Source organism: Paenibacillus thiaminolyticus (genome assembly GCF_003591545.1).
Lineage (GTDB): Bacteria > Bacillota > Bacilli > Paenibacillales > Paenibacillaceae > Paenibacillus_B > Paenibacillus_B thiaminolyticus_A.
The window spans coordinates 57,672-288,357 of sequence record NZ_QYZD01000002.1 but is presented as its reverse complement, the minus strand read 5'-3'; the positions used below and the strand labels follow the sequence as shown (position 1 = coordinate 288,357).

Genomic DNA, 230,686 nt, shown 5'->3' with positions numbered 1-230,686 from the left:
ATTAATATCGTGGACACTCCGGGTCACGCCGATTTCGGCGGAGAAGTGGAGCGCATTATGAAAATGGTCGACGGGGTACTGCTCGTCGTCGATGCCTTCGAAGGCTGCATGCCGCAGACGAAGTTCGTGCTCCGCAAAGCGCTGGAGCATAATCTGACGCCGATCGTTGTCGTCAACAAGATCGATCGTCCGAATGCCCGGCCGCATGAAGTTATTGACGAAGTGCTCGAATTGTTCATCGAGCTCGAGGCGAATGATGAACAGCTCGATTTCCCGGTCGTCTATGCATCCGCTCTGAACGGAACGTCGAGCTTGTCGCCAGAGCAGCAGGACAGCAACATGCAATCGCTCTATGATACGATCGTGGACCATATCCCTTCTCCGTCGGAGAATCCGGATGAGCCGCTCCAGTTCCTCGTTACCTTGCTTGACTACAATGAATATATGGGCCGTATTGCGATCGGCCGCGTGAACCGGGGCCGCATTCGCCAAGGCCAGACTGTTGCCGTCATCAACCGCGAAGGCCAGGTGAAGCAGGCGCGGATTGAGAAGCTCTTCGGCTTCCAAGGCTTGAAGCGGATCGAGCGCAACGAGGCTGGGGCCGGAGATATCGTGGCCATCGCCGGAATCAAGGACATCAATATCGGTGAGACGCTGGCGGATCCGGCACATCCGGAAGCACTGCCTGTCCTTCATATTGACGAGCCTACGCTGCAGATGACCTTCGTGGTGAACAACAGTCCGTTCGCCGGAAGAGAAGGGAAATGGATTACGTCCCGCAAGCTGCGCGAACGGCTGATGAAGGAGCTGGAGACCGATGTCAGCTTGCGGGTGGAGGATACTGACAGTCCGGAAGCATTTATCGTCTCCGGGCGGGGCGAGCTTCACCTGGGCATTCTGATCGAGAATATGCGCCGTGAAGGCTATGAACTCCAAGTATCGAAGCCGGAGGTTATCGTGAAAGTGATCGACGGCAAAAAAATGGAGCCGATCGAACGGCTCGTTATTGATATTCCGGAAGACTGCACGGGTCCGGTCATGGAGAGCTTGGGCACCCGGCGGGCCGAGATGGTCAATATGATCAACCATGGCAACGGCCAGGTCCGCCTGGAATTTCTGATTCCGGCCCGCGGACTGATCGGATACCGCACTAATTTCCTGACGCTGACCCGCGGCTACGGCATTATGAACCATGCCTTCGACCATTACGGTCCTTATGTCGGCGGCCAGGTCGGCGGGCGCCATCAAGGGGTGCTGGTCTCGACCGAGACGGGGACAAGCACGATGTACGGCATGCTGTCGGTCGAGGATCGCGGCGTGTTGTTCCTTCAGCCGGGTACCGAGGTGTATGAAGGTATGATCGTGGGCGAGCATAACCGCGACAACGACATCGTCGTCAACATCTGCAAGGAGAAGGCCTTGACGAACGTCCGGTCGGCTACGAAGGATGAGACGGTCCGCATGAAGACGCCGCGTCTGTTCTCGCTGGAGCAGGCTCTGGAATATTTGAATGATGATGAATACTGCGAGATTACTCCGTCCACGGTGCGCCTCCGCAAAAAAATTCTGAACAAGAGCGAACGCGAACGGGCAGAAAAAGTGCGCAAAATGTCCGAATCCCATGTATAATGAGATTTGGACAACGTTGGAAAAGGAGTGACCCTCGATGCAAGCGTGGTTGGCATCCCATCCATATATAAGCTACGTGCTTATTTTTGCGTTCATGGTGTACATCTTCAATAAAGTGTTCCGTACGCAGCAGAAGCTGCCTTTGCTCAAAGAAATTTTGGTGTATCTGTTTATGGCGGTCGGGGCGTTCATTCTGCTGATTTTCCAGATCGACAAGCTGCCGATCGTGCAGTGTTTGTCCGTGGCTGTCATCTTAATGTTCATGGTGCGCATCCGTTACTTCGTCGAGGAGCGGCGGCGCAAAAAAGAAGCGAATAATCAAGGCTGATTCGAGTTGACCCGCTGCCGGAAGGCAGCGGGCATCTGAACAGAAGGGACGAGAGCGCATATGATGAAGCTGCCGGTTGCGCTGTTCAATTGGCTGCAGATTAAGATCGTGACAGATGCTCGCCCCGAGGATGGGGCGGCCAAGGAAACGGTTGCATTTTTTGAAGATATTTTGCGCGAAGATCATCGGCTGAGTTCCGTCGCCGCGCAGTGGGACGAGGCGGAAGACAGCTATGTCGTTACATATGAGCAGGATGGGGCCACGCATTCCGATCGGTTCGACCGGGACGAAGCGGAACGGCTGTGGAAAGATATTGAAGGAAATCCGAAATACAACGAGTAACATGATGTGGGAGGAAATATGAATTGAATTCATCGACACCATTGCCGCCGAGAAAACAACAGAGCGTAAAAGCCGCTCCGGCACGCAAAGGCATGCCGAAATGGTTAAAGACCATTCTCATTGCGATTATCATTCTATCTCTCGGCGTCATCAGTTACGCCGGATACATATTGCTGTATGCTAACAAGAAGCTGGATGGCATCTCTACGGCCAAGGTCGGAGGAGAGGGAACAAGCACGGTTCAGGCTACGCTGACGCCGAAGAGCGAGCCGTTCTCGTTCGTGCTGCTCGGGCTGGATTACCGGCCGGAGCTTCCGGGGAAGCGGACGGATGTCATCATGGTCGGCGCGATTCATCCCGATACGCAGGAAGCCGTGCTCGTGTCGCTGCCGCGGGACACGTACTTCAGTATTCCGGGATACGGACCGGATAAGCTGAATCATTTTTACCCCAACTTCTATGTCATGAAAGAGCGGGGCACCCTGGACAGTGCGACGCCGGAGGACGAGATGCGTGTGATGCTCGGCCAATATTTAGGCATCGATCTCGATTATACGGCCGTCATTAACTTCAAGGGCTTCGTCGACCTGGTCGATGCAGTCGGCGGCGTCGATGTCAATGTCGATCAGGATATGTGCTACGTTGACAAGGAAGACGGCACGCATATTAATTTGAGCAAAGGCTTTCAACATCTGGACGGCAAAAATGCGCTCGACTTCGTCCGTTACCGCAAATCGAACTGGCGATGCAGTCCGCAGACGCCGGGAACGACTGATTTCGATCGCAATATGCGTCAAAATGCGGTGCTGAAGGAGATTGTCAGCAATATGCAGTCGCTGGGCGGCCTGACGAAGGCGACGGATGTTATTGATGCCTTGGCGGACAATTTCACGATCGACATGCTTCCGTCCCAGATTCGAAGCGCCCTGACAACGTATATGATGATTGATAAGGATAATATCCATTACATCTCGGTTGACGGAGACTGGAAGAGCCCTTATATTTATCCGTTCGAGGATAAATTGGAAGAAGGCAAGCAGGCGCTGAAGGACATCCTGGCAGGTAAATCGCTGAAGGAGCCGGCCGTTCCGGAGGATACAACGGATCCGGCGGAGGCGCCTTCTGCCCCTGCGGCCTAGTTATACAGGTTGTATGCAATTTTTGCTGCATCGATTAATACAATAGAATGACAGGAGCGAACTTGTATAGGAGGTCGTCGAAGCGATGCTGAAGCAGCGAGCCGTCATGCCGAATGAACCGCAGGACAGAATGCTGAACATGCACTGCAGCGGCATGCTGCCCCCGACGCTGAGACAGCCTACGGCTGGCATGCGCCTAATGTTGGGGCCGATGCGAGTTCCGTTCCCATGTCAAAAAGCCTAGTGTATACTAGGCTTTTTGCTGCATTTAGGCACGGTCCGCTCATATCCTGTCTGGTACGGCAGCAGCCGCGTGCTTGTCTGGCTTCAGGATGCCTGCCTCTCCGGCTGGCCGTTAACGAGCCTTCTGGGAGCGGGTTCCCTTATTCGGGGCTGGCTCGGGCGCATTTTCCCGAATCTGCTTCACATGGCTCGGAACTTGAGGAACGATTCGCCCCACTATATCGGCGAGCTCGTTCGCGAAGCCGGATATCGGCCGGCCCTGCCGAATGTCGGCGGCCATCTCGCGCAGTCGTGCAGTAATATCCATGTCAGCTGTCACGAGGGCATTGGCACCATATTTATCCTTGCTAAGAGCCTCGGCCACGGAATATTTAATTGTTCCTACCCGGGAACGCTCCATATCGCCATCAACATCAATGCCGACAATCGCCGTATTTCCGAAGACGACGCAATTCGCGGCTTTGACGCCGTGGACTTTGCCCGCCAGATCGGCCAGATGCTGGCTGACCGCCCCGGCATCTTGAATGTTGTGCTTGCCGTCCTGGATCGGCTGAGCCTGTCCTCCCGCGGAACTTCTTGGTGTCGCTTGCCTGTTCGCATTTCCGCATCCGGCGAGCATCCCTACGATCACGATAGCAACCAGCAATCTATGCATCACGTATCAACCTTTCCTTATTGTTTGACAATAAAAAATGAGACTTCCGATTGAGTATAGTGTGAACGGCCGCGGCATTTTTTATGTAATGCAAAATGAATCGCCACACCCTCCCTCTTGGAACGGTCTGTTCGGCGAAAGGAGAATCCAATGAGCAAAATATTTGTATTGGATACGAACGTGCTGCTGCATGATCCGAATGCGCTGTTTGCTTTTCAAAATAATGAAGTGATCATTCCTGCCGTTGTGCTCGAAGAAATGGATTCGAAAAAACGCAATGCCGATGAGCTCGGACGCAATGCGCGATCGGTATCCCGGCTGCTGGACGGCTTGCGGGAACACGGTCATCTGCATCATGGCGTCCGTCTCCCCAACGGAGGCACGCTGAAGGTGGAATTGAATCATCGCAGCTTTCTCAAGGTACAGGAAATGTTCGGAGAGGTGTCGAACGACAACCGCATACTCGCTGTCGCCTTGAATTACCAATTGGAGCAAAAGCATGCGGAGCATCCGGCGGAAGTCATCCTGGTCAGCAAGGATGTGCTTGTCCGCATTAAGGCGGACGTGCTTGGACTGCATACGGAGGATTATTTGTCCGACCGGACGGTTCAATCGAGTGATGAATTGTACAGCGGCCTGTTCTCCGTTCATGTTCACCCCAGCATTATCGATGAATTCTACTCCTGCCGCGTGCTTCAGTTGAAGCAGCTCGGGCTGCGGCTGCATCCCCATCAATTCGTCATTTTGAAGGACGAGATTGGCACGAGCAAATCCGCCTTGCTCAAGGTAAATGCCGAGGGCACCAGGCTGGAGCCGCTCTTTTTGAGCAATGATCCGGTATGGGGGATTACGGCGCGCAACGCCCAGCAGCGGATGGCGCTCGAACTGCTGCTCAATGACGACATTCCACTGGTGACGCTGACAGGGAAAGCCGGCACGGGAAAGACGCTGCTGGCGCTGGCCGCCGGGCTGATGAAGGTGGAAGATGAGCGGAAGTACAAGAAGCTGTTGATTGCGCGGCCGGTCGTGCCCATGGGGAAGGATATCGGATATTTGCCAGGGGAGAAGGAGGAGAAGCTGCGGCCGTGGATGCAGCCGATTTACGATAATCTGGAGTTCCTGTTCGATACGAAAAAATCCGGGGACATCGATAAAATCCTGGTCGGTATGAACAACATTCAGGTGGAGGCGCTGACGTACATTCGCGGGCGCTCCATTCCGGGGCAGTTCATCATTATTGACGAGGCGCAAAATTTATCCAAGCATGAGGTCAAGACGATTGTCTCCCGGGTCGGAGAGGGCAGCAAGATCATCCTGATGGGGGATCCGGCACAAATTGACCATCCGTACCTCGATTCGGCGAGCAACGGCCTGACTCATCTGGTGGAACGGTTCAAAGCCGAGCGAATCAGCGGCCATGTGACGCTTGAGAAGGGGGAGAGGTCGCGCCTTGCCCAGATTGCGGCAGACTTGCTGTAGAACGGCCGGTCAGACGCAGCCGGCCAGTCACGGGAGGATAAGGAATGGCTCGGAGCGAATAGTGCTCCGGGCTTATTATTTTGCCATAATCGGATTCACGGGTAAGGACAAGGTAGGCCAACGGTGCTACAATAGATAGTAGAAGAAGTGAGGAACGGACGGAAGGGAGAGGGCAATGCCGCAATTCAAAAAAACGCTGGTCACGATCATGATGGTCTTCGTATCCCTGCTGTTGTTGTTCCAGTTCAGCGGCAGCGTGCCGCAGCAGGCGGAGCAGGATGCCTCTCCGGAGACCGACGTGAAGCCATCGCCGGACAACGCGGGCCCCAAGCCATTGAAGCAATTGAAGGTGGCGGTGCAGCTCCCGCCGATGTCCTTCATCCAGCTTCGGCGCTTGAACCAGATGTTCATGGACGAGACCGGCATCTACGTCGAGCTGATCAACAGCTCGGTTCAGCAGGTAGAGGAAGAGTGGCCCAAGGAGATGCAGATGGAGCAGAGCACCGATATTTTGCTGCTCGACAGTGAATCGGTCATCCCGTATGCGCGCAAGGGCTGGATTCTGCCGCTCGATCCGTCGATGAGCGGGGGAGATGCGGTCCCGCCATGGTTAAGCGACCGGGTGCGGTGGAACGGCTATGCCTGGGGCATGCCGGTTCAGTTGGATCCTTATGTGCTTGTGTGGAATAAAAATATAGTGAAATCCGCCGGCGGCGCCTCCGCTCTGCCCGGCGATTGGAGTGAATGGAAGCGCTTGTTCGACGAGAATTCGCCAGCAGTGGCTGAGGAGCCGCCGGCAACGCCGGACAGTCTGCCTTCGTCCGGAACTATTCCGCCTCCGGCTATCTCTCCGGGAGCCGGCCAACCGCTTCCGCCGCAATGGTTCGCGTGGCATGCGGACGATCATCGGGCCCTGCTCTCGCTATTGTGGAGGCTCGGATTGCTTCATCCCGAGTTTGTGCCTGCACAGGGAGGCCCGGAATGGGCCGGAAGGCAGACGGAGAGCACCGAGGCCTCGGAGGTTCGGTGGAAGCAGGCGCTGCCGGAGCTGGAGCCGTACTTGACACATTTTCAAGGTTGGAGCCCTGAATCCAGCCACATGGATACATGGGAGAAGCTGAATGCGGGTGAGATCGCCTTCGCGATCGTCCCTTACTCGGAAGCGGCGCTGGAAGCGAGTGCCCCGCTGGCCGTCGAGCCGGCCGGGGAGGCGGGGCCGCCGGCGGGACAGTGGGTGACGAGCCGCAGCTATGTCCTCGCGTCGCATACGGAAGCGGAGCAAGAAGCGAGACGCTGGATCGCCTATATGACCCAATGGTCTGTCCAGCAGGAATGGTTCGAGACGCTGTCCGTCCTTCCTGTTCATGAGCAGGCATATCTCTCTCAGAGCAGCGAGCGGCTCCTGCCGGAGCCATTTCGGCCGAAGCAGGAACAGAAGCGGCATATATACAAGGAGGCGGAAGGACTGGAGCAATGGTCCATCGCAGCCAGCCGCTGGATGGCCGGCCAGATCGAGACGAAGCAGTTGCAGTTGGAATGGCTTCAGCATATGAACACCAAGACGGAGAACAGAACAACCATCAACAGGGAGTGAATCCTCCTGTTGATGGTTGTTCGCGTTGCCTACCATTTCATGGACAGATGCACGGCAATCTGCTTGTCTTCCACGATGACATCGGTGGCTTCTATGAACGATACCAGCCGCTGCGGATAGAAGCCGAGATCGAATTCCTCTTCCAATTGCGAACGGGTCGTATCCGGCAGCTCCAGACCATTGAACATCAGACGGTCGACATGGAACAGCAGCCTGTTTTCCGGCTCGCTCTCCAGCGTGTAATGACCTTGAACGAATACGCTCAGTCCGGCGCTCTCTCCTTCGGCAGAGACCGCACCTTCCTGGAAGCGGAAGGAGAACTGCTCGAAAATCGGATCCTGCTCGCGCAGAAATTCATTCAGTTCTTCTTCTTGGATCATAATGGTATACTTAGTACCATCGATTTGCAGATTGCCGCTCTTCTTCACAAATTCCGGCAGCTTCTGCATCGCATCGGCCAGGGCACGGAAATGGCGGCGCACTTCATACATGCCGATGTTCTGCCAATAGGAGGTGAACTCCTGGATAAGCCGGCTCATCGCTTCCGGATCGCTGCTGTTCGCCAGATTGGTATCCAGCTCCCGCTGCAGGGCATTCACTCTGTCGCGCTGCCGGATAAGCTGTTCCTTGACTTGCGACAATTCCCGTTCCGTGCGGGCCAACGTATCGCGAAGCCGGTTCAGATTTTTCAACTGCTCGGAATACGTCTCCAATATTTCTTGATCGGTCTTGAACAGGAATTGATAGTAATCGAACAGCAGCCAGACGGCGTGTTCATCGCGGGCGGAGAGCAGAGCCTGAAGCAGCATGTCGCGTTCTCCCATATAATAGGCGCGGAGCACGCGGCCCGCCTGCTCCCGCTTCTGATCGAAGGCAGCCGCCTGCTTGCGGAGGGCGTCTTCCGTCTGGCGGCGTTCCCCGGCAGCGGCCGACTCCTTCGCGGCGATGCGATCGATCTCTTTGTTAAGCTCGGTAACCGACAAGCTCTGCTGGAGCAGCTTGCGCTCCGCTTCGGTCGGTTCTTGGCTCCAGCCTGTATGAACTGTCGGTTCCGCACGAGTGGCACCGGGCACCGCAATGGAGAAGAAGAGTATGAATGCGAGTCCCAACAGCGCATAGCGCGCACGCTGTGCCAGTGACATCGGGTTTCCCCCCTTACAAACGGTATGCACAACTCATCGTATGTCTCGTCCAGACGGGATATGACCTCTTTCCCGGCTCCGGATGCAGGGCAGCTGACAGAGAGGAAGGGCACACGGCCGGTCTGCCGCAGCATGACACGGCAGCGGACCGCCAGCAGGGCCCGGCAGGACGGCAAGTCCCGGACGAGCATGGTCAATATTCCACACGAATAGAAAGGATGGTTGCCATGTCTCATTATCCTTCTAATTCCATTCTCATTCAACATTTAATTCATCGCATCCGCCATTCTGCCAAGGCAGCGATTCCTTTCTCGGCCTTCATGGAGAGCTGCCTGTACCATCCGGAAGGCGGCTATTACATGTCGGATCGCCCCAAGATCGGCAAGGAGGGCGATTTCTATACGAGCTCGAACGTGGGCAGCGCGATGGGGGAGATGATCGCGGTCTATATTCAGCGCCAGGCTGCAGAGAGAGGCTGGGCGCCGGACACGTTCACGATCGTCGAGTGGGGGGCGGGCAACGGCCGCCTTGCCGGACACATCAACGAGCGCATGCGCCGTGATCGCTGCAGCGGCTACCGGTACGCCATCGTGGAAGCGAGCCCTTATCATGCGCAGCTGGCCAAGGAGCGGCTGGGCGGAGAAGGCTGTACCGTCTCCTGGTGGAAGGAGACCGATTATCGGCGTGAGGCGGGCGTGAGCCGGCTCTTCGTCCTCGCCAACGAGCTGCTGGATGCGTTCCCGGTCGAGCGCATCCGCGCATCCAACGGGGAGATCGAGCAATGCTTCGTCGCCTGGGAAGAGGCGGAACAGAGCTTCCGTCCTGTCTGGCTTCCGGCAGAACCGGAAGTGGTCCGCTGGCTGAAGCGCTATCGGATCGAGCTGCCGGAAGGCCGTATCTGCGACGCCGGCATCGCCATGAGCGGCTGGCTCGGCACGATGCTGCGGCATGCATCCGCCGCAGAGTTCATCTTCATCGATTATGGCGATGTAACGGAGGAATTGACGGCGGAGCATCGCGTCAACGGGACGCTGATGTGCTATCACCGCCATCGCGCCCATGATAACCCGTGGATACATATCGGCGAGCAGGATATGACGGCCATGGTCGATTTCAGCGTCTGCCAGCAGGCCGCCCTTGAAGCCGGGGCGCTGATTCGCCATTACATGACACAAAAAGCCTTCCTGCTGGAGCAAGGTCTGCTCCAGGAGCTGATCGATCATGCGGAGCCCGATCCGTTCAGTCCGGAAGCGCGCCGCAACCGGGCGATCCGGCAGCTGCTCCTGAGCGATCAGTTGAGCGAGCGGTTCCGCGTGCTGCTGCTGGCGCGGGACGCTTCCGCATAGCCGCCTGCGCGGGCGGATGGCAGCGGAGCAGCCTGAACATAAAGAACGGCCGAAGCCCGAAGGCTTCGGCCGTATCTGTTATGTGCTGCTCATCAGCATATCCTGCATCGTCACCCCGGCGTATCCGCCTTAGAACGGCTTGCCCATTACGAACACGGTCCAATAAGAGAAGCCGGTGAAGCATACAAGCATGTACCCCCAGAACAGAAGTATATATGTACGCTCGGACAATTTTAGATATCCCAACAACACAAAAAAGGCAGTCTGCATGAAGAAGAGCAGAGCCATCTCGATCATGTCTCCAGCAAACGCCATTAGACCGATGACTAATGTCCAGAAGCCGAGTACGCGATACATTCGTGCCACGATTCATCCTCCTCTCGTTACGATCGGTCCCACTTTTCTAATGATATTATAGCGTTCGTTGTTGGTAATGTAAACGATTAACCGTGACGAAAAACCAAACAATTCGTTCAGATCTTCATAAATGTGATATAAAGCATGGACACGAGCACGTATGTTTCCTAGGAAAAATGGATATACATTTTAGTATCCGATAGATTCTATGAAATCTAGCATGGGCATAGAGATGGAATAAGCGGTTATTTCAAGCGGCAGTATACTCCGCTCCAATAATCGGATGGCGAACGCGGCGTAGCTGCTTGCGACCGATATGAATGATGGAAGTCGTTAGGAGGTTATTTCATGACAGCAATAAGGCAAGATGCATGGACTGCAGATGATGATTTGATTTTAGCGGAAGTTACACTTCGGCATATCCGGGAAGGAAGTACCCAGTTGGCCGCTTTTGAGGAAGTGGGGGACAAGATCGGGCGGACCTCCGCGGCGTGCGGATTCCGTTGGAATAGCTGCGTCCGCAAAAAGTATGAGGCGGCGATCCAACTGGCCAAGGCGCAGCGGCAGAAGCGCAATTATTTGAAAAAGCAGCCGCTGGGCGCTCAGGTCGCTTCTCTTGCCCTGCAAGAGGGAGAAGAGACGGCTTTGAAAGGCGAGATGCTGACGGAAGAATCGTTGTCGATGGACATGGTTATCCGCTATTTGCGCCAGATGCGCAACAACGTGCAGGAAATGACCCGCCAAATCAAGCATATGGAAAAAGAACTGCATGAAAAGGAAGAATATTGTGTTCGTCTGCAGCGGGAAAATGAGGAGCTCTCCAAGCAAGTCAATGTGGTAGAGACCGACTATCGTACGGTGAACGATGATTATAAAGCGCTCATTCAAATTATGGACCGTGCCCGCCGATTGGCTATTTTGAGCGAGGAAGACGATGATGTGAAGACGCGGTTCCGTATGGATGCCAACGGCAATCTGGAGCGAATCGAATAGGCGCCGGCTTCCGTCCCCGGCACATGCAGGACGGCGCAAGGAAAGCACCTAGCGAGAGAATTCTCTCACTTGGCGCTTTTTTTGTGTTTTTCCTGATTCTTTGATATAACAAGGACACTGATAGTGCGTGTTCAATCATTCATATATAGCGAGAACGAGCCGATAGAAATTCGGAAGAAGGAGAGAGACGAACATGATTGTCGATATTATTGGAGGAGGCGCGCTCGGCCTCCTGTTCGCGGGACGGCTGCTGGCGGGTGGGCAGACCGGGGTCCGGCTATGGACGAGAACGGAGGAGCAGGCGGAGAAGATTCGTACCGAAGGCGTCGAGGTGGTGGAGCTGTCAGGCCAGCGCTCCCATTATGAAGGAGTAGAAGCGTTCCCGCTTCCGTCGGCGCCGGCCCGGCTAAGCCGCCATGGCTTGGAAGCCGGGATGGTATGGCTGTTCGTCAAGCAGACGCACATCGGACCTGAGCTGCTCACCGTGCTGGCGAAGATGCCGCGGCAGCCCGGCGCAACCCTCGTCTGCTTCCAGAACGGGGTCGGCCATGCCGAAGCCTTGGCGGAGGTATGGCCTGCCCCGTCGCTTGCTGTTGCTGTTACGACGGAGGCCGCGGCCAGAGAGGGAGCGAACCGAATTCGCCATACCGGATCCGGAGCCACCTGGATCGGTCCGGCCTCCGTAGAAGAGAACGCGCGGTCTCACGCTTTGAATTTTTCATGTATTTGTGCGAAGAAGTTGTTGGAAAAGGCAGGAATTGAGACGTTTGTGTCGAACAACATCGAAGACATGGTCTATCAAAAGCTGCTCGTCAACGCCGTCATCAATCCGTTGACCGCGCTGCTGCGCGTCAAGAACGGCGAACTGCTCGACGAGGCGGAACGGATGGAGCTTATGCGGGACTTGTTGGGTGAAGCGGCCGGGGTCTATCATGCCGCTGGCATCCCCGTGAATGAAGAGGAAGCATGGAAGCGGATTATGGACGTGTGCCGCTTAACGGCCGGCAACACCTCTTCCATGCTGCAAGATATATTGGCCGGCCGTCCGACGGAATGCGAGGCCATTACGGGCGCAATTATCCGGCTCGGCGCGCGCTATGGGGCCGGCACCCCGCTGCATCAGACGATATACCGCCTGATCCGGGCTGGCGAGCCAAGACACCGCTAGCATCTACTTCTTCTGTCCAAAGGAGTGAGTCACACCGCCCATGCATACCATTTTCGTATTTTTATCGGCATTGCCGTTTTTTCCGTTCATCATCGTGTGGGTTGCCGGGTCCTATTGGGTCAGGCCTAAGAAAAAAGCGTTCATGCTTGCCATGGACGTAACGACATTCTTCCTTATCGCTTCGGTTGGGGGCCTTTATAATACGATAACAGGCTCCTCCGGCGGATTTTATTGGATCTGTCTTATGCTTCTCCTTGCCATCGGCTTGCTTGGGGGCCTCCAGCACCGCAAATACGGTAAAATTCACGTTCAGCGGCTGGCGAGGACGATCTGGAGATTGGCTTTCTTTATTCTCAGCATTCTTTACATTATCCTGCTGCTCATCGGCATTATCGCATATGTTGCGAGTGTGTAGCCGCCATGGGAAGCGCGTGCGCGAACAACGCCTCTTTGACGTATCCAAGCCGCATTGTGTACAATCGAGACGATAGACAGAGGAGGCGGCTACATGACTTGGCCTATATTGAACATACCTATACAGCAATCATTGGCAAGACGATACATAGAACGTGACGATGCGATTATCGAATCGCTATATGAATATCATCCGGATCGCGATTGGGAGACGCGCGTCCGCTGGGTGGATGAAGCGGCGCATCTGCGGGCGGATCGCAAGCGGCTCGTCTCCGTCCTGCGCCGATATAATAAGGCAAGGAACGATCATCCGGCCGTAACGGCATCGCTGGATCGGCTGGAGCGGGACGACGCGCTCGTCGTCGTCGGCGGACAGCAGGGCGGCTTATTTACCGGTCCGCTGCTCGTCGTCTATAAGGCGGTATCGATTATCCGCATGGCCCAGGAGGCGGAGGCGAGACTGGGCCGTCCGGTTATTCCGATCTTCTGGCTCGCGGGAGAGGATCATGACTTCGATGAAGTGAATCATGCGTATTTCCTCACGCCGGAACCTTCTGTCGCCCGGGTCCGGGTGGAGAAGAAGGAGGGAACGCGCGCGCCGGTCAGCGGCATTCGACCGGATGAGGAGCAATGGGAAGCGGTATTGAATGAGGTGGACGCCTTGCTTCCGGCTACGGAGTTCAAGCCAGGGCTAATGGAGCGGGTACGGGAAGCTTCCGCCGGCGCGGCGTCGCTTACCGATGCGTGCGCCGTGCTGCTCGGAGGCATGTTCGGCGCATACGGCCTCGTATTCCTTGATTCGGCCGATCCGGAGCTGCGCCAGGTCGAAGGGCCGATGTTCCGCAGCCTCATCGCGCAGAACGATCGGCTAAGACAGGCCTACGGCAACAGCGAGCGCGAGCTGGCTTCGCGCGGCTTCCCCACTCAGGCGGACCGTGCCGAGAACGGAGCGAATCTGTTCCTGATTCACGAGGGAGAGCGGCATCTGCTGTTCAAGGAAGACGAACGCTTTACCGACCGGCACCGGACCCTGATCCGAAGCGCAGATGAATTGATGACCGCTGCAGAATCGGCGCCCCATCTGCTGAGCAACAACGTGCTGACCCGCCCGCTGATGCAGGAATATTTGTTCCCGGTGCTGGCTACCGTGCTCGGTCCCGGCGAGATCGCGTACTGGGCGCAGACGAAGGAAGCTTTCCGCGCGCTCGGCATGCGGATGCCGCTGCTCTGGCCGCGCATGGGCTTCACTTGTCTGGAAGGAACCGTGAACAAGCTGCTTGGGAAATATGAATTGACGGCCGAAGAGATCATCGGGCATTATGAGGAGAGGAAGGAAGCGTGGCTGACGGCTCAGGATGAATTGGGGCTCGATGAACGGTTCGCTTCGCTCCGCGATGATGTCGATGCCCGCTACGGAGAGCTGCTTGCCCGGCTGAACGAAGCGCTCCCCGCGCTCGGCCGCTTGGGGGATACGAACCGGGCGAAGGTGCTGGAGCAGATCGACTTCCTGCATCACCGGGCCAAGGATGCGCTCCAGAAGCAGCATGAATCGGGTCTTCGCCAGTGGGAGCGGATGAGGCTGACGCTCTATCCGCAGGATCGGCCGCAGGAGCGCGTCTACAATATGCTGATGTACACCTGCCGCTACGGGGACGGCTGGTTCAAGCCAATGATGGAAGCTCCCGTGCTGTGGAACGGGGAGAACCGCTTGATTGTGCTGTAGCAAAGGTCCCGCGGGTTAACGGGCGCGCATCTGCAGAATACGATAGCTATAACAGGAAGGGAAGGGTGTAGAGGATGAGTCAGACAAAAGCAGCGGATCATAGCATCATCCGCGATATTGCATTGGCCCCAGAAGGGCATTTGAAGATCGATTGGGTGCAAGCCCATATGCCGGTGCTGAACCGGATTCGCAAGCAATTCGAAGCGGAGCAGCCGTTCAAGGGCTTGAAGGTAGCGATCTCGCTCCACCTGGAAGCGAAGACAGCTTACCTGGCCAAGGTCGTGCAGGCCGGCGGCGCGGATGTGACGATTACCGGCAGCAACCCGTTGTCGACGCAGAATGATGTCTGCGCCGCGCTGGTTGAAGACGGGATTACGGTCTATGCGAAGTACAATCCGGAGCCGGAAGAGTACAAGCAGCTGCTCCTCCGCACCCTGGAGACGAAGCCGGACCTGATTATCGATGACGGCGGCGATCTGATCTCGATTCTGCACTCGGAGCGCCCGGACTTGCGCGAGCAGGTGCGCGGCGGCGCCGAGGAGACGACGACAGGAATTCTGCGTCTGAAGGCGATGGAGAAGGATGGGACTCTCCAATTCCCGATGGTCGCCGTCAATGATGCCTTCTGCAAATACTTGTTCGACAACCGGTACGGCACAGGCCAATCGGTGTGGGACGGCATCAACCGCACAACGAATCTCGTCGTAGCCGGCAAGACGGTCGTCGTCGTCGGTTATGGCTGGTGCGGCAAGGGCGTGGCGATGCGGGCGAAAGGCCTTGGCGCGAACGTCATCGTGACAGAGATCGACGCCATTAAGGCCGTCGAAGCGTATATGGACGGATTCACCGTGCTGCCGATGAGCGAAGCGGCTCGGGCAGGCGATATTTTCGTGACGGTCACGGGAAACCGCGATGTCATTCGCGGCGAGCATTACGATGTCATGAAGGATGGCGCGATATTGTCCAACGCCGGCCATTTCGATGTGGAAGTGAACAAGCCGGAGCTGGAAGCGCGTGCGCAGAACGTGCGCACGGTCCGTAAAAATATTGAAGAATACAAGCTGAACGACGGACGCAGCATTTATCTGCTGGCGGAAGGCCGCCTTGTCAACCTGGCAGCGGGGGACGGGCATCCGGCAGAGATTATGGACATGACGTTTGCCTTGCAGGCATTGTCGTTGAAATATGTGAACGAGCACTACGAGCGCATCGGCAGCAAGGTCGTCAATGTGCCGTACGAACTGGATGAGCAGGTCGCTCGCTTCAAGCTGGAGTCGCTCGGCATTTCGATCGACACACTGTCGGCTGAACAGCAATCCTATTTGGCCAGCTGGCAAGAACATTAATAGCGGCGGTAATCGGCCGCCCGCTTCTTTGCTTCACTGAAGGCAAAGAAGGCGGGCGGTCTTTTTTTGCATATCGCCCGAATTGATTTCCATCAATGCCTCCTTGGCTTTTACGTGGCCCCCGGCAAAAGCTGCGGCTCCAACCTATATATCGCTCCAGATGAATAAAAGGCAGCGCCTGTTCATTCACTGGATAAGGAGGCCGGGCTGCTCGCAACATTTTATTTCCATATTCCGTTAAGTAAGGTGCAGATTGCAGCTGTATCCAGAATTGTTCGCCGGTGTTCCGATCTGGCTGCTTGTGAAGAGGAAAAGAGGTCGGCGGCGGCATCCGCAACCGCGCTTCCCCGGACACCTTGGCGAGGCTGAGCAGCAGCGGCACGCGGGAACGGGGCAACAGCCGGCCGAGGGGGCAGATGGCAAGCCGGAAGCGGGCGAAGGTCCCACTGCGGAAGCCATGGTGCCGGCATTGGCTGTCGAACCGGCGGAAGTGGAGGAACAGAGACGAGCGGCCGAAGCAAAAAGTGCTGAGCCCGATAGCAAGGAGAAAAAGTAACATGAAATAAAAATCCTGCTCACAAGCAGGATTTTTTATGTTTACGGCGAAGTATTCTTTTGGTGTGGGGGAAAGTGGGGCATCGTGGTGGATTTAGGGGGAGGAGTGGTGGCAGATGTTCATGGGTGAATATCAACATAGCATCGATGACAAAGGCCGCCTGATCATTCCCGCCAAGCTGCGTGATTCCTTGGGCTCCACCTTCATACTGACGCGTGGCCTGGATCAATGTCTGTTCGTCTACCCGATGGAAGAATGGGGTCTGCTCGAACAGAAATTGAAGGCACTGCCCTTGATGAAGGCGGACGCACGGGCCTTTACCCGCTTTTTCTTCTCCGGCGCCACCGAATGCGAGTGGGACAAGCAGGGTCGGATCAACATTCCTGCCCATCTGCGGCAGCATGCCAAGCTGGACAAGGAATGCATGATTATCGGCGTGCAGAGCCGGGTGGAGATTTGGAGCAAGGACGCTTGGGAACACTATGTACAGCAGTCCGCGTCTACCTTTGAAGAAATGGCTGAGACTCTGGTTGATTTTGATTTTTGAGAGGATGTTCAGAAAGTTTGCTTTTTACCATGAAGGGATTCAGGAAGCAGCTCGGCATCGAATCTTGCATTCACTTTTGAAATGAATATGCTTCTAAAAAGCTTGTTTCCTGCGGAAAACCGACTTTTTTGAACCTCCATTTCTAGGGGTAGCGAACCGTGAATAGAGGAAAGACAACATAGACGGGAACAGGAAGAACTAGGAGGAATAACTTGTGTTTCACCATATAACTGTGTTGAAAGAGGAGGCTGTGAACGGGCTGAATATGCGCCCTGACGGCATCTATGTTGATTGCACCCTGGGAGGGGCAGGACACAGCTCCGCCATTGCATCCATGCTGTCCGCGGACGGCCGGCTAATCGCGCTCGATCAGGACGATTGGGCTTTGGATAATGCCGCGAATGTGCTGGCTCCCTACCTTGATCGGGTGACGATGATCAAGACGAATTTTCGTCAGATCGAAGACGCGCTGCGACAGGCGGAAGCGCCGCTTGTGGATGGCGTGCCTCAGGTGGACGGCATTCTGTTCGACCTCGGGGTATCGTCGCCGCAGCTTGATGAAGGTGAGCGGGGCTTCAGCTATCAGCATGACGCGCCGCTGGACATGCGCATGGATCGGGGCACTTCGCTGACGGCCCGCGAGATTGTGAATGAGTGGCCGGAAGAGGAGATTGCTCGGATCCTATTCGAATATGGGGAAGAGAAATTTTCACGCCGTATCGCCCGCCGCATCGCGGAAGCGAGAGCGGATCATCCGATTGAGACGACCGGCGAGCTGGCCGAACTGGTGAAGGCCGGGATTCCGGCAGCAACCCGAAGGACTGGGGGCCATCCGGCCAAGCGCAGCTTCCAGGCGCTCCGCATCGCCGTCAACGACGAGTTGGGCGCGTTCGAGCAGGCGCTCCATCAAGCAATCCGTTGCTTGAAGCCGGGTGGAAGGGTCGCTGTCATTACCTTCCATTCCTTAGAGGATCGGATATGCAAGCAGACATTCAACAAATATATGAACCGCTGCACCTGTCCGCCGGATCTGCCGATGTGCGCCTGCGGCAAGCAGGATATATTGACCTTGCCGAAGCGCAAGCCGATTGTGCCGAGCGCGGAAGAGTTGGAGCGCAATCCGCGTTCTCGCTCCGCGAGATTACGGGTTGCCGAGAAATTGTAATGAGGGGGAGAGCAGAAGATGGCTTATACTCGCGGTAATTTGGCCGTCCGGCCGGAGAGACAGCAGCAGCCGAGGCCCAAGGTTCACCAGACAACGAAGACCGTCGTCCGCAAGAACACATTGCCGACGAGGGAGAAGCTGTTGTATCTGCTGACCATTCTATTGTGCACGGCCGTTGCGCTCGTTCTTATCGGGCGATATGCCCAGATCTACGACATGAACCGGCAGATCCAGAATTTGAAGCGGGAGACGGTCTCGCTCCAGGATCAGACCTCCGTGTTGAGAGTGGAGGTCGAGAAGCTGTCGGATTGGAAGCGGGTTGAAGAAATCGCGCGGAAGAACGGGCTTGTCTTTCCCGAGACCCCGCTAGAGATTCAAGTTTACAAACAAGCTATAGGCAAGGATTGAACGAGGGATGAAGATGGTCAAACGAATCAAGTTGCGTACGTTGACAATCGGGGGCTTATTCACCCTCTTTTTTATTGTCATCGTGACCCGTCTGTTTTGGTATCAAGTGTGGAATCAAGATTTCTGGATGGAGCTGGCGAAAAACTCATGGTCTACGCAGCAGACGCTCACTCCGGCGCGCGGGACGATCTATGATCAGAACGGGGAAGTGCTTGTCATGAATGCCCCTGCGTATACGGTCGCTGTCAATCCGAGTCTGATTCAGGAACTGAAAACGCTCGATAAATTGGTCGAGCAGGATATTGACGTGGAGCGGCTTATCGTCCAGGAGCTGCACAAGGTGCTGGGCAAGCCGGAGAACGAGCTCTATGACATTGTCCGCAAAAAAAGTACGGAGACCGGAAAGTATTTGATTCATCGCGAGGTGCGGAACGAGGGCTGGAAGATCGAAGAGGAGACCGCGCAGAAGCTGCGCGACTTCACGGACTCGCTCAAGGAAAAGACGAAACAACAGGATATCGGACTGTACCTGATGCCGGAGGTGAAGCGGTTCTACGCCAAAAACAACCTGGCTGCCCACGTCCTTGGTTATACCGATAAAAACGGAAAACCGGTTGGCGGCATCGAGGAATTGTATGATGAGCAATTGGCCGGTATAGTCGGGTCTATCCAGTATGAGAAGGATCGAATGGGCAACAAGCTCCCGAAGGCGTCAGAGATTTACACACCCGCTCAGGACGGGGACAATATGTATTTGACGATCGATCGCACGATCCAGCAATATATCGAGGAAGAGATCCGGAAAGTGTATAATGAATACTCCCCGCATACGATTACGGTTATCGCCGCGGATCCGAAGACCGGCGACATTTTGGGCCTGGCGAACATGCCGACGTTCAATCCGAATTCGTATTGGGATTTTGACAATGAGCGCGCTTTTTTCAACCCGGCAGTGCAGGGCGGTTATGAGCCAGGGTCGACATTCAAGATCGTGACGCTTGCGGCGGCCGTTCAGGAAGGGCTGTTCGATCCGGATGCCTATTTCCAATCGGGGAAAATTTATGCGGGCGGACGCCCTATTCATGATGTCAATACGACGTGGGGGACGATTTCGTATTTGGAAGGCTTGAAGCGTTCTAGTAACGTCGCTTTCGTCAAGCTCGGCTTCGAGATGCTGAAGGAGGAGCGGTTCAAGTCCTATATCGATAAGTTCGGCTTCGGGCAAAAGACGGGCATCGAGATCCCATGGGAATACGATGGCTTCGTTCAGTTCCAATATGCGGCGGACGTCGCGGCCGCTTCGTATGGCCACGGCCAGATCAAGGTGACGCCGATTCAGCAGATTATGGCGGTCTCGGCAGTAGCGAACGGCGGCAAGCTGATGAAGCCGCATATCGTGAAAAAGATCGAGGACCCGGTGACTGGCGAAGTGACGGAGCGGGAGCCGGAAGTGGTACGTCAAGTGATCGATCCGAATATTGCTAAGCAGGTCAGCGAATATTTGGAGCAGGTTGTCGCCGATCAGGAGATCGGCACCGGCCGGAACGCATATATCGAAGGATATCGGGTCGCGGGCAAGACGGGAACCGCGCTGAAGGTTATTAACGGGGAGTACGACTCCACGCGCGCGGTCGTATCCTTCGTCGGCTTCGCTCCGGTGGAGGATCCACGCATTGCGGTCATCGTCGTCGTCGACGATCCGCAGAAATATTGGGAGGGCGGCGGCTTCGTCTCGCCGATTATTTTCAAAAATATCGTCTCCAAATCGCTGCGCTATATGGGCGTGCCGACGTCCCATGAGATGAAGCCGGGTGAACCGGGCAAATCCGAAGGCCCGATCCGGCTGGTCACGGCGCCGAATATTCAAGGGCTGAAGCCTCATGAAGCGAAGAAGCGGCTGGCGGAGCAGGGCATCGTCTTCCAGACGGTCGGCGCAGGCAAGGAAGTGAAGCGCCAATTCCCGGCGCCGGGCGAATATTTGGGCTCCGGCCAGCGGATCTACCTGCTGACCGATGAGCCGGAAAATCTGAAAATGCCGGATATGAAAGGCAAATCGCTGCGCGATGTCATGGAAATTGCCTCACTGCTGGGCATCGAGGTGCGGATCGAGGGAGAGGGCTACGTGACCGAGCAGAAAGCCTCGACAGACAACGGCAAGCGCGTCGTCGACATAAAATTGGAGCCGAGAAGGCCATAGCTTGTTCTATCCCCTGGTTGTCCCGAATAGGTTGGTTATGAACCCAAGTGGGACAAAGGAGGGGTTACCGTGAAATTATCCAGTGTCACGGTCCGCAAGCGGCTGTTCATCGGCATCGGACTCGTGTCTCTCGGCTTTCTTGCGCTCGTCGTTCGTCTTGCCTATGTCCAGCTGTGGGAGGGCGGCGAAATTACGGCCAAGGCGGAGGAATTATGGCGCAGAGACATCCCGGTTACGGCCAAGCGCGGGGAAGTGCTCGATCGGAACGGGGTGCGTCTCGCCTATAACGTTACCTCCCCGACGATTATGGCCGTCCCTGCCCAGATTCAGGATGCCGCCGCGACGGCTGCCCGGCTGGCGCCGGTGCTGCAGATGAAAACGGAAGATGTCGAACGTATGATTAAGGTACGCAGGTCTATCGTCCATATTAAGCCGGGAGGCCGCAAAATATCGCTCGAAACGGCGCAGCAGGTGCGAGAAATGAACTTGCCCGGCATTGTCGTGGCAGAGGATAATAAAAGATATTATCCATTCGGAGATTTGGCCTCCCATATTCTCGGCTTCACCGGAATCGACAACCAAGGGCTGACGGGCATCGAGCAGAAGTACAATGACGCGCTCAGCGGGCTGCAGGGAAGCGTCTCTTACCTGTCCGACGCGAAGGGCCGCCAGATGCCGAACTCCTCGGAGACGTACGCCCCGCCGCGAGATGGATTAAATTTGCAATTGACGATTGACAAGCAAATACAGACAATAATGGAGCGGGAACTTGATCAGGCGATGCTCCAATTGAAGCCGAAGCATATCATCTCGATTGCGATGGATCCGAACAACGGCGAGATATTGGCGATGGCGAGCCGCCCGAATTATGAACCGGGGCGGTACAAGGAGTATTCCTCGGAGGTGTACAACCGCAACCTGCCGATCTGGATGACGTACGAGCCGGGCTCTACCTTCAAGATTATTACGCTCGCTGCGGCGCTTCAGGAAGGCAAGGTCGATTTGTACAACGAGAATTTTTTTGATCCCGGGAGCATCGAGGTCGGGGGGGCCCGGCTCCGCTGCTGGAAGAGAGGCGGTCACGGCAGCCAGACCTTCCTCCAGGTGGTCGGCAATTCGTGCAACCCCGGCTTTGTCACGCTGGGACAGCGGTTAGGCAAGGAGACGCTGTTTGAGTACATACGGAATTTTGGCTTCGGGCAAAAATCGGGCATCGACTTGAGCGGGGAAGCGACGGGAATTCTATTCAAGCTGAACCGGGTCGGTCCGGTCGAATTGGCGACGACCTCGTTCGGACAGGGTGTCTCGGTTACGCCGCTCCAACAGATTGCCGCGGTCTCGGCGACGATCAATGGAGGCAAGCTGTACCGCCCCCATGTGGCGAAGTCGTTCGAGCATCCCGAGACCGGGATGATCATCGATGAAGTCGAGCCGCAGTTGGTCCGGCAGGTCATCTCGCCGGAAACGTCGGCGAAGGTGCGGGACGCGCTGGAGCATGTCGTCGCCCAAGGCTCGGGACGCAACGCGTTCATCGACGGCTACCGGGTCGGAGGAAAAACGGGCACGGCGCAAAAGGTTGTGAATGGACGTTATTCGCCGAATGAGCATATCGTGTCTTTTGTCGGGTTCGCTCCGGCGGACGATCCGAAGATCGTCATCTACACGGCGGTGGACAATCCGCAAGGGATTCAGTTCGGCGGGCTGATTGCCGCTCCTATCGTGAAGCGAATCATGGAGGACGCGCTCCATTACATGGGAGTGGAACCGCGTCAGAAACAAGTCCCCCGCGAATATAGATACCATGAGACGCCGATTGTGGTGGTTCCCAATCTGGTCGGCAAGACGCTGACCGATATTTACGAAGATATGAACATGAATTTTCAACTGGCCAAATCCGGCACGGGCAACACGGTCATACACCAGGCGCCCAAGCCGGGAACCCGTGTGGAGCGGGGAGCGACCATCCGCATCTACATGGGTACAGAGACGGAGGAATAACTATGCAGGAAATGCGATTGTCTGAAGCATGCAAGCGAATGCTGAATGTGAGATATACAGGAGACGAAGCTACGGCGGTAACCGGATTGGCGGTGGATTCGCGCCATGTCCGGCCGGGCGATCTGTTCTTCTGCATCTCGGGCACGGCGGATGACGGTCACCGTTATGCGGAGCAAGCCCTTGAAAAGGGGGCGGCCGCGCTTGTCGTGGAGCGGGAACTGCCGCTTCCGGTTCCGCAGCTCATCGTTCGTCATGCCCGTCATGCGCTTGCGGTGCTGGCTGATGCCTTCTACCGTTCGCCGAGCCGGGACTTGAAGCTGATCGGCGTGACGGGAACGAACGGCAAAACGACGACAACTTATCTGATAGAGCGGATATTGACGGACGCCGGCCGCAAAAGCGGCGTGATCGGTACGATCGAGATGCGTTATGACGGGCGCAAGCTGCCGATGTCGGGCACGACGCCGAACGCGTTTGAGCTGCAGCGTTCGCTGCGGGATATGGCCGACTGCGGCGTGGAGGCCGTCGCGATGGAGGTCTCTTCTCATGCGCTCGATCAAGGCCGCGTGGAAGGCTGCCGCTTCCGGACAGCCGTCTTCACGAACCTGACCCAGGATCATCTTGATTACCATGAGACGATGGAGTCGTACCGCGACGCCAAGGGCTTGCTGTTCTCCCGGCTCGGGAACACGTTCTCCGAGCAAGAGGCAGAGCGTTCCTATGCCGTGCTGAACGCGGACGATCCGGCATCGGCTCATTTCGCCAAGATGACCACGGCAGAGACGCTGACGTACGGCTTATCGGCGTCTGCCGATATTCGGGCGGAGGACATCCGCATGAACGGCAAGGGAACGAGCTTCCGCGTCCATACGTTCCGCGGCTCGGCCGACGTGCAGCTTCGCATGGTCGGCAAGTTCAATGTCTGCAATGCGCTCGCCGCCATCGCGGTCGGGCTGATTGAAGGCATCGCGCTGGAAGACATTTGCGCCAGCCTCGAAGCGGTGCCGGGTGTGGCCGGGCGCGTCGAGGCCGTGGAGTCCGGGCAGCCGTATACAGTCATCGTCGATTACGCCCATACGCCGGACGGCCTCGAGAACGTGCTGCAGAGCGTCAAGGAATTTGCGGAAGGCCGCATCATCTCTGTCTTCGGCTGCGGCGGAGACCGCGATCGGACGAAGCGGCCGATTATGGGCCAGATATCGGCCCGTTATGCCGACTACTCTATCATTACGTCCGACAACCCGCGCACCGAGAATCCCGATCGGATTCTCGAAGATATCGAGCGGGGGCTGACGGAGATTGAGGTTGGCCGGGACCGTTATGAATGCATCGTTGACCGAAGAGCCGCCATTGCGAAGGCTATTGATATGGCAAGCCCGCACGATGTAGTATTGATTGCGGGGAAAGGGCATGAGACATATCAAATTATCGGCCGCGAAACCTTGGATTTCGATGACCGCCTAGTAGCAAAAGAAGCGATAAGGGGAAAAGTGCAGTGATAGAGACAACCTTGGAACATATAGCGGAGCTGTGCGGCGGAACATTGGCCGATCCGTCTGCAGGCCAGACGAAGGTGCGCGGCGTATTTACCGACTCCCGCTCCGTCTTGCCCGGAGGACTGTTCGTTCCCCTCGCCGGTGAACGATTCGACGGCCACGCCTATGTGGAGGAGACGCTGCGGGCCGGGGCGGCCGGATCGCTCTGGCAGGCGGATCGGGAACTTCCCGGGGCATCCGCGCCGCTTATCGTCGTGGAGGACACTTACGCGGCGCTGCAGCGGCTGGCTGCCGCTTATCTCGCGGAAGGCCAGGTCAAGGTGGTCGCCGTTACCGGGAGCAACGGCAAGACGACGACGAAGGATCTGGTTGCATCCGTCTTGTCGCAACGATATCGGGTACATAAGACCGATGGGAACTTCAACAATCATATCGGGCTTCCGCTGACGGTGCTCTCGATGCCGCCGGAGACGGAGATTGCCGTGCTTGAGATGGGCATGAGCGGCCGGGGAGAAATCGAGCTGCTCTCGAAGCTCGCGAGACCGGATGTGGCCATTATCACCAATATCGGGGATGCCCATCTGCTTCAGCTCGGCAGCAGGGAGGAGATCGCCCGGGCTAAGCTCGAGATTACGGCCGGGTTATGCGACGGCGGCCTGCTCGTATGCCATGGAGACGAACCGCTTGTCGATCTGGCGCTGTCCGAACGGGAGCCGGGGGAACGCATCCGCTTGCTGCGCTTCGGTCTAGGAGAACGATGCGAACTGCGGCTGTCACGTACAAGCGGCGACGGCACCGGTATAGCATTCGCCGTACCTTCCGCCGGCGGACAAGGCGAGTCTGTCTTCCATATCCCGCTCCTGGGGCAGCATAATGTGATGAACGCCATGGCTGCTCTGGCGGTTGGGCGCCGCTTCGGCCTGACGGACGAACAGATTGCCTTAGCCCTGGCCGGGGCGAGCATCAGCGGCATGCGCTTCGAGCGGCATGTCACGTCGGAAGGCTGGATCGTGCTGAATGACGCCTACAATGCGAGCCCGACCTCGATGAGGGCGGCCTTGTCCGTGCTGGCCGACATGAAGGGCGGGCGGCGCATCGCCGTGCTGGCCGACATGCTGGAGCTGGGACCGCAGGAAGCGGCGCTCCATTTCGAGATCGGAGCTGAGCTTACGCCGGATAAGGTCGATGAGGTGCTTACGTACGGCGAACTGGGCAAGCATATCGCCGACGGGGCCCGCCGGTCGCTGCCGGCCGAGGCCGTGCATGCGTTCCAAGATAAAATGGCTTTGAAAGCCTATTTGAAGCAAGAAGTGAAACCCGGCGATATCGTACTCGTCAAAGCATCCCGGGGAATGAAACTTGAAGAAGTTGTAAATGACTGGATCCGTAACACGGATTCGTCTGTGGGGCTACGGGAGGTGTAGGGATTGGACTTCAAATTGATGTTAATGACAATGGGCGTATCTTTCATCTTGGCTGTCATCCTCGGTCCGCTAACCATTCCGCTGCTTCGCAGGCTCAAGTTCGGACAGCAGGTCCGCGATGACGGGCCGCAAGGCCATTTGAAAAAAGCAGGTACACCTACGATGGGCGGCGCCATTATTTTGCTCGCCTTTACGCTTGCTTTTCTGAAATTTTCGGTCACAGATATTGATTTTTATGTGCTGCTCATCGCGACGCTGGGCTTCGGACTGATCGGATTTCTTGACGATTATATCAAAATCGTGTTCAAGCGTTCGCTCGGCCTGACCGCCAGACAAAAGCTGATCGGGCAGCTCGCGTGCTCCGCCGTGATCTGCGTGCTGCTGTGGCAGTCGAATCACAGTACCGTGCTGGCGGTTCCGGGAACGTCCTGGGGCCTTGACCTCGGCTGGTTCTATTATCCGTTCATCATTTTGATGATGCTGGCGATTAGCAATGCGGTCAATTTCACGGACGGCCTGGATGGCCTGCTGTCCGGCACAAGCGCAATCGCGCTGGCAGCCTTCGCGCTCATCGCGATGCAGTTGTCCGAGATCGCGGCCGCGGTATGCGCGGCAGCCATGATCGGCGCCGTGCTCGGCTTCCTCGTCTTCAATGCGCATCCGGCCAAGGTGTTCATGGGCGATACCGGTTCGCTCGGCATCGGGGGCGCCATCGGGGCGATTGCGATTCTGACGAAGACGGAGCTGCTGTTCCTCGTCATCGGCGGCATATTTGTCATCGAGATGCTGTCCGTCGTCATTCAAGTCGTCTCCTTCAAGACACGGGGCAAGCGCGTATTCAAAATGAGTCCGATTCATCATCATTTCGAGTTGTCCGGCTGGTCGGAATGGCGTGTCGTCATCACCTTCTGGCTCGTGGGCATCGTGCTCGCGGGACTTGGATTATGGATCAACAAGGGGTTGTAGCAGATGGAACATCCAGATATGTACCAAGGTAAGCGCGTCGTCGTTCTCGGCCTGGCCAAGAGCGGTGTCGGTGTGGCTAAGACGTTTCATGAACGCGGTGCCCTCGTAACCGTCAATGATAAGAAAGAACGCCACAAATGCCCTGAAGCTTCGGAGCTGGAAGCTTTGGGCATTTGTGTTGTTTGCGGCCATCACCCGGACGATCTGCTCGATGACAGTGTCCAACTGGTCGTCAAAAATCCGGGCATCCCGTATTCGGCGCCGCCTGTGCGCCAGGCGTTTGCGCTCGGCATTGAGGTCGTGACCGAGGTGGAGGTCGCTTATCATCTCAGTTCGGCGCCGATCATCGGCATCACGGGCAGCAACGGGAAGACGACCACGACGACCTGGGTCGGCAATATGCTCGAAGCAGCCGGTCTACATCCGATTGTCGCCGGCAATATCGGCACGCCGCTCTGTCAGGCTGCTGGAGAAGCTGGTGCGGACAACGTGCTGGTCGCGGAGCTGAGCAGCTTCCAGCTCAAGGGGACATCCGCCTTTCGTCCGCGTGTCGCCAGCTTGCTGAACATGTCGGAGACCCATTTGGATTATCATGGGACGATGGAGGATTATGTCCAGTCCAAGGCCCGCTTGTTCCGCAATATGGCGAATAGAGATGTCGCCGTGCTGAATGCGGACGACGCGACCTGCCGTGCGCTCGCTCCGGATATTGGCGCTCGCATCTGGTGGGTGTCGTCCACGCGGCGCGTCGAATGCGGCGTATACGTAGAGCCCCCTTACGCGGAAGCGTCCGGCGACGGGGAGGAGGAAGACCGCCAATTGATGTATGCGGATGAAGCGGGGCAATTGTATCCGATCATCGGCGTGCGGGAGATCGGTGTGCCCGGGCGATACAATGTGGACAACGCCTTGGCGGCCGTTGCCATATCGATAGCGGCGGGCGCCGAGCCTGCGGCGCTGGCGGAGCCGCTCCGATCGTACCGGGGCGTGGAGCATCGCCTCGAATACGTGGGCGAGGTGAACGGCGCATCGTACTATAACAATTCCAAGGCGACGAACACGAAGGCGACGCTCATGGCGCTGGAAGCGTTCGAAGCGCCGGTTGTCCTGATCGCCGGCGGCCTGGATCGCGGGCTTGATTTCCTGGAGCTGGTTCCGGTTCTGAAGGAGCGGGCCACTGCCGTCGTCACAATGGGCGAGACGAGGGAGATTCTGGCGGCCATCGCCGCGAAGGCGGGTTTAACGAACGTGGCGGTCGTCGACAATGTAGATAATGCAACGGATGCCGTCTCGGAAGCAGTGCGTCTGGCGGCCGGCTATGCCCAGCCGGGAGATGTCGTGCTGCTGTCGCCGGCTTGCGCGAGCTGGGATATGTTCCCTTCCTATGAAGAGCGCGGACGAATGTTTAAGGCGGCGGTGCATAGTCTTTAAGTAGGGGGGTGTTCAAGCCCCTACATTGTCCAACGAGGTGTACCGCAATGGTCAAAGCACGGACCGCTCCCGATTTGTGGCTTATCGTATCCATTCTTTCTTTGCTGGCGATAGGAATTGTCATGGTGTATAGTGCCGGCGCCATCATCGCCTTTCACGATTACGGCGACTCGTATTATTTCGTCAAGCGGCAGCTGCTGTTCGCCGTACTTGGACTGGCTGCCATGTTCGTAACGATGAACACCGATTACCGGATATGGTCCAGGTATGCGAAGGTCGGATTGCTGATCTGCTTCGGGCTGCTTATCATCGTTCTTATCCCGGGCATCGGAGATGTCAGGGGCGGGGCGCGCAGCTGGCTCGGCATCGGATCGTTCGGCATCCAGCCTTCGGAATTCATGAAGCTGGGCATGATTATCTTTTTGGCCAAAACGCTGTCGGACGAGCAGACAAGAATCGAGCGGTTCATGACCGGGCTGCTCCCGCCGCTCGGGGTGATGGCAGCGGCGTTCGGGCTCATTATGCTTCAACCGGATCTGGGGACAGGCACGGTCATGATGGGCGCTTCGCTGCTGCTCATCTTCACGGGAGGGGCGCAGATTAAGCATCTGGCCTCGCTTGCCCTCGTCGGGGTGGCCGGGTTCGTCGGCCTGATTCTGGCGGCGCCTTATCGTTTGCAGCGCATAACCGCCTTTCTCGATCCGTGGCAGGACCCGCTCGGTGCGGGATATCAAGCGATCCAGTCGCTGTATGCGATTGGCCCGGGCGGATTGGTCGGCCTCGGCTTGGGGGCGAGCCGTCAGAAATACAATTATGTGCCGGAGCCGCAGACCGATTTTATCTTCTCCATATTGGCGGAAGAGCTTGGTTTCATTGGCGGCGTCACCGTATTAATGCTATTCTTAATTCTAGTATGGCGCGGCATGCGGGCGGCCATGATGGCCCCTGACACGTTCGGCAGTCTGCTGGCCGTCGGCATCGTCGGCATCGTGGCCGTGCAGGTTCTTATCAATATTGGCGTCGTCATCGGCTTGATGCCGGTGACAGGCATTACGCTGCCATTAATCAGCTATGGCGGCTCTTCCTTGACATTGATGCTGACTTCACTAGGCATCTTGTTGAACATATCACGTTATGCGAGGTGAACGAGATGCGCGTCGTGCTCAGCGGCGGCGGCACGGGTGGACATATTTATCCGGCTGTCGCCATCGCGAGGGAATGCGAGAAACGCTATCCCGACTGCACTTTTTTATATATTGGAACCGATAAAGGCCTGGAGAGCCGGCTTGTACCTGAGGAAGGCCTCCCTTTTGCCTCCATCGACATTACCGGATTTCGCCGCAAGCTCTCGTTTGACAATGTCAAAACGGTCATGCGCTTCCTGAAGGGCGTGAGCAAGGCGAAGGCGATGCTGACCGAATTCAAACCGGATGTCGTCATCGGAACCGGAGGGTATGTATGCGGGCCGGTCGTCTATGCGGCAGCCAAGCTGGGCATCCCAACGGTCGTCCATGAACAGAATGTCATTCCCGGGCTGACCAACAAATTCCTCAGCCGTTATGTCAGCTCGGTGGCGGTCAGCTTCGAGCAATCGGCGGGCTATTTCAAGAAAGCGAAGCAGGTCATCTACACGGGCAATCCGCGGGCGACTGCGGTCGCACAAGCGAACCGGGAACGGGGCTTCGCCTCGCTTGGCCTGCCAATGGACAGCCGCGTCGTGCTTATCGTCGGCGGCAGCCGCGGCGCACAGGCGGTGAATCAGGCGATGATTGGCATGGTCCCGCTGCTGAAGCAGCTGCCAGACGTTCATTTCGTCTATGTTACCGGTCAGCATTATTATGAGCATACGCGGGCAGCCGTCCTCAAATCAAGCGAGTCCGTCCGCAACCATCTGCATGTGCTTCCCTATATCGGCAATATGCCGGAGGTGCTGGCCGCGACGACGCTTGCGGTAAGCCGGGCGGGGGCCTCCTCGCTGGCAGAGCTGACATCGCTTGGCATCCCGTCGGTGCTGATCCCGTCGCCCAATGTGACGAATAACCACCAGGAGGCCAATGCGCGATCGCTCGCGGACGCCGGGGCGGCCATCATGATGCTGGAGCGGGAGCTCAGCTCGACTGCGCTCTTCGATACGATCAAGCGGTTGATGACCGATGAGAAGTCGCGCAGCCGAATGTCGGCACGAGCCAAAGCGTTCGGCCAGCCGGATGCCGCGGAGCGCGTCGCAATTGAATTGGAACGATTGACGGGCAAGTGAACCTTGCCCGATTTGTGCGTCTCGGACCAGATGCCGGGAGGGCAGGGCTTCGGCTGCACACAGGTGATCCATCATGTTACAGGGCTGCGGCGAGCAAGACTTGTCGCGGGCTGTCCGGCCCGGGCGGGACGGCCGGTATGGTCGAAGCGACGCCCCCTTTCCATCTGGGCACCTGTCACACAACGTATTACGGCTACATAAGATACCCTATACATCGTGACAGCCAGTGCCGCATGCCGGACACGGATGTTGCATCGTCTATCGCGGATGACAGGATGAGTTGGGTTAAGGAGGTTCATCATATGCTGCAGCAATTTATAACCCGTTATTCGGAATTGAACTTGGGCAAGTACAAGGTAAATGAGCCGCTTGCACCGTATACGACCTGGAAGATCGGAGGTCCGGCGGATGTGCTCGTCGAGCCTGCCGGCAAAGAGCAGATCGTTCAGACTGTCCGGCTGCTGCATGACATGCAATTGCCATGGATGGCGTTGGGGCGCGGCTCCAATATGCTCGTATCCGACAAAGGGGTGCGAGGCGTTGTCATTCATACCGGGCATGCGCTTGATTATGCCCGGCAGGAAGACAATCTGGTGCATGCCGGAGCCGGGCTTTCCTTCATCAAGCTGTCCGTGCTCACCGGCAATATGGGGTTGTCGGGACTGGAATACGCGGGCGGCATTCCCGGTACGGTCGGCGGAGCCGTCTATATGAATGCCGGCGCGCACGGGTCTGACGTGTCACGAATATTTGAATCTGCTGAGATTGTACTGGAGACAGGGGAATTGGTGCGATACAGAACGGAAGATATGAAGTTCGCGTACCGTCATTCCGTGCTGCACGAGATCAGGGGCATCGTACTGGAGGCGACGTTCCGGCTGGAGCACGGAGACCGGCATGAGATTAAAACCTTGAACGCAGCCAATAAGGAACGGCGTCTGCGGACGCAGCCGCTGCAAGCCGCATGCGCGGGGAGCGTGTTTCGCAACCCGCCGGGAGACTTCTCGGCCCGGCTCGTTGAAGAGGCCGGACTGAAGGGATTCCGAATCGGCGGAGCTGAAGTATCCCCGTTACACGCCAATTTCATTGTAAACACCGGGCAAGCAACAGCGTCAGACGTGCTCACCCTGATGGAGCGCATCCAACAAACGATAAAAGACCGATATGGTGTCGAGTTGGTGCCGGAAGTGTTGGTGGTGGGTGAGCGGTAATCACGGAGGTGATACATTGGACAAATTGGTGATTGAGGGTGGGAAACCTTTATCGGGGACCATTCGTATCCATGGAGCCAAAAATGCCGCTTTACCGATTTTAGCAGCCGCGATCCTGGCCGACGGTGTCGTCAAGCTCGATAATGTTCCGCAATTACTCGACATTGAAGTAATGCTGCACATTTTGCGCCGCTTGGGCTGTCGGGCCGTTCAAGACGGTTATACGGTCACATTGGATGCAGCCGGTACTCATTCGGTCCATGTGCCGGAAGATTTGATGCGACAGATGCGCTCATCCATTTTTTTGATGGGCCCGCTGCTTGCGCGTTTTAAGGAAGTTCATATTTATCAGCCTGGCGGATGCGCCATCGGCGAACGCAAGATCGATTTGCATTTACGGGGCCTGCAGGCGCTTGGAGCGGAAGTGGAGCAATGCGGCCACCGCGTCACATGCCGCGCGGCGCGGCTTGTCGGAACGGATGTCCATCTTGATTTCCCGAGCGTGGGGGCGACGGAGAATGTAATGATGGCCGCCGTGCTGGCGGAGGGCACGACCGTCATCACGAATGCCGCCCGGGAGCCGGAAATAACCGACCTGCAGAACTTCTTGAATCAGATGGGGGCGAATGTTACCGGAGCCGGCAGCGGAACAATCGTAATTGAAGGCGTCACCAGTCTGTACGGCTGCCAATATTCGATCATCCCGGACCGCATCGTAGCCGGCACGCTGATGATTGCGGCGGCCGCAACAAGGGGAGCGGTGACGCTGACCAATGCACATTCTGGACATTTGACCGCATTGATTCATATTCTTCGCCGTGCTGGTGTTCAGATCGCTACGAGTGATGGTATAATCAATGTAACTAGCTTCGGCAGGGTGAAGGCCGTAGACCGGATCGTCACATCGCCCTATCCGGCATTCCCGACCGATCTGCAATCGCAGCTGATGGTGTTGATGGCGCTTGCCGACGGGGTAAGCGTGCTGAAGGAGACGATCTTCGAGGGCCGCTTCAAGCATGTGGATGAATTGTCCCGCATGGGTGCCGATATCCGCGTTGATTTGAGCACGGCGTTCGTTCGCGGCGTGTCTATGCTGTACGGCACGACGGTGGAAGCGACCGACCTCCGGGCGGGAGCCGCCCTCGTTATCGCGGGCTTGGCCGCTCAGGGACGAACGATTATCGAGAATGTTCATCATATTGATCGTGGCTATGACCGGATTGAGCATATATTCAGCCGACTTGGCGCGAACATCGAGCGGTTCGACGCGCTACCTAGGCTTGACCTTGCGAATGGATAGAGCTACAGCGAGTCCCCTCCCCTAAGAAGGAGGGGATTGTGGGTGTTACGGCGAACTAACATTTAAGGAGAAAGAATGGAGGGGGTGAGCGGTTGCATTTACGTAGTATTCCCCCGCTTCCAGGGAAGCCGTCGAAGAAGAAGCGCGCAGCTGCGAAGCTGATTTGGCTGCTGTCCATTCTATGCATCGTGCTGCTGGTCGTGCTGTTCTTCCGTTCACCGATAAGCAAGGTTACGGAAGTGCGCTGGATCGGAGAGAATTTCGTGACGAAGGACGAACTGGGCGATGTCAGCGGACTGAAGCCCGGCGAGCCGTTCTTCGGGACGAGGGAAGCAACGATTAGCGCGCGAATTCAAGACAAGTTCCCTTTTGTCAAATCGGTGAAGATGGTCAAGCATTTCCCTGGCGTGGTTGAAGTATATGTTCATGAATATGCCGCCGTCGCCTACGAATTGAGCGCGGACGGACAGGTTCTGGCCTGTCTGGAGAACGGCACCGTCGTGAAGCCGAGCACGCAGCTGAAGACCGTGCTGGAGAAGCCTGTGCTGACCAAATGGGACGGACAAGCCGGGGTGAGAGCGCAGTTGAGCCAACAGCTTGCCAAGATTCCGAAGGGGCTGCTGGCCGACATTTCCGAGATTAGCTTCTTCCCGTCTCCCTCGTACCCGGACCGAATTAAGATGTATACGCGTTCCGGATTCGAAGTTGTTACGACGGTATCGGCGCTGCCCGACAAGATCACGTATTTAAGCGGCGTGGTCGAGACGCAGGAGCCCGGCCGCATAACCATGCTCAAGGCCGACTCGTATATTCCGTATTCCAGTCTTCCGGAGGAGCCTGACGAAATCGGCGCAGAAGAGGAACAAACAAGTACAAATGAGCAAGATAAGGAAAATAATGAGAATAACATGCAGAATGAACAAGATCAACAAAATGTGGATGAAGAAAAAAACTCTACTCAATAAACGGAATAAATGCTAGAATAAAGTTTATGGTATTTCCTGAACTCCCCTTTTTTTTGAACTGCATTTTTCAGATTGTAGAAGACAAGACAGACCGGAAGCGGCACATGACAAATGGAAGGATTTTGTCTTTAAAAAAAGTGTAGAAAAAAGAGGGAATGAACAAGCCTTTGTTGAATACATAGAGAGTGTCCGGGGATAAAAACATACCAATTGACTGGGAAGTAGGAGGTGCCACGGGTTGAGCAGCAATGACATCATTGTGAGTTTGGACATCGGTACATCCAAAGTGCGTGCTATCATTGGAGAAATTAACAACGGAACGCTGCAAATCATCGGCGTTGGATCTGCTGATTCAGAAGGTATTCGCAAAGGTGCGATTGTAGATATTGATCAGACTGTGCAATCCATTCGTAATGCTGTGGAGCATGCGGAACGCATGGTCGGTATAGAGATTACGGAAGTGTACGTTGGCATATCGGGCAATCATATCGGTCTCCAGTCCAGTCATGGCGTCGTCGCGGTCTCGAACGAGGATAGAGAGATTGGCGAAGAAGACATCGACCGGGTCCTGAAGGCGGCCGAAGTCATTGCGCTCCCGCCGGAGCGGGAGATTATCGACGTCGTTGCGAAGCAATACGTGGTTGATGGTCTGGAGGACATCCATGATCCGCGCGGTATGATCGGAGTCCGCCTCGAGGCGGATGCTACGATTATTACAGGGGCGAAGACCGCGATACATAATTTGACCCGATGCGTCGAGAGAGCGGGGCTGCATGTCAAGGAACTGGTCCTGATGTCTCTGGCCGGCGGGCATCTGGCACTGTCCAAGGATGAGAAGCTTATGGGTTCGGTATTGGTCGATGTAGGTGCGGGCGCCACGACGATTGCCGTGTTCCGCGACGGGACGCTAGCAGCTACTTCGACCTTGCCAATCGGAGGCGACTTCGTCACGAACGACATCGCTTATGGCTTGCGGACGATGTCCGATCAGGCGGAGAAGGTCAAGCTCAAGTTCGGCTGCGCCTGGGTGGACGATGCATTGGAGGACCAAGTGTTCAAAGTCGTCCGCATCGGCAGCAACGTGGAGAAGGAATTCAATCAAGTATTCCTTGCGAATATCATTGAACCTCGCGTTCAAGAGATTTTTCACCTTGTGAAGAATGAAGTGAAGCGTCTAGGTTTCACAGAGCTTCCTGGCGGGTACATTCTTTCGGGAGGTACCGTCTCTATGGCTGGTGTGTTGAATGCCGCACAGGCAGAGCTGCAGACATCGGTTCGGATTGCGGTACCTGATTATATCGGAGTACGCGATCCAGGATTCGTAAGTGGTGTTGGGGTATTGCATCATGTGATGCGCTCCGTCCGACCACGCAGTGCAGGTGGCACCAAGAAAGCAGCCGCACGAAAGCCGGCTCCGGCAGAATCATCGAACAAGCCTGGTTTTATCGAACGGTTAAAAAATATGTTTAGCGAATTTATTTAAAGTTTGTTTGACTTCATGCCATCCATGCACAATGAAGGGGAGATGGAGAGCTCATGTTGGAATTTGAATTCGAGATGGAAGCATTAGCCCAGATTAAGGTCATCGGTGTCGGCGGCGGCGGAAGCAATGCAGTCAACCGCATGATCGACAACGGTGTCAAGGGCGTTGAATTTATTACGGTAAATACGGATGCGCAGGCGCTTCACTTCGCGAAATCCGAGCACAAGCTGCAGATCGGCGACAAGCTGACGCGCGGCCTCGGGGCAGGCGCGAATCCCGAAGTGGGGAAGAAGGCGGCCGAAGAGTCCCGTGAACTGATTATGAACACCCTGAAGGGGGCTGACATGGTATTTGTCACCGCCGGCATGGGTGGAGGAACGGGAACCGGTGCGGCTCCAGTCATCGCCGAGATCGCGAAGGAATGTGGGGCTCTGACGGTAGGGGTCGTTACGAGGCCATTTACTTTCGAAGGCCGCAAGCGTCTGACGCAGGCGGAGATGGGCATTGAAGCCTTGAAGGAGAAGGTGGATACGCTTATCGTCATCCCGAATGATCGCCTCTTGGAGATTGTGGACAAGAAGACGCCGATGCTGGAAGCGTTCCGGGCGGCAGACAACGTGCTGCGTCAGGCGGTCCAAGGCATTTCCGACTTGATTGCCGTGCCGGGGTTGATCAACCTCGACTTCGCGGACGTGAAGACGATTATGACCGAACGGGGTTCGGCCTTGATGGGAATCGGCATCGCCAACGGGGAGAGCCGGGCGGCGGAGGCCGCGCGCAAGGCGATCATGAGCCCGCTGCTCGAGACGTCGATCGATGGCGCACGCGGCGTCATCATGAACATTACGGGCGGAGCGAATTTGTCGCTCTACGAGGTCAATGAAGCGGCCGAGATTGTGACCGCAGCCTCGGATCCGGAAGTAAATATGATCTTCGGTGCGATTATCGACGAGAACATGAATGATGACATTAAGGTGACCGTCATTGCGACAGGATTCGAGCATAAGCCGGCTCCGATGATTCCAGGGCGCCGCCCTGCGAGCAGCGAGACGAGCGGAGAATCCCGCGCTCAATCGCCGCTTCGTCCGTTCGGCAATACGCAATCCGGCGGAGATCAGCTGGACATCCCGACGTTCCTGCGGAACCGTCCGCGCAACAATAATAACGAATGATGATAGACGCGAGACGTCTGCCTATCGAGGCAGGCGTCTTTTGTGCGCTTGGCAGCGCATCGTACTAACGGGTGAGAGTCCCGAGCGCACCGCGAGGTGGCGGAAGCGCATAGCTGACCAATAGTGCCCTGGCCGCGAGGCAGGGTGCGGAGGATCGGAAGGCAAACCTCGGAACAGGCGGCATGAACCATGTTGGCTGTCGAAGCCGGATGACCCTGCAAAAGAAGGGGATGTCCCATACCACCGGAGGCTTCGAAAGTTAGGAGGACTGGATTCGAGGGAAAGTCGATGACGTGACCCAAGGAGAACTCATCGTTTCCGAAAAAAAAACATGGTAACCCGCACACAAGGCCGCAATGGTCAAGGTGAGGCTACGAATGGTGAGTAGTCAGACGTAGGGATAGTAGTGAACAAGCTTGTCGGAAAAGCCGCAATGGCAAGTGAATCGGCGCATAGTCGCCGGTGCAAGCCCTAACCCAAAAGGAAGGGACTTGACGCGAAGCCCGAAACCAGCGTAAGGGAAGTACTAAAAAAAAAAAGAAACTCGCCATGTGCCAGAGGAGCAGTCGGGGAGCCATGAAGAGCATAGAACCGAGGTCGAACATACGGGTAGACCGTCTGGGGTGAAGTACCATCCAGTAACCCGGCCTATTGCCGTACAGGCTAACAAACCGGGTCTTGAGGGGAAGGAATCGGGGCATGAACGATAAGACGCCAAGCGTCAGGGACTTCCGTGAGGGAGTAAAGAATGGCAAGAAACGCAGATGGTACAGCCTTATCGACAAGATATGGGCGGAGCCAAATCTGAAAGAAGCCTATCTAGAGGTGAAACGTAACAGGGGAGGCGCAGGCGTAGACGGAGTGACCATTAAGGCATACGAGTCTGAGTTGGAGGACAATGTACAAGCCCTTCACCACGCACTGCGAACCAAAACGTACCGTCCGAAGCCGGTGAAGCGAGTGTACATACCGAAGGCGGACGGGACAGAGAGGCCCCTGGGCATCCCAACGGTAGGAGACCGAGTGGCACAAGCAGCAGCAAGGCGAATACTGGAGCCGATTTTTGAGGAGCTGTTTCTGGACTGCAGCTTCGGCTTCCGCCCGGGAAGAAGCGCACATATGGCGCTGGAGAAAATTCGCAAAGACTTGATGGATGGATATGTGTATGTGATAGACGCGGACCTGAAGGGCTACTTTGACACGATCCCGCATGAGAAATTAATTGATGCGGTACGTGAGGAAGTGGTGGATGGCAGCGTATTGGAGTTGATTCGACGCTTTTTGAGGGCAGGAGTCCTGGAGAACGGAAGTTTTTATCTAAACGAGCAAGGCACCCCGCAAGGAGGAGTAATAAGTCCGCTGCTGGCGAACATATACCTGCATCCGCTCGACAAGCTGATGACGGAGAGAGGTCACCGGATAACAAGATATGCGGATGATTTCGTCATCTGCTGCAAGTCGCAGAAAGGAGCAGAACGGGTAAGGAAGTCGGTAGTCGGCTTTCTGGAACAAGAACTTGGGCTGAAGGTGCACCCGGAGAAGACGAAGATTGTGGATAACCGGACAGAAGCTTTACTGTTTCTGGGATACGAACTACGGCAAAACCGGATGTATCCGTCGGAGAAGGCCAAAAAGAAGTTCAAGGAACGGGTGAAGGAGCTAACGCGCCGAAACCAGACAGTGAACGTCCAGAAACTGATAAAGAAGAAGTTGAACCCATACTTGCGAGGGTGGGGAAATTACTTCGGACGAGGACAGGGAGTAAAGTTCTTCAAGCAGATGGACGGCTGGATACGCAGAAGACTGCGAGCCGTACAGATGAGAAGCTGGAAGAAAATCGGCAAACTGCACCGAGAATTGCGTCGGAGAAACTTCGAAGGGGAGCTCCCGCAGCTAAGAATGACAGCGTGGAGAAATTCCCGCGGCTTCCATATTCAATATGTGATGCCGAATGAGTGGTTCCACGAGATAGGTCTGTGTTCTCTTGCTATGCTTTACAATGAACTGCATCCCCAAAGGGGATAGCGCTGGAGGAGCCGGATGCGATGACCCGCATGTCCGGATCTGTGAGAGGCCCATGCGATTACGTATGGGCCTACTCGATTGCATGCTTGTCCACGATCATGGTTCGCTGCTCCTCGACAAAAAAAGTAACAATCCCCCACCCACCTTTAGACAGACTTCGGATAGCCGCCTCTATATACTTATCCTTATCTCACGATAGATTGGCGGTACAAAAGGAGGGAGCGCTGTGACCGTCATCTATGCCGATCTCGTATTCGGGCTGAATCTAGCACTGGATTGGACGCTGCTGACGATGACCGCCTGGATGCGCGGACTCTCTCATTCCCGCTGGAAAGTAGCGGCCGGAGCGGGACTTGGAACGCTCTATGCCCTCGTGTTGTTTATTCCGGCTTTTCCGCTGCTGTACACCTATGCGGGAAAGATACTGATATCCATATTTATGCTGCTCATTGCATTTGGATTTCGCAATCCCGGATATTTTTTTAAAAATGTCGCCGTTTTTTATTTTTCGGCCTTTGTGCTCGCCGGCGGTGCCATCGGTATTCAGTATATGCTGCAAGATGCCAGGCTATGGTCGCTTGCTCATCGCACCTCGGAATGGCTATCTGCCAACGGCAACCGGATGCAGGCGGGCATGGGGCTGGTCATTGCAGCGCTGCCCGCCTCGTACGGGCTGTTCCGTCTCGTCTGGAAATGGAGCAAGCGGCAGCAGCAAGTGGCTCGGCAGTTGGTTACGGTGGATATTCGCATCGGTGACATACGCCGTCAAATGAGCGGATTGGTCGATACGGGCAATCATCTAAATGATCCGTTGAGCGGAGCGCCGGTGATGGTGACGGAAGCCCGGATATGGGAGGGCTGGCTGCCAGCGGACTGGCTGCAGCAGCTTGGCACCTCACAATCGCTCGACATGCTGGAATCGGTTAGCGGCGTCATCGATGTATCGAAGCTCCGGCTGCTGCCCTATCGCGGCGTCAATCAAGGTATGCAATGGATGATTGGCTTCAAACCGGATGAGATACGGATTACGACAGAGACGGAGACGCTGCTCTGCGATCGGGCCATTATCGGGCTCGACGGGGGCGTTCTATCACGGGACGGCGCCTTCCAGGCGATTGTCCATCCGGATCTGCTGGAGAACGGCCAGCAGATGCCGTCCGAGCCGGTTCCGACGGCTCATCGGGCATCATGACGCTCAAGCTTGGAACTAATGCCGTTGCAATCCGCCTCTTTCGGATTCCCGGCAAGAAGAAGAACCTGTGCAGCCACTGCGTTCGGTGATTACCACGTATATAGGAGGAGTAGCCATGCGCTTGAAATGGAAATTGATCATGCAGCTCTATTATTACCGACTGTTGTTCTTATTGGGATTAAAGCGCGACGAAATCTATTATATTGGCGGCAGCGAAGCGCTGCCTCCCCCGCTGACAAGGGAAGAGGAGGAGTACCTGCTCTCGAAGCTGAGCAGCGGGGAAGCCGCTGTGAGAGCGATGCTGATTGAGCGCAATCTGCGGCTTGTCGTCTACATTGCCCGCAAATTCGAGAATACAGGCATTCACATTGAGGATCTTGTCTCCATTGGGGCGATCGGGCTGATCAAAGCCGTCAACACGTTCGATCCAGAGAAGAAAATCAAGCTGGCCACGTATGCGTCGCGCTGCATAGAGAATGAGATATTAATGTATTTGCGCCGCAACAGCAAGACGAGAACCGAAGTGTCCTTCGATGAGCCGCTGAACATAGACTGGGACGGCAATGAGCTGCTGCTAAGCGATGTGCTCGGCACCGAGAACGATACGATATATAAAAATATCGAAGAGCAGGTCGACCGCAAGCTGCTTCACAAGGCGCTTGACAAGCTGAGCGAGCGGGAGCGGCTCATTATGGAGCTGCGATTCGGCTTGTCCGACGGAGAGGAGAAAACGCAAAAGGATGTGGCCGATCTGCTCGGCATTTCCCAGTCATATATATCCCGATTGGAGAAGCGAATAATAAAGCGCTTGCGCAAGGAATTCAATAAAATGGTGTGACCGCGATTTTGCTTGATCCATAGCGAGTTTGCGCTGATCCTCCGCTTAGAGGGAGATAAATAAGGAATAAAATTGCACCCCGGGGAGATAATGTACATTAATGTTTCACCCTGGGAGGTAGTCACGAATGACCCGAAACAAAGTCGAAATTTGCGGTGTCGATACATCGAAGTTACCCGTCCTCACGAACGCCGAAATGAGAGAATTGTTCGTGGCTCTGCAGGAGCGGAATGAACGTTCCGCACGGGAGAAGCTGGTCAACGGCAACTTGCGTCTTGTCCTTAGCGTCATTCAGCGCTTCAACAATCGCGGCGAATTCGTCGATGATTTGTTCCAAGTCGGATGCATTGGCCTGATGAAGGCCATCGATAACTTCGATCTGGGGCAGAACGTTAAATTTTCCACCTATGCCGTACCGATGATTATCGGCGAGATCCGAAGATATTTGCGGGACAACAACCCGATCCGCGTATCCCGCAGCTTGCGGGACATTGCCTACAAGGCGCTGCAGGTTCGTGATTCCTTGACCAATCTAAATTCGCGGGAGCCTACGATTGTTGAAATCTCGGAAGCATTGAACGTTCCTAAGGAGGATGTCGTCTTCGCATTGGATGCGATACAGGATCCGGTTTCTCTCTTTGAACCGATTTATCATGACGGCGGCGATCCGATATACGTCATGGATCAGATAAGCGATGATAAAAATAAGGACGTAACCTGGATCGAGGAAATTGTGCTCCGGGAAGCGATGCGGAAGTTGAACGAGAGAGAGAAAATGATTTTATCGATGCGTTTTTTTGAAGGGAAAACCCAGATGGAGGTAGCGGATGAAATCGGCATATCTCAAGCGCAGGTATCCCGGTTGGAGAAATCAGCTATCAATCAAATGCAAAAGCATGTGCGAACGTAACTCGGTTACGACCATTGTGCAGCCGTCCGCCTCGAAGCGGCGGCTTTTTTTGTGCCAAAGAGCAGGAAGAGGACATTTTGGAGGCTTCGGACATATAACTATATTAGGAGAGGATGTTCAAAAAAGTCCGCATTCGCACGCGGACAATGAGCATTCTTGCTTCGGAAAGTGCGAAAGGACAACTCCAAAATAAATGCATAGTGGGGATCCCGATGAAAATATCCGATTTTCAAACGAAAGATGTTATCAATATTGTAGACGGCAAAAAATTAGGGCAAGTTAGTGATGTCGAGCTGGATTTGAAGCAAGGGCGCATCGATGCGATCGTCGTGCCCAATTACAGCAAGTTCCTCGGTTTTTTCGGCGGGGGCTCCGAGCTGGTCATTCCGTGGCGGAACATTGTCAAAATCGGCGCCGATGTTGTTCTCGTCAAGATGGAGGAGGCGAAGGCTTCCGCTCGGGCGGAGGAATACGAGACAACGGTTCTGCTTCCGAGACCGTAGGCTTCCGGCTGGAGTTTGTGGTACACTGGAGGTTGAGGTGAACGGTATGGAACCTTTTGTACGACGTCAAGGCAACAAGCCGGATGAACCGGGCGTGCTCGAACTCGCCGGCTGGATGGCCGGCACGCCCGGGCTGGCGGCCGGGTTTACGACCCGGATGGGCGGGGTGAGCCAGGGCTGCTTCGATTCACTCAACTGCGCCCTTCATGTGCGCGATACGGAGGAGGATGTCATCGCGAACCGGCGGCGAGTCGCCGAGGCTGCTGGCATTCCGTTTGAGAACTGGGTATGCGGAGAGCAGGTGCACGGCAATCGCGTGCACGTAGTTACGGAGGAAGACCGGGGCCGGGGCTGGTTCGGCCGGGCCAGCGCGATTCAAGATGCGGATGCGCTCGTGACCAATACAGAAGGGGTGATGCTGGCCTCCTTTTACGCTGATTGCGTGCCGCTTATTTTTCTCGATCCGGTGAAGCGGGTCGTGGCGGTGGCGCATGCGGGCTGGAAGGGAACGGTAACCCAGATTGGCCCTGAGACGGTACATATGATGCAGAAGCGCTATCACAGTTCGATCGAGCATATAAGAGCGGCCATCGGACCTTCGATCGGTCCGTGCTGCTATGAGGTGGACAACCGGGTCCTGGATCAGGTACGGGCAGTGTGGAACGAAGAGGCAGGCGAGGCGGAGCGCCCTGTCATTCGATCTTCCCGGCCGGGACATGCATGGCTCGATTTGAGGGAATTGAATCGACAATTGTTGAAACAAGCAGGAATTTTGCCAACAAATATCGAATGTACTAATTTGTGCACCGGCTGCGATACCGGCATGTTTTTTTCCCACCGCAAGGAAGGGGGAGCAACCGGCCGCATGATGAGCTTTATTGGTTGGAAGAAGGGATGACGACATGACGCTGCAGCAGAGAATCGAAGCTGTAGAACGACGGATACAGGAAGCATGCGCCCGAGCGGGGCGCAATCGGGAGGACGTCCGGACGATCGCCGTGACGAAGTATGTGTCGCTGGATCGGACGGGAGAGGCAATCGCGGCCGGCCTGAAGCACGTCGGGGAGAACCGCTGGCAGGATGCGGAAGCGAAGTGGATGCGGTACGGCGAGCGGGCGGCCTGGCATTTTATCGGAACCCTGCAGTCGAACAAGGCGAAGGATGTTGTCGGCAAGTTCGCATACATCCATTCGCTGGACCGTCTCTCCTTGGCCAAGGCGATAGAGAAGCGTGCTGCCGAATTGGATCACCTCGTCCGTTGCTTCATTCAGGTTAATATATCAGGTGAAGCTTCGAAGCAAGGATTGCTGCCGCAGGAAGTCGCGCCTTTCCTCGAAGAGTTGAAGGCATTCCCGCGCATTCAGCCCATTGGGCTGATGACGATGGCGCCGTATGAAGCGGAGCCGGAAGAGACGAGACCGGTCTTCCGCGGTCTACGCCAATTGCGGGATGAATTGAACGAGACGCGGACTGAACCGCTTGCCCATCTGTCGATGGGCATGTCGAACGACTTCGAGATCGCCGTTGAGGAAGGGGCGACGTGGATTCGGCTCGGCTCCATTCTGGTAGGGAAAGAGAGGGAAGAATGATGGGCGTAATGAACCGTTTCATGAATTTTCTCGGATTGCAGGAAGAGGAAGAAGTCGTCGAACGAGAGCAGATCACCCATGCGGATGATCAGGAGTTGGAAGCGCCTGCCTTCGATCAACGCAAGGGCGCGAGAGGATCCAACATCGTGAGCATCCATTCGCAGAAGGCTTCCAAGGTCGTCTTGTACGAGCCGCGATCCTATGATGAAGCGCAGGAGATCGCCGATCATTTGCGTTCCCGGCGGTCTGTCATCATTAATCTGCAGCGCGTCCGCAATGATCAGGCGCTGCGGATCATTGATTTCCTGAGCGGAACGGTGTACGCGCTGAGCGGCAACATTTCCAAGCTTGGAAGCAATATTTTCATCTGCACTCCGGACAATATCGAGATTCAAGGTTCGATAACGGAGATGTTTGCGGAGGATTTCGAATACACACAAACGAGGTGACCTGCTGTTGCTGGAATATACGATTATTCAGTATTTGGGCTATCTGTATGAAATTTATACGTGGCTCATCATTATTTATGTGTTGATGTCCTGGCTCCCGAATGTCCGTGAGAGCTTTATCGGCGAAATTTTAGGCAAGATTGTCGAGCCGTATTTGGGTCTGTTCCGGCGCATTATCCCGCCGATTGGCGGCATGCTCGATATTTCCCCGATCATCGCCCTGTTTGCGCTCCGCTTCGTGTACATGGGACTGGTAGCCGTTGTGCAGTACCTGTTCTAGATACGCGATGCGCACGGTACAGAAGAACGGCAAAAGGCGGAATGAGGAATGAAGGGTAACGAGAAGCTGTATGTCCACTTCCATCCCGACGAGCGTGAGTTCGTCGATCGCGCGTGGGAGTGGATACGGCGCGCGTCCGAAGGACATGAGGTTAAGCGGACGGACTTTTTGGATCCGAGGCAGGCTTATATTACGGCGACGCTGGTGAACCGGAGCCGGGATGTTCAGCTGCGGCTGGACGGCGGTTCCGGGCAGGCAGAGCGCAAGCGGGCCTTAGTCGCGCCCGATTATGTATATGCCGAAGGGGAAGATATGGGAATCTCCGTACTCCAGATCACCTCACCTGACCGAAAGTGGGACGAGCTGGAGCATGGTGATTTTCTTGGCGCGCTCCTGGGCTTGGGCATCAAGCGGGAGAAGATTGGGGATATTCATGTCTCCCCCGATCGCTGCCATGTGCTAGTAACGGAGGAGATGGCGCCGTTCGTAAATACGCATCTGCGCCAGGTTCACCGGGTGAGCGTCTTGACGGACATCCTTCCTCTGTCCGAATTGCATGCGGCGGACGCGGAGATGAAGACGGCGAAGCTGAGCGTCGCTTCCTTGCGTCTGGACGGAATTGCTAGCGACGTGTTCCGCTTGAGCCGCACGAAGATCGTGGCGCCTATCAAGGCGGGCCGCTGCAAGGTCAATTGGAAGGTGGAAGAGAACCCTTCCGCCCCGCTTGAAGCGGGGGACGTCGTCTCCTTGCAGGGCTTCGGGCGGTTCAAGGTTATCGATGTGGAAGGGTTGACGAAGAAGGGCCGCTATTGGGTTACGGTCGGGACGTTCACCTGATGATCTTGCGGCACGCTTGTGCAGGAATTTTGACAGGGGATGTCGAATTGCATATGAATCGCTGCAAGGCTTGTAATTATTAGGAGGTGCACAGCATGCCATTGACACCACTCGATATACATAATAAGGAATTTAGCCGCAAGCTGCGCGGTTACGATGAAGATGAAGTGAATGAATTTCTAGATCAGATTATTAAAGATTTCGAGGCGCTTATCCGGGAGAACAAAGAGATGCAGAACCATGCGCTCAATCTGCAGGAGAAGCTGGACCACTTCGCCAACCTGGAGGAGACGCTTAGCAAGACGATCATTGTCGCCCAGGAAGCGGCGGATGAAGTGAAGAACAACGCTAAGAAGGAAGCTCAACTTATCCTGAAGGAAGCGGAGAAGAATGCCGATCGGATCATCAACGATTCGCTGGCCAAATCGCGAAAGGTAGCGATCGAGATCGAGGAGCTGAAGAAGCAGGCGTCCATCTACCGCACACGCTTCCGCACGCTGGTCGAGGCGCAACTGGAGCTGTTGAGCCAGGACGGCTGGGACGGGCTGGAGCGGGCGGAACGGACCGAAGTGAAGGAGCTTTATTGAGCATCCGGCCGGATATTTGACATTTCGCGCAAAACGCGATATAACTATGTATTATTCCATACGTTGTATGCTAGATACGGCCCGGATCGAATCCCGGCCGCATTATATATCGCATATTCAATGACGGGAACGCGCCGTCACGACTGTTGTTCACCAGAGAATCGGGATGGGTGGGAACCGATGAACACAACGTGACCGGACATCATCCCGGAGAAGGCAAGCCGAATACCCGGCGGTGCGCGGCATCGCGGCGGAGGTAAGTTTGTCCGGCAGCCGGCCGTTATCCGGGAGCGCCAGCAGATTGCTGCGCGTACAGAGTGCCATTCCGCCCGATTATGGCGGCGGTGATGGAACAAGGGTGGTAACGCGAGAGACCTCGTCCCTTTTGGGATGGGGTTTTTTTATGTTCTATCAGGTATTTATTTGGATGAGAAAGGAAGAGTAACCGTGAAAAAAGTGGATGTGAAAGAGCGGGCCCGCGAGCGGGAGCAGCGGGTATTGCAGAGATGGAATGAACAGAATACGTTCCAGAAATCGATTGAACAGCGCGAAGGCAAGCCGAACTATGTGTTCTATGAAGGACCTCCCACGGCGAACGGGGCGCCGCATATCGGGCATGTGCTGGGCCGGGTTATCAAGGACTTCATCGGCCGCTACAAGACGATGTCCGGTTACCGCGTTCTCCGCAAGGCTGGCTGGGATACGCACGGATTGCCCGTTGAGCTGGGCGTGGAGAAGCAGCTGGGCATCTCCGGCAAGCAGGAGATCGAGAAATACGGGGTCGAGGAATTCGTCAAAAAATGCAAGGCCAGCGTCTTCGAGTATGAAAAGCAATGGCGGGAACTGACGGAAGCGATCGGCTACTGGACCAATCTGGACGATCCGTATATTACGCTGGATAATCGCTATATCGAAAGCGTATGGCATATTTTGTCCACGATTCACAACAAAGGCTTGCTGTACCGCGGCCACCGCGTTAGCCCGTACTGCCCGTGCTGCCAGACGACCCTCAGCTCGCATGAGGTGGCGCAAGGATATGAGACGGTCAAGGATCTGTCGGCCACCGTCAAGTTCAAGCTGAAGGACAGCGGGGAGAACGTGCTGGCCTGGACGACGACGCCATGGACGCTGCCGGCCCATGCGGCGCTGGCTATGAACCCGGACATGGATTATGTGCGGGTGCAGCAGGAGGACGGCGTATATATCGTGGCCAAAAATCTCGTCGATGACGTGATGCAGGGCGAGTATACGATTTTGTCGGAGCATAAAGGCGCTGAATTTATCGGAAAGACCTATGATGCGCCATTCCCCTATATCAAGCCGGAGAAAGGCCATCTTATCGTCGCGGCCGGGTTCGTCACGGACGCGAGCGGAACCGGGATCGTCCATATGGCGCCGGCGCACGGGGAAGACGACTACAAGAGCTGCCGCGACAACGGCATCAGCTTCGTCAGCGTCGTGGACACCCACGGGCGCTATACGCCGGAAGTAACCGACTTCGCAGGCCGCTTCGTCAAAGATTGCGATATTGACATCGTCAAGGCGCTGTCCGAGCAGAAGACGCTCTACAGCAAGGAAAAATACGAGCACAGCTATCCTTTCTGCTGGCGTTGCAAATCACCGCTGCTCTATTATGCGACGGAATCCTGGTTCATTAAGACAACAGCGGTTAAAGATCAATTAATTGCAAACAACAGCAAGGTGGACTGGTATCCATCTCATATTCGGGAAGGCCGCTTCGGCAACTTCCTTGAAGATCTTGTCGACTGGAATATTAGCCGGAACCGCTATTGGGGAACGCCGCTCAACGTATGGGTATGCTCCTCCTGTAAGGAAGAATATTCTCCTGGCAGCCGCGAAGAGCTGATCGCGCGCGCGGTCGGGCCTGTATCGGAGGATATCGAGCTTCACAAGCCGTATGTCGACGAAGTGAAGCTGCGCTGCCCGCACTGCGAGCATGGCGTGATGGAGCGTACGCCGGAAGTTATCGACGTATGGTTCGATAGCGGCTCCATGCCGTTCGCCCAGTTCCATCACCCATTCGGCAATGAACAGGCATTCAACGAGCAGTATCCGGCCGATATGATCTGTGAAGGGATCGACCAGACGCGCGGCTGGTTCTTCAGCCTGCTGGCCGTATCGACGCTGTACAAAGGCAAGGCGCCATACAAGGCCGTGATTGCAACGGGTCATATTTTGGATGAGAACGGACAAAAAATGTCCAAATCGAAAGGCAATGTCATTGATCCGTGGGAGATTATTAACGAGTACGGGACCGATGCTTTCCGTTGGGCGCTCCTGTCGGACAGCGCGCCATGGAACTCGAAGCGCTTCTCGAAGCAGATTGTGGCGGAAGCGAAGTCCAAGGTCATCGACACGCTCGTCAACACCCATGCCTTCTATGTGCTCTATGCCAATATCGATCAGTATGATGCGCAAGCTTATGAAGAGCGCGCATCCGCCAACAAGCTGGACCGCTGGATTCTGTCCCGTCTTCACACGCTTATCGGGACGGTGACGAAGGGGCTGGAGGCGAATGACTTCCTGAATCCGGCCAAAGCGATCGAAGCTTACGTGGACGAACTGAGCAATTGGTACATCCGCCGTTCCCGCGACCGCTTCTGGGGCAGCGGCATGACCGATGACAAGCTGTCTGCTTACCAGACGCTGCGCAAGGTGCTCCTGACCTTGGCGAAGCTGGTCGCGCCTTATGCGCCGATGGTTGCGGACGATATCTACACCAATCTGGGCGGCGAACGCGAGAGCGTGCACCTGGACGACTATCCGCAAGCGGACGGGGCGCTCATTGATACGGAGCTGGAGCAAGATATGGAGACAGCCCGCCAGATCGTAGAGCTGGCCCGCAGTGTCCGCAACGAGACCGGAATCAAGACGAGGCAACCTCTCTCCGAGCTGATCATTTCCCTTGACCGGCCGTTCCATCTGGCCGATTATGAGGCGGTCATCCAGGATGAGATCAATGTGAAGCAGATTCGTCTGGAGACGAGCGACAGCGGATTTGTCGACTTCGTCCTGAAGCTCAATCTGAAGGTCGCGGGCAAGAAGTACGGCAAAAACGTCGGCCCGATGCAGAACGCCTTGAAGTCGATGTCCGCAGAAGAGACGCGGCGTATCGTCGAGCAGGGACAGTGGGCATTCACGGCAGCGGATGGTGAAGAATTGACGGTAACGCACGATGAACTGCTCGTCGAGAAGCAGGCGAAGGCCGGGTTTGCCTCGGCTTCGGGCTACCAAATGACCGTGGCGCTCAACACCGAAATTACGCCGGAGCTGGAGCAAGAGGGTTGGGTGCGTGAAGTCGTCCGCGGCATTCAGGATACGCGGAAGAAGCTGGATCTCCCGATCGAGAAGCGGGTCGATCTCGTCATTGCCGCCGACGCGGGGCTGACCGCGGCCATTCAGACGTTCGATGCGACGCTGCGCGATAATGTGCTGGTCGCTTCGGTTACCTTCGGTGAAGTCGAAGGCATGGATACGATCGAGGTCGGTTCGAAGACGATTCGGGTGCGGATCACGTAATGCCCTTGGGGCGGATCGAATCTGTGCGGAATGAGCAGCCTGACTCGTGGCAACAATAAGACAGGCGCTTGAATCCGGAATGTGGGATGGAAGAAGAGCGTGGACCTTGCGGGGAACCGGAAGGTCACGCTCTTTTTTGCCATTCGGCTTGTACGAGGAGGCGTAATTCGCATGCAACAAGAGGAGAAGGACAAGCGGGACATCCTAACTGGGAAGGAAGAAATTTGTACGGAAATTCCGGCCGATGTACCGCAAAATGAGTGGGAAGAACGGCAAATGATGAAGACGATTCATGATTATACGGTCAGTCTCGCGCAAAAAATGGAGAAATCCCGGCTTGACGAGTATACGGCATTGCTTTTCAATCCCCGCAGGCTGATCTGGGTCAATGTGATAGGCGGTATCGCTCGGGGAGTCGGTATCGCCATCGGAGTCACGTTGTTCACTGCAGTGATTGCCTATATTTTGCAGCTTCTCGGCGCTTTGAACTTGCCGATTATCGGCGACTTCATTGCGGATCTGGTCCGGATCGTGCAGCGCCAGCTGGATACGAAGATGTATTGAAGAACCAGGCGAGAGAACTTTAATGATAAGCGTCGCCGGCATTCTCGGAGCCGTCTTGCGAATAGGCTGTCTCGTCCGGCTCGAGCAGCGGCTCTCCTTCCCCGCTGTCCATATAGTGCCGATAACGCCGATTGCGTACGATGTACACATCGCTTCCGGTCATATCCGTGGCGACGAAGCTCTCGAACGATTCGACGAAGCCGTCGACATCGTCAGACGCTTCAATGTACATATTGTCATAGTCATCAATATTGCCGTCCTCCTGCATCGCCGGAGTATTCGATGTGCCCCACGATTCGACAATTTGCCAGGCGTCTTCCCCGTCGAAGCCGTTCTGGGTGTCCAGTTCGTCCAGACTGGTGCGCCCGAAGGGAGGCATCAGGAATTGCTCCTCCACCGGCCGGCGGTCGGACACTTCGCGCTGCGGCTCATGCTCGATGCAGTACATCGTAAAAGGCACGGCTTCCAGCCGTTCGTACGGAATCGGTTGCTCACAGACCGCACAAATGCCGTAAGTGCCCTTGTCGATCTGAGCGAGGGCGCTATGAATGCGATCGAGCAGAAATTCATCATGCTCATTCAAGGCGATGTCCTTGCCACGTTCATACAGTTCGGTGGCGAGATCCCCCGGGTGATTGTCCACATTAGACAATTCCCCCGTATTTTCGCGGAGCGAACGGGATAATCCGTAATGGTTGCTGTGAGATAGCTTGCGGCTCAGTTGGGCCTCTTTGTCAAGCAGCGTCTGCTTGAGCGACTCCAATTGCTGTGATGTTAACGAATTCATGGCAGCCGTACTCCTTCCTAAAAGGTGTCGTCTGCTTTATAGCATGTGCGATCGGGCGGAAAAACTACGTGGAAAAACGGTGACGGATTGGGTTGTATTGGACGTTATTTTTCAACCTGTGATACAATGGGCGGGGAATCAATGCCGTTTCGGCACCTTTTTGGAGTGCATCCTACATCCTGTAAATGAGGTGACAGTTATCTGTGTGGTACTATATTATCGCTGTGATCGTGTTCGTCATCGATCAAGGCACCAAATGGATTATCGCGACCCGATTAACGCTATATGAGCAAATTCCGGTAATCGGCAATTTTTTCTTAATTACGTCGCACCGCAATACCGGAGCCGCGTTCAGCATTCTTGAAGATCAGCGTTGGTTTTTCATCATTGTCACGATCATTGTTGCTTCCGGCATTATTTGGTATATGTACAAAATTCGGCATCAACAAGGACATATTTTGCCTATCGGCCTGAGCCTTATCCTTGGAGGAGCACTCGGCAATTTCCTTGATCGGCTGCTGACGGGCGAGGTTGTCGATTTTCTTCAATTCAATTTCGGATCGTATACGTTCCCGATCTTCAATGTCGCCGACATGGGCATTACGATCGGCGTTGGCTTCGTGCTGCTTGACGCGATGCTGTCCGTGAAGCGGGAAAAGGCGCTCGAGGCCGAGATCCAACGGCATGAAGCCGAGCATGGCCGTCCAGAGGACGGACAATCGAAGGAAGGATCGACACAATGACAGACTTACGAACAACATCGTCGGAGGAAGACAATCAAGAAGGCTTGGAACAGGATGTGCTGTTATGGACGGTAACCGACGCGGAAGCCGGAGAGCGCATCGATAAATACATAACCGAATCGTTGGAGGAACCGGTATCCCGTTCGCAGGTCCAGCTCTGGATTCGGGATGCTCATGTGCTTGTGAACGGGCGGAGCGTCAAGCCGAATTATAAGGTTGGCGCCGGAGACGAGATCGAGCTGCGGATTCCGGAACCAGCCTCAACGGATATCGTCCCGGAGGAGATTCCGCTCGATATTTATTACGAGGATGCCGATGTCATCGTCATCAACAAACCGCGCGGAATGGTCGTTCATCCCGCGCCAGGTCATCTGTCGGGAACGGTGGTGAACGCCCTTATGCACCATTGCCGCGATCTGTCCGGCATTAACGGCGAGCTTCGTCCCGGCATCGTGCATCGCATCGACAAGGATACGTCCGGCCTGCTGATGGCAGCAAAGAACGACCGCGCTCATACGGAGCTGGCGGCACAGCTCAAAGCTCATACGGTGCTGCGGAAATATAAGGCGCTCGTTCACGGCAATCTGGCGCATGATCAGGGCACGATCGATGCTCCGATCGGCCGCGATCCGCATGACCGGAAAATGTTCGCGGTGACCGATCGCAACAGCAAGCGGGCGGTGACTCATTTCCAGGTGGCCGAGAGGTTCGGGGATGTCACCTTGGTTGAACTGCAACTGGAGACGGGCAGAACCCATCAGATCCGCGTCCATATGAAATATATCGGCCATCCGCTCGTCGGTGATCCGATGTATACGCGCGGCGTGCGCGGCATAACGATGCACGGCCAAGCCCTTCATGCGGCTACCTTGGGTTTCGTTCATCCTGCAAGCGGCCAACTGCAGCAGTTCGAGGCTCCGCTGCCGGACGATATGGAGCATCTGCTCTACATGCTGCGTAACCGGTAGGATGGAACCCCGGCAGGGCGGAGTCGGAGAAGATATCCCGCTGGTTCGAGAAAACGTATTGACAAGTCGAGAGCAAAGTGGGATAATTCATAGCGAACCAAATATTGAACCTTTAAATCAGTCCCGAGAGGCTGGCAAGGTAACGTTCGTAACGAGAAGATTCGTGACGCGAGAGAACGGAGGAGTATGGGCTGCCTGTGAGCAGAGTATTCTTCATCATGTCTCTTGCTGGATGTCGCGGCCTTCTGCGCTATCATCGAGTAATGAACTCCTTGCCTGTGGGCAAGGAGTTTTTTTGTGCCCCGCGATGTGAATAATAACGCCTCTGTGGAACATGCCAAATGCAACGGATAAGCGAAGGGAGTTATGCATTCATGAGTACAGCGGATTGGAACATCATTATGGACGAGATAGCGATACGAAGAGCCTTGACCCGCATCACACATGAGATTCTGGAACGGAACAAGGGGATAGACAACTGTGTGCTGGTTGGCATCCGCACGCGCGGCATCTACTTGGCGCACCGGATTGCCGAACGAATCCGGCAGATTGAGAATATGGATATCCCGGTCGGGGAGCTGGATATTACGCGCTACCGCGATGACGCCAAGCGCGAGCCGGAGCAGAACGGCGAGCTCAGCGCCTCCTTCCCGATTCACGACAAGAAAATCATTCTGTGTGATGATGTCCTGTATACGGGTCGCACCATTCGGGCAGCGATGGACGCCTTGATGGACCAAGGACGGCCGCAAATGATTCAATTGGCTGTCCTGGCGGACCGCGGCCACCGCGAGCTGCCGATACGACCGGATTATGTGGGCAAGAACGTTCCTACCTCTAGAACCGAAGAGATTGTAGTTGCCTTGAAGGAAGTCGATGGTTCAGATGAAGTGAAAATCATACATCACAGGGGGTAATCAACATGGCGGTAGTTCAACTGGAGCGTTCGATAAGAGAACGGAGCTTGCTTGGTTTGAAGGAGATGAGCAAGCAGGAGATGGAGTCCATTTTGGACCGTGCCGATTACTGGAATCGTCAGCCCAACAAAGTAAGTCATGTGCTCAAGGACAAATTCGCGACGAACCTGTTCTTCGAGAGCAGCACCCGAACCCGCTGTTCGTTCGAGGTGGCCGAGAAGCGGCTTGGCGCGGAAGTCATTAATTTCACGACCCAGGCTTCCAGTGTGGAAAAAGGAGAGTCCATCTATGATACGGTGCGGACGCTCGAATCGATGGGGATGGATGCGGGCGTTATCCGCTTGAAGCCGGTAGGTCTCTTGGAACAAATTGCGGAGCGGGTCAAGATGCCGCTTGTGAATGCCGGAGACGGCAACAACGAGCATCCGACGCAGGCGCTTCTCGATATGTACACGATGCGGAAGCATTTCGGAGAGCTGTCCGGTCTGAATGTGACTATCGTGGGGGATATCCAGCATAGCCGGGTCGCGCGCTCGAATCTGTGGGCGCTGCGGAAGTTCGGAGCGAAGGTCAGCTTCTGCGCTCCGGAGCATATGCGGGCGAACGACCTGGATGCCCCGTACATCTCAATTGAAGAAGCCGTGCAGGCCGATGTCGTCATGATGCTGCGCCTTCAGCTGGAGCGGCATCAAGGTGACAAGATCGGGCCGGCGGAGGAATATCGGACCCATTACGGATTGACACTTGAACGCGTTGAAGGGATGAAGCCACACAGCATCATTATGCATCCGGCTCCGGTGAACCGCAATGTCGAAATCGACGACGCTGTGGTTGAATGCGAACAGGCACGCATCTTTGACCAGATGGCTAATGGGGTGCCGATACGGATGGCGGTTATGGAGCGGGCCATGGCGTAACCCACAGGGGCGCGTCAACATGTGGGACTATCGGAATCAAGTACAGGGATGAGAGGGGATCGTCATCATGTTAGTGATAGCTAATGCGAACATATTAAATGAAGCAGGCGAACTTCAGCTTGCGGATTTGTGGATAGAGGATGGACAAATCAAAAAAATCGTTCCTGCCGGCTCGGAACCGGCCGGAACGGCCGAAGTATGCGATGTGCAAGGCAAATTCGTCTCGGCGGGCTTCATCGATATGCACGTGCATCTGCGCGAGCCCGGCTTCGAACATAAGGAAACTATCGCAACCGGTACGCGTTCGGCTGCCAAAGGCGGATTTACGACCATTGCCTGCATGCCGAATACTCGCCCGGTGCTGGGCACTCCGGAGATGATTCGCTCCATCTATGACAAAGCGGAGGCGGAAGGCATCGTGAAGGTGCTTCCGTACGCCTCCATCACGGTCAATGAGCTGGGCCGGGAGCTGACCGACTTCGCCGCTTTGAAGGAAGCCGGCGCGATTGGCTTCACTGACGATGGTGTCGGTGTCCAGAACGCACAGGTGATGAAGGACGCCATGACTCTAGCTAAGAAATTGGACATGCCGGTCATCGCCCACTGCGAGGATGATTCGCTTGTCAAGGGGCGGGCGGTCACCGAAGGAGAGTTCGCCCGCAAGCACGGACTGAAGGGAATTCCGAATGAATCGGAAGCGATTCATGTCGGCCGCGACATTCTGCTGGCGGAAGCTACAGGCGCCCATTATCATGTGTGTCACGTTAGCACGGAGCAATCGATACGCCTTATCCGGCAGGCGAAGCAGTTGGGCATTCGCGTCACTGCGGAAGTATGTCCGCACCATCTGCTGCTCTCGGATGAAGATATTCCAGGAATGGACACGAACTGGAAAATGAACCCGCCGCTGCGCACGCCTCGCGACGTCGCAGCTTGCATCGAAGGGCTGGAGGATGGAACGATTGATATTCTCGTCACCGACCATGCGCCGCATAGCGAAGAAGAGAAGGCCAAAGGAATGGAGCTTGCGCCCTTCGGCATCGTCGGTCTGGAGACGGCCTTCCCGCTGCTCTATACCCGCTTCGTGGCGACCGGGAAATGGACGTTGTCCTTCCTCATCCGGCGGATGACGACGGACCCGGCCAATGTATTCGGACTGTCGGCCGGACGGTTGGTGCCGGGAGCGCCTGCCGATATTACGGTGATAGACCTGGAAGCGGAACATGAGGTGAACCCGGAAGAGTTCCTGTCCAAAGGCCGGAACACGCCGTTCACGGGGTGGAAGCTCAAGGGATGGCCGGTCATGACGCTGGTCGACGGTCGCATCGTATGGAGCAAGCAATAATTCGGCCTGGGACTCTATCGCAATACATCTCAATTGACCTTTTACCCTTATGAAAATCAATACAAAGACTTCGTATTCTGGCTGTCAGGATACCGACATGATAGATTGACCGTCCCGCAAGGACCGGCAGAGAGCGAGGAGTGAGAGATATGCAGGCTAGATTATTATTGGAGGATGGCACGCTGTTCACGGGGGCCGGATTCGGCGCAGACGGTGAGACGACGGGAGAGGTCGTGTTCAGCACTGGGATGACAGGATACCAGGAGGTGCTGTCCGACCCGTCCTACTGCGGCCAAATTGTGACGATGACCTATCCGCTTATCGGCAATTACGGCATTACCCGGGATGACTTCGAGGCGATTCGCCCGTATGTGCACGGCTTCGTCGTCCGCCGTCATGAGCTGGTGCCCAGCAACTGGCGTGCCGAATATTCGGTCGACCGCCTGCTGAAGGAATACGGCGTGGTCGGCATCAGCGGCATCGATACGCGGATGTTGACGCGCAAGCTCCGTCACTACGGCACGATGAAGGGGCTCCTAACGACAGGGAGCGAGCCGGTCGAAGCGCTGATGGAACGGCTTGGCGGCACGGAATCGCGTACGGACCAGGTTGCGCTCACTTCTACGAAGCATATTTACTCCTGCCCTGGAGAGGGCCCTCGCGTCGTACTGGTTGATTACGGCGCAAAGAGCGGAATTCTCAGAGAGCTGACGAAGCGCGGCTGCGATGTCGTCGTCGTGCCTCATGACACGACGGCCGATGAGATTCGGCGCCTTCGTCCGGACGGCATCCAATTGTCGAACGGGCCCGGGGATCCGAAAGATGTGCCGCATGCGGTAGCCACCGTCCGCGAGCTTATCGGGGAATTCCCGCTGTTCGGCATCTGCCTCGGCCATCAAATCTTCGCGCTCGCTTGCGGAGCGGATACCGGCCGGCTGAAGTTCGGACACCGCGGCGGCAACCACCCGGTCAAAGAGCTGGCGACGAACCGCTGCTATATTACATCGCAAAATCATGGCTATACCGTAGTGGAGGAATCCGTCAAGGGCACGGACCTGCAGGTTACCCATATCAATAATAACGACAAGACGATCGAAGGGTTGAAGCATGCGACGGCGCCTGCCTTCTCGGTGCAGTATCATCCGGAAGCTTCACCGGGACCGTATGACAGCAGCTATCTGTTCGACCAATTCCTCGCTATGATTCGCGAGCATCAGAGCCATCGGACATCGGTACCGCGTCAGGCGGAACTTGCCGCACAGCTGAAAGGAGCGCGTTAATATGCCGAAGAATACAGACCTCAAAAAAATACTCGTCATCGGTTCCGGGCCGATTGTCATCGGCCAGGCGGCAGAGTTCGATTACGCCGGAACGCAGGCCTGTCAGGCATTGAAGGAAGAGGGCATCGAAGTGGTGCTTATCAACAGCAACCCGGCTACGATTATGACCGATACCAATATGGCGGACAAAGTATATATTGAGCCGATTACGCTTGATTTCGTCACTCAAATCATTCGCCAGGAGCGTCCCGACGGCTTGCTGCCGACGCTCGGCGGGCAGACCGGGCTCAACATGGCGGTCGAGCTGGCGCGCGCAGACGTGCTTGAGCAGGAAAATGTAAAGCTGCTCGGCACGCAGCTCGAAGCGATTGAACGTGCCGAAGACCGGGATATGTTCCGCGAGCTGATGCGCGAGCTGGAGCAGCCGGTGCCGGAGAGCACGATCGTGACGTCGGTGGAGGAAGCGGTCGAGTTCGCGAACAGCATCGGCTATCCGATTATTGTACGACCTGCCTATACGCTGGGCGGCACAGGCGGAGGCATCTGCGACAACGAAGAAGAGCTGCGCGACATCGTCGCCTCCGGCATTCGCTACAGCCCGATTGGCCAATGTCTGATTGAGAAGAGCATCGCTGGCATGAAGGAAATCGAGTACGAAGTCATGCGCGACGCCAATGATAACTGCATTGTCGTCTGTAATATGGAGAACTTCGACCCGGTAGGCGTGCACACGGGCGACAGCATCGTCGTGGCGCCAAGCCAGACGCTGTCGGATCGGGAGTACCAGATGCTGCGTTCCGCCTCGCTCAAAATCATCCGCGCGCTCAACATCGAGGGCGGTTGCAACGTGCAGTTCGCACTGGACCCGCACAGCTATCAATACTATGTCATTGAAGTGAATCCGCGGGTAAGCCGTTCGTCGGCGCTTGCGTCCAAGGCGACGGGCTACCCGATTGCGAAGATGGCCGCCAAAATCGCGGTCGGCTACACGCTGGATGAGATAGTAAATCCGGTTACGGGACAGACTTATGCATGCTTCGAGCCAACACTGGACTATATCGTATCAAAAATTCCGCGCTGGCCGTTCGATAAATTCACGCAAGCGAACCGGAAGCTCGGCACTCAGATGAAGGCGACCGGGGAAGTGATGGCGATTGGCAGGACGTTCGAGGAATCGATGCACAAAGCGGTGCGCTCGCTCGAAATCGGCGTCCATCGCCTGTACTTGCCGGAAGCGGAGCAGCTCGATAATGACGAGCTGGAAGCACGCCTCAAATCACCGGACGATGAGCGGCTGTTCCTGCTTGCGGAAGCGTTCCGCCGCGGTTATGAGCTGCAGCGTCTGCATGATATCACGAAGATTGACTGGTGGTTCCTGGATAAAATTGAAGGCATCATCGCCTTTGAAGCGCGGATTAAGGAAGAGTCGGCTCTGAGCGAGCAGACACTCTATGAGGCGAAGCGCATGGGCTTCACGGACCGCGCCATTGCGGAGCTTCGCCAAGCAGCCCATCCGGGCCTGGCCCACACGACGGAAGCAGAGGTATCCGCGCTACGCAAGGAGCTTGGTCTCCGGCCGGTCTATAAAATGGTAGATACTTGCGCGGCGGAATTCGAAGCTTCCACTCCGTACTATTACTCGACCTACGAGACGGAGAATGAAGTCATGCCTACCGAGAAAGAGAAGATTCTCGTCCTCGGCTCCGGCCCGATTCGGATCGGGCAAGGGATTGAATTCGACTATTCGACCGTGCATGCGGTATGGGCTATCCAGGACGCAGGCTATGAGGCGGTCATCATCAATAACAATCCGGAGACGGTCTCGACTGACTTCAACACATCGGATCGGCTCTACTTCGAGCCGCTGTTCTTCGAAGACGTCATGAATCTCATCGAGCAGGAGCAGCCGGTCGGCGTCATCGTCCAGTTCGGCGGCCAGACCGCAATTAACTTGGCGGCTCCGCTCGCGAAGGCAGGGGTGCGGATTCTCGGCTCCAGCCTGGAGAGCATCGATGAAGCGGAGGACCGCAAAAAGTTCGAAGCGCTCTTGTCGCGCCTCGGCATCGCGCAGCCGACCGGAAGCACCGTCACATCGGTCGACGAAGCGGTCGGCACGGCACAGCGCATCGGGTATCCGGTGCTTGTCCGTCCGTCCTACGTCCTCGGCGGACGCGCGATGGAAATCGTCTACTCGGATACAGAGCTGCTCAACTATATGGAATATGCGGTTAAAATCAATCCGGAGCATCCGGTCCTTATCGACCGCTATATGCTGGGCAAGGAAGTCGAGGTCGATGCGATTTGCGACGGCGACACGGTGCTCATTCCGGGTATTATGGAGCATGTGGAGCGGGCCGGGGTACACTCGGGCGACTCGATTGCGGTCTACCCGCCACAGCATCTATCCCAGGAGCTGCAGCAGCAGGTGGTTGACATTACGATTCGCATCGCGAAGGAATTGAAGACGATTGGACTTATCAATATTCAGTTCGTAATCTATCAAAATCAAGTTTATGTCATCGAGGTCAATCCGCGCTCGTCCCGTACGGTGCCGTTCCTGAGCAAGGTAACCAATATTCCGATGGCCAACGTCGCGACCAAGCTCATTCTTGGCGCGAAGCTGAACGGCCTCGGGTATCAGGAAGGCCTGTGGCCGGAAGACGACCATGTCTCGGTGAAGGTGCCGGTCTTCTCCTTCGCCAAGCTGCGCCGGGTCGAGCCGACGCTCGGACCGGAGATGAAGTCGACCGGGGAAGTGATGGGTCGTGACAAGCAGTATGCCAAAGCGCTCTACAAGGGCCTCATCGGTTCGGGTATGAAGATACCGACAACCGGCGCCATTATTTGCACGGTGGCGGATAAGGACAAGGAAGAAGCGGTGCAATTGATGAGCGGCTTCGCCGCTCTCGGCTATAAGCTGATAGCGACCGGCGGGACCGCTACGGCGCTGGAGGAAGCGGGGTTGAACGTCAAGCGCGTCAACAAGCTGACGGAAGGGAATCCGAATATTCTCGACCTCATCCGGAACGGGGAAGCCCATTTCGTCGTCAATACGCTGACGAAGGGCAAGACTCCGGAACGGGATGGCTTCCGCATCCGCCGCGAGGCGGTGGAGAACGGCGTCGTCTGCATGACCTCGCTGGATACGGTGCGCGCGCTGCTCGAGATGCTGGAGCAGATTAACTTCTCTTCGCGTCCGATGCCGGCCATCCGGAAATAACGAACAGATATAGATGCGCGAAAGCAATCGGGGAGGCCTGCGGGCCTCCCCGATTGGCGGGATGCGCATGCAGCGGAAAGTATGAACGATGAGCGGGGGGCAGAAAATGAGTGATACGGTATCATTTGAACAGGCAGCGAGCCAAGTGATGGTCGCGCTGGATTATGACGGGACGGTGGAGGCCCATTGTCTTATTGAGCAACTGGAGGGCATTCCTTGCTATATGAAGGTAGGCATGCAGCTGTTCTACGCGGGCGGCCCCTCCTTCATCCGCGAGCTCAAGGAGCGCGGGTACAGTGTGTTCTTGGATGTGAAAATGCATGACATTCCGAATACGGTCAAGGGTGGCGCGAACAGCATTGCGAAGCTGGGCGTCGACATGTTCAACGTTCATGCGGCCGGAGGCAAAAAGATGATGCAGGCGGCCATCGAGGGCGTCGAAGCGGCCCGCACGGCCGACCCTTCGCTGCCGCGTCCGGTGATTATCGCCGTTACGCAGCTCACGAGCACCAATAACGAAGTCATGAATGAAGAGATTGGAATTCCCGGCACGGTCGAAGAGACCGTCGTCCGCTATGCGAAGCTGACGCAGGAAGCCGGACTCGATGGAGTCGTCGCTTCTCCGCATGAAGTGAAGAGCATCAAGGCGGCCTGCGGCGATTCGTTCCGCACCGTTACGCCGGGCATCCGGCCCAAGGGCGCTCCGCTTCAGGATCAGTCCCGCGTGATGACTCCAGCGGAAGCGATGCGGCATGGCACGGATTATATCGTCGTCGGCCGGCCGATTACGGAAGCGGAGGATCCACGGGCAGCCTTACTATCCATTATCGAGGAGTTGATGTAACGATGACAACGACGAAGAGAGAACGTGAGATTGCCGGACATTTGTTATCTATAGAAGCGGTGGCGCTGCGGCCGCATGAGCCTTTCACCTGGACGTCCGGAATCAAGTCCCCTATCTACTGCGATAATCGCTTGACAATGTCGTACCCTGAGATTCGGGGGGCCATCGCGGAAGGCTTCGCATCCCTGATCAAGGAATATGCGCCGGATGCGGAAGTCATCGCCGGGACGGCGACCGCCGGCATTCCGCATGCAGCCTGGGTTGCGGACCAGCTGGGGCTGCCCATGGCTTACATTCGCGACAAGGCGAAGGGACACGGGAAGCAGAATCAGATCGAAGGCCTGATTCGTCCGGGACAGAAGGTCGTCGTTATCGAAGATCTAATCTCGACCGGGGGCAGCTCGCTCAAAGCGGCGATGGCCGTCCAGGAAGCGGGGGCGGAGCCGCTTGCCGTATTCGCCATCTTCAGCTATGAGCTGGAAAAAGCGGAGCAGGCGTTCTGGGAAGCCGGAATCCCGCTTCATACGCTGTCCCGCTATACCGCGCTCATCGAGACGGCTCTGGAAGCGGGCGTCATTCAAGCAGCGGATCTCGATGTATTGGCATCTTGGCGCGTCAGCCCGGCTGCCTGGGGCCATTAAATTGCTTGGCAGCGACATCAATTGAGCCTAACCGACAAAACGGTTAGGTTTTTTTCTTTTATCATTCGTGTCGTAAAACCTCATTGCTTTAGCTATGGGGATGTAAGGAACTTTGCTCTGCATCCCCTCTGGGGGTGCTAAGAGCAAACCAAAAAGGAGTTGTTTGTTTGGTTGATTGTTGTTGGATAGACACACTGCATCTAACGTCATATGGTACAATTAGCCATAGGTAATGCGCGGAAATTGTTGAAATGGAGAGCATCCCTGACTACGTTCACTTGGTCATAAAGTGTGACCCGCAATTCGGAATTCACCGAGTCGTGAAACATTTGAAGGGCTCTGCATCCAGAGTTTTTCCGATGGACTTTGGCTATTGCGTCTCAAAAAGAAAGGAGTGATTGAAATGCACAGAGCCTACAAATTCCGTTTGTATCCGAACAAAAAACAAGCTGCTCTCATCAACAAAACGATTGGGTGTTCCCGCTTTGTATTCAATCACTTCCTCGCAAGACGAAAAGATGCTTACGAACAGGAAAAGAAAACGCTCAATTACCACGAATGTTCTGCCATGCTCACACAACTTAAAAAAGAGATTGAATGGTTACAAGAAGTGGATTCGACTGCCCTGCAATCCGCTTTGAAAGATTTGGATTCCTCCTACAAAAAGTTTTTCAAAGAGAAAAAAGGCTATCCCAAATTCAAAAGCAAGAAGAACCCGAAACAATCCTACACATGCAAAATGAATATCAAAATGGAAGGAAAATGCATCAAACTTCCTAAACTTGGATGGGTTGCGTTTGCCAAATCAAGAGAAGTCGAGGGACGCATCCTGTCGGCTACGATCAGACGAAATCCTTCGGGAAAATATTTTGTGTCGGTTTTGTGCGAGACAGAGATTCAACCACATCCGCAAATCGAACAGACCGTAGGAGTTGATCTTGGCCTCATGGATTTCGCTATTCTCTCTACTGGTGAGAAGGTGGCGAACCCCAAGTACTATCGTAAGTATGAAAAACAATTGGCGAAGTGGCAACGAATTCACTCACGCAGACAAAAAGGCGGTAAAAACCGTTACAAAGCACGCCTCAAAGTGGCTTGCTTGCATGAGAAGATCGCAAATACCCGCAATGACTTCCTACATAAGCTGTCAACCAAGTTGATTAACGAAAACCAAGTGATCTGTTTGGAGGACTTGCAAGTGGAAAATATGCTCAAAAACCACAAGTTAGCAAAATCCATTGCAGATGCTTCGTGGTCTATGTTTCGTACGATGCTAGAGTATAAGACGGAATGGTACGGTCGAACCATCTCCATCGTTGGGAAGCAATTCCCTTCAAGCCAACTCTGCTCCACTCCAAATTGTGGATACCGCAATAAAGACGTGAAAAACCTCAACTTGCGAGAATGGAATTGCCCGAAATGTGGTGCTAAGCACGATCGTGACGAAAACGCTGCAATCAATATTGAGCAGGAAGGACTTCGGCTGTTGGCATAGCCAACTGAACTGTGGGACACACAGGGATAGCTTGGTGGCTTTCACTCCGTTAGGAGTGACTACCCAAGAATCCCCTGCCTTTAAGGCATGGGGAGTGTCAAGACAAACATTTAACAGAAAAAAAGAGTATAACGTAGTAGTATAAACAGGAAATGATCGGAAGTTAGACAACCCCATCTTTTGATGGAAGCGGCGGGACTAGCATTACAAAGATTGTAACTTTTCTTTCTTTTCCATCGTTTATACTTAGGTTGAGTTTTTGACGACATGTCCGAGAAAGGGGCGAATAATGTAATGAAATGGCTTCGCAAACGGAAGAAGTCAGACCGTGCCGAGGCATCCCCGGCTCTCGCGGCGAACGAGCAGGAAGAAGTGGCGCAAGAGAAGACGGAATACATAGAGGACAAGACACAAACTGCAGCATGGCCTGCCCGAGCCCACCCGATCTCTCCGGATCAACCGCTTCTGGAAGTCCGGGCGGTTGAGCGGACGTTCCAGGTTGGCAGCCAGAAGCTGCATGTACTCAAAGGAATCGAGATGGAAGTGCACCCGGGTCAATTGGTTATGCTGAAGGGCCGTTCCGGCTCTGGGAAGACGACACTGTTGAACATGCTTGGAGGGCTCGATCTGCCCACGAAGGGAGAGATCCGGTTCCGAGGGGAGCCGTTCTCGACATGGAGCGATGACAAGCGCACCGCGACGCGACGCAGTGAGATCGGGTTCATTTTCCAAGCTTATGCACTTATGCCGCTATTGTCCGCTTATGAGAACGTTGAATTGTCGCTGCGTATGGCTAACGTGCCCCGTCATTTATGGAAGGAGCGGGTCCAATATTGCCTTGAGATGGTTGGATTGGGCAAGCGCATGAGCCACCGTCCCTTCGAGATGTCGGGGGGAGAGCAACAGCGGGTTGCGATAGCCAAATCGATTGCTCATAAGCCGCTGCTGTTATTGGCCGATGAGCCGACAGCGGAATTGGATTCACAAATGGGGGCTCAGGTCATGGGCGTATTCCGGCAAATCATTCGTTCGGAACAAATCGCCATCTGTATGACCACCCACGATCCCACAATTTTGGAGGTAGCTGATCATGTTTATGAAATGGTCGACGGAAGATTCATCACCTAGAAGCGCCCGCAAATGGCGCCGTGCCGCTTTGGCACTGATGTGCGGCATGCTGCTGTTCACGTCCGCCTGCTCTCTTCTGCCGGATGAAGTTGAAGAGGAAGTGGTGCCGACCATCACACCGCCTTCGGTTTCGAAGAAGCCGGAATATGAAGTGATTCGGAAGGATATGATTGTGCCTGTCTCCATGACGGGCAAATTGATGTCTGATCAGGAAGATATCTTGTTCTTCACGCTGGACAACAAACCGATTAAGAACATTTATGTCAAGAACGGCGATTCGGTCAAAAAGGGCCAGGTTATTGCGGAGCTTGACGTGGATGATCTGCAAAAGGATCTGCGCCAGAAGCGTCTGCAGCTGCGGGCCGAAGAAGTGAAGATGAAGGAAACGCTGCGCAAAAAAGACGAGATGGATCCGGTCGAATTCGAGGAAGCGCAGATTTTGTTCGAGCAGAAGCAGCAGGAGCTTGCCGATCTTCAGACGGATATTGATAAGGCGACGCTCACCGCTCCGTTCACGGGCACGATCGTGTCGTTGACGGCGAAGAAGGGCGCGATGTCGAAGAAATACGATCCGGTGGCGATTGTCGCGGATACGACCCGGCTGACCGTAGCCGCGCAGCCGTCGAAGGACGATCTGAAGCGCATCACTCCGGGGATGGAAGCCGAGGTCAGCATCAACTCGGTTGAAGGCGTCATTAAGGGCAAGGTCAAGGCGCTTCCGCTGCCATCGAACGACAATAATGGGGGCGGTCAGGGCGACCAGCCGGAACAGGATCGGATCGATAAGTATATGACGATCGAGGTGGAGAAGCTGCCGAAGGGAGTAACCCGAGGCACGATGCTTAGCGTCACTGTCGTGACGAACAAGATTAAGGACGCTATCGTCATTCCTCCTTCCGCTTTGCGCACGATCGGTTCCCGGACCTACGTACAGGTCGCCGACGAGAACGGCAAGCGGGAAGTCGATGTCGAGGTTGGAGTGCAGCGGCCGACCGAGATTCAAATAATAGCCGGACTTGAACCGGGGCAGAAAGTAGTGGGCCGATAATATGGGAATTCCGTTACTGCGTTTTTTGTTCCGTAAAATGTGGAATACCCGCTGGCTGACGGTGAGCACGTTGGTAGGGCTCATCGTCGCGGTCTCTTTTACGGTCAGCATCCCGATGTACTCCGACGGGGCGTTAAAGCGTGTCGTAACGAAGACGCTGCAGGAGAACAGCGGGGGATTGCCGGCGGGTTCGTTGTTGATGAGGTATCAAGGCTCGAGCGGAGCGAAGGTTGATCCGAACGCGCTGCAGGAGGTCGACCGGTATATCCGGGAGGACGTGAAGGATCAGATCGGATTCCCGGTTCAGGAATTCGTCAACTTGCGCGTTCTCCGCACGACGGAAGTATATCCGGTCGATCCGACGAAGGTCGATGCGAGCAGGGTGCGTTCGATGACGTTAGGCTCCCTGTCAGACCTGGATGACAAGGTTGAATGGACGAATGGCAAGCTGTATGCAGACGGAGAGTCCGGAGGCGTCATCGAGGCGGTTATGCTCGAGGAAGCGATGTACCGGAACGACCTGCATGTCGGCGCGGAGCTGGAATATCCGATCTATGGCGATAATCCGACGACGCTGCGCGTCAAGATCGTCGGCACCTTCAAGCCGAAGGATGAGACGAGCGCCTATTGGTTCCAGGGGCTGGAAGGATTGATGAGCTCGCTCATCGTCTCGCCGGACACCTTGAGCAAGTCGATTATGGGCGATCATAAAGTCGCTTTGCAGCAGTCGAGCTGGTATTATGCCTTTGATTTGCGCGAAGTGCAGACCAGTCACTTGTCACCGCTGGAGCGGACGCTGAATCGTCTCGGCATCGAACTGTACCAGAAGCTGCCCGGAACACAGGTGGAGATCTCGTTTGCAAAGGTGCTGGACCAGTTCCGCAGCCAGAGCATCCAATTGCAAATGATGCTGTTCACGCTGGCGGCGCCGATGATCGCCATGGTATTCTATTACATAGCAATGAATGCCAATCAGGCATTGGAGAAGCAGCAAAGCGACATTGCGGTTCTGCGGAGCCGCGGCGCCAGTACGGGGCAAATTATATGGCTCTATTTGCTGGAGGGCCTTATACTTGGGGCGGTAGCGCTCGCGATTGCGCCGCTCATAGGCTGGTTCATGGCCAAATCGATCGGATCGGCCAACGGATTCCTTGAATTCGTCAACCGCAAATCGATTCCGGTCGGCTTTACGACCGACGCGGTCATCTTCGGTACGGCCGCTGTGTTGATCGCGCTCATGGCCAGCGTCATTCCGGCCGTCCTGTTCGCGCGTCAGTCGATCGTCAATCTGAAGCAGAAGCTGGCCCGCAAGGATAAGAGTCCGGTCTGGCAAAAATGGTTCCTTGATGTTCTGCTGCTTGCGGCGGCTGGATATGGATATTATATGCTGAGTCAGCAGCAGCTTCTGTCGTTCAAGACGGGAATGACCTCGGATCAGCTGCAAGTGCAGCCGTTCCTGTTCTTTATTCCGGCGCTTGCGATTTTCGCTTGCGGACTGTTCTTTTTGCGGCTATTCCCGCTGCTGCTGCGTCTGTTCCAATGGATTGGCGGCAAGCTGCTGCCGGTTCCGCTCTACTTGACGCTGACGCAGCTGTCCCGATCCGCCAAATCATACTATCCGCTTATGATTTTGCTTATTTTGACGCTCGGGCTAGGCGTATACAACGCATCAGCGGCGCGGACGATCGACACGAATTCAACCGAACGCACGCTGTATCAATACGGCGCCGATGTCGTCATCGAGACTGTCTGGGAAAGCACGCTCGTTGTTGATCGGAAGGATCAGGGGGGGAATCAAGGCGGTAACAATGGAGGAGGCGGTGCCGGAGGTCCGGGAAGCCCAGGCGGGCCTGGAGGGCAGCAACCTCCGAAAGGGAAGACAATTCTGAACGAACCGCCGTTCGAAGTGTTCCGCAAGCTGCCGGGCGTCGAGGCGGCAACCAGAGTGATGCAGGCGAAAGGAAATGTGGTTGTCTCCGGACGCTCTATCGGTCAGGGGATGGTCGTAGGCATCGATAATGACGAGTTCGCGAAGGTGGCCTGGTTCCGGAACGATTTATTCCCGCAGCACCCGTTTACATATTTGGATGCGTTAGGGAAGTATTATGAGGGCGCAGCCGTCATTATTCCGACCAATATCGCGAAGACGTATCAGTTGAAGCCGGGGGATGTCATTTCGATCTCCCTTCAGGATCAGATGGTAGAATTCGTCGTCGCGGCGATCCTGCCGTATTGGCCAAGTCAATATCCGGATCAGACGCCATTCTTTATTACGAATCTGGAATATATTTATGATCAGGTGCCTCTCATGAAATACGATGTATGGCTGAAGATGAAGGAGAAAGCGCCGATTGGACCGGCGATCGAAGAGCTTCAGAAAGCAAACATCGAGATCGTCACCTTCACGGACGTGCGCAATGAACTGGCGATCCAGAGCAAGCATCCGACCCGCGGAGGCATCTTCGGCATCCTGAGCATGGGCTTCCTGATCTCGGTTATCATTTCGCTTATCGGGTATTTGCTGTACTGGTTCTTCAACTTATCGAGCCGTGTCGTGCAGTTCGGGATTTTGCGGGCGATGGGTCTGTCGCGCCGGCAGCTGACAGGGATGCTGCTGCTGGAGCAAATCTTCACCGCGGGCTTATCGATCGGCATCGGCATTTTGCTCGGCAAGTTGGCTAGCCGCCTGTTCCTTCCGTTCCTGCAATCTGCGGAAAATGCGAAGATGCAGGTTCCACCGTTCCGAATCATTTTCGATGCGAAAGATACGATGCAGCTGTATGTCGTAGTCGGGGTCATGATGCTGACGGGCGCAACGCTGCTGTTCATGCAGATTCGCCGCCTGCGGGTGCATCAAGCCGTGAAGATGGGAGAGGAGCGTTAAGCGATGATTCATTGTGAAGGCCTTGTCAAAATATACAAGACAGACGATATTGAAGTCGTGGCCCTGCAAGGCTTGAACTTGACCGTCAAGCAAGGAGAACTGATGGCGATCATCGGGAACAGCGGCAGCGGCAAATCGACATTGCTGAATACGTTGGGCGGCTTGGACCGTCCCTCTGCCGGCACCGTACGGGTCGGCAAATGGGATCTACTGAAGATAACCGATGAGCAGCTGGTCGAATACAAGCGGGATACGGTCGGATTTATATGGCAGAACAATGCCAGGAATCTGCTTCCTTATTTGACCGCGCTCGAAAATGTGGAAGTGCCGATGATGCTCGGAGGGAAGATGGACCGCGCCTATGCGAAAGAGCTGCTGGAGGCGGTCGGCCTGGGCCATCGGATGAACAACAAGCTACACCAGCTCTCCGGCGGGGAGCAGCAGCGGGTAGCCATCGCCATCTCGCTGGCCAATCGTCCCCAATTATTGCTAGCGGATGAACCGACAGGGTCGGTAGATACGCAGACTTCCGATATGATCATGGATATTTTCCGGCGCATGAACCGGGAGATGGGGGTTACCGTTGTCATCGTCACCCACGATCTGACGCTGGCGGGCAAGGTCGATCGGGTCGTCGCGATTCGCGACGGCTTGACGAGCACCGAGTTCATCAAACGGAATCCGAATCTGGATGGGGGTGAGGATCAAGGCTTTGCAGGGCAAGGACTGCAGGATCATCATGAAGCGTATGTCGTCGTCGACCGCGTCGGACGCCTGCAGGTGCCGAAGGAGTACCTGGAGGCTCTCCACATTACAGATAAGGCATCTATGGAAATAGACGGAGATAAAATTATTATCCGCACACCGAAAGAGTTGGAGGGGTAACCAGTGGGTTCAAAAAAATGGGTACGAAAGCTGTTGTTGGCGACCATGGCCATAGCGATGATAATTCCGATGCTGGCAGCTTGTACGAAGACAGATGAAGTTAAGCCAGGTCAGGAGCGAGTGCTCCGCATCGGTGTCCTGTACGGCGGGAATGACGACACTTATTTCCGTTCACAGTATACCGATGTGTTCGAATTTTCGAAGCAAGGGGCCATTAACATTGAGATCGTCCCCGCTGTGGATCAGTCCGATCGATGGGGATCGAACGGAGAATATAAGCAACCGGATTATGTAGAGGCGTTCAAGAAGATTATGACTGGGGCCAACCCGGTAGATGTCGTCGTCATTGATGCTTCACAATACCAGGCACTTGTGCGGGACGGCTTGCTCAAGCAGATTGATCCGCTCCTTCAGCAGGATAAAATCGATACGAATGACTTCGTGCCAACGGTGATCGGCGGGTTGAAGGCGATGGGTGACAATAACTTGTACGGCTTAGCCCCTACATTCACCTCTCAGGCTTTATTCTATAATCGGACGTTATTCAATGAAGCAGGGGTCGAACCGCCGACAGACAATATGACATGGGATCAAGTGTTCGATAAAGCGAAGCTCGTATCCAAGGGGGAAGGCCAAGATCGCGTCTATGGGTTCTCCTTCAATCATTATTTCGGCAGCGATCCGTACTGGGATATGATAAATACGTATGTTACCCCGCTTAATCTTCGGATGATTGATGATAAGGCGGATTATATGACGGTCAATAGTCCACAGTGGGAGAAAGTATGGACGACAATCTCCAAACTGGTCGCTGAAAAGGTAATTCCGGGTCCTAATGCGGAAATGCCAGAGACCCCGGAAGGTCAATTCAATCCATTCCAGTATGACAACTTCCTGTCCGGGCGAACGGCGATGGTGCTCGGCGATTATTCGTTCATCAACTCCGATCTGTCGGATGCGATGAAAAACGCGGATAAAATCAAAGGCTTCACGAAATTCGATTGGGATGTCGTGACGTTCCCTTCCCATCCGGAAGCTCCGGGCATTTCCGGCTCAGTCTACTTAAGAGAAATTTTTGCCGTCAATCAGAAGGCGACGAATCCTGACGATGCTTGGGATTTTGTCAAGTTCGTGTCAAGCGATGAATGGGCGAAGCTCCGCTCCCGCAGTAGCTATGAACTGGTAGCGCGCGAGAAGTATATCCAGCCTAAGGATGGGATCAACTTTAATATTTCCGCCTTCTACACGATGAAGCCAACTCCGCCTATAACGCAGAAAGAGGAAGACTTGTTCTCAAAGTATAGTTTATATGAATTGAACGAAATCGGGCGCAACTTATTCCAGGAGGTTATGGACAACAAGAAGGGCATAAGCGATGCGTTGAAGGAATGGGAGACGAAGGGCAACCAGGTCTTGAAAAAGAAACAGGCCAACCCCGTCTATAGTAAATAAGGAACTCATAAGGACCGGCATGCCTGCAAAGGCATCGCCGGTCTTTTCAAGTTGGGACAGCTCTACCGCCGCTGCTGCTTCAGCTGTCGTCTCTGCTACCGCCCCTGTACCATCTCCACCGCCCTTGCACTGTCCACCACGGCTGCTACCGCCCCAGGCGCCGTCCGCTGAAGCTGCTACGCCCCAGCGCCGAGCACCGCAGCTGCTCCGTCCGGACAACATGGCTGCATGATTGTCGAGCATATCGAACACAATAGTAGCGACTGATGAAGAAAGGAGCCAGGATGGCGATGCATTGGATTTATTGGGGCAAGCTGTACAATACGAAGTTCCAGGCCCGCTGCCTGCAGGAACGGCTGGAGCAGGATGCATGGATATATGGATATGACACGCCATATGAGGTTGAGGTCTTCCGCTCCCGCAAAGGAAAATACGGAGTCCGCTTCGTCCTCTGAAGCGGAGCGGGAAGAAAATATCATTTTTTTATACATTTTTCTTGACTGTTCATGTACTGATATAGTATAGTAATACTTGTCGCTGCGAAAGCATGACCATAATACAATGTCGCGGGGTGGAGCAGTCCGGTAGCTCGTCGGGCTCATAACCCGAAGGTCGTAGGTTCAAATCCTGCCCCCGCAACCAATATTTTTTCAATAAGCAATGGCGTAGGGGCCCTTAGCTCAGTTGGTCAGAGCGGTCGGCTCATAACCGATTGGTCGTGGGTTCGAGTCCCTCAGGGCCCACCAAAACCGTTGTTTTCAAAGATTCATAGTGTTCACGCACTGTATGTGCCGGGGTGGCGGAATTGGCAGACGCACAGGACTTAAAATCCTGCGGTAGGTGACTACCGTACCGGTTCGATCCCGGTCCTCGGCACCATTAATTGAAATGCCTGTACATAGAGAGTTCTGGATGACAGCGGTCATTAGCAGAGCTTTTTTTATTTTCATCTGTATGGCTTGAGAAGCTATCTTATGCTGTCATATTGCGTGAATAATATTAAGGGAAGAGGAGGAAGCGGCTGTGGGGATTCAGATTCAAGAAGACTGGGCAGCATTGCTGCATGACGAGATTAGGCAGCCTTATTTCAAGCAGCTATGGGGATGGCTGAAGCAGGAATATGAGCGTACGGTGGTATATCCGCCATTTGATCTTATTTTCTCAGCGCTCCATTATACTTCTTATGCAGACACGAAAGTGGTCATCGTTGGACAAGACCCGTACCATGGGCCTGGACAGGCGCATGGACTAAGCTTCTCCGTGCAGCCGGGCGTACGCACTCCACCCTCGCTCGTGAACATGCTGAAGGAGAGTGCGAGCGATATCGGCACGACGATGCCGCAGCATGGCTGTCTCATACCTTGGGCGAAGCAGGGCGTTCTGATGCTGAATACAGTTCTGACCGTGCGCCAGGGGCAAGCGGCATCCCATCGAGGCATGGGGTGGGAGCAATTCACCGATCGCATTATTCAGCTGTTGAATGAGCGGGAACAACCGCTTGTCTTCGTGCTCTGGGGATCCTTCGCCCAGGCGAAGCAATCCATGATCGACACGAGACGTCACGGAATCGTCAAAGGCCCGCATCCAAGCCCGCTGTCGGCACACCGCGGTTTTTTTGGGAGCCGCCCGTTCTCGCAAGTCAATGAATGGCTGCGTTCACGCGGAGAAACCGAGATCAACTGGCAGCTTCCTCCGATTGCGGATATTCCAGCGGAGGATTTGCCGCAAATCGGATAACACACCGGTATTATACGGAAGCCCTCTGTCTGCGACAGATGCGAATCCAACGGAGAGAGAGGCTTTACCCGCGAGGACGGATCGACTGAAGCAGGGATATGGAAGCAACTAACGGGGCAGGGATTCATAATGTGTTGACAAGAACCCTGCCCGATGATATACTATTTCTATCGATGTGTTCTGATAGCTCAGTAGGGAGAGCACCATCTTGACAGGGTGGGGGTCGGCGGTTCGAGCCCGTCTCAGAACACCATACTATTACCAATGATGTCCTTGAATATTCAAGGGCTTTTTTATGTTTTTAACCTCTAGTGATGTAGGACTCCGCCAATGTTTACAAGCAGTGATGTTATAAGTGCCTCTTCCTCTTATCCTTAGTATCTCAACAGGTCAAGGAACCGAAGAAGTCCATCTGTCTCTTATGCTAAGTATCCCCATCGCACAGGGAAACGAAGAAGGCCATCTGTCTCATATGGTCAGTATCCCCATCGTGCAGGAAAGGTGGATTGTCAGACTCGGTTGGTTGAGGGATTCATTGCAGGTGTGGGAACCTGGCTCATTGGGAGAATAAGCATAAGGATAACAAGCCGATGTAATGTAAGGGGCTGAGCTATCGGGAGAATCAGAAAAAAAGTATGGAACAGCCCCCCTGAGCCAATGGGAGAATTAGCAAAAGAGCGGGAACAGCCAATCTGAGCCAACGGGAGAATAAACAAAAGAGCGAGAAAAGGCAATGGGAGAATCAGCAAAGTGCGAGAAAAAGCTACCTGAGCCGTTGGGAGAACGGTCGTAAGCACCCAACACAACAGACCACTTGACCACAAGAGTGATGAAGATCATGCTACAAGGTCACGGGATACGATAAGGCATCATGAGATGACTGACCGAAGGGGAGAGTACGTAAAAGGCCGGGAGCAGCCTTCAAGATGAAGATACGAAGGAAGAGGCGCTCGGACAGCAGGTTATTTGGAGGGTGAATGGAACGGGGAGATATCTGGGCGCTCAGGTTTAAAAGCATAGGGTTCAGGGGAAAATGCCAATAGTGATTTTCAAGTTGCGGAGTATTCGGAGGTATTACGGATGAATAATCGCATGCATTGGCTGGTCTTTATGGCAGCGCTGCTGAGTGTCCTATTGGTTGCTGTCGGCTGTACCGCCTGGGCTCGCGGCGCGGCTCCTCTGCCACAGCCGGATCGTCTTGGGCCGTCAACTCCCGTCATTCAACAGGATGTATACGGAACAGGCGTCCGGGCTCGTGTATATTCGCCTTAACCGAGAGCCTGACAGAAGGCCTTGTTCCGGCCCAGAAGTTCACATTCTGGGTCAGGAACAAGGCCGTTATTGTGATGATTAGGGCTTGGCGATGGCGCCGCCGCTCTGCTCTTCTTCTCGGGCTTGATCGGTATCAAGGAATGTCGTCTCCTCTTCCCATCTGCGGGAGTAGGCCTTCTTGGTGACGAACAGACATAACCAAATGGTAAGAATGAAGAAAATGACCGATACAATAATGGTGACCATTATTGAATTCAATGCGTTCCCTCCTTCGAATCACTGTGAGATAGATCACAATTAACTATACATGAAATCTAATTTTTTGTATAATGATATCTTATCTAAAACCGAAAAATTGTGCATAATTTTGACAATTGGTTGACAAGTGAGGAAGGTGTAACCATGGCAGCAGAAGTGATTGAAGTAAAAACCGAAGGACAGCTTCAGCAATGTTTGGAAATTCGCATGGAAGTCTTTGTGGAAGAGCAGAAGGTGCCGGTTGAAGAAGAGATTGATGATCTGGATCACCTAGATGCGGAAAGCAATCATATCCTCATAACGGTAGACGGACAAATCGCGGCGACCGGGCGGATTAAATGGCTGGATGAGACGACAGCGAAAATGCAGCGCATCGCTGTATTGAAGTCGTTCCGCGGGAGCGGGATCGGCCGATCACTCATGGTTGCGATGGAGCAGCTTGCTCGTTCCATGGGAGCGGAGAAGAGCGTGTTGGACGGGCAGTGTCAGGCGGAAGGATTTTATCATTCTCTTGGCTATACGACCGTGTCGGAAGAGCCGTTCTACGATGCAGGCATTCTGCATGTCCGCATGGAGAAGAAGTTGTAATATTCCCCAGGTCTCCGGGCAAGCTAAAATGGTCTGCTTGATGCAGAACATCTTCTTCAGGAGGCGTAGCAAATGGACAATCGAGAGTCGATCGTAGCGGTGCAAAAGAACGGGGATGGCGATTTGACCGCATTCCAGACAAGCACAGGAAGACAGCTGTCCTACGAACAAGCTCTGAATGAGGTTCAGGCGGGGAATATTGCCGGGGTCAATGTCTTCAAAGGCAGAGACGGAGGGATGTATCTGCGCGGCGACGCAGACGGAGACCCGACAAATAATTTGGATAATCTGCCGCTGTTCTGACAGGAGGACGGTACGGTAATAGAAGAACACCGGCAAGCGGTGCGCCTTAGCGCTGCTTGCCGGTGTTGTGTCTGTTACGGAATCTCCATCCGTTCTTGCTGCTTCACGAACCTCATTCGCCCCGTCCTGCCTTCGTAAGTATCCCGCTCATCTCCATAATGCATCAGCCACAGTCTCTCCTGAATGAAGTCCGGCAGGGTGAGCAGATCGTCAAGTCCCGCATGCACCTCGGCTTTGCCGCGCAGCTGGCAATCGTGAAAGATGGTCGTTACACCTTGCTCCTCAACGAGCCAACGGAGCAGCTCGGGCTGGAACTGCATATCCGCGCTGTAAAAAAACGTATCATTGAACAGAATGGAGAAGCTTCGTTTCCCGGGAATATGTGGGGTTTCCAGCAGCTTCACCTTCAGACCGGACAGGGGCTCTGATGTCTGGCCAGGTTCTATCGGGTGCACCTCGAAGGCATCGTCCAGGCAAGTCAAGCCCTCTTGCGTCAGCCCGCCCTTGAGCGTATGCTCCCACAGCGGTGCAACGAGTGGAGCGGCGATGAACAGCTTCGGCTTGCGATGGTACCGGAATTTCATCTGGAAGGCGTATTCCTCCAGCCCACCCACGTGATCGCCATGAATATGGCTGATGAGGACACCGTCCAATTCATTGAAGGATACGCCCAATTGGTATAGAGCTTGCGGCGCGGTGATACCGCAATCCATCAGCAGCTTGTCGTTTTTCGTATATATTAACGCATTATTATTGAAATATTTTTTGGCGAAGGCACTTCCAGTGCCAATCATTTGTATGCGCAGTGTCATCCAATCCCTCCGTAACCGTCTATCCCCATGATTTTGATTTTACTCTAACACCTGCATCGCGAATTCACAAGTCAGCGGGCGGGCAGCGGAGAGAAAGCGGGAACGGGGCATCGGAAAAACACCGGAATCGAAAGGTTTTTTCCGCAACTCTCCATGCTCAGCCGAGTATAACTTAACAACAAAGCAGTTGGAGGTATCGCGATGAAATGCAGAAGAAGAATCGCAGCACTGGCTCTGCTCGGTACCATCTTGAGCGGAACGTTCGCAACGGTACAAGTCTCGGCGCAAGAGGCAGAATCGGCGACTACAGTAGGAGAAAAAGTGCAGGTTGTGGTTAATGGAAGCGCCATCCAGGACGGAGGGCTCATGGTCGATGGACGAGCGTTTTTGTCCGTACGCCAATTGAGTGACGCGCTGCAAGCGTTCGTCACTTGGGATGATGCCAGCAAGAAGGTTGTCATCGACAAGCCCAATGTAGATTTGTTGTTGTTCAAGGATAATTCATTGTTCGGCAAAGTTCCGACAGGCAAGACTTCTTTTACCGTCTTGGCTCAGATCGACAGTCTGAACACGCCAGTGGACACGATAAAGTTTACAATTACCGATCCAAAAGGAAATAAGACGGACATACAGGAGTCGCCCGTTGAAGATAATAAGGAAGATAACTTCTGGTTCCGCACCAATGAATTCAAGTACGATTTCAAGACGAAGGGCGACTATCTGATCTCCTGCTATCTCAAGCAGAAGAACGGGGAATATACGCTGGTCTCGCAGAAAAAGCTCCCGACTGTCTAATGGCGCCAGTTCCATTGGTTTCCCAATAATATGAACCCATGAACGGATCATCCGCGCTTACATATATAGACATCGATCCTGCTTCGTTGACCTGCTCTTCAGAAAGTGGTACGATACGGAAGTGTAACCAACACATTACCTGAAAACAAAGGAGATTCACGCATGAGCGAACATCAACATAATCATGACCATGACTGTGGCTGCGGACATGATCACGAACATGACGAATTGGTCGTCACACTGGTAGATGAAGAGGGCAATGAGATCGATATGGCTCTCGTTGAGACGTTCAATGTAGGCGAGCAAGTATATGCTCTGTTGCTGGAACGCAACAATCCGGAAGCGGATGGCATCATTGTGCGCGTTGACGAAGAGGATGAAGATATGGTACTGAATCCGATTGAAGACGACGAGGAATGGGAGCGCGTACAGCAGGCTTACGATCAGATGGTGGCCTCCCAGGAAGACTAATTTGAACAAGCCACTTTTCAGCGGCCAGCCCGTTGAAGACGATGAAGCTCCGAGCGCTGGCTCGGAGCTTTTTTGCTGCGGGTGTCACGTATGTAAATTCCCGAATTCGTTCCTATTTATTTGCGCGGATTGAAGTACATGGTCCTGCCGTTGAACAAGGTTAATTCAGCCTTCCACTTCTTGGCTAAATATTTGCACAACTCGTTGCCTTTCGCCTTGTCCCCATGGGTGGCCCCTTCCGGGAGGACGACCTGGACGTGGGAACGGGGCGGATCCCCCTCCTTCGTTCCGGTGCCGAACACGATATAATGATATTGGGGAGAGGTTCCCTTCAGATAGAACCAATGCTCTTCCTGTTCGGGCTTCGTCTCGATCGTATACGGGAACGCGGCGTCGGCGTATTCCCATCCCAATTGCTCTCCGGTCAAGCTGGTCTGGTGCCGGTAACTGAGAAGCTGTTCTTTCAATTCATCCAGTGTGACGGATGGTACCCCCGATCCTTCCACAAATGTAATGAATGCGCTTTGGCTCATCCTTCCACCTCCATGCAACCTCGGATCATCCTCATCATATCATCGGGCTCACCTGTTGGCAATGTTTACATGAAGGGACGACAATTGCTCATCGATGATTTCTATACAGGACAAGCCGCCCATTGCTGGGCGGCCTGCTGCTTTAGAAGATCGCGGTTTCTTCCACGATGACTTTGACGTATTCTATATTTCGATCTTCCGGGCCTTTGACCGGCAATCCGATGTCGACGTGGTCCCGGATGTAATCGATATTTTGCTGCGAAATGACCTCGCCCGGCAGGAGAATCGGAATTCCAGGCGGATAAACATAAATAAACTCGGCAATAATGCGTCCAGCAGACTCCTTGAACGGAACGACTTCCGTATCGGCATAGAACGCATCCCGCGGAATGAGCGAGAGCTGCGGGATTTCGGGTATTTTGACGATAAGCTCCTGCACCTCGTTTTTCTCGAAATGCGATGCAGACAGCTCTCGCAGAGCTTCCAGCAGCGTAGCTATCGTTTCCTTGGAATCGCCTGGCGTCACGAGGCACAAAATATTGTACATATCGCTGAGCTCTACTTCGAGCTGATAGTGATCTCGGAGCCAATTCTCTGTCTCGTAGCCTGTGAGGCCAAGATGGCGCACATGGATGGTCAGCTTGGTCGGATCGAAGTCATAGGTCGCTTCGCCGCCAAGAATGTCTTCCCCGAAGCAGTACAAGCCCGGAATCGCGTTGATCTGCACTCTCGCTTCCTCAGCCAACTCAATGGTGCGCTCCGCGATCGCGTGGCCGTTCAGGGCCAGATTGCGGCGCGACGTATCCAGAGAAGCGAGCAGCAAGTAAGAAGTCGAAGTTGTTGTCAGCATGCTGAAAATGGTCTGGACCCGGTACGGATTGACCAGCCCGTTCTTGACATTGATGTTGAGAACCGAGCTCTGAGTCATGGAGCCTCCCAGCTTATGAACGCTGGTCGCTGCCATGTCCGCCCCTGCTTCCATCGCCGATATTGGCAGCTTCTCATGGAAGTGGATCAGGACCCCGTGGGCTTCATCGACCAGCACCGGCACGCCGTAGGAATGAGCCAGGTCGACAATCTCTTTCAAATTGGCGCAAATGCCAAAATAGGTTGGATTGATGACCAGGACAGCTTTCGCATCCGGGTGCTTCTCCAGCGCGCGACGGACCGAACGGGTCGTGATGCCATGATCGATGCCGAGATTGGCATCCCTTGCCGGCGATACGAACACCGGGCGCGCCCCGGCGAAAATAATGGCCGTCATAATCGATTTATGGATATTGCGGGGCACGATTATTTTGTCGCCAGGTGAACAGACGGACATAATCATCGTCATGATGGCCCCGCTTGTGCCCTGTACGCTGAAATACGTATAATCTGCGCCGAAGGCATCCGCAGCCAAGGCTTGCGCTTCGGCGATGACGGCTGTCGGCTGGTGCAGATCGTCCAGCGGAGCAATGTTGATCAGATCTATGGAGAAGGCATTATCTCCGAGAAAATTCCGGAATTCGGCATCGCTGCCGGCGCCTTTTTTGTGTCCCGGAATATGAAATTGTACCGGATTCCGGGCGGCATGCTCCTTCAAAGCGGTAAAAAGAGGCGTCCGATGGTGGTTCATCGCCGTAATCACAACCTTTCTTGCTGAAAATGCAGATATGTCTGCGCACCTTGACGCAAACAATGATAAGTTTAACAAAAACGTTTCGGAATGCAAGCAGTTTTTCGGGGATGCGCAAGAGTGTGACATTTGTCGCATTTTATTCATTTTCGTTGATAACCAAATATGTTAGGATGAACGTATACATAGGAGGGAACTGTGTCATGAAAAAACAAATGACTGTCGTCGTGCTTATGCTGATGATGGTATTTATCGGATTCGGCATCGTCATTCCGGTTCTGCCGATGATGATAACGGATGCCGGCGCGAACGAAGTGCATCTGGGGCTGATGCTCTCCCTGTACTCGCTCGTATCCTTTATTCTGTCCCCGTTGTGGGGAGCGCTATCAGAAAAAGTAGGCAGACGCCCGATCATCCTTATCGGTACGCTTGGCTTCAGTGCCAGTTACGCTCTGTTCGGCCTGGCGGACGGCTCTTTGTGGATGATGTATGTCTCCCGCTTGCTTGGAGGCTTGTTCTCCGGCGCGGTGACGGCCGTCATCGTCGCGTATGTAGCCGACATTACGCCCCCGGAGCGGCGGACGAAGGGAATGGCGATGGTCGGTATGGCGATTGGCCTGGGCTTCACGTTCGGTCCTGCATTTGGGGGCATCATCAGCAAGATCGGACATAACGCGCCCTTTTTTGCCGCATCGGTGTTAACGCTCCTGACCTGCTTGCTCGGCTTCGTCCTGCTGCAGGAATCGCTGCCGAAGGAGAAGCGGATGCAGCCGCGCGAGGCGGCGCCTTCCCGCTGGACGGCCTTCACCGGCATGATGAAATATTTGTATGTCCTGTCATTCTTCGTGACCTTTACGCTTGCAGGGCTGGAGTCCACTTTGCTCTATTTCCAGGCGGTCCGCATTCCGGGTATTACGGCCGTGGACATCGGGTTCATGTTCTTCTACTGCGGCCTTGCCGGCGCGCTTGTGCAGGGCGGAATTGTGAGACGGTATATTAAAAATGGAGCGGAAAAAATGACGATCGGCGCCGGGCTGGTCATTTCCGCCCTCGGCTTTTTCCTCCTGCTGCTGTCATCGAATATGGTGAACGCGACGATATTTCTATGCGTCTTCGGAGTCGGCAATGCGCTTATCCGGCCATGCGTCATCTCTCTCATCACACAGAAGACGACGGTCAGCCAGGGAGTCGCGTCCGGTCTCAATTCATCTATGGACAGCTTCGGCCGCATCGCCGGACCGCTGCTGGCCGTGGCCATCTTCAAATGGAACGACAATTTGCCTTATATCATTGGCGGCGTCCTGTGCCTGGCGGCCATCGGCCTGCTCGTTCGTTTTTCGGTGGCGGAACGGGCGAAGACCTCGGCCGGAACTTCCATTTAGTCCCTCTACCTTGGGCGGCTCATAAGATTGGATGCAAGGATACAATAAGGGTGATTCTCCCGCATGAAGCATGCGGGGGAATCACCCTTTTTTTTTGTGCGAAGACTTGTTCTGTTGACTGTTGTTGCGTAGTGGCGAAGTTGGGCTGGAGCTACGCTTCCAGCGCCAGCTTGTACAGCGGCATCAGCGTCGTCAGCGTGTTGCGGGCCAGTGCCATGAACGCTTCGCCTTCGGACAGCACCGGATCGTGGGCGTTGATGTTCCGCCCAACGAGCCATTCCGCCTGCTTGACGTCGCGGAAGCGGACAAGCATCTTCTTCAATTCCTCATCGTTGATGTCGCCGAGACGGATGTTCTCTTTTTTCATATGATCCATCGAGATGACGAAGTCAGCCGGGACAAGCGAGCGGAATCGCTTCGTGTCGTTCAGCATCATGCTCGCGATATTGCGCTTGTTCGCCACTTCATAGATGAAGGCCAGCCAGATGAACACATGGTCATCGAACAGCCCGACCTGGAAATGGGGCAGCGACTTGTAGCCGCGCTTGTTCGGACCGATGGCGAGCCACGTATCCTTCGGCGGATTAACCGTGCGCCGGGCATGCTTCGCGATATGTAAAAACATCTCTTGGCCGCTCTGCACAGCGGCATCGCCGACAAGCTCTTCGCCTATCGCTTGGAACTTGGGCTGGATATGTTCGCGGATTCCTTCCATGCGAGCTTCGAGTCCTTCGGTATGGAAGACCAGGAAGTCGGTTGCGTTAAATCCGGTAAATGTGGTCATCATTATCGTTCCTTTCGTGCCGTTGTAAGCCGATTATACCATATTCTGCCCCAACTTAAGCGGTGCGAGTAATTCGAGTCAATAACCAAGTTACCGAATCATATATTGGAGTATACGATATCGTAAGGAGGGATTGCCGTGAACCGCAGTGATGAGGTCGAATACCGGAATTTGGAGCTGCGCTTTGACCGCCGGCAAATCCAAAACCTCATTCGGGATCTGATACAGGAGGGCTACTCCTTGTACTGGAGCGAGAATGAGACATTGTTTATCGTGTCTATCCGAACGGGGCGGAAGCTGGTCAAATTGCGTTTTCAGCGCTTGCAGGATCGGTTCAAGCTGGTAGGCGATTATACGATTCGGGACGAGAAATTATCCGAGTTCATGGAGCGAATGATTGGGCATGTGCGCGGCCATGCGGTCGTGCGGCGATGCAAGGACAGACAGGTGCTGGTCGAAAATATTATGTTCGGCGAACGAATTCGCCTCGTGGAAATATGCGGACCCGAGCAGCGGGTGCTGTATCAGAAGCGGCCTGTCATTACATTGGAGGAGATGGAGCAGGCCTTCGCGTCCACGCAGGCGGAGGAACGGATGGGCGAGCTTCGGCTTGAGATTGATTATGCCCTGTCGGAATTGCACGAAGCGATGCGAATGAATGATGCGGGGAAGGCGGAGGAGTGCAAGAGGAGACTCGAGCTTCTGCGCCGGGAGATGATTCAGCTGGAATGGTGAGGATGCGCTGCAGCCTTCGGCGGCCGGAAACCCAATACTCCAAATACACCCTCCTTCCGCGAGATTTATATGGGGCGGAATGTTGCAGGGTGTATTGCTGTGCGGTACAATAGGCGTAATGTTACGCGATATCAAATTATAGATAAAGGGTGGAAGGACCATATGACGAAGAATCAAATTGGTGTCATCGGCCTTGCCGTAATGGGCAAAAATTTGGCGCTTAATATCGAAAGCCGCGGGTTCGCCGTATCTGTCTACAACCGTTCGCGCGAGAAGACGGATGCGCTTCTGCAAGAGGCGGCAGGCAAGCAGTTGACGGGTACATATACCATTGAAGAATTCGTGAATTCCCTGGCTGTGCCGCGCAAGATTTTGATTATGGTTCAAGCGGGACAAGCTACCGATGCGACGATCGAACAGCTTCTGCCTCATCTGGATCAAGGAGATATTATTATTGACGGCGGGAATGCCCACTTCCCGGACACTCAGCGCCGCAGTAAATATTTGGAAGAAAAAGGCTTCCGCTTCATCGGAACGGGCGTATCCGGCGGGGAAGAAGGAGCGCTGAAGGGACCTGCGATTATGCCAGGCGGCCAGGAGAGTGCTTACAAACTCGTTGAGCCGATTCTGACCTCCATTTCGGCCAAAGTCAACCGAGATCCTTGCTGCACATATATCGGTCCGGACGGAGCGGGCCACTATGTCAAGATGGTTCACAACGGCATCGAGTATGGCGACATGCAGCTGATCTGCGAAGCGTATCATCTGTTGACGACAGTGCTTGGCGTCGAGACGAAGGAGCTTCATTCGATCTTCACGGAATGGAACAACGGGGAGCTTGACAGCTACCTGATTGAGATTACGGCCGATATCTTCTCGAAGTATGACGAAGAGACAGGCAAGCCAATGGTGGACGTCATTCTTGACTCTGCCGGGCAAAAGGGCACGGGCAAATGGACAAGCCAAAGCGCGCTCGACCTTGGCGTGCCGCTGTCGATGATTACGGAATCGGTATTTTCCCGCTTCTTGTCCGCCTTGAAGGAAGAGCGCGTCGCCGCAAGCAAGGTGCTGCAAGGTCCGGCTTCCAAGCCGTTCACGGGCGACAAGGCCGAATTTATCGAAAATGTGCGCAAGGCGCTCTATACGAGCAAGATCGTGTCGTATGCACAAGGCTTCGCCCAAATGCGTGCCGCTTCCGACGAATTCGGCTGGAATCTGCGCTACGGCGATATCGCGATGATCTTCCGCGGCGGCTGCATTATCCGCTCCCGCTTCCTGCATAACATCAAGGAAGCGTATGACCGGGATTCCGAGCTGAAAAATCTGCTGCTTGATCCGTATTTCAAAAATATTGTGGAAAGCTATCAGGATGCTTGGCGCCAAGTGGTTGCCACGGCAGTCGCTTACGGCGTGCCGGTGCCGGGCTTCGCGAGCGCGCTCGCTTACTTCGACAGCTATCGCACAGAGCGGCTGCCTGCGAATCTGCTTCAAGCCCAGCGTGATTACTTCGGCGCCCATACGTTCAAGCGCGTCGATAAGGAAGGCACCTTCCACTATAACTGGTTGTCCGAATAAGGCATCATAACGCCGGGCCCGCTTGGGCCCGGCGTTATTTACAGATCGCCGTCCTGATCCAGAAGCCCGTATGTTGCTTCGGACAAATATTGGCGAATATGCTCCGATTTCTCGCTGAAGCCTACACCGCGAAGGAGGAGCAGCGAAATTTCAGCGAAGTAGCGGAAGTTTTGCAGAATCCGTTCCGGACCGAGACGGGCCCATGCTTCGTCCTTCTCGGTAAGCTTGCTTTTGACGAAGTTCAATACCCACACGATGTCTTCTCTGCACAGAGGATGCTGCGTGTCCATAATTCGGGCCATACGGGCGGATACGCTGCGCTGTGCGGAATGGGAATCCGGGGAGGGCAAGGTGGACATGCCGATTCACTCCTAGGGGCCTCATCGATTGCCGATGATGCTTGTACCTTTCTAGTAGGCAAGCTGCATTACACCGGCTCAAGGCGCACAACATTCTTATAATCATCATCTTTATGTCGAAGGCGGTTATTTTATACATGGCGCCATTGTCGAACGGAAGATACGTATGCTATCATATGGGAAGTTTACGCCAGCAGGACGGGGGATAGCAGCATGAGCAATCGATCGATTGTACTTATCGGATTTATGGGAACCGGCAAATCAACCGTCGGTACACAATTGGCCGAGCAGTTGAAGCTTCGCTTCTGCGATCTGGACGAGGAGATTGTCAGTCGAACAGGACAGTCGATTCCTGATATTTTCGCGGAGCGGGGGGAGGCTTATTTCCGGGAGCAGGAGGGACGCATTCTCTCTCTGCTGCTGGGAGAAGAAGCTCCTAAGATTATCGCAACCGGAGGCGGGGCCGTCTTGAAGGAAGAGAACCGGAAGCGCATGAAGGAGCAGGCGACTGTGATTCATCTGACAGCAGAGGAGGCGACGATCGTGGAGAGGGTCCGCCAGGACCGGAACCGTCCGCTGCTGCAGGGCGATGTGGAGGAGCGGGTTCGCCGCTTGATGGCGGAGCGCCGCGGGCTGTACGACTTCGCTCATCTATGTGTGCCGACGGACAGCGAATCCGTGGAACAATTGTGCGCCCGTATCCTCGCCTATATGGAACGGAATTAGCTCTCGGACTCCAGCCCGGCCCAGGAGAGCATTCCGCCTTCCAGGTTCACGGCATTGTCCCTGCCAAGGTGCTGCAAATATTCGCATACACGCTCGCTGCGGTAGCCGCTGCGGCAGATGAAGATGGTCTCTTCTGCCGGATCGATCGCTTGAAGCCGTTCCGGAATCTCATTCATCGGAATATGCTTGGCGCCGGGAATCATGCCTAAGGCAACTTCCACATCCTCTCGGACATCGATCATGTTTAACACTTCGCCGCGCTGCAGCCGGCTTCTCAGCTCTGCGGCTCCGATCGTCTTGATGGGTGTCATTCGGGAACAAGCATCCTTTCTCAATGGGAATGATCGAGTCGTCCGGCTATATGAAGCCTGGCGCTCAGTGATTATATTCAATATTATACGTTTAAATTTAAAGGAGTGGAAGCGCATGGACGTTATCGTAAGGCCGACATCCCGGCTGCAAGGTGAAATTCAGGCATTGTCATCCAAAAATTACACGACCCGGTATTTGCTTGCCGCCGGATTGGCGGAAGGGACGAGCACGATATACTATCCGGCCCACAGTGAAGATAGCGATGCCATGCGCCGATGTCTGCGCGATCTTGGCGCGGTGCTGGAGGAGGACGGCGAGAAGCTGGTCATTACGGGCTTCGGACGCCGTCCACAGTTGGCGAATCCGGCACGTGAACTGAATGTGGGCAATGCCGGAGCGGTGCTGCGGTTTTTGATGGCCGTTGCCGCGCTGCTGCCAGAGGTGAACTTCATCAATGCCTATCCCGACTCGCTAGGGAAGCGGCCGCATGACGATCTGATTGCGGCGCTCACGCAGATGGGGGTGGAAGTGTCGCATCGGGAGGGCAAGCTGCCGATCACTATTCGCGGAGGCGAGCCGAAGGGCGGACATATCCGCGTATCGGGAAGCGTCAGCTCCCAGTTCCTGAGCGCCTTGCTCTTCCTCACTCCGCTTTTGGGCGAGGACAGTGTCATCGAGGTAGTGGACGATCTCAAGTCCAAGGTTGTCGTCGGCCAGACGCTGGAAGTGCTGGCTCAGGCCGGTATTCGCATCGATGCCCGCGAAGATCTGATGTATTTCCGAGTGCCGGGCAACCAAAGCTATGAAGCGAAGACTTATGTCGTGCAAGGGGATTATCCGGGCTCGGCCGCGGTTCTGGCGGCGGCGGCCGTCGTTCCTTCCGACATCGTCGTCAAAGGCTTGACCGAGGACAGCAAGCAGGGAGAACGCGCGATTGTGGACGTGCTTCGCATGATGGACGTGCCGCTGGAGCATACGGACTCGACGGTTCGCATCCAAGGTGGAGCTCCGCTGACGGCCGTGGAGTTCGACGGAGATGCGGCGACTGATGCCGTGCTCGCGATGGTGGCGACGGCCGTCTTCGCCGATGGAACTTCGCGCTTCTACAATGTAGAGAACTTGCGGTACAAGGAATGCGACCGCATCACCGATTATGTTGCCGAGCTGCGGAAGGCCGGCGCGGATGTGGAGGAGCGGCAGGCGGAGATTATCGTGCACGGGAAGCCTCAAGGCGTAGCTGGCGGAGTCGAGATCAACGCGCATTACGATCACCGGGTCATTATGGCGCTTACGGTGGTCGGGCTGCGTGCGCAACAGCCGATTCGTATTTGCGATGCCCATCATGTCGCCAAATCGTACCCTCAATATTTTGACCATTTGCAAGCGTTGGGCGCGCAGGTGGAATGGGTGGAAGCATAACCTATTCACAAGGTGATGACATTGGAAGGAGTGAATGCAAATGAGCTATGAGCACCCGCCCCAGGAAGAAATCCGCAAGCTGCTGAACGAGAGCAGCACAATAGCTGTTGTCGGCTTGTCCGATGACCCGACGCGAGTATCTTATATGGTTGCGGAAGCGATGCAGAAGAAAGGCTATCGCATTATTCCCGTTAACCCGAAGGCGGAGCAGATTCTTGGCGAGACTTGCTATCCCTCTCTGAAGGACGTGCCGGTTCCGATCGATATCGTGAACGTATTCCGCCGCAGCGAATATTGCGCGGATGTGGCGCGAGAGGCGGCGGAGGTCAAGGCGAAGGCCATATGGCTGCAGCAGGGGATTGTCAATGAAGAAGCGGCCCGTATCGCTGCGGACAGCGGCATGTTCTGCGTCATGGACTTGTGCATCAAAGTGCTGGATTCGATTCTGCTCCCGCATGGGAAGATCGAAACATAGCAGATTCCGGAGCAGCGCGCCGGGGGATCTCGTCTCATGACGAACGGGAACTCCCGGCTTCTGCCTTTATAGAGGTTGTTCAAAAAGCACATGCTTCGAATGCTTGCAACCTTCCCGTGTCGAAAACCGTCTTTTTGAGCACAAACTTTATTTTATTTTGACAAAGCTCCGCGAAGCCCTTACCATTCTTGGTAGAAGGAGAGGATGTCCTTGAATCAGTTAGGGATTCTTCAGCAGTTATCGCGAGCGCTCATGCAGCCGCTTATCGCGCTGCCAGCAGCAGCGCTCGCGCTGGCGTTCGGCCATCTTCTGGCGGGTGCGGGCTTGGAGAATACGGCCGCCCTGTTCGAGCTGACAGGCCGGACGATTTTTTATGTGCTCCCCTACATTTTCGCGGTCGGGGTTGCGCTTGGCTTGGCGAATAATGCTGGAGTCGCCGCCTTGTCGGCACTGCTTGGCATCTTTATTTTCCACCAGCTGCTGAATCAATGGAGCGGATCGGCATTCGAGCCGACCGTCTTGAACGGCATCATCTTCGGGATATTGGCGGGACTCGTTCATCAACGCTTCAAGGATGTGCGCTTTCCCGAATATTTGCAATTCTTCGGGGGCCAGCGATTTGCGGTGCTCCTTACGACCCTGTGCTCGATCGCTCTTTCCTGGGTGATGATTATGCTGGCTCCCTTCATGCAGCAGGGCATACAGTTTTTGGGGAAGGAAATATTGGCTATGGGCGGCTTCGGCGTCTTTTTGTACGGCGTTCTTCATCGGGTACTGGTCGCTTTTGGGATGCATCATCTCCTGAATAACCTGTACTGGTTCCAGGTAGGTACATTTACCGACGCCGAAGGAATGACGTTCAGCGGCGATTTGCCGCGTTTTTTTGCGGGAGATCCGGCGGCGGGCGTGTTCATGGCCGGGCTGTATCCGATTATGATGTTCGCGCTGCCGGCCGTGGCGTTGGCCATTGTGCACGAATCGCGGGAGGACCTTCGTCCCAAAGTGCGCAAGACGTATATGACGGCGGCCTTGGTCTCGCTGCTGACGGGAATTACCGAGCCGATTGAGTTCGCGTTCCTGTTCGCGGCGCCGTACCTGTTCATCGTCCATGCGCTGTTGAGCGGGGCCGCGATGTGGATTACGGCCGAGTTGGGCGTTCGGCACGGCTTTTCGTTCTCGGCTGGAGCGATAGACTATATCGTCAATTTCCACCAATCGAAGGGAGCGCTGTGGATTATCCCTATCGGCATCGCGTTCGCGCTCATCTACTATGTCGTATTCCGCTTCGCCATCCAGAAGTTCCAGATTCCGACCCCTGGCCGGGTGGAGGGATCCTTGCTGGACGATATGGCGAGCGATCTCTTGCATCGGGTGCCGCTCCTTATACAGGCGCTCGGGGGCAAGGATAATATTGCCGACATTCAGGCCTGCATTACCCGGCTGAGGCTTCGCGTCAATAATGACAAGCTGGTCGATCGCCATACGCTTCGCAAGCTTGGAGCCGCGGGCGTCATTCGTCTGGGCGGGGGGCATTTGCAGGTCGTCTTCGGCACCTACTCGGAGCTGATCAAGGATGAGATGGTCAAGCGGCTGCAGCGCAACTCGAAGCAAGTCTGGTTTGTCGCTCCGGTGCAAGGGAAAATGATCCCGATTGAAGAGGTGCCGGATCGAATTTTCGCGCAAAAACTTGTCGGACAAGGAGTCGCATTCTTGCCTGACAAAGGCGAGCTCGTCTCGCCTGTACATGGCCGAGTGCGCCATGTCTACCCTACTATGCACGCGCTAGGCATCGAGACGCCGGAAGGGTTGGAAGTCCTCCTTCACATCGGGATCGAGACGTCATCGTTGAATGGCGCCGGTTTTCAGGCAGTTGTACAGGAAGGTGATGAAGTGAGACCGGGACAGCTTATGATTAAATTCGACTACAACGAAGTGAAAAAGCGCTGCGCATCGCTGGCCACCCCGATGGTCATTACGAATTGGGATGCGGTCGCTTCCTGGAGCTTCGCGCCGTTCGCGGCGGTTAAGCGGGGACAGACTTCCGTCATGTCCGTCGTGCTGACGGAGCATGCTAACGGAGGTGGTAGACGATGACGCAGAAGGTACAGGGAATCGGGGCTTCCAGCGGGATCGCCATCGGCAAGGCGTTCGTGCTTCCTACATGGGAATGGGACGTGCCGGAGGAGAAGATGGATCCGTCCGATCTGGCTCGCGAATTCGAGCGGTTGTACGAAGGCATCCGTTCGTCGAAGGATGAGATCGAGTTCATTAAGAGCGAGATTCGCGAAATGGTCGGGAATGAAGAGTCCTCGATATTTGACGCGCATCTGGCCATATTGGACGATCCGATTTTTATGAATGAGATTCAAGGCATTATCCAGCGGCAGTACAAGGCGGCGGAAGTCGCGGTGAAGGAGGCTATCGATCACTTCGTCACGATGTTCGACTTGCTGGACGATGAGTACATGAAGGAGCGGGCGCTGGATATCAAGGATGTCGGCAACCGTCTGCTCAAGCATTTGCTGGGCGCGCCGGAGATTACGCTGCCGACCGATACGCAGCCGTATATTCTGGTCGCGAAGGAGCTGTCGCCGTCACAGCTTGTCCATTTGAATCCGAAAAATGTGCTCGGTATCGTCATGCTGATGGGGGGGAAGACGTCCCATTCGGCGATTATGGCTCGGGCGCTCGGCATTCCTCTCGTTCTTGGACTGGAGGGGAAAATTACAAGACCTGTCCAGACCGGCGATCTGGTCATCGTGGACGGGGAGCATGGCATTATCTATATCGAGCCGATGGAGCAGATCGTGAAGCAATACGTAGCCCGGCACGAAGCGTATGCCCGGGAGATGGACGAGCTGAAGAAGCTGGTCAAGCTTCCTGCCGTCACTCAGGATGGCCTGACGATCAGCTTGTCGGCCAATATCAGCTCCACGCGCGAGCTGGAGATTGCCGATCAGAACGGGGCGGAGGGCGTAGGTCTGTTCCGGACCGAATTTATGTATATGGATCGTTCCTACCCGCCATCCGAAGCGGAGCAATTGACGGTCTACCGGGATGCAGCCGAGCATTACAAAGACTCGCAGGTCATTATCCGCACGCTCGATATCGGCGGCGACAAGCCGATGGAATATTTGAATCTTCCGGAGGAGGATAATCCGTTCCTCGGCTACCGGGCGATTCGCATTTGTCTCGATCAGCAGGAGCTGTTCAAGTCTCAGCTCCGCGCCATTCTACGCGCGAGCGCGCATGGGCCGGTCGCGATTATGATCCCGATGATCTCGTCCGTGGAGGAGATCATCGCGGCCAAGGCGGTGCTTGAAGAGGCGAAGGCAGAGCTGCGGGATGAAGGGCTGCCATTTGATGAGAAGCTGCCTGTAGGCATTATGGTGGAGGTGCCGGCTGCGGCTCTAATCGCCGATCGCCTCGCGGAAGAGGTCGACTTCTTCAGCATCGGCACGAACGATCTGGTGCAGTATACTCTAGCCGTCGACCGGATGAACGAGCAGATTGCGCATATGTATGATCCGTTCCATCCCGCGGTGCTGCGGCTTATCCGCCATACGATCGAGGCGGCCCAGGCCCGCGGCATCGGCATCAGCGTCTGCGGCGAGATGGCAGGCGACACGCGGGCCGTGCCGCTCTGGATTGCAATGGGTGTCACGAAGCTGAGCATGTCCTCACGCTTCATTCCACGGGTGAAGGCGGCTATTCACCGCGCGACCCGAACCGGGAGCGAGCAGCTGGCCGAACGCATTTTCGCGGCCCGTTCCAAGGCCGAGATCGATGAATTGGTCGAACGGCATTTTACGTCCTGACATCTATGCATTGACGCCAGTCGTTCTCCTCCAGGGAAGAGCGGCGTTTCACCTCACACAAAAGGCATGGCCCCTTGATACGGGTCCATGCCTTTCTGCTTCTCATGCGCTTGCTCAGCCTTCTGCCAGCTTGTCGCAAAATGCCTTCCCGTAGGCGGGAAGATCGGGCGGTCTGCGGGCTGATACGATATGGCCGTCGACGACGACCTCCTGATCGAGCCACGTTGCGCCCGCGTTCTCCATATCGTCCCGGATGCCCGGGGTCGATGTCACGATCCGGCCCTGAAGAATCTTGGCGGAGATGAGCACCCAGCCTGCATGGCAGATCTGGCCTATCGGCTTGCCCGCCTTGTCCATGTCGCGAATAATGGAGAGCACGCCTTCATAGCGGCGGAGCTTGTCGGGAGCCCAGCCTCCCGGTACGAGCACGCCGTCGTACACGCTGGCATCGATCTCCTCGAAAGCATAGTCGGACGTAGCGGGAACGCCATACTTCCCGATGTACGTTTTGCCGGCCTTATCGCCAACCAGATGCACCTCCGCCCCCTCCTCGCGGACCCGGTGAACCGGATACCATAGTTCCAGATCCTCGAATTCCTCATCAACGAGCGCGATGACGCGCTTGCCGGTTAAACGCATAAATCTCTCAACTCCTTCGTACGTTGTATCGAAGAACAAACCTTTTGCGCAATCGAACGCGATCCGGCCCTTATTGCATCTTAACGGCTCTATTTCCATAATGATGCCTATTGAGTCTTGGGGCGGAATGGCCTACGATTTTAACAGGGAGATTGGTTCTGCGGATGGAACGGTTCCTTATCTATTCATTACCATAACGTCAGTCGGATGAAGCTGTCAAATGATATCGGCCCTCCGGCAGCGGCCTGCTCTCGCTAGGCTCGGCAGCAGGGGGAGGGTCGAAGCCACCGGACGGAACCGCGAGGGCGGACAGAGTCCAAAGATACATAACGGAGCGTATTCCATGCGGTAAGGCACCAGGTCCGGCGTAGGAGCAGACAGAGAGAAATTGTGATGTAGGGGTGGTTGTATGAACAAACAATGTAATTGTGGCCATGAGATGCTGCTTGCTTTGCGCACCGTTATCCACGACCGGACAATACACATTCACCATGTGCCTGTGTTGACTTGCCCACGTTGTGAACGCTCGGTGCTGTACCCGGCGATCAAGCAGGAGATAACGGATATGATTCGCTGCCGTAAGTCGGGACAGAGCAAGGAGTTATACGGCATGGACGAGGAGGGCGATTCCGTGCCGCAGCACTATTTTTTCGAGGAAATGAACGAGGCGGCGAGCGTGCTGGCCGAATGCGCGGACGCGTTCGGGCCCGGCGATCTGCTTCCGTACGCAGAGAAAGAGATGAACGAGCGGATTAACAAGCTTCTGGATATGTACCTGCTCGCGAAGACGCTGAGGGATGAAGAATGGGTGTCTGAGCTGCAAGAGCGATTAAAACAGATTTCCGGTTTTAGTTTCTACCCGGATCGGGTTAAAATAAGTTAAGAGGCTCTTTGCCTACTGCACTCCCTCGGAACAAGATTCCGGCGGGAACAAGGAGGACTCCCGATTGAGATCGATAGATACGGAAGAAGCGCTGCAGGAATGGATAGATTCAACCCAAGAGCAGACCGCTGTGTTATTCAAGCACAGCACCCGCTGTCCGATTAGCGCCCGGGCGAACGGAGAGATGGCCAAGGTGGCGGAGGAATTCGAGCCACGGGGGATAGCAATGGGACAAATTCTTGTTGTCGAGCACCGCGATGTGTCGCTCGCTTGCACGGACAAGCTGGGCATCCAGCACGAATCGCCTCAAGTCATCGTGATGAAGGAGGGTCAGGTCGTCTGGCATGACTCCCATCATGCGATAACTTTTGACAATGTAAGTTCGGAATTGACGTCCTCCTCCCGCTAAATGACGCATTTTCAGACGATTGCAGTTGTAACATTGCGAATTTTCTGAAAATATCGTATCATGAAATGTAATAAAAGGGTCGTAACAAATTTTCGGTAATTGGAGAGAAGATTCGTGACGGTAACTATTTATGATGTAGCGAGAGAAGCGGGCGTCTCGATGGCCACCGTTTCCCGGGTTGTGAACAACAATCCGAACGTGAAGCCGCAAACGCGAAAAAAGGTGTATGAAGCGATTGAGCGTTTAGGTTATCGCCCGAATGCTGTCGCACGCGGACTTGCGAGCAAAAAGACGACAACCGTTGGGGTTGTCATTCCCGATATTTCCAATTCTATTTTTGCTGAGGTCGCACGAGGAATTGAAGATATTGCGAACATGTACCATTACAATATCATTTTGTGCAACGCAGACAAGAAGAAAGAGAAGGAAATTCGAGTCATCAATACGCTGCTGGAGAAGCAAGTGGACGGGCTCGTATTCATGGGCGGTGTCGTAACGGAGGATCATATCCAGGCGTTCCGTACTGCTTCCGTTCCGATCGTGCTGTGCGCGACGACGGACGAGCATGCCTCTATCCCTTCGGTAGACATTGATCATGAAGGGGCCGCATTCGATGCGGTCAACACCCTTATTCGCCACGGTCACCGCGATATTGCGATGATTAGCGGCACGCTTCAGGATCCGGCCAACGGATTCGCGCGTTTCCAGGGCTATAAGAAGGCTTTGGAGGGCGCAGGCATTGAATACAAGGAAGACCTGGTTCGTATCGGGAACTACCGGTATGAATCCGGCGTGGAAGCCATGAAATATTTCCTCGGTCTGAAGAAGCGGCCGACGGCAATTTTTGCGGCAACCGACGAAATGGCGATTGGAGCGATTCATTGCATTCAGGACGCCGGGTTGAAGGTGCCTGACGACTTCTCGGTCATTAGCGTTGACAATATCCGTATGGCCTCGATGGTTCGTCCTCAGTTGACGACCGTAGCCCAGCCGATGTATGACATCGGCGCGGTGGCGATGCGCTTGTTGACGAAGCTGATGAAGAAGGAGAACGTGGAGAATTCACAGGTCGTTCTGCCGCATGAGACGATTCTTCGCTTGTCGGTCAGCCAGGTGAATGAGTAAGGCCGCAGCATGCCGGCGGCATATGAAGAGCCCCTATTATTGGGGCTTTTTGTGTGTCGAGTCAGCTGCGATGGTAAGACATTCGATCATGAAGGATTGAAGGGGGAAGGCGATATGGCGAGCGAAGCCGTAATCGGAATTATTGGCGCGATGGACGAAGAGATTGAGCGCCTGCTGCAGGCTGCACAGGATGTTGAGGAAGTGGAAGTAACGGGAATGACTTTCTATAGGGGGCAGCTGGCGGGGCGTCATGTCGTCATCTGCAAATCGGGCGTCGGCAAAGTCAATGCCGCCGTTACGACGCAAGTACTGATTGATCGCTTCGGGGCCAAGCAGGTGCTCTTCACTGGAGTAGCCGGCGCGATCCACCCGGAACTGAACATCGGCGATATCGTCATCTCGACGTACTGCATGCATCATGATATGGATGTGACCGCTCTTGGCTTCGAGCCCGGGGTCATTCCCTTCCAGCAGACATCCCGCTTCGAGGCGGACGGAGCCCTGGTTCAACTGGCCGAGCAGGTGTGCGCTGAGCTGTTCCCGGGACGCTACCTCAAGGGCGGGGTGCTGTCCGGGGATCAATTCATCGCCAGCCGCGACAAGGTTAAGGCGCTCTTCGAGACGTTCCCGGGCTCGGCATGCACGGAAATGGAAGGCGCAGCCGTAGCGCAAGTATGCCATATCCATGCGATCCCGTTCGTCATTATCCGGTCGATGTCGGACAAAGCGGACGGATCGGCCCATGTCAATTTCGCGGAATTCACGGTCGAAGCCGCACTGCACTCGTATCAAATCATCGAGCGGATGGTTAGCCAATCCGCCTAATCATGCATGTCCGCGGCGATGTTCCGGATGGAAGGCGGCGCGTTCCCATCCGGATTCGCGCCGTGGCTTGTTCTTCATCTTACATACTCCAGCGCCAGCTCCTTCACTTGCTCGTTCTTCGCTTCGATAATGGACCGCCTTGGCATCGGTGCCCATCGTGCCACGTCATCAAGCCAGGTGGACGGCAGCGGCACCGGAGCCTCGTCAGACCAGCGCATAATCCAGGCCTCTGGCAGACGTGTCAGCGGCTGCCGCACCAGCTCGTCCTTCATCGGGTGCTCGCACATCTCCAGCCACAGCATGCTCCAGGCGCGCGGCACGACTCTCCAGATGTCATAGCCGCCACCGCCGAGAGCCACCCATCTTCCTTCACAGCTCGCATGTGCGAGCCGGTGGATCATTTTCGGCATCTCCGCATAAATACGCATACTGCAATGCATGTGAGACAGCGGATCGAACGCATGCGCGTCACAGCCGTGCTGGCTGATAATGATGTCCGGGCGGAAGCTTCGTGCGACCTGTCCGATCGTCTCCTCGAAGCAATGCAGCCACGATTCGTCCTCTGTATACGGTTCCAAAGGCACGTTCACGCAAGCGCCGAATCCTTCCCCGGCGCCGCGCTCGTTCACGAAGCCGGTTCCCGGGAACAGGAATTTGCCGGTCTCGTGAATGGAATAGGTGAACACATTCGGGTCGGTATAGAAGCTCCATTGGACGCCATCGCCGTGATGGACGTCGGTATCGATATAGAGAATGCGGGCATCATAGTGCCTCCGCAGCCAGGAGATGGCCACAGAGGCATCATTATATACGCAGAAGCCGGCCCCTTTCTCGCTAAAGGCATGATGCAGCCCGCCTCCCAGATGCAGAGCGTGGAGAGAGCGGCCGCTCATAACGGCCTCGCAGGCTGCGACGGAGCCCCCTACGATCGAGCTGGCCGCCTGGTGCATGCCCGCGAAGTAGGGGGTGTCTTCGGTATGGAGGCCGTATTGATCGGAGCGGGCGACCCATTCCTCCGCAGGATCGTCTTCGCTTAACCGCATCACGGCCTCGATATAATCCTCTCTGTGTATGTACCGGATCCACGCCTCCCAATCTGCCATCGCCGTGGCAGGCCGAACGATGATATCGTCGGAGAGGGCGCCGATGCGAGTCAATAAATCGTTGGTCATGACGAGGCGGCGCTGATCGAACGGGTGATCGGCGTTGAACCGGTACCGCAGCGCATCGTCATGCATGAAGTATAGGGCTGTGTCGGCCATTCGGGCACCTTCCCTCCCTTTGCCATAATGATTAGAATGATTCAGTACATGAACCGCTGGCGGAAGCGCACGCGGTCGAATTGCTCCCGCGAGGCGAGCGGAACGTCTTTGCCGATGCGGACCATCAAGCAGTTGGCAGGGTGCGAGCAGATCTCCGGATCGTCGGTCGCATACCAGACCATGCCGACCGATTCCATCAGCCGCTCCATCATTTTTCGGTAATCCCACACATTGAGCCGGGTGCCTTCCAAATCCCAATGCCAGTAATATTCAGTCGTGAACACGATATAGCTCTCCATTTGATCGTCTTCAAACGCGGTAGTAATCATTTTTTTGCCGAGCCCTAGCGAACGATACTCGTTGGCGACCTCGATGGCGCCCAGCTCGATGAGATCCTCCATGCCGCCCTCTGACCAGCGTTCCAGTTCGTCCGGATAGTGAAAGGTGACATATCCGATGATGGTCTGGCCGTCCCGGGCCGCGATGATTCGTCCTTCCGGCAGCCCGGCGATCTCGACTAACGCTTCCTGCTGTTCCTTCGGCCTTCGGAATGCGTTCAGATCCGGGTGCATGTCCCATGTGCCCAGCAGTTCCGGCTTGACGGGACCTTCCACGACGATGACGCGATCTTCGTAAGGGATGATTTGCGCGTGATAACATTTTCGATGCTCCACACCCAGCAGCTCCTTTCGTCTCTTCCCTTGGTTATAGCAAAAAAAGGCCGTTTTGAAAAGGAAAAGAATAGGCTAAAAGAAAAACATATGCTATAATAAATCAAGTTTTAATAATTCACGAAATCTCCCCTTGACAGCACGATTCACATCAAAGTCAAAAATTTTTGCAAGCTCCTGAAAACGGTTTTATTTGCGAATGAGGCAAATGCTGGCATGACCAAACGACCAATCATGAACAGTCATGAAGTGAGGAAACAGGAGGATGAAGCGACAATGAGTAACGTGCAAGGAGAAATTATTACACCTTCAGCAACAAACCCGAATTTGAAAAATTACGAAGAGGCGGTTGCCGATTTCAACTGGGAGAGCGTGGAGCAGAATTTCTCCTGGTCGGAGACGGGCCGGGTCAATATGGCCTACGAGGCGATTGACCGCCATGTTGATCAGGGCCGCGGGGATAAGGTGGCTCTGCTCTATAGCGATGCGCAGCGTGACGAATCCTATACGTTCGTCGACCTGAAGCGCAAGTCCAACCAATTCGCCAATGTGCTTCGCTCGCTCGGTGTCCAGAAGGGTGAGCGGGTCTTTATTTTTATGCCGCGCACGCCGGAGCTCTATGTCAGCGTGTTCGGCATTCTGAAGGCGGGAGCGGTCGTGGGCCCGCTGTTCGAAGCGTTCATGGAGACGGCGGTCAAGGATCGTCTGCAGGACAGCGCGGCTGTGGCGATCGTGACGACGCCGGCGCTAGCCCACCGGGTTCCGCGCGAGGAGCTTCCGACGCTGAAGCATGTCATTCTCGTCGGCGAAGACGTGAATACGGCGGATGGCTATATCGATTTCTTCGCCGAGATGGCGGAAGCGTCCGAGGAAGCGGAGATGGAATGGCTGGGCCGCGAAGACGGCCTCATTATGCACTATACATCCGGCTCGACCGGGAAGCCGAAGGGCGTCTACCATGTTCAAAATGCAATGATGCAACATTATCATACAGGCAATGTCGTGCTGGATTTGAAGGAAGACGACGTATATTGGTGCACGGCTGATCCCGGCTGGGTTACCGGTACATCGTACGGCATATTTGCGCCGTGGCTGCTCGGCGTAACGAATGTGATCCGCGGCGGACGGTTCAGCCCGCAGGATTGGTACAGCACAATTCAGAAATATAAAGTGACGGTATGGTACAGTGCGCCGACCGCGTTCCGCATGCTGATGAGCGCAGGGAACGATGTTATCGCTCAATACGACCTGTCCAGCCTCCGGCATATCATGTCTGTCGGCGAGCCGCTCAATCCGGAAGTTGTTCGCTGGGGCATGAAAGTATACGGTCAGCGCATTCATGATACGTGGTGGATGACGGAGACGGGCGGACAACTGATTTGCAATTATCCGGCGATGCCGCTGAAGCCCGGATCGATGGGGCGTCCGGTGCCGGGCGTAGAAGCTTCGATTATCGATGATCAGGGGAACGAGTTGCCGCCATACCGGATGGGGAATCTGGCCATTCGTACGCCATGGCCTTCGATGATGCGCCAAGTATGGAACAATCCGGCCAAGTTCGAAGAGTATTTCCGCGTTGACGGGTGGTATATTTCAGGCGACTCGGCTTATCGGGACGAGGATGGTTATTTCTGGTTCCAGGGACGGATCGACGACGTGATCAATACATCAGGCGAGCGGGTCGGGCCGTTCGAGGTCGAGAGCAAGCTGGTGGAGCATCCGGCTGTCGCGGAAGCCGGGGTCATCGGCAAGCCGGATCCGGTCCGCGGCGAGATTATTAAGGCATTCATCTCTCTGCGCGAAGGCTACAACCCTTCGGATGAGCTGAAGGCTGATATTTCCAGGTACGTGAAGGAGAACTTGTCCGCGCATGCCGCGCCGCGTGAGATTGAATTCAAGGATAAGCTGCCGAAGACGCGTTCAGGGAAAATTATGCGCCGTGTCTTGAAGGCATGGGAGCTGAATCTGCCGACAGGCGACTTATCGACAATCGAAGACTGATCCGCATGGCGAAGAGGAGGCTTCAGGGCCTCCTCTTCTGCTGCCGGCCCCAAATAATACAACAGCGATGGCATCTTGAGCCATCGCTGTTGTTCGTTCGCAGGGCGCGAGGGTTCGCGCCATTCGTTATTGATTTTTGACTTGAACTGCGGAAGTCGGGCTCGATTCCCCTGCGCTGTTCACGGCCGTGACCCGGTACCAGCCTGCCGGCGAGATCGTAATTAGCTCGAACTGTGCTGTCGGAGTGGTGCCGACGCGTTCATACGCTCCGCCGTCGGAGCTATAGTAGATCACATACTCGCTTGGATTGTTGGCCGAGGCGCTCCAGGTCAGCTTCAAGCCCATATCCGTCAAGGAAGCTTGCGGATTGCCCGGTGTGCCCGGAGGGCTTGAAGGACTCGGCGGGTTGTCTGCCTCATCCGGAGTCTCCGGTCCTTGATCCTGCCCGTCCTCGCCCGCGCTGCCGTCTCCCGACGACCCGGGGTTCTGCGTATCTGTGCTGCCAGTGCCGGAACCATCCGGATTAGGCTCCACGTTAGCGCCTCCCAGCGTCACGGTCTGAGACGGGGCAGACTCATTGCCGGCCACATCGACCGCCGTCACATAGTAAGCGTACTGATGTGAATTGGAGAAATACGTCTTGAATTGAAGCTCCTCTCCCGTTAGCACCGTTCCTTCTTCACGCTTGAACGGACCGCCATCCAAGGAGCGGTACAGACGATAACCGACGACATCCGATTCACTGTTCCGCGAGAACGAGATGCGCAGCGCCGTATCGCCCAATTCCTCCAGACTTACACCGGCCGGCGGTGCCGGCGGCTTGCCGTCATCCTGGCGCGGATCGACCTTTGCAGGCGCATCGGTATTGGCATCCTCCGGTAAATAGGAGGACAGCGAGCGCCGCTGGCTGCTGGAAGACAGATGGTTCAGCGCTTGCTTCAGCTCTTCGATCAGCTCTTGAATCGGCTTCTCGCGCTTGATGACCACTTTTTCGCGGGTCATATCGTCAGGCGTCGTATCCTGCGGGATATAGTTGACGCCGTCATATGTGATGTACTTCATCTTCTGCAGGGCATCTTCGGTCTCTGTCGGCACGAATTTGCTATTGAACAGATCCGTGACGTAACGGCCGGCCTGCTTCGTCAGTTCGTTCGGAAGCTTTCCGCTTAATCCGGAGACGGTCATCCGCACGATGCCGTCAGGCTGGCTGAACTTCTTCGTCTCGAACAATTCCGGCTTCAGCTTGTTCACTTCGTTCATGACTTTGGACCAGATCTCCGTGGAACGGGAATAAGCATCGCGATTCAATACGTGAATCTGTTGATCATAGCCGACCCATACGCCCATCGTCACATCCGGCGTGTAGCCGAGGAACCAGGTGTCGGCGTAATTCTGGGTCGAACCGGTCTTGGCGGCCACTTCCACTTGGCCGAACAGATCGAACTCCCACTGCACCCGGCGTCCGGTACCTCGCGAATCAGTAATGACGGTCTTCAGCATATCCGTCATCAAATACGCGCTCTGCTTGGACACGACCTGCTTCGGATCGACTTTGTGCTGATAAATGATTTTGCCGTTCGAATCGACGATCTTGGATATCATGTGCGGATCGTTGTACTGACCATCATTGGCGATAACGCCGAAGGCGTTGGTAATCTCCTCCACGGTAACGCCATAGCGCAGGCCCCCGATTACCCCGGTCTGGGCGTAATAATCTTCCGGCTGAATCGTCGTAATTCCAAGCTTCTGGACGAAGTCAAGCGCCTGCTTGACACCCAGCTTCTCTATGTAGATCTTGAGAGCCGGCAAGTTAAGCGATTCATTGAGTGCCTTTCTTGCGGTAACGAGCCCCTGGTATCTCATATTCGCGTTGCCGGGAATATGGTAGCCCTTGGAACCGTCCTTCAACACCATCGGCGCGTCGTCGAGTATCGAGGCCGGTTGAATCAAGCCTTGATCCAGAGCCGGCAAATAGGCGGCTAACGGCTTCATCGTCGAACCTGGCTGGCGCAACATCTGCGTGGCGAAGTTCATCTGCTCCTCATAGAAATCCCGGCCTTCGATCATACCGAGGATCGCTCCGGTACGATGATCGATCATCATCGCAGCGACTTGCTCCAAGCCCTTCGTCTCGCTGTACGGAGAGAAGTTGTTCTCATTGTTAGCCACGTTCTTCATGGCCTTGTAAATCTTCTTGTCGATCGTGGTGTAGACCTTGTACCCGCCGTGGAGCAGCTGCTCCCGGGCGTTCTGCAGCAATTCCGCATTCTCGCGCTTGCGCAGATCGGCCCTCGTGAATTCCGGGTATTTCTGCAGGACAAGCACTTCAGCGGCAGCCCGCTCGGCTTCCAGCATCAAGTATGGATAAATCGCATATGCCTTCGCATTTGGCTTGGCGATGGAGCCCCGGATGTCAAATGCCAATGCTTCGTCATATTGCTGCTGCGTAATTTTATGCTCTTCGAGCATCCGTTTCAGGACTAGCTTCTGGCGCTTCATGGCTCTTTCGATACCTTCCTCATTGACTTCTCCCTTGCCGCTGAACGCGGAATAGGCAGAAGGGAGCTGGGGAAGACCGGCCAAATACGCCGATTGGGCGATATTCAGCTTATCAAGCTTGTCGATATTGAAGATTCCTTTGGCCGCTGCCTTGATGCCGTACAGATTGTACCCGCTCGAGCCGTTCCCGAACGAGACCTTGTTCAAGTAAGCGGTCAATATCTCTTCCTTCGATAGCATGCGCTCGATGCGCAGGGAGAGAAAGATCTCTTTGGCTTTCCGGCTGTCGGTCCGATCCAAGGTCAAAAACACTTGTCTTGCCAACTGTTGGGTCAGGGTGCTCCCGCCCGTCTGCACCGGCTTGTTCAGCACTTTTTGCATAACAGCCCGGGACAGCCCCCGGATATCAATGCCCATATGCTCGAAAAAACGGTTGTCTTCCGTTGCGATAAGCGCGTCGATAACGGTCTGTGGAATCTCTTCAATTGTTACCGGCCGTCTGTCTTCATCAGTGCGAAGCTGGCCGATAGGAGAGCCGTCATTAAAATATACAAAACCAGTGAATGCATTTTCTTGAATCTTCTGCTCGATGTATTCCCGGGAACGAATCGGTTCATCCTTCACGAGGGAAGTGACGTAGCCGATGCCAGCACCGCCTACGAATAAGCAACATAGAATACCGAGCAGCATGAGCCACTTCGTGACGGTCCAGATTCGACGTCCAACCGACCTTTTTGGCTTCGGTTTCTCGTCCTTTTCCGTCAGTTTCTCATCTACCATGCATTTTTTCCTCCTTATATTGCAGCGCTTTCCATTATACCACAAAAGTCGATTTGGTAGATGTTACTTTCTTTAGCTGCTTACAAAATGAATGTAGGTCATAAGAGGAAGGCGAAGCAATGTTATACATTAATTTATATTGCAAAAATACGAATATGATAAAGCGATGACAGAATCAGCGGATGACCGCATTGTACAGGCCGGAGAGTCGGAAGCGCAGCGTCCAGCGGGGCGGCGTCCGGATGAATGAAGTCAAGGTAGATGATCCGAATGCCGAGCTGTGCTTGGCGATGGAGATTTCGTGCAAGTAGGCAAACGCAAATTCGCCAAAGTGGAGCTTGAGTAATATAGGTGAGCATTTGCAGAAGAAGCCTCCGGCACCAGGAAGAGAGTGGGGGTGAGGCTTCTTGCTTAATCTAAGGGATGCGAACGCCTTTTTCTATGCGGATAGGCAAAATCCTGCGTTTATACACTAATTCCCGCCTTTTGGGAGCAATACGATGAAATTCCTGCAAATCGGATCATTTTCGTTTGTTTCCTCATAAATTTTAATGATATAGTTGAAATTGCTGCATTTACGCAGGAACTTCATTACGGTGGAAATGCGCTTACGAAAATGCTGCTATTTTGCATGATTTTATGAAAAAACCTTCTCGACCAATACCGTTCTCGGTACGCAGCGTCAAAAGAAGGACGCAAAAAATCGCCGTCCATAAGGAACGGCGATTCGCTGCCTCAAGATGAGAATCTTAACGGCTGTAGAACTCGACGATTTGCTTCTCGTCGATCTCTTGGGACAATTCTCCGCGCTCTGGCAGGCGGATGTACTTGCCTTCAAGAGCAGCTTCGTTGAATTCCAAGTAGTTCGGAAGGTGATGACGGCCTTCCATCGCTTCTTTGATTACTTTCAGGCTGCGGCTTCTCTCGCGAAGACCGATAACGTCACCTGTAGCAACAATGTAGGATGGGATATCGACTTTCTTGCCATTCACCGTAACGTGTCCATGAGCAACCAATTGGCGCGCGCCTGCGCGGGAATTCGAGAACCCGAGGCGGTATACCAGGTTGTCCAGACGGCTTTCCAGCAGGAACATGAAGTTCTCACCGGCGATGCCTTGCATTTTCGCTGCACGGTTGAACAAGGTGCGGAATTGCTTCTCGCCCAAGCCGTACATGTGGCGAAGCTTTTGCTTCTCTTGCAATTGAATAGCGTAGCCGCTCAATTTTTTGCGCATTCCCGGACCATGTTGTCCTGGAGGATAAGCGCGGTTTTTCAATTCTTTGCCTGTGCCGCTCAGAGAAATGCCAAGACGGCGGCTCAATTTGAACTTAGGACCTGTGTAACGTGCCATATGAAAGTTGACTCCTTCTCAAACGAAATGTTAGATAATGGGTCGCTTTGCGCCGATTCCCATCCTCATGCCGATAGCGATCAGCTCCGGTACGGGGTTTCAGCCGCTGCCCGTCCGGCGATGGAAATACGTGAGGGTGACACAACAGTTCTCCCCTTATACATCTAACAATTCTATAAGATCATCGGGCGGAATGTCAAGACGGTCTGCTGCAAATCTCGTGCCTTCCAAAGTTTCTCGCTAATCATAGAAAAGCGGCAACCATTCGACAAGATGCGGCTTACAAAACCGTAGATCTTTCGACATAGTTCTTATGACCCAAAAAACTTTTAAAGGTTGTATGGAAGTAGTACATTTTGGTAGAAATATATTGTATGATAGTATGAGACCACCCTTTATATAGAAGGAGAAGAGCATGACGGAACGTCTAGTCCATCACCAGCCAATCGAATCGGACAAGAAGGTTGCAGGGACGAACGGTCCAGTTCCGAACGGAATCTGGGATCCGCCGCCTCGACCACGGGACAGCTGGGTGCTGCAGCGGGATGTGAACGTTCACGACTTCCCTTATTTGCAGCCGCTGCTGCAATCCGCCTACAAGGAATGGGCGAAGGAACTGCCTGCCCGCGCCTGTGTCCTGCGAGGCCGCATGGCGTTATTCGACTATGCGGGCAAGTGGATGGAGGGCGACTCCGAATTAACCGGCGAAGCCACAGCCGAACGCGCAGCCGCTGCCGCGCTCCAGGAAGGTATGCTGGCCGTCCGGACGGGATTCGGCTTGTCCTATGCCGCCTGCCCGCTGCTGAACAAGCGGGAAGAGAGCTACGCTGCGGTCGTATGCCGATTGAACGAGGAGCCGGATGAATCGTTCTTCGCCGGCATGGATGCATGGGTTTATGGACTTCGAACGCATTTTTACCGGCAATTCGAGCTGGTCTTTGTGGACGAGCTGGAGCGAACGCTGAAAACGGCCGAACGGGAGCTGAAGCGCCGCGACGTGCTGCATGGCGCTATTCGGCATATGCATGACCGCATCAATGTCGATTCTGTCTTGTCGCAGATAATGTCGAGCGTCGAGCAGCTGGTTCCGGAAGCGCGGATCGAGGTCTATTTGTCTCAGGATCACACCAGCTCGAATCCGAAGGTGAAGCCTTTGCTGTTCCAGCCGGGAAGCGACGGCGTCGTGCGTCAAGCCTTCATGAAGGGAGAAGTATGTTATGAACGTGACGGAGCGGATAGTGATACGGAAGTAGGGTTTGCGCTGTGCGGCAAGCAGGGAGCCTATGGCGTGATTAAGGTCAGCTTTCCCGGAATGGCGCCGGATCCTTCCGATGTGCAGCTGATTCAGCTTATTGTGGAGACGGCCGGCACAGCATTCGAGAATGCCCGTCTTCATGAGCAGGCGAATGAAGTCATACAGGAGCTGCGGTTCATCAATGACTTGACGAAGCGCATCAATCAGAGCTTGCGGCTGCGGGATGTGTTCCATGATGCGACCCACGAGCTGCTGCGCGTGTTTCGGGCCGACTTTTGCATGCTCCTTCAATTGAACGAGGAACGGCAGTGCTATGAAGTGGTGTCCTGCAACATGGACGAATTCGATGATGCGTATCTATCCTTCGATGAAGGCTTGTTCGGTCATATGTATTTGGAAAAGGAACCGGTCATCGTATCCGATATTGAGGTGGACGTGCCTGCGTCCATGCAATTTTTCGAGAAGCTGAATTATCATTCCGTTATCGCCGCGCCCCTGTTCGGCAGCGGGGAGATGGTGGGCATCGTCATTCTTGCCGATCGGCGCAAGCAATTCTTCACTTACGACAATTTCAAGCTGCTCCAGATGCTGGCGACCCACATCGGGCTGGCGATCGCGAATGCGGCGCTTCATAGCAGGGTCAAGCATCTCGCCAACAAAGATCAGCTGACCGGCTTGTATGCCCGCCACTACTTGGACAAGCAGATCCAGCGCCAGCAGAAGAACGACTTCTGCGGCTCGCTTATCGTCGTGGATATCGATTATTTCAAGCAAATCAATGACCGCTACGGCCACCAGGTCGGCGATAAAATATTGAATCAGGTCAGTCAAATTATACGCAGTTCTATTCGTGAATCCGATATCGCGGCCCGTTGGGGCGGCGAGGAGATGGCGATATACCTTCCGCAACTCAGCATCAGCCAGACGATCCGGGTTGCCGAACGGATTCGGACCCGGGTGGCCAACGAGACGGAACCGCATGTCACCGTCTCCTGCGGCATCGCCGACTGGAGCTGGCAGGACGATATGGTCAGTGTCGAATCGCTGTTCTACCGCGCCGACATGGCCCTGTATGAAGCGAAGGACAGTGGCCGGAATCAGATCCGCATCAGCACCTAGCATACGGTGCTGCCTGATGAATAATCTCAATTCAAGCGTGAGACGATAGTAGAGATGGGCGATTAATGCCCATCTCTTTCTATTTCGGTAAATCGGCCCCTTTTTTTTAGGGGAATTGCAAATTTTCTTGCGACAAGAGAAGGTGAGGTTTCATTATGGGCGGGAACGTAAGTCGGCTTCGCAGAAGCGCCCTGTTGTCCGCAATGATCGCTGGATTCGTCATCCTAGTGCACGGGTGCGGAGTAACCGCCAATCCCGAGGACATACTGAACCGGGCCCTGAGCGGAGTCGGGGGTCAGGATCAAGTGCGGTTCGAAGGCTTGGCCGAGATCAGCGTCGGGGAGGACATGCTGCTGACCAAGCAATTCCGGTATGAAGGAGAGGCGAAGCAGCACAAGGGCGTCCATATGAAGATGAGCGGCGATATGGATCAGCGGACGACCGCCAAGCGCTGGAATCCGGTAGCGCAGATGGATCAGTTGCAGCGAATCGCGAATAAGCAGGTCTCCTTCCTGCCTCAGCAAGAGGAGGCACGCGTCGGGGCGAAGGGTAGCGGACAGGACAACAAGGCGGAGCAAGATGGGAAAGACCTGGTTCCGCTGCAAGTAACTTTGTCCAACGAGGATGCGAAGCGAATCTATATCAACCAATTGGAGGAGGATTATAAGCGGATCATTATTCCTTCCGAGCCGTATCAGAAAATACGCCGTTCGCTAACCGATCAGGAACGGAACCAATTGGATGCGGAACTGAAGACGATCGTGGACCGCAGCCGGGCCGACCTGGATCACAAGCTGAAGGACGCCAGCGTCGCCGGGCGTTATGTCGTATGGGTAGAACGGCGTCATTCCTTGCCTGTCATCCTGGAAGGGTGGTTCACGGCCGGCTACAATGACAATGGCAAGGAACGCCGGGAGACCGTGCATACGAAGACACGGTTCTCTTACAAGTGAGGAGCGTCCAGAGGCTCGGCCGGTTCGCCGCCAATCGAGAGCGCGGCGCTGACTTCGATAAGCGCTCATGTTACAATGGGTAAGGTTTCATCATTTTATCGGCCGACCGAGGAGGAACATGACATGAAAGACCCAAGATTGCAGAAGTTGGCACAGAACTTGGTTGGATACTCCATCAATGTGCAGCCAGGTGAAAATGTGCTGATTGAGATGATCGGCTCCGAGCGCGAACTGGTGACGATGCTGGTAGATGAAGTCGCCGCGCGGGGCGGCCGCCCGTTCGTGCAGCTGACCGACCGGAAAGTGCTGCGCTCGCTGATCAAGAACGCGTCTGAGGAACAGATGAAGACGTGGCGGGAGTATGATTTGCTCCGGATGCAGAACATGCAGGGGTATATCGGGATTCGCGCCGGGGAGAACGCGAACGAAATGTCCGATGTGCCGGAAGACAAAATGAAGCTGTATGACGCCATCTATTCACATCCGGTACATATGGAAGAGCGTGTCAAGCGCACGAAGTGGGTCGTCCTTCGTTATCCGAACGCTTCGATGGCCCAATTGGCCAACACGTCGACGGAAGCATTCGAAGATTTTTACTTCGATGTGTGCAATCTGGATTATTCCAAGATGGACAAAGCGATGGAGTCGCTGAAGGCGCTGATGGACCGTACGGACAAGGTCCGCCTGACCGGCCCGGGAACTGACTTGACGTTCTCGATCCGGGGCATCGGGTCTATCAAATGCTCGGGACAGAACAATATTCCGGATGGCGAGGTCTATACCGCTCCAGTCCGCGATTCCGTCAATGGCACTTTGACCTACAACACGCCATCGATTTATAACGGCTTCACCTTTGAGAATATTTCGTTCCGGTTCGAGAATGGAAAAATTGTGGAAGCGACGAGCAATGATACGGCCCGGATCAACCATATTCTCAATTCGGACGAGGGAGCCCGCCATATCGGGGAGTTCGCGATTGGCGTTAACCCGTACATCTTGCATCCGATGAAGGATACGCTGTTCGATGAGAAGATTGCGGGCAGCATCCACTTTACGCCGGGTCAAGCCTATGAGACGGCGGACAACGGCAACCGTTCCTCGATCCATTGGGACCTGGTGCTGATCCAGCGTCCGGAGTATGGCGGAGGGGAAATGTATTTCGACGATGTACTTGTACGCAAAGACGGTCTTTTTGTCATCCCTGAGCTGGAGTGCTTGAATCCGGAGCATCTGAAATAAGGGAAATCCGTTGATTCGCCGCATATTTTTGCGGATTTATTATTGCGTCAAGCGTCTCATTCACGGTATGATGGAAACGTAAGAAGACCGACCGAACTAATTGATGACGGAGGGATTTCGATGTCTAATAACACGGCAATTGTGGAAATCTCACAAGCAGCGAACAAATTCAGATCTTCGATAGTCTTGCAAGCTGACAACAAATACATTGATGTTAAGAGTATTCTGGGTCTGTTCACCACCTTGGTGGGCAACCAGAAGTACGAGCTTCACGTTCATGGGCCGGATGCGGATGAAGCGAAGGCAGCGATGGCGGAAATATTCAAGAAGCATGGATTGGACGTATCCGTTGTAGCGGAATAACAGCGAGAGCCGGAGCAGAATGTTCCGGCTCTTTCTATATCTATAGCTATGATAACGGCTTGCGGAGGTTGCACAGCATGAGAGAAGTTCGTCATGCATCTTGTGTTACCCGTCATGATCGTCTAATATTAGAGTTAGAACAATCGTGACTTCGAGTCATAGGGGGGAAACCAGGCATGTCTTCGTCGAATGTGTTGCAACAGCTAAGTGACAGGGCGCTCACTCTGCTAGAAGCGGATGCGCATCAAATAGAGAAACTCATCCAGGTCCAGATGGAGAACTTGGCGACGCGTTACTGCCCTCTCTATGAGGAAGTATTGGATACGCAGATGTACGGTTTTTCTCGGCAGGTTGACTTCGCCGTTCGAGCTGGACTGGTGGAGGAAAGCGTTGGCAAGCAGCTTGTCAGCAAGCTGGAACGCAATCTGGCTACCTTGTATGAGGCATTGAACAAGGCCACCCAATAATTGCTATCGCGCTACGGGGGTATCCGCGAACACAGGAAGGCCCGGGATGTTATATCCCGGGCCTTTTGAGTGCAGGCGTTACCCTACGCGTCAGCTCTGTTGAGGCGACTCCATAGCGCTGCGGTGCTTAATCTATGGCGGGAGCGGAAGCCAGCCTAGACAAGATAGAAGGATACCCCCAGAATGATATAGACGGCCAGCAGCAGCAGGCCTTCATACCAGTTCGTCTGTCCATCCTGGGAGATGGATTTGGCGATGAATACCGCGACCCCGATTGCAATCATCTCCAGCGTCGTGAACACGATGTCCATCGTCTGCCCGAACAGCGCGCTGACGAATACAAGCACGGGAGCGACAAAGAGGGCGATTTGCAGACTGCTGCCGATCGCAATCTCCACGGCGGCCCCGATCTTGTTCTTCATGGCCATCATGACGGCGGCGCTGTGTTCTGCGGCATTGCCGACAATGGCGATGACGAATGCCCCGACGAATAGCTCCGACAAGCCGAATTGCGCCGTAAAGGTATCCAGCGTGCCGACAAGCCATTCACTGACGCAAGCAACCATTACCGTGGAGATGACGAGATACAGCACGGACTTCCCTTTTGACCATTGCGGCTGCTCTTCCGCCTGTTCCTCCGTACGCTCCGATACTTCCGCCAGCATCTCCTTATGCGTCACCATGGAGAACAGAAGCCAGAGCAAATAAGCGGCGATAAGAATTCCGGCGACGACCAGGCTCAAGATAACCGTACCCGTCTCGCTGAGGGAATGGGTCGTGAAAAAGGCGGCAGGCACGAACAGCGCGATCACGGCCAATATCATCAGCGAGCCGTTCATACCGGCCAGGTTGGCGTTGAACGTCTGTACCTTGTACTTGGTGCCTCCGACAAGCACGCTCAGTCCGAGCACAAGCAGCAGGTTCCCGATGATGGCGCCGGTCAAGCTGGCCTTGACCATGTCGAACAACCCTTCCCGCACTAGGAAAATCGCGATGATAAGTTCAGCCGCATTGCCGAAGGTCGCATTCAGGAATCCGCCCAGGCGCTGGCCCGCATAATGCGAGACCGCTTCTGTCGACCGGCCGAGGAATCCGGCCACGAACACGATTGCCACGGCGGAAAGGGCGAATTGAAGCGTCATGTTCCAGGGGACAAGTAATGTCCGGCTGCGCTTAAAATGAAGGTCAGCCAGAGTATAATGAAGAACAGCCGTTTTCCCAAAACATCACCCCGAAAAAATTCATAATAACGTAAAATCATCCGATATCTAATATATCCAACCGCATCAAGATCGTAAACAAAAATAACTTGTCGTTACCTGTCACCAGGTGTTTGCTTTCAAGATTCGGGATCGGTACAATAAAGGTAAGAGAGAAAGGAGGATGACGATGGCAGAGGAGCAACTGAATACCCAGGAAGGGAACATTCGCATTTCGGATGATGTCGTCGCCACAATCGCAGGTCTCGCTGCGCTGGAAACTCCAGGTGTTGCCGCCATGTCCGGAGGGATGTCCGAAGGATGGGCCAAGCGCTTGAGCGGCCGCAACGTGCAAAAGGGTGTGTCCGTGGAAGTGGGCCAAGTGGAAGCGGCCATAGATTTGAGAGTTATCATTATGTACGGAATGCCGATACAGGAAGTATGCCGGCAACTGCAGATGAGTGTGCGGGAAGCGGTCCAGAACATGACCGGATTGAATGTGGTCGAGATCAACGTCAAAGTAGAAGGCGTCGCATTCAAGGATGAGGAACTGGACGAAATCCCGCGCATCAAATAGTCCTTATGAATGTATGGGCATCAATGGATGGGAACAAAAAAGACTACACGGACCGAAGCGGCCGGTAGTCTTTTTTGTTGGAACGGCGGGGGACCGATTGTCCGGTCTCCTTCTTTTGCTGCACGCGGTTGTATTCCCGCGAGACGCTGAGCAATATTCCGACGCTGACCATCGTAATGAACAGAGAAGATCCTCCGTAGCTAATGAACGGCAGGGTGACTCCCGTAATCGGAATCGTACGCGTGACGCCGCCGATATTGATGAAGGCCTGGACGGCGATGATGCCGACGATGCCTATGCTTACGAGCGTGCCGTAAATATCCGGGCAGCGCAGCGCAATCAGGATGCCGCGCCAAATGAAGCATATATAGACGAGCAAAAAGATGACGGTTCCGATAAAGCCCAATTCCTCCGCGATGATCGCGAAGATAAAGTCATTGTACGGATAAGGCAAATACAACAGCTTCTGAATACTCTGCCCGAAGCCGGCTCCCGTCCAGCCGCCATGCGCGATCGCCTTCAAGGAATGAAGCAGATTGTAGCTGGCCGCCTGCGAATCGTGGAACGGATCAAGCCAGGAATGCACCCGGGCCATCTTGTAGCCGCCCGATAGCTTGTCCGGCATGAAGAGCATGCTTAAGCCGAGCACGACAAGCACGCCGATGACGCCGACGAGCAGGCAATTCATAATATGCTTCAGGTTCGCGCCGCCCGCGATGACGATAACGCCGGCGCATGCCGTCAGTATCATCGCGCCGCCCATATCGGGCTGCAGCATAATCAGGCCGACGACGAAGCCGACAATGATCATGACCGGGAACAACCCGGTACGGAAATCGCGGAATTTCTCCCCCTTCTTGGCGATCAAGGCCGACAAATACAGCACGACCGCGATCTTCGCCAATTCGGTAGGCTGAATGCCGAGGCCTCCGATGTAGAACCAGCTTCGCGCTCCGTTCACATCCTCCGCCGCGAACGGGACAATGAGAAGCATTAGGACAGTGACTATGAATAATGGAATGAACAGTATTTTGTAGGCCGTATAACGGATGTTCATGGCGAACAGCATAGCCACGAAGCCTAACCCAGCCCACATCAGCTGCCGCTTGGCGAAGTAGAAGGAGTCATAATCATACCTCGAGGATACGGCAGCCAGACTTGAGCTTGAACTGAATACCATCACTACGCCGAACCCGACTAGCAGCAGGGTCAGCACCAACAGAATAAAATCAGGCGATCCCTTGCCCGTGCTTGGCGGGTTCTTCGATTGACTGGGTCTGTGCGGTCTGTTCAAGGGAAGGTACCTTTAGGCGCTAAGAAGCGCTTGCTTCAGCTCATTCAGCTTCTGGGTAGCATTATTCATGATCGGCTGCGGGATCGCAGATTCGTAATCCAGTCCGTGCGGGAAGGAAGCGCGGCCCATGTAGACGGCCTCAATGGCGAGAATCGTATCCGGCTTCTCCAGCTTCCCTTCCTTCACGCGGGTATTGACGCGTACAAAGTAGGCTTCGCGATTCTTTTTATCTTCAATTTTCAAATCGTATGTAGCCCGGTAATATTCCCACTGCCAGCGGGTAAAACCGAGATTCTCCGTTACCTCATCCAGGTAGGCCAGATCCGATTCGAGGCCGATGAGGCCGGTGTTGTCAATAATCATGCATCTATTCCTCCTTCATATCGTTCCTATTCATCATGTGCAATCGGTTACCTCATTCTCATGATAGTATGTTTCCCAGGCTTGCGCAAGACGTCGCTTGGGGCGGCGGAGCGGATTGTTCAAAATTGTGGCAAATGTGGCATCCGAACGAATTCGACGGCTTGAAACGGAGCAAAAGGGCCCTCGTCGCCGGCTTTTATGGTACAATATAGAAAACGTTCACAACGGATGATTTCGGAATACATTCATGACAGATAAGGGGAATCGTTTATGATTAATACATCCGCATCGGTGTGGAAGGAAGCATTGGCGTCCCGCTACGAGGAGATCGTCGCTTGGCGCCGGCATTTGCACCGGTATCCTGAAGTGTCTTATGGGGAGAGGGAGACCGCCCTGTTCGTAGCGGAGAAGCTTGAATCGTTCGGCCGCCTGGAGGTTACAACTGGCGTGGGCGGACACGGCGTGGTCGGAAGGCTCAAGAACGGTGCCGGCCCGGTTGTCGCCCTGCGTGCCGACATGGATGCCTTGCCCATACAGGACGAGAAGGAATGCGGATATGCATCGACTGTACCTGGGGTGATGCATGCGTGCGGCCATGATGCGCATACGGCGACGCTGCTGTCCGTTGCCCGCGCGATGGCGGAGCACCGCGAAGGGTGGAGCGGGGAAGTGCGGTTTGTATTTCAGCCGGCCGAGGAAGTCAGTCCCGGAGGAGCCCAGGCCATGATTAAGGAAGGGGCGCTGCAGGGCGTCGATCGGATGTATGGCGTTCATCTGTGGACCCCGATCCCTTCGGGCATCGTGGCGGTGCGGCCGGGGCCGATGATGGCGGCGGTGGATGACTTCTTCTTGACGGTATACGGCCGGGGCGGGCACGGCGGCATGCCGCATCTGTGCACGGACGCTGTCGTCATCGGCGCCCAACTTGTGCAGCAATGGCAGACGATCGTCAGCCGGGGCGTGTCGCCGCTGCAGCCGGCCGTCGTCTCCGTCGGAGCGCTGCAGGCCGGTTCGACGCAAAATGTCATTGCCGACCGTGCTATTTTGAAGGGGACGATACGCTCCTTCGATCCGGCGGTCCGCGAGCAGTTGCGGGAGCGGTTCGAGACGATCCTTCAGCATACATGCGCGATGCATGGCGCGGAGTATGAGCTCGAATACCGCGTCGGTTATCCGGCGTTGGTCAATCATGAGAGCGAGACGGAGCGAGTGCGCCGCGTCGGGGCAGGCTGCTTCGGGGCGGAGCGCGTGCAGGAGGCGGATATGCTGATGCCGGCCGAGGACTTCTCTTACTATATGAAAGAAGTCCCGGGCTGCTTCGTGCTGGTCGGAGCCGGCAACGGAGAGGCGGCTACCTACCCGCATCATCATCCGCGCTTCGATATCGATGAGCCGGCGATGCTGACGGCTGGCGAGCTGTTGGCGGGGCTCGCATGCGACGCGCTCATGAATCCGTAATCCGGCATAATTCATAGGCATAACGGTTATCCTAATGGTTGAACAGGAGGATGATTATGCCAAACATTCAGAAAATCATGACGGATTCCGTCGTTACCTGCACGGCGCAGGACAATATTTATGAAGCCGCAGTTAAAATGAAGCAGCACGACACCGGATTCATTCCGATCGTAGACGGCGAACGCCTCATCGGTGTTGTTACCGACCGGGATCTCGTCATCCGCGCGATGGCCGAGAAGCACCCCGGCTCCACTTCCATCCGTGACGTGATGACGGAAGAAATCATATCCGTGGGCCCTGAGGCAACCATCGACGAGACGGCGGAATTGATGGCCGACCACCAAGTGCGGCGTCTGCCGGTCGTGCAGGACGGCAAGCTGGTCGGCATCGTATCGCTTGGGGATCTCGCCGTACACGTGCATTTCGCGGATGAAGCGGGAGAGGCGTTAAGCGAGATTTCCGAACAATCGCCTTATACGCACTAGGTTAGGCTGGACGGCGCAAGTTCATCCTCTCTTCCGAGACGGATGAACTTTTTTGTGTTGCAGGACAGGAAAGGGGATAGAGGATTGGCTCAGGCATCTTTTCGAATGGTGGTACAACAGGATTGCACGGTGCTGGTGAACGAGCGGAGCCCGGACTATCCGGAGATTCGGGCGGCCGTGCAGCGGTTCGCCGAGCTGATGAAGAATCCGGCGGGCATCCATACGTTCCGGATGACCCCGATAACATTGTGGAACGCGGCCGCGAGCGGCGCCACGGCCCAATCGGTCGCGGAGACGCTGGATCGGTACGCGACGTACCCGACGCCCATCAAGGTCAAGCAGGAGATCGAGATGTGGATGGGAAGGTACGGCTTGTTCATTCTGGAAGGGGAGGATAAAGAGACGCACTTCACCCTTCGCTCCGAGGATGAAAAGACGCTCGAACGATTCATGCACGATGCGGAAGTCGGCACGCTGTTCTCGGGCCGTCCGCAGCAGGGCCGGGTGCTTGTTCATGCCCGTCATCGGGGGCGGCTGAAGCGGGCCCTGGCGCGCGCGGGCTATCCTGTCATCGACCAATTGGGCTTCCGCGACGGAGAGCCGCTCTCGTTCCAGCTGGAAGAGGGCTCATCCTTCTCTCTGCGGCCTTATCAGCAGGATGCGGTCGCCGCGTTCATCGGGTCGGGGACACGGGCGGCCGGCGATGGCGTCATTGTGCTGCCCTGCGGAGCGGGCAAGACGATCGTCGGCCTAGCGGCAATGACGGCGCTGCAGAGCGAGACGCTCATTCTCACCTCGAACGCGACATCGGTCAAGCAGTGGAAGGAAGAGCTGCTGAAGCGGACGACATTGAAGAGCGAGCATGTGGGCGAATATACGGGGGCGGACAAGCAGGTGCGCCCCGTGACGATATCAACCTATCAGATGATGACCTATCGTCAGCAAAAGGACGGCGAATGGAGCCATATGCGTCTATTCCATGAGCGCGACTGGGGGCTCATCATTTACGACGAGGTCCATCTGCTGCCGGCGCCGGTGTTCCGGACGACGGCGGATCTGCAGGCGACACGGCGCCTCGGCCTGACCGCGACGCTTGTGCGCGAGGACGGCTGCGAGCGGGATGTGTTCTCTCTCATTGGGCCGAAGCGGTTCGAACTGCCATGGAGACAGCTGGAGGAGGCCGGTTGGATTGCCCAGGTTACCTGCACGGAGGTAAGGGTTCCGCTCCCTGCGGCGACCCGCATCGCATATCAGCAATCCGGATTGCGCGAACGGGCGCGCATCGCGGCGGAGAACGGGGCCAAAATTCCGGCCGTCCGGCAGCTCATCGAGCGCCACCCCGGAGCGCCGACGCTGGTTATCGGACAGTACCTGTCCCAGCTAGACACATTGGCCGCAGCCTTGCAGGCCCCGGTTCTTACCGGGCAGACGCCGCAGGCCGAACGGCAGCGTCTGTATGAGGCGTTCAAGCAGGGCGAGCTGCCGGTGCTTATCGTATCGAAGGTGGCGAACTTCGCCGTCGATCTGCCGGACGCGACCGTAGCCATTCAAGTATCCGGAAGCTACGGCTCCCGGCAGGAAGAAGCGCAGCGGCTCGGCAGGCTGCTGCGTCCGAAGAAGGACGGGCGGATGGCCTACTTCTATACTGTGGTCAGCGAGGCGACCAAGGAGCGGGATTACGCGCTCAAGCGGCAGCTGTTCCTGGTGGAGCAGGGCTACCGCTATCTTATCGAGGAGGGGGAAGAGAATTGTGAACACGAATCAGCTGTTGAAGCGGACGGAACCGGGTGAAGGTTCGGCGTCCCGCCGCTGCTGGGAGCGTTATGCGCAGCGGCCGGAGGCGATCCGGGAGGAGTTCCGGGCGCTGCAGCCGCCGCTGCGAATTCCGCTGGTGCTCATGCTGAAGCAAGCCGGCCCGCTCCCGTTCACGGTGGACAAGCTGCTGAGCTGGCATGGGCCGCAGGCGACAGGTTCGGCGCTGCTGGCCGCTTGCGACCCGCTCGCCGAACACGGCTTCGTGGCCAGCGTCAAGCGGGCGTGGGGCGAGCGACTGCTCTTCCTGCCGTCGGATGTATACGCTCAGCTAATGGGATGCCTGTTGGATGACCTGCACCCGGGGGAAGGCCGTCATCCGGAAGAGCCGGAGCCGGAGGAGGCGGCGGCGGGTCCGGTACCGGAGGAAGAGGCGCAGACGCCTGGTCCGGAACCGGAAGGCTGTCAGTACGAAGCGGGCCGCGGCATCGTGTTCGGCCTGTTCTCCCTGCTCGCCTTCGCGGCGAAGGAAGGACTGCCGCTGACGGCGAAGGGAACGCTCCACAAGCGTGCCGTCACCCGGCTGTCGGCGCTCAATCCGTGGGCATCCGCTGAGCTTCCGAATGATATGGGAGCGCAATATCCGTTCGCCGACACGCTGCCGCTGCCGCTCGCCCTGGTCATCGATATCGCGCTGCGCTTCGACCTGCTGAAGAAGGAGGCGAACCGGTATGCGGTGAACGAGGCGGAGCTGGCCCGGTGGCTGCGGCTTCCTCATTCGGTCTGGCGGGAAGCGGTGATGTCCGTGGTGGAGGAGCATTACTTGCCAGCGGATGTGCAGCTGCACCATCTCGTGCTGGCGGTTCGCCTTATCGGAACGGATGGAGCCTGGCATGACGAACGGGAGGTCCTTGGGCGGCTGAGACGCCTTGGACTGCTGGCTGCCGAGGACGCGGCTCGCGCGGAGCGCCAGCTGCGCGGCTGGCTGCGAGCCTTTCATGCGTTCGGCTTCTGTCATCTGGCTCGGCCAGAGCAGGAGGCAGGGGAGTGGGCTTACCGCCTCCCGGTACAGGACATGGCGGAAGGGCCGGGATTTTTTATTCAACCGGACTTCGAAATCCTGCTTCCTGCCGCCGCCCCGTTCTATCTCCGATGGGAGCTGGAAGCGATCGCGGAATGCGTCCGCGCCGATCAGATGGATGTGTACCGGTTGACCAAAGCCTCATTCGAGCAAGGGGTGGAGCATGGGCGGACGATGGCGTCCGTCTTGCGCTTCATGGAGGCGCATGCCTGGTCGGGCGTGCCCGAAAATATTCAAGATGCAATGGAGCTGTGGAGCTTGCAATACGGCCGCGTCCGCTTCGCCGAAGTGATGCTGCTGCGCTGTGAAGATAGCGCCGTCGCGGCGGAAGTGAAGGAGGCGCTGCTCCGCGAACCTTCCGGCCTGGCCGGAATTGAGCTGATTGGGGATCGGGACTTCATCGTCGATCGGGATCGCGCCCGTGAACTGGGGAAGACGCTGGATAAGGCGGGAATCGCGCCTCTGCGCCAGTGGGCGGGAACGGAGGAGAAGGAACCCATGATATCGGTGTGGGAGGAAGCTTCGGCCGACTTGGGGGCGTCTCTGGAGGATGCGGGGAAAGCAATGGTTTACAGCCCTTCTCCGTTGCAGTATTATGAAATGGAAACCGAACCGCTGCTTGGTGAAGATTTGGCGGCGCCTTATCGGGAGGTGCCCGGCCAATGGACAAGAACGCTGCGTTCCTATCATGCTTCCACACAGAAGGATTTGGTGTCGACGGCCATTCGGCTCTTGACCCCCATCGAAGTGGAGCAGTCGGGGCAGTGCGCCACGCTTATTCCCGTCAGTATCCGGGACGGAGAGAAGGGAGTGTGGCTGTTGGAGGCTTATGATGCCGGCGAGGGAGACGCGGCAGAGCTGAAGACATGGTCCCCGGCCGATTGGGAACGGCAGCGGCTGGTGCTTCCCGCAGGTTGCCCTGGATCAAGCCGGTAATTTAGATAAGAATTGAGCGTGATAACATGTCAGTAGGACAGTATGAATCCGTTGTCGACATGGCCGTTCTGCTCACGAACGCTTACCAATTGGGCGATATGATTAACCAGTCGGTGGAAATAGCCGAATATCTATATTGGAAAGAACGTATGGAGCAGAACGCGGAGGTCGATCGTCTCGTTCGCGAATTCGCTCGCAAGAAGGAGCTGTTCGAGGAGACGGAGCGCTTCGGACATTTCCATCCGGATTATCACCGGGCGAAGGATGAAGTGATGGCCGTGCAGGCCCAACTGGACGCGATTGACGAGGTGGCCCGCTTCAAGCAGGCGGAGCAAGCGCTGGACGAGCTGCTTCATGGACTGTCAGAGGTGATTGCCCATGCGGTCTCCGATACGATCAAAGTACCCGGTAACGACCCGCTGCCATCAAAAGGCTGCGGAAGCGGAGGATGCAGTGGCGGCTGCAGCAGCTGCTCTTAGCCAGCCTTCATTCGGGGGAAAGCGAGGAGAATTATGTTTCCTGAACGGACGGGATATATTATATGGGTCACCGATGTGAAGGCGGCCCGGAACTTGGACAAATACGGAACGCTTCATTATATTTCACGCAAAATGCACTACGCCGTTCTGTATGTCAACTCGGATCGAGCCGAGGATACGATGAAGAATATTCGCCGGTTGAATTATGTTAAAAAAATCGAGCGTTCATACCGGAACGAAATCAAGACGGAATATAGCGGGGATATGCAGGACAAGACCCAATATTTCGGAATGTAAGAGCATGGACACAGACCTATTCCTACTGACGGAATAGGTCTTTTTGTTACTGGGGGGCCGAGTTCCTCGCGCTTTGTCCGATAGGGCAGAGGCAAACCCGGAGATTGATGGGAAGTGAACGCTTGATGCGGCCGACATCGCTCTCCAAGCACGCGCAGGAAGGGCAGATCTGTTCGTAAAAGATGGAAATGGAACAAGAAAAGGTTGGAGAATGTGTCTTTTTTGGAACAGTTTGTTAATCTTTTGCAAAAACGGGCCTGGAAAGCGTGGTGTGAACTTGAGAACGGGTTCCGCTTCATGTAATATATTGGGTAAATATACATAGACAAAAAGACCTAACGTGGTGGAGAGTGGTACCAGTGAGAGATAAAGTCATGGAACGATGGAGCACGTACGAACCTTTTTATGTCTTGTTAGGGGATAACAAGGTGGCTGATATCGTCATCACCCATCATGCCAGATCCCGCTGGGTAGATCGGATAGCCAAGACAGATGCCGATACCGAATCGATCGCCGCGTTTATGTGGGATTGTCTGAAGCAGGAACGGATCACTCCTTACTACCGCAACGAGCAGGATGTGTTTCTGATTGACGGGGACTTGGTCGTGGTGGCGGAATTTACTCCTTCCGATCGGGATTTCGATCTGGCGGGAGAGCCGATGATGAAGATGATTGTGGTTACGTTTCTTGGCAAAATGTCGGAGACGATGGAACTGCGAGATTTGAAGACCTACTACTCCTGGCTCCGTCATTCCCGCCGCATGACGCTCGTGAAGAACAGCCGCAAGCGCAAGTAGCGAGAGCGCTTACCGAAGCGCGCCGGATAGGCAGCTCTGTACAACATAGCCAGTGTATAGGAGGCCGTTCCCTGCCGGGGGCGGTCATTTTATTTTGGGGAAAAGGCGCGCCGGAACGGGGGCGGGCAGCACGAATCTAGAAAAATCGCCTCCCGCCGCGCTGGCGCCGGCCCCGGAGTGAGCATCTCGGACCGCTGCCGCCGGCCCCGTAGCGAGCCCCCCGGACCCACTTGCCGCCGGCCCCGTAGCGAGCCCCCCCGGCCCGCTGCTGCCGGCTCCGTAGCAAGCTCCCCGGCCCGCTGTCGCCGGCCCCGGAGTGAGCCCCCCGGCCCGCTGTCGCCGGCTCCGTAGCGAGCCTCCCGGCCCGCTTGCCGCCGGCCCCGTAGCGAGCCCCCCGGACCGCTTGCCGCTGGCCCCGGGGCCGGCTTCGCTGGCACCCTTTCTAATGTTCGCTCCCGTTGGAGTATAATGGGGGAGAGAGTCATTGGAGAGGATGAAGGACGCATGGGGTTGAGTTTCCATCAGCTTCATATTTTCTATACGGTCGCCACGCGGGGGAGCTTCTCCGCGGCGGCACAGACGCTGCATATGACCCAGCCTGCGGTGACGATGCAGATTCAGGCACTTGAGGAATATTTCGGCACGAAGCTGCTGCACCGCTCGACGAAGAAGCTCAATCTGTCTGAAGCAGGGCAGAAGCTGCTGCCCTATGCGAAGCGTTGTCTCGATCTCGTCCGCGAGACCGAAGAGATGATGTCCAACTATACGCTTGATCTGCAGGGCAGATTGAAGCTGGCGGCCAGCCTGACGATTGGCGAATATGCGCTGCCCCATCTGCTGGGCGCGTTCGCGAAGCAGCATCCACAGTTGGATATCCAGCTGCAGATTATGAACACGTCACAGATTGTGGCCGGCGTCCGTGCGCAGCAGTTGCATCTCGGTCTCGTCGAGGCGCCGGTGACGGAGACGGACATCCATGTCGAGTCGGTGATGGAGGATGAGCTTATGCTCATTACCCCGCGCGATCATCCGCTCATGAACGCGGAGAAGGTTCGAGTGGAGGACGTGATGCAGTATCCGTTCGTGCTGCGCGAGACCGGCTCGGGAACGCGCATCGTGATGGAGGAGGCGCTGCGCGCGAGCGGGTCCGATCCCGCCAAGCTGCAGGTCGTCATGGAGCTGGGCAGCACCGGCGCGGTCAAATCGGCCGTGGAGGCGGGCATCGGCATCACGATGCTTTCACCGTCCGTCGTCCGCCACGAACAGGCGCTGGGCCTGGTCCATGTACTCCGTATCGATTCGCTTCGCATCAAGCGGCAGTTCTATGCGGTGCATGCTCAGGCAGGTCTGCTGTCGCTGCCGGCAACGACCTTTATGACCTATTTGCGTACCCGACAAGAAAAGGAGTGGTTGCCATGACTGATTCACAACAAGCTATTCCCGCTTCAGCGCGTGCGGAGGTACCGCTGCTGGCGGCGATGGAAGGCACCGGCGGTTCCCCGGTTCGGACCGGGGGAGCGGATCTGCACAGCCATACGGAGGCTTCCGACGGAATGACCCGGCCGGAAGAGAATGTCCGCTTGGCGAAGGAGGCCGGGCTGGAGGCGCTGGCGATTACCGATCACGACACAGTGGCCGGCATTGACGAGGCGCTTGCCGCAGCCCGGCGCTGGGGTATCGAGATTGTGCCCGGCGTCGAGATCAGCACGGTTGAGGATGGCATCGATATCCATGTGCTGGGCTATTTCGTGCGGGTGGAGGACGAGCGGTTCCTGCAGCGGTTAAGCGAGCTGCGCGCGGTCCGGGACCGCCGCAACGAGATGTTGATCGCCAAGCTGAACGAGCTGGGCATTCCGCTGACGATGGAGGAGGTTCTGTCCGGCCTCCGCCGTCCACTGTCGCCGGGGGAGACGGTGGGCCGCCCGCATATCGCGGACGCTCTTGTCCGCCGCGGCGCGGTTCGCGATATGCAGGAGGCGTTCGAGCGTTATATTGGTGTGGGCGGGGCGGCTTACGTCAATCCGCCCCGTATCCCGCCGAGCGAGGCGGTGCACTGGATTAAGGAAGCCGGAGGCGCCGCCGTGCTTGCCCATCCTGGCATTTACAGCAATGACGAGCTGGTCGCACGGCTGTTGGAGGAATCTCCTTGGGACGGAATCGAAGTATGGCATTCGGATCATTCGGACGCGGATGCGGAGCGGTATTTGAAGTTGGCCGAGCGGCACGGCCTGATTGCGACCGCCGGCTCGGATTTCCATGGCGCGCGGCAGGGGAAGGTATTCCATGGCGCGCTCGGCGGCCGGCGCGTCGGGCTGGAGACCGTCCGGCGCTTGCGGGAGCGAAGCGGTCGGGATTGACCCGCGGCAGACGTCCGTTCTCCCCTAGGAGAGCGGGCGTGGGCTGGCGCTAGGGTGCGTGGGCGAAGCGTCATTAGACACGCGAAGCTGAGCAAGACGCGTCATCTTCATCCGCGCGTCGGGATGAACCGAGCGGGACGGTCTTGTCAAGCCTCTTCCCGCCCTGGCCCCCCTCGCCAATTCTCCGTCACACGTCTTGGTCGAAGCGGTTGCGCCCCCGCTTTACGATTTTTCGTTTGAGTTTACTTTAGAGCTACTTTAGAGCTTACCTTAGGGCTTCCTTAGGGCCTTGCGTTCGTGTTTACGTTTCGTGTTTACGGTTGTTGTTTACGCTAAAGTGTTGAACCTTGTTCGTTTGAATCTTCTTCGTTTGAACGTTCTGAGTCGATTTTACTTAGTTGAGCAATCTGAGGCTGAACAATCTGGGTTGAACGGTCCGCGGCATGCAATCCTGCAAAAGTGCAGTTTTTTTCAAGGGAAACGGTCGATTTCGTGGAAAATCCTGCAAAACTGCAGGAATCTGAGCCTGTAGAGCACTAAACTCGAGATTGAGGGGGAAAAAGATGCAGTTTTGCAGGAATCGTTCGCCGTGCTTCTGCGTTGTCTTGAAAAGATGTAATTTTGCAGGATTTTAGTCTTCACCGCTACTTCTTTTCGCCTGACTGCCCTTAAGTCGTATATTCCACCCCTGAACTGGAGACGTTCCGAAGCCACACATTCCGTCCCTGAACTGGAGACGTTCCGAAGCCACACATTCCGTCCCCGAACTGGAGACGTTCCGAAGCGACACATTCAACTGGAGACGTTCCGAAGCCACATAATTCCGAATCTGAACTAGAGACGTTCCGAGCCACACAATTCCGAATCTGAACTAGAGACGTTCCGAAGCGACACATTCCGTCCCTGAACTGGAGACGTTCCGAAGCCACATATTCCATCCCTGAATTGGAGACGTTCCGAAGCCACACATTCCGTCCCTGAACTGGGACAAGTTCCGAAGCCACACATTCCGTCCCTGAACTGGAGAAGTTCCGAAGCCACACAATTCCGAATCTGAACTAGAGACGTTCCGAAGCCACACATTCCGTACCCGAACTAGAGACGTTCCGAAGCCACACATTCCACCCCCGAACTGGAGACGTTCCGAAGCGACACATTCCGTCCCTGACCTAGACACGTTCTGAAGCGACACATTCCATCCCTGAACTGGACAAGTTCCGAAGCCATACAATTCCGTACCTGTACCCGACACGCTCCGGAGATATCCATTCCCGAACTATCCCGGACATGCTCCAAACATGCTCCAAACATGCTCCAAACATGCTGCAGACATGGTCCAGACATGCTGAAGAGCGACATTACCATCGTCCCGGGGGAGCGTCTTTTCCCGAAAACGAGAATAGATACGGGAGGTGGAACGGGGACAGGGGTTGCGCGAACAGAAAGGAAACCGGAACGGTGACATGAACGGGAACAAACAAGACGCCTGGAATGAAGGAACCGAATGGTTCCGTTCTCCAGGCGTCTTGCTATGCGGGCTTGCTCAACCGTTCGTCTTGACGGTGACCGGAAGCTGCCTGACCCGGTCCGCGTCCGGCGTAATGAACAGCGTCTTCTGCCGGTCGTAGATGACGAAGCCCGGCTTCGCCCCGTTCGGCTTGCGGACATGGCGGATGAGTGTGTAGTCGACGGGGACGAGGCTGGAAAGCTTGCCTTGGCTGAAAAAGGCAGCCAACTGGGCCGCTTCCTCCAAGGTGGCGTCCCCAAACCGATCGCTCCGGATAACGACATGCGAGCCGGGAATGTCCTTCGTATGGAGCCATGTGTCGTTCGGCTGGGCCAGCCGGTTGGTAACATACTCATTTTGCAAATTGTTCTTGCCGACGTAGATAGGAATGCCCTCGGATGAGGTGTAGCAGTATATCGTCGGCCGCCCGTCTTTTTTCTTGCGCTTGCCCTTCCGTTCCCGATCACGCAAGTAGCCTTCCTGGACAAGCTCCTCCCGAATCTCCTGCGCATCCTGCAGATTCGCTCCCGCGAGCTGATGCAGCAGCATGTCGAAGTACCTGTTCTCTTCCTCGGCCGCGCGCATCTGCTCCTGCACGACGGAGATGCTGTTCTTCGCCTTGTTGTACTTCTTGAAATAGCGCTGTGCATTGTCCGATGGCGAGAGCAGCGGGTCGAGCGGGATCGTGATCATGCCTCCGTTCTCATCGTAGTAATTCGGAAGCTCGACCGAAGCGTCTCCCTTGCGAAGCATGTGGAGCGAGGCGAACAGCAGCTCGCCCATCACCCGGTAGCGATCCGCATCCTTCGCTTCATCTAACGTAGCTTGCAGCTTCTCCAGCTTTTTCGCGTTTTTGTCATGCTCCTGCTGGAGGAAGCGGGACAAGTCGCCTACGCGCTGCTTAATCATGTCACGTTCGGCCTTGTCGCCGTAGAAGGCCTCCATGCAGGCGCTCATCGTCGGATAGGTGGTGCGTGTCCCCTCGATATGCGTAAGCGGCAGGGCCGAGAAATACGACTTGCCGGCTTCATCCGCTACGAGCGTCGGCTCGTAACGATGGCCCCGCATCTCTTCCATCATCCGGGAGAAGTCTTCCCAGAGCACCGGGCCATCGAGAAGTCCATCCGCATCCGCTTTCGCCCGGCCCGTGCCCGCGCCAGCGCCGGCACGGTAGACTATCTCCTCGGCGAGCCGGGGGCTGATCCCGGAGAAGCGGCTCACGAGCCACTTGGCCGCCTGCTTGGCTGAGAGGCCGAGGCTCGCTCCGGCTTCGTCCAGTGCCGCGGCGGTGTGTCCTGCAGCGGCTTCCGCCCACCATGCGAGGAACTGCTCCGAGTCCGTGCCGAGCGGATCGGCTTTATGCTGCTCGGGCGGAGCCGTATAGGCGAAGCCCGGCATGACGATACGATAGCTGCTGATGGACGGGGTCACATGATGGATGCCGTCCACGATGGCGCCGGTCGCTGCATCAAGCAAAATAATATTGCTGTGGCGTCCCGTCAGCTCCACGACGATCGTTTTGATCGCCTCATCCCCCAGTTCGTCCCGTTGGCGGACGCGGAAGTGCAGTATCCGCTCGCTGCCGATCTGCTGCACCTGCTCGATAATGCCGCTCTCGCAATATTTGCGCATCAGCATGCAGAACATGGGCGGCTCCGGCGGATTGGTGAAGCTCTCTTCGGTAAAATGGACCCGCGGGTAGGTCGGGTTCGCGGACAGCAGCAGCTTGCGGTTCCGTCCCGCTGTCCGGATATGAAGCACGATGTCATGCTCGGTCGGCTGATAAATTTTATGAATGCGCGCGCCGATGGTCTGCTGCAATTCATGCGCAAGGGCGCGGGTAACGATTCCATCCAATGCCATATTGATTGCTCCTATCTTGCGGGGCCAGGGTCGGTCTCCCGCTCATTTGCCTTATCTCCCTATGATGCCATATTTCTGGACAAAACTTAAGAGTTCCGTATTCACATTGGGATATTTTCTGACTCGTCCGAATAAAGTTACCCTGAAGACCGTTTCTTTGGACGAGTTGGATTGTCCCGCCAAAGAGGGCCATCATACGGAGGAAAGGGGAACGTACCAATGGATCAATTAAAGTGGCACCAGTCAACGACCGAAGACTTGCTGAAAACGTTGGGGGTCCACGCCGATCAAGGGTTGACTGAGGAAGATGCGGCAGCGCGAAGGGAGCAACACGGATCGAACGAGCTGTCGGCAGGGCGGCGCGTTTCGCCGATAACGTTATTTTTAAATCAATTCAAAGATTTCATGGTGCTCATTTTGGCGGGGGCGACTCTCGTTTCTGGCCTACTCGGTGAATATTTGGACTCGATTACGATTATCGCGATTATTTTGCTGAACGGCGTGCTTGGATTCATTCAGGAGTTCCGCGCCGAGCGCTCGCTGTCCGCCTTGAAGCAGCTATCCGCGCCGACGGCCAAAGTGATACGCTCCGGCTCTGTAACCCATATTCCCGCCAATCGGCTCGTTCCCGGCGATATCGTCCTCCTGGAGAGCGGCGATCGCGTTCCGGCAGATATTCGCTGGGTGGATACCAACAGCTGCTATGTCGAGGAATCGACCCTGACGGGCGAGTCGGTTCCGGTCAGCAAGCATCATCAACGGATTTCAGAAGCAGAGCTGCCCCTCGGAGACCAGAAAAATATCAGCTTCATGGGAACGATGGTGACGCGGGGGACCGGGAAGGGCGTCGTCATTCGCACGGGAATGGATACCGAGATGGGCAACATCGCTCATCTGATCGAAAATACAGAAACGATGGATACGCCGCTGCAGCATCGGCTGGAACAGCTGGGGAAGATGCTCATCATCGTGGCGCTCGTCCTCACCGTCATGGTCGTCGTCGCGGGCATCATGCACGGCCAGGACGCCCTCGGCATGTTCCTGGCCGGAGTCAGCCTGGCGGTCGCCGCCATACCGGAAGGGCTACCGGCGATCGTGACGATTGCGTTGTCGCTTGGAGTCCAGCGCATGATCAAGCGCAAAGCGATCGTGCGCAAGCTGCCTTCGGTGGAGACGCTGGGCTGCGCCTCCGTCATTTGCTCTGACAAGACCGGGACGCTGACCCAGAACAAAATGACGGTTACCCGGATGTGGCTTGGCGGGCGCTTGCTGGAGGTGAGTGGAGAAGGGTTCGAGCCGAACGGCCAGGTATGCGAGAAGGGGAAGCCGATCGAGCTCAAGCATGATCAGGAGCTGCGCCGCTTCCTGCAGATTAGCGCACTCTGCAATAATGCGAGCTTGACGGAATCCTACCCGGAGGAGCTGCCTCCTGTCAAAGGGGGGCGTAAGGGAGACAAAGGGGCCGAGCCGGAAGAAGTCAAGGCCGTCTGGGACATTGCAGGCGATCCGACGGAGGGCGCGCTGCTCGTCCTCGCGGCCAAGCTGGGCATGACGCCGAGGGCGCTGCAAGGTATGTACGAACGGACGCAGGAGTATCCGTTCGATTCCGAACGCAAGCGGATGTCGGTCGTCGTCACGCATCAGGGGGGACGCCATGTTTTGACCAAGGGCGCGCCGGATGTGCTGCTGGATCGCTGCAAATATATGCTGTGGGACGGCAAGGTGGTGCCGTTAACCGGTACGCTGAAGCAGAAGGTGTTGGCGGAGAACGAGGGGATGGCGAAGCAGGCTTTGCGCGTGCTCGGCCTAGCGTACCGCGAGCTGAAGCGGCATGAGACGATTCACGATGAAGCGGAAGCCGAGTCGCAGCTGGTGTTCGTTGGGCTGGCCGGCATGATCGATCCGCCGCGCCGCGAAGTCCGCGAAGCGATCAGCCTGTGCCGCCGCGCCGGCATCAAGACCGTGATGATTACCGGAGATCATCAGACGACAGCGGAAGCGATTGCGAATCAGCTCGGCATTATCCCCCGCGGCGGCATGAGTGTGAACGGGGCCCAATTGGCCGGGATGGATGACGACGCCCTGGACAAAGTCGTCGACAACGTCTATGTCTATGCCCGCGTGACGCCGGAGCACAAGCTGCGAATCGTCAAATCATTGCAGCGCCAAGGCCATGTCGTGGCGATGACCGGTGACGGAGTGAACGACGCGCCTGCAATCAAAGCCGCGGATATCGGCATCGCGATGGGCATTGCCGGCACGGATGTGTCGAAGGAGGCCTCGTCACTTATTCTCAGCGATGACAACTTCGCCACGATCGTCGCTGCTATCGAGGAAGGGCGCGGCATCTACGAGAACATCCGCAAGTTCATCCGCTACCTGCTCGCTTCCAATGTAGGCGAAATCCTGGTCATGTTCCTGGCGATGATGATGGGGCTGCCGCTGCCGCTCGTGCCGATTCAGATTCTGTGGGTCAATCTTGTGACCGACGGATTGCCGGCGATGGCGCTCGGCGTCGATCAGCCGGAAAAGGATCTGATGGAGCACCGGCCGCGCTCCGCCAGGGAGAACATCTTCGCGCGCCGTCTCGGCTGGAAGATCATCAGCCGCGGCATTCTTATCGGCGTCTGTACGCTGATCGCGTTCTGGCTGACGCTGAAGGTTGATCCCGGTAGCGCAGACCAACTGACGAAGGCGCAGACGGTCGCCTTCTCTACCTTGGTGCTCGCCCAGCTCATCCACGTCTTTGATTGCCGGAGCTCGCGTTCGATTTTCCATCGCAACCTTTTCCAAAATAAGTATCTGGTGCTCGCGGTGATTTCTTCCTTGATTCTGCTGTTCGGGGTACTGTATGTCGAACCGCTTCAGCCGGTATTCAAGACGGTTCCGCTCGGCTTCCGGGATTGGGCAATTACGTTCGTTATGGCCGGGATACCGACCTTCCTGCTCGGCATCGGATCGGTGATGAGCGGTCAGAAGAAGAAGCCTTCCGGCGGCAGACCCGCTTATCCGAAGCGGCATGCGGCATAACCATAGTATTTTTATTCATTTTGCGTTATGATGGTAGGAAATTGACCGGAGGACGCTGCGGCCGGCCACCGTGCCGTCATCTGTCCGGCGGCATAAGCTGAACTACACCGATGCACTGAAGACGCTCCCGTCGGAGCGTCTTTTATTTCAAGAAGTGCCGTTTCTTGATAAAATGGGGTAGATGATGCAGACATAGACAGATTGGGAGAAGGGTGGAGAGACGGGATGAAGGACTTGCGTCAAGTGCTGCAAGGGGAAATTATTGTCGGTGACGGGGCCATGGGCACCTATTTATATCAAATGGGCTACCCGGTTGGGATCTCCTATGAGTCACTCAACATCAGCGAGCCGGAACGGATCCGGGACATACATCGCGAATATGTAAGCGCAGGCGCCCGGCTCCTGGAGACCAATACATTTACGGCGAACCGCGAGAAGCTGTCGAAGCATGGGATGGAGAAGCAGGTGAAGGCGATTAACCGCGCTGCGGCCCGGCTGGCGCGCGAGGCGGCGGCTGGCCAAGCCTATGTGGTGGGGGCGTTGGGCTCGATCCGTGCCGGTAAGCGGGAAAATATCGCGACGGATCAGGTTAAGCGCGACTATACCGAGCAGTTGTCGGCCTTGTTGGAAGAGGGCGTCGACGGAATCATGTTCGAGACGTTCTACGATATGGAGGAAATGAAGCTCGCGGTTCAGATCGTGCGCGCCTTGGATGACCGCATTCCGATCATCTGCCAATTCGCGGTCGAAGAGTCGCATCGGACGAAGGACGGCCTTCGTCTGCTGGATGCGTTCCGTCTGCTGCGCGAGGAAGGCGCAGACGTCGTCGGTTTGAACTGCCGCATGGGGCCGAACGGCCTGATGCGGGCGATGGAAGAGGTCACCGGCCGGCTGGCTCTGCCGATGTCTGCCTTTCCGAACGCCGGTCTGCCGGATTATGTGGACGGAAGGTACAACTTCGTGGCTACGGCCGACTATATGGCAGAGAGCGCCGTTCGCTTCGCCGAATTGGGTGCGCGCATTATCGGAGGCTGCTGCGGCACGACGCCGGAGCATATTCAGGCAATAGCGCAGGCGCTGGCAGACGCGGAGACTCCTATTCTCCCGACGCTGGCCGAGGAGGAGGCGCAGGCCCAGGCCGTTCCGCCGCTTGAGATCGGGGAGCGAGGCGCAGCGCCGGCGTCCGGGAAAGGAAAGGCGGCAAGCGGGCCGTCGCTTGTCGATACGGTCCGTGAACGCCATACCGTCATCGTAGAGCTTGATCCGCCGCGCGATCTCGATATCGCCAAGTTCATGCTGGGCGCGCAAGCGCTGAAGGATGCAGGGGCCGACGCGCTGACACTGGCGGACAACTCGCTTGCGGTCACCCGGATGAGCAACATGGCGCTTGGTTATTTGGCGCTCGACAAGATCGGCATCCGGCCGCTCATCCATATCGCCTGCCGGGATCGCAACCTGATCGGCACGCAATCCCATATGATGGGGCTGGATGCGCTTGGGATCGATCATGTGCTCGCGGTAACCGGGGATCCGGCCCGCTTCGGCGATCTGCCGGACTCCAGCTCGGTCTATGACCTGACCTCCTTCGAGATTATCCGCATGATCAAGCAGCTGAATGCGGGGCTCGCCTTCTCGGGCAAGGTGCTGAAGCAGCGCGCGAACTTTGTCGTCGGGGCGGCGTTCAACCCGAACGTGAAGCATTTGAACAAGGCGATCGAACGCCTGGAGCGCAAGATTGAGGCCGGCGCGGATTATATCATGACGCAGCCGGTGTATGACGCCTCCCTGATCGAACGGATTGCCGAAGGTACGAAGCATTTGAATGTGCCGGTCTTCCTCGGCATCATGCCGCTGGCAAGCGGGCGGAATGCGGAATACCTTCATAATGAAGTGCCGGGCATTCATCTCTCGGACGAGGTGCGGGAACGAATGAAGGGGCTCGAGGGCGAGAGCGGGCGCCGCGAGGGCGTAGCCATCGCCAAGGAGCTGCTGGATGTGGCGATGAAGCATTTCAACGGAATCTACTTCATGACCCCATTCATGTTCTATGAGATGACCGCTGAACTGACGGAGCATGTGTGGCAAAAAGCGGAACGCCTGACCGCCCCCTTGTATCGGCATACGTAATGAATTAAAATAGGATAATGGATGTGGTACCCATGGTATACAGCATGACCGGTTACGGCCAGTCCGTCCGAATTGCCGGCGGATACAAGATTACGATTGAAGCGAAGTCCGTTAACCATCGTTATTGCGAGATCATGCTGCGCATGCCGCGTGAATGGACAAGCTGCGAGGAGCCTTTGCGCCGTCTCGTTCAGCAATTCGTCAAGCGCGGGCGGGTAGACGTGTTTATTAACAGAGAGCGTGAAGGGGAAGCGAAGACGGCGGTAGCCATCAATGAGCAGACTGTGAAGGCCTATATGGAGGCCAGCCGGCTGCTTCGCGACCAATACGGCGTCTCCGGGGAGATGACCGTCAATGACTGGCTTCGCTTGCCTGATGTATTTACCATCCAGGAGGAGCAACCGCTGCCCGAGGAAGAGCTGCTTCGCGAGCTTGAATCCGGCCTGGCGGAGGCGATGGATGGGTTATGTCGGATGCGGGTCATGGAAGGCAACCACCTCGCCCAGGATATGAAGGAACGACTGAACCGCTTGGAGTCGCTGCATGCGGACATTTCCACACGGGCTCCATTCGTCGTTGCTGAGTATCGCGCCAAGCTGCAACAGCGGATAGAGCAACTGCTGGACGCTGAGTCTTCCTTGGACGAATATAAGTTCGGCATGGAGGTAGCTCTGTTTGCGGATCGCTCCAACATCGATGAAGAATTGACGCGGCTACAGAGTCATTTCAACCAGTTCAGACAGCTGCTGGACAGCACGGAACCGATCGGCAGGAAGCTCGATTTTCTCGTTCAGGAGATGAACCGGGAAGTGAACACCATCGGTTCCAAGGCGAACCATCTGGAGATTATCAACCATGTCGTAGACATGAAGGCAGAGTTGGAAAAGATTCGCGAACAAGCCGCGAACATGGAATAAATATGGAGCGTTCGAAAGTAGAGGGAGGACCTGTAATGGCCATTAAACTGATTAACATCGGTTTTGGTAACATCGTATCTGCCAACCGTATCATCTCAATCGTGAGCCCGGAATCGGCTCCTATTAAGCGAATCATCCAGGAAGCGCGCGATCGTCATATGCTGATTGACGCGACTTACGGGCGACGCACCCGCGCGGTCATCATTACGGACAGCGACCATGTCATTTTGTCCGCGGTCCAGCCGGAGACGGTGGCGCATCGCTTATCAACGAAGGATGACGACAACGACGAATAAAATGGAGATGAACATGAAGAAAGGTTTTTTGATTGTGCTATCCGGCCCTTCTGGCGTCGGCAAAGGCACGGTATGCAAATCTTTACTGAAGCGGCTGCCCGACCTGATTTATTCGGTGTCCGCCACAACGCGTCAGCCCCGTCTCGGGGAAGTTGACGGAGTGAACTACTTCTTCAAGTCGCGGGAAGAGTTTCTCGATATGATCGAGAACGATAAGCTGCTGGAGCATGCCGAATATGTGGGCAACTACTATGGCACCCCGCGCGACTTCGTAGAGCAGACACTGAACGAAGGGCAGGACATCATTCTGGAGATCGAGGTGCAGGGCGCGTTGAAGGTGAAAGAGAAGTTCCCGAACGGGATCTTCATTTTCCTGTTGCCTCCATCGCTGGACGAGCTGGAGGATCGGATTCGCGGCCGCGGTACCGAGAACGATACGGTGATCGATCACCGCATGACGGCGGCGGTCGAGGAAATGGCCATGATGGCGAATTACGATTATGCCGTCGTGAACGATGAGATCGACTTGGCGTGCAAACGTATAGAGAGTATTATAATAGCCGAACATTGTAAAATCAGGCCTAACCGGTAGGACGGCAGTCAGCGGGGCGCACTTTCGATAAAGTGTGCCTCGTGACGCGCTATCCTGAGTCCGGGCGGCAGAGCAGGATGAGGTTGAGTATGAAGCGGTCCCGGCGGCAAGGGGGTTCGGGACAAGCAGGAGAAGGAGTGCGGAACTATGCTATATCCATCCATTGACGAATTGATGAAAAAAGTCGACAGTAAATACTCGCTGGTCGTGGCTGCGGCCCGCCGGGCGCGCCAATTGCGCGACGGGGAGCGAACCGAATTGCAGAATCCCAAGTCGTACAAGCAGGTCGGCGTGGCGCTGGAGGAGATCTACGGCGATAATGTTACGGTCGAACAGGGCAACGCGGTGTAACTCCGATCCGGCTGCGGAATCGGTTTATAGACGGTGAGCGGGACAGCCGAACCGGCTGAATGACCGCCGCCCATCAATTGAGCAGGAAAGCAAATAACAACCGTCAGGTTGTTATTTTTTTCAAATGACGAGAATGCTCCCTATCCGGGAGGGCAGGCAGCCGCCGGGATGGAGCGCTTGCGCGCTTAGAGGAGCGGAAAGGCGGGGGCGTATGCTGCAAGGAAAATCGATACTGCTCGGCGTCACGGGCGGCATTGCGGCTTACAAGGCTGCAGCGCTGTGCAGCAAGTTGAAGCAGGAGGGGGCCGAGGTGCACGTCATCATGACGGCATCGGCAACTCAGTTTATTTCGGAGCTGACGTTCCAGACATTGTCGCGCCAGCCGGTGTATACGGACACGTTTGATGAGCGGGACGCTTCAGTCGTCTCGCACATTGATCTGGCGGATCATGCCGATCTCGTGCTGGTAGCGCCGGCTACGGCGAATGTGATCGGCAAGATGGCGCATGGCCTGGCGGATGATATGCTGACGACGACACTGCTCGCTACGACGGCGCCGGTCATGGTCGCTCCGGCCATGAATGTACATATGTACGCCCATCCGGCCGTCATGCACAATATGGATATATTGCGGTCGCGGGGCGTCCGGTTCATTGAGCCGGAAGAGGGGCTCCTCGCTTGCGGCTATACCGGCAAGGGAAGGCTTGCCGAGCCGGAGCATATCGTGGAATATGTGAAGCGGTGGTTCGCACAAGGCGGCGGTGGAGAATCCGCATTGCCGCCAGCCAGCGCTGCCGGCCTAGGAAGCGCACAGTCCGGGCTGCTTCATGGCAAGCGGGTGCTGGTCACGGCGGGCGGCACGGTCGAGCGCATCGATCCGGTCCGGTACATTACCAATGATTCGTCCGGCAAGATGGGATTCGCGGTCGCGGAAGCGGCCCGGGACATGGGAGCCTGCGTAACGCTTATCGCCGGCCAGACCCAGACGGATCCTCCGCAGGGCGTCGAGCTGATCCGCGTTGAATCAGCCCTCGATATGCGGGATGCCGTCATCGGCCGGTACGAGCAAGCGGATATTGTCGTGAAGACGGCGGCGGTCGCCGATTACCGGCCAGTGCACCGGGCCGCTCAGAAGCTGAAAAAAACGGGCGAGCGGCTCGTTCTTGAGCTGGAGCGGAATCCGGATATTTTGCAGGAGCTGGGCGAGAAGAAGAAGAATCAGCTGCTGATCGGGTTCGCCGCCGAGACCGAGCAGCTGGAGCAGTATGCGTTGGACAAGCTGGTCCGCAAAAATCTCGATTATATCGTGGCGAACGATGTCTCCCGCACCGATGCGGGCTTCGGCTCCGATCGCAATGAAGTGCATATATATAGTAAAAATGGACTCGTCGAGCGCATTCCGCTTACGGCCAAGCAAGAGGTAGCCCGCCGTCTCCTGGAGATTGCCGTACAGGCGTCCGTCGCGGGAGACGAACCGCCTTCCCTGTCTGGCGAGGTGCATTCGCTTGAATCATAACGGACCGGATCGGATACGGGACGAAGCGCCAGCGGGGGCAGTCGGGACCCATTCCGGCTTGCCGATCGCGCGCGTCATCGTCGATGTGTCGGTCAAAGACACGGACCGGCCGTTCGACTACGCCATTCCTCCATCCATGGCGGATTGGATCGAGACGGGCAGCCGGGTCGGCGTCCCGTTCGGCGGGCGGACAGTGCAAGGCTTCGTCATCGGATTCTCCGACCGGACGGATGTGCCGCTGTCCCGGCTGAAGCCGATTCAGCAGCTGCTGGATGTCGTCCCGCCGCTCCCGGCCGATCTCGTCGAGCTCGGAATGTGGATGAGCGACCGCTATGTATGCACGCTGACGGCCGCTTTGCAGGCGATGATTCCGGGAGCCATCAAGGGCAAGCGGGAGAAGGCGCTCTCGCTGGGCGACGATGCTCGTCTGTTCCTTCAAGGCGCCGACGGCGGGAGAGATGAATTGACGCTGCGCCCGGATCGTCTGCTGGAAGACCCGCAGACACGCAGTCTGCTTGCTTATGTGCAGCGCAACGAGCCGTTGCCGGCGCCGAAGCTGCTGCAGGCCTTTCCCCAGGAAGCGCGCCTCATTAAGGAAGCGCTCCAGCACGGCTGGCTGCAGGAGACGGAGCGGATTAAGGATCGCATCGGTGTCAAGCGGCTGAAGCGGGTCACGCTGACGGTCGATGATGTCGGCGAGGTGGTTGCCCGGCTGGGCAGCCGGGCCGGAAGACAGCAGGAGACGCTGCGGCTCCTTGAGGAATATGGCGGAGAGCTGCCTCTCAAAAGCTTGAACGCATCCGCGGTCAAGGCGCTTGAGGGAAAAGGCTATGTCGCCATCGACGAGGTCGAGGTGATGCGGGATCCGTACGCTCAGCGCCGCTTCCGGCCATCGAAGCCGCTGCCGCTGACAGAGGAGCAGCAGCAGGTTTTCGAAGCGCTCGCGCTCGCGGTGGACGAACAGGAGCATCAAACCTTCCTGCTGCACGGGGTCACCGGCAGCGGTAAGACGGAGGTCTATTTGCAGGCGATCGAGCGCTGTCTCGATTCCGGACGTGAAGCGATCGTGCTCGTGCCGGAGATCTCGCTTACTCCGCAGATGGTCGAGCGCTTCAAAGGGAGATTCGGCTCCCGGGTGGCGGTGATGCATAGCCGTCTCTCTCAGGGCGAACGTTACGACGAGTGGCGCAAAATCCGCGAAGGCCGCGTACAGGTCGCGATCGGAGCCCGCTCAGCGGTGTTTGCCCCTTTTCCCCGGGTTGGCCTTATTATTATGGATGAAGAGCATGAGTCATCCTACAAGCAGGAAGAGACGCCGAAATATCACGCCCGCGACGTGGCGATTGAACGGGCGCGCCGGCAAGGCGCTGTCGTCGTTCTCGGATCGGCGACGCCTTCGATGGAGACGTATTACGCCTCACGTCTGAACGGCTACGATCAGCTGCCTGCGGGACTGGAGGCACCGCCTTGGAAGCTGACCGCATTGGCGATGCCTTCGCGCGTTGGCGGCAGACCCCTTCCTCCGGTGACGATCGTCGATATGAGGGACCAACTGAAGCTCGGCAACCGTTCCATGTTCAGCGCGCCGTTAGAAGCGGCGCTGGAGGAGCGGCTGGAGCGTCAGGAGCAGACTGTGCTGCTGTTGAACCGCAGAGGCTACTCTACGTTCGTCATGTGCCGCAGCTGCGGCTATGTCGCACAGTGTCCGGAATGCGATATTTCGCTGACTTATCATATGAAGACGGGGCATATGCGCTGTCACTACTGCGGCCACGCGGAGCGGGCGCCGGAAGTATGCCCGTCATGCGAGAGCGAGCATATCCGTTATTTCGGCACAGGTACCCAGCGGGTAGAGGAACAGCTCGCCCGCCGCTTCCCCGGCATTCGCGTCATCCGGATGGATGTGGACACGACCTCGGAGAAAGGCTCGCATGAGCGGCTGCTGCAGCAGTTCCGCGAACGGAAGGCCGACGTGCTGCTTGGCACGCAGATGGTGGCGAAGGGGTTGGACTTCCCGTACGTCACGCTGGTCGGCGTAATTGCTGCCGATTCGGCGCTTCATATGCCGGACTTCCGCGCGGCGGAGAAGACGTTCCATCTGCTGACGCAGGTTGCCGGCCGGGCCGGACGCCATGATCTGCCGGGCGAAGTCATCGTGCAGACCTATGCGCCGGAGCATTACTCGATCATCCATGCGTCGGGGCATGATTACCGCGGCTTCGCTTCCGAAGAGCTGCGGCACCGCCGCAATCTGATGGTGCCGCCCTTCTGCCGCCTGGCGCTGCTGTCCATGTCGCATGAACAGCTCCCGCTGCTCGTGCGCGTGGCCGAGAACGCGGCCCAGCGGCTCAAGGAGCTGGCGGAGCGCCAAGGCTGGCTGCTTCCGCTGCATGAGCATGCCGAGGCGATGGAGATTCTCGGGCCGGTCGCCTCTCCGATTCCGCGCATCAAGAATCGCTACCGTTTCCAGTGCATAATCAAATGCCGGGGAGACGTGAATCTATCGGGTCTTCTGGCAGAAGCGATGCGCGAGTTCGATTCGATTGCCAAGGAGCAGGACGTCCGGTTCAGTGTCGATATCGACCCGCAGATGATGATGTAAGCCGGCTGAATCGCATAGATCGGCCCGGAAGAACTGGGCCATGAACGGTTGCAAGGCACGCGCGAATCGGCTGTGGACGAAGCCGGCGGAGCATTGGAGCGGCCGCGCTGGTTCCGCCGGCGTGCAGGCAGCCGGTCTGAGAGGGCGTTGAACGGATTTTCCTAGAGGATGAAATCATATATAATGCGGGTTGCAGTCTTCAGTTAGAATAGGCCCGCCCGCTGCATAGCGAACGTTGGATTCAGAACGTGAAGCATGGCTTCCTTTTTGACAGAGCGATGTTGATTAAGACGAATAAAGGATGGTGTGCCCTATGGCATTGCGAATTATCGTACATGAACCGGATCCGGTTCTTCATCAGGTAGCTAAGGAGGTCACGAAGCTGACCCCGAATATTCACAAGCTGCTGAATGATATGGCGGACACGATGTACCACGCGGAGGGCGTCGGTCTGGCCGCGCCTCAGATCGGGATTCTGAAGCGAGTGATCGTTGTCGATGTCGGAGACGAGCACGGCTTGATCGAGATGATTAACCCTGTCATTCTCAAGGCGGAAGGGGAACAGCTCGGGCCGGAGGGATGCCTAAGCATTCCGGGGCTGAACGGAGATGTGCGTCGTCACCAGCATATTACGGTGCAAGGGCTTGACCGCCACGGGAAGACGTTCACGGTGGAAGCGTCGGATTTCCTGGCCCGCGCCTTCCAGCATGAGATTGACCATTTGAACGGCATTCTGTTCACCGAGATTGCGGAGAGTGTGTATGAAGTTCCGCGTGAAGGCAGGAAGGCGGAATGACGAAGATCGTATTTATGGGGACGCCTGAGTTTGCCGTCGCTTCCCTCCGCACGCTGATCCAGGAAGGGTACGAGATCGCGGCTGTCGTGACGCAGCCGGATCGTCCCGTCGGCCGCAAGCGGGTGCTGACGCCGACGCCAGTGAAGGCGGAAGCGCTCCAGCACGGATTGACGGTGTGGCAGCCAGAGAAGCTTCGCACCTCGGATACGGTGGACGATATCCGCGCCCTGCAGCCCGATCTGATCGTGACGGCGGCGTATGGCCAGATCTTGCCGAAGGCGGTGCTCGATATTCCCCGGCTCGGCTGCATTAATGTACATGGCTCGCTGCTGCCGAAATACCGGGGCGGTGCGCCGATCCAGCGTTCGATTATGAACGGAGAGACGGTGACGGGCGTCACCATTATGTATATGGCGGAAGGCATGGATACCGGCGACATGATCAGCCGGGTCGAAGTGCCGATTGGCGCGGATGACAATGCGGGCACGATGTTCGCGAAGCTGAGCGAGGCCGGAGCGGATCTGCTCCGGCGCACGCTGCCGGACATTATTGCCGGCCGGGTTGAGGCGGTGCCGCAGTCTCATGACGAGGCGACCTACGCGCCGAATCTGAAGCGCGAGGACGAGCGAATCGATTGGACGCGCCCCGCGGAGCAGATCGCCAATCAGGTGCGGGGCCTCGTTCCGTTTTCCGGCGCCTTTACCACTTGGAACGGCGAAGTCTTCAAAGTATGGGCGTGCCGGCCAGAGCCTGCGGCCGCGGGAGAAGCCGCGGCCGCCCCAGGCACAGTCCTGGCGGCCGGAATAGCCGGCCTTCGCATCCAGACCGGACAAGGCATCCTCTCCTTGCTTGAAGTGCAGCCTGCAGGCAAGAAGGCGCTGCCGGTCTCCGAGTTCCTCCGAGGCTGCAAAATGGAGCAAGGGACGGTGCTGTCGTGAACGGAGGAGAACGACGACCGCCACGCAGACGGTTGACAGCGCGTGATGTCGCGCTGGAGGTGCTCGTCCGGGTGGAGAAGGAAGGCTCCTACAGCAATCTGGAATTGAACCGGGCGCTGAAGGAAGCGCAGCTGGAACGGGCGGACGCCGCACTGGCGACGGAGCTGGTGTATGGAACGATTCAGCGGCTCAACACGATTGACGGCGTGCTGGCGCAGAAGGTGCAGCGCGGGCTGTCGAAGCTAAAGCCCTGGGTCCGCAACCTGCTCCGGATGACCGCATACCAGCTACGCTACCTTGACCGCGTCCCGCCGCATGCGGCGGTGAACGAAGCGGTGGCGATCGCGAAGCGGCGCGGGCAGCAGGCGATGGGCGGCTTCGTGAACGGCGTTCTGCGCGCCATCATGCGCGAACCGGAGCTATGGACCGTTCCGTCGGATGACAGCGCCGTGAGCCGTATCGCCTGGGAGCATTCGCATCCGGAGTGGCTCGTCGCCCGCTGGAACGCGGCCTACGGCGAAGACGAGACGGCCGCCATGTGCGCGGCGAACAACCGGCCGCCCCATGGCAGCGCGCGGGTGAACCGGCTGCGCGGCACGCGGGAGGCGCTGCTGGCAGAGATGCGCACGGACGGCTACCGGGCCGAAGCGTCCCCGCTCTCGCCGGACGGCATCACGGCCGCCGGCGCCGGCAACCTGGCGCACAGCGCCTGGTACCGCGACGGCCGCCTATCGGTACAGGACGAGAGCTCGATGCTCGTCGTCGAGGCGCTGCGGCCGGAACCGGGCATGCGCGTCCTTGACTGCTGCGCTGCCCCAGGCGGCAAATCGACCCATATCGCCGAGCGGATGGGCGATATGGGCGAAGTCACGGCGAACGACGTCCACGCCCACAAGGTGGCGCTTATTGAGGAGCAAGCCGCCCGGCTTGGCTTGACGTCGCTGCGCGTAATGAATGTTGATGCGGCGGAGCTGGGACAAGCCCTGCCGCCCGCATCGTTCGACGCCGTGCTGCTGGATGCGCCGTGCACCGGCTTCGGCGTCATTCGCCGCAAGCCGGACATTAAGTGGGCCAAGAGCGAGGAAGATGTCGCCTCGATCGCTGCCCTTCAGGAGCGGCTGCTGACGGAAGCGGCGCGTATGGTGCGCCCTGGCGGCCGACTCGTCTATTCGACCTGCACGGTAGAGCCGGAGGAGAATGGGGACGCCGTCCACCGCTTCCTGGAACGGACGCCGGGCTGGGCACTGGATGCATCATGGACGGGTGCCTTGCCTCAGGACGTGCTGGACGCAGCGCTGCGGAGGAGCCCAGCCGGCATGCTGCAGGTGCTGCCGCAGGATGCCGGATCCGACGGCTTTTTCATTGCCTGTCTGCAGCGTGCGGACGGACCGGAAGAGCCGGATGCTGAACGGAACTAACGCAATAGAGCAGGCATATAGCCGCATCGACCATACGGTTGCCCCGTTTGGATGATGCGGCTATTGTTAGTTACAGAAAGAAGGTATTCAATTCAGGTACGATCATGTACTTTTTTGCGAATGTGTTTGGAGGTTGTACTTCAAAAGTGTGGAATCCCTTTTATTGCTGTTCAACTTAATAAGTTCGAGAAGTATCCCCCCTGGCATTCCATTAGCTCATTCTCCCAATGAGTCAGAAAAGAGGAGACGCATGCAAGTTTTTTTATGCACTCTCCCATGCGGTCAGGAAAAGAGCGCGCGTGGGTTTCTTTTATGCATTCTCCTATGAGGTAAGGAAAGGGACATGAGGTTCCATTTATGCACTCTCCCATCTGTTCAGGAAAGAGGGCGTGCGAAAGTTTCTTTTATGCAATATCCCATGCGGTCAGGAAAGGGGACGTGCGTAGGTTCCATTTATGCACTCTCCCATCCGTTCAGGAAAGAGGGCGTGTGAAAGCTTCTTTTATGCAATATCCCATGCGTCAGGAAAGGGGACGTGCGTAGGTTCCTTTTGTGCACTCTCCCATCTAGTCAGGAACTTTCGCAAGTTTTTATACAGTCTTTTCTAGTGTCAGGACTGGACTTATTTGGAGAACTATTAGTAATCAATTCATCGATTTCTCGGAAACGGCCTGTTGGGCTTTTTAAAATGTATGCTGCAAATGGGCAATGGGTGAATCGGGGCGAGGCAGAAAGCTGAACAGCTACCTGACCAGTGGGGAGAACGAGCAAATGAGCCGTCAAAGAGAAACTGAGCGGATGGTTAATGGTCAAAAGGGCCGCTGCACAGCTACCTGACCAGTGGGGAGAACGAGCAAAAGAGCCGTCGAAGAGAAGGATGAGCGGATGGGATAATGGTCAAAAGGGCTGCTGAACAGATGTCCGAGCAATTCGGAGAACGGCCTATGGTACCGTCAATCACAAGCCTTAGCAGGCAGGAGAATGCCCTGCATGGATTTTCAGGGGCAGCATCTGAGGGGCAAGTTTTTTCGACATTTTGGGGTGGACATGCGCATATATGAGGGCAGGTTGGTTATATACTCGGAATGAGGCCTAGTGATGGTTCTGCTGACTGCGGGACTTTTCGGTTCGCGGGGCTTTGGGAGCAGGGACATGCCGGACGCCGGGAGGATGGGGCACTTGCGGAGCCGGCGAGTCTAGGACAGAGGATGCGAATTTGGCTTGGCTTTTGGCAAAGGCGCCATTTGTGGTAAAATAGATCGACTACATGACAAGTGATGAAGCGAAAGGTTGAACAGTACATGAAACCATTTATATACGACTATACGTTCGAGCAGCTCCAGCAATGGCTGAAGGAGCAAGGGGAGCCTGCTTTTCGGGCCGGGCAAATATTTGATTGGCTCTATGTGAAGCGGGTAACCAGCTTCGAGGAGATGTCGAATTTGTCCAAGGGACTTCGCGGCAAGCTGGATGAGAGCTTCGAGTTCGTGAACTTGAAGGTGATTACGCATTTGAAGTCCGAGGACGGCACCGTCAAGTTTTTGTTCGGGCTGCATGACGACCATGCGATCGAGACGGTCATCATGAGGCATAGTTACGGGAACAGCATCTGCGTCACGACTCAGGTCGGCTGCCGCGTCGGCTGCACGTTCTGCGCCTCGACGCTCGGCGGGCTGAAGCGCAATCTGACGGCGGGAGAGATCGTCGCTCAGGTCGTCACGGCGCAGAAGATGCTCGACGAGACGAATGAGCGCATCAGCAGCATCGTTATTATGGGGACTGGCGAGCCGTTCGAGAACTATGACGCGACGATGGCGTTCCTGCGTACGATGATTCATGAGAGAGGGCTGAACATCGGGCAGCGTCATATTACCGTGTCGACGAGCGGCATTGTGCCGAGCATTTATCGGTTCACGGATGAGAACACGCAAATTAATCTGGCGATCTCGATCCATGCGCCGAACGATGCGCTGCGCTCGAAGCTGATGCCGGTCAACCGCCGCTATCCATTCATTGAGGTGATGGAGGCGCTGAAGCATTATCAGGTGAAGACCGGGCGCAGAATTACGTTCGAGTACGCCCTAATCGGGGGCGTGAACGACAAGGTGGAGCATGCGGAGGAACTGGCTGATGTGCTGAAGCGGATGGAGATGCTGGCCCACGTCAATCTGATTCCGGTCAACTATGTACCGGAGCGCAATTATATCCGCACTCCGCGCAACGATATTTTCAAGTTCCATCGCACGCTGCTGGATCGGGGCATCAACTCGACCATCCGGCGGGAGCAGGGGCATGACATTGCCGCCGCTTGCGGCCAGCTGCGTGCCAAGCATTTGGAGTCCAATGCGAGGTGAGGAAGAATGAGAGCAGTGCATCGTTCCGATGTTGGACGCGTGCGCGCAGTCAATGAAGATCGGGTCTATGTATCCGAGCTGGCGAACGGCTATGATATCGCTGTCGTCGCGGACGGCATGGGCGGTCATCAAGCGGGCGATATCGCAAGCCGCCTGGCGGTAGAGACTGTCGTCTCCGAGCTGGCGGCCCTGCCGCAGCAGCTGGAGGAGCAGCAGTTGGCGGGAGCGTTGGAAGACGCGATTTTGCGTGCCAATCACACGATTTTCCATATTGCATCCCAGGATGAGAAGTACCACCACATGGGAACGACCATTGTGGCGGTGCTGTTTCCGTCTGGGCATACGAGCGGATACATAGGCCATATTGGTGACAGCCGAGCCTATCGAATCGGCCGGCGAGGGATCGTTCAACTGACGGAGGACCATACGCTCGTCAATGAACTCGTCAAGAGCGGCCAGATCGGCCCGGAGGAGGCGGAGCGCCATCCGCGGCGCAACGTGCTGGTGCGGGCGCTAGGCACGGATGAGGAGGTTAAGGTGGATATTATCCCGGTGGAGTACGGCGAAGACGATACGCTGCTGCTGTGCAGCGACGGCTTGACCAGCATGGTGGATGAGGACCATATCTGGAGCACGGTCATCGATCCGTCGCTCCCGTTATCGGCGCGGGCAGACCGGCTGCTTAGCCAGGCGCTGGAGGCTGGCGGAGACGACAACGTTACGGTCGTGCTGCTGGAGCATCCTGGCGCCGGGAAGGAGGAGTGAGTACGTGATAGGAACAACACTTGCCGGAAGGTATGAGATTACCGCCCGAATCGGCGGGGGCGGCATGGCTCTCGTCTATAAGGCATTGGATAATCTGTTGAACCGTTATGTCGCGGTCAAAGTGCTGCGCCAGCAGTTCGTGCATGACGAGGAGTTTATCCAGCGCTTTCGGCGAGAGGCCCAGTCTGCCGCTTCGCTGAGCCACCCGAACGTGGTCAGCATTTACGATGTCGGGCAAGAGGACGACACGCATTATATTGTGATGGAGTATGTGGAAGGGCATAATCTGAACGAAATTATACAGCAGCGTGCTCCGCTGCAGGTTGAGGAAGCGGTGCGGATCGCGTCTCAAATATGCGATGCGCTCGACCATGCCCACCAGAATCGGATTATTCATAGAGATATTAAGCCTCATAATATACTGATCGGCCGCAACGGCCGGGTGAAAGTAACGGACTTCGGCATCGCGCGGGCCGTTACGTCATCGACCATTACCCAGACGGGATCGGTCGTCGGCTCGGTGCATTATTTTTCACCGGAGCATGCGAAAGGAATCTCGGCGGGAGAAAAGTCCGATCTGTATTCTCTCGGCATCGTGCTCTACCAGATGCTGACCGGCAGACTGCCGTTTTTGGGCGAAAGCCCGATCAGCGTCGCGCTCAAGCATTTGCAGGAGCCGTTCGAGGAACCGCGCAAGGTAAATCCGCATATTCCGCAAAGCGTGGAAAATATTATTTTGAAGTCGATGCGCAAAAATCCGGCTGAGCGGTACCAGTCCGCTGCGGAAATGCTGCGCGATCTGGAGACCAGCCTGTCTCCGGAGCGGGCGCAGGAAGCGAAGGTGATGTTCGCCCAGCGCAAAGTGTACGAGGACCCGGAAGAAACCCGCGTCATGCCGGCCATTCGTGCCCAGGAGCGGGAGGAGCGGCAGCCTTCGGACACGTATCCCGGAGCGGCGCCCGCACCCGCAGCCGCAGCAGTGGCAGCCGGCAGGGAACCGGCCAAGCCGGCGCAGAAGGGATGGGTGAAGCCGACGGTCTGGATCGGGGCCACGCTGTTGTTCCTCGGCATCCTGATTGGCGTCGTCTTTTATGTGAAAAGTCTGCTTGTCGTCAAGGATGTCGTCATGCCGAACCTCATCAATAAGACGGAGCAGCAGGCGTTACAGGAATTGCACGACCTGAAAATCGAGGTCGAGGACCCGATTGTGCGCGAGCCGAAGGAAGGCTTCGAGAAGGGCGTCGTCTTCGATCAGAGCAAGCCGGAGGGCACGAAAGTCAAGGAAGGTTCGAGCGTCCGGCTGTATGTGAGCGAGGGAACGCCGTATATTGAAATGGATGACTATACCGGCAAGCCTTCGGAATTGGTCATTCAGCAGCTGATCGAAATCGGCTTCGACAGCTCCCGTATCACGAAGGAGCCCGTCTTCGACGATGAAGCTGAGCCGGGAACGGTGGTCGGCACGACTCCGGCTGCCGGGGAGAAGGTTGATCCGCGCAATGCTTCGGTGAAGCTGTTGGTCAGCAAAGGCAAGGAAACGTTCGGCATGCCGAATCTCGTCGGGGCGACGAAGGAGGAAGCGATCGCCAAGATTGAAGCGAGCGGGCTGAAGCTGGCCAAGGACGGCATTATCGAGGAGCCGAGTTACGAGCAGCCGGCCGGCCGCGTATTCAAGCAGCAGCCGTTCGAGCCGAACGATCCGGTCTCCAAGGGCTCGGAGGTCCGCATTTATGTCAGCTCGGGCTACCCGCCGGAGGCGCTGAGCTATACGTTCCCGCTGCCTGTGGCTCCCGAGGAGAACGGCAAGACAAGTACGATCCGCATTGACTATACGGATGCAACCGGAGAGAATAAAGAATGGGGTACGCAGAAAATATCATCAAGCCAAATCTTCTACGTAGAGCTCGTGCTCGCTCCGAACAAAGATGGGGTCGTACTATTGTATCGGGATGGTCAATTCCTGGATACGTATACGGTGAGCTATACCGATGCCAAGCAGGGCACGGTGCAGATACCGGGTCTAGACGACCCCTCGGCCAGGCAAGGGCAAGAAGTTGAAGGAGAAATTCAAGGACAAAGCGGAGGAGAAGGTGAAGGGCAAGAAGAAGGGGGAGGAATAGACCCGGACGAGTAATTGTCTGCAAGCCTTCTTCCAAGACAAGATTACCCGCCCTTCCATCGCGCGTCTCCGATGGCGATGTGTCGATGGAGGGGCCCCTATAACTTCGAATTACATGGAGGGAATCGATATGTTCATGGTAGATAAGCATGCCTAAAGGCCTTATCGTCAAGGCGTTGAGCGGATATTATTACGTGGAGGAAGAGGGGAAGCGCGGCGGAAAGTCGGTGCAGTGCCGGGCGCGCGGCATTTTCAAGAAGAAGGGCGTGTCCCCGCTGGTCGGCGACCGCGTTGTCTACTCCATCACCGAGAATGGAGAAGGCGTGGTGAACGAGATCGAGCCGCGGGAGAGCGAGCTGATCCGGCCTCCGATAGCCAATGTATCGCTGGCGGGGCTCGTGTTCTCGGTAACGGAGCCGGAGCTGAATATGCAGCTGCTGGACAAGTTCCTCGTCCATATCGAGCATGCAGAGGTGGAGGCAGTCATTCTGCTGACGAAGTGGGATCTGCTCGATCGGCTTCCGGAGGAGGAGTCGGCTCGTCTGGGCCGGCGGATGGAAGAGTTAATCGCCTTGTACCGGCGCATCGGATACGAAGTTATCGCCACGAGCGCCAAGGGCGGATTCGGTTATCAAGGCGTGGCAGACCGGTTAGCTGATCAGATCAGCGTATTTGCCGGCCAGTCCGGCGTTGGCAAGTCATCTCTCTTGAATGCGATGCTCCCTGGGGTGTCATTGGAGACGAACCAGATTAGCCAGCGGCTGGGCCGGGGCAAGCATACGACGCGCCACGTCGAGCTGCTGCCGCTCCCGCAGGGCGGATATATCGCCGATACGCCCGGCTTCAGCCAGCTTGATTTCCTTGAGCTTGGGGTGGAGCAGCTCGGCTGGTGCTTCCGTGAATTCCGAAGCTATTCGGGCGATTGCAAGTTCAGGGGCTGCACTCATATTCACGAACCGGGCTGCCGGGTGAAGGAAGCGGTTCAGGAAGGCCTGATCGCCGATTCGCGCTATGAACATTACCTGTTATTTTTCGACGAAATGAAAGACAAACGACGGAGGTACTGACATGACAGCACAGCAAACGATTCGTATCGCCCCATCTATCCTATCGGCCGATTTCGCGAAGCTTGGCGAAGAGGTTCGGAATGTGGAGCAGGGAGGCGCCGACTGGATTCATGTGGACGCGATGGACGGCCGCTTCGTGCCGAACCTGACGCTCGGACCGAACATTGTGCAAGCGATCCGCCCGCATACGGCGCTGCCGCTGGACGTGCATTTGATGATTGTCGAGCCGGAGAAGTATATTGAGGCGTTCGCCGCCGCAGGCGCGGATATCATTACGGTGCACGCGGAAGCATGCCCTCATCTCCATCGGGTCGTCCATCAGATTAAGGAGGCGGGCGCCCGGGCGGGCGTGGCGATTAATCCGGGAACGTCGCTGACGGCGATCGAACAGGTGCTGGCAGAGCTTGATCTGGTCCTTATTATGACGGTGAATCCGGGATTCGGCGGACAGAAGTTCATCGCTTCGATGACGGACAAAATCCGCCGTCTTCGCCAACGGCTGAACGAGCTGGGACGGGCAGAGACTCATATCGAAGTGGACGGCGGGATTACGGTCGAGACGGCCCCACTGGTCGCTGCGGCAGGAGCGGATGTGCTCGTGGCCGGCAGCGCGGTCTACGGAGCGGACAGCCGGGAAGCGGCCATTCAGTCTATCCGTGAATCCGCGGAGCGAGCGCGGCAATGACAGGAGCGGAGGGGCCGGAGAAGGGGAAAGTCCCTATGTGGAGAACGGCGCTGACGCTGGCATCGTACAGCTTTGTTTGCGGCACGCTGGTCGGATTTTACGCATTTTTGAATTTCCCGTTAAGTATCATTTGCTCGATCGGCGCGCTTCTGCTCGGAATTCGCTTTTTCAAGCGGAATCCGACAAAGGGGATGCGCATCGGCTTGATTTTGTTGTCGATTTTGTTCTATTTTATCTTTGTCTTCATGATGTCCGTATATTTATACATGCAGCAGATGCCGGCACCTGCGGCATAAATGGGCGCGAATCGGGCTTGTCGCCCGTGCATAGATGATTGGCCTGCGGCATATGATGGTTACATGAGCACAGATCTCTCATGTAACCTTTTTTATGTTGCAAGAGAATAGCGGGGTAGGATGAGAATGACGAGGAGGGTGGAACATGAAGTTTTATACGTTTAAGCTGCCGAAGTTTTTGGGAGGTTTCGTCAAGGCGATTTTAAATACGTTTCAAAAAAGCTGACGTTCCAGGCGGCATTGAAGCTGAGTCGGTATCCATCCATCCGATCCGTGAGCGCATGTGCGGGAGCGGGGCAACATACAGTAACGGTGATGAGCTCCGGACGGCTGTCCGGCAAGCATGGGACAGCGGCCCAGCCGCACTTGGATGGGGATGCCCGTTCGGCGGGGGATTGCCGAGATGCCATCCGCCGCACGCCATGCCGGACAAGAACCATCCATTACCAGTCGCCGGCGGTGCCGCGCTGGAATGAGAGCGCCGGGACCGCGATTCCCTCCAAAACAAGCCAAGCCGTTGAGATACAAGCCTGTCCGAAGTTGTCGAGACGAAAGATCGCGAATGAATTAGGCGATCAAAAAAAGCACCTGATTGCGCTTCAGGTGCTCTTTCTATATGGAGGCTGGGATTAGACGCGAGTCACTTTACCTGCCTTCAATGCACGCGTGCTCACGTATACGCGTTTTGGTTTGCCGTCAACCAAGATGCGAACCTTTTGTACGTTTACACCCCAAGAGCGGCGAGATTTGTTGTTCGCGTGCGATCTGTGATTACCCGAGCCTGGTTTTTTCCCCGTTACATAACATTTGCGAGCCATGCCTTACACCTCCTTATCCCAAAGCACCCTTCATACGTTAAATACCTAAATATGATATCATATTTTAAAATCTGTAGTCAACCGAATCAAAAACTTTGTTTATTTCTCTTTTCTATTATAGTACAATGTTGATTAGTCCATAATACTCAAAAAAAGGAGTGGAGTGAACCATGGCCATCCAACTCAATATGGAATTCGGCAAGGTGAACATTTCGGAAGAAGTCGTGGCGGTGATCGCCGGTTCTGCGGCTATGGAATGTTATGGACTCGTTGGAATGGCATCGCGCAAGCAATTGAAGGACGGTATTGCTGAGTTGCTCGGACGAGGCAATCTGTCGCGTGGTGTCGAAGTGCGCCAACAATCCGATAGTCTACATATCGATTTATATATTATTGTAAGTTACGGAACCAAAATCTCCGAGGTGGCGCACAACATCCAAGCCAAGGTGAAGTATGTACTCGAACATGACATCGGTCTCGCAGTGGACCAAGTGAACATCTTTGTACAGGACGTACGCGTACTAAGCTAGGAAGGGGAATATTCGTTGAACAAGCGTTCTTTAAATGGAGCACAATTTGCCAGTATGGTGCTGGGCGGGGCAGATTCGCTCAATCGCCATGCCGAACACGTCAATACATTGAACGTTTTTCCAGTCCCGGACGGAGATACGGGGACGAACATGAATTTGACGATGACAGCGGGCATTACTGAAATGAAAGCGAAGCCGTCCACGTCTATCGCCAAAACGGCGGAGGTGTTGTCCAAAGGGCTGCTTATGGGCGCTCGGGGGAACTCGGGAGTAATTCTGTCCCAATTGTTCCGGGGATTTAGCCGGGCCGTAGCCGGCCTTGACGAAGTGAACGCATTTCAATTCGCCCACGCGCTGCAAGGCGGCGTGGACACTGCTTATAAAGCTGTGGTCAAGCCCGTGGAGGGCACGATACTGACGGTCGCGAGAGAAGCGGCCAAGCATGCCGTCCATATTGCGCGCCGGACGCCGGACTTGGTCGAGTTCATGCGGGAAGTGACGAACAAGGCCAAGGAAGCGCTGGCCAAGACGCCGGAGATGCTGCCCGTGCTGAAGCAAGTCGGGGTCGTGGACTCCGGCGGGCAAGGCTTGCTCTATATTTATGAAGGATTTCTGGCTGTGCTGGAAGCAGGGGCGGAAGGAACTGCCGAAGCGGTCATATCGGTTCCGGTCGAGAAGACGGCTGCGGCGCCAATGCCTGCACAGGCCAAGCTGCATACGGAAGACATCGAATTTTTATATGATATGGAATTTTTTATCGATCGTGCCCGCAATCGCGCAGCAGCTGTGCCCTTTAATGAAGATATATTTAGGAAAGCGCTTGCAAAAAATGGGGATTCCATTATCGTCATCGCAGACGACGATATTATCAAAGTCCATGTTCATTCCCGCAAGCCGGGCGAAGTGCTTGATCTGGCGATGCAGTACGGGGAATTGATCCGGATTCATATTTTGAACATGCGCGAGCAGCATCGCGATATTTTGCAAGGGGAGCATGGGGAAGTGTCCGCGATGCCGGAGCTGTTCGCGGAGATGCCGCTTGCGGATATCGTCACGGAGAGCGTTCCGGTTGAGCCGCCTGCGGATGAGATCGCTCAATACGGCTTCATCGCCGTGGCGATGGGACAGGGCATCCACGACATCTTCACCAGCCTCGGGGTGGATATCGTTCTGTCCGGCGGTCAGACGATGAATCCGAGCACGCAGGATTTCATCGATGCTATCGGCAAGATCACGGCGCAGCACATCTTCATCCTGCCGAACAATTCGAATATTGTGATGGCGGCGAAGCAGGCAGCCGAATTCGTGGACCGTGAAGTGACGGTCATCGAGACGAAGACGATCCCGCAAGGCATTGCGGCGGCTTTCGCCTTCCAGGAGGACGAGGATCTGGAGGTGAATCGGACCGCGATGCAGGATGCGGTCAGCCATGTTGTGTCCGGACAAGTTACTTATGCCGTGCGCGATACGACGCTGGACGGGCTGGATATTAAGGCAGGCCACTATATGGGCATCGCCAACGGCAAGATTGTCGTAACGACCGAATCGATGAGCGACACGCTGCAGCAATTGCTCACGAAGATGTTGGAGGACGGCGGCGAGGTGATTACGCTGCTTACCGGCGAAGAGGCGAAGGCAGACGAGACGGAAGCGCTAATCGAATGGTTGAGCGAGCATTATCCGGATGCGGAAGTGGAAGTCCATCAGGGCGGACAGCCTATTTATGCATATCTTATCTCAGTTGAGTAACGAAGGAGGGATGTGAATGGCATCTATCCGTATCGTCACGGATAGCACAGCGGATATTCCACAGGAATTACGCGAACGCTATCGCATTGAGATGATTCCGCTCAAGGTGCATTTCGGGAACGATATGTACCAGGATGCGGTCACGATCAGTGCAGAGCGGTTCTATCAATTGCTTGTTGAAGCGAAGCGGCTGCCTACAACGTCCCAGCCTTCTCCTATCGAGTTCCTGGAGGTGTTCAAGCGGTTGAATGCCGAGCCGGACACACAGATCATTTCGATTCATCTGTCGGCCGCATTCAGCGGAACGTATCAATCCGCCGTGCTCGCGAAGAACATGATGGAAGAAGAGTCCGATATAACGATTGTCGATTCGAAGTCGGCATCCTACGGATTCGGGCTTATCGTGGTGGAAGCTGCCAAGATGGCGGAGGCAGGCCGTACGAAAGAAGAAATTTTGGCCATGATTGAACGTTATCAGCGGGAACGCAAGCTTTTCTTTTTGGTTGATACATTGGAATATTTGCAAAAGGGCGGCCGCATCGGCAAAGCAGCGGCATTATTCGGCACACTGCTCAATATTAAACCGATTCTCTCTATCGATGATGAGGGAGAAGTGTATGCGGTGGAAAAGGTGCGGGGTCATAAGAAAGCGGTGGCCCGCATCCTGGAGATGCTGAAGCAGCAATTCGAGGGAAGACCGGTGCATACGGTCATGGGATATACGAGCAATCCGTCGGCAGCGGATGAATTGGCGGCAGCCATTCAGAATACATTGGACGTTCGATCCATGGACTACACGATCGTGGGCTCCGTCATCGGCACCCATGTCGGGACTGGCGTCGCCGCCGTCTTCATGTGGCCTGCGGACGAAGCATCGTCCTGACAGGATACGGACGTTATCGGCCATGATTCCATTGAGTCAATGTCCCGTAACCATGGTCAAAGGCGTGAGCGCGTTGAAACAAACCGAGCTTCACGCCTTTGGCATTTTTACCGTTGCCGATTTGCTCGATTATTTCCCTTTCCGTTATGAAGATTTTCACCTCCGCCGTCTGAGCGATGTGAAGGACGGCGACAAAGTTACTGTCGAAGGACGTATTATGAGCCAGCCCGTCCTGCAGCGGTACGGCCGCAAGTCCAGACTGACCTGCCGCGTGCTGGTAGAGGAATGGCTGATTACGGCCACCTGGTTCAACCGTCCGTATCTGCGCGAGCAGCTCGAGCAGGGGCGGGATATTGTGTTGACCGGCAAATGGGATCAGCGCCGGATGCAGCTGACAGTCTCGACGTCGGAATTCCCCGATAAAGGGGCGAGCCGGATTGACACGCTGCAGCCGGTCTACTCGGTCGGGGGCAAGATTACGCAGGCGTGGATGCGCAAGACGATTGCCCAGGCGCTGCAGCAGTTCGGCGAAGCGATGACAGAACCGCTGCCGCCGGAGATGCTTCGGCGCTATCGGCTTATGCCGCGGAAGCAAGCGGTTCGCGCGATGCATGTGCCGCATGATGTCGAAGAAGGCAAGCAGGCGCGGCGGCGGCTCGTCTATGAGGAGCTGCTGCTGTTCCAGTTGAAGCTGCATGCCTTCCGCGCGCTGACTCGCGAGCGCTCGGACGGTGTCGCGTTCATGGTCGACAATTCGACGGTGCGCCAGTTCACCCGCAGTCTGCCGTTCGAGCTGACGGACGGACAGAAGCAGGCGATTACCGACATTTTGCATGATATGCGGCAGCCGTCCTGCATGAACAGGCTGCTGCAGGGCGATGTCGGATCCGGCAAGACGGTCGTTGCCGCGACGGCCTTGTATGCTGCTATCCGGGCAGGGTACCAGGGCGCGTTGATGGTCCCGACGGAAATATTGGCGGAGCAGCATATGCGTTCGCTAACGAAGCTGTTCGCTCCCCACGGCATTGAGGTCGGGCTGCTGACCGGCAGTCTGACCGAGCGGAAGCGCCGTGATGTGCTCGCGGCGCTGCAGATGGGCATGATCGACATCCTGGTCGGGACGCATGCCCTGATACAGGAGGATGTCCATTATCGCAAGCTCGGCCTCGTCATCACCGACGAGCAGCATCGCTTCGGGGTCAATCAGCGCAGCATATTGCGCCGGAAGGGCTGGAATCCGGATGTGCTGACGATGACTGCCACCCCAATTCCGCGAACGCTGGCGATTACGGTCTTCGGCGACCTGGACGTGTCGTCGATTCGGGAACGTCCGGCGGGCCGCAAGCCGATCAAGACGTATTGGGTCAAGCATGACATGCTTGACCGGGTGCTGGGCTTCATTCGCCGGGAGGCGGAGGCTGGGCATCAGGCTTATGTCATCTGTCCGTTGATTGAGGAATCGGACAAGCTTGACGTACAGAATGCGATCGATGTGCATGTGCAGATGCAGCAGGCCTTCCCCGATCTGCCTGTCGGGCTGCTGCATGGACGGATGACGCCGGCCGAGAAGGATGAGGCGATGCGTTCCTTCAGCGCAGGAGAGACGAAGGTGCTTGTCTCGACGACGGTTATCGAGGTCGGCGTGGACGTGCCGAATGCAACGCTCATGATCGTGATGGATGCGGAACGGTTCGGGCTGTCGCAGCTTCATCAGCTGCGGGGCCGGGTCGGCCGGGGCGGGCATCAGTCGTATTGCGTGCTGATCGCCGATCCGAAATCGGAGGTCGGGCAGGAGCGGATGCGTATCATGACCGAGACCGAGGACGGCTTCGAGCTGTCGCAGCGCGATCTGGAGCTGCGCGGTCCGGGGGATTTTTTCGGAACGAAGCAGAGCGGATTGCCGGAGTTCAAGCTGGCGGATATGGCGAACGACTACGCGGTGCTGGAGCAGGCGCGCGATGATGCAGCTGCGCTGATCCGGTCGGAGACGTTCTGGACGTCGCCGGATTATGGCGGTCTGCGCGAGGTGCTGCAGCGCGAGCAGCTGCTCCAGGGCGAGCGGATGGATTAGGCCCGAGTCGTTCGCGGGCAGCCGGTTCGGATGGCATTCCGGCCGATTGGGCAATTCGGGCGGATAGCAGACAAGCGTTCGGACATATATTGGAACAGAGTGCCATTTGAGCTCGCTCCGGTGAGCTCTGGCCAACTTGTGTTCCGGAGGTGTGCCGACGAAAATGAGCTATACGAAATACGGGATCAGTCCGCAACTCGTTGAACGAATTAAACTGAAGATGAAGCAGTCCGCCATGAAGGAGCGGGTCAAGCGCATTGTGGACGGCGTGACGAAGTCGGATCTTCAGAACCGCCAGACGGTCCGCCGGCTGGTGCGCAAAGTAACGAGTACGCTGAACGAGTCCATCAGCGCCCAGCAGGAGGAAGCGATCGTGCAGTTCGTGCTGGCGCAGAAGATTGACCCGAACAATACGTTACATCTCCTGAAGCTGTGGGGGATGTTCCGTTAAGGCAGGAGACTGTCGCGTCAGAAGCCCGGTTCGACAGGAACCGGGCTTCTGACATGTTCTCAATAATGATATGCGAAAAAATATTATTTCTATAAAACGGTTCTACAAAAAATAATTATTAAATATTACTTTAATAGCTATAGCTTCCCAGGATTAGAAACGCCAAAGTGAATCTTGGGAATGGGCGAAAGAATTCACCTCTATCTCTGCATGACATACGGATTCATGCAAGCTCTCCGAGAACGTATTTTTATGTTTTCCTCCTTCACTTTTAAGCACATCATGGAATGTTTGCCTCATCACTTGCGATTCACTTCTTTCTTTAAACCCGAATCTTATTGTGACCACAACTAGGACAACTGATGACATGTTCATACTGGTCTTCCCCAATTGAAGCCCAGACGATGTCTGATCGGCTGACGGCACGGATACCGGCAGATTTGCAAATGTTCGGAAAGTTTTTGCGCTTTTCTTTTTGAGGTTCGTTTTTGGGATTTATCTTGAATAATCGTGTTAGGGGATAAATCATGGCCAATAAACATTGTTATTATTACGTCATTTCAGAGTTATGCCAATTGCGTAACATCGCTTTGGAACAAATGGATATCTTTCATTTGCTCGGCGGGCATACGATTGCGGTAAAAAAGGAAAGGGACGAACCTTTCCCGCTTCTGAATATAAAGGGCAGTATTATCGATGATGAACTTTTCCGTATATGCACCGGGTTATCCATTGAGAAAAAGCTCTTTATCAATTATGAGGAAGTGCTAAAAGTCGTTATGACAAGGATCGGTGAAAACGATCTTCAAACGGTGTGCACCAATTGTTTTTTCTTGCCTTATGATTCCGTAAATTACAAAAAAAATATTGGCTCCCATTTCATTATGTTAAGAGCTTATGATTCTGCAAATGACCAGTTTACGTTAAGCGATCACAAATATGATCACGCTGTTCTGAGCGGGGAAGATTTGAAGCTCGCCATGGATAATGTTAAGGAGTATAAAAATTGTTTGCTTGATTTACATATAGAAACAGAGTACAGCTGTAAGCAAATGAAAGACTCCGTTAGAGAGGTAATTCAGGCAAATGCGGCCAAAATTTTAGCAAATCTACAGCATCAATTCAGCGTTCTGAAAATGGAGATAGAGAATATAAATTCCTTAGATTCTTTTTACCGCTCTTTTTCATATTATGAGTTGCTGAAGTCAATTAAAAATCCGAATGGACCTATTATCTCGAAGCATTACTTATTAAGAAGTCTGCCTGGCAATAAGCCTGATCTGCAAAATATCATTTCCGAGTGCATTCAATTATGGGAGAGACTTTGCGTTGATATCTATAAAAATTATACCCATGATTCGCTCATTTCGTTGGATGGCCAACTAGATAATCTGTATCAACGGGAAATGGATATGAATAGGCAGATCATCGATGTTGTTTAGAAGATAGCTTTATCACGGCTAATATTCATTGTTCTTTTTTGTGTGTGTACTAATGAGTCGAATGAAAAGGGGGTGAAGCGCAATGAAACAACTTAAAGTGTATAAGCTTGGGGTTATTGATGAAATCAAACAATAATACTTACGAGAGTCACGCCCCTAATTAGGATTTGATAGCTTAGTTTAGCGTGAAAGCCATTAGTACACACTCTAAACAGAATAATTTATAGATAGGTGGTATTTTGTTGTACAAATTCAATCCAAAGATGGCCGTAGAAAATTTCAAAAACGGAAAGTTATTTACGGATGTTGTGACTCGTGAATCCTTTTTCTTGGAGGATGAAATCTATCACATCATTCAGCCTGCAGCGGAAAGGTATGTTACGATTCATGAAATCTATCATGATAGTTACCCCTTTGAAGAATTTGAGGCTTTTCTTGAAGAGCTTGTGCTTCATGGCATTTTAATTAGCGATCCCAAGTATCTTTCATTGATGGAGGATAAAGTGTGAAGAAAATAGGCGTTATTGGCGCTGGCGTTATGGGCAAAGGTGTTGCCCAGGCCTTCTCCCAATCAGGCTATCCCGTCGTTCTCATCGATATTTGTGACAAGACACTGATGCAAGCAAGCGAGGAAATATACAACAACGTCAGGTTGCAGGGATTATTTCAAAGGAGTGAAACCGTAGCAGATCCTGACGCCGTACTGTCGAGAATACAGTTATCTATGGATTATGAGCTGCTTGCCGATGTGGAATATGTTGTCGAGAACGTAACGGAAAAATGGGAGACCAAGCGGGAAGTGTATCAAAAATTAGACAGCGTCTGCCTGAAGGATTGTGTAACCCTTGTGAATACTTCTTGTATCTCGATTACCAAAATCGCAGCATTAACGAAAAGGCCAGCGCTCATAGCGGGAGCTCATTTTATGAATCCGGTGCCTATGAAGCCGGCGGTTGAGCTCATCCGGGGATATCATACAGCGGAATCGACGATAGAGCAGATTAAAGATTTGCTCTTATCCATTGGAAAAGAAACGATCGTAGTGAACGATTACCCAGGCTTTGTGTCCAACCGAATTTCTCATTTATTCATGAATGAAGCAGCCTTTGTCGTTCAAGACCAGGTCGCTTCCCCCCAGGAAGTGGATGAGATTTTCAAGAGATGTTACTCCCATGCAATGGGCCCCTTGGAGACGGCTGATTTGATAGGTTTAGATACCGTGGTGCAATCCTTGGATGTGCTATATGAAAGCTATCAAGATTCTAAATTCCGCTGCTGCCCCCTGCTGCGGAAAATGGTTGAGGCCGGCTTGTGCGGCCGAAAGTCGGGACAAGGATTTTATACATATGAATAAGGCTCGGTGCAGGCGAATGGCCAAATTTGATGATAGATAAGAAAGGGGATTGTCATGGAAGACGCCAAGGTAAAAATCAAGCACTTTGTAAGCAGGTTTTTTAGAAAGCACGAATTACAAGATGATGATGATATTTTTTCATTGGGGTATGTAAACTCTTTGTTTGCGATGCAATTGGTCATCTTTCTCGAAAAAGAATTTCATATCCGGGTTGATAATAAAGATCTGGACATCAACAATTTCAGGTCAATCCATAAAATTGTTGAACTGATTGAGAGAAAAGCCGGACTCGTTAATAATCCGTAAAGTGGGTAATGATGATGAAAATGGAATTGACGAAGGAACAGCTCAACTGGAAAGGGGAGTTCAGGGATTTTGTAGATGAGGTCGTGGTGCTCTATGCCGAAAAAAACGACAGAGAAGAGCGGCTCGATCCCGAATTAATGGAGCGCTTGAAGGAGAAGGGATACCTTGGTTCCATGCTGCCACGGGAGTACGGTGGATTAGGGCTGGACTGGGTGACCATTGGAATTCTGAACGAAGAAATAGGACGCGGGTGCTCTTCCTTAAGAAGCCTGCTGACCGTACATGGAATGGTGGCCATGGCTCTCCTTCGCTGGGGAAGTGATGAACAGAAGCATCAATGGCTGCCGAAAATGGCCGCCGGTGACATTATCGGCGCCTTTGCGCTCACCGAACCGGAGGTGGGCAGTGATGCCAAGAATGTGCAGTCGGCGGCGGTTGCATCCGGCCCTAATTATGTAATCAATGGACATAAAAAATGGATCACGATGGGGCAGATCGCGGATATTTATTTGGTGTTCGCGCAGTGCGAAGGAAAGCCAACGGCTTTTCTGGTCGAACGCAACACTCCGGGTTTTACCGCAACGGCTATATCCGGCTTGCTGGGCGCCAGAGCTTCGATGCTGGCGGAGCTGCATCTGGCCGATTGTGTCATCCCGCAGGATAACATGGTAGGCAGCGTCGGGACGGGTTTATCCCATGTGGCCTTGCATTGTCTCGACTACGGGAGGTATACGGTAGCCTGCGGATGTGTAGGCTTGGGGCAGGCTTGCTTGGAGCAGTCGGTAGACTATTCAAGAAAAAGAAGGCAATTCGGCAGGGCATTAAGGGAGAACCAGCTGATCCAGAAAATGATCACGGAAATGACGGTCAATGTGAAGGCAGCCAGGCTGTTATGTTATCAGTCGGGGTATTTGAAGGATGTCATGGATCCCGATTCGATCATGGAGACATGGACGGCCAAATATTTTGCCTCCAAAATGGTTAACCAGGCCGCAAGCGATGCCGTGCAAATTCATGGAGCGAATGGATGCAGCCGTGATTATCCAGTGGAAAGGTATATGCGGGATGCCCGAATCAATGAAATTATTGAAGGAACCTCGCAAATGCATGAAATGCTGATCGCCCTTCATACGATTAGAAATATATAGCCGTTATTATTTGAGCACATTCCTTATATTACAAGGAGGCATGAGCGATCATGGAGAAGTTCGCTTTTCTTTTTCCGGGGCAAGGCACTCAGTTCTTGCAGATGGGAAAAGCATTTTATGAAAATTATCCGATAGCAAAGCAGACCTTCGAGGAAGCAAGCGAGGTCTCAGGCCAGGATATGGCCAACCTCTGTTTCCATGGGAGTGTAAGCAGCATGAATGAATTTGCAAATATGCAGCTTGCCATCCTGACGGCAGAGATTGCGATATTCAGGGCGTATATGAACGATTATGGCGTGTACCCTCAATTTGCCGTTGGTCATAGTATTGGAGAATATGCCGCATTGGTGAGTGCAGGAGCGATGACCTTCGCGGACGCGATTACCATCATGATGAAGCGGGGAGAGCTGGTAAGCAGGATTATCGATAAGAATACCGGTCATATGGCAATCATTGAACAAGCCAGCTCGCAAATGATAGAAGAGTGCATCAAGGCAGCCAACGCACAGGAGAGCGTTTATATTTCATGCTTCAATTCCGGGAGTCAATACGCAATCAGCGGATGGAACGACAAGCTGGAAGCGGTTGAGCAAATGCTGCTGGAGAAGGGGGCCATTGTATCTCCGCTACTTCATAGTCCGCCCATTCACTCCCCTCTCATGAATGAGATTTGCATGGAATATTTGGATTTTATGAATGGCTTTGAATTTTATCCTTTCCGTTTTCCTGTCATTTCGAATTATACCGGAGCTCCTTTATCCAATCCGGCTCAAATAGCCCAAACGTTAACCTACCATTTAATTAGTCCCGTCTTATTTACATCGGCCACGAACCTGTTTCATAAATATGGCGTCACGGCGACGATTGAAATGAGTCCCAAGTTATTATTGTCTGAATTGATTAATGAAGATCGGCCCGCAATCACAACGTATTGCTATGGCTTGGTTCAGGATAAGCAAAAGTTGGATGCTTTATTTCATTCCGACCCGAATTTTGCCAAGGATATGCCCAATTTTGCCGGGAGATGCCTGAGCATACTCGTGTCCACCGAGAACAAAAATCAGAACCAAAATGAATATAAAGAAGTTGTTCAAATCTATGAAAAAATAAAAGAAAAATACAATGAACAACAACGAATTCATGTGGGAGCGACAACCGATCCGCAGGCGGAAATGCTCGATATGCTGATCGCTGCACTTCGAATGAAGAGGCTAGAACCGAGGCAATTGAAAAATTGCGTAAAAACATTGTTGGATGAAACCAATTCTTTCTACCGGTTCGCCAATGTATATAACGCCTTATAGACAACGAGTTCATTCATGCGGCAATAAGAAGGACAGGTAAGCATGCGAGTTAGGTTCACGATAACTTTGAGGAAAGTGGGATAACGCGATGAATCATCTCGATCGTTCACCTTATAAAGACGATGATATAGCCGTTATCGGCATAGGGCTGCACATCGCCGGCACGAACAACCTGGAGGAGTTCTGGGGGATATTCGAAAATAATATCGACTGTATCCGAGATCTGCCGCAAGGCCGCCAAGACGACCTGGAAGACCTGGCTCAGCTCTATTCACTTATGATGCCGAACCCGGACGGACGCATTTCCTATAATAAGGCGGGATATTTGGATCAGATCGACGAATTCGATTACGAGTTTTTCAAAATCTCGCCGATTGAGGCACAGGTGATGGATCCGATTCAGCGGATCCTGCTGCAAACGATTTTTCATGCATTTGATGATGCGGGATACACTCCGGACATGCTGAATGGGTCAAAGACCGGTATTTTCATTGGTTATACCCCAGGCTCGACGAAAGATAATTATTCTACGAATATATTTCATAACAGTCCGGAGTTAATTAAATATTCCAATGTCGGCAATATGCCTTGTATGGTGCCTTCGCGCGCTTCGTACCTATTGAACTTGAAAGGGCCGACGATGATTATCGATTCGGCATGCTCCTCCTCGCTGGTGGCTATTCATGATGCCTGCATGAGCATCAAAAACGGAACTTGTACGATGGCGATTGCCGGCGGCATTCGGCTCCACTCTTTTCCCATCGCGTATGATGATATGAATGTAGGCTTCGAAACGGATGATAATAAAACGAGGACCTTCGATAACTCCGCCAGCGGAGCGGCCATAGGAGAAGGATCGGCCGTTGTCTTGTTAAAACCGCTGAAGGCGGCAGAACAAGACAAGGATCATATTTATGCGGTCATCAAGGGGACGGCTATTAATAATGATGGCGCCTCCGCAAGTATTACGGCACCCAATCCTGCCGCGCAAGCTAGTGTCATACTGGACGCACTCGAATCATCCGGCGTGTCCGTGGAAGAGATCGATTATATTGAAACCCATGGGACAGCGACCGCGCTCGGCGATCCGATTGAATTTAGAGGTCTAACCAGCGCATTTGAACAATTTACTGATAAAAAGCAATTCTGCGGATTGAGTTCATCCAAAAGCAATATTGGACATCTATATGAAGCGGCTGGCGTGGCTTCCTTTATCAAAGCGCTTGCGGCGCTCAAGCATAAAAAAATACCGGGAGCAAGCCATTTCAATATACCGAATTTAAAAATCGATTTTTGCGATTCTCCTTTCTATATCAGCAACACGACCCGGGAATGGACAAAGGATGGATTACGAATTTGCGGCATCAGCGCGTTCGGTATCAGCGGAACGAACTGTCATGTCATTGTGCAGGAATATGACAATCAATATGAACCTATGCAAGCGCCGGACATCAACCTGCTTGGCCTATCGGCCAAGTCATTAGCAAGCCTGGTTTCACTAGTGCAACACTATAAAGACTACCTTGAAAAAAATGAAGTGGATGTGAACCTCTTTGCCGCCAATGCCAATCTGTACCGGGCTCATTATCCTCAAAGAGCAGCCGTCGTTTTTTCGAATCGCGATCATTTACTTGCGATGTTCAGCCGCTTAGCCACGACCGACCCGAGCGAATGGACGAATATCGATGGCGTATACTACAAAGACCAACCCAATGAGTCCAAAGAGATGGATTATTCTCAAATTCGATCGGCGTTAGAACGCTGCAATACCAGCTTCATGAATGAGGGAAGCGGCAGCCGTCAGGATGAATTGCAGGCCGATTTGGATTATTTGGCCACAATGTACAGTTATGGCGCCAAAATGGATTGGAGCGCGCTCTACCAAGGGATGGAACCGAAGCATCTTCCAATACCGTGTTACCCCTTCAAACGAACTCGTTGTTGGCTGCCCAAAAAAGAGAAAAAAAGAAGCTGGACCGAGCTGGCAAGCAAATTGGATCATCCGAAAAAAGAGGAGGAACTCGTTCCCGTTTCCTCTGATTTGTTCTATAAAAGGGTTTTCGTCGAAGCCGATTCGCTCGTCAAAAACCATGACCTGGGAAGATGCTTAGTCATCCATCGGCAAGAGGATCAGATTGATGAATTCTGCGAGAGCGTAAACCAACGATTTTTTGCTGTTGAAACGATGGGCATCGATATTGACGAAGCGAAAAGAACGGGCATTGAAAAATATTTCAGCCAGTTATTCGGCGAGATACCGTATAAGGACATTTCTCATATTGTGATCGCCGATTTGCATGGCCAACAAGAGAGCTGGTCCGCTGAGCAATTGCTCGATAGACAAAAAGTACAGCTGTTGAGCGTGGTAAGCATCTATCGTGAATTTGCGAATTACGAAAATCGCTTGAAAATCACGCCTCTTCTGAACCATTGCTTTCAAGTGACCGGGGACGAAGCGGATGTAAATCCGAACCACTCCTGTCTGTTCGGGCTGTGCAAGTCTTTGAACCGCATGTTCAAAAATATAACGTCCTGCTGCATCGACATGGATAATCAAACCGATTGGACCCGGATCGCCGATGAGATATGTGGCGTATCCAATATGGATATTGTCGCTTACCGTGACAATACACGCTATTATGAAGGCTTGCATGAAGCAGCAATGGAAACTGACAACCAACAACTCGTCATACAAGATGACGGGGTGTATTTCATTAGCGGCGGCTTAGGCGGGATAGGCTTTGCCACGGCGATGGAAATGGCGCATCGCGCAAAAGATGTGTCCCTGATTCTTGTCGGACGTACCCGGCTCCCTGACCCATCCGAATGGGATGCGATACGGCGAACCAGCCCGGAAAGCGACATGGCCGAGAAGATCGAGCGGCTTCGCTTGCTTCAGGCCAAAACGAAACATATTGAGTATCATGCGGTCGATATTGCCGATGCGGACGCGCTGCAATTCGTCCTTCAATACGTGAAGACGAAGTATGGGAGGATTAACGGGGTCATTCACGGCGCTGGAATCAGCGGGGGCATTACATTCGAACAGCTCAATGAGGAGCATCTCACGAACATACTGAAGCCCAAAGTGATTGGAACGTATATGCTTGATCATTTCACTAGGGATCATAACCTCGATTTCTTTCTGATGTTCTCAAGTATTTCCACTATTTTTAGCAGTGCCGATCTGCCCGGTTATATTGCAGGCAATATTTATTTGGACAGCTATAGCGATTACCGCAGCAGAGCATGCGGAAGCAAAAGTATTACGGTCAATTGGGCCACATGGTCTGAAATTGGCATGGCGGTCAAATCGAAGTTTACCATTGACACCTTATTTCAGACGATCAAGACGAAGGAGGCGATCCAGGCTTTATTTTCCGTGCTGCAGCAGGGCAGCGGCTCTGTCGTCGTGGCGAGATTAAATCTTAAAGATAAAATTTCGATGCTGTTAAAGACATACCCAATGCAGCTATCCCCTAGAATTGCCGAAGCGCTGCGCGAGAATGCGAATGAGAGCCAAAATCGTAAAAGCTCAACCGATGCCGGTCAACGTGAACAGTACGGGAATGTCGAGGACACGCTCATTAAAGTATGCTGCAAAAATCTCGGCTATGAGGAGATGAATGTCCATCATAATTTCTTTGAGCTGGGTGCCAATTCGATTTTATTGTCCATTATTTATAAGGATTTGAATGAGGTGTTCCCTGGTGTATTGCAGGTAACCGATCTGTTCTCCTACCCGACGATCAACTTGTTGGCAGAGCATATAAGCAATCACATGGCTTCACCAGTCCATCCATCCTGTCCCGAGCCGGAAGCCGAAGCTGCTGCACGAATAAGCCGGGACACGATATCTGTTGCACCGATATCGGTTGAAGCTGCATGTCATGACACGATTCCATCCGATTCTGCTGCACCGAACCCTGACGTTAAGCCGGTGGAGGCCAGTTCCATGGAGCAGGATGACGACAGTGTCGCCATTATCGGTGTCGGACTGGATCTTCCGGCTGGGAACGATTTGCGCAGTTATTGGGAGGTTCTCATTCATGGCATCAACGTCGTAAGGGATATCCCGCCGGAGAGATCGGTTGATATTACGAAGCACCTGCGGGCGCGCAACTTCAGTGAAGAGCAAATCAAGTTTAGAAAATGCGGATATCTTTATGAAGTGAATAAATTCGATCATGCTTTTTTCGGAATCTCTCCGCGCGATGCGGCCTTGCTTGATCCGGTCATGCGTCTCTTTTTACAATGCTGCTCCAATGCGATCGACGATGCCGGCTATGGCGCAGATAGCGTGAAGGGAACGAATACGGGCGTATTTCTTGGGTATACGGCCAATATAGGCAATGCGTATAACCGGCTTTTATATGAAATGGATCCGAAGCTGTTCAATGATGCTTTGCCGATCGGGCAAGTGAGCATGACCGCCAGCAGAGCCGCGTATGTGTTCGATCTCAAGGGACCTAGCATGGTCATCGACACGGCTTGCTCGTCCTCCCTGGTTGCCCTGCATATGGCGTGCGAGCAGATTCGATTCGGCAAATGTCAAATGGCGTTAGCTGGCGGAGCATCCATTATGGCGATTCCTCTGGCTGACGGAACCGGAATCGGCTTTGAATCCCCGGAAGAAAAAACACGGGCCTTTAGTGATCATGCGAGCGGTTCGGCCATTGCCGAGGGAGTCGGAGTCGTTCTGCTCAAATCGTTGAAGCAGGCGCAAAAGGATGGGGACTCCATCTATGCCGTCATAAAAGGAAGTGCGATTAATCAGGATGGAAGTTCGTTTGGCATTGCCGCTCCGAACTTCTTGGCGCAATCGGAAGCGATCCAAAAGGCTTGGCAAAATGCGGGTGTGACGGCTCACGATATCAGTTATATCGAAGCGCATGGCACGGGCACGCAACTAGGCGATCCGATCGAGATCAGGGGAATCCATAACGCATTCGAAGCATATACCGACCACAAACAAATATGCGGCATCGGATCGGTGAAAACCAATATCGGCCATGCGAATGAAGCGGCCGGGATGTGCGGCTTATTCAAATGCATCCTCGCGCTGCAGCATAAGCTTATCCCGCCTACCCTGCATTTTCAGGCGCCGAACCAAAATATCGACTTTATTCATTCCCCTTTATATGTTGTCGACAAAGCTACTCCGCTGAAGGCAAAAGGGGAAAAGGCAATCATCGGGATAAGCGGATTTGGAATGAGCGGAACGAATGCGCACATTATTTTGGAAGAGGCGCCCAAGGCGGCGAGACGCGCCAAAACCAGCCGCAAGCACCCGTACATCTTTACGGTATCGGCCCGAACGGAGCAAGCCGTATTTCAATTAATCCGTCGCTATCGCGCTTATTTGCGGGAGAACACGAACGTCGATCTGATGGATCTCACCTGCACGCTACATAGGGGAAGGAAGCATTATTCTCATCGTGTGGCATTTATCTATCATCATCAGCATGAGCTGCTGGTGAAGCTGACGGAATTGGCCAAGTTTGAATCCTTTGCTCAGATCGCGAATGATTGGTGCCGGTGCGGTTATTACTCGATTGTTCCGGAAAGCAAGAAAGAGAAATACCCGCATGAGATCACTTCGAAGGAGCAGCAACAGATAAGCGATGAGGCGAATGCGTATTGCGCCAAAGCGGATAAGCAGAATGCCGCAGCATTGCATATTATTATCAACTGCTATATTAAAGGCGCAGCCGTCAGATGGAGCGCTTTGTATAACGAACCGTATCAGAAGCTCCATTTGCCGACTTACCCGTATGCAAGACATCATGCTTGGTATCCGATACCGGTCACAGAAACGCCGGTGCAACGCGAGAAAACGGTATATGACCATTTCTTCCACCATAAGCGCTGGGTGGTTCAGGATGAACTTACGGTTACCTTGCCGCTGCAAGAGGAGACCTGCGTACTGGTTCATAGCGATAGCCATGGCACCCCCCTTCTTGCCCGCGCACTGAGAGAAGAAGGCGTAAGAGTGATTGAGGTGTTTGCGTCAGATATCGGTTTTACACAAATCGATCACGATCGTTACCGCATCGGGAACCATGCTGACGATTTTAAGGAATTGTTCTTGCAGCTGTCGGATATCCCGATCGGCAAGATCGTACATGTCGGCGCTTATCGGGATGCGGAAGCGAGCAACATTCATGACATGTATGAGGAATTCGAAAATGGCTTCTTCAATGTGGTTCATTTGGTCAAAGGATTGGTGAAAGCGCGTCTGGATCAACCTGTCCAACTCGTGCTTGTTGCCTGTAATGCATATCGAATCTCAGGAGAAGAGCAGCGGCTGCTGCCTCATCATGCCACGGTGTTAAGTCTCGGCAAAGTCATTGAGCAAGAAATTCCGAATATAAGCTGCCGCGCTATTGATACGGACATGGATACCGATGTGAAGCAGATCATTGGCCAACTGTTCGCGGATCATCCGATGTATGTGATTGGCTTGCGCCAAGGCATAAGCTATGTTGAGGAGTTCGGTGAAGCCGAGATGCAACCGGAGACGGCAAACCGGATTGTACAGGGAGGGACCTATATTATTACGGGCGGCACCTCCGGCATCGGCATTCAAAATGCCAAACTGTTCAGCGAGCAGGCGAAGTGCAATCTTATTCTGTTAAGCAGAAAAGGATTTCCGGATGAATCGGTGTGGGAAGCCTATGAGTCGCAGGAAGGGTATCAGGAACAGATTAAGGAGTTCAAGCAAATAAAGAAGAACGGCTCTACGCTGGAATTTATCGCGTGCGATGTGAGCAATGCGGATGATGTGCAGGCCATGCTTGAGTCCGTACGTACGAAGTATAAAAAAATAAACGGGATCGTGCATTGTGCGGGCGTCATTCAACCGAGCTTCATGCTGAGGAAGGAAAAGGAGAGCTACCTGAGTGTCTTCGCGCCAAAAATAAGGGGAACCTGGAACTTGGCGGAATTTACGCGCAACGATCAGTTGGATTTCATGCTCCTGCATTCATCCAATGTGACCGATGCGGGTGAACCAGGGCAAAGCTGTTATATGGCGGCCAACGCATTTTTGGATGCGTTCACCGATTACTTGAATGCCCAAGGAAGACATACGTATACTGTGAACTGGGTTGCCTGGAAAGAAACGGGCATGGCGCATAAACAGGGCACCAATATAGATACAGTGACCAAAGCCATCACCAATCGCGAGGCCACAAATGCGCTGAACGAGTTGCTCCGAAGCAAGCCGCAGCGTGTCGTCATCGGCCAGTTCAATGAAGACGTTGACTTGATCCCGCTGTTGAAAAATAGCCGCAATGCAGTGGCTCCCAGCTTCACGGCGAAAATTTATAAAGAGGCTTATAAAAAGCCGATCAGTGAAGCCGCAGCTCCAATCCTTGTTGAGCTAGCACCTTCTCGACCCGTTCAAGAGGCGAAGCAGGCAAGTCCTTCCGGCAAGGACATTAAACTGACAGGGAAGCTGGAAGGACTTTATACACCGGTCGAAAAGCAAATCGGAAAAATATATTGCGATATTTTGGGATATGAAGAAGTGGATATTTACGAAGGCTTTTTTGAAATGGGCGGCGACTCCATTCTGCTGACCGAGATGCACGATACGATTGAAAAGCTCTATCCCAATATCGTCAAAATCGCGGATTTGTTTGAATTTGATTCCATACACAGTCTGTCCGAGTATATTGCTTCGCGAATGGAAAGGATGGAAAGCGCGGAGAAGAGCAAGGGAAAAGAGGCTTCATTCCGCGATCAGGAACAACAGACGGACATCGTTTATTATGATATGAGCTGTCCGCAGGAAAGAATCTATTTCGATTACCGGCTCAGCAGTCATAAGCATGTCTATAATATCGGCTTTGTCTCTGACAAATCAGGCGATGAATATGAAGATCTGGTCGTGAATGTGAACAAGTTCGTGGAGCAGTTCGATATGTTAAGAACGACGTTTACCACGGTGAACAATAAACTGGTGCAGTGCGTCAACCCAATGAAGCCGGTCGAGATTCAACGTGTCCAGGTTGCTTCCGTGGATGATATCGACTTTACCAAGTATGTAACAACATTCAAGCTTAGCGAATACCCGCTGTTTCATTTGACTCTATTTGAAGCCCCGGAACAAAAGCTATTATTATTTGACATCCACCATATTTTACTCGACGGCTACTCGACAACGCTCCTGCAGGAACAGATGGAGGCCTTCGGGAAGCAGCACACCAACGGTAAACCTCTGTGCCCGTACTCCAAGTATGTCGAATTTGAAAAGACATTTTACGCTGCAAAAGAATACGCCGAAATGGGGGATTACTGGAAGCATCAACTTCATGGGTTTGATTTCACCAATCCTCTCGAACGCAAAGCGGCAAATGATGCTTCATATGGCGATGCTTCCGTCCACATCAGTTCTGACTTGGCCGATGCGTTGCTGGCGATTGCCAAGTCAAGAAATACGACGATGTTTACGATCTTGTTAAGCGCCTATGCGCTTGCGCTCCGCATGTTTACGAACCGAAGCGACATTTCGATTGTAACGCCTATGCTGAACCGATATGAGCCGGAATTTAAAAATTGCATCGGCGTGTTTACGAATCTAATACCGATTCGAGTCGAGATGACGCCGCAGCTTACCCTCGACGAACATATTACAAATGTAACAACTCAAACAATTGGAGGAATTAAAAATCAATTTTATCAGTATAACCATATCATAAGGGATTTCAAAGAGGCTGGCGCTCAATTCCATTTCTATATGGACTTTGAAGATAATTCATTGAAGAAGTTCAGAGAGACGGAAGATATACCTTACGCTGTGAATATTCCGAAGTTCATCTTGGATCTGGAGGTTAAAAAACTGAATCAGATTTACCATATTTCCGCCTCGTATAAAAAGAGCTATATAAGCGATGAGGAAGTGAGAGAAATTCTTCATTGGTTCATGAAGAATTTACAAGAGATTTTTACGAATGACAAGTTACATCATACGTTAGACAAATTCATCGAGCAATTCAAAGCTGGCGAGGTGCAGTCGGGAAGTGTCTAGGCCGCTCGCACGCACGGAGATCATGCAGGGATCTAAGTCCCTGCGTGATCTTTGGGGCGGCCGCACTGAAGATGGGCTCTCGTTCTGTTGCTGCATATGCGACGTAGGAGGCTACAGAAGTGCAACTCAATATATTAAAAAATCTGATGGATTTGTTTGCAATCATTTTTCTGCACCATAAATTTTACATCCTGATCTCCTTATTTTACATCATCAGTCACGCGATAGCCCCGTTTATCACCATTGTTTACTTTAAATATTTGTTCGATGCAATTCAATTCCATTATGGATTGCCGTATATCGTGAACATTACGTTATTGATGCTGGCTTGCCAGCTCATCATCACGAATGCGCAAATCTATACCAAAAGCGCAACGACACTGCATTCCAAATGGCTGCTCGTTCCCTTGACGGCCATGTTCTGCAAAAAATCAATCGAAATGGATTATAAAAATACGGAGGATCAATCCATTATCCGGGAAATGAATCGAGCTTCCTTTGTGTTGGCAAACGGCGATAATTTAGAAAAGTACTTAGCCGCGGTCAACGGCATTTTTGTTGCGCTCCTGCAATTGACCTTCATTGCGTATCTAGCAACCATGTCGAATCCGCTCCTCATTGTCATTGTACTGGCGGTCTCGATTCTGAATACGGCCATCAGCATCCGAGTCCAGAACAAAAACTACCAAATTCATAGAGAGTCATTGCCTGTTGACCGAAAGTGGCGCTATATTATCCAGCTTGCTACGGAGTTGAAATTCGCGAAAGAGGTTCGATTATTCAGCCTTGAAAACTTCGTCATCCGCAAAGGGGATGAAAACAGAAAAGAATTTTTTTCGTTATTCGACAAAATCAATAAAAATGAACGAAAAGGACTGCTACTGAATATAGGCATTAATGTGGCCCAAGAAATCGCCATCTTGGTGACGCTCGTGTATTCCGTCATTTTCAGGGGACTCACCATAGGCAATTTTGTTGTGTTGATGAATGCGGTAAGACAATTCAGCGACAGCTTTCGCGCCCTATTTGACCATATGATCAATCTGTACACGATCAATCATTACATCAATGATTTCTTTGTTTTTCTCCGACGCCAAAGCGACCTGCGGGATCATTCACAACAAATTGTGATCGAAGCGGGAGAAGCGCCGGGGAAATTTGAATTCGTCAACGTTTCTTTTCACTACCCCAACGATCCGAGAACGATTTTGAAAAATATCAATTTGACGATAGAACCAGGCGAATGCCTTGTTATCGTAGGCGAAAATGGAGCAGGCAAGACAACGCTTATCAAGCTGTTGATGCGGCTGTATGATGTAACGTCCGGAGCCATTCTGTATAACGGCGTGAATATCAAAGATTATGATTATGACAGCTACATGAATGTCTTAGCCACTATATTTCAAGACTATAAAATATTTGCCGTCAGCGTCTACGAAAATATTACGTTTAAAGAGGCAGAAGAGCATGATGCTGCGGTTCATTCCTTATTGGAACAAAATAATCTATCAGCCAAAATTCAATCGCTTCCTCATCAGGAAAGAACGGTGTTATCAAGAAGGTTCGACCGGGACGGGGTGGAGCTATCGGGAGGACAAGCGCAGCGAATCGCGTTTTGCCGGGCCATGTATAAGCAGAGTCCTGTCATCATTTTGGATGAACCAAGCGCCAGCTTGTCTCCGATCGCGGAAAATGAGATGTATATTCACTTTTCACAAATGATTAAAAACAAGACCACCATTTTTATATCCCATCGTTTGAGCAGTTCATCGATTAGCGACAAGATTTGCGTGTTGGATGACGGAGAAATCGCAGAATACGGAACTCACAACGAACTGATTCACCGCAACGGTCTCTATAAAGAGATGTATGAAATACAGTCGCAGTATTATAAGGAATCAGTGTAGAGAATGGAAGGTTGCCTATAGACGGAGGGGAGCGGATTGGGGACATTGCTGGATAGAGCCAAAGAGCTCATCATGTATTTCCATAACATTTTTCGTCTCTACAGCAAGATATGGAGATTCGATAAAATTTACATTGTGAATACGGTGTTCATCGTCGCCGTCAAAGCGATACACCCCTTTAACAGCATCATTTTCTTAAAACTCATTGTGGATGAGTTGACGGCGAGCGCAAGATGGACGCATGCGCTTCTCTATATCCTGCTGATGTGTCTTATCGAATTGACGCTGCGCGCCATAGATGGCGTGTTTTGGACATACGAGCAGAAGAAAATACTCCATTTTAAAACGATGTTCCTGCAAGAAGTTAATCGAAAAACGATGTCTTTATCCTATGACCAAATCGAAGATCCCCAACTCATGGACGACAGACAAAAAGCGATGGAAATTTTTTATCCGGGGCAAGCCCATTTCATGGATTTAAAAAATACGATTATCGATTCCAAACAGCTCATCTCCAACACCTTTCAGTTTCTTGGCGTCATCGGTATCCTGGTCACGCTGGAACCCTCTATTTTCGTCATCCTGCTGCTGACCTATGTGGTAAGCGTCATCTTAAATACGATTGCGGCAGAAAAGGAATTCAATGTATGGAGCCATTCTCTCCTCAATATCGGACGCCGCATCGGCTACTTTCAAGAGCTATCCACTGATTTTGCGTACGCCAAGGAAATGAGAATCAACCAACTGGGGCAATGGATCGTCGAGAAGATGAATTACTATTTCCATCATATGAAAAAGGATGTAACAAAAGCAGTCAATTCATTTACAATCATGGGCATCGTTTCTAATACATTGCAGGTTATCGTGAATGGATCGGTCTATTTGTTTATCGGCTGGCTCGCCTTTACAGAAGTTATCTCGTTAGCGGAGGTTGTCGTTTACATCAGCAGTTTAGGCGTCTTTGCATCCGCTCTGTCCGGCATCTCATCCTGCATCATTTCCCTGCAAAAAGCCGGCATGCATCTGTCAACCTATTTTCATTATGTGCACACCGTGTCTTCTCATGAACCGGATCCGGCGGGCAGGGAGGCTGCAGCGATCGAATTCGATGCGGAACAGCTCGAAATCGAATTGATTAATGTATGGTTTAAATACCCGCAGCAAGAGCACTATACGATTAAAAATTTGAATCTTACGATATTGCCGCATGAAAAATTAGCCATTGTTGGTGAAAATGGCGCGGGCAAAACAACGCTGATCAAGCTGCTGTTGCGGTTGTATCAACCGTCAAAAGGACAAATCTTGATTAACGGCATCGACATCAACCGAATTCGCTTTAATTCTTATATGAATTTAGTCACGGCCGTGTTTCAAGACTTTAATATTTTACAATTTTCATTGCGCGAAAATATCGTGTTTGATCGCGAGGCGAAGGAAGGCGACATTTCAGAGATAGTCAGCGATCTGAGTCTTGGCCAAACCATCGATCAGCTGCCACAGGGCATACATACCGAGCTCGGCCGTCTTTTCAGCCAGGAAGGAATCGAGTTATCAGGCGGGCAGCAGCAAAAGCTCGCCATCGCCCGGGCATTGTATAAAAATTCTCCGTTTATTATTTTAGATGAACCAACGGCAATGCTCTCGCCAAAGGCCGAATATGACATCTATTCTAATTTTGCCGGCTTAACCAAAGACAAAATAACGGTTTATATTTCACATCGCATGTCCAGCTGCCGGTTCTGCCATCGTATTGCGGTCATGAGAGCGGGAGAACTGGTTGAATTGGGGAACCATGAACAATTAATGCGGGAGCAGGGCGAATATTATACCTTGTATACGACGCAAGCCGAATTTTACCGGAGCTTGGAAAGCCAACCTTCATGAAGAAGAGGTGGAAGCGCAATGACCAATAGAATGAAGACCGCATGTCTCTTTGGCGGACAGGGGTCCCAATATATCGGGATGGGACAGGAGTTTTATGAGGCAGATGAAGATTGCCGCCGCTTATTTAACATCGCCAGCGAAGTGATGGGCTACGATATGGCGGAATTATGTTTTTACGGAGAAGAAGAGACCTTTCAGCATGAAATCTATTCTCTGCCCAGCACGCTGACGATTGATTTATGCGCATTCACGCTGGCGGTGAAGAGAGGATTTTCTTTTCAGGCCGTGGCCGGCTTCTCGCTCGGCGAATATGCCGCCTTAGCGGCGGCGCAAGTCGTCTCTGTACGCGATTCGTTCGAGTTGGTCAAGCAATTGGTTGCAGCCTCTCATTCCGTGCTGCGGGAGGGCTTTTATAGTATGGCAGCCGTGAATCTGCCGGCCGAGATGTGCGATATGATGTGCTCCCATATTCACAGCGGCTATGTAAAAGTGGCGAATTACAGTTCCAAAAAGCAAGTGACTATAGCGGGCAACAGGAAAGGGCTTGAGGCTTTCAGCCAGATTGCGAACGAATTCGGAGGCAAAGTGATGCCTATCCGCGTCAATCGGCCCTTTCATTGCAAGCTGATGGAGCCTGCCGCAGCCATTTATAAAGAAGAAATACAAAGCGTCCCATTTGCTGATCCAAGCATCCCCGTCTATATGAATGTGACCGGCGAAATGGAGACCAATGCGGACCAAATTAAAGTAAACATCGTACAACAGCTGTATTCCCCCGTCTTATGGGTGCACACCTTGGAGAATATGCATCTCGCCGGCGTGGGGCGATATGTGGAATGCGGGCTGCGAAGCGTGCTGTGCAGAATGGTTAGAGATACGCTGGGAATTACGAGAGAGCAGACGGTGTTTTTACGCACGGGCTAATCCCGGTTGGGCTGTGGCTGGGCATTATGGAAGTGAGGTGGATGTCTTGTTATTCGAAAAAACAGACTATACGCAAAATGGCGTGAAACATAGAACCATATACAGCTTTTTCGAGGAAATGGCCCGCAGCGTTCCTCACTATACGGCCATTACGTGCAAGGATGAGAGGATTACATACGCTGAATTATCGAATAAAGTAAATTCGCTTGCCGCTGGTTTACGAATGGAAAAGGTGGAGAAGCAAGATACCGTTGCCCTCATGATGAGAAGATCGATTGACGTGATTGCCGGCATGCTGGCCATTCTCAAAGTGGGCGCCGCCTATCTTCCCATTGATCCGGAATACCCGGAACGGCGGAAGACTTACATGCTGACGGATAGCCGTGCCTCCTTCTTATTAACCCATTCAGGTCTGGAGGCGGCAGGGGAACATGTCAAAGTGCTATATATTGATGAGCTGTACACGGCTAACCCTGAGTGCAACGAAAATGAATGCGAAGAACCGGCAGCGGATGATTTGGCTTATATCATCTATACATCAGGTTCGACAGGCCAGGCGAAGGGAGTCATGATTGAGCACAAGTCGGTTGTCAATTTTTTTGATGGGATGTCCGAAGTGATTGATTTTGCGGAAGGCAAGAAAATCCTCGCCTTAACGACGATCTCATTTGATATTTTTGTGCTGGAAGCGCTGCTTCCTTTGACCAGAGGGTTGACCGTCGTGATGGCCGATGAGGAGATGCCCAAAAATCCGAGATTGCTCGCTGATTTTATCCGGCATAACGACATTGATATGCTGCAAGCCACCCCATCTATGATGCGGCTGTTAGCAAGCCGTGATAATGAGCCGTTCGAATGTCTGCGCGGCTTGAAGGAAATCATGATCGGCGGGGAAGCTTTCCCCCAATCCTTGTTGAACCCTATGCGAAGGAAGACAAGCGCTAAAATTTATAATTTATATGGACCGACAGAGACGACAATATGGTCTACGGTGAGCGATGTCACCGCGAAAAACGACATGGATATCGGCAAGCCTATCCTGAATACGCATGTCTATATTATGGATGAGAGCAATCATACTGTTCCCGCCGGGGAAGAAGGGGAGCTGTGCATCGGAGGAAGCGGACTTGCCAGAGGATATGCACATCGGCCGGAGCTTACGGCGGAGCGGTTTGTTCTTAATCCATGTATTCCCGGGGAACGAATGTACAAGACCGGGGATCGGGTGAAGCTGCTGCCGGATGGCAACCTGCAATACCGCGGAAGAATCGATAATCAAGTGAAAATAAGAGGGCACCGGATCGAAGTGGAAGAAGTGGAAGGCGCCTTGATGGAACATCCGTATATACAACAGGCCGCTGTGGCTTCATGGCAGGATCAAGACAATCATAAATATTTATGTGCCTATGTCATCGCCGAGCATGAACTGCATCCGGGAGCGCTGCGGGAGTTCCTGAGTCACAGCCTGCCTGATTATATGATCCCTTCCTACTTCATTAGGCTGGACCACATGCCATACACGCTTAACGGGAAAATAGACAGAAAGGCGCTGCCTTTGCCTGAAAAAATACTGACTGCAAACGAGGGGCATGTACCGGATCAAGCGGAGGAGCATACGGATATCCTCTCCAAGATCAAGGCAATCATCGGAGCGAATGCAGAGATTGCGCTTCCCCTCGAACAGATCGGTCCGCACCGTCATTTATCCGACCTGGGTATTCACTCCATCACTTTTATTAAAATGATTGTTGCTTTAGAGACAGCATTTGATTTCGAGTTCCCCAGCGAGGATATCGACGCGGCCAAATATGTTACCGTACAGGATGTGGTTGCCTATGTAGAAAGCAAAGCAACGATTAAGAACTGATCCGCAAGCCGGCGCCAATACGCCGGCTTGTTTCTTTGCGCTCGAACTTTTACCTCGGGAGCGGGAGCAGGCGGGACAAGACAAAATAACCCCTCGCGCCGAACAAACGAACGAAGCGCGCGGCGCGGCCGGACATCTGGCCCCCCAAGTCCGCACAGCCCGGCGCCGTCTTGCCCGGCCGCCTATGAGGAGGGCTGTCTCCTTGCCGCCTATATTACCTGGTCCTGCGTCGTTCCGGCGGACGGGTATTTGCCGCGGCCGGCGATGTATATGTCCAAGAACTGGATGACCAACATCTGGAGCTGGGATCATTGCTTCAACGCGATGGCGCTCATTCGCGAGCAGCCGGCCTTGGCGTGGGATCAGTTCATGATCTTCTTCGATCGCCAGGACAAGAGCGGAGTGCTGCCGGACTTCATGAACGACAAATACGCTCTCTGGAACTGCTGCAAGCCGCCAATTCACGGCTGGACGCTGTCCTGGATGATGGAGCGCAGCGAATGGATCGGCCCCGAGCAGCTCCAGGAGGTGTACGGGCCGCTCTCCCGGTGGAGCGAGTGGTGGTCCCATTATTGCGACGATGACGGAGACGGCATGCCGCAATACAGCCACGGCAATGAGAGCGGCTGGGACAACAGCACGATCTTCCACGAGCCGGGCGCCGTGGAGAGCCCCGATCTGGGGGCTTATCTCGTGCTGCAGTGCGATGCGCTGGCCGAGATCGCCCGCTGGCTGGCGCGTCCGGAAGAGGCGGCAGCCTGGAGCCGGCGAGCGGATCGGACGCTGGAGCGGATGCTGGCGGGACGGCCGCATGACGGCCGTGCGCACCGGCACGCATGAGCCGATCGGCGAGGACAGCCTGATCGCGTGCCTGCCGATCGTGCTCGGACGCCGGCTGCCGCAGGAGATCTGCGCGGCGCTCGTGCAGGCGCTGGCGGATGAGCAGCGCTTCTTCACGCCGCACGGCTTCGCGACGGAGAGCATCGGAAGCCCGGCCTATGAGCCGGACGGCTATTGGCGCGGCCCGATCTGGGCCCCGGTCATGATGCTGCTCGTCGACGGCCTTGCTCGTAGCGGCGAGGAAGAGCTGGCCGCCGAGGCGGCGCGCCGCTTCTGCGATATGGCCGCCCGCAGCGGCATGGCGGAGAACTTCGATGCCCTGACAGGGGAAGGGCTGCGCGACCGGGCCTTTACGTGGACATCGAGCGTCTTCCTCATGCTGGCCCCATGAATATGCGCGCCCGCGCAGCGAATAGGGAAGAGGCCGACAGGAGATTCGATAAGCTTGATTTGGAAGGACACACGCCATTGCAGCAGTAAAATCGTGTGTCTTTTTCTCTTGTCCTTCCTTGATATAGTAAGGACACCACATCGCCGCGACACCGCAGAAGGAGAATTGCCTATGGCCCGCATCCCTTGGCCACGGCGCAATCTGCGCGTCAAGCTGGTCGGGCTGTTCCTTGGGGCGGCCGTCTTGCCGCTGTTCACGCTTGGCCTGTTGTCCTATTTCAAGTCGTCCAAGCTGCTGCAGGAGCAATTCGGGCGCTACGGCTCGAATTCGGTGATGCAGCTTCAGCATCAATTGGACACCGAGCTGAATCGTCTGCAGCTGATGGCCGGCTACATTCAGTCTTATCTGCTGAACCCGGCCAGACGGGTGCTGTATACCGAGATCCCGTCGACTTACGGGGAGCTGAAGGATCAATATGAGCTGGAAGAAATGCTGAATGCGCTGCGGACGGCCAAGGATCGGGGCATTTTTATCGTGACCGAATCCGGTTATTTCTATGGCGAGAACAGCATCGATACGAGCCTGCTGTTCGCGGAGCCGTGGTGGCAGGCGATGCCGCCCGACTACAACGGCGAGTACTGCCCGGCTTGTACACGCCACGCCATTACAAGAAGGCGGACAAGGAGGAAAGGGTGCTCGGCCTGGTTGTCCCGATTCGCAACCAGAGCGGGCCGCTGCGGAACGGGCGCATCCTGCTGGAAATGAAAGCGGATAACTTGTCCGCGCTGTTCTCTTCCTTCGAAAAGGATACGCATGCCATGCTGACGATTACGGACGGCGCGGGACGGACGATCTACCGTACGGCGGCGGCGGAGGCCGCCAAGCCGGATGATATGATATGGAATACGAAGCTGGCTTCGAACGACTGGACGATCGAAGCACGGATGCCGCATGGCCTGTTCTATCAGTCGACTGACGTCATCCGATCCTATACGGCGATCGGGTTCGTGCTGTCGGTCCTGCTGGCCTTATGCTCGGTTATTTGTTCTCCTCGACCGTGACGAGGCGAATCAAGCGGTTGAAGGAATCGATGCTGCTGGCCGGAAGCGGCAAGTTCGGCACGCGCTTGACCGTGCGCGGCGAGGACGAGTTGAGTGTGCTCGCTCACAGCTTCAACCGGATGGCCGGACAGGCCGGCCGAGCGGAGGCGTGGCAGGCAGGGGGCGGGGGCAGGGCCTGGCCTGAACGCAAGAGGGGCTGTCCCATCAGCAGTGTTTCGCTGTAGTGAGACAGCCCCTAATTCTCAAAGCCCGGCTTGCCGAAATGTCGAAATAATGCAGAAATGCAGCTTTCTATTATGAGGTTTCGCCCGTAGCAGGGATTCCTGCAAAACTGCATGAATTTCAGGCTGTGCAGTAGATAAAAAGCCAAAATCGGCGGAAATAATGCACTTTTACAGGAATGTAATAAAATATCGGTTCAGATGGCATAAATTCCTGTATTAACGCAGGATTTTACTGCGACCTCCTTCTTCCACCGCCAGCGCCATGAGAAGCTGCGGCATCTGGATCTGTCGCCGCTTCTCCATCGCCCGTCCTGCCTCTATATTATCTGTAAATCCCGTCTTGCCCCGCATCCTTGCACTGCCCGCCTATGGGACAGCCTTTTGCCGGACCGAGTATCGTCAGGAGAGCGGCTCAATGCAAGCGGGATCATCCGTCTTCGCATTGCCTACCCGCTTGTGTACCGGATAGGCTTGAAGCTCATCAGCCGGACAGGGCCGCAGAAGCGGCTCCAGCCGCAGCGTGTCAGTCGTGCCGCGATCGAGCCACATCGTCATCTGCTCGGGCGGCACGATGACGGGCATCCGGTCATGTATCGGAGCCATCAGCTCGTTCGGTTCGGTCGTGATGATCGTGCAGGTGCTTACCTTGCGCCCTTCGGCATCGAACCAGGTGTCGTACAGGCCGGCGAACTGGAAGAGGCCGCCGTCCCGTCTTACGATCCGGATCGGCTGCTTCGCGCCGTCCGGCTCCATTCTCCATTCGTAGAAGCCGTCCGCCGGAATGAGGCAGCGCTTGCGCTCGAACGGAAGGCGGAAGGCCGGCTTGCTGCGCAGCGTCTCGGCGCGGGCGTTCATGGTCCGCCAGCCGATCTTCTCGTCCTTGGCCCAGGAGGGGATCAGCCCCCAGCGGAGCGGGCCGATTCTCAGCTTCGAGCCGTCATGGATGACGGCCGGGATGGGCTGGCCCGGAGCGATATTGAAGCGGGGCCCGTAAGAGATCAGAGCCGCAGCCGCGTCCTCCTCCAGCGCATAATAGGCGAGCAGCTCCTCCAAGCTCACCGTCAATGAATATCTCCCGCACATGCTTCTCCCTCCCTTTTTCTAGAACGATTTCATTATACCCGATGGCCGCAGCCTCCTCCAATGACCGCGCCCGGATCAGCTAGGCCTCGACGCGGCCGGTCCCCAGTCACGCCCGGATGGAGGAATTTCGGAGAGCCGCCACCAGATGATCGGTATATCTTCCCAGCCTCTTGCTCATATCGGCCCGCATATATTCCCGCGTAATGAGGAAGCTGCCCTCATGGCCGCGGCATGTATACGGGTACGTAATCGCCTGGCCGTCATGCTCCCCTGTGAACAGATGGATGTTCTTGTCCAGCATGGCGCGTCCTGCCTTGGATAAATCCCGGTCAATATGCTGGGCGAGGATCTGGGCGGCCTGGGAATAGAGCGACTTCAGCGTTTCGGAGGAGCGCTCGATGTCCCGGATTTTTCGGGTCACCATGGTCTGCAAATGGGAGAGCATGACATAATTTTTCATCAGCTCCAGCTCTTCCCGCTTCGGAGGGGAGGGCGGAACAGGGGGAGCAGGCTGGGCGGGCTGATCGAGGTCGAGGCGGCGATTCAACAAGGCTTCCTTATGCTGGGGAAGCATCATTCTGCTCGATTCCCACAAACCGTTTTTTTGGAGTTTTTTGCTCATTTATAATGCCCCCCGATTTTGGCCGCCCGGTCTGCTGCCTGACCGGCGTCGGTCAGGGAGGAGGCGCGAACGATCGCCGCATTGCCGTACCGTTCCTTGATGCCGTCCGTAGCCTTCTCCAGTGCTCTGGTCTTTTCCTGATCCTCGAACAAGGTAAGCTGATACAGTTGATCGTCCACCAGCTTGCTTAACGTGATGCCGGCGCGGCGGACCGGCCTGCGGTTCCAGAACGTATAGAAAATCTGCTTGGCCGCTGCAAATACTTTGTTCGTATTATTTGTCGGATCCGGCATTGTCATTTGGCGGGAGAACCCGGTCGGCGCTTCGTACGGGCTGCACATGCAGCTGACTGTGACCACCGAGCCCATATATCCTTTGCGCCGGCAATCCCGGCACACGTCCTCCGTAAGCTCAAGCAGAATCGTATTCACTTCCGATTCCGAGGCGTAGTCCCGCGGCAAGGTCATCATATGGCCGACCGATTGCGGCGGCGTACGGAACGTATCCGGGGAGACGGGGCTGTCATCGAGGCCGTTGGCGGTGCGCCACATCACTTCGGCATGAATATCCGACTGCTTGCCGAAGCGGGCGCGGAACTTGTCTTTGAGCTGCGGCAGCGGGGTTCTGGCGATATCTCCGATAGTCGTCATGCCCAGGCGGGCAAAATGGGCCGTCATGCGGGAGCCGACACCGAACATTTTGTTGACCGGCTGAGACCACAGCAGCGTCTCGATGTCGGAGGGAGTCAGGGCGAAGATGCCCTCTTTGTTTTTCTTGGCCCATATATCCGTTGCCATCTTGGCCAGTATTTTATTGGAGCTGATCCCGATCCGGATCCATACTCCGGTCTGGTCGAGCACGCTGCGCTGAATCTCTCTGGCCATGGTGACAGGGTCTCCGAACAGCGTCCGGCTGCCGGTCACATCGAGAAATTGCTCATCGACGCTGAACGTTTCGACGAGATCGGTGAATTGTTCATAGATTCGCGTAATGAGCAGCGAGACGTCAATATAATGCTGCATGCGGGGGCGCATCACGATCAGGCGGGGGCATTTGTTCAGGGCTTCCCCAAGCCGTTCCGCCGTTGTTACTCCATAGCTTTTGGCTATCGGGCAAGCGGCGAGAATGATCCCCGATCGGCGCGCGGGATCCCCGGACACAACGAGCGGCATATGTTTATATTCCGGGTGCTCCGCTTTTTCCACGCTGGCATAGAAGCTTTGGCAGTCCGCCAAAAAGATAATCCGTTCCTTGCTTCCGCTCAATGTAACCACCTCAACCAATCGAATCTGAAATAAGAACATGCATTCGTGTTAATTATATACCGAACATATATTCTCTATGCAAATGAAGTTTATGGAATCGGATGGCGGTTCGCGCTTATACAAACAATACCGCTGGCTTGCCGGAGCTACGTTCCGATAAGCGGCGGTATGGGGCTGCGCTCTGGGCTGTGCTATGGGGCGGAACGGATGCCGTTCCGCCGCCTGGGATGCGGCTTAGCTGTCTGCGTCCCCCTCCGGTTCCCCCGGGTCACAGATATGCAAGTAGCGCTGCAGCAGGCTCTTCACCTCGGCCCGGATCAGGCCGCGAAGCATGTAGAAGGAGCGGTGGTAGCCCCGGCACACGTATTGCACGCGCACGCCGTGCTCCAGCCGTTCCTCGGACACGATCTTAATCCCGCGGTGCCGGAACTGCTTCCGGATGCGGAACAGATCGGAGGCGGCGTCATCCTGCGCCAGGCGCAGCCCCTGGATATAAATTTCCCCCATCTTCAGCCCCGAGACGGCAATGCGGCCAATATCGCGCTCAAGCACGTCGAGGACAAGGGTCTGAAGGGTATACTGCTTCACCAGCAGGGCGTCTTCCCCGTCATGAGGCGGAGGCCCGCTTGTCGCGGACAATAAAGTCATACCGGGTTCCTCCTTGGATAACATCCATCCATGCGGCCCCCCGGATTGGGAACGGGGAGCGCGGATATGATTATAACCTCATTATACGAACCTGTGTTCTGTTTTATAACTAATATAGCGAACAAACATTCCGGTTTCAATGGGTAAATGATGGTGAAAGGGGTCAAAATGGTTTACAATAAGAACAGAGGAAAAGGAAAGAGCCGGGATGGAAGAAGGAGTGAACAGGAATGAAGATTACACTGCATCGCGGGGAGATATTATTCCGCCAAGGCGATCCGGGCACGTATCTGTACCGGATTGTGAGCGGCTTGTTCAAAGTGACCCGGCTGCATGAGAACGGGAACATCGTGCTGTTCAATATATTGTATCCGGGCGAGATGGTGCCGCATCATTCCCTTATTTCCCCGAAGGATTGCCATGGGACGGCGACGGCTATGGTAACCGGCACGGTCGAGCGGATAGAAGCGGAGGCGTGGTATGAGGAGCTGCGGAATGATTCCGGGAAAGCGCTCGAAGTCGCCAAGCTGCTCCAGGAGAAGCTTCGCTTCATGCAGCAGCGGCTCGATCATCTGACGATCGGATCGCCCGCCGAGCGGCTCGCGCTGCTGACCCGGTGGCTGGACAGCATGACGAACAAGACCCCGCTTACCGATATGCTGACGCAAGAAGAGATCGGGCAGCTGATCGGGGTGCGGCGCGAGACGGTCAACCGTCTGCTCCGGCAGGGCGATAATTCCATGACGAAGCGATGAACGGGCAAGCCGTTCAGCAGACACATTGCTGCTGAGCGGCTTATTTTCATGTCATGGGACATTCCAGATAGCTCATATGAGTAGGAAGTGAAGCGTTATTTTTAATTATCCGTTTGAAAAAGGAGGTTACCGAGGATCATGGAGAACGAGCAAGCGCGTGGCTGGGCCGAGCCGGCAGCGATGCCGTCCGCATGCGGGCCGGGAGCGCATTCGCAGGAAAGGTTCTATATACCGTTCCGGGGGCCATGGGATCCTTGCCCGCCGTTGCCCTACAAGACCTATGTCGTGCCGCCGAACTTGTTCATTACGTTTCAGCCCCCGAATTTGCCGCAATTCCCGCCACCGCAGGCGCTGCGGTGCGGAACGCTGTGGCCGGCATTATTCAGTCCTTATCGGCCGAAGGGCAGACGGGAGGAGGGAACGGCTTGAGCACACATGGCACGCACCCGTTCTGCACTCAGGAGTACTATGACAGCCTGCTGCAGCTGCAGGAAATCGATTTTGTGCTGATCGAGCTGAATCTGTATCTGGATACGCATCCCGAAGACAATCAGGCGATCCAGCAGTTCAATCACTATGTTCATGAACGAATGAAGGTGGCGAGGCATTTCCAGGAGAGGTTCGGCCCCCTGCAGGCCGGCGGCTTTTATTCGAAATGCCCTTGGTCCTGGACCGACACGCCGTGGCCGTGGCAGGTGTAACGGAAGTCTCGAGGAAGACGGGGAAGCAATGTTAGGAGGGAAGCGGCATTGTGGGTATATGAGAAGAAGCTTCAATATCCGGTTCGCGTCAGCAAATGCGATCCGCGCATGGCTAAGCTGTTGCTGGAGCAGTACGGCGGCGCCGATGGGGAGCTGGCGGCGGCGCTTCGCTATTTGAATCAGCGCTACTCGATTCCGGATAAGGTCATCGGCTTGCTTACCGATATCGGGACGGAGGAATTCGCACACTTGGAAATGATTGCCACCATGGTCTACAAGCTGACCAAGGATGCGACGCCGCATGAATTGGAAGCGGCCGGACTCGGGGCGCATTATGTCTCCCATGACAGCGCGCTGTTCTATGAAAATGCGGGCGGGGTGCCCTGGACGGCGACCTATATTCAGGCGAAGGGCGATCCGATCGCCGACTTGTACGAGGATATCGCTGCCGAGGAGAAGGCACGGGCGACGTATCAATGGCTGATCGATATGACGGATGATGTCGATTTGCAGGACGGTCTGAAATTTTTGCGGGAACGGGAAGTCATCCACTCGCTCCGGTTCAGGGAAGCGGTGGAGATTTTGAAGGAACAGCGGGATGCGAAAAAAATATTTTAACAGGTCAGGGTGAAGCCGGTGCCGCCAAGGACGCCGGCTTTTTGTTTATGGCGCAACGGACACAATAACGTCAAGAGATGATGTGAAATAAATGTTAAAATATTAAGTCTATATTGACAAGAATAAACATCTATGGGAATATTATTTCTGCGTATGAAAAAAGTAGAAAACCGACGATATTGAAGAAAATTATATTATGTTTCATTTTTTTACATAATATTCAATTTAAGAGAGAGGTGGCTTACCGGTTTGGGTGTCAAGGAACTGGAGCTCATCATTCCGCCCATTGTTGGGTATCAGTATGTGGCCTACCCCCTATGCACGGCGCTCGCCCGCCAAGAGGCCTTGCCGTGGTTTTACAACAATTTCATTCACCTTTATTGCCATCAGGATCTTGAAGAAGAACGGGCTTCCCGATCCGTGCCGCTGACATTTTACGGAGAGGATTTCCTGCGGTGTCCGTGGCTGATTACACAAAAATTGGAGCGGGAATTCGTGCTTGATTCACAGCCAGGAATTGTCGAATTTTTGGTAAATAGTATCAATTCCGGCTACACGATTTCTCTTTATGTCGACGAGTTCTATATCCCCCGCAGACGCGTGTATCGCCAGGTACACTACGCCCACGATATTCTGGTGTATGGTTACGATGCCGGCAAGAGAGTATTCTTCGTGCTCGGCTATGACGAGGAGATGCAGTTCCGCAAGACGCTCGTGCCGTTTCATGAACTGGAGCAAGGCTTCCAGCATCTCGAATGGACGGACCGCTACGAAGAGCAAATCTATTTGTACAAATTCAATAGAACCGGAAGCTACAGCCTCGATCCCGCATTCATCAAAGAATCGCTGGAACAATATCTGTCCGGCTGCGATGTCTCCTGGCGCCACCGGGGGACGGCCGATCCATGGGAGCGTGCCTTCGGCGTCAACGTATATCCCGCATTAATTCGCAATATGCCGGCGCTGGTGCGCAAACGCGATATCCGGCCTATCCACATTTTGTGGGAGCATAAAAAAACGATGAGAATGCGCATCGACTATTTGAGCGAACGCCAGCTTCTTCCACCGGCATTTACAGGGTGCTTCCGGCCGATAGAGGAGCAAGCTTTTGCTCTGCGGCATGTACTGATGAAGTACGCCTTGACCGGAGACGATGCCATTCTGGAGCAAGGAATCAATGAGATGACTTCCGTTAAGGACAGCGAAAAGCAGATATTGGAGTCCGTGGCAGAAGCGCTGGAACTTGCTCCTCAACCATCCGCAACTTAACCGATTGGAGGTCATTTCCCTGGAAGAGTCCACGCTGTACCCGTTAACACATCCGCAAAAGCGAATCTGGTATGTGGAAAACATATACCCGGGCACGAGCATTCACAACATCGGAGGACTTATCAAAATTTACGGCCCTGTTGATTTTCAGTTGCTTGAGGAAGCGATCAATCTGTTCGTCAAGCACAACGACGCCATCCGCATCCGGCTAATCGAACGGGACGAGGCGGTGTGGCAGAGCGTCACAGCGTATCGAAGACGAACATTTCCGTTCATCGACTTCACGGATCGTTTCTCCGATACCGATGTCGATGCCTGGGTCAGCGCGGAGTTCGCCAAGCCGCTGCCGCTGGACGGGGAATCTCTGTATGAGTTTACCCTCGTAAAAATTAGCGAGACGGAAAGCGCATATCTGACGAAAGTCCATCATATCATTTCCGACGGGTGGTCTTTTCAATTGATGACCACGCACATCAACCAAATTTATACGCAGTTGATGCAAGGGCAGGCAGGTCAGCAGGTAGACCGGCCCAGCTATGTAGACTACATCGAACAAGAGCATGCCTATTTGTCGTCTTCCCGCTTCACGAAAAATAAACACTACTGGCAACAAAAATTCGAGAGCGTCCATGACATTGTTGCCTTGCACACGACGGCAAGCGGCACCACAGGCAAACGTCAAAAATTCCTGATCAGCCCGCACACTTCAGAAGCCATTCGCTCCTTCGTCCATGAGCATCGAATTTCGCTGAACACCTTTTTTGTAGCAACGATGCTCATTTACCTCCACAAAGCAACTCACCAAGACCGCATCATGATAGGCACACCTGTATTGAATCGCACCGGAGCCAAGGAAAAAAGCACATTCGGCATGTTTACCAGCACGATGCCGTTCCTGGCTGACATCGAACGCGATACGCCATTCTCCACGTTCCTACATAACATCAATCATGAACTCATCCAATGTTACTTCCATCAGAAATATCCTTACAACTTGCTCGTGCAGGACCTTCAGCTTCACAAACGAGGATTGGATCAATTATTTCAAGTATGCGTGAACTATTACAATACCGCATTCGATCAGAGCTTCGGCCCCGGATGGAAAATGCAGCAAATCGAAGCGCATAACGGCAACCAATTGTATCCTTTGCAGCTCATCGTCACCGAATGGTCGGCGAATGAAGGGCTGGAGCTGTATTTCGATTATAAAACAGGCGATTATACGGATTCGCACATTGATGAGATGTATCGCCGTCTGGCTTACATAGCGGATCAAGTCGTAAGCCGCCCGGAGGCCGCCATCCGCGATGTGCAGCTGCTGCTGCCAGGGGAGCGCGCGGAGCTGCTGTACGCCTGCAACCGGACGGAGCGTGAATATCCCGCGTCCGCAACGATATTGCAACTGTTCGAAGAACAAGTCGAACGGACACCGGACCGCATCGCCGTCGCCTGCGACGGGCAAACACTCACCTATGAAGAACTGAACGCCCGGGCCAATCGGCTGGCCCGCACGCTGCTGAAGAGTGGGATTGGCCCGCATACGCCAGCGGCCGTCATGGGGCGGCACTCGCTCTCGATCGTGGTCGGAATATGGGCGGTCATCAAGGCGGGAGCCGCGTATCTTCCGATTGACCCCGATTACCCGCAGGAACGGATCGAATATATATTGCGGGACAGCGGGGCTTCCCATCTGCTTACGCACGGCAGCGAATGGGAGCGCTTGTCGTATGACGGCGCCGTTATTGACCTCGATGACGAACGGATCTACGAAGCCGACGGGAGCAATCTGCCAGCACAGGGAGCGGCAGACGATTTGGTCTATATCATTTATACCTCGGGCTCCACGGGGAACCCCAAAGGGACGATGATCGAACACCGCGGCCTGGTGAACTATATCTGGTGGGCCAGTAAGACATATCTTCGCGCTCCCGACGAAGTTGTTGCCCTGTATTCTTCAATTGCATTCGATTTGACGGTGACTTCCATCTTTATGCCGTTACTTAGCGGCAATCGGATTGAAATCTATCAGGACAGCGGGAACGAATTCATTATTCACCGTATTTTACGCGACAACAAGGCAACGGTCATCAAGCTGACGCCGGCACATCTGGCGCTGATCAAAGACGTCGATTTGAGCGCATCCGCCGTCCGGACCTTCATTGTGGGCGGCGAGGATTTGAAGTGCGCGCTCGCCCGTCACATTCACGAACAGGCCTGCGGCGGAATTGCTATTTACAACGAGTACGGACCGACCGAAACGGTGGTCGGCTGCATGATTTACCCGTTCGATCCGGAACGGGACAAGGGATCATCGGTACCGATCGGGCAGCCGATTGACAATGTGCAAATTTATTTGCTCGATCAGAGGCTGGAACCGGTCCCGAACGGAACGATTGGCGAGCTATATATTTCCGGGGACGGCGTTGCCCGCGGCTACTTGCATAGACCGGAACTGACGCGGGAGCGTTTTGTGGACAACCCGTTCCTGCCCGGCAAGAGAATGTACCGAACCGGCGACTTGGCCATGCGCCATCATCATGGCGATATCGTGTATCTGGGGCGAATCGATCACCAGGTGAAAATAAAAGGGTACCGCATTGAAATGGGGGAAATCGAGCATCAGCTGCTTGCCCTGGCCCCGATTGAAGAAGCGGTCGTGGTGGACTGGACCGGGGAGGACGGGCAGCAGCATCTCGTCGCTTATTTCGTTGCGGCGGGGCGGATCACTGCTCTGGAACTGCGGATGAAGCTGGCGGAGGTACTGCCTTCCTACATGATTCCGGCCTATTTTGTCCGGCTCGATCAACTCCCGCTTACGCCGAACGGCAAAGTCGATCGCCGGCTTTTGCCCGCTCCGGAGCAGGCGCCTGAACAGAACGATGCCGATGCATCCGGTCCTGTTGCAGCGTTATTGACGGATATTTTCAAGGACGTGCTGCAGGCGGATCATATCGGAGTTCACGACAATTTTTATCATATGGGTGGCGATTCGATCAAAGCGATCCAAATTGCGTCGCGAGTGACCGCGTCAGGCTACAGGCTAAAGGTGCAGCAGATTTTGAGCTACCCGGTTATCCACGAGCTGGCCGCGCTGATGGACATGAATCAGTCTGAACCGGTTGCGCAAGGCCCGTGCACCGGGGCGCTTAAGCCGCTGCCGATCACGTCCTGGTTTTTCCGCCAGCAATGGAGCAACCCGCACTACTATGCCCAATCGATTCTCGTTCGCCTCAAGCATCCGGTCACGGCAGCGCAGCTGCAAGACGCGTTATACGCGCTAATCCAGCATCATGACGCATTGAGGCTTCAGGTTGACGAAGCGGCCGGAATTCTGGCATACCGGCCTGTCGAGCGGGATGACGTGGAGATTGCCTGCTGCAATCTTGTCTGCCATTCGGAGGAGGAACGGCCCGCGGAGTTGAAGCAGCGCGCCGAGTCGTTCAAAGCGAGTATGCGGCTCGGACAAGGTCTGCTATTTAAATCGCTTTTATTTGATGAAGGCGTACAGGGACAGTCTCTTTTGCTGACGGCGCATCATTTGGTCGTCGATGGGGTATCTTGGCGTATTTTGCTGGAGGACCTCGATCGGCTGCTGCAATCGCTGCTCGGTAGCCAGAGCCTGCCATTGCCGGACAAAACGCATTCCGTCCAGGCGTGGGCAGACGCAATCGAAGCGTACAGCCGCGAGCGGGCGCTGGAGCATTTGGCATACTGGCAGTCGGTCTCCACCGAGGCGGAAGACAGCTTGACTGCCGACTTCCCGGCAGCTGACGATCGGCATGCCGTATGCGGCACATTGGTCAGGGAATTGTCCAAGGAAGAGACGCACCGGCTGCTGCGGGAGGCCAATGCTCGATTCCGCACGCAGACAAGCGATCTGCTGGTCGCTTCCTTGGCCATGACGCTTGGCGGCTTCACCGGCAAGGAGAACATCACGATCGAGCTGGAGGGGCATGGGCGCGAGGAGTTGTTCGACAGCCTGGACGTGTCCAGAACGGTCGGCTGGTTCACTTCGATGTATCCGGTCAACCTCCGCCTGCCCGGCACAGAGCCTGCCGGCATCATCAAGAGCGTCAAGGAACAGCTTCGCTCTATTCCGAACAAGGGAATTGATTATGGCATCTTGTCATACATCGCCGGCCGCATCCCGGAGACAGGCAGGAGCTTGCTTCGCTTCAATTACATGGGGGAGATCGACAATCATCTGCAGAGCACGGTGCTGGAAATTACAGATGAGGACACGGGAAGCGACATCTGTGCGAGCAACCGGCTGTCATGCTTGGCCGATGTCGTGGCCATCGTGATTGATAAGCAACTCCAAGTCCGGATGTCATACAGTACGGCCAAGTTCAAGCCGCAGTCGATGGAGGCGTTCATGGACGCTCTGATGCAGCGGCTGGTCGGAGTAATTAGACTGTGCGCGGAGACGGGGCAGTCCGACTTTACGCCATCCGACTTCGAGACGGTGAAGCTCACCGAAGACGAGCTGAACGTTCTCTTCAGTTCATAAGGGGGAGAAGGAACGTGATGAAGAAGTTTGCCGTTTATCTATTTATTGCGGCGCTGCTTGTCAGTCCGGCAGTGCTAGCCGCCGAAGAGGGAGCCCCTTCTCCGCCGGGGCGGCCGGTTGCGGACGAAGCCGCTATCGAGCGGTTCGTGGAGGCCGAGTTGGAGAAGGCGCACAGTCCCGGCGCCGCGGTTGTCATCGTGAGCGGAGATCAGGTGGTCTATGCGAAGGGCTTCGGGCTGGCCGATCGGGAGGCCGGAATTCCGGCAACAAGCTCTACCTTGTTTCAATTGGGCTCGACCTCCAAAGCGTTTACCGGCTTGGCCTTGCTGGAACTGGAGCAGCAGGGATCGCTCCGGCTCGATGACCCGGTCACCCGCTACCTTCCGTGGCTCCAACTGAATTATGAAGGGGATCCGGCCAAGGTGACGATCGCCCAACTGCTGCATCATACGAGCGGGGTGCCGTTCTCCTCGATCGCGTCGATTCCGGCGGATTCGGGAGAGCAGGCGCTGGAACGCACGGTGCGGGCTCTGTCGGGAACCGAACTGGATACCGTTCCGGGAACCAAGTATCAATATGCCACCATTAATTATGATGTTCTGGGCTTGGTTATCCAGGACGTATCGGGCATGTCTTATGAGGCCTATATGTCCCGAATGCTGCAGCGGCTTGGATTGAATGACACCGCGCCGATGGCGCAGCTGAACGAGCGGCAGCGGCTGGCCGCAGGATACAAGATCGGGTTCGGTTCGCCGCGGCGGTATGAGGCTCCCGATTATAGGGGGAACACGCCTGCCGGCTACTTGATCTCCAATGCGGACGATATCGGGTGGTGGTTGCTGCTTCAGCTGGGAGCGGCCGGCATATCCGCAAGTGACCGGGCGCTAATCGAACGCTCGCACCGGCCCGATACGACCGTGGGGCCCGATGAGAATGGCGCTTACTATGCCGCGGGGTGGTTCGTGTCAGCCGGCGGGAAGGAACTATCGCACCAAGGCTCCAACCCCAACTTTTCGTCGTATGTCATCATCCGGCCGCAGGAGCGGCTTGGCGTAGGCGTGCTTTCCAATATCAATTCCGCGTACACGTTTCACATTGGCACCGGCTTGATGAGTTTGCTGCGGGAACAGGAGCCGCCGCCTGCCCAGGCCGACTTCTACCCGCAGCTCGACAGGATAGCCATGGTTGGGCTGGCGATCATTGCCGTCAGCCTAACCGTTACGGCAGCGGCTGCGATTCGCATCCCGCTCCAATTGCGCCGCAAGCGGCGCGCCTTCATCCCGCCGCGGGGAAGGCGGCTCTTCGTCCTCGGCACCGCAATTGTGATAGCGGGCGCATGCTTCCAGGGAATCGGGAAGCTGCTTGACAAGGTTTTGGCGGGCTTGCCGCTCGATGTAGCTGCGGTATGGAGTCCCGTCAGCGTCATCTGGTTCATCTACGCGTTCTACCTTGCCGTTGGAATCGCCTTCCTGTTCTTTGTCGCGGTCTGGCTGTTGCCCAAGGTGAGGCGTCCGCCCCTGCCCATCCACGCTGAGGAGGTGAAGTAAATGAAATGCAAGCTGTTTTGCCTGCCCCATGCCGGCGGTTCCGCTACCATCTACATGCGGTGGAAACGTTACCTGCGCGACGGCATTGAATTGCATCCGCTTGAGCCGGCCGGCCGGGGAAAAAGATTGGCTGAGCCCCATTACGGCAGCCTGGATGAAATGATCGACGATTTATGCGGATGCCTGGAGCGGCAATTGGACGGTTCCGACTTCGCTTTCTTCGGTCACAGCATGGGAGCGCTTGTCGCTTACGAACTGACGCATGCCATCAAGCGGAGAAGGGGGCGGGAACCGGTTCATCTTTTCGTATCGGGAACCTATCCTCCCCATGCCCAGAAGATCAACATCCTCCATTCGCTGTCTGACGACAGGCTGCGTGAGGAACTCAAGCGGTTGGGAGGAACCGAGGGAGAGCTCCTCGAGCGGGAAGATCTCCTGCGGCTGTTTTTGCCGGTGCTGCGCAGAGACTTGGAGTTGGTCGAGACGCACCGCTTTGAGGATAAGCCGGATCAGATTCACTGCAATATGTCCGTACTGAGCGGCACAGAAGATAGGGCCACCGCCGGCTATGACCTGTCGGAGTGGTCCAGATATGGCAGCCGGGCTTGTCGTTTTTATGAATTCGAGGGAGGCCACTTTTTTATAAATGAACATATTGTTCAGGTGGTGTCGCTCATCAATGAGGCATTATGCAGTCCACAATTTCAGATGTCCGCAAAAAAGGAGCCGTGAACCATGATACAAACCGTTGGAGTCGTCGGAGCAGGTGTAATGGGAAGCGATGTCGCCCTGGATCTCGCTTGCTATGGATACGAGGTGGTGCTGAAAGATATCAGCGAGGACGCCGTGCGGCGGGCGCAGGAGAAGATACGAACCGATTTCCGGCTGTTGAAAATGGTCAAGCCCCAGGCGAAGCAGCTTGCCTTGGAAGATGTGCTCGACCGGATTACGTTCACGACGAGCTATGACGGCTTCGGGCGCGTCCAGTTCGTAATCGAGAACATTACGGAAGATTGGGAGCGGAAGAAGACGGTGTACACGGAACTGGCGGAGGTATGCGGTATCGATGCGTGCTTCGCTGTCAATACGAGCTGCATCTCCATTACGAAGGTAGGCGCGTTGATGCCCAGACCGGACAAGGTCATCGGCATGCATTTCATGAACCCGGTCCCGATGAAGGAACTCGTGGAAGTCATTCGGGGAGAGCATACGTCGGATGAGACCGTGGCTTGCGGGGAACAGTTTTTGCGTTCGTTCGATAAAGTCCCCGTCGTCGTCAACGATTTTCCCGGCTTCGTGACGAACCGCGTCCTTATGCTGACGATTAACGAATGCGTATGGGCGGTTCAGGATGGGGTAGCCGAGCCGCAGGATGTAGATAAAATTTTCCGCCTTGGCTTCGGTCACAAAATGGGGCCGCTTGCCACCTGCGATCTGATTGGCCTGGATACGATCCTGAACTCGCTGCTCGTGCTGTATGACAGCTACAAGGATCCGAAGTTCCGGCCCTGCCCGCTGCTCGTGAAGATGGTGGATGCCGGATATTTGGGCAAAAAATCGGGAAAAGGATTTTTCGATTATGACAAGTAGGGAGGAAAAGGCGATGGACAAGGCCGCGGAAAAGGTCAAGGAAGTGAAGTGCGTCGTATGGGACCTCGACCATACGATGTGGGACGGCATTTTGCTGGAGTCGGGCGAGGTCGCGCTGAAGCCGCGCATCCGGGAGATTCTGGCGGAGCTGGACTCGCGGGGCATCCTGCATTCGATTGCGAGCAGGAACGATGCGGAGCACGCGATGAGCAAGCTGCGGGAATTCGGCGTTGAATCGTATTTCCTGTATCCGGAAATCAACTGGAATGCCAAGTCGGCCTCGGTAGAGAAAATATGCGGCAACTTGAACATCGGCAAGGACACGATTCTGTTCATTGACGATCAGCCCTTCGAACGCGACGAGGTGCAAAGCGTCCATCCGGAAGTGGCCTGCATAGATGCGGCCGATTACGGCACGCTGCTTGAGCATCCGCGTCTGAACCCCCGCTTCATCACGGAAGACTCGAAGCGCCGCCGCGCCATGTATATCGAGGATATGCAGCGCAAGCAGGAAGAAGAGGAGTTTTCAGGTCCCCAGGATGCGTTCCTGAAATCGCTCGGCATGCGCTTCGTCATCAGCGAGGCCAGGGAGGAGGACTTGAAGCGGGCGGAGGAACTGACCGTCCGCACCAATCAGTTGAATGCGACGGGCTATACCTACAGCTACGAGGAGTTGGACAGGATCAGACAGTCTCCGGACTATATGCTGCTGGTGTGCGAGCTGACGGATAAATACGGATCCTACGGCAAGATCGGTCTCGCTCTCATCGAGTTGAAGGAGAACTGCTGGCATTTGAAGCTGCTGCTTATGTCCTGCAGGGTGATGTCGCGTGGCGTGGGCACTGTCATGCTGACCTATATTATGCAGCAGGCCAAAATGGAAGGGAAAACGCTGCTGGCAGACTTCAAACAGACCGATCGCAACAAGATGATGTATGTCACGTACCGGTTCGCCAATTTTGTCGAAGTCTCCAACGACGGCCAGGGAAATATTTTATTCAAAAATGAGTTGAACCAAATTCAACCGTTCCCGCCTTACATTGAGGTGAAGGTGACGGTTGCAGGGAGAAAGGGGTAAACGCGGTGGAAATCAAGCAAAAAATTCGCGAGTTCATTGAAAGCAATCTGGTTGTATTCGAGGATGAGGCCGTCTTCTCCGACGATGATAATATTTTTCAAATGGGCTTTGTCAATTCTTTATTCGCAATGAAGCTGCTTGGCTATATCGAGCAAGAGTTCGGGATTACAGTCGGGAACGAGGATTTGGATATCGCCAATTTCAGCACACTCAACAACATCGTCCGTCTCATCGCAAAGCATATGCAGGAGGTATAAGGGATGAATGCTCATACATGCTCGTCTGCCGCTCAAGTCGTAGAGGAGGCTAGACAGTTCGCTGCCCGGGAGATTCGGCCGCTAGCCGGAGAGATTGATGCCAGCGGGGAGCTCCCTCGCAGCCTGATTGCCAAGATGGGCGAGCGCGGGTATTTGGCGGCCAGTTGGCCGGAGGAGTACGGCGGCTTGGGGCTGGATCCGGTGGCATATGGACTGCTGACGGAGCAGATCGGCAAAGCGTGCAGCAACACGAGGGCGCTGCTGACCGTGCAAACCTCGCTGCTGGGAGAGACGATGCTGAGGTTCGGCACCGAGGCGCAGAAGCAGCTCTGGCTGCCGCAGATGGCGCGGGCGGAGAAGCTGGGGGCGTTTGCCCTGTCCGAGCCGCTAGTGGGCTCGGATGCCAAAAGCGTGCAGACGACTTACCGGAAAGAGGGCGCGCGGTACATATTGAACGGCAGCAAGAAATGGATATCGTTTGCGGCAATCGCCGATTTTTTTGTCGTCATCGCCGCAGATTCGGCCGGACACATCACATCATTCATCGTCGAGCGCGAGCGCGAGGGGGTGCGCGTCATCCCGATGGGCGGCATGCTTGGCAACCGCGCGGTCCATATCGCCGAGATTCAGTTCGATGAAGTGGAGGTTCCGGCTGACAACGTGCTCGGCAACGTCGGAGGAGGCTTTACCTATGTCGTCTCCACGGCTCTTGATCATGGCCGCTACAGCATTGCATGGGCGGGGGCGGCCATCGCGGCGGAAGCACTGGAGGAGATGGTGACGTATGCGCGGTCGCGGTCGCAATTCGGCGAGAAGCTGCACCATTTCCAGTTGGTCAAAGGGATGATAGGGGATGCGGTCACCAAGGTTCATGCCGCACGATCGCTCTGTCTCAGCGCGGGGGAACTGCGCCGTAACGGGGCGGAGGACGCAATCCACCAGACGACGATCGCCAAGTATTTTACATCGAAAATTGCGGTGGAAGTGACGAACGACACCGTGCAAATTCATGGCGGCAACGGTTGCCGCAGCGATTACCCGGCAGAACGGTTGTTCCGCGAAGCGAAGGTGCTTGAAATTATCGAGGGCACGAGCCAGATTCAACAACAGGTCATTGCCCAATACGGCCTGCGGAAGTACGCGGTGAAGAAGCAGGGGGCAGTTCAAGCGGGAAGGGAGGCGTGAAGGCGTGCAGGAGCCGCAAAAACTAGACAAAAGCAATGTTGAAAATATTTTGGCCTTAACCCCGATGCAGTCAGGCATGCTGCTCCAATATTTGAAGGATCCGGATACGACGCAGTATGTAGAGCTGATTGAATTGGGCATCAGCGGTGACATCGACACCTCGTTATTCGAACACTCGTGGGCATGCGTCGTTCAGGCGAACGAGGCGCTGCGTACCATGTTCCGGTGGGAAGAGGTGAACCAGCCCGTACAAATTGTGCTGAAGCACCATCGGCCCGTCATTCGTTACGAGAACGATTCCGAACTGGACGAGGAGGCCCGGGCGCGCCAGATCGCGGCGCGGATTGCCGCCGACAGACAGGAGAAGTTCAAGCTGGATCAGGTGCCGTTCCGGCTGACGCTATGCAAGCAGACCGGACGGAAGCATACGCTGCTCATCAGCTTCCATCATATTTTGTTGGACGGATGGAGCACTGGCATTCTGTTGAAGGAGTGGCTGAACGCCTATCGCATGCTGGCACAAGGGAAGAAGCCGGAGCTGCGGCGCAAGCCGCCGTTCAAGCAGTTCGTCGCCTTGCTGCAGCAGCAGGACAAGAAGAAGCAAGCGAGCTACTGGAGCCGGTATCTGCATGAGCTGGAGGCCAAGCCGATTCCGGTATCGAGAGGCGGAGCAAGCCCGGAAAAGGCGTCTATCGCCGTGCATACGGAAAAGCGAAGCGGGACTTATGTTGCGGACCTGCACCGGTTTGCGCGGACAGCGCAAGTGACGCAAGCGGCGCTTTTCTATACCGCCTGGGGCATTTTGCTCCAGCATTATACGAATAGTGATGACGTATTGTTCGGGATTACCGTATCCGGGCGCAACACAAGCATTTCCGGAATGGAGGATATGGCCGGCTTGTTCATCAACACGCTGCCGCTCCGCCTGAAGGCCGATCCCGAACATGGCCTGCCCGATCTCCTCGCCGATGTGAATCGTTCCATTCAAGCGCATGAGGAGCATGCGGGCACCTCCTTGACGGACATTAAGGGATACGGCGGGATGCGGGCGGAAGGCGTCCCGTTCGATTCGCTGTTGGTGGTGGAGAACTATCCTTTGGATAAGGCGGTTACCAGCGCCGAGGGCCCGCTTGCGATTGCTTCCCATCATATTGAAGAAGAAACCGAGTTCGATCTGACCGTCCGCATTACGGTGGCCGAGGAATTGGAGATGACATTCGCTTATAACGAGCAGGCGCATCGATCCGACACGGTGGCCAAGCTGGCTTGTCAGTACCTCTACATCATCGAGCAAATCATTCAAACCTCTACCCAAGTTACGGCCTACCACGAGACGAGACTGCAGGATATCGGCATCCTTACCGCGGAAGAACGGGAACAAATTCGGCATTTCAATCTGACAACCGCCAGCTATCCCCGTGAGAAGACCATTCACGAATTGTTCGAGGAACAGGTCCGGCTAGCGCCTGAAGGCACGGCCGTCACGGATGAACAGAGATCCTGCACCTACCGGGAGCTCAATGAACAAGCCAACCGGATTGCCCGCGCGCTGCGGGCGGATGGAGTGGAACGCGGCCAAGTTGTCGGATTGATGGCGAATCGCTCCACCGAAATGATCGCTGGCATTTTCGGGATTCTCAAAGCGGGAGGCGTCTATTTACCGCTTGACTCTGCTCATCCGGCCGAACGGATCGCCTATATGCTGCAAGATGGGAAGGTAGGCACAGTACTGGCTTCTTCCGGTCTTGAGTCGCTTGTGCCGGAACAGACGAACGTATGGCTGTTGAACGAAGCGCTGCTTGGTTGTGGCGAAGCAACCGACATGCCAGCGGTGAACGGGCCGGAGCACCCGGCCTGCGTGATGTACACCTCAGGGTCGACCGGTACGCCCAAGGGCGTGGCGGTCGGCCACCGCAATGTCGTGCGGCTGGTCCGCAATACGAATTACGTGCAGGTGGAGGCGGGCGACTGCGTGCTTCAGGCAGGGGCCATCGGCTTCGATGCTCTCACGTTCGAGGTATTCGGGGCACTGTTGAACGGGGGAAGCCTGCACATTGCGGACAAGCATACACTGCTTGACAGCACCAGACTGGATGCCTTTTTGCGATCGCGGAACATATCGGTCGCCCTGCTGACGCCGGCGCTCTTCAACCAGTTGGCGCAGCAGCGGCCGCAGATGTTCGCCGGCTTGCGGCATCTTATTGTCGGCGGCGATGTCTTGTCGCCGAAGCACATCGAAGCGGTCCGGCAGGCATGCCCGGGGCTGACGATGTGGAACGCGTACGGTCCGACCGAGAATACGGTCATTTCGACCTGCTTCCGCATCGATCGCGAGTATGCCGAGCATATTCCGATTGGCCCGCCGATTAGCAACTCCACGGCCTATATTGTGGACCGCCGCGATAGCCTGCTGCCGATAGGCGTTCCCGGCGAACTGCTCGTGGGCGGGGACGGGGTGGCGCTCGGCTACCTGAACCAGCCTGAGCTGACAGCGGAGAAATTCGTGCTGGATCCTTTCCGTCCCGGGGGCGTCATGTACCGGACGGGGGATATGGCCCGTTGGCAGGAGGACGGAAGCCTTGAATATATGGGACGGATCGATCAGCAGGTCAAGATTCGCGGCCACCGCATCGAGATCGGTGAAATCGAGTCGATGCTCCTCCGGCATCCATCGATTCAGGAAGCGGTGGTAACGGCTCTGCAGCGGAGCGGCCACACCGAATTATGCGCGTATGTGGTTGCTTCCGGGCAGGCTCCGGTGTCCGAGCTGCGGGATTATCTGGCCGCTAAATCGCCAGATTATATGATCCCGTCCCATTTCGTTCCGCTGGAGCGCATTCCGCTTACGCCGAACGGGAAGCTTGACCGCAAGGCGCTGCCCGCGCCTGCGGAGCGTGTCCGTTCCGCCCGGGATGCGGCATTGCCGCGGACAGAGCTGGAACGGCTCATTGCGGAAGCGTGGAAGGCCGTGCTGGAGCTGGAAGGCGTAAGCATCCACGATAAATACTTTGAAGTCGGAGGCAACTCCATCAATCTGATTCAGCTCCAGAGCAAGCTGCAAAGGCTGTTGAAGCGTGAAGTGCCTATCGTCACGCTGTTCCAATACCCGACCGTGCATGAGTTGGCGGCCCATTTGGCGGGGGAAGCGAACGGGACACGGGATCGGGCCAGCGAGCAGGCCGCGGCAAGCCGTGAGGATGAGCCGCATTCCCAACCTGCCGCCGGTTCGGCACGGCCAGGGAATGAAGGCAGCCGCGACATCGCGGTCATCGGGATGGCCGGCAGATTTCCCGGCGCGCGCAGCATCGCCGAATTCTGGAGCAACCTGCAGCAGGGACAGGAGTCGATCTCGTTCTTTACGGATGATGAGCTGGCCGAGTACGGCTTTGACCGCGATCTTTTGCAGCGGCCGGAATTCGTCAAGGCGAAGGGCGTGCTGGATGAGATGGATCACTTCGATCCGGCCTTCTTCGGCTATACTCCCGATCAGGCCGCCATTATGGATCCGCAGGTCCGGCTGATGCATGAATGCGCTTGGCATGCCTTGGAGGATGCGGGCTGCAATCCGGAACGCTGCGGCGGATCCATTGGCCTGTTTGCCGGCGTGACGAACAACTTCCATTGGTTGTCGCAGCTGTCCGATCGATTGCACGGGAACTTGTCGGACATGTTCGAGGTGGATTCGCTGAACGATACCTATACCGTCAGCACCCGCATTTCCCACAAGCTGAATTTGACCGGGCCCGCGATTAGTTTGCAGACGGCTTGCTCCACCTCGCTAGTGGCCGTCCATGTGGCGTGCCAGTCCATCCTCAGCGGCGATTGCGATCTGGCCCTGGCCGGCGGCGCATCCATCGTGCTTCCTCATAAATCGGGATACCTGTATCAGGAAGGCATGGTGAAGTCGCCGGACGGGCATTGCCGCACCTTCGATGCCAAAGCGAAAGGGACGATAGGCGGAGACGGCGTCGGCTTCGTCGCTCTCAAGCCGCTGGAGGCCGCGAAGAAGGACGGAGACCGGATCTATGCGGTCATCAAGGGATCGGCCATTAACAATGACGGCAGCCGCAAGGTCGGTTATACGGCGCCGAGCGTCGAGGGCCAGATGGACGTCATTAAGAGAGCGCTGGCAGCGGCGCAAGTTCCGGCGGACAGCATCACGTACGTGGAGGCGCACGGATCGGGAACGCTGCTGGGCGATCCGATCGAGATCGAAGCGCTGACGAAGGCATTCCAGACGGATAGAACCGGCTTTTGCCGCATTGGCTCCGTCAAAACGAACATCGGCCATCTGGACGCCGCAGCGGGCGTAGCCGGCTTGATGAAGACGGCTTTGGCGCTTCATCATAAGCGGATTCCGCCCAGTCTTCATTTTGAGACGCCGAATCCGAACATCGATTTCGCCAACAGCCCGTTCGTCGTGAATACGGCGCTCGCCGAATGGCGGAACGCCGCGGGGCCGCTGCGGGCCGGGGTGAGCTCCTTCGGCATCGGAGGGACGAATGCCCACGTCATTATGGAGGAAGCTCCTGCGCACGAAGCGGCAGGGGCGGGACGGTCGAGCCAACTGCTGGCGCTGTCGGCCCGGACGCCGGCTGCGCTGGATACGATGACGGCCAACCTGGGCGCCTATCTTCAGGAGCGCCGCGAGCTCCGTCTCGCGGATGTCGCGTACACGCTGCAGAGCGGCCGCAGGCATTTCAAGTATCGGCGCGTCCTGTCCTGCGACACGATCGAGGAAGCGATTGAGGCGTTGACGCCGGCTGAAGGCAGGAACAGCTTCGATGAACGGAAAGTAGTCACCTTCACCGCGGATGATGGGGGCAGTGCAGTCGTGTTCATGTTCTCCGGGCAAGGCTCGCAATACATCAATATGGGAGCGGACTTATACCGGGACGAGCTGGTGTTCCGCGCAGAAATGGATCGCTGCTTCCGTCTGTACCGGGACATTGCCGGCCGCGATATGAAGGAGATCTTGTACCCGTCCGCGGATGCGGAAGCGGCAGCCCTTCAACTGAATCAGACGAAGCATATCCAACCGGTGATGTTCATGTTTGAATACGCGCTGGCCCGGCTTGTCATGGCGTGGGGAGTGAAGCCGCAAGCGATGATCGGCTACAGCTTCGGCGAATTTACCGCCGCCTGTCTCGCGGATGTCATGTCGCTCGAGGATGCGATGCGGCTCATCATCTTGCGCGGGGAGCTGATGCAGCAGGTGCCGGCGGGTGCGATGCTCAGCGTGCCATTGCCCGAGCAGGAGGTAAGGCTCCGTCTTGACGGCAGCCTGTCGCTGGCCGTTGTGAACGGACCGTCGTGCATTGTGTCGGGCTCGGAGGAAGAGATCGCCGCGTTCGAGCACAGAATGAAGGCGGAGAAAATCATGTGCATGAGATTGCCGGTAGCGACGGCAGGACATTCTTCGCTGCTGCACGCGGTGAAGGCACCGTTCGCCGCCGCCGTGCGCCAAGTGCGCCTGCGTCCTCCTGCCATACCGTATGTCTCCACGACCACGGGCACCTGGATCACCGCGGAAGAAGCGGCTGACCCGGATTATTGGATTCGGCACTTGACGGATACGGTCCGCTTTGCCGACGGCATGGCGCTGCTGGTTCAAGAGCCGCGCAGACTGTTCGTCGAGATCGGTCCCGGCCATGACTTAACGCTGCTCGCGCGCCGGCATCTCGGCAGCGGCCGCGAACAACAGGCTCTCAACCTTGTGCGTCCGGCCCAGCGCGGCGGATCGGACAGCGCCTTGTTGGTCAACCGGATCGGCAGGCTGTGGCTGCACGGCCAGTCCATCGATTGGCAAGCGTTCCATGGGGAAGCCCGCGCCATTGTCTCCTTGCCGTCCTATCCGTTCGCCCGGGAGCGCTATTGGCCTCAAGCTTCGGGAGGCGCGCTGGCGGCGCCGGGAACGGGCCGGAGCAAGGGACGGCCAGCAAGCGGACAGATGGGCAAGCAGGCCGACATGTCCGACTGGTTCTATGTGCCGACATGGAAGAAATCGCCCGCCGCCGCAAGCCGGAAAGGAGACGCCGCCGCAAGCTGGAAGGAAGACGCTGCCCGAACCAGCGTGAAGGGAGACGTGGCCGGAAATTGGCTTGTCTTCGCCGACGGCGCGGGATTGGCCGCAGACCTTGTCAAGCATCTCTCCGAACGAGGAGCCCAAGTCGTTATAGTACGGGCAGGAGAGAGGTATGGGCAAGAAGGGGCGATGCAATATACGGTTGACCCGCGGAACGAGCGGCATTACGCGAAGCTGTTCTCCGAATTGCAAGCAGACGGGCGGCTGCCGAACCGAATGCTGCATGCCTGGGGCGTATCCGCGCCGTCCGGTTCGAACCAGCAGTGGACACGGACCGCACAGGATCTCGGGTTCTACAGCGTGCTGTACACGGCCAAAGCATTGAAACAGCAGCAGGCCCGGGAAGAAATACGCATGTGGGTCGTAACCGACAGCATGCATGCTATCGCCGGCGAGCCCGTCCTGTATCCGGAGAAGGCGACGGTGCTCGGCCCGTGCCGGGTGATTCCGCAGGAGCTTCCGCACATTCAGTGCCGCAGCATCGATATCGTATTGCCGGAAGCGGGGAGCTGGCAGCGGGAAAGGCTGATCGTCCGCCTGCTGGACGAATTCGGCGCTGCCGGAACCGAATTGGCGGTAGCCTATCGCGACAACGCGCGGTGGGTGCTCGACTATGAGCCGTTCACAATAAGCGAACCCGAGGCTCAGACGCACGGGCTCCGTCAAGGCGGCGTCTATTTGATTACGGGCGGGCTAGGATATATTGGCCACACGCTTGGCGGTTATCTGGCCAGAAGCGTACAGGCGAAGCTGGCGCTCACCAGCCGTTCCCCGTTCCCGCCCCGCGAGGAGTGGGATACATGGCTGTCTGCCCATGGGAAGGAAGATGCCGTCAGCGTCCAGATTGGCAAGCTGCGCCAGCTCGAAGCCCAGGGGGCGGAAGTGCTCGTGCTGTCCGCGGACGCCGCCGATCAAGAACAAATGGAGACGATCATCAGGCAGGCTGAGGCGGCGTTCGGCCCATTGAACGGGGTCATTCACGCGGCCGGGATGACGGGGGATGTCGCCTTCCGGATGCTGGAGGAGACGGACGAACCGTTATGCGAGCAGCATTTCCGGGCGAAAATGTATGGCCTGCTCGTCCTGGAGCAGGTGCTGGCAGGCAAGGAGCTGGATTTCTGCCTGCTCGCATCATCGCTGTCTCCGATGCTCGGCGGCTTGGGCTTTTCCGCCTACGCGGCCGCGAACCATTTCATGGACGCCTTTGTGCATGATCGCAACCGCCGCCAGCGCATTCCGTGGACGAGCGTCAACTGGGACGGCTGGCAGTTGGAGACGGATCAGACGATTCGCGGGCAAGCGGGCGCTTCGATTTCCGAGCTGCTCATTGCGCCCGCCGAGGGAGTCGAGCTGCTGCGGCGCTTGCTGTCTGTGCGGGACATGAGCCAGATCGTCATATCGACCGGCGATCTGGGCGCACGGATCGACAAGTGGGTAAGACGGGAGGGGCAGCACGAGGAGCCGGAAGCATTCCGGCAAGGAGAGGGCGCCTATTACTCCCGGCCGGCGCTGTCCGGCGAATATGTGGCTCCCGCCACGGAGACGGAGCGGAAGCTGTGCGGAATGTGGGAGCAGTTTTTCCGCATCGACCGGATCGGCGTGCAGGACGACTTTTTCGAGCTGGGCGGCGACTCGCTCAAAGCGATTACGGTCGTCTCCGCGATTCACAAAGAGCTGAGTGTCGAGATCGGCCTGCCCGTTTTTTTCAATATGCCAACGATTCAGCAGTTGTCCGCTTATATCGACGGGGCGGAACGGAGCGCTTATCACGACATCGAACCGGCCGAGGCGAAGGACTATTACGAGCTGTCCTCGGCGCAGAAGCGTCTCTATTTGATTCAGCAGATGGAGCAGGGGCATACGGGATATAACGAAATCGTCGCGGGCGTCTTGGAAGGACGGCTGAACCGGACCCGCTTGGAAGCGGCGCTGCGGCAGCTGGTCGAGCACCATGAAAGCCTGCGCACATCGTTCGAACTCGTTAACGGCAAGCCGATGCAGAAAATTAACGAAGCCGTCGCGATCGAGCTGGAATACGAGGACTACAGCGCCTCCGTCACGCCGCTCGACAGCCTTGACGGCGAGGAGATCGCGGATGACCGGATTCGTGCTGCAGTGGCGACATTCGTGCGTTCCTTTGACTTGACCCGGGCGCCGCTGATGCGCGCCGGACTGATCAAGCTCGGGGAAGAGCGGCACGTGTTGATGGTGGATCTGCACCATATCGTCTCCGACGGCTTGTCGCAGGATATATTCGTTAACGACTTCCTGGCCCTGTATGCCGGACGGGACTTGCCAGAGCTGCCGCTGCAATACAAAGATTTTTCCGAATGGCAAAACCGGATGATGGACACGGACGAGATGAAACGGCAGGGAGCGTTCTGGTTGGAGCGGCTGAAGGACGCTCCGCGGCTGTCGTTGCGCACGGACTATCCCCGTCCGGACACGAGAAGCTTCGCCGGCAGCCTCGTTCCGTTCGAGCTGGATGCAGAGCGGACCCAAGCCTTGAAGTCGCTCTGCCTGAAGGAAGACGTGACGTTGTTCATGGCCTTGCTCGCCATCTTCAACCTGCTGCTGGCCAAAGTGTGCGGGCAGGATGACATCGTGGTCGGGACGCCGGTAGTCGGCCGCAAGCAGCAAGCGCTGCAGCTTATTATCGGCAAGTTCGTCAACATGCTTCCGCTGCGCAACCGGCTGCAGGAAAAGATGAGCTTCCGCGATCTGCTTCAAGCCGTCCGTTCGACGACGCTGGACGCCTTCGCTCATCAGGATTTTCAATTTGAGGAAATGGTGCAGCAGGCGGGAAGGGAACGCGAACTGGGGCGCAATCCGATTTTTGATGTCGTGTTCGCCTTGCAGAATATGCAGAATCCGGAGATGAGAATTCCCGGCTTGATGCTGAAGCCATTCCCGTTCATTCACGACGCGTCCCATTTCGACTTGTCGCTCATCGCGGAAGAGGACCGAGACCGGCTGGCATTCAAGTTCGAATACAGCACCCGTTTGTTTCAGCGCGATACGATCGACCGTTTTGCCGCATACCTGCAGGATATCGTGTCTGACGTGCTGGCCCATCCGGACAAGAAGATACAAGAGATTGAGATTGCGCATCATCTGGCCGAGCCGGAGGCCGTATTCCTTGCCAGCGCCCAGGGGGAATTCGGATTATGAGCGGCTTACGCGGAAATAAGGGAGGTATGGCGATGGGGTTGGCAAATCGATTGGACAGATTGGCGGTGGCCGCTTCCCAAAAAAGCAAGGAGCGCGATTACTGGCTGACCGCCTTATCCGGAGAATACGACAAGAGCGGCTTTCCTTGCGACGATGTGCGCGGAACCGGAATGCAGGCGGAAGAAGCCCCGTTTTGCCTGCCGCCGGAGCTGACGGCCCGCTTGCTGCAAGTAAGCAACGGTTCGGATTCGAAGCTGCATGTGGTGTTATCCGCCGCGCTCGCGGCCTTGCTGGCGAGATTGGCGAACCGGAGCGATGTCGTCATCGGGACTCCGATTTACAGGCAGCGGGAGGAAGCCGAATTCATCAATGCCGTGCTTCCGCTGCGGGCGAAGCTGGATGGCTCCCTCTCGTTCAGGCAATGTCTGCTTCACATGCAAGAGACGATTGTGGCGGCCGTTGAGCATCAGAGCTATCCGATGGAGCTCGCGGTCCAGCAATTGGGCCTTCCGGCTGACGATCCGCTCGCCCATCCGCTCTTCGAGACGGCATTGCTGCTGGACAACATTCACGATGAGCGGTATCTCCGGAACGTGAAATGGAAGACATTATTCTGCTTCCGCAGGACGGAGGGCGGGATTGACGGTGTAATCAAATATAATGCACAGCTATATCGCAGCGGCACCATGGCAAGCCTTGCTTCCCGTTACACGCTGCTGCTGCGGGAGGCGCTGGCGAATCCCGATCAGCCGCTGCGGAGCATTCATATTCTGCTGCCCGGGGAGAAGGAGCGGCTTCTCGGCCCATTGGCCGGATGCTCGGTTGATTATCCGCGGGAACAGGCCGTGCACCGCTTGTTCGAGGAACAGGCGGCGCGCACGCCGGACGCGCCGGCTGTCGTCAGCCGGGAAGGACAGCTGACGTATGGCGAGCTGAACGCCAAGGCCAACCAATTGGCTTGGAGGCTGCGGGCGGCCGGAATGGAGGCGGGCGAGATCGTCGGCTTGCTGCTCGCCCCTTCCGCCGACATGCTGGTCGGCCTGCTGGCGGCATTGAAGGCCGGAGGCGCTTTTTTGCCGATAGATCCGGATTACCCTGACGAGCGCATCGGCTTCATGCTGGAGGATAGCGGGGCGCGCGTGGTGCTGACGCAGCGGCCTCTGGCCGGAAGAACGGCTGGCCGCGACGCGCTATGCCTCGATGAGGCGGAGCTATTCGCCGGGGGGACGGAGAACGGGGCGGCGGCCGCCGATCCTGAGGCGCTGGCTTACGTCATCTACACGTCAGGCTCTACCGGACAGCCGAAGGGCGTCATGATCGAGCATCGCTCGCTCGTCAATCTGGCGTTCTGGCATAAGCGGGCCTTCGGCGTGACGCCATCCGACCGCAGCATCAAATACGCCGGATTCGGCTTCGACGCTTCGGTATGGGAGGTGTTCCCGTACCTGCTGGCGGGAGCGGCCATTCATATCGTGCCTGCGGACATCCGGCTGGATGCGCGCAAGCTGAACGATTTTTTTGCGGAACAGGGCATTACGATCGCCTTCCTGCCGACCATGATGTGCGAGCAGTTCATGGAACTGCCTGATCGGACAGCGGAGACGCTGCGGATATTGTTAACAGGCGGAGACCGCTTGAAGCGATACGCGCCAGGGAGCTTCCGGCTCTTCAACAATTACGGGCCGACAGAGAATACGGTGGTGACCACATTCGCCGAAATCAGGACGGAAGAGGGCGGCCTCCCGATCGGGCGGTCAATCGACAATACGAGAGTGTATGTGCTCGATCGGGACCTCCAGTTGCTCCCGCCGGGCGTGCCGGGCGAAATCTGTGTCGCGGGCGCAGGCTTGGCCCGCGGCTATCTCGGCCGGCCGGAGCTGACGGCGGAGAGGTTCGTGCCCCATCCGGTGGTTCCGGGGGAGCGTCTGTACCGGACGGGCGATCTGGGGCGCTGGCTCCCCGACGGCATGCTGGAGTACTGCGGCCGTCAGGATGATCAGGTGAAGGTGCGGGGGTATCGCATCGAGCCCAGGGAAATCGAAATGCTGCTGCGCGCGCATGAGGAAGTCCGCGAGGCGGTGATCCAGGTCCGGGAGGACGAGAACGGCCAAAGCATGCTCTGCGCGTACTATACCGGTCCGGCAGGCTTGTCCGCTACCGAGCTGCGGGACTATTTGGCCCCGCAGCTGCCGGCTTATATGATTCCGTCCTATTTTGTCCGCCTCGAGCGGCTGCCCGTGACGGCGAACGGGAAATTGGACACCAAAGCTCTGCCCAATCCTAAGGAGTTCGTTCATACCGGCAAGGAATATGTTGCGCCGCAGGGCGACATCGAGAATACACTGGTTCGAATCTGGGCTGAGGTCTTGTCCATTCGCGAGGACAAGGTAGGGGTGCAGGATACCTTTTTCGATCTGGGCGGGAACTCGTTCCAGCTCGTGCAGGTGGTCAACAAGCTGACCGAAGCGTTCGGCCGGGACATCCCTGTGCCCGTGATGTTCCAGTACACGACGATTGCGGCGCTCGGCAGTTATTTGCAGCGGTTGGACAGCGGCGAAGCGCACAGGCCGCAAGACATGGCGGACAATGAAGAAATAGATGCGGGATTTGCAGCGATGGAGCAGACGCTGCTCATATTGGAGGGGGCGCACGATGACTAAGAGCCAGCACACCCAAGCGGCGACCGGGCTCGAAATTGCCGTTATCGGAATGGCCGGGCGATTTCCCGGAGCGCGGAGTATAGAGGAATATTGGGATAATTTGAAAAGCGGAAAAGAGTCGGTCCACTTCTTTTCCGATGAAGAGCTTGAGGCGGCCGGGGTTGATCCCGGGCTGATCCGCAATCCGCGATATGTGAAAGCGAAGGCGGTTGTGCCTGATGCGGAATGGTTCGATTCCGACTTTTTCGACTATTCGCCGCGCGAGGCGGAGGTCATCGATCCGCAGCTTCGCATTTTCCATGAATGCGCTTGGGAGGCGCTGGAGCATGCAGGCTACGATTCCGAGCAGACGAATGGCGCCATCGGGCTGTTCGCGGGTGCTTCGGCCAGCATTTACTGGCAGCTGGTGGCCATGCTGTCGCGGAGCGAGAGCACGGCCGAGCAATTCGCGGCGCTGGCGTTATCGGACAAAGACTTTTTGAGCACACGTATTGCTCACAAGCTGAATTTGAAAGGTCCGAGCGTGAACGTCGACTCCGCCTGCTCCACTTCGCTGCTGGCGATCCATATGGCCTGCCGGGCGCTGCTGACGGGCGAGTGCAGAATGGCGTTGGCCGGAGGAGTGACGGTGACGGTTCCCCGTACGGAAGGCTATCTCTATGAAGAAGGGATGGTCAGCTCGCCGGACGGGCATTGCCGGGCGTTTGACGCGAAGGCAAAGGGGACTGTCGGCGGAGAAGGCGCGGGAATCGTCGTGCTCAAGCCGTTGAAGCAGGCCCTTGCTGACGGCGACTGCATCTACGCGGTCATCAAGGGCTCGGCGTCCAACAATGACGGCACGCGCAAGGTGGGATTCTCCGCTCCCAGCATCGAGGGCCAGGCGGAGGTCATTCGGGCGGCGCAGCGCATGGGCCGGATTGCACCGGAGAGCATCAGCTATGTCGAAGCTCACGGCACAGGCACCGCGCTCGGTGATCCAGTCGAGATCGAGGCGTTGAAGCTGGCTTTTCAGACGGAGAACACAGGCTTTTGCCGCATTGGGTCCGTCAAGACGAACATCGGTCATTTGAATAGCGCCGCCGGTGTCGCAGCGTTCATCAAGACCGTGCTCTCCCTACATCACAAGCAGCTTCCGCCCAGTCTGCATTTCGACGCGCCCAATCCCAAAATTGATTTTGCGAACAGCCCGTTCGTCGTCAATACAGAGCTGATCCCATGGACGAATGAGCACTACCCGCTGCGGGCCGGCGTCAGCTCATTCGGCATCGGCGGAACCAATATTCATGTCGTGCTTGAGGAAGCCCCGTCGCAGCCGGACGGAGACGAGGGGAGAGCAGCGCAGCTCGTGCTGTTGTCCGCCAAGACGGAATCTGGACTTGAGCAGGCCTCGGCCCGCCTGTGTGCGTATATGCGGGAGCATCCGGGCATCCCGTTGTCCGGTGTGGCCTACACGCTGCAGATCGGCCGCCGGGCGTTCCGGCATCGGCGCATGTTCGTCTGCTCCACAGCGGAGGAAGCGCGGGAATTGCTGGAGACCATGCCCCCCGAGCGGGTTCACAGCCGGAGCTGCGACAATGACCAGGCCAGGCTGGTGTTCATGTTTCCCGGTCAAGGCGCGCAGTATGTCAACATGGGGCTAGATCTCTATCACCGGGAGCCGGACTTCCGCGAGGCGGTGGCCAGATGCTGCGACATCGTCCGTCCGCTGCTGGACGTGAATCTGAAGGAATTGCTGTATCCGGCTGGGAATGACGCAGCCGCCGATTGCGCTGAGCGCCTGAAGCAGACCGACGTGACCCAGCCGGTCATGTTCATTTTCTCCTATGCGCTGGCGCAGCTGCTGATGAAATGGGGCTTGAAGCCGAGCGCGTTGATCGGCCATAGCGCAGGCGAATACGTGGCCGCGTGCCTGGCGGGAGTGATGACGCTGGAAGAAGCGCTGGAGCTGATTACGCTGCGGGGGAGACTGATGCACAGCATGCCGCCGGGAGCGATGCTCAGCGTGCCGCTGCCGGAGCAAGAGCTGAAGCCGCTTCTCGATGAGGGCGTCTCGGTCGCGGCGGTGAACGGGGCGTCGCTGTGCGTCGCATCGGGAACGCATGACGGCATCGACAGGCTGGAACGGCAGCTTGCCGAAGCGGGTCATGCCTGCTCGAGGCTGCACACCTCCCATGCTTTTCATTCGGCGATGATGGAGCCGATCATGGAGCCGTTCCGCCGGAAGGTCAGCGGAATGACGCTCCGTGCGCCGGCCATTCCTTTTATTTCAAATGTAAGCGGAACCTGGATTACGGCAGAGGAAGCCGTCGATCCTGAGTATTGGGTCCGGCATGTGCGGGGTACCGTCCGTTTTGCCGACGGTCTCCGCGAACTGCTGCGGGACGGCAAGGCCGTGTTCGTGGAAGTAGGGCCGGGCAACGCGTTAAGCGCATTTGTGCGCCGGCATCCCGACAAGACCGCGCGCCACGCGGCCGTCAATCTCGTCCGGCATCCGAAGGAGCAAGCGCGCGACGACGACTACTTGCTGCAGCAGGTGGGACGGCTGTGGCTAGAAGGAGCCCGGCCGGATTGGAAAGCGTTCCATGCGGGCGAGCGCCGCAAGCGGACAGCATTGCCGACCTATCCGTTCGAACGCCGCCGTTATTGGGTCGATCCGCCATTCGAGATCGACGTACTGAAGCAGGGGCTGGCGCGCAAGCCGACGTCAGATTCGCGCCCGCAAGACAGCGCCGGGTTCGCCAAAAAGAACACGGTCGGTGAGTGGCTGTACGCCCCGATGTGGGAACGCTCGTTGTTGCAGGAGGAGACGGGATCTGAGCGTTCAGGGAGCCTCTGGGTCGTCTTCTCGCCAGAGGACGGGGTGATCCCCCGGTTGGTTGCCTGCATGCGGGAGGCTGGCCGCGATGTCGTCGTCGTGTATCCCTCTGATTCCTTTTCACAATTGAACGACAGGGCATATCGGATTGATCCCGGGGAAGCGGAGCATTATGAGCGGCTGCTGCGGACGCTGGCGGAAGGCGAAAGACAGCCGGACCGAATCATTCACGCGTGGCTGGCCGCGGAGGCCGGGAATGCGGCGGAAGGCGGGAACTCCGCGGAGGCCGGAGAAGCTGAAGAAACCGGGAAAGCTGCGGAACGTGGGAAAGCCGCGGAAGGGGAATCTGTGAAAGATAGGGAACCTGCGTTAGCCGGGCAAACGGATACGCGAATCCCTTCCGCCGGAGACAGGGTGTTGGAGAGAGGCTATTACAGCCTCCTCGCACTGGCGCGGGCCATCGGATCTTGCGGACTTCAAGAGGAGCTGCACCTAGCAGTCGTGACCTCCAATATGCAGGAGGTGACAGGCGACGAGCGGCTGCAGCCGGAACAAGCGGCAGCGATTGGCGCTTGCCTGGTCATTCCGCAAGAATACGGCAACGTGCGCTGCCGCAGCATCGATATTACGGATTCGCTCTGGCCGAGCGAGCCGGAGCGGCAGCAAGCCCTGGCCGAGCGCTTGCATGCGGAGATAGCCGCCCCTTCGGAGGACCTATTCGTCGCTTACCGCGGGGCCTATCGCTGGGTGCAAAAATATGCTAGGCTGCCGTCGCCCGCAGCCGATACCGGCCTGCGGAAGCACGGGGTGTATTTGATAACGGGAGGGCTTGGCGGCATTGGCTTGACGTTGGCGGAACATTTGGCCAAGACGGTTGAGGCGAAGCTGATTCTGGTGGGCCGTTCGGGACTGGAAGGCGAAGAGGCGGCGGATAAGCGCAAAAAAATAGATGAATTCGAAGGTTACGGATCCGAGGTGCTTATTTGCCAGGCGGATGTGTGCGACGAGGCGCGGATGGAGCAGGTTGCAGCCGAGGCCGTGGCCCGCTTCGGCGCGATTCATGGCGTGATCCACGCGGCGGGAGTATCCGACGGGGCGCTGATTCAACGGCGCACGCGGGAGATGGATGAACGCGCGCTGGCGGCCAAGGTGAACGGCACGCGGGTGCTCGACCGGGTGCTGGCCGGCATGCGGCTTGATTTCCTTGTGTTGTGCTCTTCTCTGACCACTGCGTTGGGCGGCGTCGGCCAAGCGGGCTATTGCGCGGCCAATGCGTATCTCGACGCTTACGCTTGCAGCAAGCGGGCGCGGGGCGGCACGCATGTTGTCGCCATTGCTTGGGACGGCTGGCAGACCGTCGGCATGGCCGCGGCAGCCGAGCAAGAGATCGCGGCGCTTACGGCGCATGCGGGCGTGCGGGCCCAGGGGCCTGACAAGCTGACGCGGCTGCTGCCGGAAGAAGGAGTGGCGGTCTTCCGGCAAGCGTTGGCAAGCCGCCGGCCGCAAGTACTGGTATCGACGACGGATTTGCTGCTGCGGGTGCACACCGCGCGCGCATCGTCATTGCACTCCTTGATGGACAAGGAACGGAACGGAACTGGCCCGCAAGCGGCCCGTCCCGATGTCAGGACGGCGTATGCTCCGCCGGAGGATGAGCTGGAACAGACGATGGCGGATCTGTGGCGGGATTATCTTGGCATCGATCAAGTCGGTCTGCACGACAACTTTTTTGAGCTCGGCGCTACTTCCCTCGATATCATTCAAATGAATACGAAGCTGCAGCGCGCGCTGGGGCGGGAAGTGGCGGTCGTTGATATGTTCAGCCATCCGACGATTCATTCGCTGGCAGAATCGCTGCGGCGGGCGGCGCATAAGGAGACAGTGCCGCCGGAAGCAACGGCGGATCGCTCCGAACGGATAGATGACGGAAAAAATCGGTTGAAGCAGCGGCTTCAAAAGCGGGAGAGAACGTGAAAGGGGCGGTAAGATGAGTGCTGCGAACGGAAATTACGAAGGAACCGGCCTGGAAATTGCCGTGGTCGGCATGGCGGGACGATTCCCCGGAGCCAAGAACTTGGCCGAATTTTGGGCCAACTTGCGCGATGGCGTGGAATCGGTCACTTTCTTTACGGATGAAGAGTTAAGGGAGGCGGGGATCGGGCCCGAGCTGCTCGAACATCCCCAGTACGTAAAGGCAAAGGCGATGCTGGAAGACGTGGAATCATTCGATGCGCCGTTTTTTAACTATACGCCACGGGAGGCGGAGCTGGTTGATCCGCAGTTCCGGCTCTTCCATGAATGCTCGTGGGAGGCGCTGGAGGACGCGGGGTACACGCCCGACACGGACGGGAAATTAATCGGCGTATATGCGGGGGCTTCGCCTAATACCTATTGGGTCGCCAACCAGATTATGAGCGCACCCCATGCCAGCGATCATTTTCAAATCTTGCAATTGAACAATCCGTCGTTCACGACACGGATTTCCTATAAGTTGAATTTGAAAGGCCCGAGCGTGAGCGTGCAGACGGCCTGCTCCACCTCGCTCGTGTCCATTCACCTCGCATGTCAGGGCTTGCTGGGGGGAGAATGCGATCTTGCTCTGGCCGGAGGCGTCTCGATCAATTTGCCGCGCATCACCGGATATCTGTATCAGGAAGGCATGATCCAGTCGCCGGACGGTCATTGCCGGCCCTTTGACGAAGGAGCCAACGGCACCTTGTTCGGAGACGGCATCGGGATCGTTGTGCTGAAGCGGCTGGCTGACGCCCTGGCAGACTGCGACACGATCCATGCCATCATCAAAGGCTCGGCGATCAACAATGACGGCAGCCGGAAGGTCGGCTACACGGCGCCAAGCACGAACGGCCAAGTCGAGGTTATCCGGGCCGCCCATCACATGGCCGAGGTGCATCCGGAGAGCATCGGCTATATCGAGGCGCACGGCACGGGGACGGCGCTCGGCGATCCGATCGAGGTGGAGGCGCTGCAGCTTGCCTTCGCCACGGAGAAAACCGGCTTTTGCCAAATCGGATCGCTCAAATCCAATATCGGCCATCTTGATGCCGCCGCCGGAGTCGCCGGCTTCATCAAAGCCGTGCTGGCGCTCAAGCACAAGCAGATTCCGCCGAGCCTTCACGTTCAGAACCCGAATCCGAAAATCGACTTTGCCCGCTCGCCCTTCACCGTCAACACGGAGCTGACCCGCTGGAACAGAGCGGGCGGTCCGCTGCGAGCGGGAGTAAGCTCCTTCGGCATCGGGGGCACGAATGCGCACATCGTCTTGGAGGAAGCGCCGGCTATGCCTGCGGGATCCGCGGGACGGGACATGAAGCTGCTCATGCTCTCTGCCGAGACGGAGGACGGATTGGAACGCGCGACCCGCAACCTGGGCGAGTTCCTGCGCGACCGCCCTGAAACATCATTGGCGGATGCGGCGTATACGCTGCACACAGGGCGCAAGCGGTTCCGGTTCCGCCGCGCGCTGGTCTGCTCCGATGTCTGGGAAGCAATCGCATGTCTGGACGATCCCGCGAACGGCAAAGTACATACGGGTGAATCGGAGCTCGAGCGGGCCCGCGTCATCTTTCTCTTCCCCGGGCAAGGCTCGCAGTATGTGAACATGGGGCTGGATTTGTACCGGAAGGAGCCGCTGTTCCGCGCGGAAATGGACCGCTGCTGCGAGATCATCGCGGCGGCGGGCGGTCCCGATCCAAGGGAACTGCTGTATCCGGAGGAAGGCTGTGGGGCAAGCCCGTCTGCGGCAGACCGTATCAACCGGACGGAAGCAGCGCAGCCGGCCTTGTTCGCTTTCGAATATGCGCTGGCCAAGCTGCTGATGTCGTGGGGTATCCAACCGCACGCGATGATGGGCCACAGCATCGGCGAATATACGGCGGCGTGCCTGTCCGGGGTGCTCTCGCTTCAGGACGCGCTGGAACTCGTCACGCTGCGCGGGAAGCTGATACAGAGCCTGCCGGCAGGCGAGATGCTGAGCGTCTCGCTGTCCGAGGAGAGCTTGAGCGCGCTGCTTCCGCCGGAATTGGCGCTGGCGGCTGTCAACGGGCCGGAGCAATGCGTCTTATCGGGCCCGCCCGCAGCGATCGCTTTATTCGCAGCGGCGCTGGCCGAGAGACAAGTGGCGCACCGGAAGCTTCATACTTCGCATGCGTTCCATTCGGCGATGATGGAGCCGATATTGGCGCCGTTTGCGGATAAGGTGAAGCAGATCGCGCTGTCCGTGCCAACCATCCCGTACCTGTCCAATGTGACGGGAACCTGGATGACGGCGGAGGACGCCGCCGATCCGGCTTACTGGACGCGGCATGCGAGGGGGACGGTCCGGTTCGCCGACGGAGCGGCCAAGCTGCTCCAGGAGAAGCAGGCCGTATTTATCGAGATCGGGCCCGGCAATGCGCTCAGCAGCTTCGTCCGCAAAATGCAGGCACAGGCCGAAGCGGGCGGGGGGCATGAGGCGCATTATCTCGTCCGCCATCCGCAGGAGCAAGCCGCGGATGATGCCTACTTGCTTGAGAAGATAGGCAAATTGTGGATTGCGGGCGTGCGGATCGATTGGACGGAGTACTATGCGTCGGAACGGCGCCGCCGGATAACCTTGCCGACCTATCCGTTCGAACGCCGGCGCTATTCCGTGGACGGGATGCGACTGGCCGCGGGCGGCCTGCGGCGGGCAGCCGCTGTGCGGGAAGGCGCGCTGCCGGAAGCAGGAAGCGGGCGCGAAGCTGCCGCGCGGGGCGGCGCAACGGCCCGCCCGGTGTCGGTATCATCTATCGAGCACATGATTGCGGATACGGTCCGGCGCCATTTCGGATTTTCGGACCTCGCAATGAACGATAACTTCTTTGATATCGGAGCGAGCTCGCTTGATATTTCCCAGTTGGCCGACAAGCTGGCAGGGATGCTCGGCAAGGACATTCCCGTGGTCGCGCTGTATTCGTACCCGACCGTCCGCACGCTGGCGGCGTTCCTGCGGGATGATGGGCTGCACACGCCGGCCGAAGAGGCGGAGGCGCAGGATAAAGAGCGCCGCCGCGCTATGGAAGAGGGACTGGCGCGGACGGACCGGTTGAGGTCGGCTTCGCTTCAGGAACGAATGCCTGCGGAGCAGAGCGAACGACGGGGAAGCGGCTCCTCCGCCTCAGGGGAGAACGGGATCGACATTGCCGTCATCGGCATGGCCGCCCGCTTCCCGGGCGCGGATAATCTCGACGAGTTCTGGCGCAATCTACGCGGCGGGGTCGAGTCGATTACGTTCTTCACCGACGAGGAGCTGCTGCAGGAGGGCGTCGATCCGGCGCTTGTCTCCCACCCGTCTTATGTGAAAGCCAAGGGAATCCTGCATGGAATCGACCAATTCGATGCCGCCTTTTTCGGTTACTCGCCGCGGGAAGCCGAGTTGATGGACCCGCAGCTGCGGCTGTTCCACGAATGCGCGTGGGAAGCGCTGGAATCGGCCGGGTACAACCCGGACGCCTATCCGGGACTTATCGGCGTCTATGCGGGCGCGACCCCGAATTTGGAATGGGTCTCCCGCTTCGCCGGGGGCTTGGGCGGAACGGAGCGATTCAGCGCCATGCTGCTCAACGATCGGGAATTTTTCAGCACGCAGCTATCCTATAAGCTGAATCTCCGCGGACCGAGCATCTCCATGCAGACCGCCTGCTCAACTTCGCTGGTCAACATCGCACTCGCCGCCCAGGGGCTATTGGCGGGGACGTGCGATATCGCCTTGGCAGGCGGGGCCACCGTCAGCGTGCCTCACAAGCAAGGCTATCTGTACGAAGACGGCATGATTCTGTCGCCGGACGGGCACTGCCGCGCCTTCGACGAGCAGGCGGAGGGAACCGTCTTCGGAGACGGCGTCGGCGTCGTCATCCTGAAGCGGCTGCGCGACGCCATCGCGGACGGAGATATTATCCATGCCATCATCAAAGGCTTCGGCCTGAACAATGACGGCATGCGCAAGGTCGGCTTCACCGCCCCGAGCACGAAGGGACAGGCCGAGGTTATCCGTGCGGCCCATCTGATGGCCGGCGTGGAGCCGGAGAGCATCACTTATGTCGAGGCGCACGGAACGGGCACGAATATGGGGGACCCGATCGAGATCGAGGCGTTGAAGGAGGCGTTCCGCACCGGGGAGACGGGCTTTTGCCGGATTGGGTCGGTCAAGTCCAACGTCGGGCATCTCAACAGCGCGGCCGGAGCGGCGGGCTTCATCAAGACGGTGCTGGCGTTGAAGGCGAAGCAGATTCCGCCGACCCTGCATTTTGAACGGGAAAATCCAAAGATTGATTTCGCCAACAGCCCGTTTGTCGTCAACACCGCCCTGACTCCTTGGGAGAGCGGCCGCTATCCGCTGCGCTCCGGGGTCAGCTCGTTCGGAATCGGGGGCACCAATGCGCATGTCATCCTGGAGGAGGCCCCGGTCTTGGAGCCATCGAGCGAAGGCCGATCCGATAAATTGCTGCTGGTGTCGGCAAGAACGGCGACGGCTCTGACCGAGGCGAAAGCGCGCTTGGCGAAGTTCCTGACGGAACGCCCGGATATCGATCTGTCGGATGCGGCGTATACGTTGCAAGCAGGCCGGAAGGCCTTCGAATGGAGAGCCGCGTTCGTCTGCGGGACGGCGCAGGAAGCGGCCGCCATCCTGGCATCGCCCGAGCCTGGCCGGATAGCGGTGGCCGAGACGGGCACGCAAGCCCGCTCCGTCGTGTTCCTGTTCCCGGGCCAAGGCTCCCAATACGTCAACATGGGCCGCGGGCTGTACCGTGGCGAGCCTGACTTCCGGGAGGAGATCTACCGCTGCCTCGCACTCATTCAACCGCATATGGCGCTAGACTTGAAGGCCGTGCTGTATCCGGACGAGGCAGGCCGCGGCACGCGGGAGGACGAGCTTATGCTGCGGACGGACATCGCGCAGCCCCTCCTGTTCATCGTCGAATATGCGCTTGCCAAGCTGCTGATGCGATGGGGCGTTCGCCCGGAGGCGATGATGGGACACAGCATCGGCGAGTATGTCGCCGCTTGCCTGGCGGGCGTATTCACGCTGGAAGAAGCGCTCCAGCTTGTCGCGCTTCGCGGCCGGCTCATGCAGGGGATGCCTGCCGGAGCGATGCTCAGCGTAGCGCTGCCCGAGGCTGAATTGCGCGGCATGCTGCCGGATCGGCTTGCGCTGGCTGCCGTCAACAGCACGTCCTTATGCGTCGTCGCCGGGGAGTCGGACGAGATAGACGAATTTGCCCGGCTGCTGGAAGGCAAAGGCTGCGCATGCCGGCGTCTGCATACCTCCCATGCGTTCCATTCGCATATGATGGATCCGATTTTGCCGGAATTTGCGGACCGTGTGCGCTCGATCCGGCTGAAGGAGCCGGAGGTTCCTTTTATATCCAATGTGTCCGGCACGTGGATCACGCCGGAAGAAGCTACGGATCCCGAATACTGGGTCGGGCATTTGCGGTCGGCCGTGCGCTTCTCGGACGGGCTGGACGAACTGTTGAGCAATCCGCGCGCCGTATTCATCGAGGCGGGCCCGGGCAATGCGCTCAGCACGTTCGTACGCAAGCATCTCGCGGCTTCGCGGGAACGGGTCGCCGTCAATCTGCTGCGGCACCCTCAGGAAGGCGATTCGGATTCTGCTTACTTGCTTCACAAAATCGGCCGCCTCTGGCTGGCCGGCATTGATATCGATTGGGCGGGCTTCTATGCGCATGAGCGGCGGAGGCGCGTCGAGCTGCCGACCTATCCGATGGAGCGGCAGCGCTATTGGCTGGATGAGGCGCAGCAGCCGCTGGCGGCGGGACGTCCAACCGGGCCGCGGAGCGGGGGCAAAAACCCGAACATGGCCGACTGGTTCTACTACCCTTCGTGGGAACGGACCGTGCTGCAGGAAGGCTCGGACAAGCCGGACGAGGACGGGAAGCATGACTGGCTTATCTTCGCGGACGGCTGCGGACTCGCGGACGAACTGGCCGCGCTCGTGCGGAAGGAAGGACATCGGGCCGTCCTCGTGGAGGCAGGCCCCGCATTCGCTAAGCGCGATGACGATACGTTCACGCTGTCTCCTGCCTCGGCGGAGCAGTATGCGCTGCTGTTGGAGGATCTCCGCGCCCGGGAGCTTGTGCCGGATCGGGTCGTCCATTTATGGAATGTTACGGCCGCCGACGAGGAATTGCCGGATGGGAACGGTTCCAGAGCGGAGGCCGAGTCTGAACGGCGCCAGCAAGAGCTCGGGTATTACAGCTTGATCTTCCTCGCGCAAGCGCTTCGCAAACAAAAGGAGTCTGCGGATGTCCGCATCGCGGTCGTGTCGACCGATATGCAGGAGGTAACGGGTCTGGAACGGCTGTCTCCCGGCAAAATAACGCTGCTGGGTCCAAGCATAGTCATCCAGCAGGAATACAGCGGCATGAGATGCGTGAGCATCGATATCGATGCGCCGACAGGGAGCGGACATCACCGGCGAACCGCCGAGCGCATCGCGGCGGAGCTGTCGGTTCTGGCTTCGGATCGTCTGATCGCTTACCGCGGCCCATACCGTTGGGTGCAGCAGTACAAGCCGCTCGCTCTGCGCCAAGCAGATCCTCCGGCAGCGCCATTCCGGGAACGCGGCGTCTACCTGATCACCGGCGGCCTCGGTGGAATCGGCATGCTGACGGCGGAGTATTTGGCGCGGCATTTCCGGGGGCGGCTCATTCTTACCGGGCGTTCCTCCTTCCCCGCGCGGGAGGAGTATGGCCATTGGCTGGCCGAACACGGCGAAGCGCATCCGATCTCTCGCAAAATCAAGCGGGTGCAGCAGTTGGAAGCGTTGGGGGCCGAGGTGACTTACATCCAGGCCGACCTGTCCGACGAAGCGCAGATGAACCGCGTCTTCGAATATATGGACGCCGCATACGGCTGCGTGAACGGAGTCGTGCAGGCAGCCGGGCTTCCCGGCGCGGAATCGTTCCGTGCGATCGAAAATATCGGCGGAGGCCAGTCGGACGAGCAGTTCCGGGCCAAAGTCCAAGGGCTGCAGACACTGTCGAAGCTGCTGGCCGGGAGAGAAGCGGATGTATGTATTCTGTTCTCCTCCATCGCAAGCGTGCTCGGCGGGCTTGGCTTCAGCGCCTATTCGGCCGCGAATCTGTACATGGATGCCTTCGCCCGCAGACAGAACCGGGCAGGGGGGACGAGGTGGCTGTGCGTCAATTGGGATGCATGGGAGTTCTGGGAGCAGCACAGCTCCACCATCGGGGAATCGCTCGTCGAACTGGCGATATTGCCTGCCGAAGCGCCGGATCTGTTCCGGTACGTCTACAACCCTTGCGGCAGCAGCCAGGTTATCGTTTCCACCGGAGATCTGGACATGCGCATCGATCAATGGATTCGGCACGCAGGCAAGAAGCAGGAAGAACTGGCGGGAAGCGGCGCCTCGTTCGGCCGGCCGAATCTGACCAACCCGTATGTCGCGCCTCGCAACCGGATAGAGAAGGCGATCGCCGACGTGTGGACGCGGTTTTTCCGCATGGACGAAGTGGGTATCCATGATAACTTTTTTGACCTGGGGGCGAGCTCCCTCGACATGATCCAATTGACCGGCAAATTAAACGAAGCGTTGGGCGAAAGCATCGCCGTCGTCGATTTGTTCACCTATCCCAGCATACATGCGCTCGCGCAGCGCCTGACCCGGAACGGACAGGACGAGGCGGAGGAAGCGGAGCTGGAGCAGCAGTTGATCGGTTCGGTGGCCAAAGGAAAGAAACGGCAGCAGCAGCAAAAAGAAAAAAGACGCAAAGGAGAGGTCTTGCAATGAGCGTATCGAGCGGAAGAGAGTACACCGGATCCGAAATCGCCGTCATCGGCATGTCGGGAAGGTTCCCGGGAGCCAAAAACTTGCGGGAATATTGGGACAACCTCTGCAACGCCAGGGAGAGCATTTCCTTTTTCAGCGAAGAGGAACTGCTGGAGGCCGGTATCGATCCGGACACGCTGCGCCATCCGAATTTTGTGAAGGCCAAAGGGATGCTGGATGACATCGAGTACTTCGATCCCGAGTTTTTCGATTATACCCCGCGCGAAGCAGAGGTGATGGATCCGCAATTCCGCCTTCTGCACGAATGCTCCTGGGAAGCGCTCGAACAGGCGGGCTACGATCCGAAGACGTATCGCGGGTCCATCGGGCTCTATACCGGCGCAGCCTTCAATTCCCATTGGTTCATGCGGGCGTTCAAAGGGCTGGGTACGGCGGAGGAATCCGCGACGCTGGAGACGGCGATGTTGAACCTTCGCGATTATATGGCGACCCTTGTATCGTACAAATTGAATTTGAAGGGGCCGAGCTTCACGGTGCAGACCGCTTGCTCCACATCGCTCGTGGCCGTGCATCTGGCTTGCCAAGGCTTGCTCAGCGGCGAGTGCAGCATGGCGCTTGCCGGCGGGGTGTCGATTCAACTGCCGCAGAAAAACGGCTATTTCTATCAAGAAGGCATGATCAATTCGCCTGACGGGCACTGCCGCGCCTTCGACGAACAGGCGGCCGGCACTGTCTTTGGAGACGGCGCGGGCATCGTCCTTCTGAAGCCGCTGGAGGATGCGCTCGCGGACGGCGACCATATCTTCGCCGTCATTAAAGGCTCGGCGATCAATAATGACGGGAACCGGAAAGTGGGCTATACCGCGCCGAGCACGCAGGGACAAGTGTCCGTCATCCGAGCCGCTCATCATGTGGCGGAAGTGGAGCCGGAAAGCATCAGCTACATTGAGGCGCACGGAACGGGAACGACGCTGGGCGATCCGATCGAGATCGAAGCGTTGAATACCGCATTTCAGACAGAAAAGAAACGCTACTGCGGCATCGGCTCGGCCAAATCCAACATCGGACATTTGAACAATGCCGCGGGAGTGGCCGGCTTCATTAAGAGCGTGCTCGCGCTGGCGAACAAACAATTGCCGCCGACGCTTCACTATGAACGTCCGAACCCGAAGATCGACTTCGAGAACAGCCCGTTCTATGTCAACGACCGCTTGCGAGAGTGGACGAGCGACGGCGGGCCGCTGCGTGCCGGAGTCAGCTCGTTCGGCATCGGCGGAACGAATGCGCATGTCGTGCTGGAGGAGGCGCCGCCCGCGGCCGCTTCCTCCCCGGGCAGAACGGTGCAGCTCATCGCCTTGTCCGCCAAGACGGAAGCCTCGCTTGAACGGCTGACCGAGCGCATGGCCCGGCATGTGCAAGAGCATCCGGACGTATGCCTGGCCGATATGGCCTATACGCTGCATGTGGGGCGGGCGGCGTTCCCGCATCGCCGCACGTTCGTCTGCGCCAGCGCGGGGGAAGCAGCCGCTTGGCTGGATCAGCCGGACTGTGCCGATGTCCAGAGCGGGATGGCCGCGGCGGATGACAAGCCTGTCGTCTTCATGTTCTCCGGCCAAGGCTCGCAATACACCGGCATGGGCCGGGAGCTGTACGAGCGGGAGCCGGTGTTCCGCGCCGAGGCGGATCGCTGCTTCGAGCTGATGCCGGATCCAATCGGCAAGCAGGTGAAGCAGGTTCTATACCCGTCCGGCGAAGAGGCTGATGCGGAGGCTTTCGGACTAATCAACCGGACAGACATCGCGCAGCCCGTCATCTTTACAGTCGAGTACGCACTGGCCAAGCTGATGATGGACTGGGGAGTGCGTCCGCAGGCGATGATCGGGCACAGCATTGGCGAATATGCGGCCGCATGCCTCGCCGGCGTCTTCCCGCTCGAGGACGCCATCCGGCTCGTCACGCTGCGCGGACAATTGATGCAGAGTCTGCCCGGCAGTGTCATGCTGAGCGTGCCGCTGAGCGAGCAAGAGCTGCTGCCGATGCTGTCCGGCGGATTGTCCCTGGCCGCGGTGAACGCGCCTTCCATGTGCGTCGTGTCCGGAACGCAGGAAGCGGTCGAGGCGCTGGCTGCCCTGCTGGAGGAGAGAGGGCACGCCTGCCGGCGGCTGCATACGTCCCATGCGTTCCATTCCGCCATGATGGACCCCATCCTGGAGCGCTATGAGCAGGAGGTAGGCAAGCTGACGCTGCATCCGCCGCGCTTCCCGTTCATTTCGAACGTGACGGGGACCTGGATTCGGGATGAGGAAGCGGTAAGCCCGGCCTACTGGGCGCGGCATCTGCGCGGCACGGTACGGTTCGCCGACGGACTCGCGACACTGTTCGCCGAGATCGATGCCGCGTTCGCGGAGATTGGCGGAGGCAATGCGCTGACCGCCTTTGCACGGCGGCACACGGAGGCAAAGGGGGAGCGTGTCCTGGTGAACCTGATGCGGCATCCGCAGCAGGCTGCGTCGGATGTGGCGCATCTCCTCCTTCAAGTCGGACGGCTGTGGAACGCCGGCGTGACAATCGATTGGTCGCGCTTCTACGGGGAGGAGCAGAGAAATCGTATCCCGCTGCCCACCTATCCGTTCGACCGCCGGCGCTTCTGGATCGATGAGGAAGGAATCCGCATCGTCCACTACGGCTCTGCTGCGGAGGGCGCGGGGCATTCCGGCTCAGCGGCGCCGGCGTCCCGGCGGGAGGCAGCGCCTGGAACAGCCGCGCCCCGGAATTCGCTGGAAGAGACGTTGGCCGGCATTTGGCGGGATCTGTTCGGTATCGGGGAGATCGGGATTCACGATGATTTCTTTGAATTGGGCGGCCACTCGTTGAAGGCGACCAGCCTTATCGCCAAGATCCATAAGGAGTTCGACGCGGAGCTGGCCTTATCGGATATTTTCAACATGCCGACGATTAGCGCCCTTGCCCGGCACATCGCACAGATGGAGAAAAATCAATATTTCGCCATCTCGCCGGCGGAGCCGAAACCGTATTATCAGGTGTCTTCCGCTCAGAAACGGACGTTCCTCATCCATCAGCAAATCGGCGACGTAACAACCTACAACATGCCGATGGCCTTGCTGGTTCATGGCAAAGCTGATGCCGATCGGTTCGAGCAAACGTTCATCAAATTGATTCACCGTCATGAAAATATGCGGACCTCGTTCCACTTGGTTGACGGGGAGCCAATGCAGCAAGTCCATGAAGACTTCTCGTTTGCGGTCGAACGCCTGGAAGCAGACGAGCAGGATATGAATAAAATCGTGCGCAAGTTCATCAAACCGTTCGATCTGGGCCAAGCCCCGCTGATTCGCGCCTCTTTCGTCAAGCTTGGGCCGGAGAAGCATGTGCTGCTTATGGATATGCACAATATCGTGTCGGACGGCGCATCTATGAACGTATTCATTAAGGAGTTCAGCGATCTGTATGCGGGGAAGGAGCTCCAGCCGCTGCGGATTCAGTATAAGGATTATGCGGAATGGCAGCACCGCCTGCTGGAAGGAGACATGATCCGGAAGCAGGAGGAGTACTGGTTGAGCCAGTTCCGGCACAGCATCCCGGTGCTGAATATGCCGACCGATTTCGAGCGGCCCGAATTCCAATCGTTCATCGGCAGAGCGCACAAGCTCACTCTGCCCAAGGCGACGGCGGATCAGTTGAACGCTGTGGCCAAGTCCCGCAACGTCACGATCAACGTGCTGTTGTTCTACCTGTACACCCTTGTGCTGCACCATTATACCGGCCAGCGCGACATGACGGTCGGCTCGCTGGTCGCAGGCCGGCGGCATGCCGATGTGGAGCCATTAATCGGCATGTTCACCAACTTTTTGCCGATACGGGTCTGCTTCGAGGAGAACCGCACCATCCTCGACCAACTGCTCGTGTTGAATGACACGATGATGAACGCGTACGAAAATCAAGATTTCCCGTTCGACCGGATGGTGGAGAAATTGTCGGCGAAATTGCCGCGCGGCCGCAATCCGCTGTTTGATACAATGATGATTTTCCATAACGAATTTGACGGGAACCCGGTGTTGAAGGCCGAAGGACTCACCTTCGAGAACTATGACATTACGAAGGGGATCTCCAAGCTCGACTTCAAGCTCGATATCGGCTTTGCCGATGACGGCGGGCTGCTCTGCGTCATGCAGTATAACACGGCCCTGTTCGTCGAAGACACGATAGCGGGGCTGATGGGGCACTTCGTCGAGTTGATCGACAATGTGCTGGCCGATCCGGAGCGGAAGCTGGGGGAGATCCGGCTGCTCTCCGAGGCGGAGCAGAGCGAACTGGCCGCCAAAAGACGCAAACCGGAGCCGGAAAGCGCGTTTACCGTGGTTGCCGCCTCCACCTTTACGGCGGAGCCGATCCGTCCGTATGTGCAATGGTGGGGCGAGCAATTCGGATTGCGCCTTGACATTCATTTTGCGCCTTACCACCAAGTGTTTCAGGAGCTTTTGAATCCGGACAGCGCGCTCTCTTCCGAGGGAGATGCGGGATTGCTCCTCGTGCGGTTCGAGGATTGGCTGCGGGATGATCGCTCGCCGGAGGACAAGCAAATTAAGAAGCTGGAGCGGGCGTTCTCCGAGCTGGCGCAGGCTTTGTCTGCGATGAAGGGCCCAAGGCCGCTGTTCGCCGGCGTGTTTCCGGTGTCGGCTTCGCTTGGAGCTTCACCGGTCATGGCGAGCTATTTGGAGGAGCTGACGAACCGATGGAAGCGGGAGCTGGAAAAGAAGGAGCATGTTCATGTCATCGACTTCAGAGAGGTTGGCGGGATGTTCGGCGTCGAGCACATCGATGATGCCGCCGCCGATCAAGCGGGGCACATGCCGTTCACGCCGGAATATTACGCGGCCATCGGGACGTTCACGACGCGCCGCCTGTTGGCTTGGCACGGACATCCGTTCAAGGTCATCGCGGTCGATTGCGACCATACGCTGTGGAACGGAGTATGCGGCGAAGATGGAGCCGAAGGAGTCACGGTTACGGAGCCTTGCCGCGATTTGCAGCGGTGTCTGCTGGAGAAGCAGCGCGAGGGCATGCTGCTTGTCCTTGTCAGCAAGAACAACGAGAGGGACGTGTGGGACGTATTCGACAAACATCCGGACATGCTGCTGACAAAAGAGGACTTCGCCGGTTGGCGCATCAACTGGAGCACGAAATCTGAAAATCTGCGCTCGCTGGCGGAGGAGCTCCGGTTGGGACTGGACAGCTTCATCTTCCTCGATGACAGTTCGCTGGAATGCTTGGAGGTTCGCTCGAATTGCCCGGAAGTGCTGGCGCTCCAGCTGCCTGAAGGACGGCAAGTGCCGGCATTCCTGCGGCATATATGGGCCCTGGATCGCATCCGCGTGACCGAAGACGACGAGCGAAGAACCGAAAGGTATGCAACGGAGCGCAAGCGCGGCGAAGTTCGCGCATCCGCTTCGTCGCTGCAGGCCTTTCTCCATGATTTGGAGCTCGTGATGAGCATTAAGGAGGCGGAGGCCGGACAGCTGCCGCGCATCGGCCAGCTTATGCAGCGGACCAATCAATTCACGCTGAATGCGGACCGCAGCATGGCGGACGGCTTGCCGTCCATCCTGTCGAAGCCGGATACGGCGTGCTGGGCTATCGAAGCCGCGGACCGATTCGGAAGCTACGGTCTGGCCGGGGCTGTCATTACCCGATGCGAGGACGGCATCATGCATCTGGATTCTTTCCTCTTAAGCTGCCGTATCCTCGGAAGAGGAATCGAAGCTGCCGTGATCAGCTCATTGAAGCCGTACTGTCTTGAACGGAATGCCGCTTATATCGAAGCGGTATGCACGCTTACCGGGAAGAACGAACCCATGCTCGCCTTTTTGCAATCGGGTGGCTGGAGTGTCATGGAAGAGACGGACCGCACCGTGCGCTTCCGGCATGCCGTGGAGGATATCCCGGACGCCATCGATCATATCCAATGTGTCCGCAGCGCGCCTCTTCCTGTCAGGGAAGAGCCGCAGCATACAGGCAACGGCACGCCGCGCGAGTCCGCGACGGTCATGGTGGGCGCGGGAAGCTTCGAGCAGCCGTCGTGGGACATGGTTCTCGACGGGCGCTATCCGCAGCTGCACCAGCATCAGCTGCTCCCGCTGCACTATTATAATGCGGTCCGGCTTCTCCAATTACCGGTGCAGAACATCGAGGAAGGAGCGCCGCTGAGAGCCGCCTACCGCGCTCCGGCCAACGAGGTGGAAGCGGCTATGGTGCAAATCTGGGAACGGGTGCTCGGCATCGGCGGCATCGGCATTGACGACGACTTTTTCCGGCTGGGCGGCACCTCCCTTCATGCGGTTCGGGCCGAGGTGGAAATGGAAAAGCAGGGCCTCTTCGCTGATGGGCAGCAATTATTCAAATATCGGACGATTCATCAATTGTGCCCGTTTATTCGCGTTTCCGTCATGGATTGAACCGGAGTGTCTTAATTTTCTGCTCATGGCATCGGCTGCATATTTGCGGCCGGTGCCTTGCTTTTGTATGGGAAATATAGGATAATGATTGCGTTGTAGACATCCAGGAACATACATATAGACATATTGATGGGATTTGTAATCGATAAAGGAGATAGAAGAAAAATATGAATAAAGAAGCGATCGATTCAATTTATTCCCAAGTGTCCATTAAGGATGGAAAAAAAGCGATCGAGAACATTCTTCTGGATATTTACTTCAAGCCGGGCATCTCTACGAAGGAGATCGCGCGCAAGACGCTGCTGCCGCTGCCGATTGTGGCGGCTATCAAGAAAGAGTTCATCAAGGCGGGACTAATCGAACAAAGCCGGGGAGTCAACTGCACTCCGAGAGGGATGCGGTTCGTTGAGCATACGATGGGTTATGGGCAACTGAACCGGACCTTGTATCAGCGGTTGAAGCAGGGGCAATGGCATCCGGACGATCTGCACGACATGATGTCGAAGCTGGAAGGCGTCTTTGAGAACCGTCCCCAGGTCGATGTCACGATCGACCAATCCCGCTGCACGCTGGAGACGAGCATGAAGCGGGCCGTGCTGGCGCTTCAGCACGAAGTTCTTATCGGGCGGGATATCGTCTGTCTGGGGGATGATGACCTTGTCAGTGTGTCGTTGGCGTTTCTCCTTAAGCAGTTGTTTCGGCAAAATCCGCATAAATCCAATACCCGCATTCATGTGTTCGAGATTGACAAACGCATTATCAGCTACGTGAACTATGTTGCGGAATCCGAAAATTTACCGATTGTCTGCTATGAAACGGATTTTCGCGAACAGCTCCCGTCTGAATTTTTGCACCATTTTGATTGCGTTTTCACGGATCCTCCCTATACGCTCCAGGGCCTGTCTTTATTCGTATCGCGAGGCATCCAGTTGCTGAAGCCGGAAATCGGGCTGCCCATTTTTCTATCGTTCGCCCACAAATCGCCAGACTTTGCTTTGGAGATGCAGCGCGAATTTTCCCGGATGGGCTTGCTTGTCACGAGTGTGCTCCCGCGCTTCAATCAATATCTCGGGGCGGAAATTATAGGTAACACGAGCCAGATGATTGTGTTACAATCTACGGAAGAGACGAAGGAGAGCATTGCGCGTGATTACCGGGACGCCCTCTATACGGGAGAAGTAAGGCGCACCATTCGCGCCTATGAATGCAAACGGTGCAGCCTTGTGACCGAGGTTGGCTTTCAAATGCAATGGCAAACGATTGAACAGCTGAAAAAGAAGGGCTGCCCGAGCTGCCATCATGACTCCTTCGAGTTAATTCAAAAAAAGAACGCATAACGACGCAGAATGGAGTCATAGCAAGATGCCGATTAGACAAATCGTGCCGGATGATATTGCGGTTATCGCTCAATTTGAGACGGACATTTCCGTTATCTCATTCGGAGAAGAAGCGATTACCGATCCTCGCTTTCATATCAAGAAGCTGGAAAAAGCGCTTCACTATGAAAAAAAAGGAATGTTAGTGCTGGAAGTTGACGGGAATGTCGCAGGCTGGATGTGGATTACGCCGCGGGAAAACTCGGTCACGAAGCAGATGTACGCGAATTTCAAAAGCTTCTATATCGCAGAGCCCTACCGCGGCACCGCTTATGTGGATGAGCTCTTCGATGCGGGCATGATGTATTGCAAGAGGGCGGGAACCGAGCGCATCATTGGCAAGGTGCATGTAAGCAATTTGCCGATGAGGCTGCTTTACAAGAAGTACGGCTTCAAGCCGACGCATCTGACGATGGAGTGGTTCTCCGGTGAAGCAGATGATTAAATGTATCGTATGGGATTTGGATGATACGCTGTGGGAAGGAACGCTGAGGGAAGACGAGGCCGCTATCAAGCTGCTGCCGGAGATGGCAAGCGTCCTTGATACGCTCGATCGGCGCGGGATTCTGCACAGCATCGCCAGCCGCAACGGCTGGGAGCAAGTGAAGGACAAGCTGGAGCAGTTGGGCATCGCCCATTATTTCTTGTCCCCCCAATGCCATTTCGACTCAAAGGCAGCGAGCATCGAGCGGATTGCCCAGGAACTGAACATCGGCTTGGATGCGATTGCCTTTATCGATAATGATCCGTTCGAGCGCTTCGAAGTGAACTTCTATGTGCCGGAGGTCCAGACTTATGACGCTCGGCAATATCGGGAGCTTCCCGGTTATCCTGAATTCCAGGCAGGCCAGTTGACCGAAGAAGCGGCCAACCGGCGGCAGTATATGCAGGCGCGCCACATGCGGGAGGAAGCTCGCAAAGCGCATACAGGCAGCCGCGAGCAATTCTTGAAGGAATGCGGAATGAAGCTGCGGATCCGGCTGGCGAGGGAAGAGGATTACCCGCGGGTGGTTGAATTATCCCGCCGCACGAACCAGATGAACAGCTTATTGGAACGAATCGATTTTCCTTTCGTCGAATCGTACTGCGCTCGGGATAACCATTACTTATATGTGGCCCGGCTGGAGGACCGGTTCGGCGCGCACGGGCTGATCGGAACCTGCTTTGCAAGCGCTGCGGCCGACGGGATCGACATCAATCTGTTTTGCATTTCCTGCCGGATTGAAGGCCGGGGCATCGCCTCCGCCTTTTTGTACACCGTTCTGGAAAAGCTGGAACAACAACAGCCGCAGGCGGCCACGGCGCGATGCCGGCTAGTCAGCAAGCAGCGGAATTTGCCGGCGAGACTGTTGTTGGAGATGCTGGGCTTCAAGAAAACGACTACGGAGGACGAGCAATCCGTCTATATGCTGCAGTTGCCGCTCCCGCGGAAGGCATTCGATTGGCTCGAGATAGGAGAATAAGCGATGAACCGCGATGCGATCGAACCGATCGAACAGGAAATTGCCGGAATACTTCAAACTATGCTCAAACTGCCTTACGTCGAAGCGGACACCGTCTTAATTGGCGAGACCGGAATCTTAGACTCTATGACGGTAATGAGACTGCTTGCGGAAATAGAGAGGCGGTTTGATTTTACGCTGGATGAAGACGATCTGACGCTGGATTCCATAAGCAGCGTCAAGCGTCTGGCGGAGTGGGTCATTCAGAGCAAACAGGCAGGTCATTAAGTTGGCCTATCTATTCAATAAGTTGAGAAAGAAGTTGGGAAATCTCATAGAGATTGGATATCGCGCTTTTCTGGCAGGTACAGCCTGCCGCAGAGCGCGATTTTTATTTGTTCAAGAAGGCCGGCCTCTTGAGAACAATAGGCAGGGTACATAAAAAAAGGCAGGATACATAAAAAGAAAAAAATAGATTCAATTGAAAAACTTAGCATGCTATAATTATTTCGAAATATATGACATCATGAGAAAAATTATATAAACATATCGAATTTTGCTAATAGGGGGTGGCTCCGTTATCAAGGCCCGTCGTCCATAAACAGCAGCTACGACGGAACGGATTCAAGGCGCATAAGAAAATTCTGAAGTAATGGAGGAATTTCAATGAAGCCGAATGAACAGGGAACAGCCAGCGAGACTGATGCGAAGACGCAAGATGCCGTCAACGTGGTCGGGTACACGGATCGATTTAGCGTCCAGCCCGGACAAGCACTGAATTTTATGATCGACACGGTGAGTTCGAGTTATACCGCCAGTGTGGTGCGGATATGCGGCGGGATGCCGGATCCGGATCATTCGCCCTATTTGCCGACGGAACCGGTACCGGCGGATTGCGCCGGCGAATACCCGGGACGGCGGCAGACGACCGCGATCGGCTCCTATGCCGAGCTGCCGCTGCCGGAGGAATGGATGCGAGCCGGGGAATTCTCGCTTCAGATGTGGGTATACCCGCAGCTTCCGCAATATGAGAAGGCGCAGACGATCTGGTCTGCCAAATCTCTCGACGGTTCAACCGGGGCGGATGTGACGCTGGACCAGGACGGACATGTAACGTTTTCCTTGATCGGCGGCTGCGGGCATTCCGTTGCCGTTCGCTCCGAGGCGCCGCTGCACGGTCATGAGTGGCACTTCGTAGCCGTTCAATATTCAGTCAGTCGCGAAGCGGCAGTGCTCTTCGTGAGTCAGCAGGTCGGCTGGAGGCCCGATGACGGAGCGCAAGTCAGCACGGCGCCTGCGAAGCTGGATTACAGTCAGACGGTCATCTCCAGCGTGCTGCTGGCTGCGGATTCGGACTCTGCGGCGCCGGGCGGCGTGTCCCGCCATTATAACGGGAAAATCGGAAACCCTCGCTTGTTCCAACATTATTTTACGGAAGCCCAACTGTATGACTTGGCGCGCGGCACGCAGACGGAGCCCGATGGCGCGCGTCTCATTGCGGATTATGACTTCAGCGACGGCATTTCAACGACCCGTCTCTCCGATCGCTCGGCTGGAGGGCATCATGGGATTTTGCGCCAAGGCGGAACCCGCGCCGTTACAAGTCACAATTGGACCGGGGAGCAGACAGACTACCGTCTCGCGCCGGAGCAATACGCTGCAATTCATTTTCATGACAACGACATCGAGGATGCCGGCTGGGAAGCCGACATCACGTGGCGGCTCCCGGAGGATCTGCGAAGCGGCATCTATGCGCTGAAGCTGGAGGCTGAAGGCAGCATCGATTACATTCCGTTTTTTGTGCGGCCGACGCAGGGGACGGCAACCGCTCCCGTCCTGTTCCTGGCGCCGACCAATACGTATCTGGCATATGGGAACGAGCGGCTGTTCAAGTATGCCAAAGAATATTTGGGCGAGGACTATGTTCTTCCTGCGCAGGATGTTTATTTGGACGAGCATCCGGAAATGGGCAGTTCCATATATGACCTGCACAACGACGGCAGCGGCGTCCAATATTCTTCCCGGCTGCGGCCGCTCCTGAATATCCGGCCTCATTACCGGAACTGGCGGGCTGTGCGCCATTTTTCTGCCGATCTGTACATTACCGGATGGCTGGAGCGGCGGGGGCAGAGCCATGATATCGCGACGGACGAAGATCTGCATCATGAAGGCGCCAGCTTGCTAAGCCGTTACAAGGTGGTCATTACCGGCAGCCATCCCGAATATTGGACGCGTCCGATGATGAAAGCGCTGGAGCAGTATTTGGCGGAGGGCGGCCGCTTAATGTATTTGGGAGGCAACGGATTTTATTGGGTGACGAGTCTGGATCCGGATCGGCCGCATCTACTGGAGGTGCGGCGCGGCAACGCCGGCTCGCGCTCCTCGGATTCTCCGCCGGGCGAGCTGTTTCACAGCACGACAGGCGAGCCCGGAGGCATATGGCGCCATTTCGGGTATGTGCCTCAGCGGCTCGTCGGGGTAGGCGTTACCGCTCTGGGCGGCGGCTCGGCATGCGGTTACCGCCGATTGGAGGACAGCTTCCATCCGTCGGCGCAGTTTATTTTTGAAGGCATAGGCGATGACGAGATCATTGGCGACTTCGGATATGCGGCCGGCGGCGCAGCCGGCGATGAGATCGATCGCTATGATCTCACATTCGGCACGCCTCCGCATACGCTGTGGCTGGCCACGTCAACCGGATTCGACAATAATTACCAATTTATTCATGAAGATCAATTAAATACGGCACCGGGTCAAGGGGGATGCGATAACTCGCTTGTACGGGCGGACATGACCTATTTCGATATCCACGGCGGGGGCGCGGTCTTCTCGGTCGGATCGATCAACTGGGCCGGGAGTCTTGCTTGGAACGATTATGACAACAATGTCGCCCGCATTAGCGACAACGTCCTGAAGCGATTGTTGGCGGAGCGCGACAGCTCCACCGCCTTATCGGCCGGAGCGGGTGCAACGCAGACTTGATGTGCCAGGGACAGCAAGAGAATCGATAAAAGGAATTTGCTTTATTATGGGGGAAATGAAGGATGAAACGTAAACTTGCCGCGAT

At 55.7% G+C, this 230,686-nt stretch carries 179 protein-coding genes, 4 tRNA genes and 4 pseudogenes (2 of these 187 only partly in view); 160 read left to right on the top strand and 27 right to left on the bottom strand.

Features of this window, described 5'->3' with window-relative positions:
• From typA to DQX05_RS30530, 5 genes are all read left to right on the top strand, one after another.
• A protein-coding gene (gene typA / locus DQX05_RS04235; RefSeq protein ID WP_119791139.1) for a translational GTPase TypA crosses the window boundary here: on the top strand, positions 1-1,629 show its 3' portion. The gene continues 213 nt to the left of window position 1, outside the view; 1,629 of the gene's 1,842 nt are visible here — the last part of the coding sequence; its start codon lies off the left edge, out of view; its stop codon occupies positions 1,627-1,629.
• 37 nt (positions 1,630-1,666) lie between these two features.
• On the top strand, positions 1,667-1,957 hold the full coding sequence (locus DQX05_RS04230; RefSeq protein WP_006675609.1) for a YlaH-like family protein: 291 nt from the start codon (positions 1,667-1,669) through the stop codon (positions 1,955-1,957).
• A gap of 60 nt (positions 1,958-2,017) precedes the next feature.
• Positions 2,018-2,299: a hypothetical protein gene (locus tag DQX05_RS04225; protein ID WP_119791137.1), complete on the top strand. Its 282-nt coding sequence runs from the start codon at positions 2,018-2,020 to the stop codon at positions 2,297-2,299.
• A gap of 23 nt (positions 2,300-2,322) precedes the next feature.
• Entirely contained in the window at positions 2,323-3,438 is a 1,116-nt protein-coding gene (locus DQX05_RS04220; RefSeq protein ID WP_119791136.1) for an LCP family protein, read from the top strand.
• A gap of 85 nt (positions 3,439-3,523) precedes the next feature.
• Positions 3,524-3,682 (top strand): hypothetical protein, encoded by a 159-nt coding sequence (locus DQX05_RS30530; RefSeq protein ID WP_182914613.1) that lies wholly within the window; start codon positions 3,524-3,526, stop codon positions 3,680-3,682.
• A 111-nt stretch (positions 3,683-3,793) separates the two neighbouring features.
• Here DQX05_RS30530 and DQX05_RS04215 read toward each other — a convergent pair whose 3' ends face one another.
• Positions 3,794-4,336, bottom strand: a complete 543-nt coding sequence (locus tag DQX05_RS04215) for a YhcN/YlaJ family sporulation lipoprotein (protein ID WP_119791134.1) — start codon at positions 4,334-4,336, stop codon at positions 3,794-3,796.
• A 150-nt stretch (positions 4,337-4,486) separates the two neighbouring features.
• Between DQX05_RS04215 and DQX05_RS04210 the strand changes: the two genes are divergently transcribed.
• Both DQX05_RS04210 and DQX05_RS04205 read left to right on the top strand, forming a co-directional pair.
• Entirely contained in the window at positions 4,487-5,815 is a 1,329-nt protein-coding gene (locus tag DQX05_RS04210; RefSeq protein WP_119791133.1) for a PhoH family protein, read from the top strand.
• 175 nt (positions 5,816-5,990) lie between these two features.
• Entirely contained in the window at positions 5,991-7,409 is a 1,419-nt protein-coding gene (locus DQX05_RS04205; protein WP_119791131.1) for an extracellular solute-binding protein, read from the top strand.
• 29 nt (positions 7,410-7,438) lie between these two features.
• On the opposite strand, the gene DQX05_RS04200 is transcribed toward DQX05_RS04205, so the two are convergent.
• Positions 7,439-8,551, bottom strand: a complete 1,113-nt coding sequence (locus DQX05_RS04200; RefSeq protein WP_119791129.1) for a hypothetical protein — start codon at positions 8,549-8,551, stop codon at positions 7,439-7,441.
• 227 nt (positions 8,552-8,778) lie between these two features.
• On the opposite strand from DQX05_RS04200, the gene DQX05_RS04195 reads away from it, so the two are divergent.
• Positions 8,779-9,897, top strand: coding sequence for a class I SAM-dependent methyltransferase (locus DQX05_RS04195; protein WP_119791127.1), 1,119 nt, complete (start codon positions 8,779-8,781; stop codon positions 9,895-9,897).
• Positions 9,898-10,026: 129 nt separating this feature from the next.
• On the opposite strand, the gene DQX05_RS04190 is transcribed toward DQX05_RS04195, so the two are convergent.
• On the bottom strand, positions 10,027-10,263 hold the full coding sequence (locus tag DQX05_RS04190) for a DUF2626 domain-containing protein (protein WP_040730274.1): 237 nt from the start codon (positions 10,261-10,263) through the stop codon (positions 10,027-10,029).
• A 339-nt stretch (positions 10,264-10,602) separates the two neighbouring features.
• Here DQX05_RS04190 and DQX05_RS04185 point away from each other — a divergent pair, with 339 nt between their 5' ends.
• The 35 genes from DQX05_RS04185 (at position 10,603) to DQX05_RS30525 (ending at position 49,788) form a co-directional block, all read left to right on the top strand.
• The gene (locus DQX05_RS04185; protein WP_119791125.1) at positions 10,603-11,247 is read left to right on the top strand and encodes an RsfA family transcriptional regulator; all 645 of its coding nucleotides are present in this window, start codon (positions 10,603-10,605) and stop codon (positions 11,245-11,247) included.
• 193 nt (positions 11,248-11,440) lie between these two features.
• A complete protein-coding gene (locus DQX05_RS04180; protein ID WP_119791123.1) occupies positions 11,441-12,415 on the top strand; it encodes a ketopantoate reductase family protein in 975 nt (324 codons plus the stop codon).
• A 40-nt stretch (positions 12,416-12,455) separates the two neighbouring features.
• A complete protein-coding gene (locus DQX05_RS04175; protein WP_119791121.1) occupies positions 12,456-12,830 on the top strand; it encodes a DUF3397 domain-containing protein in 375 nt (124 codons plus the stop codon).
• Positions 12,831-12,923: 93 nt separating this feature from the next.
• On the top strand, positions 12,924-14,552 hold the full coding sequence (bshC, locus tag DQX05_RS04170) for a bacillithiol biosynthesis cysteine-adding enzyme BshC (RefSeq protein ID WP_119791119.1): 1,629 nt from the start codon (positions 12,924-12,926) through the stop codon (positions 14,550-14,552).
• 74 nt (positions 14,553-14,626) lie between these two features.
• A complete protein-coding gene (locus DQX05_RS04165) occupies positions 14,627-15,898 on the top strand; it encodes an adenosylhomocysteinase (protein WP_119791117.1) in 1,272 nt (423 codons plus the stop codon).
• A 253-nt stretch (positions 15,899-16,151) separates the two neighbouring features.
• Positions 16,152-16,454, top strand: a complete 303-nt coding sequence (locus DQX05_RS04160; RefSeq protein ID WP_182914612.1) for a hypothetical protein — start codon at positions 16,152-16,154, stop codon at positions 16,452-16,454.
• A gap of 115 nt (positions 16,455-16,569) precedes the next feature.
• Positions 16,570-17,001: a division/cell wall cluster transcriptional repressor MraZ gene (gene mraZ / locus DQX05_RS04155; protein WP_087442149.1), complete on the top strand. Its 432-nt coding sequence runs from the start codon at positions 16,570-16,572 to the stop codon at positions 16,999-17,001.
• A gap of 214 nt (positions 17,002-17,215) precedes the next feature.
• Positions 17,216-18,166: a 16S rRNA (cytosine(1402)-N(4))-methyltransferase RsmH gene (rsmH, locus tag DQX05_RS04150; protein ID WP_119791115.1), complete on the top strand. Its 951-nt coding sequence runs from the start codon at positions 17,216-17,218 to the stop codon at positions 18,164-18,166.
• Positions 18,167-18,184: 18 nt separating this feature from the next.
• On the top strand, positions 18,185-18,574 hold the full coding sequence (ftsL, locus tag DQX05_RS04145; RefSeq protein WP_119791113.1) for a cell division protein FtsL: 390 nt from the start codon (positions 18,185-18,187) through the stop codon (positions 18,572-18,574).
• 7 nt (positions 18,575-18,581) lie between these two features.
• The gene (locus DQX05_RS04140) at positions 18,582-20,771 is read left to right on the top strand and encodes a penicillin-binding protein (RefSeq protein WP_259391769.1); all 2,190 of its coding nucleotides are present in this window, start codon (positions 18,582-18,584) and stop codon (positions 20,769-20,771) included.
• Positions 20,772-20,840: 69 nt separating this feature from the next.
• Entirely contained in the window at positions 20,841-22,769 is a 1,929-nt protein-coding gene (locus DQX05_RS04135) for a stage V sporulation protein D (protein WP_119791111.1), read from the top strand.
• A gap of 2 nt (positions 22,770-22,771) precedes the next feature.
• Positions 22,772-24,268, top strand: a complete 1,497-nt coding sequence (locus DQX05_RS04130) for a UDP-N-acetylmuramoyl-L-alanyl-D-glutamate--2,6-diaminopimelate ligase (RefSeq protein ID WP_119791110.1) — start codon at positions 22,772-22,774, stop codon at positions 24,266-24,268.
• The gene (locus DQX05_RS04125; protein WP_119791108.1) at positions 24,265-25,689 is read left to right on the top strand and encodes a UDP-N-acetylmuramoyl-tripeptide--D-alanyl-D-alanine ligase; all 1,425 of its coding nucleotides are present in this window, start codon (positions 24,265-24,267) and stop codon (positions 25,687-25,689) included. Before DQX05_RS04130 ends, DQX05_RS04125 begins: the two co-directional genes overlap by 4 nt.
• A gap of 3 nt (positions 25,690-25,692) precedes the next feature.
• Positions 25,693-26,655 carry a phospho-N-acetylmuramoyl-pentapeptide-transferase gene (gene mraY / locus DQX05_RS04120; RefSeq protein WP_119791106.1) on the top strand — a complete coding sequence of 321 codons (963 nt, stop codon included), beginning with the start codon at positions 25,693-25,695 and terminating at the stop codon, positions 26,653-26,655.
• Positions 26,656-26,658: 3 nt separating this feature from the next.
• Complete coding sequence (gene murD, locus DQX05_RS04115) at positions 26,659-28,086, top strand: UDP-N-acetylmuramoyl-L-alanine--D-glutamate ligase (protein ID WP_119791104.1); 1,428 nt, start codon at positions 26,659-26,661, stop codon at positions 28,084-28,086.
• A gap of 47 nt (positions 28,087-28,133) precedes the next feature.
• The gene (gene spoVE / locus DQX05_RS04110; protein WP_119791102.1) at positions 28,134-29,231 is read left to right on the top strand and encodes a stage V sporulation protein E; all 1,098 of its coding nucleotides are present in this window, start codon (positions 28,134-28,136) and stop codon (positions 29,229-29,231) included.
• 5 nt (positions 29,232-29,236) lie between these two features.
• Positions 29,237-30,343 (top strand): undecaprenyldiphospho-muramoylpentapeptide beta-N-acetylglucosaminyltransferase, encoded by a 1,107-nt coding sequence (gene murG, locus DQX05_RS04105; RefSeq protein ID WP_119791100.1) that lies wholly within the window; start codon positions 29,237-29,239, stop codon positions 30,341-30,343.
• Positions 30,344-30,645: 302 nt separating this feature from the next.
• The gene (murB, locus tag DQX05_RS04100; RefSeq protein WP_119791098.1) at positions 30,646-31,554 is read left to right on the top strand and encodes a UDP-N-acetylmuramate dehydrogenase; all 909 of its coding nucleotides are present in this window, start codon (positions 30,646-30,648) and stop codon (positions 31,552-31,554) included.
• A gap of 16 nt (positions 31,555-31,570) precedes the next feature.
• Positions 31,571-32,854, top strand: coding sequence for a UDP-N-acetylglucosamine 1-carboxyvinyltransferase (murA, locus tag DQX05_RS04095; RefSeq protein WP_119791096.1), 1,284 nt, complete (start codon positions 31,571-31,573; stop codon positions 32,852-32,854).
• A 92-nt stretch (positions 32,855-32,946) separates the two neighbouring features.
• Entirely contained in the window at positions 32,947-33,819 is an 873-nt protein-coding gene (locus DQX05_RS04090; RefSeq protein WP_119791094.1) for a cell division protein FtsQ/DivIB, read from the top strand.
• Between the two features lie 238 nt (positions 33,820-34,057).
• Positions 34,058-35,302 carry a cell division protein FtsA gene (ftsA, locus tag DQX05_RS04085; protein WP_119791092.1) on the top strand — a complete coding sequence of 415 codons (1,245 nt, stop codon included), beginning with the start codon at positions 34,058-34,060 and terminating at the stop codon, positions 35,300-35,302.
• A 53-nt stretch (positions 35,303-35,355) separates the two neighbouring features.
• Positions 35,356-36,474, top strand: a complete 1,119-nt coding sequence (ftsZ, locus tag DQX05_RS04080; RefSeq protein WP_119791091.1) for a cell division protein FtsZ — start codon at positions 35,356-35,358, stop codon at positions 36,472-36,474.
• A gap of 699 nt (positions 36,475-37,173) precedes the next feature.
• A complete protein-coding gene (gene ltrA / locus DQX05_RS04075) occupies positions 37,174-38,499 on the top strand; it encodes a group II intron reverse transcriptase/maturase (protein WP_119791089.1) in 1,326 nt (441 codons plus the stop codon).
• A 226-nt stretch (positions 38,500-38,725) separates the two neighbouring features.
• Positions 38,726-39,691, top strand: coding sequence for a sigma-E processing peptidase SpoIIGA (locus DQX05_RS04070; RefSeq protein WP_119791087.1), 966 nt, complete (start codon positions 38,726-38,728; stop codon positions 39,689-39,691).
• A gap of 115 nt (positions 39,692-39,806) precedes the next feature.
• Positions 39,807-40,529: an RNA polymerase sporulation sigma factor SigE gene (gene sigE / locus DQX05_RS04065; protein ID WP_006675641.1), complete on the top strand. Its 723-nt coding sequence runs from the start codon at positions 39,807-39,809 to the stop codon at positions 40,527-40,529.
• Positions 40,530-40,656: 127 nt separating this feature from the next.
• A complete protein-coding gene (gene sigG, locus DQX05_RS04060; RefSeq protein WP_119791085.1) occupies positions 40,657-41,439 on the top strand; it encodes an RNA polymerase sporulation sigma factor SigG in 783 nt (260 codons plus the stop codon).
• A 212-nt stretch (positions 41,440-41,651) separates the two neighbouring features.
• Positions 41,652-41,942, top strand: coding sequence for a YlmC/YmxH family sporulation protein (locus DQX05_RS04055; RefSeq protein ID WP_119791440.1), 291 nt, complete (start codon positions 41,652-41,654; stop codon positions 41,940-41,942).
• A 46-nt stretch (positions 41,943-41,988) separates the two neighbouring features.
• Positions 41,989-42,840, top strand: coding sequence for a peptidoglycan editing factor PgeF (gene pgeF, locus DQX05_RS04050; RefSeq protein WP_119791083.1), 852 nt, complete (start codon positions 41,989-41,991; stop codon positions 42,838-42,840).
• Between the two features lie 4 nt (positions 42,841-42,844).
• Entirely contained in the window at positions 42,845-43,531 is a 687-nt protein-coding gene (locus DQX05_RS04045) for a YggS family pyridoxal phosphate-dependent enzyme (RefSeq protein WP_119791082.1), read from the top strand.
• The gene (locus DQX05_RS04040; RefSeq protein WP_119791438.1) at positions 43,531-43,980 is read left to right on the top strand and encodes a cell division protein SepF; all 450 of its coding nucleotides are present in this window, start codon (positions 43,531-43,533) and stop codon (positions 43,978-43,980) included. Before DQX05_RS04045 ends, DQX05_RS04040 begins: the two co-directional genes overlap by 1 nt.
• A 7-nt stretch (positions 43,981-43,987) precedes the next feature.
• Positions 43,988-44,260: a YggT family protein gene (locus DQX05_RS04035; protein ID WP_087442168.1), complete on the top strand. Its 273-nt coding sequence runs from the start codon at positions 43,988-43,990 to the stop codon at positions 44,258-44,260.
• A gap of 48 nt (positions 44,261-44,308) precedes the next feature.
• On the top strand, positions 44,309-45,097 hold the full coding sequence (locus tag DQX05_RS04030) for a YlmH family RNA-binding protein (protein WP_119791080.1): 789 nt from the start codon (positions 44,309-44,311) through the stop codon (positions 45,095-45,097).
• A gap of 95 nt (positions 45,098-45,192) precedes the next feature.
• Complete coding sequence (locus DQX05_RS04025) at positions 45,193-45,684, top strand: DivIVA domain-containing protein (protein WP_119791078.1); 492 nt, start codon at positions 45,193-45,195, stop codon at positions 45,682-45,684.
• Between the two features lie 447 nt (positions 45,685-46,131).
• Positions 46,132-49,224 carry an isoleucine--tRNA ligase gene (gene ileS, locus DQX05_RS04015; RefSeq protein ID WP_119791074.1) on the top strand — a complete coding sequence of 1,031 codons (3,093 nt, stop codon included), beginning with the start codon at positions 46,132-46,134 and terminating at the stop codon, positions 49,222-49,224.
• Positions 49,225-49,395: 171 nt separating this feature from the next.
• Positions 49,396-49,788, top strand: a complete 393-nt coding sequence (locus DQX05_RS30525; RefSeq protein ID WP_182914611.1) for a DUF5665 domain-containing protein — start codon at positions 49,396-49,398, stop codon at positions 49,786-49,788.
• Positions 49,789-49,807: 19 nt separating this feature from the next.
• Here DQX05_RS30525 and DQX05_RS04005 read toward each other — a convergent pair whose 3' ends face one another.
• Positions 49,808-50,575, bottom strand: coding sequence for a TraR/DksA C4-type zinc finger protein (locus DQX05_RS04005; protein ID WP_119791072.1), 768 nt, complete (start codon positions 50,573-50,575; stop codon positions 49,808-49,810).
• A gap of 203 nt (positions 50,576-50,778) precedes the next feature.
• Here DQX05_RS04005 and lspA point away from each other — a divergent pair, with 203 nt between their 5' ends.
• The 23 genes and pseudogenes from lspA (at position 50,779) to DQX05_RS03895 (ending at position 73,351) form a co-directional block, all read left to right on the top strand.
• A complete protein-coding gene (lspA, locus tag DQX05_RS04000) occupies positions 50,779-51,318 on the top strand; it encodes a signal peptidase II (RefSeq protein ID WP_119791071.1) in 540 nt (179 codons plus the stop codon).
• Positions 51,315-52,286 carry an RluA family pseudouridine synthase gene (locus DQX05_RS03995; RefSeq protein WP_119791069.1) on the top strand — a complete coding sequence of 324 codons (972 nt, stop codon included), beginning with the start codon at positions 51,315-51,317 and terminating at the stop codon, positions 52,284-52,286. The genes lspA and DQX05_RS03995 overlap by 4 nt, the downstream gene beginning before the upstream one ends.
• A gap of 374 nt (positions 52,287-52,660) precedes the next feature.
• Positions 52,661-53,203, top strand: a complete 543-nt coding sequence (pyrR, locus tag DQX05_RS03990; RefSeq protein ID WP_006675656.1) for a bifunctional pyr operon transcriptional regulator/uracil phosphoribosyltransferase PyrR — start codon at positions 52,661-52,663, stop codon at positions 53,201-53,203.
• Positions 53,204-53,208: 5 nt separating this feature from the next.
• The gene (locus DQX05_RS03985; protein WP_119791067.1) at positions 53,209-54,120 is read left to right on the top strand and encodes an aspartate carbamoyltransferase catalytic subunit; all 912 of its coding nucleotides are present in this window, start codon (positions 53,209-53,211) and stop codon (positions 54,118-54,120) included.
• A 67-nt stretch (positions 54,121-54,187) separates the two neighbouring features.
• Positions 54,188-55,465, top strand: a complete 1,278-nt coding sequence (locus tag DQX05_RS03980; protein WP_119791065.1) for a dihydroorotase — start codon at positions 54,188-54,190, stop codon at positions 55,463-55,465.
• Between the two features lie 149 nt (positions 55,466-55,614).
• Entirely contained in the window at positions 55,615-56,745 is a 1,131-nt protein-coding gene (locus tag DQX05_RS03975) for a carbamoyl phosphate synthase small subunit (protein WP_119791063.1), read from the top strand.
• 1 nt (position 56,746) lies between these two features.
• Positions 56,747-59,965 (top strand): carbamoyl-phosphate synthase large subunit, encoded by a 3,219-nt coding sequence (gene carB / locus DQX05_RS03970; protein WP_119791061.1) that lies wholly within the window; start codon positions 56,747-56,749, stop codon positions 59,963-59,965.
• 106 nt (positions 59,966-60,071) lie between these two features.
• A complete protein-coding gene (gene pyrF / locus DQX05_RS03965) occupies positions 60,072-60,809 on the top strand; it encodes an orotidine-5'-phosphate decarboxylase (protein WP_119791060.1) in 738 nt (245 codons plus the stop codon).
• 2 nt (positions 60,810-60,811) lie between these two features.
• A complete protein-coding gene (pyrE, locus tag DQX05_RS03960) occupies positions 60,812-61,450 on the top strand; it encodes an orotate phosphoribosyltransferase (RefSeq protein ID WP_119791058.1) in 639 nt (212 codons plus the stop codon).
• A gap of 236 nt (positions 61,451-61,686) precedes the next feature.
• Positions 61,687-61,836: pseudogene (locus DQX05_RS03955) on the top strand (transposase); the annotation flags it as partial.
• A 17-nt stretch (positions 61,837-61,853) separates the two neighbouring features.
• Entirely contained in the window at positions 61,854-62,945 is a 1,092-nt protein-coding gene (gene tnpB, locus DQX05_RS03950) for an IS200/IS605 family element RNA-guided endonuclease TnpB (RefSeq protein ID WP_119791056.1), read from the top strand.
• Positions 62,946-63,239: 294 nt separating this feature from the next.
• Complete coding sequence (locus tag DQX05_RS03945) at positions 63,240-64,073, top strand: ABC transporter ATP-binding protein (protein ID WP_259391768.1); 834 nt, start codon at positions 63,240-63,242, stop codon at positions 64,071-64,073.
• A complete protein-coding gene (locus DQX05_RS03940; protein WP_119791053.1) occupies positions 64,036-65,121 on the top strand; it encodes an efflux RND transporter periplasmic adaptor subunit in 1,086 nt (361 codons plus the stop codon). The genes DQX05_RS03945 and DQX05_RS03940 overlap by 38 nt, the downstream gene beginning before the upstream one ends.
• 1 nt (position 65,122) lies before the next feature.
• Entirely contained in the window at positions 65,123-68,005 is a 2,883-nt protein-coding gene (locus DQX05_RS03935) for an ABC transporter permease (RefSeq protein WP_119791051.1), read from the top strand.
• A gap of 3 nt (positions 68,006-68,008) precedes the next feature.
• A complete protein-coding gene (locus DQX05_RS03930) occupies positions 68,009-68,890 on the top strand; it encodes an ABC transporter ATP-binding protein (protein ID WP_119791050.1) in 882 nt (293 codons plus the stop codon).
• Positions 68,891-68,893: 3 nt separating this feature from the next.
• On the top strand, positions 68,894-70,342 hold the full coding sequence (locus tag DQX05_RS03925; RefSeq protein ID WP_119791048.1) for an ABC transporter substrate-binding protein: 1,449 nt from the start codon (positions 68,894-68,896) through the stop codon (positions 70,340-70,342).
• Positions 70,343-70,632: 290 nt separating this feature from the next.
• Entirely contained in the window at positions 70,633-70,797 is a 165-nt protein-coding gene (locus tag DQX05_RS30520; RefSeq protein ID WP_164776213.1) for a hypothetical protein, read from the top strand.
• Between the two features lie 110 nt (positions 70,798-70,907).
• A tRNA-Met gene (locus DQX05_RS03920) sits at positions 70,908-70,984 on the top strand.
• Between the two features lie 27 nt (positions 70,985-71,011).
• Positions 71,012-71,088: transfer RNA gene (locus DQX05_RS03915), tRNA-Ile, on the top strand.
• 44 nt (positions 71,089-71,132) lie between these two features.
• Positions 71,133-71,221, top strand: a tRNA-Leu gene (locus tag DQX05_RS03910).
• A 144-nt stretch (positions 71,222-71,365) separates the two neighbouring features.
• Complete coding sequence (gene ung / locus DQX05_RS03905; protein WP_119791046.1) at positions 71,366-72,079, top strand: uracil-DNA glycosylase; 714 nt, start codon at positions 71,366-71,368, stop codon at positions 72,077-72,079.
• Between the two features lie 177 nt (positions 72,080-72,256).
• Positions 72,257-72,332 (top strand) — tRNA-Val (locus DQX05_RS03900).
• Positions 72,333-73,159: 827 nt separating this feature from the next.
• Entirely contained in the window at positions 73,160-73,351 is a 192-nt protein-coding gene (locus DQX05_RS03895) for a hypothetical protein (protein ID WP_119791044.1), read from the top strand.
• 78 nt (positions 73,352-73,429) lie between these two features.
• On the opposite strand, the gene DQX05_RS30225 is transcribed toward DQX05_RS03895, so the two are convergent.
• Complete coding sequence (locus tag DQX05_RS30225) at positions 73,430-73,609, bottom strand: hypothetical protein (protein WP_147385150.1); 180 nt, start codon at positions 73,607-73,609, stop codon at positions 73,430-73,432.
• Between the two features lie 144 nt (positions 73,610-73,753).
• Here DQX05_RS30225 and DQX05_RS03890 point away from each other — a divergent pair, with 144 nt between their 5' ends.
• On the top strand, positions 73,754-74,197 hold the full coding sequence (locus DQX05_RS03890) for a GNAT family N-acetyltransferase (protein ID WP_119791042.1): 444 nt from the start codon (positions 73,754-73,756) through the stop codon (positions 74,195-74,197).
• A gap of 72 nt (positions 74,198-74,269) precedes the next feature.
• Complete coding sequence (locus tag DQX05_RS03885; protein ID WP_119791040.1) at positions 74,270-74,500, top strand: DUF3892 domain-containing protein; 231 nt, start codon at positions 74,270-74,272, stop codon at positions 74,498-74,500.
• 74 nt (positions 74,501-74,574) lie between these two features.
• On the opposite strand, the gene DQX05_RS03880 is transcribed toward DQX05_RS03885, so the two are convergent.
• Entirely contained in the window at positions 74,575-75,312 is a 738-nt protein-coding gene (locus DQX05_RS03880; protein WP_119791039.1) for an MBL fold metallo-hydrolase, read from the bottom strand.
• A gap of 201 nt (positions 75,313-75,513) precedes the next feature.
• Between DQX05_RS03880 and DQX05_RS03875 the strand changes: the two genes are divergently transcribed.
• Both DQX05_RS03875 and DQX05_RS03870 read left to right on the top strand, forming a co-directional pair.
• Positions 75,514-76,107: a stalk domain-containing protein gene (locus DQX05_RS03875; RefSeq protein WP_119791037.1), complete on the top strand. Its 594-nt coding sequence runs from the start codon at positions 75,514-75,516 to the stop codon at positions 76,105-76,107.
• 162 nt (positions 76,108-76,269) lie between these two features.
• Positions 76,270-76,578: a DUF1292 domain-containing protein gene (locus DQX05_RS03870; RefSeq protein WP_006680036.1), complete on the top strand. Its 309-nt coding sequence runs from the start codon at positions 76,270-76,272 to the stop codon at positions 76,576-76,578.
• 116 nt (positions 76,579-76,694) lie between these two features.
• Here the strand turns inward: DQX05_RS03870 and DQX05_RS03865 are convergent, their stop codons facing one another.
• Together DQX05_RS03865 and DQX05_RS03860 are read right to left on the bottom strand one after the other, a co-directional pair.
• Positions 76,695-77,111, bottom strand: coding sequence for a DUF1885 family protein (locus tag DQX05_RS03865; RefSeq protein ID WP_119791035.1), 417 nt, complete (start codon positions 77,109-77,111; stop codon positions 76,695-76,697).
• Positions 77,112-77,253: 142 nt separating this feature from the next.
• A complete protein-coding gene (locus tag DQX05_RS03860) occupies positions 77,254-78,729 on the bottom strand; it encodes an aminotransferase class I/II-fold pyridoxal phosphate-dependent enzyme (protein WP_119791435.1) in 1,476 nt (491 codons plus the stop codon).
• Positions 78,730-78,932: 203 nt separating this feature from the next.
• Here DQX05_RS03860 and DQX05_RS03855 point away from each other — a divergent pair, with 203 nt between their 5' ends.
• Positions 78,933-80,111: an MFS transporter gene (locus tag DQX05_RS03855; RefSeq protein ID WP_119791033.1), complete on the top strand. Its 1,179-nt coding sequence runs from the start codon at positions 78,933-78,935 to the stop codon at positions 80,109-80,111.
• Between the two features lie 151 nt (positions 80,112-80,262).
• Here DQX05_RS03855 and DQX05_RS03850 read toward each other — a convergent pair whose 3' ends face one another.
• On the bottom strand, positions 80,263-80,898 hold the full coding sequence (locus DQX05_RS03850; RefSeq protein ID WP_119791031.1) for a YktB family protein: 636 nt from the start codon (positions 80,896-80,898) through the stop codon (positions 80,263-80,265).
• 135 nt (positions 80,899-81,033) lie between these two features.
• Between DQX05_RS03850 and DQX05_RS03845 the strand changes: the two genes are divergently transcribed.
• Positions 81,034-81,630 carry a hypothetical protein gene (locus DQX05_RS03845; protein WP_119791029.1) on the top strand — a complete coding sequence of 199 codons (597 nt, stop codon included), beginning with the start codon at positions 81,034-81,036 and terminating at the stop codon, positions 81,628-81,630.
• Positions 81,631-81,792: 162 nt separating this feature from the next.
• Positions 81,793-83,205 carry an NADP-dependent phosphogluconate dehydrogenase gene (gene gndA, locus DQX05_RS03840; RefSeq protein WP_119791028.1) on the top strand — a complete coding sequence of 471 codons (1,413 nt, stop codon included), beginning with the start codon at positions 81,793-81,795 and terminating at the stop codon, positions 83,203-83,205.
• Positions 83,206-83,243: 38 nt separating this feature from the next.
• On the opposite strand, the gene DQX05_RS03835 is transcribed toward gndA, so the two are convergent.
• Positions 83,244-83,564, bottom strand: coding sequence for a methyltransferase (locus DQX05_RS03835; protein ID WP_119791026.1), 321 nt, complete (start codon positions 83,562-83,564; stop codon positions 83,244-83,246).
• 213 nt (positions 83,565-83,777) lie between these two features.
• On the opposite strand from DQX05_RS03835, the gene DQX05_RS03830 reads away from it, so the two are divergent.
• Positions 83,778-84,290: a shikimate kinase gene (locus tag DQX05_RS03830; RefSeq protein ID WP_119791025.1), complete on the top strand. Its 513-nt coding sequence runs from the start codon at positions 83,778-83,780 to the stop codon at positions 84,288-84,290.
• Here the strand turns inward: DQX05_RS03830 and DQX05_RS03825 are convergent.
• Positions 84,287-84,601 (bottom strand): rhodanese-like domain-containing protein, encoded by a 315-nt coding sequence (locus DQX05_RS03825; RefSeq protein WP_119791023.1) that lies wholly within the window; start codon positions 84,599-84,601, stop codon positions 84,287-84,289. The two genes, DQX05_RS03830 and DQX05_RS03825, sit on opposite strands and share 4 nt — an antisense overlap.
• A 115-nt stretch (positions 84,602-84,716) precedes the next feature.
• On the opposite strand from DQX05_RS03825, the gene aroA reads away from it, so the two are divergent.
• From aroA to ptsP, 4 genes are all read left to right on the top strand, one after another.
• On the top strand, positions 84,717-86,021 hold the full coding sequence (aroA, locus tag DQX05_RS03820; RefSeq protein WP_119791021.1) for a 3-phosphoshikimate 1-carboxyvinyltransferase: 1,305 nt from the start codon (positions 84,717-84,719) through the stop codon (positions 86,019-86,021).
• Positions 86,022-86,061: 40 nt separating this feature from the next.
• Positions 86,062-86,496, top strand: coding sequence for a CoA-binding protein (locus DQX05_RS03815; protein ID WP_119791019.1), 435 nt, complete (start codon positions 86,062-86,064; stop codon positions 86,494-86,496).
• A gap of 204 nt (positions 86,497-86,700) precedes the next feature.
• Entirely contained in the window at positions 86,701-88,590 is a 1,890-nt protein-coding gene (locus DQX05_RS03810) for a glucose PTS transporter subunit IIA (RefSeq protein WP_119791017.1), read from the top strand.
• Positions 88,587-90,314, top strand: coding sequence for a phosphoenolpyruvate--protein phosphotransferase (ptsP, locus tag DQX05_RS03805; RefSeq protein WP_119791015.1), 1,728 nt, complete (start codon positions 88,587-88,589; stop codon positions 90,312-90,314). The genes DQX05_RS03810 and ptsP overlap by 4 nt, the downstream gene beginning before the upstream one ends.
• A 114-nt stretch (positions 90,315-90,428) precedes the next feature.
• Here the strand turns inward: ptsP and DQX05_RS03800 are convergent, their stop codons facing one another.
• Positions 90,429-90,953, bottom strand: coding sequence for a type 1 glutamine amidotransferase domain-containing protein (locus tag DQX05_RS03800; protein WP_119791013.1), 525 nt, complete (start codon positions 90,951-90,953; stop codon positions 90,429-90,431).
• A 409-nt stretch (positions 90,954-91,362) separates the two neighbouring features.
• Between DQX05_RS03800 and DQX05_RS03795 the strand changes: the two genes are divergently transcribed.
• The 4 genes from DQX05_RS03795 to DQX05_RS03780 all read left to right on the top strand — a co-directional run bounded on the left by DQX05_RS03795 (position 91,363) and on the right by DQX05_RS03780 (position 94,195).
• Positions 91,363-91,836, top strand: coding sequence for a hypothetical protein (locus tag DQX05_RS03795; protein ID WP_259391767.1), 474 nt, complete (start codon positions 91,363-91,365; stop codon positions 91,834-91,836).
• Positions 91,837-91,900: 64 nt separating this feature from the next.
• Entirely contained in the window at positions 91,901-92,245 is a 345-nt protein-coding gene (gene ytxJ / locus DQX05_RS03790; protein WP_119791010.1) for a bacillithiol system redox-active protein YtxJ, read from the top strand.
• A gap of 114 nt (positions 92,246-92,359) precedes the next feature.
• Positions 92,360-93,370 carry a catabolite control protein A gene (gene ccpA / locus DQX05_RS03785; RefSeq protein ID WP_087442890.1) on the top strand — a complete coding sequence of 337 codons (1,011 nt, stop codon included), beginning with the start codon at positions 92,360-92,362 and terminating at the stop codon, positions 93,368-93,370.
• 114 nt (positions 93,371-93,484) lie between these two features.
• Complete coding sequence (locus DQX05_RS03780) at positions 93,485-94,195, top strand: 5'-methylthioadenosine/adenosylhomocysteine nucleosidase (RefSeq protein ID WP_119791008.1); 711 nt, start codon at positions 93,485-93,487, stop codon at positions 94,193-94,195.
• Between the two features lie 74 nt (positions 94,196-94,269).
• Here the strand turns inward: DQX05_RS03780 and DQX05_RS03775 are convergent, their stop codons facing one another.
• Together DQX05_RS03775 and DQX05_RS03770 are read right to left on the bottom strand one after the other, a co-directional pair.
• Complete coding sequence (locus tag DQX05_RS03775; RefSeq protein WP_119791006.1) at positions 94,270-95,457, bottom strand: acetoin utilization protein AcuC; 1,188 nt, start codon at positions 95,455-95,457, stop codon at positions 94,270-94,272.
• Between the two features lie 41 nt (positions 95,458-95,498).
• Positions 95,499-96,131 carry a GNAT family N-acetyltransferase gene (locus DQX05_RS03770; RefSeq protein ID WP_119791004.1) on the bottom strand — a complete coding sequence of 211 codons (633 nt, stop codon included), beginning with the start codon at positions 96,129-96,131 and terminating at the stop codon, positions 95,499-95,501.
• 273 nt (positions 96,132-96,404) lie between these two features.
• Between DQX05_RS03770 and acsA the strand changes: the two genes are divergently transcribed.
• Positions 96,405-98,129, top strand: a complete 1,725-nt coding sequence (gene acsA, locus DQX05_RS03765; RefSeq protein WP_119791002.1) for an acetate--CoA ligase — start codon at positions 96,405-96,407, stop codon at positions 98,127-98,129.
• Between the two features lie 126 nt (positions 98,130-98,255).
• Here the strand turns inward: acsA and DQX05_RS03760 are convergent, their stop codons facing one another.
• Both DQX05_RS03760 and rpsD read right to left on the bottom strand, forming a co-directional pair.
• Positions 98,256-101,408, bottom strand: coding sequence for a penicillin-binding protein 1A (locus DQX05_RS03760; RefSeq protein WP_119791000.1), 3,153 nt, complete (start codon positions 101,406-101,408; stop codon positions 98,256-98,258).
• Positions 101,409-102,157: 749 nt separating this feature from the next.
• A complete protein-coding gene (rpsD, locus tag DQX05_RS03755; protein WP_119790998.1) occupies positions 102,158-102,760 on the bottom strand; it encodes a 30S ribosomal protein S4 in 603 nt (200 codons plus the stop codon).
• 415 nt (positions 102,761-103,175) lie between these two features.
• Between rpsD and DQX05_RS03750 the strand changes: the two genes are divergently transcribed.
• The 5 genes from DQX05_RS03750 to DQX05_RS03730 all read left to right on the top strand — a co-directional run bounded on the left by DQX05_RS03750 (position 103,176) and on the right by DQX05_RS03730 (position 108,156).
• Complete coding sequence (locus DQX05_RS03750; protein WP_119790996.1) at positions 103,176-105,134, top strand: sensor domain-containing diguanylate cyclase; 1,959 nt, start codon at positions 103,176-103,178, stop codon at positions 105,132-105,134.
• Between the two features lie 155 nt (positions 105,135-105,289).
• Positions 105,290-106,087: a hypothetical protein gene (locus tag DQX05_RS03745; protein WP_119790994.1), complete on the top strand. Its 798-nt coding sequence runs from the start codon at positions 105,290-105,292 to the stop codon at positions 106,085-106,087.
• A 123-nt stretch (positions 106,088-106,210) separates the two neighbouring features.
• On the top strand, positions 106,211-107,326 hold the full coding sequence (locus tag DQX05_RS03740; RefSeq protein ID WP_119790992.1) for an aminopeptidase: 1,116 nt from the start codon (positions 106,211-106,213) through the stop codon (positions 107,324-107,326).
• A 120-nt stretch (positions 107,327-107,446) separates the two neighbouring features.
• Positions 107,447-107,689, top strand: coding sequence for an HPr family phosphocarrier protein (locus DQX05_RS03735; RefSeq protein WP_119790990.1), 243 nt, complete (start codon positions 107,447-107,449; stop codon positions 107,687-107,689).
• 176 nt (positions 107,690-107,865) lie between these two features.
• The gene (locus DQX05_RS03730) at positions 107,866-108,156 is read left to right on the top strand and encodes an Fpa/YlaN family protein (RefSeq protein ID WP_087442899.1); all 291 of its coding nucleotides are present in this window, start codon (positions 107,866-107,868) and stop codon (positions 108,154-108,156) included.
• A 155-nt stretch (positions 108,157-108,311) separates the two neighbouring features.
• Here the strand turns inward: DQX05_RS03730 and cax are convergent.
• Positions 108,312-109,378 (bottom strand): annotated as a pseudogene (cax, locus tag DQX05_RS03725) (calcium/proton exchanger).
• A gap of 167 nt (positions 109,379-109,545) precedes the next feature.
• On the opposite strand from cax, the gene DQX05_RS03720 reads away from it, so the two are divergent.
• Entirely contained in the window at positions 109,546-109,932 is a 387-nt protein-coding gene (locus DQX05_RS03720; RefSeq protein WP_119790988.1) for an Asp23/Gls24 family envelope stress response protein, read from the top strand.
• Positions 109,933-109,975: 43 nt separating this feature from the next.
• On the opposite strand, the gene ftsW is transcribed toward DQX05_RS03720, so the two are convergent.
• Together ftsW and DQX05_RS03710 are read right to left on the bottom strand one after the other, a co-directional pair.
• A complete protein-coding gene (gene ftsW / locus DQX05_RS03715) occupies positions 109,976-111,226 on the bottom strand; it encodes a putative lipid II flippase FtsW (RefSeq protein WP_119790987.1) in 1,251 nt (416 codons plus the stop codon).
• 12 nt (positions 111,227-111,238) lie between these two features.
• Positions 111,239-111,589 carry a YugN family protein gene (locus DQX05_RS03710; protein WP_119790985.1) on the bottom strand — a complete coding sequence of 117 codons (351 nt, stop codon included), beginning with the start codon at positions 111,587-111,589 and terminating at the stop codon, positions 111,239-111,241.
• A gap of 270 nt (positions 111,590-111,859) precedes the next feature.
• Here DQX05_RS03710 and DQX05_RS03705 point away from each other — a divergent pair, with 270 nt between their 5' ends.
• The 7 genes from DQX05_RS03705 to DQX05_RS03675 all read left to right on the top strand — a co-directional run bounded on the left by DQX05_RS03705 (position 111,860) and on the right by DQX05_RS03675 (position 118,874).
• A complete protein-coding gene (locus DQX05_RS03705) occupies positions 111,860-113,047 on the top strand; it encodes an amidohydrolase (RefSeq protein ID WP_119790983.1) in 1,188 nt (395 codons plus the stop codon).
• Between the two features lie 56 nt (positions 113,048-113,103).
• Positions 113,104-113,532: a CBS domain-containing protein gene (locus DQX05_RS03700; protein WP_119790981.1), complete on the top strand. Its 429-nt coding sequence runs from the start codon at positions 113,104-113,106 to the stop codon at positions 113,530-113,532.
• 105 nt (positions 113,533-113,637) lie between these two features.
• On the top strand, positions 113,638-115,323 hold the full coding sequence (locus tag DQX05_RS03695) for a DNA repair helicase XPB (protein ID WP_119790979.1): 1,686 nt from the start codon (positions 113,638-113,640) through the stop codon (positions 115,321-115,323).
• Positions 115,283-117,301, top strand: coding sequence for a helicase-associated domain-containing protein (locus DQX05_RS03690; RefSeq protein WP_119790977.1), 2,019 nt, complete (start codon positions 115,283-115,285; stop codon positions 117,299-117,301). Before DQX05_RS03695 ends, DQX05_RS03690 begins: the two co-directional genes overlap by 41 nt.
• Positions 117,302-117,327: 26 nt before the next feature.
• The gene (locus tag DQX05_RS03685; RefSeq protein WP_119790975.1) at positions 117,328-117,780 is read left to right on the top strand and encodes a YlbF/YmcA family competence regulator; all 453 of its coding nucleotides are present in this window, start codon (positions 117,328-117,330) and stop codon (positions 117,778-117,780) included.
• A 33-nt stretch (positions 117,781-117,813) separates the two neighbouring features.
• On the top strand, positions 117,814-118,077 hold the full coding sequence (locus DQX05_RS03680; RefSeq protein ID WP_119790973.1) for a YlbG family protein: 264 nt from the start codon (positions 117,814-117,816) through the stop codon (positions 118,075-118,077).
• Between the two features lie 359 nt (positions 118,078-118,436).
• A complete protein-coding gene (locus DQX05_RS03675) occupies positions 118,437-118,874 on the top strand; it encodes a hypothetical protein (protein WP_119790971.1) in 438 nt (145 codons plus the stop codon).
• Between the two features lie 84 nt (positions 118,875-118,958).
• Here the strand turns inward: DQX05_RS03675 and DQX05_RS30220 are convergent, their stop codons facing one another.
• Positions 118,959-119,396, bottom strand: a complete 438-nt coding sequence (locus tag DQX05_RS30220; RefSeq protein WP_147385149.1) for a hypothetical protein — start codon at positions 119,394-119,396, stop codon at positions 118,959-118,961.
• On the opposite strand from DQX05_RS30220, the gene DQX05_RS03670 reads away from it, so the two are divergent.
• Both DQX05_RS03670 and DQX05_RS03665 read left to right on the top strand, forming a co-directional pair.
• Positions 119,379-120,293 carry a selenium metabolism-associated LysR family transcriptional regulator gene (locus DQX05_RS03670; protein WP_119790969.1) on the top strand — a complete coding sequence of 305 codons (915 nt, stop codon included), beginning with the start codon at positions 119,379-119,381 and terminating at the stop codon, positions 120,291-120,293. The genes DQX05_RS30220 and DQX05_RS03670 overlap by 18 nt on opposite strands.
• The gene (locus DQX05_RS03665) at positions 120,290-121,231 is read left to right on the top strand and encodes a PHP domain-containing protein (RefSeq protein WP_119790967.1); all 942 of its coding nucleotides are present in this window, start codon (positions 120,290-120,292) and stop codon (positions 121,229-121,231) included. The genes DQX05_RS03670 and DQX05_RS03665 overlap by 4 nt, the downstream gene beginning before the upstream one ends.
• Before the next feature lie 1,543 nt (positions 121,232-122,774).
• Here DQX05_RS03665 and DQX05_RS03660 read toward each other — a convergent pair.
• Positions 122,775-124,601 carry an Rqc2 family fibronectin-binding protein gene (locus DQX05_RS03660; protein ID WP_119790966.1) on the bottom strand — a complete coding sequence of 609 codons (1,827 nt, stop codon included), beginning with the start codon at positions 124,599-124,601 and terminating at the stop codon, positions 122,775-122,777.
• Between the two features lie 219 nt (positions 124,602-124,820).
• On the opposite strand from DQX05_RS03660, the gene DQX05_RS03655 reads away from it, so the two are divergent.
• The 19 genes from DQX05_RS03655 (at position 124,821) to DQX05_RS03565 (ending at position 147,103) form a co-directional block, all read left to right on the top strand.
• A complete protein-coding gene (locus DQX05_RS03655; RefSeq protein ID WP_119790964.1) occupies positions 124,821-127,631 on the top strand; it encodes a cation-translocating P-type ATPase in 2,811 nt (936 codons plus the stop codon).
• A gap of 225 nt (positions 127,632-127,856) precedes the next feature.
• A complete protein-coding gene (locus DQX05_RS03650; protein ID WP_119790962.1) occupies positions 127,857-129,758 on the top strand; it encodes a bifunctional homocysteine S-methyltransferase/methylenetetrahydrofolate reductase in 1,902 nt (633 codons plus the stop codon).
• 32 nt (positions 129,759-129,790) lie between these two features.
• Positions 129,791-130,675: a YicC/YloC family endoribonuclease gene (locus tag DQX05_RS03645; RefSeq protein WP_119790960.1), complete on the top strand. Its 885-nt coding sequence runs from the start codon at positions 129,791-129,793 to the stop codon at positions 130,673-130,675.
• Positions 130,676-130,710: 35 nt separating this feature from the next.
• Entirely contained in the window at positions 130,711-130,971 is a 261-nt protein-coding gene (gene remA / locus DQX05_RS03640; protein WP_005548256.1) for an extracellular matrix/biofilm regulator RemA, read from the top strand.
• A gap of 13 nt (positions 130,972-130,984) precedes the next feature.
• Positions 130,985-131,563 (top strand): guanylate kinase, encoded by a 579-nt coding sequence (gene gmk, locus DQX05_RS03635; protein ID WP_119791433.1) that lies wholly within the window; start codon positions 130,985-130,987, stop codon positions 131,561-131,563.
• 147 nt (positions 131,564-131,710) lie between these two features.
• Entirely contained in the window at positions 131,711-131,914 is a 204-nt protein-coding gene (gene rpoZ / locus DQX05_RS03630; protein ID WP_119790958.1) for a DNA-directed RNA polymerase subunit omega, read from the top strand.
• A gap of 211 nt (positions 131,915-132,125) precedes the next feature.
• Positions 132,126-133,430, top strand: a complete 1,305-nt coding sequence (gene coaBC, locus DQX05_RS03625) for a bifunctional phosphopantothenoylcysteine decarboxylase/phosphopantothenate--cysteine ligase CoaBC (protein ID WP_119790956.1) — start codon at positions 132,126-132,128, stop codon at positions 133,428-133,430.
• Positions 133,420-136,032 carry a primosomal protein N' gene (priA, locus tag DQX05_RS03620; RefSeq protein WP_119790955.1) on the top strand — a complete coding sequence of 871 codons (2,613 nt, stop codon included), beginning with the start codon at positions 133,420-133,422 and terminating at the stop codon, positions 136,030-136,032. Before coaBC ends, priA begins: the two co-directional genes overlap by 11 nt.
• 313 nt (positions 136,033-136,345) lie before the next feature.
• A complete protein-coding gene (gene def, locus DQX05_RS03615) occupies positions 136,346-136,828 on the top strand; it encodes a peptide deformylase (RefSeq protein WP_119790953.1) in 483 nt (160 codons plus the stop codon).
• Positions 136,825-137,766: a methionyl-tRNA formyltransferase gene (gene fmt, locus DQX05_RS03610; protein WP_119790952.1), complete on the top strand. Its 942-nt coding sequence runs from the start codon at positions 136,825-136,827 to the stop codon at positions 137,764-137,766. Before def ends, fmt begins: the two co-directional genes overlap by 4 nt.
• Complete coding sequence (rsmB, locus tag DQX05_RS03605; protein WP_259391765.1) at positions 137,763-139,184, top strand: 16S rRNA (cytosine(967)-C(5))-methyltransferase RsmB; 1,422 nt, start codon at positions 137,763-137,765, stop codon at positions 139,182-139,184. The genes fmt and rsmB overlap by 4 nt, the downstream gene beginning before the upstream one ends.
• A 1,301-nt stretch (positions 139,185-140,485) precedes the next feature.
• Positions 140,486-141,538, top strand: coding sequence for a dual-specificity RNA methyltransferase RlmN (gene rlmN, locus DQX05_RS03600; protein ID WP_220483154.1), 1,053 nt, complete (start codon positions 140,486-140,488; stop codon positions 141,536-141,538).
• 6 nt (positions 141,539-141,544) lie between these two features.
• Positions 141,545-142,303, top strand: coding sequence for a Stp1/IreP family PP2C-type Ser/Thr phosphatase (locus DQX05_RS03595; RefSeq protein ID WP_119790949.1), 759 nt, complete (start codon positions 141,545-141,547; stop codon positions 142,301-142,303).
• Between the two features lie 4 nt (positions 142,304-142,307).
• Positions 142,308-144,437, top strand: a complete 2,130-nt coding sequence (gene pknB, locus DQX05_RS03590; RefSeq protein WP_119790947.1) for a Stk1 family PASTA domain-containing Ser/Thr kinase — start codon at positions 142,308-142,310, stop codon at positions 144,435-144,437.
• A gap of 134 nt (positions 144,438-144,571) precedes the next feature.
• Positions 144,572-145,489, top strand: a complete 918-nt coding sequence (rsgA, locus tag DQX05_RS03585) for a ribosome small subunit-dependent GTPase A (protein ID WP_119790945.1) — start codon at positions 144,572-144,574, stop codon at positions 145,487-145,489.
• A gap of 1 nt (position 145,490) precedes the next feature.
• On the top strand, positions 145,491-146,174 hold the full coding sequence (rpe, locus tag DQX05_RS03580; protein WP_119790943.1) for a ribulose-phosphate 3-epimerase: 684 nt from the start codon (positions 145,491-145,493) through the stop codon (positions 146,172-146,174).
• Between the two features lie 35 nt (positions 146,175-146,209).
• A complete protein-coding gene (locus DQX05_RS03575) occupies positions 146,210-146,470 on the top strand; it encodes a hypothetical protein (protein WP_119791429.1) in 261 nt (86 codons plus the stop codon).
• A gap of 145 nt (positions 146,471-146,615) precedes the next feature.
• Complete coding sequence (spoVM, locus tag DQX05_RS03570; protein ID WP_006675261.1) at positions 146,616-146,696, top strand: stage V sporulation protein SpoVM; 81 nt, start codon at positions 146,616-146,618, stop codon at positions 146,694-146,696.
• 14 nt (positions 146,697-146,710) lie between these two features.
• Positions 146,711-147,103, top strand: a complete 393-nt coding sequence (locus DQX05_RS03565; RefSeq protein WP_147385148.1) for a hypothetical protein — start codon at positions 146,711-146,713, stop codon at positions 147,101-147,103.
• Here the strand turns inward: DQX05_RS03565 and rpmB are convergent.
• Entirely contained in the window at positions 147,100-147,288 is a 189-nt protein-coding gene (gene rpmB, locus DQX05_RS03560) for a 50S ribosomal protein L28 (RefSeq protein WP_087442928.1), read from the bottom strand. The two genes, DQX05_RS03565 and rpmB, sit on opposite strands and share 4 nt — an antisense overlap.
• Positions 147,289-147,458: 170 nt before the next feature.
• On the opposite strand from rpmB, the gene DQX05_RS03555 reads away from it, so the two are divergent.
• The 20 genes and pseudogenes from DQX05_RS03555 (at position 147,459) to DQX05_RS03460 (ending at position 176,658) form a co-directional block, all read left to right on the top strand.
• Positions 147,459-147,818 carry an Asp23/Gls24 family envelope stress response protein gene (locus DQX05_RS03555; protein WP_119790940.1) on the top strand — a complete coding sequence of 120 codons (360 nt, stop codon included), beginning with the start codon at positions 147,459-147,461 and terminating at the stop codon, positions 147,816-147,818.
• A gap of 54 nt (positions 147,819-147,872) precedes the next feature.
• Entirely contained in the window at positions 147,873-149,567 is a 1,695-nt protein-coding gene (locus DQX05_RS03550; protein ID WP_119790938.1) for a DAK2 domain-containing protein, read from the top strand.
• A gap of 16 nt (positions 149,568-149,583) precedes the next feature.
• Complete coding sequence (locus DQX05_RS03545; protein ID WP_119790936.1) at positions 149,584-150,450, top strand: DegV family protein; 867 nt, start codon at positions 149,584-149,586, stop codon at positions 150,448-150,450.
• Between the two features lie 22 nt (positions 150,451-150,472).
• Positions 150,473-152,521, top strand: coding sequence for an ATP-dependent DNA helicase RecG (gene recG, locus DQX05_RS03540; RefSeq protein ID WP_119790934.1), 2,049 nt, complete (start codon positions 150,473-150,475; stop codon positions 152,519-152,521).
• Positions 152,522-152,684: 163 nt separating this feature from the next.
• Positions 152,685-152,972, top strand: a complete 288-nt coding sequence (locus tag DQX05_RS03535; protein ID WP_119790932.1) for a stage VI sporulation protein F — start codon at positions 152,685-152,687, stop codon at positions 152,970-152,972.
• A gap of 527 nt (positions 152,973-153,499) precedes the next feature.
• A complete protein-coding gene (locus DQX05_RS03530) occupies positions 153,500-154,414 on the top strand; it encodes a cysteine peptidase family C39 domain-containing protein (protein ID WP_119790930.1) in 915 nt (304 codons plus the stop codon).
• 242 nt (positions 154,415-154,656) lie between these two features.
• A complete protein-coding gene (locus tag DQX05_RS03525; RefSeq protein WP_119790928.1) occupies positions 154,657-154,923 on the top strand; it encodes a hypothetical protein in 267 nt (88 codons plus the stop codon).
• A complete protein-coding gene (locus DQX05_RS03520) occupies positions 154,920-155,768 on the top strand; it encodes a 3-hydroxyacyl-CoA dehydrogenase family protein (protein WP_119790926.1) in 849 nt (282 codons plus the stop codon). Before DQX05_RS03525 ends, DQX05_RS03520 begins: the two co-directional genes overlap by 4 nt.
• Before the next feature lie 54 nt (positions 155,769-155,822).
• Complete coding sequence (locus DQX05_RS03515) at positions 155,823-156,074, top strand: acyl carrier protein (protein ID WP_119790924.1); 252 nt, start codon at positions 155,823-155,825, stop codon at positions 156,072-156,074.
• 11 nt (positions 156,075-156,085) lie between these two features.
• Positions 156,086-157,222, top strand: coding sequence for an acyl-CoA dehydrogenase family protein (locus DQX05_RS03510; RefSeq protein WP_259391764.1), 1,137 nt, complete (start codon positions 156,086-156,088; stop codon positions 157,220-157,222).
• A gap of 50 nt (positions 157,223-157,272) precedes the next feature.
• Positions 157,273-158,526: an ACP S-malonyltransferase gene (locus tag DQX05_RS03505; RefSeq protein WP_119790922.1), complete on the top strand. Its 1,254-nt coding sequence runs from the start codon at positions 157,273-157,275 to the stop codon at positions 158,524-158,526.
• A gap of 88 nt (positions 158,527-158,614) precedes the next feature.
• Positions 158,615-167,560 carry an SDR family NAD(P)-dependent oxidoreductase gene (locus tag DQX05_RS03500; protein WP_119790920.1) on the top strand — a complete coding sequence of 2,982 codons (8,946 nt, stop codon included), beginning with the start codon at positions 158,615-158,617 and terminating at the stop codon, positions 167,558-167,560.
• 416 nt (positions 167,561-167,976) lie between these two features.
• Positions 167,977-169,467 (top strand): ABC transporter ATP-binding protein, encoded by a 1,491-nt coding sequence (locus DQX05_RS03495; RefSeq protein WP_259391779.1) that lies wholly within the window; start codon positions 167,977-167,979, stop codon positions 169,465-169,467.
• Between the two features lie 144 nt (positions 169,468-169,611).
• Positions 169,612-171,351, top strand: a complete 1,740-nt coding sequence (locus DQX05_RS03490) for an ABC transporter ATP-binding protein (RefSeq protein ID WP_182914608.1) — start codon at positions 169,612-169,614, stop codon at positions 171,349-171,351.
• A gap of 18 nt (positions 171,352-171,369) precedes the next feature.
• Positions 171,370-172,275: an ACP S-malonyltransferase gene (locus DQX05_RS03485; RefSeq protein WP_119790914.1), complete on the top strand. Its 906-nt coding sequence runs from the start codon at positions 171,370-171,372 to the stop codon at positions 172,273-172,275.
• Positions 172,276-172,321: 46 nt separating this feature from the next.
• On the top strand, positions 172,322-174,142 hold the full coding sequence (locus tag DQX05_RS03480; protein ID WP_182914607.1) for a non-ribosomal peptide synthetase: 1,821 nt from the start codon (positions 172,322-172,324) through the stop codon (positions 174,140-174,142).
• Between the two features lie 189 nt (positions 174,143-174,331).
• Positions 174,332-175,398: pseudogene (locus DQX05_RS03475) on the top strand (amylo-alpha-1,6-glucosidase); the annotation flags it as partial.
• Positions 175,399-175,544: 146 nt separating this feature from the next.
• Positions 175,545-176,138 (top strand): hypothetical protein, encoded by a 594-nt coding sequence (locus DQX05_RS03470; protein WP_119790910.1) that lies wholly within the window; start codon positions 175,545-175,547, stop codon positions 176,136-176,138.
• Complete coding sequence (locus DQX05_RS03465; RefSeq protein ID WP_119790908.1) at positions 176,066-176,434, top strand: hypothetical protein; 369 nt, start codon at positions 176,066-176,068, stop codon at positions 176,432-176,434. The genes DQX05_RS03470 and DQX05_RS03465 overlap by 73 nt, the downstream gene beginning before the upstream one ends.
• A complete protein-coding gene (locus tag DQX05_RS03460) occupies positions 176,404-176,658 on the top strand; it encodes a HAMP domain-containing protein (protein WP_119790906.1) in 255 nt (84 codons plus the stop codon). Before DQX05_RS03465 ends, DQX05_RS03460 begins: the two co-directional genes overlap by 31 nt.
• Positions 176,659-176,874: 216 nt before the next feature.
• Here DQX05_RS03460 and DQX05_RS31650 read toward each other — a convergent pair whose 3' ends face one another.
• The 5 genes from DQX05_RS31650 to DQX05_RS03440 all read right to left on the bottom strand — a co-directional run bounded on the left by DQX05_RS31650 (position 176,875) and on the right by DQX05_RS03440 (position 180,276).
• A complete protein-coding gene (locus DQX05_RS31650; protein ID WP_259391763.1) occupies positions 176,875-177,009 on the bottom strand; it encodes a hypothetical protein in 135 nt (44 codons plus the stop codon).
• Positions 177,010-177,057: 48 nt separating this feature from the next.
• On the bottom strand, positions 177,058-177,741 hold the full coding sequence (locus DQX05_RS03455) for an SOS response-associated peptidase (RefSeq protein WP_119790904.1): 684 nt from the start codon (positions 177,739-177,741) through the stop codon (positions 177,058-177,060).
• A 106-nt stretch (positions 177,742-177,847) separates the two neighbouring features.
• Positions 177,848-178,363, bottom strand: a complete 516-nt coding sequence (locus DQX05_RS03450; protein WP_119790902.1) for a YhjD family protein — start codon at positions 178,361-178,363, stop codon at positions 177,848-177,850.
• Positions 178,360-179,667, bottom strand: a complete 1,308-nt coding sequence (locus DQX05_RS03445; RefSeq protein WP_397334822.1) for a DNA polymerase IV — start codon at positions 179,665-179,667, stop codon at positions 178,360-178,362. The genes DQX05_RS03450 and DQX05_RS03445 overlap by 4 nt, the downstream gene beginning before the upstream one ends.
• Positions 179,668-179,862: 195 nt before the next feature.
• A complete protein-coding gene (locus DQX05_RS03440) occupies positions 179,863-180,276 on the bottom strand; it encodes a YhjD family protein (protein WP_119790899.1) in 414 nt (137 codons plus the stop codon).
• Between the two features lie 230 nt (positions 180,277-180,506).
• Here DQX05_RS03440 and DQX05_RS03435 point away from each other — a divergent pair, with 230 nt between their 5' ends.
• The 23 genes and pseudogenes from DQX05_RS03435 to DQX05_RS03325 all read left to right on the top strand — a co-directional run.
• Positions 180,507-181,031: a Crp/Fnr family transcriptional regulator gene (locus DQX05_RS03435; protein ID WP_087442961.1), complete on the top strand. Its 525-nt coding sequence runs from the start codon at positions 180,507-180,509 to the stop codon at positions 181,029-181,031.
• A gap of 180 nt (positions 181,032-181,211) precedes the next feature.
• On the top strand, positions 181,212-181,460 hold the full coding sequence (locus tag DQX05_RS03430; RefSeq protein WP_119791426.1) for a spore coat associated protein CotJA: 249 nt from the start codon (positions 181,212-181,214) through the stop codon (positions 181,458-181,460).
• A complete protein-coding gene (locus tag DQX05_RS03425) occupies positions 181,457-181,732 on the top strand; it encodes a spore coat protein CotJB (RefSeq protein ID WP_087442962.1) in 276 nt (91 codons plus the stop codon). Before DQX05_RS03430 ends, DQX05_RS03425 begins: the two co-directional genes overlap by 4 nt.
• Positions 181,733-181,780: 48 nt before the next feature.
• Positions 181,781-182,350, top strand: coding sequence for a manganese catalase family protein (locus tag DQX05_RS03420; RefSeq protein ID WP_119790897.1), 570 nt, complete (start codon positions 181,781-181,783; stop codon positions 182,348-182,350).
• Positions 182,351-182,599: 249 nt separating this feature from the next.
• On the top strand, positions 182,600-183,619 hold the full coding sequence (locus DQX05_RS03415) for a cysteine peptidase family C39 domain-containing protein (protein ID WP_119790895.1): 1,020 nt from the start codon (positions 182,600-182,602) through the stop codon (positions 183,617-183,619).
• A complete protein-coding gene (locus DQX05_RS03410) occupies positions 183,594-188,129 on the top strand; it encodes a non-ribosomal peptide synthetase (protein WP_259391762.1) in 4,536 nt (1,511 codons plus the stop codon). Before DQX05_RS03415 ends, DQX05_RS03410 begins: the two co-directional genes overlap by 26 nt.
• A gap of 17 nt (positions 188,130-188,146) precedes the next feature.
• Positions 188,147-189,676 carry a serine hydrolase domain-containing protein gene (locus tag DQX05_RS03405; protein ID WP_119790893.1) on the top strand — a complete coding sequence of 510 codons (1,530 nt, stop codon included), beginning with the start codon at positions 188,147-188,149 and terminating at the stop codon, positions 189,674-189,676.
• Entirely contained in the window at positions 189,677-190,408 is a 732-nt protein-coding gene (locus DQX05_RS03400) for a thioesterase II family protein (RefSeq protein ID WP_119790891.1), read from the top strand.
• A 3-nt stretch (positions 190,409-190,411) separates the two neighbouring features.
• Complete coding sequence (locus DQX05_RS03395) at positions 190,412-191,266, top strand: 3-hydroxyacyl-CoA dehydrogenase family protein (protein WP_119790889.1); 855 nt, start codon at positions 190,412-190,414, stop codon at positions 191,264-191,266.
• Between the two features lie 13 nt (positions 191,267-191,279).
• Positions 191,280-192,344, top strand: a complete 1,065-nt coding sequence (locus DQX05_RS03390; protein ID WP_119790887.1) for an HAD-IIIC family phosphatase — start codon at positions 191,280-191,282, stop codon at positions 192,342-192,344.
• A 5-nt stretch (positions 192,345-192,349) separates the two neighbouring features.
• Complete coding sequence (locus tag DQX05_RS03385) at positions 192,350-192,601, top strand: acyl carrier protein (protein WP_087442970.1); 252 nt, start codon at positions 192,350-192,352, stop codon at positions 192,599-192,601.
• Positions 192,602-192,604: 3 nt separating this feature from the next.
• Positions 192,605-193,786, top strand: a complete 1,182-nt coding sequence (locus DQX05_RS03380) for an acyl-CoA dehydrogenase family protein (RefSeq protein ID WP_119790885.1) — start codon at positions 192,605-192,607, stop codon at positions 193,784-193,786.
• 4 nt (positions 193,787-193,790) lie between these two features.
• Positions 193,791-203,042, top strand: a complete 9,252-nt coding sequence (locus tag DQX05_RS03375) for a non-ribosomal peptide synthetase/type I polyketide synthase (protein ID WP_119790883.1) — start codon at positions 193,791-193,793, stop codon at positions 203,040-203,042.
• Positions 203,043-203,074: 32 nt separating this feature from the next.
• Positions 203,075-205,702, top strand: a complete 2,628-nt coding sequence (locus DQX05_RS03370; RefSeq protein ID WP_119791422.1) for a non-ribosomal peptide synthetase — start codon at positions 203,075-203,077, stop codon at positions 205,700-205,702.
• The gene (locus DQX05_RS03365) at positions 205,695-210,491 is read left to right on the top strand and encodes a type I polyketide synthase (protein WP_119790881.1); all 4,797 of its coding nucleotides are present in this window, start codon (positions 205,695-205,697) and stop codon (positions 210,489-210,491) included. Before DQX05_RS03370 ends, DQX05_RS03365 begins: the two co-directional genes overlap by 8 nt.
• A 13-nt stretch (positions 210,492-210,504) precedes the next feature.
• The gene (locus DQX05_RS03360; protein ID WP_119790879.1) at positions 210,505-218,328 is read left to right on the top strand and encodes a type I polyketide synthase; all 7,824 of its coding nucleotides are present in this window, start codon (positions 210,505-210,507) and stop codon (positions 218,326-218,328) included.
• Complete coding sequence (locus tag DQX05_RS03355; protein WP_119790877.1) at positions 218,325-224,801, top strand: type I polyketide synthase; 6,477 nt, start codon at positions 218,325-218,327, stop codon at positions 224,799-224,801. The genes DQX05_RS03360 and DQX05_RS03355 overlap by 4 nt, the downstream gene beginning before the upstream one ends.
• Before the next feature lie 167 nt (positions 224,802-224,968).
• Positions 224,969-226,138, top strand: a complete 1,170-nt coding sequence (locus DQX05_RS03350; protein WP_119790875.1) for a bis-aminopropyl spermidine synthase family protein — start codon at positions 224,969-224,971, stop codon at positions 226,136-226,138.
• 25 nt (positions 226,139-226,163) lie between these two features.
• On the top strand, positions 226,164-226,622 hold the full coding sequence (locus DQX05_RS03345) for a GNAT family N-acetyltransferase (protein WP_119790874.1): 459 nt from the start codon (positions 226,164-226,166) through the stop codon (positions 226,620-226,622).
• Positions 226,615-227,640 carry an HAD-IIIC family phosphatase gene (locus tag DQX05_RS03340; RefSeq protein ID WP_259391778.1) on the top strand — a complete coding sequence of 342 codons (1,026 nt, stop codon included), beginning with the start codon at positions 226,615-226,617 and terminating at the stop codon, positions 227,638-227,640. The genes DQX05_RS03345 and DQX05_RS03340 overlap by 8 nt, the downstream gene beginning before the upstream one ends.
• 3 nt (positions 227,641-227,643) lie before the next feature.
• Positions 227,644-227,907: an acyl carrier protein gene (locus DQX05_RS03335; protein ID WP_119790870.1), complete on the top strand. Its 264-nt coding sequence runs from the start codon at positions 227,644-227,646 to the stop codon at positions 227,905-227,907.
• Between the two features lie 378 nt (positions 227,908-228,285).
• Positions 228,286-230,601 carry a N,N-dimethylformamidase beta subunit family domain-containing protein gene (locus DQX05_RS03330; RefSeq protein WP_119790868.1) on the top strand — a complete coding sequence of 772 codons (2,316 nt, stop codon included), beginning with the start codon at positions 228,286-228,288 and terminating at the stop codon, positions 230,599-230,601.
• Positions 230,602-230,663: 62 nt separating this feature from the next.
• Positions 230,664-230,686: pseudogene (locus tag DQX05_RS03325) on the top strand (alkaline phosphatase) (it continues 1,245 nt past the right edge of the window).

Bases quoted from the DNA above. Each gene is read 5' to 3' on its own strand.
- DQX05_RS04230 (WP_006675609.1), top strand. From the start codon at position 1,667: ATGCAAGCGTGGTTGGCATCCCATCCATATATAAGCTACGTGCTTATT.
- DQX05_RS04225 (WP_119791137.1), top strand. From the start codon at position 2,018: ATGATGAAGCTGCCGGTTGCGCTGTTCAATTGGCTGCAGATTAAGATC.
- DQX05_RS30530 (WP_182914613.1), top strand. From the start codon at position 3,524: ATGCTGAAGCAGCGAGCCGTCATGCCGAATGAACCGCAGGACAGAATG.
- DQX05_RS04215 (WP_119791134.1), bottom strand. From the start codon at position 4,336: ATGCATAGATTGCTGGTTGCTATCGTGATCGTAGGGATGCTCGCCGGA.
- DQX05_RS04210 (WP_119791133.1), top strand. From the start codon at position 4,487: ATGAGCAAAATATTTGTATTGGATACGAACGTGCTGCTGCATGATCCG.
- DQX05_RS04205 (WP_119791131.1), top strand. From the start codon at position 5,991: ATGCCGCAATTCAAAAAAACGCTGGTCACGATCATGATGGTCTTCGTA.
- DQX05_RS04200 (WP_119791129.1), bottom strand. From the start codon at position 8,551: ATGTCACTGGCACAGCGTGCGCGCTATGCGCTGTTGGGACTCGCATTC.
- DQX05_RS04195 (WP_119791127.1), top strand. From the start codon at position 8,779: ATGTCTCATTATCCTTCTAATTCCATTCTCATTCAACATTTAATTCAT.
- DQX05_RS04185 (WP_119791125.1), top strand. From the start codon at position 10,603: ATGACAGCAATAAGGCAAGATGCATGGACTGCAGATGATGATTTGATT.
- DQX05_RS04180 (WP_119791123.1), top strand. From the start codon at position 11,441: ATGATTGTCGATATTATTGGAGGAGGCGCGCTCGGCCTCCTGTTCGCG.
- DQX05_RS04175 (WP_119791121.1), top strand. From the start codon at position 12,456: ATGCATACCATTTTCGTATTTTTATCGGCATTGCCGTTTTTTCCGTTC.
- bshC (WP_119791119.1), top strand. From the start codon at position 12,924: ATGACTTGGCCTATATTGAACATACCTATACAGCAATCATTGGCAAGA.
- DQX05_RS04165 (WP_119791117.1), top strand. From the start codon at position 14,627: ATGAGTCAGACAAAAGCAGCGGATCATAGCATCATCCGCGATATTGCA.
- mraZ (WP_087442149.1), top strand. From the start codon at position 16,570: ATGTTCATGGGTGAATATCAACATAGCATCGATGACAAAGGCCGCCTG.
- ftsL (WP_119791113.1), top strand. From the start codon at position 18,185: ATGGCTTATACTCGCGGTAATTTGGCCGTCCGGCCGGAGAGACAGCAG.
- DQX05_RS04140 (WP_259391769.1), top strand. From the start codon at position 18,582: ATGAAGATGGTCAAACGAATCAAGTTGCGTACGTTGACAATCGGGGGC.
- DQX05_RS04130 (WP_119791110.1), top strand. From the start codon at position 22,772: ATGCAGGAAATGCGATTGTCTGAAGCATGCAAGCGAATGCTGAATGTG.
- murD (WP_119791104.1), top strand. From the start codon at position 26,659: ATGGAACATCCAGATATGTACCAAGGTAAGCGCGTCGTCGTTCTCGGC.
- spoVE (WP_119791102.1), top strand. From the start codon at position 28,134: ATGGTCAAAGCACGGACCGCTCCCGATTTGTGGCTTATCGTATCCATT.
- murG (WP_119791100.1), top strand. From the start codon at position 29,237: ATGCGCGTCGTGCTCAGCGGCGGCGGCACGGGTGGACATATTTATCCG.
- murB (WP_119791098.1), top strand. From the start codon at position 30,646: ATGCTGCAGCAATTTATAACCCGTTATTCGGAATTGAACTTGGGCAAG.
- ftsZ (WP_119791091.1), top strand. From the start codon at position 35,356: ATGTTGGAATTTGAATTCGAGATGGAAGCATTAGCCCAGATTAAGGTC.
- ltrA (WP_119791089.1), top strand. From the start codon at position 37,174: ATGAACGATAAGACGCCAAGCGTCAGGGACTTCCGTGAGGGAGTAAAG.
- sigE (WP_006675641.1), top strand. From the start codon at position 39,807: ATGCGCTTGAAATGGAAATTGATCATGCAGCTCTATTATTACCGACTG.
- sigG (WP_119791085.1), top strand. From the start codon at position 40,657: ATGACCCGAAACAAAGTCGAAATTTGCGGTGTCGATACATCGAAGTTA.
- DQX05_RS04055 (WP_119791440.1), top strand. From the start codon at position 41,652: ATGAAAATATCCGATTTTCAAACGAAAGATGTTATCAATATTGTAGAC.
- pgeF (WP_119791083.1), top strand. From the start codon at position 41,989: ATGGAACCTTTTGTACGACGTCAAGGCAACAAGCCGGATGAACCGGGC.
- DQX05_RS04045 (WP_119791082.1), top strand. From the start codon at position 42,845: ATGACGCTGCAGCAGAGAATCGAAGCTGTAGAACGACGGATACAGGAA.
- DQX05_RS04040 (WP_119791438.1), top strand. From the start codon at position 43,531: ATGGGCGTAATGAACCGTTTCATGAATTTTCTCGGATTGCAGGAAGAG.
- DQX05_RS04030 (WP_119791080.1), top strand. From the start codon at position 44,309: ATGAAGGGTAACGAGAAGCTGTATGTCCACTTCCATCCCGACGAGCGT.
- DQX05_RS04025 (WP_119791078.1), top strand. From the start codon at position 45,193: ATGCCATTGACACCACTCGATATACATAATAAGGAATTTAGCCGCAAG.
- DQX05_RS30525 (WP_182914611.1), top strand. From the start codon at position 49,396: ATGCAACAAGAGGAGAAGGACAAGCGGGACATCCTAACTGGGAAGGAA.
- DQX05_RS04005 (WP_119791072.1), bottom strand. From the start codon at position 50,575: ATGAATTCGTTAACATCACAGCAATTGGAGTCGCTCAAGCAGACGCTG.
- DQX05_RS03995 (WP_119791069.1), top strand. From the start codon at position 51,315: ATGACAGACTTACGAACAACATCGTCGGAGGAAGACAATCAAGAAGGC.
- pyrR (WP_006675656.1), top strand. From the start codon at position 52,661: ATGAGTACAGCGGATTGGAACATCATTATGGACGAGATAGCGATACGA.
- DQX05_RS03985 (WP_119791067.1), top strand. From the start codon at position 53,209: ATGGCGGTAGTTCAACTGGAGCGTTCGATAAGAGAACGGAGCTTGCTT.
- DQX05_RS03980 (WP_119791065.1), top strand. From the start codon at position 54,188: ATGTTAGTGATAGCTAATGCGAACATATTAAATGAAGCAGGCGAACTT.
- DQX05_RS03975 (WP_119791063.1), top strand. From the start codon at position 55,615: ATGCAGGCTAGATTATTATTGGAGGATGGCACGCTGTTCACGGGGGCC.
- carB (WP_119791061.1), top strand. From the start codon at position 56,747: ATGCCGAAGAATACAGACCTCAAAAAAATACTCGTCATCGGTTCCGGG.
- pyrF (WP_119791060.1), top strand. From the start codon at position 60,072: ATGAGTGATACGGTATCATTTGAACAGGCAGCGAGCCAAGTGATGGTC.
- pyrE (WP_119791058.1), top strand. From the start codon at position 60,812: ATGACAACGACGAAGAGAGAACGTGAGATTGCCGGACATTTGTTATCT.
- tnpB (WP_119791056.1), top strand. From the start codon at position 61,854: ATGCACAGAGCCTACAAATTCCGTTTGTATCCGAACAAAAAACAAGCT.
- DQX05_RS03945 (WP_259391768.1), top strand. From the start codon at position 63,240: ATGAAATGGCTTCGCAAACGGAAGAAGTCAGACCGTGCCGAGGCATCC.
- DQX05_RS03940 (WP_119791053.1), top strand. From the start codon at position 64,036: ATGTTTATGAAATGGTCGACGGAAGATTCATCACCTAGAAGCGCCCGC.
- DQX05_RS03935 (WP_119791051.1), top strand. From the start codon at position 65,123: ATGGGAATTCCGTTACTGCGTTTTTTGTTCCGTAAAATGTGGAATACC.
- DQX05_RS03930 (WP_119791050.1), top strand. From the start codon at position 68,009: ATGATTCATTGTGAAGGCCTTGTCAAAATATACAAGACAGACGATATT.
- DQX05_RS30520 (WP_164776213.1), top strand. From the start codon at position 70,633: ATGCATTGGATTTATTGGGGCAAGCTGTACAATACGAAGTTCCAGGCC.
- DQX05_RS03895 (WP_119791044.1), top strand. From the start codon at position 73,160: ATGAATAATCGCATGCATTGGCTGGTCTTTATGGCAGCGCTGCTGAGT.
- DQX05_RS03890 (WP_119791042.1), top strand. From the start codon at position 73,754: ATGGCAGCAGAAGTGATTGAAGTAAAAACCGAAGGACAGCTTCAGCAA.
- DQX05_RS03885 (WP_119791040.1), top strand. From the start codon at position 74,270: ATGGACAATCGAGAGTCGATCGTAGCGGTGCAAAAGAACGGGGATGGC.
- DQX05_RS03880 (WP_119791039.1), bottom strand. From the start codon at position 75,312: ATGACACTGCGCATACAAATGATTGGCACTGGAAGTGCCTTCGCCAAA.
- DQX05_RS03875 (WP_119791037.1), top strand. From the start codon at position 75,514: ATGAAATGCAGAAGAAGAATCGCAGCACTGGCTCTGCTCGGTACCATC.
- DQX05_RS03870 (WP_006680036.1), top strand. From the start codon at position 76,270: ATGAGCGAACATCAACATAATCATGACCATGACTGTGGCTGCGGACAT.
- DQX05_RS03865 (WP_119791035.1), bottom strand. From the start codon at position 77,111: ATGAGCCAAAGCGCATTCATTACATTTGTGGAAGGATCGGGGGTACCA.
- DQX05_RS03860 (WP_119791435.1), bottom strand. From the start codon at position 78,729: ATGAACCACCATCGGACGCCTCTTTTTACCGCTTTGAAGGAGCATGCC.
- DQX05_RS03855 (WP_119791033.1), top strand. From the start codon at position 78,933: ATGAAAAAACAAATGACTGTCGTCGTGCTTATGCTGATGATGGTATTT.
- DQX05_RS03850 (WP_119791031.1), bottom strand. From the start codon at position 80,898: ATGATGACCACATTTACCGGATTTAACGCAACCGACTTCCTGGTCTTC.
- gndA (WP_119791028.1), top strand. From the start codon at position 81,793: ATGACGAAGAATCAAATTGGTGTCATCGGCCTTGCCGTAATGGGCAAA.
- DQX05_RS03835 (WP_119791026.1), bottom strand. From the start codon at position 83,564: ATGTCCACCTTGCCCTCCCCGGATTCCCATTCCGCACAGCGCAGCGTA.
- DQX05_RS03830 (WP_119791025.1), top strand. From the start codon at position 83,778: ATGAGCAATCGATCGATTGTACTTATCGGATTTATGGGAACCGGCAAA.
- DQX05_RS03825 (WP_119791023.1), bottom strand. From the start codon at position 84,601: ATGACACCCATCAAGACGATCGGAGCCGCAGAGCTGAGAAGCCGGCTG.
- aroA (WP_119791021.1), top strand. From the start codon at position 84,717: ATGGACGTTATCGTAAGGCCGACATCCCGGCTGCAAGGTGAAATTCAG.
- DQX05_RS03815 (WP_119791019.1), top strand. From the start codon at position 86,062: ATGAGCTATGAGCACCCGCCCCAGGAAGAAATCCGCAAGCTGCTGAAC.
- DQX05_RS03810 (WP_119791017.1), top strand. From the start codon at position 86,701: ATGTCCTTGAATCAGTTAGGGATTCTTCAGCAGTTATCGCGAGCGCTC.
- ptsP (WP_119791015.1), top strand. From the start codon at position 88,587: ATGACGCAGAAGGTACAGGGAATCGGGGCTTCCAGCGGGATCGCCATC.
- DQX05_RS03800 (WP_119791013.1), bottom strand. From the start codon at position 90,953: ATGCGTTTAACCGGCAAGCGCGTCATCGCGCTCGTTGATGAGGAATTC.
- DQX05_RS03795 (WP_259391767.1), top strand. From the start codon at position 91,363: ATGAACAAACAATGTAATTGTGGCCATGAGATGCTGCTTGCTTTGCGC.
- DQX05_RS03780 (WP_119791008.1), top strand. From the start codon at position 93,485: ATGGCGAGCGAAGCCGTAATCGGAATTATTGGCGCGATGGACGAAGAG.
- DQX05_RS03775 (WP_119791006.1), bottom strand. From the start codon at position 95,457: ATGGCCGACACAGCCCTATACTTCATGCATGACGATGCGCTGCGGTAC.
- acsA (WP_119791002.1), top strand. From the start codon at position 96,405: ATGAGTAACGTGCAAGGAGAAATTATTACACCTTCAGCAACAAACCCG.
- DQX05_RS03760 (WP_119791000.1), bottom strand. From the start codon at position 101,408: ATGGTAGATGAGAAACTGACGGAAAAGGACGAGAAACCGAAGCCAAAA.
- rpsD (WP_119790998.1), bottom strand. From the start codon at position 102,760: ATGGCACGTTACACAGGTCCTAAGTTCAAATTGAGCCGCCGTCTTGGC.
- DQX05_RS03750 (WP_119790996.1), top strand. From the start codon at position 103,176: ATGACGGAACGTCTAGTCCATCACCAGCCAATCGAATCGGACAAGAAG.
- DQX05_RS03745 (WP_119790994.1), top strand. From the start codon at position 105,290: ATGGGCGGGAACGTAAGTCGGCTTCGCAGAAGCGCCCTGTTGTCCGCA.
- DQX05_RS03740 (WP_119790992.1), top strand. From the start codon at position 106,211: ATGAAAGACCCAAGATTGCAGAAGTTGGCACAGAACTTGGTTGGATAC.
- DQX05_RS03735 (WP_119790990.1), top strand. From the start codon at position 107,447: ATGTCTAATAACACGGCAATTGTGGAAATCTCACAAGCAGCGAACAAA.
- DQX05_RS03730 (WP_087442899.1), top strand. From the start codon at position 107,866: ATGTCTTCGTCGAATGTGTTGCAACAGCTAAGTGACAGGGCGCTCACT.
- DQX05_RS03720 (WP_119790988.1), top strand. From the start codon at position 109,546: ATGGCAGAGGAGCAACTGAATACCCAGGAAGGGAACATTCGCATTTCG.
- DQX05_RS03710 (WP_119790985.1), bottom strand. From the start codon at position 111,589: ATGATTATTGACAACACCGGCCTCATCGGCCTCGAATCGGATCTGGCC.
- DQX05_RS03705 (WP_119790983.1), top strand. From the start codon at position 111,860: ATGATTAATACATCCGCATCGGTGTGGAAGGAAGCATTGGCGTCCCGC.
- DQX05_RS03700 (WP_119790981.1), top strand. From the start codon at position 113,104: ATGCCAAACATTCAGAAAATCATGACGGATTCCGTCGTTACCTGCACG.
- DQX05_RS03695 (WP_119790979.1), top strand. From the start codon at position 113,638: ATGGTGGTACAACAGGATTGCACGGTGCTGGTGAACGAGCGGAGCCCG.
- DQX05_RS03685 (WP_119790975.1), top strand. From the start codon at position 117,328: ATGTCAGTAGGACAGTATGAATCCGTTGTCGACATGGCCGTTCTGCTC.
- DQX05_RS03680 (WP_119790973.1), top strand. From the start codon at position 117,814: ATGTTTCCTGAACGGACGGGATATATTATATGGGTCACCGATGTGAAG.
- DQX05_RS03670 (WP_119790969.1), top strand. From the start codon at position 119,379: ATGGGGTTGAGTTTCCATCAGCTTCATATTTTCTATACGGTCGCCACG.
- DQX05_RS30220 (WP_147385149.1), bottom strand. From the start codon at position 119,396: ATGGAAACTCAACCCCATGCGTCCTTCATCCTCTCCAATGACTCTCTC.
- DQX05_RS03665 (WP_119790967.1), top strand. From the start codon at position 120,290: ATGACTGATTCACAACAAGCTATTCCCGCTTCAGCGCGTGCGGAGGTA.
- DQX05_RS03660 (WP_119790966.1), bottom strand. From the start codon at position 124,601: ATGGCATTGGATGGAATCGTTACCCGCGCCCTTGCGCATGAATTGCAG.
- DQX05_RS03655 (WP_119790964.1), top strand. From the start codon at position 124,821: ATGGATCAATTAAAGTGGCACCAGTCAACGACCGAAGACTTGCTGAAA.
- DQX05_RS03650 (WP_119790962.1), top strand. From the start codon at position 127,857: ATGAAGGACTTGCGTCAAGTGCTGCAAGGGGAAATTATTGTCGGTGAC.
- DQX05_RS03645 (WP_119790960.1), top strand. From the start codon at position 129,791: ATGGTATACAGCATGACCGGTTACGGCCAGTCCGTCCGAATTGCCGGC.
- remA (WP_005548256.1), top strand. From the start codon at position 130,711: ATGGCCATTAAACTGATTAACATCGGTTTTGGTAACATCGTATCTGCC.
- gmk (WP_119791433.1), top strand. From the start codon at position 130,985: ATGAAGAAAGGTTTTTTGATTGTGCTATCCGGCCCTTCTGGCGTCGGC.
- rpoZ (WP_119790958.1), top strand. From the start codon at position 131,711: ATGCTATATCCATCCATTGACGAATTGATGAAAAAAGTCGACAGTAAA.
- coaBC (WP_119790956.1), top strand. From the start codon at position 132,126: ATGCTGCAAGGAAAATCGATACTGCTCGGCGTCACGGGCGGCATTGCG.
- def (WP_119790953.1), top strand. From the start codon at position 136,346: ATGGCATTGCGAATTATCGTACATGAACCGGATCCGGTTCTTCATCAG.
- fmt (WP_119790952.1), top strand. From the start codon at position 136,825: ATGACGAAGATCGTATTTATGGGGACGCCTGAGTTTGCCGTCGCTTCC.
- rlmN (WP_220483154.1), top strand. From the start codon at position 140,486: ATGAAACCATTTATATACGACTATACGTTCGAGCAGCTCCAGCAATGG.
- DQX05_RS03595 (WP_119790949.1), top strand. From the start codon at position 141,545: ATGAGAGCAGTGCATCGTTCCGATGTTGGACGCGTGCGCGCAGTCAAT.
- rsgA (WP_119790945.1), top strand. From the start codon at position 144,572: ATGCCTAAAGGCCTTATCGTCAAGGCGTTGAGCGGATATTATTACGTG.
- rpe (WP_119790943.1), top strand. From the start codon at position 145,491: ATGACAGCACAGCAAACGATTCGTATCGCCCCATCTATCCTATCGGCC.
- DQX05_RS03575 (WP_119791429.1), top strand. From the start codon at position 146,210: ATGTGGAGAACGGCGCTGACGCTGGCATCGTACAGCTTTGTTTGCGGC.
- spoVM (WP_006675261.1), top strand. From the start codon at position 146,616: ATGAAGTTTTATACGTTTAAGCTGCCGAAGTTTTTGGGAGGTTTCGTC.
- rpmB (WP_087442928.1), bottom strand. From the start codon at position 147,288: ATGGCTCGCAAATGTTATGTAACGGGGAAAAAACCAGGCTCGGGTAAT.
- DQX05_RS03555 (WP_119790940.1), top strand. From the start codon at position 147,459: ATGGCCATCCAACTCAATATGGAATTCGGCAAGGTGAACATTTCGGAA.
- DQX05_RS03550 (WP_119790938.1), top strand. From the start codon at position 147,873: ATGGTGCTGGGCGGGGCAGATTCGCTCAATCGCCATGCCGAACACGTC.
- DQX05_RS03545 (WP_119790936.1), top strand. From the start codon at position 149,584: ATGGCATCTATCCGTATCGTCACGGATAGCACAGCGGATATTCCACAG.
- recG (WP_119790934.1), top strand. From the start codon at position 150,473: ATGATTCCATTGAGTCAATGTCCCGTAACCATGGTCAAAGGCGTGAGC.
- DQX05_RS03535 (WP_119790932.1), top strand. From the start codon at position 152,685: ATGAGCTATACGAAATACGGGATCAGTCCGCAACTCGTTGAACGAATT.
- DQX05_RS03530 (WP_119790930.1), top strand. From the start codon at position 153,500: ATGGCCAATAAACATTGTTATTATTACGTCATTTCAGAGTTATGCCAA.
- DQX05_RS03515 (WP_119790924.1), top strand. From the start codon at position 155,823: ATGGAAGACGCCAAGGTAAAAATCAAGCACTTTGTAAGCAGGTTTTTT.
- DQX05_RS03510 (WP_259391764.1), top strand. From the start codon at position 156,086: ATGATGAAAATGGAATTGACGAAGGAACAGCTCAACTGGAAAGGGGAG.
- DQX05_RS03505 (WP_119790922.1), top strand. From the start codon at position 157,273: ATGGAGAAGTTCGCTTTTCTTTTTCCGGGGCAAGGCACTCAGTTCTTG.
- DQX05_RS03500 (WP_119790920.1), top strand. From the start codon at position 158,615: ATGAATCATCTCGATCGTTCACCTTATAAAGACGATGATATAGCCGTT.
- DQX05_RS03495 (WP_259391779.1), top strand. From the start codon at position 167,977: ATGTTCTGCAAAAAATCAATCGAAATGGATTATAAAAATACGGAGGAT.
- DQX05_RS03485 (WP_119790914.1), top strand. From the start codon at position 171,370: ATGACCAATAGAATGAAGACCGCATGTCTCTTTGGCGGACAGGGGTCC.
- DQX05_RS03470 (WP_119790910.1), top strand. From the start codon at position 175,545: ATGGCCCGCATCCCTTGGCCACGGCGCAATCTGCGCGTCAAGCTGGTC.
- DQX05_RS03460 (WP_119790906.1), top strand. From the start codon at position 176,404: ATGCTCGGTTATTTGTTCTCCTCGACCGTGACGAGGCGAATCAAGCGG.
- DQX05_RS31650 (WP_259391763.1), bottom strand. From the start codon at position 177,009: ATGCGGGGCAAGACGGGATTTACAGATAATATAGAGGCAGGACGGGCG.
- DQX05_RS03455 (WP_119790904.1), bottom strand. From the start codon at position 177,741: ATGTGCGGGAGATATTCATTGACGGTGAGCTTGGAGGAGCTGCTCGCC.
- DQX05_RS03450 (WP_119790902.1), bottom strand. From the start codon at position 178,363: ATGAGCAAAAAACTCCAAAAAAACGGTTTGTGGGAATCGAGCAGAATG.
- DQX05_RS03445 (WP_397334822.1), bottom strand. From the start codon at position 179,667: ATGTTCTTATTTCAGATTCGATTGGTTGAGGTGGTTACATTGAGCGGA.
- DQX05_RS03440 (WP_119790899.1), bottom strand. From the start codon at position 180,276: ATGACTTTATTGTCCGCGACAAGCGGGCCTCCGCCTCATGACGGGGAA.
- DQX05_RS03435 (WP_087442961.1), top strand. From the start codon at position 180,507: ATGAAGATTACACTGCATCGCGGGGAGATATTATTCCGCCAAGGCGAT.
- DQX05_RS03430 (WP_119791426.1), top strand. From the start codon at position 181,212: ATGCCGTCCGCATGCGGGCCGGGAGCGCATTCGCAGGAAAGGTTCTAT.
- DQX05_RS03405 (WP_119790893.1), top strand. From the start codon at position 188,147: ATGAAGAAGTTTGCCGTTTATCTATTTATTGCGGCGCTGCTTGTCAGT.
- DQX05_RS03400 (WP_119790891.1), top strand. From the start codon at position 189,677: ATGAAATGCAAGCTGTTTTGCCTGCCCCATGCCGGCGGTTCCGCTACC.
- DQX05_RS03395 (WP_119790889.1), top strand. From the start codon at position 190,412: ATGATACAAACCGTTGGAGTCGTCGGAGCAGGTGTAATGGGAAGCGAT.
- DQX05_RS03390 (WP_119790887.1), top strand. From the start codon at position 191,280: ATGGACAAGGCCGCGGAAAAGGTCAAGGAAGTGAAGTGCGTCGTATGG.
- DQX05_RS03380 (WP_119790885.1), top strand. From the start codon at position 192,605: ATGAATGCTCATACATGCTCGTCTGCCGCTCAAGTCGTAGAGGAGGCT.
- DQX05_RS03370 (WP_119791422.1), top strand. From the start codon at position 203,075: ATGGGGTTGGCAAATCGATTGGACAGATTGGCGGTGGCCGCTTCCCAA.
- DQX05_RS03365 (WP_119790881.1), top strand. From the start codon at position 205,695: ATGACTAAGAGCCAGCACACCCAAGCGGCGACCGGGCTCGAAATTGCC.
- DQX05_RS03360 (WP_119790879.1), top strand. From the start codon at position 210,505: ATGAGTGCTGCGAACGGAAATTACGAAGGAACCGGCCTGGAAATTGCC.
- DQX05_RS03355 (WP_119790877.1), top strand. From the start codon at position 218,325: ATGAGCGTATCGAGCGGAAGAGAGTACACCGGATCCGAAATCGCCGTC.
- DQX05_RS03350 (WP_119790875.1), top strand. From the start codon at position 224,969: ATGAATAAAGAAGCGATCGATTCAATTTATTCCCAAGTGTCCATTAAG.
- DQX05_RS03345 (WP_119790874.1), top strand. From the start codon at position 226,164: ATGCCGATTAGACAAATCGTGCCGGATGATATTGCGGTTATCGCTCAA.
- DQX05_RS03340 (WP_259391778.1), top strand. From the start codon at position 226,615: ATGATTAAATGTATCGTATGGGATTTGGATGATACGCTGTGGGAAGGA.
- DQX05_RS03335 (WP_119790870.1), top strand. From the start codon at position 227,644: ATGAACCGCGATGCGATCGAACCGATCGAACAGGAAATTGCCGGAATA.
- DQX05_RS03330 (WP_119790868.1), top strand. From the start codon at position 228,286: ATGAAGCCGAATGAACAGGGAACAGCCAGCGAGACTGATGCGAAGACG.